The 163,473-nt window shown below is 70.0% G+C and carries 148 protein-coding genes, 2 tRNA genes, 3 pseudogenes and 1 CRISPR repeat array; of the genes and pseudogenes, 83 read left to right on the top strand and 70 right to left on the bottom strand.

Annotated features, from left to right (window positions below; all coding sequences use genetic code 11):
• A pseudogene (locus ABZ194_RS12765) lies at positions 1-280 on the top strand (phospholipid carrier-dependent glycosyltransferase); the annotation flags it as partial.
• Here the strand turns inward: ABZ194_RS12765 and ABZ194_RS12760 are convergent.
• Positions 228-1,775, bottom strand: a complete 1,548-nt coding sequence (locus tag ABZ194_RS12760) for a hypothetical protein (protein WP_355595434.1) — start codon at positions 1,773-1,775, stop codon at positions 228-230. The pseudogene ABZ194_RS12765 and the gene ABZ194_RS12760 overlap by 53 nt on opposite strands.
• Before the next feature lie 101 nt (positions 1,776-1,876).
• On the opposite strand from ABZ194_RS12760, the gene ABZ194_RS12755 reads away from it, so the two are divergent.
• From ABZ194_RS12755 to ABZ194_RS12745, 3 genes are read left to right on the top strand one after another with little or no spacing between them, the layout of a single operon-like run.
• Positions 1,877-3,097: a glycosyltransferase gene (locus ABZ194_RS12755; protein WP_355595432.1), complete on the top strand. Its 1,221-nt coding sequence runs from the start codon at positions 1,877-1,879 to the stop codon at positions 3,095-3,097.
• A 25-nt stretch (positions 3,098-3,122) separates the two neighbouring features.
• Positions 3,123-4,904, top strand: coding sequence for a methionine--tRNA ligase (gene metG / locus ABZ194_RS12750; RefSeq protein WP_355595430.1), 1,782 nt, complete (start codon positions 3,123-3,125; stop codon positions 4,902-4,904).
• Between the two features lie 60 nt (positions 4,905-4,964).
• A complete protein-coding gene (locus tag ABZ194_RS12745) occupies positions 4,965-5,825 on the top strand; it encodes a TatD family hydrolase (RefSeq protein ID WP_355595428.1) in 861 nt (286 codons plus the stop codon).
• 87 nt (positions 5,826-5,912) lie between these two features.
• On the opposite strand, the gene ABZ194_RS12740 is transcribed toward ABZ194_RS12745, so the two are convergent.
• A complete protein-coding gene (locus ABZ194_RS12740) occupies positions 5,913-7,349 on the bottom strand; it encodes a hypothetical protein (protein WP_355595426.1) in 1,437 nt (478 codons plus the stop codon).
• Positions 7,346-9,040, bottom strand: a complete 1,695-nt coding sequence (locus tag ABZ194_RS12735) for a serine/threonine-protein kinase (protein WP_355595424.1) — start codon at positions 9,038-9,040, stop codon at positions 7,346-7,348. The genes ABZ194_RS12740 and ABZ194_RS12735 overlap by 4 nt, the downstream gene beginning before the upstream one ends.
• A gap of 2,438 nt (positions 9,041-11,478) precedes the next feature.
• Between ABZ194_RS12735 and rsmA the strand changes: the two genes are divergently transcribed.
• From rsmA to ABZ194_RS12720, 3 genes are all read left to right on the top strand, one after another.
• Complete coding sequence (gene rsmA / locus ABZ194_RS12730; RefSeq protein WP_355595422.1) at positions 11,479-12,324, top strand: 16S rRNA (adenine(1518)-N(6)/adenine(1519)-N(6))-dimethyltransferase RsmA; 846 nt, start codon at positions 11,479-11,481, stop codon at positions 12,322-12,324.
• An 89-nt stretch (positions 12,325-12,413) separates the two neighbouring features.
• A complete protein-coding gene (locus ABZ194_RS12725) occupies positions 12,414-13,316 on the top strand; it encodes a 4-(cytidine 5'-diphospho)-2-C-methyl-D-erythritol kinase (protein WP_355595420.1) in 903 nt (300 codons plus the stop codon).
• Positions 13,317-13,343: 27 nt separating this feature from the next.
• Complete coding sequence (locus tag ABZ194_RS12720) at positions 13,344-15,146, top strand: ABC-F family ATP-binding cassette domain-containing protein (protein ID WP_355595418.1); 1,803 nt, start codon at positions 13,344-13,346, stop codon at positions 15,144-15,146.
• Between the two features lie 118 nt (positions 15,147-15,264).
• Here ABZ194_RS12720 and ABZ194_RS12715 read toward each other — a convergent pair whose 3' ends face one another.
• Positions 15,265-15,807, bottom strand: coding sequence for a MarR family transcriptional regulator (locus tag ABZ194_RS12715; protein ID WP_355595416.1), 543 nt, complete (start codon positions 15,805-15,807; stop codon positions 15,265-15,267).
• Positions 15,808-16,096: 289 nt separating this feature from the next.
• On the opposite strand from ABZ194_RS12715, the gene ABZ194_RS12710 reads away from it, so the two are divergent.
• A complete protein-coding gene (locus tag ABZ194_RS12710; RefSeq protein ID WP_355595414.1) occupies positions 16,097-17,560 on the top strand; it encodes a CYTH and CHAD domain-containing protein in 1,464 nt (487 codons plus the stop codon).
• Here ABZ194_RS12710 and ABZ194_RS12705 read toward each other — a convergent pair.
• From ABZ194_RS12705 to ABZ194_RS12690, 4 genes are all read right to left on the bottom strand, one after another.
• Complete coding sequence (locus ABZ194_RS12705; RefSeq protein WP_355595412.1) at positions 17,553-18,431, bottom strand: NUDIX hydrolase; 879 nt, start codon at positions 18,429-18,431, stop codon at positions 17,553-17,555. The two genes, ABZ194_RS12710 and ABZ194_RS12705, sit on opposite strands and share 8 nt — an antisense overlap.
• The gene (locus ABZ194_RS12700; protein ID WP_355595410.1) at positions 18,424-20,487 is read right to left on the bottom strand and encodes an RNA degradosome polyphosphate kinase; all 2,064 of its coding nucleotides are present in this window, start codon (positions 20,485-20,487) and stop codon (positions 18,424-18,426) included. The genes ABZ194_RS12705 and ABZ194_RS12700 overlap by 8 nt, the downstream gene beginning before the upstream one ends.
• Positions 20,488-20,549: 62 nt before the next feature.
• The gene (locus ABZ194_RS12695) at positions 20,550-21,632 is read right to left on the bottom strand and encodes a TetR family transcriptional regulator (protein ID WP_355595408.1); all 1,083 of its coding nucleotides are present in this window, start codon (positions 21,630-21,632) and stop codon (positions 20,550-20,552) included.
• Positions 21,633-21,771: 139 nt separating this feature from the next.
• Complete coding sequence (locus ABZ194_RS12690) at positions 21,772-22,713, bottom strand: acyl-CoA desaturase (RefSeq protein WP_355595406.1); 942 nt, start codon at positions 22,711-22,713, stop codon at positions 21,772-21,774.
• A gap of 325 nt (positions 22,714-23,038) precedes the next feature.
• Between ABZ194_RS12690 and ABZ194_RS12685 the strand changes: the two genes are divergently transcribed.
• The 12 genes from ABZ194_RS12685 (at position 23,039) to ABZ194_RS12630 (ending at position 34,723) form a co-directional block, all read left to right on the top strand.
• Positions 23,039-23,110, top strand: a tRNA-Gln gene (locus ABZ194_RS12685).
• Between the two features lie 166 nt (positions 23,111-23,276).
• Positions 23,277-24,728: a bifunctional UDP-N-acetylglucosamine diphosphorylase/glucosamine-1-phosphate N-acetyltransferase GlmU gene (gene glmU, locus ABZ194_RS12680; protein WP_355595404.1), complete on the top strand. Its 1,452-nt coding sequence runs from the start codon at positions 23,277-23,279 to the stop codon at positions 24,726-24,728.
• 76 nt (positions 24,729-24,804) lie between these two features.
• Positions 24,805-25,782 (top strand): ribose-phosphate diphosphokinase, encoded by a 978-nt coding sequence (locus ABZ194_RS12675; RefSeq protein WP_355595402.1) that lies wholly within the window; start codon positions 24,805-24,807, stop codon positions 25,780-25,782.
• A 127-nt stretch (positions 25,783-25,909) separates the two neighbouring features.
• Complete coding sequence (locus ABZ194_RS12670; RefSeq protein ID WP_355595399.1) at positions 25,910-26,509, top strand: 50S ribosomal protein L25/general stress protein Ctc; 600 nt, start codon at positions 25,910-25,912, stop codon at positions 26,507-26,509.
• A gap of 63 nt (positions 26,510-26,572) precedes the next feature.
• Positions 26,573-27,178, top strand: a complete 606-nt coding sequence (pth, locus tag ABZ194_RS12665; RefSeq protein WP_355595397.1) for an aminoacyl-tRNA hydrolase — start codon at positions 26,573-26,575, stop codon at positions 27,176-27,178.
• Positions 27,179-27,309: 131 nt separating this feature from the next.
• On the top strand, positions 27,310-28,776 hold the full coding sequence (locus ABZ194_RS12660) for a sugar transferase (protein ID WP_355595395.1): 1,467 nt from the start codon (positions 27,310-27,312) through the stop codon (positions 28,774-28,776).
• On the top strand, positions 28,776-29,543 hold the full coding sequence (locus tag ABZ194_RS12655) for a 3'(2'),5'-bisphosphate nucleotidase CysQ (RefSeq protein ID WP_355595393.1): 768 nt from the start codon (positions 28,776-28,778) through the stop codon (positions 29,541-29,543). Before ABZ194_RS12660 ends, ABZ194_RS12655 begins: the two co-directional genes overlap by 1 nt.
• Before the next feature lie 19 nt (positions 29,544-29,562).
• Positions 29,563-30,477, top strand: coding sequence for a sulfate adenylyltransferase subunit CysD (gene cysD, locus ABZ194_RS12650; protein ID WP_355595391.1), 915 nt, complete (start codon positions 29,563-29,565; stop codon positions 30,475-30,477).
• A 118-nt stretch (positions 30,478-30,595) separates the two neighbouring features.
• Positions 30,596-31,858 carry a sulfate adenylyltransferase subunit CysN gene (cysN, locus tag ABZ194_RS12645; RefSeq protein WP_355595389.1) on the top strand — a complete coding sequence of 421 codons (1,263 nt, stop codon included), beginning with the start codon at positions 30,596-30,598 and terminating at the stop codon, positions 31,856-31,858.
• 119 nt (positions 31,859-31,977) lie between these two features.
• Positions 31,978-32,937 (top strand): sulfotransferase, encoded by a 960-nt coding sequence (locus tag ABZ194_RS12640; protein WP_355595387.1) that lies wholly within the window; start codon positions 31,978-31,980, stop codon positions 32,935-32,937.
• Complete coding sequence (locus ABZ194_RS12635) at positions 32,934-33,875, top strand: glycosyltransferase family 2 protein (protein ID WP_355595385.1); 942 nt, start codon at positions 32,934-32,936, stop codon at positions 33,873-33,875. The genes ABZ194_RS12640 and ABZ194_RS12635 overlap by 4 nt, the downstream gene beginning before the upstream one ends.
• Positions 33,876-33,973: 98 nt before the next feature.
• Positions 33,974-34,723, top strand: a complete 750-nt coding sequence (locus ABZ194_RS12630) for a WecB/TagA/CpsF family glycosyltransferase (protein ID WP_355595383.1) — start codon at positions 33,974-33,976, stop codon at positions 34,721-34,723.
• A 21-nt stretch (positions 34,724-34,744) separates the two neighbouring features.
• Here ABZ194_RS12630 and ABZ194_RS12625 read toward each other — a convergent pair whose 3' ends face one another.
• The 7 genes from ABZ194_RS12625 to ABZ194_RS12595 all read right to left on the bottom strand — a co-directional run bounded on the left by ABZ194_RS12625 (position 34,745) and on the right by ABZ194_RS12595 (position 42,076).
• Positions 34,745-35,527, bottom strand: coding sequence for a class I SAM-dependent methyltransferase (locus ABZ194_RS12625; protein WP_355595381.1), 783 nt, complete (start codon positions 35,525-35,527; stop codon positions 34,745-34,747).
• A gap of 191 nt (positions 35,528-35,718) precedes the next feature.
• The gene (locus ABZ194_RS12620) at positions 35,719-36,639 is read right to left on the bottom strand and encodes a sulfotransferase (RefSeq protein ID WP_355595379.1); all 921 of its coding nucleotides are present in this window, start codon (positions 36,637-36,639) and stop codon (positions 35,719-35,721) included.
• A complete protein-coding gene (locus ABZ194_RS12615; protein WP_355595377.1) occupies positions 36,624-37,937 on the bottom strand; it encodes a lipopolysaccharide biosynthesis protein in 1,314 nt (437 codons plus the stop codon). The genes ABZ194_RS12620 and ABZ194_RS12615 overlap by 16 nt, the downstream gene beginning before the upstream one ends.
• Positions 37,925-38,782 (bottom strand): sulfotransferase domain-containing protein, encoded by an 858-nt coding sequence (locus ABZ194_RS12610; RefSeq protein WP_355595375.1) that lies wholly within the window; start codon positions 38,780-38,782, stop codon positions 37,925-37,927. The genes ABZ194_RS12615 and ABZ194_RS12610 overlap by 13 nt, the downstream gene beginning before the upstream one ends.
• Positions 38,779-39,678 (bottom strand): hypothetical protein, encoded by a 900-nt coding sequence (locus tag ABZ194_RS12605; RefSeq protein ID WP_355595373.1) that lies wholly within the window; start codon positions 39,676-39,678, stop codon positions 38,779-38,781. Before ABZ194_RS12605 ends, ABZ194_RS12610 begins: the two co-directional genes overlap by 4 nt.
• Positions 39,675-40,967 (bottom strand): hypothetical protein, encoded by a 1,293-nt coding sequence (locus ABZ194_RS12600; RefSeq protein WP_355595371.1) that lies wholly within the window; start codon positions 40,965-40,967, stop codon positions 39,675-39,677. The genes ABZ194_RS12605 and ABZ194_RS12600 overlap by 4 nt, the downstream gene beginning before the upstream one ends.
• Positions 40,964-42,076 carry a Wzz/FepE/Etk N-terminal domain-containing protein gene (locus tag ABZ194_RS12595; RefSeq protein WP_355595369.1) on the bottom strand — a complete coding sequence of 371 codons (1,113 nt, stop codon included), beginning with the start codon at positions 42,074-42,076 and terminating at the stop codon, positions 40,964-40,966. The genes ABZ194_RS12600 and ABZ194_RS12595 overlap by 4 nt, the downstream gene beginning before the upstream one ends.
• Before the next feature lie 309 nt (positions 42,077-42,385).
• Here ABZ194_RS12595 and ABZ194_RS12590 point away from each other — a divergent pair, with 309 nt between their 5' ends.
• Entirely contained in the window at positions 42,386-43,462 is a 1,077-nt protein-coding gene (locus tag ABZ194_RS12590; RefSeq protein WP_355595367.1) for a hypothetical protein, read from the top strand.
• Here the strand turns inward: ABZ194_RS12590 and ABZ194_RS12585 are convergent.
• From ABZ194_RS12585 to ABZ194_RS12575, 3 genes are all read right to left on the bottom strand, one after another.
• A complete protein-coding gene (locus ABZ194_RS12585; RefSeq protein WP_355595365.1) occupies positions 43,346-44,371 on the bottom strand; it encodes a sulfite exporter TauE/SafE family protein in 1,026 nt (341 codons plus the stop codon). The genes ABZ194_RS12590 and ABZ194_RS12585 overlap by 117 nt on opposite strands.
• 42 nt (positions 44,372-44,413) lie before the next feature.
• Positions 44,414-45,643 carry an adenylyl-sulfate kinase gene (gene cysC / locus ABZ194_RS12580; protein ID WP_355595363.1) on the bottom strand — a complete coding sequence of 410 codons (1,230 nt, stop codon included), beginning with the start codon at positions 45,641-45,643 and terminating at the stop codon, positions 44,414-44,416.
• Positions 45,644-45,722: 79 nt separating this feature from the next.
• Complete coding sequence (locus tag ABZ194_RS12575; protein WP_355595361.1) at positions 45,723-46,451, bottom strand: methyltransferase domain-containing protein; 729 nt, start codon at positions 46,449-46,451, stop codon at positions 45,723-45,725.
• Positions 46,452-46,604: 153 nt separating this feature from the next.
• Here ABZ194_RS12575 and mfd point away from each other — a divergent pair, with 153 nt between their 5' ends.
• From mfd to ABZ194_RS12500, 15 genes are all read left to right on the top strand, one after another.
• Positions 46,605-50,138: a transcription-repair coupling factor gene (gene mfd / locus ABZ194_RS12570; RefSeq protein WP_355595444.1), complete on the top strand. Its 3,534-nt coding sequence runs from the start codon at positions 46,605-46,607 to the stop codon at positions 50,136-50,138.
• 27 nt (positions 50,139-50,165) lie between these two features.
• Positions 50,166-50,786 (top strand): SurA N-terminal domain-containing protein, encoded by a 621-nt coding sequence (locus ABZ194_RS12565; RefSeq protein ID WP_355595359.1) that lies wholly within the window; start codon positions 50,166-50,168, stop codon positions 50,784-50,786.
• A gap of 9 nt (positions 50,787-50,795) precedes the next feature.
• Positions 50,796-51,797, top strand: a complete 1,002-nt coding sequence (locus ABZ194_RS12560) for a MazG family protein (RefSeq protein ID WP_355595357.1) — start codon at positions 50,796-50,798, stop codon at positions 51,795-51,797.
• A 48-nt stretch (positions 51,798-51,845) separates the two neighbouring features.
• Complete coding sequence (gene eno, locus ABZ194_RS12555; RefSeq protein ID WP_355595355.1) at positions 51,846-53,123, top strand: phosphopyruvate hydratase; 1,278 nt, start codon at positions 51,846-51,848, stop codon at positions 53,121-53,123.
• A 202-nt stretch (positions 53,124-53,325) separates the two neighbouring features.
• Positions 53,326-53,733 (top strand): septum formation initiator family protein, encoded by a 408-nt coding sequence (locus tag ABZ194_RS12550; protein WP_355595353.1) that lies wholly within the window; start codon positions 53,326-53,328, stop codon positions 53,731-53,733.
• A gap of 14 nt (positions 53,734-53,747) precedes the next feature.
• Positions 53,748-54,356 carry a DUF501 domain-containing protein gene (locus ABZ194_RS12545; RefSeq protein ID WP_355595351.1) on the top strand — a complete coding sequence of 203 codons (609 nt, stop codon included), beginning with the start codon at positions 53,748-53,750 and terminating at the stop codon, positions 54,354-54,356.
• On the top strand, positions 54,353-55,315 hold the full coding sequence (locus tag ABZ194_RS12540) for a Ppx/GppA phosphatase family protein (protein WP_355595349.1): 963 nt from the start codon (positions 54,353-54,355) through the stop codon (positions 55,313-55,315). The genes ABZ194_RS12545 and ABZ194_RS12540 overlap by 4 nt, the downstream gene beginning before the upstream one ends.
• A gap of 216 nt (positions 55,316-55,531) precedes the next feature.
• On the top strand, positions 55,532-56,599 hold the full coding sequence (locus ABZ194_RS12535) for a hypothetical protein (RefSeq protein WP_355595347.1): 1,068 nt from the start codon (positions 55,532-55,534) through the stop codon (positions 56,597-56,599).
• 246 nt (positions 56,600-56,845) lie between these two features.
• Positions 56,846-57,643, top strand: a complete 798-nt coding sequence (locus ABZ194_RS12530; RefSeq protein ID WP_355595345.1) for a uracil-DNA glycosylase — start codon at positions 56,846-56,848, stop codon at positions 57,641-57,643.
• Between the two features lie 171 nt (positions 57,644-57,814).
• The gene (locus ABZ194_RS12525) at positions 57,815-59,143 is read left to right on the top strand and encodes an FAD-dependent oxidoreductase (protein ID WP_355595343.1); all 1,329 of its coding nucleotides are present in this window, start codon (positions 57,815-57,817) and stop codon (positions 59,141-59,143) included.
• Positions 59,144-59,357: 214 nt separating this feature from the next.
• A tRNA-Leu gene (locus ABZ194_RS12520) sits at positions 59,358-59,430 on the top strand.
• A 405-nt stretch (positions 59,431-59,835) separates the two neighbouring features.
• On the top strand, positions 59,836-60,219 hold the full coding sequence (locus ABZ194_RS12515) for a helix-turn-helix domain-containing protein (RefSeq protein WP_355595341.1): 384 nt from the start codon (positions 59,836-59,838) through the stop codon (positions 60,217-60,219).
• A 148-nt stretch (positions 60,220-60,367) separates the two neighbouring features.
• Positions 60,368-61,144 (top strand): Bax inhibitor-1/YccA family protein, encoded by a 777-nt coding sequence (locus ABZ194_RS12510; protein ID WP_355595339.1) that lies wholly within the window; start codon positions 60,368-60,370, stop codon positions 61,142-61,144.
• A 276-nt stretch (positions 61,145-61,420) separates the two neighbouring features.
• Positions 61,421-61,648: a DUF4287 domain-containing protein gene (locus ABZ194_RS12505; protein ID WP_355595337.1), complete on the top strand. Its 228-nt coding sequence runs from the start codon at positions 61,421-61,423 to the stop codon at positions 61,646-61,648.
• An 85-nt stretch (positions 61,649-61,733) separates the two neighbouring features.
• A complete protein-coding gene (locus tag ABZ194_RS12500; protein ID WP_355595335.1) occupies positions 61,734-62,144 on the top strand; it encodes a PPOX class F420-dependent oxidoreductase in 411 nt (136 codons plus the stop codon).
• 83 nt (positions 62,145-62,227) lie between these two features.
• Here ABZ194_RS12500 and ABZ194_RS12495 read toward each other — a convergent pair whose 3' ends face one another.
• The 3 genes from ABZ194_RS12495 to ABZ194_RS12485 all read right to left on the bottom strand — a co-directional run bounded on the left by ABZ194_RS12495 (position 62,228) and on the right by ABZ194_RS12485 (position 66,014).
• Positions 62,228-63,448: an acetyl-CoA C-acetyltransferase gene (locus ABZ194_RS12495; protein WP_355595333.1), complete on the bottom strand. Its 1,221-nt coding sequence runs from the start codon at positions 63,446-63,448 to the stop codon at positions 62,228-62,230.
• A gap of 188 nt (positions 63,449-63,636) precedes the next feature.
• The gene (locus ABZ194_RS12490) at positions 63,637-64,965 is read right to left on the bottom strand and encodes a PQQ-binding-like beta-propeller repeat protein (protein ID WP_355595331.1); all 1,329 of its coding nucleotides are present in this window, start codon (positions 64,963-64,965) and stop codon (positions 63,637-63,639) included.
• Between the two features lie 74 nt (positions 64,966-65,039).
• Entirely contained in the window at positions 65,040-66,014 is a 975-nt protein-coding gene (locus ABZ194_RS12485) for an SGNH/GDSL hydrolase family protein (RefSeq protein ID WP_355595329.1), read from the bottom strand.
• A 393-nt stretch (positions 66,015-66,407) separates the two neighbouring features.
• Here ABZ194_RS12485 and ABZ194_RS12480 point away from each other — a divergent pair, with 393 nt between their 5' ends.
• Complete coding sequence (locus ABZ194_RS12480) at positions 66,408-67,781, top strand: cystathionine beta-synthase (protein WP_355595327.1); 1,374 nt, start codon at positions 66,408-66,410, stop codon at positions 67,779-67,781.
• 11 nt (positions 67,782-67,792) lie between these two features.
• Here the strand turns inward: ABZ194_RS12480 and ABZ194_RS12475 are convergent, their stop codons facing one another.
• Positions 67,793-69,013, bottom strand: a complete 1,221-nt coding sequence (locus ABZ194_RS12475; protein ID WP_355595325.1) for a histidine kinase — start codon at positions 69,011-69,013, stop codon at positions 67,793-67,795.
• Positions 69,014-69,258: 245 nt separating this feature from the next.
• Between ABZ194_RS12475 and ABZ194_RS12470 the strand changes: the two genes are divergently transcribed.
• Positions 69,259-70,398, top strand: coding sequence for a cystathionine gamma-synthase (locus ABZ194_RS12470; protein ID WP_355595323.1), 1,140 nt, complete (start codon positions 69,259-69,261; stop codon positions 70,396-70,398).
• A 142-nt stretch (positions 70,399-70,540) separates the two neighbouring features.
• Here the strand turns inward: ABZ194_RS12470 and ABZ194_RS12465 are convergent, their stop codons facing one another.
• A complete protein-coding gene (locus tag ABZ194_RS12465) occupies positions 70,541-70,966 on the bottom strand; it encodes a hypothetical protein (RefSeq protein ID WP_355595321.1) in 426 nt (141 codons plus the stop codon).
• Positions 70,967-71,419: 453 nt separating this feature from the next.
• Between ABZ194_RS12465 and ABZ194_RS12460 the strand changes: the two genes are divergently transcribed.
• On the top strand, positions 71,420-71,776 hold the full coding sequence (locus ABZ194_RS12460) for a DUF6292 family protein (protein ID WP_355595319.1): 357 nt from the start codon (positions 71,420-71,422) through the stop codon (positions 71,774-71,776).
• 83 nt (positions 71,777-71,859) lie between these two features.
• On the opposite strand, the gene ABZ194_RS12455 is transcribed toward ABZ194_RS12460, so the two are convergent.
• Both ABZ194_RS12455 and ABZ194_RS12450 read right to left on the bottom strand, forming a co-directional pair.
• Positions 71,860-73,806: a hypothetical protein gene (locus ABZ194_RS12455; RefSeq protein WP_355595318.1), complete on the bottom strand. Its 1,947-nt coding sequence runs from the start codon at positions 73,804-73,806 to the stop codon at positions 71,860-71,862.
• Positions 73,807-73,869: 63 nt separating this feature from the next.
• Positions 73,870-75,267 (bottom strand): sigma 54-interacting transcriptional regulator, encoded by a 1,398-nt coding sequence (locus ABZ194_RS12450; RefSeq protein WP_355595316.1) that lies wholly within the window; start codon positions 75,265-75,267, stop codon positions 73,870-73,872.
• 153 nt (positions 75,268-75,420) lie between these two features.
• Between ABZ194_RS12450 and ABZ194_RS12445 the strand changes: the two genes are divergently transcribed.
• On the top strand, positions 75,421-76,620 hold the full coding sequence (locus ABZ194_RS12445; RefSeq protein ID WP_355595314.1) for an FIST N-terminal domain-containing protein: 1,200 nt from the start codon (positions 75,421-75,423) through the stop codon (positions 76,618-76,620).
• Positions 76,621-77,772, top strand: coding sequence for an ROK family protein (locus ABZ194_RS12440; RefSeq protein ID WP_355595312.1), 1,152 nt, complete (start codon positions 76,621-76,623; stop codon positions 77,770-77,772).
• A gap of 132 nt (positions 77,773-77,904) precedes the next feature.
• Here the strand turns inward: ABZ194_RS12440 and ABZ194_RS12435 are convergent, their stop codons facing one another.
• Positions 77,905-78,243 (bottom strand): DUF202 domain-containing protein, encoded by a 339-nt coding sequence (locus tag ABZ194_RS12435; RefSeq protein ID WP_355595310.1) that lies wholly within the window; start codon positions 78,241-78,243, stop codon positions 77,905-77,907.
• A gap of 78 nt (positions 78,244-78,321) precedes the next feature.
• Complete coding sequence (locus tag ABZ194_RS12430; RefSeq protein WP_355595308.1) at positions 78,322-78,855, bottom strand: GNAT family N-acetyltransferase; 534 nt, start codon at positions 78,853-78,855, stop codon at positions 78,322-78,324.
• 364 nt (positions 78,856-79,219) lie between these two features.
• Between ABZ194_RS12430 and ABZ194_RS12425 the strand changes: the two genes are divergently transcribed.
• Complete coding sequence (locus tag ABZ194_RS12425) at positions 79,220-80,329, top strand: XRE family transcriptional regulator (protein WP_355595442.1); 1,110 nt, start codon at positions 79,220-79,222, stop codon at positions 80,327-80,329.
• Between the two features lie 6 nt (positions 80,330-80,335).
• A complete protein-coding gene (locus ABZ194_RS12420; RefSeq protein WP_355595306.1) occupies positions 80,336-80,875 on the top strand; it encodes a hypothetical protein in 540 nt (179 codons plus the stop codon).
• Positions 80,876-81,268: 393 nt separating this feature from the next.
• Here the strand turns inward: ABZ194_RS12420 and ABZ194_RS12415 are convergent, their stop codons facing one another.
• The 6 genes from ABZ194_RS12415 to ABZ194_RS12390 form a co-directional block, all read right to left on the bottom strand.
• A complete protein-coding gene (locus ABZ194_RS12415) occupies positions 81,269-81,565 on the bottom strand; it encodes a nucleotidyltransferase domain-containing protein (RefSeq protein WP_355595304.1) in 297 nt (98 codons plus the stop codon).
• Between the two features lie 198 nt (positions 81,566-81,763).
• Positions 81,764-82,219 (bottom strand): hypothetical protein, encoded by a 456-nt coding sequence (locus ABZ194_RS12410; RefSeq protein ID WP_355595302.1) that lies wholly within the window; start codon positions 82,217-82,219, stop codon positions 81,764-81,766.
• Positions 82,216-82,824 (bottom strand): winged helix-turn-helix domain-containing protein, encoded by a 609-nt coding sequence (locus ABZ194_RS12405; protein WP_355595300.1) that lies wholly within the window; start codon positions 82,822-82,824, stop codon positions 82,216-82,218. Before ABZ194_RS12405 ends, ABZ194_RS12410 begins: the two co-directional genes overlap by 4 nt.
• A gap of 263 nt (positions 82,825-83,087) precedes the next feature.
• A complete protein-coding gene (locus ABZ194_RS12400) occupies positions 83,088-83,288 on the bottom strand; it encodes a DUF397 domain-containing protein (protein WP_355595298.1) in 201 nt (66 codons plus the stop codon).
• Positions 83,289-83,394: 106 nt separating this feature from the next.
• Positions 83,395-83,598, bottom strand: coding sequence for a DUF397 domain-containing protein (locus ABZ194_RS12395; RefSeq protein ID WP_355595296.1), 204 nt, complete (start codon positions 83,596-83,598; stop codon positions 83,395-83,397).
• Positions 83,589-84,416, bottom strand: a complete 828-nt coding sequence (locus ABZ194_RS12390; protein ID WP_355595294.1) for a helix-turn-helix transcriptional regulator — start codon at positions 84,414-84,416, stop codon at positions 83,589-83,591. Before ABZ194_RS12390 ends, ABZ194_RS12395 begins: the two co-directional genes overlap by 10 nt.
• A 292-nt stretch (positions 84,417-84,708) precedes the next feature.
• Here ABZ194_RS12390 and ABZ194_RS12385 point away from each other — a divergent pair, with 292 nt between their 5' ends.
• Complete coding sequence (locus ABZ194_RS12385) at positions 84,709-84,972, top strand: hypothetical protein (RefSeq protein WP_355595292.1); 264 nt, start codon at positions 84,709-84,711, stop codon at positions 84,970-84,972.
• On the top strand, positions 84,969-85,415 hold the full coding sequence (locus ABZ194_RS12380; protein WP_355595290.1) for an ATP-binding protein: 447 nt from the start codon (positions 84,969-84,971) through the stop codon (positions 85,413-85,415). The genes ABZ194_RS12385 and ABZ194_RS12380 overlap by 4 nt, the downstream gene beginning before the upstream one ends.
• Positions 85,416-85,454: 39 nt before the next feature.
• On the opposite strand, the gene ABZ194_RS12375 is transcribed toward ABZ194_RS12380, so the two are convergent.
• Positions 85,455-85,838, bottom strand: a complete 384-nt coding sequence (locus ABZ194_RS12375) for a VOC family protein (RefSeq protein ID WP_355595288.1) — start codon at positions 85,836-85,838, stop codon at positions 85,455-85,457.
• 25 nt (positions 85,839-85,863) lie between these two features.
• Positions 85,864-86,090: a CRISPR direct-repeat array (repeat unit 30 nt; unit sequence GTTGCGACCCCTCGTAGGGGTGATGAGGAC).
• A 495-nt stretch (positions 86,091-86,585) separates the two neighbouring features.
• On the opposite strand from ABZ194_RS12375, the gene ilvA reads away from it, so the two are divergent.
• The gene (gene ilvA / locus ABZ194_RS12370) at positions 86,586-87,794 is read left to right on the top strand and encodes a threonine ammonia-lyase (protein ID WP_355595286.1); all 1,209 of its coding nucleotides are present in this window, start codon (positions 86,586-86,588) and stop codon (positions 87,792-87,794) included.
• 112 nt (positions 87,795-87,906) lie between these two features.
• Here ilvA and ABZ194_RS12365 read toward each other — a convergent pair whose 3' ends face one another.
• The 3 genes from ABZ194_RS12365 to hppD form a co-directional block, all read right to left on the bottom strand.
• Positions 87,907-89,370 carry a M1 family metallopeptidase gene (locus tag ABZ194_RS12365; RefSeq protein WP_355595284.1) on the bottom strand — a complete coding sequence of 488 codons (1,464 nt, stop codon included), beginning with the start codon at positions 89,368-89,370 and terminating at the stop codon, positions 87,907-87,909.
• 86 nt (positions 89,371-89,456) lie between these two features.
• The gene (locus tag ABZ194_RS12360) at positions 89,457-89,990 is read right to left on the bottom strand and encodes an RDD family protein (protein ID WP_355595282.1); all 534 of its coding nucleotides are present in this window, start codon (positions 89,988-89,990) and stop codon (positions 89,457-89,459) included.
• Positions 89,991-90,035: 45 nt separating this feature from the next.
• Entirely contained in the window at positions 90,036-91,145 is a 1,110-nt protein-coding gene (gene hppD / locus ABZ194_RS12355) for a 4-hydroxyphenylpyruvate dioxygenase (RefSeq protein WP_355595280.1), read from the bottom strand.
• A 102-nt stretch (positions 91,146-91,247) separates the two neighbouring features.
• Here hppD and ABZ194_RS12350 point away from each other — a divergent pair, with 102 nt between their 5' ends.
• Both ABZ194_RS12350 and ABZ194_RS12345 read left to right on the top strand, forming a co-directional pair.
• Positions 91,248-91,727 (top strand): Lrp/AsnC family transcriptional regulator, encoded by a 480-nt coding sequence (locus tag ABZ194_RS12350; protein ID WP_355595278.1) that lies wholly within the window; start codon positions 91,248-91,250, stop codon positions 91,725-91,727.
• A gap of 101 nt (positions 91,728-91,828) precedes the next feature.
• Positions 91,829-94,015 carry a transglycosylase domain-containing protein gene (locus ABZ194_RS12345; protein ID WP_355595276.1) on the top strand — a complete coding sequence of 729 codons (2,187 nt, stop codon included), beginning with the start codon at positions 91,829-91,831 and terminating at the stop codon, positions 94,013-94,015.
• Between the two features lie 86 nt (positions 94,016-94,101).
• Here the strand turns inward: ABZ194_RS12345 and ABZ194_RS12340 are convergent, their stop codons facing one another.
• On the bottom strand, positions 94,102-96,231 hold the full coding sequence (locus ABZ194_RS12340; RefSeq protein WP_355595274.1) for a thioredoxin domain-containing protein: 2,130 nt from the start codon (positions 96,229-96,231) through the stop codon (positions 94,102-94,104).
• A 377-nt stretch (positions 96,232-96,608) separates the two neighbouring features.
• Positions 96,609-99,026: a M4 family metallopeptidase gene (locus ABZ194_RS12335; protein WP_355595272.1), complete on the bottom strand. Its 2,418-nt coding sequence runs from the start codon at positions 99,024-99,026 to the stop codon at positions 96,609-96,611.
• A gap of 771 nt (positions 99,027-99,797) precedes the next feature.
• Between ABZ194_RS12335 and ABZ194_RS12330 the strand changes: the two genes are divergently transcribed.
• Both ABZ194_RS12330 and ABZ194_RS12325 read left to right on the top strand, forming a co-directional pair.
• Complete coding sequence (locus ABZ194_RS12330) at positions 99,798-100,982, top strand: methyltransferase domain-containing protein (RefSeq protein ID WP_355595270.1); 1,185 nt, start codon at positions 99,798-99,800, stop codon at positions 100,980-100,982.
• A 363-nt stretch (positions 100,983-101,345) separates the two neighbouring features.
• Positions 101,346-101,549: pseudogene (locus tag ABZ194_RS12325) on the top strand (helix-turn-helix transcriptional regulator); the annotation flags it as partial.
• 170 nt (positions 101,550-101,719) lie between these two features.
• On the opposite strand, the gene ABZ194_RS12320 reads toward ABZ194_RS12325, so the two are convergent.
• The 8 genes from ABZ194_RS12320 to ABZ194_RS12285 form a co-directional block, all read right to left on the bottom strand.
• Positions 101,720-102,079, bottom strand: a complete 360-nt coding sequence (locus tag ABZ194_RS12320; RefSeq protein WP_355595447.1) for a hypothetical protein — start codon at positions 102,077-102,079, stop codon at positions 101,720-101,722.
• A 409-nt stretch (positions 102,080-102,488) separates the two neighbouring features.
• Positions 102,489-102,890: a cupin domain-containing protein gene (locus ABZ194_RS12315; protein ID WP_355595268.1), complete on the bottom strand. Its 402-nt coding sequence runs from the start codon at positions 102,888-102,890 to the stop codon at positions 102,489-102,491.
• Positions 102,845-103,840, bottom strand: a complete 996-nt coding sequence (galE, locus tag ABZ194_RS12310) for a UDP-glucose 4-epimerase GalE (RefSeq protein ID WP_355595266.1) — start codon at positions 103,838-103,840, stop codon at positions 102,845-102,847. The genes ABZ194_RS12315 and galE overlap by 46 nt, the downstream gene beginning before the upstream one ends.
• 7 nt (positions 103,841-103,847) lie before the next feature.
• A complete protein-coding gene (locus ABZ194_RS12305) occupies positions 103,848-104,720 on the bottom strand; it encodes an NAD(P)-dependent oxidoreductase (RefSeq protein ID WP_355595264.1) in 873 nt (290 codons plus the stop codon).
• A complete protein-coding gene (locus tag ABZ194_RS12300) occupies positions 104,710-105,735 on the bottom strand; it encodes a hypothetical protein (protein ID WP_355595262.1) in 1,026 nt (341 codons plus the stop codon). Before ABZ194_RS12300 ends, ABZ194_RS12305 begins: the two co-directional genes overlap by 11 nt.
• Positions 105,732-107,021, bottom strand: coding sequence for a condensation domain-containing protein (locus ABZ194_RS12295; RefSeq protein WP_355595260.1), 1,290 nt, complete (start codon positions 107,019-107,021; stop codon positions 105,732-105,734). Before ABZ194_RS12295 ends, ABZ194_RS12300 begins: the two co-directional genes overlap by 4 nt.
• Positions 107,011-108,159, bottom strand: a complete 1,149-nt coding sequence (locus tag ABZ194_RS12290; RefSeq protein WP_355595258.1) for an amidohydrolase family protein — start codon at positions 108,157-108,159, stop codon at positions 107,011-107,013. Before ABZ194_RS12290 ends, ABZ194_RS12295 begins: the two co-directional genes overlap by 11 nt.
• A complete protein-coding gene (locus ABZ194_RS12285; protein ID WP_355595256.1) occupies positions 108,149-108,583 on the bottom strand; it encodes a hypothetical protein in 435 nt (144 codons plus the stop codon). The genes ABZ194_RS12290 and ABZ194_RS12285 overlap by 11 nt, the downstream gene beginning before the upstream one ends.
• Before the next feature lie 140 nt (positions 108,584-108,723).
• Between ABZ194_RS12285 and ABZ194_RS12280 the strand changes: the two are divergent.
• The 10 genes and pseudogenes from ABZ194_RS12280 to ABZ194_RS12235 all read left to right on the top strand — a co-directional run.
• Positions 108,724-108,966 (top strand): annotated as a pseudogene (locus ABZ194_RS12280) (MbtH family NRPS accessory protein); the annotation flags it as partial.
• A 27-nt stretch (positions 108,967-108,993) separates the two neighbouring features.
• Entirely contained in the window at positions 108,994-110,679 is a 1,686-nt protein-coding gene (locus ABZ194_RS12275) for a non-ribosomal peptide synthetase (protein WP_355595440.1), read from the top strand.
• Positions 110,669-111,400 carry a glycosyltransferase family 25 protein gene (locus ABZ194_RS12270; RefSeq protein WP_355595254.1) on the top strand — a complete coding sequence of 244 codons (732 nt, stop codon included), beginning with the start codon at positions 110,669-110,671 and terminating at the stop codon, positions 111,398-111,400. Before ABZ194_RS12275 ends, ABZ194_RS12270 begins: the two co-directional genes overlap by 11 nt.
• A 10-nt stretch (positions 111,401-111,410) precedes the next feature.
• Entirely contained in the window at positions 111,411-112,481 is a 1,071-nt protein-coding gene (locus ABZ194_RS12265; RefSeq protein WP_355595252.1) for an aminotransferase class I/II-fold pyridoxal phosphate-dependent enzyme, read from the top strand.
• 28 nt (positions 112,482-112,509) lie between these two features.
• The gene (locus tag ABZ194_RS12260) at positions 112,510-113,466 is read left to right on the top strand and encodes an ATP-binding cassette domain-containing protein (protein WP_355595250.1); all 957 of its coding nucleotides are present in this window, start codon (positions 112,510-112,512) and stop codon (positions 113,464-113,466) included.
• Positions 113,467-113,546: 80 nt separating this feature from the next.
• Complete coding sequence (locus ABZ194_RS12255; RefSeq protein ID WP_355595248.1) at positions 113,547-114,239, top strand: ABC-2 family transporter protein; 693 nt, start codon at positions 113,547-113,549, stop codon at positions 114,237-114,239.
• Between the two features lies 1 nt (position 114,240).
• The gene (locus ABZ194_RS12250) at positions 114,241-115,020 is read left to right on the top strand and encodes an ABC-2 family transporter protein (RefSeq protein ID WP_355595246.1); all 780 of its coding nucleotides are present in this window, start codon (positions 114,241-114,243) and stop codon (positions 115,018-115,020) included.
• A gap of 81 nt (positions 115,021-115,101) precedes the next feature.
• On the top strand, positions 115,102-116,061 hold the full coding sequence (locus ABZ194_RS12245; protein WP_355595244.1) for a glycosyltransferase family 4 protein: 960 nt from the start codon (positions 115,102-115,104) through the stop codon (positions 116,059-116,061).
• A gap of 517 nt (positions 116,062-116,578) precedes the next feature.
• Positions 116,579-117,394 (top strand): SAM-dependent methyltransferase, encoded by an 816-nt coding sequence (locus ABZ194_RS12240; protein ID WP_355595242.1) that lies wholly within the window; start codon positions 116,579-116,581, stop codon positions 117,392-117,394.
• A 121-nt stretch (positions 117,395-117,515) separates the two neighbouring features.
• Positions 117,516-118,685, top strand: coding sequence for a hypothetical protein (locus tag ABZ194_RS12235; protein ID WP_355595240.1), 1,170 nt, complete (start codon positions 117,516-117,518; stop codon positions 118,683-118,685).
• 26 nt (positions 118,686-118,711) lie between these two features.
• Here ABZ194_RS12235 and ABZ194_RS12230 read toward each other — a convergent pair whose 3' ends face one another.
• Both ABZ194_RS12230 and mca read right to left on the bottom strand, forming a co-directional pair.
• Complete coding sequence (locus ABZ194_RS12230; protein WP_355595238.1) at positions 118,712-118,891, bottom strand: hypothetical protein; 180 nt, start codon at positions 118,889-118,891, stop codon at positions 118,712-118,714.
• 148 nt (positions 118,892-119,039) lie between these two features.
• Entirely contained in the window at positions 119,040-119,924 is an 885-nt protein-coding gene (mca, locus tag ABZ194_RS12225) for a mycothiol conjugate amidase Mca (RefSeq protein WP_355595236.1), read from the bottom strand.
• A gap of 227 nt (positions 119,925-120,151) precedes the next feature.
• On the opposite strand from mca, the gene ABZ194_RS12220 reads away from it, so the two are divergent.
• The 11 genes from ABZ194_RS12220 to ABZ194_RS12170 all read left to right on the top strand — a co-directional run bounded on the left by ABZ194_RS12220 (position 120,152) and on the right by ABZ194_RS12170 (position 131,113).
• Positions 120,152-120,580, top strand: a complete 429-nt coding sequence (locus ABZ194_RS12220) for a DUF4307 domain-containing protein (RefSeq protein WP_355595234.1) — start codon at positions 120,152-120,154, stop codon at positions 120,578-120,580.
• Positions 120,581-120,692: 112 nt separating this feature from the next.
• Positions 120,693-121,193: a transcription elongation factor GreA gene (greA, locus tag ABZ194_RS12215; RefSeq protein WP_355595232.1), complete on the top strand. Its 501-nt coding sequence runs from the start codon at positions 120,693-120,695 to the stop codon at positions 121,191-121,193.
• Positions 121,194-121,319: 126 nt separating this feature from the next.
• A complete protein-coding gene (locus ABZ194_RS12210; protein ID WP_355595230.1) occupies positions 121,320-122,663 on the top strand; it encodes an NlpC/P60 family protein in 1,344 nt (447 codons plus the stop codon).
• 207 nt (positions 122,664-122,870) lie between these two features.
• Complete coding sequence (locus ABZ194_RS12205) at positions 122,871-123,398, top strand: hypothetical protein (protein ID WP_355595228.1); 528 nt, start codon at positions 122,871-122,873, stop codon at positions 123,396-123,398.
• Positions 123,399-123,688: 290 nt separating this feature from the next.
• Positions 123,689-125,488: a phosphoenolpyruvate carboxykinase (GTP) gene (locus ABZ194_RS12200; protein WP_355595226.1), complete on the top strand. Its 1,800-nt coding sequence runs from the start codon at positions 123,689-123,691 to the stop codon at positions 125,486-125,488.
• Positions 125,489-125,629: 141 nt separating this feature from the next.
• Positions 125,630-126,619 carry a TIGR04222 domain-containing membrane protein gene (locus ABZ194_RS12195; protein ID WP_355595224.1) on the top strand — a complete coding sequence of 330 codons (990 nt, stop codon included), beginning with the start codon at positions 125,630-125,632 and terminating at the stop codon, positions 126,617-126,619.
• Positions 126,612-127,475: a DUF692 domain-containing protein gene (locus ABZ194_RS12190; protein WP_355595222.1), complete on the top strand. Its 864-nt coding sequence runs from the start codon at positions 126,612-126,614 to the stop codon at positions 127,473-127,475. Before ABZ194_RS12195 ends, ABZ194_RS12190 begins: the two co-directional genes overlap by 8 nt.
• Positions 127,468-128,130 carry a hypothetical protein gene (locus ABZ194_RS12185; RefSeq protein ID WP_355595220.1) on the top strand — a complete coding sequence of 221 codons (663 nt, stop codon included), beginning with the start codon at positions 127,468-127,470 and terminating at the stop codon, positions 128,128-128,130. The genes ABZ194_RS12190 and ABZ194_RS12185 overlap by 8 nt, the downstream gene beginning before the upstream one ends.
• Positions 128,131-128,170: 40 nt before the next feature.
• Positions 128,171-128,728 carry a hypothetical protein gene (locus ABZ194_RS12180; RefSeq protein WP_355595218.1) on the top strand — a complete coding sequence of 186 codons (558 nt, stop codon included), beginning with the start codon at positions 128,171-128,173 and terminating at the stop codon, positions 128,726-128,728.
• A 48-nt stretch (positions 128,729-128,776) separates the two neighbouring features.
• On the top strand, positions 128,777-129,544 hold the full coding sequence (locus tag ABZ194_RS12175) for an isoprenyl transferase (protein WP_355595216.1): 768 nt from the start codon (positions 128,777-128,779) through the stop codon (positions 129,542-129,544).
• Between the two features lie 243 nt (positions 129,545-129,787).
• Positions 129,788-131,113, top strand: a complete 1,326-nt coding sequence (locus ABZ194_RS12170; protein ID WP_355595214.1) for a PhoH family protein — start codon at positions 129,788-129,790, stop codon at positions 131,111-131,113.
• A gap of 3 nt (positions 131,114-131,116) precedes the next feature.
• Here ABZ194_RS12170 and ABZ194_RS12165 read toward each other — a convergent pair whose 3' ends face one another.
• From ABZ194_RS12165 to ABZ194_RS12155, 3 genes are read right to left on the bottom strand one after another with little or no spacing between them, the layout of a single operon-like run.
• Entirely contained in the window at positions 131,117-131,674 is a 558-nt protein-coding gene (locus ABZ194_RS12165) for a hypothetical protein (protein WP_355595212.1), read from the bottom strand.
• Positions 131,671-133,077 carry a HAMP domain-containing sensor histidine kinase gene (locus tag ABZ194_RS12160; protein ID WP_355595210.1) on the bottom strand — a complete coding sequence of 469 codons (1,407 nt, stop codon included), beginning with the start codon at positions 133,075-133,077 and terminating at the stop codon, positions 131,671-131,673. Before ABZ194_RS12160 ends, ABZ194_RS12165 begins: the two co-directional genes overlap by 4 nt.
• Positions 133,074-133,748 (bottom strand): response regulator transcription factor, encoded by a 675-nt coding sequence (locus ABZ194_RS12155; RefSeq protein WP_355595208.1) that lies wholly within the window; start codon positions 133,746-133,748, stop codon positions 133,074-133,076. Before ABZ194_RS12155 ends, ABZ194_RS12160 begins: the two co-directional genes overlap by 4 nt.
• Before the next feature lie 326 nt (positions 133,749-134,074).
• On the opposite strand from ABZ194_RS12155, the gene ABZ194_RS12150 reads away from it, so the two are divergent.
• A complete protein-coding gene (locus ABZ194_RS12150) occupies positions 134,075-134,794 on the top strand; it encodes a lytic transglycosylase domain-containing protein (protein WP_355595206.1) in 720 nt (239 codons plus the stop codon).
• A 60-nt stretch (positions 134,795-134,854) separates the two neighbouring features.
• Positions 134,855-136,831, top strand: a complete 1,977-nt coding sequence (locus tag ABZ194_RS12145; RefSeq protein WP_355595204.1) for a glycosyltransferase family 2 protein — start codon at positions 134,855-134,857, stop codon at positions 136,829-136,831.
• Positions 136,832-136,844: 13 nt separating this feature from the next.
• On the opposite strand, the gene ABZ194_RS12140 is transcribed toward ABZ194_RS12145, so the two are convergent.
• The 8 genes from ABZ194_RS12140 to ABZ194_RS12105 all read right to left on the bottom strand — a co-directional run bounded on the left by ABZ194_RS12140 (position 136,845) and on the right by ABZ194_RS12105 (position 143,336).
• A complete protein-coding gene (locus tag ABZ194_RS12140; RefSeq protein WP_355595202.1) occupies positions 136,845-137,312 on the bottom strand; it encodes a helix-turn-helix domain-containing protein in 468 nt (155 codons plus the stop codon).
• Complete coding sequence (locus tag ABZ194_RS12135; RefSeq protein ID WP_355595200.1) at positions 137,267-137,569, bottom strand: hypothetical protein; 303 nt, start codon at positions 137,567-137,569, stop codon at positions 137,267-137,269. Before ABZ194_RS12135 ends, ABZ194_RS12140 begins: the two co-directional genes overlap by 46 nt.
• Positions 137,570-137,671: 102 nt before the next feature.
• Entirely contained in the window at positions 137,672-138,235 is a 564-nt protein-coding gene (locus tag ABZ194_RS12130; protein ID WP_355595198.1) for a GyrI-like domain-containing protein, read from the bottom strand.
• A gap of 53 nt (positions 138,236-138,288) precedes the next feature.
• A complete protein-coding gene (locus tag ABZ194_RS12125) occupies positions 138,289-138,675 on the bottom strand; it encodes a tautomerase family protein (RefSeq protein ID WP_355595196.1) in 387 nt (128 codons plus the stop codon).
• A gap of 109 nt (positions 138,676-138,784) precedes the next feature.
• Complete coding sequence (locus ABZ194_RS12120) at positions 138,785-140,176, bottom strand: class II fumarate hydratase (protein ID WP_355595194.1); 1,392 nt, start codon at positions 140,174-140,176, stop codon at positions 138,785-138,787.
• 35 nt (positions 140,177-140,211) lie between these two features.
• On the bottom strand, positions 140,212-141,480 hold the full coding sequence (locus tag ABZ194_RS12115; protein WP_355595192.1) for a serine/threonine-protein kinase: 1,269 nt from the start codon (positions 141,478-141,480) through the stop codon (positions 140,212-140,214).
• 35 nt (positions 141,481-141,515) lie between these two features.
• Positions 141,516-142,658: a serine/threonine-protein kinase gene (locus ABZ194_RS12110; protein ID WP_355595190.1), complete on the bottom strand. Its 1,143-nt coding sequence runs from the start codon at positions 142,656-142,658 to the stop codon at positions 141,516-141,518.
• Between the two features lie 69 nt (positions 142,659-142,727).
• On the bottom strand, positions 142,728-143,336 hold the full coding sequence (locus ABZ194_RS12105) for a superoxide dismutase (protein WP_355595188.1): 609 nt from the start codon (positions 143,334-143,336) through the stop codon (positions 142,728-142,730).
• Positions 143,337-143,489: 153 nt separating this feature from the next.
• On the opposite strand from ABZ194_RS12105, the gene ABZ194_RS12100 reads away from it, so the two are divergent.
• Positions 143,490-144,083, top strand: a complete 594-nt coding sequence (locus tag ABZ194_RS12100) for a GNAT family N-acetyltransferase (RefSeq protein WP_355595186.1) — start codon at positions 143,490-143,492, stop codon at positions 144,081-144,083.
• Positions 144,084-144,414: 331 nt separating this feature from the next.
• On the opposite strand, the gene ABZ194_RS12095 is transcribed toward ABZ194_RS12100, so the two are convergent.
• On the bottom strand, positions 144,415-146,067 hold the full coding sequence (locus tag ABZ194_RS12095) for a fumarate hydratase (RefSeq protein WP_355595184.1): 1,653 nt from the start codon (positions 146,065-146,067) through the stop codon (positions 144,415-144,417).
• 406 nt (positions 146,068-146,473) lie between these two features.
• Entirely contained in the window at positions 146,474-147,568 is a 1,095-nt protein-coding gene (locus ABZ194_RS12090; RefSeq protein WP_355595182.1) for a DMT family transporter, read from the bottom strand.
• A 67-nt stretch (positions 147,569-147,635) separates the two neighbouring features.
• On the opposite strand from ABZ194_RS12090, the gene ABZ194_RS12085 reads away from it, so the two are divergent.
• Entirely contained in the window at positions 147,636-149,189 is a 1,554-nt protein-coding gene (locus ABZ194_RS12085; RefSeq protein WP_355595180.1) for a PLP-dependent aminotransferase family protein, read from the top strand.
• Between the two features lie 296 nt (positions 149,190-149,485).
• Positions 149,486-150,088, top strand: coding sequence for a DUF1707 domain-containing protein (locus ABZ194_RS12080; RefSeq protein WP_355595178.1), 603 nt, complete (start codon positions 149,486-149,488; stop codon positions 150,086-150,088).
• A 28-nt stretch (positions 150,089-150,116) separates the two neighbouring features.
• Here ABZ194_RS12080 and glpX read toward each other — a convergent pair whose 3' ends face one another.
• Positions 150,117-151,151 (bottom strand): class II fructose-bisphosphatase, encoded by a 1,035-nt coding sequence (gene glpX, locus ABZ194_RS12075; protein WP_355595176.1) that lies wholly within the window; start codon positions 151,149-151,151, stop codon positions 150,117-150,119.
• A gap of 86 nt (positions 151,152-151,237) precedes the next feature.
• Between glpX and ABZ194_RS12070 the strand changes: the two genes are divergently transcribed.
• On the top strand, positions 151,238-151,843 hold the full coding sequence (locus tag ABZ194_RS12070; RefSeq protein ID WP_355595174.1) for a TetR/AcrR family transcriptional regulator: 606 nt from the start codon (positions 151,238-151,240) through the stop codon (positions 151,841-151,843).
• 55 nt (positions 151,844-151,898) lie between these two features.
• Positions 151,899-152,447: a DUF4245 domain-containing protein gene (locus tag ABZ194_RS12065; protein WP_355595172.1), complete on the top strand. Its 549-nt coding sequence runs from the start codon at positions 151,899-151,901 to the stop codon at positions 152,445-152,447.
• A 23-nt stretch (positions 152,448-152,470) separates the two neighbouring features.
• On the opposite strand, the gene ABZ194_RS12060 is transcribed toward ABZ194_RS12065, so the two are convergent.
• On the bottom strand, positions 152,471-152,701 hold the full coding sequence (locus ABZ194_RS12060; RefSeq protein ID WP_355595170.1) for an exodeoxyribonuclease VII small subunit: 231 nt from the start codon (positions 152,699-152,701) through the stop codon (positions 152,471-152,473).
• A 64-nt stretch (positions 152,702-152,765) separates the two neighbouring features.
• Between ABZ194_RS12060 and ABZ194_RS12055 the strand changes: the two genes are divergently transcribed.
• Positions 152,766-153,236 (top strand): GNAT family N-acetyltransferase, encoded by a 471-nt coding sequence (locus ABZ194_RS12055; RefSeq protein WP_355595168.1) that lies wholly within the window; start codon positions 152,766-152,768, stop codon positions 153,234-153,236.
• Positions 153,237-153,301: 65 nt separating this feature from the next.
• Here the strand turns inward: ABZ194_RS12055 and xseA are convergent, their stop codons facing one another.
• Both xseA and ABZ194_RS12045 read right to left on the bottom strand, forming a co-directional pair.
• Positions 153,302-154,516, bottom strand: a complete 1,215-nt coding sequence (gene xseA, locus ABZ194_RS12050) for an exodeoxyribonuclease VII large subunit (protein ID WP_355595166.1) — start codon at positions 154,514-154,516, stop codon at positions 153,302-153,304.
• A 27-nt stretch (positions 154,517-154,543) separates the two neighbouring features.
• Entirely contained in the window at positions 154,544-155,497 is a 954-nt protein-coding gene (locus tag ABZ194_RS12045; protein ID WP_355595164.1) for a hypothetical protein, read from the bottom strand.
• Between the two features lie 143 nt (positions 155,498-155,640).
• On the opposite strand from ABZ194_RS12045, the gene ABZ194_RS12040 reads away from it, so the two are divergent.
• Entirely contained in the window at positions 155,641-156,609 is a 969-nt protein-coding gene (locus ABZ194_RS12040; protein WP_355595162.1) for a 4-hydroxy-3-methylbut-2-enyl diphosphate reductase, read from the top strand.
• 16 nt (positions 156,610-156,625) lie between these two features.
• On the opposite strand, the gene ABZ194_RS12035 is transcribed toward ABZ194_RS12040, so the two are convergent.
• Together ABZ194_RS12035 and ABZ194_RS12030 are read right to left on the bottom strand one after the other, a co-directional pair.
• The gene (locus ABZ194_RS12035; RefSeq protein ID WP_355595160.1) at positions 156,626-157,150 is read right to left on the bottom strand and encodes a DUF6542 domain-containing protein; all 525 of its coding nucleotides are present in this window, start codon (positions 157,148-157,150) and stop codon (positions 156,626-156,628) included.
• A 131-nt stretch (positions 157,151-157,281) separates the two neighbouring features.
• On the bottom strand, positions 157,282-158,595 hold the full coding sequence (locus ABZ194_RS12030) for a DNA recombination protein RmuC (RefSeq protein ID WP_355595438.1): 1,314 nt from the start codon (positions 158,593-158,595) through the stop codon (positions 157,282-157,284).
• A gap of 201 nt (positions 158,596-158,796) precedes the next feature.
• Between ABZ194_RS12030 and ychF the strand changes: the two genes are divergently transcribed.
• Positions 158,797-159,885, top strand: a complete 1,089-nt coding sequence (gene ychF, locus ABZ194_RS12025) for a redox-regulated ATPase YchF (RefSeq protein WP_355595158.1) — start codon at positions 158,797-158,799, stop codon at positions 159,883-159,885.
• 426 nt (positions 159,886-160,311) lie between these two features.
• Positions 160,312-161,160: a hypothetical protein gene (locus tag ABZ194_RS12020; RefSeq protein WP_355595156.1), complete on the top strand. Its 849-nt coding sequence runs from the start codon at positions 160,312-160,314 to the stop codon at positions 161,158-161,160.
• Here ABZ194_RS12020 and ABZ194_RS12015 read toward each other — a convergent pair.
• Positions 161,079-161,933: an aldo/keto reductase gene (locus ABZ194_RS12015; protein WP_355595436.1), complete on the bottom strand. Its 855-nt coding sequence runs from the start codon at positions 161,931-161,933 to the stop codon at positions 161,079-161,081. The two genes, ABZ194_RS12020 and ABZ194_RS12015, sit on opposite strands and share 82 nt — an antisense overlap.
• Here ABZ194_RS12015 and ABZ194_RS12010 point away from each other — a divergent pair.
• Positions 161,932-162,630, top strand: a complete 699-nt coding sequence (locus tag ABZ194_RS12010; RefSeq protein WP_355595154.1) for a hypothetical protein — start codon at positions 161,932-161,934, stop codon at positions 162,628-162,630. The two genes, ABZ194_RS12015 and ABZ194_RS12010, sit on opposite strands and share 2 nt — an antisense overlap.
• Positions 162,631-162,849: 219 nt before the next feature.
• On the opposite strand, the gene ABZ194_RS12005 is transcribed toward ABZ194_RS12010, so the two are convergent.
• Positions 162,850-163,320 (bottom strand): plasmid replication, integration and excision activator, encoded by a 471-nt coding sequence (locus ABZ194_RS12005; protein WP_355595152.1) that lies wholly within the window; start codon positions 163,318-163,320, stop codon positions 162,850-162,852.
• Between the last annotated feature and the right edge of the window lie 153 nt (positions 163,321-163,473).

Genomic DNA, 163,473 nt, shown 5'->3' with positions numbered 1-163,473 from the left:
CGCCGACAACCGCACCATGTTCATGTTCTACGCCGTCGCCATGGTCCCGTTCATGATCTTGGCCATCGTCCTCGCCGCCGGACTGATCATCGGCCGCGCGGTCGCGGGGGTCGCCGCCCACCGGTCCGTGCCCAGCCGCAGGGCGGTCGGGGCCACGCTGGTCGGCGGCTTCATGTTTCTGGTGCTGATCAACTTCTGGTGGCTCTACCCCGTGCTCGCCGCCGAGGTCATTCCGCACTCGCAGTGGTGGGCGCGGATGCTGTTTCCCCGGTGGGTCTAGCCGCTCCGGCGGAGCCGCCGAACCCGTGACGCAGTGAGATCGCGGCGGCGACGCACGCCAGCGGCACGGCCGGCAGCACGTAGCGGTAGTCGAACTCGGCGGTCGCGGCGGGGGCCAGGATGAGCCCGAAGGCCCCCAGCCACGGCAGCAGCACCGGACCGCCCAGTTTGCGCCAGCGCGCCAGCACCCCGGCCAGGCCGGCCAGCAGCAGCAGGCCGACCACGATGCCGGGGAGCCTGATCGTCTGCTGGTAGCCCCGGATGATCGCGGCCCACGGGTCGTGGACCTCGGTGCCGATCACGCTGGGCTTGCCGCGGATCTGCGCGCTCGGCAGGCTCGGATCGTAGGTCTGGGCGTCGCGGTCGGTGGTGCCGCGGTAGGAGGACCAGGCGGGCAAAACCTTGCCCTCGGCGAGGAACTCGTACTGCCGGTAGGTGTTGGCGTCGGGGAACTGCGGCCGGTCCCAGCGGAAGGCGCGGAAGAAGTCACCGGTCACGATGGCGAGATAGTCGAGCGGCTGGGCGAGGATGGCCCGTTTGGCGAACGTCCCCGCGGCCCGGTTCATGTCGGGGGTGAAGGTGGTGCCGGGCCCGAAGGCGTGGAACCGCTGGCCGGGCTGGGCCCACCACAGATACTTCTGTCCCGAGAAGTGACGCTCGCTCGGCGGGGCGCTGATGCACAGCAGCGCGAGCTCAAGCTCCTTGCGCGGGTCGACCCTCATCGTCGTGCAGTCGGCGAACAGCGCGGTCCGCATGTAGAGGATCGCGCCGTCGCTGTTGGTCATCGCGAAGTTGCCGTACGCGGAGGCGAACCAGGCCATGTAACCGAGCACCGGGACCGCGCACGCGGTCACCATCGCCGTGATCGGCCGCCAGCCGGTCCGCTTGACGAACATGTAGGCCACCACCAGGGCCAGGATCGGCAGGCCGATCGACCTGGTCAGCGCGGTGAACGCGAGCAGCAGCCCGATCACGGCGCCCAGCCGCCACGACATCCTCCGATGCCAGAGGACCAGCGTCACGACCCCCACGACCAGCAGCATGAACATCGCGTCGGACATGACCAGATGCTCAAGCTGGATCTGGTAGGCGTCGAAGAGCACCGGTATGGTGGCCAGCGTCGCCCCCCAGCCGGGCAGCCCGAACCTCACGCGCAGCAGCGCGTAGATCAGCACCGCGATACCCAGGCCCATCAGATGCTGGGTGAGGGCCACCAGGCCGAAGCTGTGGAAGGGCCTCAGCAGCAGCAGCCAGAAGGAGTAACCGTTCGGGCGCAGGGCACTTGGCCGGTCGGGGTTGACCGCCCCCGACACGTACTCGAAGGAGTCGTTGAACCACAGTGCGGGGCCGTAGCCGAGCATGGTGACGACCCGGAGCAGGAAGGCCAGCGCCAGGGCGGTCACGAACAGCCGATGGCGGCCCAGGAACTCCCGGGTGCGCGCGAGCGCGCCTGTCACGGGTATGTCCAGGCGCGGTGGGTCGGTGACGGTCACCATGCACTACAGGATGCCAGCCGTTTCATGGAGTTGACCCGCACGCTAGACGATAGAGGGCATCATGATGAGATTGGGCTGTGCCGTGACTGAAGGGTTGAGACGTGGAACTGACCGTGGTCATGCCTTGTTTGAACGAGGCGGAGACCGTGGAGACCTGCGTACGCAAGGCACTGGCCTGCATGCGGGAGCACGGGATCGAGGGAGAAGTCCTGATAGCCGACAACGGCAGCACGGACGGCTCGCAGCAGCTCGCGCGTGACGCGGGAGCCCGCGTGGTGCACGTGGACGCCAAGGGGTACGGCAACGCCCTGATGGGCGGTATCCGGGCGGCCCGCGGCAAGTACGTCATCATGGGCGACGCCGACGACTCCTACGACTTCACCGGGCTGCTGCCGTTCGTCGAGCAGTTGCGCGACGGAGCCGACCTGGTGATGGGCAACCGCTTCAAGGGCGGCATCGCCCCGGGCGCCATGCCCCCGCTCCACCGCTATCTCGGCAACCCGGTGCTCTCCTTCATCGGCCGGCTGTTCTTCCCCAGCGCCATCGGCGACTTCCACTGCGGCCTGCGCGGCTTCCGGCGCGACTCGATCCTCAGGCTCGGCCTGCAGACCGGGGGCATGGAGTTCGCCAGCGAGATGGTGGTGCGCTCGACGCTGTCCGGACTGGACGTGCGCGAGGTGCCCACCACGCTCTCGCCCGACGGCCGCTCCCGCCCGCCGCACCTGCGCTCCTGGCGCGACGGCTGGCGTCACCTGCGTTTCCTGCTGCTGTACAGCCCGCGCTGGCTGTTCTTCATCCCGGGTCTGCTGCTGATGACCCTCGGCCTCGTGGCGGGCGCGGCCCTCACCTTCGGCCCGGTCTACATCGGCAAACTCGCCTTCGACGTCGACACCCTGGTCGGCGCCTCGGCCGCGGTGGTGATCGGCTTCCAGGCCGTGCTGTTCGCCCTGTTCACCAAGGTGTACGCCGCGGAGGAGGGCTTTCTGCCCGAGGACAGGCGGGTGCGCAAGCTCGTCGACATCGTCACCCTGGAGAAGGGGCTGATCGCCGGCGGCCTGCTGGCCCTGGCCGGTCTCGGCGGCCTGGTCGCCTCGCTGGTCCACTGGCAGACGCGTAGTTTCGGCCCGCTGATCCCGTCGGAGTCGCTGCGCATCGTCGTGCCCTCGGCGGCCGCACTGATCATGAGCTTCCAGACCATCTTCGCGGCGCTGTTCATCAGCATCCTCGGCATCCGCCGTACCAGGGAGGCGCCGATCGACGTGGCCGCCTCCGCGGCCGAGGAGGCGGCCGAGGCTGTCACCCGGGAGAGCAGCAAGACCTGAGCCCGCGTCCCTTAGGCTTGGCACCATGTCCCACCACATCTTGACCGCGGTCGCGTGGCCCTATGCCAACGGTCCTCGCCACATCGGGCACGTCTCCGGATTCGGCGTGCCGTCCGACATCTTCAGCCGCTACCAGCGGATGGTGGGCAACAAGGTCCTGATGGTGAGCGGGACCGACGAGCACGGCACACCCATCCAGGTGCAGGCCGACAAGGAGGGGCTGACCGCCCGCGGGCTCGCCGACCGCTACAACCGGGTGATCGCCGAGGACCTGCAGGCGCTCGGTCTCTCCTACGACCTGTTCACCCGGACCACCACGGCGAATCACTACGCCGTGGCTCAGGAGATCTTCAAGGGTCTCCACGACAACGGCTACATCTTCCCCAAGACCACGATGGGGGCGATCTCGCCGTCCACCGGCCGCACGCTGCCCGACCGCTACATCGAGGGCACCTGCCCGATCTGCGGCTACGACGGCGCGCGCGGCGACCAGTGCGACAGCTGCGGCAACCAGCTCGACCCGATCGAGCTGGTCAACCCGGTCAGCAAGATCAACGGCGAGACGCCGATCTTCGTGGAGACCGAGCACTTCATGCTCGATCTGCCCGCGTTCGCCGACGTGCTCGGCACCTGGCTGCAGTCCAAGCGGGGTGACTGGCGGCCCAACGTGCTCAAGTTCGCCCTCAACCTCCTGGGCGACCTCCAGCCCCGCGCGATCACCCGCGACCTCGACTGGGGCGTGCCGATCCCGCTGGACGACTGGCGCGACCAGCCCAACAAGCGGCTCTACGTCTGGTTCGACGCCGTCATCGGCTATCTCAGCGCCTCCATCGAATGGGCCCGCCGCTCCGGCGACCCCGACGCCTGGCGGCAGTGGTGGCAGAACCCCGACGCCCGCGCCTACTACTTCATGGGCAAGGACAACATCGTCTTCCACGCCGAGATCTGGCCCGCCCTGCTGCTCGGCTACAACGGCCAGGGCGCCAGAGACGGCAAGCCCGGCTCACTCGGCACGATGAACCTGCCGTCCGAGGTCGTCTCCAGCGAGTTCCTGACGATGGAGGGGCGCAAGTTCTCCTCCTCCCGCCAGGTCGTCATCTACGTCCGCGACTTCCTGGCCCGCTACGACGCCGACGCGCTGCGCTACTACATCGCGGTGGCGGGCCCTGAGAACCAGGACACCGACTTCACCTGGTCGGAGTTCCTCAACCGCAACAACGGCGAGCTGGTGGCGGCCTGGGGCAACCTGGTCAACCGTTCGATCTCGATGGCCGCCAAGAACTTCGGCGTCATCCCCGAGGCCGGGGACCTCACCGACGCCGACCGCGTCCTGCTGGCGCGGAGCCGTGCCGCCTTCCCCGCGGTCGGCGCCGAGCTCGAACGCTCCCGGTTCAAGAACGCCACGACCGAGGCGTTCGACGTCATCCGCGACGCCAACAAGTATCTGGCGGAGCAGGAACCGTGGAAGATCAAGGACGATCCCGCGCGGGTCAAGTCCATCCTCCACGTGGCCCTGCAGGTCGTCGACGACGCCAAGACCCTGCTCACCCCGATCCTGCCCTCCTCCTCCAACAAGATCCACGCGATGCTCGGCGGCACCGGCGTGTGGTCGGGGATGCCGGAGATCAAGGAGGTCGGCGAGGAGAACGGCAGGGAGTACCCCATCATCACCGGCTCCTACGAGGGCGAGGCCCGCTGGAAGTCCGTCCCGATCCGGGTCGGCGCCCCGCTCGCCCCGCCGACTCCGCTGTTCACCAAACTCGACCCGAAGATCGTCGATGAGGAGCTCGGCCGCCTGGCCGAGTGACGCGCCCCCCCGGCCCGCGCCCCGTGCGGGCCGTACCGGGGTCTCGATAGGTTGGGTGGCGTGAGCACGACGAAGCTTCCCGCCGCCCCCGAACCCCTGACCGCCGAGGTGTTCGACAGCCACTGCCACCTCGACATCATGGTGGGCAGCCGTCAGGCGTCCTCGGGAGACCCCGTCGCCCAGGCGGCCCAGGCGGCTCGGGCGAGCGTCGAGGGCATCCTCAAGGAGGCCCGCTCGGTCGGTGTGACCCGGCTCGTCACGATCGGCTACGACCTGCCGTCCTCCCGGTGGAACGCCGATACGGCCGGGCGGCACGCCGACGTCTACGCCGGAGTGGCCATCCACCCGAACGAGGCGCACGCCTCGACGCCCGAGGTCCTCGCCGAGATCGAGGAGCTGGCCCGGCTGCCGCACGTCAGGGCCGTCGGGGAGACCGGTCTCGACTATTACCGCGACTGGGCCGCCAAGGAGGACCAGCACGCCAGCTTCCGGGCGCACATCGAGATCGCCAAGCGGACCGGCAAGGCCCTGGTGATCCATGACCGGGAGGCCCACGACGACGTGCTGGGCGTGCTGGCCGACCAGGGCGCCCCGGAGATCGTGGTCTTCCACAGCTTCTCCGGCGACGCCGAGATGGCCGGCAGGTGCGTCGAGGCCGGCTACTTCATGTCCTTCTCCGGCCCGGTCACCTACAAGAACGCCGGCTCTCTGCGTGAAGCCGCGGCGATCGTGCCCGAGGAGCTCATGCTCGTCGAGACCGACGCGCCCTACCTCCCGCCGGTCCCGCACCGGGGCAGACCCAACGCGCCCTATCTCCTCCCCATCACGCTGCGCTGCCTCGCCGAGGTCAAGGGGGTGGACCCCGCGCGGCTCGCCGAGGCCGTCGGCGCGAACGGGGAGACCGTCTTCGGCCCCTGGTAGGCCCCGGCCCCGCTCCGATCCTCTTTCGGGCGTCTCCAGCTCGGCGGCCCGCTCCTCCTGTCCCCGGTTCGGTGGTCTGGGGCGCTCTCAGCCCACCGACGCGCCGAAGTCGGCCGGGCCGCCGCCGTCCAGGGCGGGCACCCCGCCGCCTCCCGGCGTGAGCAGGGTGCCCGTGTCGTCGTTACGGCCCAGCAGCATCACCGCCCCCGAGCCTCCGCGGTCCGGCACGCCGACCACCAGCCGGTTCCCGCTGAAGGCCACCGACCAGCCGAAGCGGTCGCCCGCCCGCGCCTGGTCGATCAGCCGGGCCCGCGCCGGGTCCCGCACCGGCACCAGCCAGACGCCGCCTCGCCGGTCCGGCCCGTCGAACGGGGTCCCCACGGCCAGCCGGACACCGCCCTCCCCGGTCAACGCCAGCGACAGGCCGTATCCGTCGCCCGCGACCCCCTCCGCCCCCTGGTCGAAAGTGGCCATCGGTGTGATCTCCTCCGTGCCGGACGCGCGGAAGAGCCGGACCAGGCCGGAGTCCCGCACCCGGCCCCCGTCGCCGAGCGGTGCGCCGACCGCCAGATAACCCACGTCGCCCTCCTCCGCGTAGGCCATCGCGTAGCCGAACCGGTCGCCCGCGTGGAGATCGACGATCTCGTGCAGGTCCCACTTCCTGCCGACGTACCTCTCCTGAGAGCCACGCACGTCGAAGAGCACGGCGATGGCACCCGAGTCGAGCTTGCCCTCGCCGGTCTGCCGTCCCAGCCCGTCGTCGTTCTCGTGCGGCAGGCCGACCGCGAGGTCCGGTTCGCCGGCGGTCCCGCCCAGCCTGCCGAGCGCCAGGGACCAGCCGAACATGTCACCGGTCTCGCTGTTACCGGGAACCCCCTCGGTGTCCTGGGAGATCCGCCGCCCCTCGCCGCTCCCGGGGGTGGTCTCGGACCCGGTCTTGAACAGGTAGACCGAGCCCGCGTCGTCCACCCCGTCGGCGTTCTCGTGGGGTGCGCCGACGGCCACCAGGGTTCCCGCGGCGGCCAGGGACCAGCCGAAGTGGGCATCGGTCTCCGGTTCGGGGGAGACCAGGCGGATCGTCCGCCGCGGTGCCCCGCTGTAGACGAGGTAGACCGCGCCCGCGTCCCTGAGTCCCCCCACGTCCGCGTACGGCGCGCCGATCAGCAGGTCGGCGCAGCGGTCGGCGTCGAGATGGACCGGCCTCACCGACCAGCCGAAACCCTCTCCCGCCTCCGGCTGAGGAGCCGTCACGACCGTCCCGCCCTCACCCCGGCCGAACAGCACGTGCACGGCCCCGGCGCCCTCCCGCCCGGCGGGGGCGGCGAACGGATCTCCGGCGACCGCGTCGTCCACGCCGTCGCCGTTGACGTCGTCCTTGAGATCACCGTTGGGGCCGCTGGAGCCCGTCCCGGCGCACTCGGCGGCGGGTGCCGCGACGGCGGAGGTCGCGAGCGCCGCCACGGGTGCCGTCACGGACGGTGCCGCGAGTACGGCGGCGACCAGCGGGGCGAGCGGGAACCTCATGACAGCCTCACCTCGATCCGCCTGCCTTTCTCGATCACGGAACCGGTCAGCCTCAGCGGCCCGCGGCCCCGGGGCAGGTCGTAGATCAGCGTCCCGTCCGCCCTGCCCCCGGGGGCCAGCGTGCCCGTCCACCCCGTCGAGGACGGCTCGGGGGTGTGGGCCGCGCCGGAGTCGTCCACCATGGCCGGTGGTGTACGGCTGAGCGACACCTGTTTCGTCCCGGTGTTGACCAGGGTCCAGCCGACCAGGCACAGGCCGCCGCCGGTCGCGGTGGTCCCTCCGGATGAGGCCGGACCGCATCGCGGCGCCCGGGGGACGATCAGATACGGGTCCTCGACGGGGGAGCCGGTCGCGATCCGCCGGCCCACGTCGGTGGCACCGGTGGACGCGGCGCTCCCCGCCTGCGGCTGCTGGCCGGTCCCGCCGCCCGTGCCGGCCAGTACCGCGACCGTGACGGCGAGCGCGGCCGCGACGGCCAGTCCGGCGAGCAGCCAGCGCCGCCGGGGCTCTTTGGTGGAGGCCGTACCGGTGGGGGCCGGGGTCGGCGAGCCGGGGGGAGGGGGTGCCGGTCCGCCGGGAGGGGACGGCACCGCCGCGCCGGCCGGGGCCGGTGTGCCCGGCGGGGGCGGGGCCGGTGTGTCGGCTGACGCCGACGGCGGCCTCTTGCCGGGAATCGGTGCCTTTGGGCCGGGAACCGGCGTGGGGGGTGACGGGGGAGTCTCCAGGTTCAGCGCGCCGAGGGTCCCGGTGGAGTCCGGTCCCACGTTGGCCGGGGGCCGCCACGACTCGCTGAGCATGTCGTCGGCGATCAGGGTGGGCGGGTCCACCGGAACGGAGGATGTCGCGGTCGGCGTCGCCAGGCCGCCCCCCACCAGGGCGATCAGCAGATCCTGGGCCGTGGGCCGCTGGGAGGGGTCCATCGCGGTGGCCCGGCGGACCAGTTCGTTGAGCGGGTCGGGCAGCGTGCCCAGGTCCGGCGGGGTGTTCAGCAACCGGGTGGCCATGGTGATCATGTCGCCTCGGCCGTAGGGGTGGCGGCCGTTTCCCGCATAGGCGATCAGACAGCCCCAGGCGAAGACGTCGGCGGCCGGGGTGATCTCCAGGCCGCGTATCTGCTCGGGGGCCCACCAGCCGGGGCTGCCGAGTATCTCGCCCGACCGGGTGAATCCGTGGGTCGAGTCCAGGGCCCTGGCGATGCCGAAGTCGATCACACGGGGCCCGGACATGGACAGGATCACGTTGGCGGGCTTGAGGTCGCGGTGGACCAGCCCGGCGACGTGGATCGCGGCCAGCGCGGCGGCCACCCCGAGGGCCACGCCGTGCAGCGGGGCGGGTTCGAGGGCGCCGTGCCGGCCGATCTGGCGGGACAGCGGCGTACCGGCGATGTATTCGGTGACCATGTACGGCCGGCCGTCGTCCATGTTCCCGTTGTCGAGCACCTGGGCGGTGCAGAACGACGCCACCCGCCGGGCGTTGCGTACCTCCGCGTGGAAGCGCGCCGCGAACCCGTCGTCGATCGCGACCTCGGGCCTGACCACCTTGAGCGCCACGGGCCGGTCGGCCGGGGCCGTCGCGAGGTAGACGGTGCCCATACCGCCTTCGCCGAGACGTCCGAGAAGTCGGTAACCCCCGATCTGCTGGGGATCACCGGGCCGCAACCCCTCGACACCGGGTGGGTTCACGTCCGCCACGGGGTGGATTCCTTCCTTGCCGACGACCCCCCGTTACGGACAACGGTATCGGGCTCCGCGCCTGAGGGGTTTCCCGGCAGGCCTACGGGAAGTTCCCGTCGCCCCGCCGGGCAGGGGATGACCTGTGAACTCTCGGCTCCGGCTCCGGGGGTGTCCCCTGGGATTCGGGAGCGTTTCGCGACGTCCTGCGGCGGGGGCGCCATGGCACGCCGACGGCGAGGCGGGTACGGGTCGGCGACCGTGACGTTTTCGCGTGGCATAACCCCGCCGGTTGTCATGGTAAATGACATTACTCCTCGCGTTTGTTATATAACGCCTTTCCTGGAAAGGTTACATCATCTCCGTTTTCCGCGCATATGCGTGCGAGTCTCATCGGACGCCGCATAGCCCTTCATGCTATGCCGGTGACGACCTGTCGCCGTGGCCTGTTCAAGGGATGTGGCTGGGTCCCACGGCCTCCGCCGTGGAGTCGGGTCGGGGTGGCGGAGGAATGCGCGACGCTTGGTCCGGTTGATGTATGCGACACGGGAATTAGCATTCTATGGGTGTTTTGGTGGATCGGTGAGTAAAAAAACGCGCGGCTCCCGGCCAATATCCCAGCGGTGTTCTGGGCGCACCGTTTATGGAGGGCTTGTGTCGGCTCAAAACGTTCACCTCGGCGTTTTCGGCAAATGGGGCAGGGGAGAATTTCGCCGTGGCTATTTTTATGAAACGAACTCTGGTGGGCGGCGCGCTCGCCGGAGCCGTTCTTGTCTGTTCCCCCGCTCTCGCGGGGGCCGACACGACGCCGATCTGGCCGACGGCTCAGACACCGGCTCGCTCCGAGTCGAACGGTGCCCTTCCGGCCCGGTTGGCCGCCCTCGCCTCCACCACCGCTCCACTCTCCACCTCCGAGACAGCCCATGCCGACGATCCGGGACACGTCGAGCCGGTCTCGCGGGCCGACCAGGACCAGCAGGCGTACATCCCGCTGTGCAGGCGGTTCTCGCTGCCGCTCTACCTCTGCGCGGTTCCTCCAGGTCCCCAGGGGCCGCCGGGGCCCAGAGGCCCGGCGGGTCCGGTCGGCCCGGCCGGTCCAAGGGGGCCGCAGGGTCCGGCCGGCGCCGACGGCTCCACCGGTCCGGTCGGTCCTGTGGGCCCGATCGGCGTCACCGGACCAAGAGGCCCCCAGGGCCCGGCCGGTCCCGTAGGCCCGGAGGGCCCCGCCGGCGCCAATGGTGCTCCGGGGCCTGAGGGCCCTGTCGGCCCTGTCGGCCCTGAGGGTCCGCAGGGCCCCGCCGGTGCCGATGGTGCCCCTGGTCCGGCTGGTCCGGCCGGTGCTGACGGTGCCCCTGGTCCTGAGGGTCCGCAGGGTCCGGTTGGTGCCGATGGTGCTCCCGGTCCTGAGGGGCCGGCAGGTCCTGAGGGTCCCGTCGGTCCTGAGGGCCCGGTTGGTCCTGAGGGCCCGGTTGGTCCTGAGGGCCCGGTCGGTCCTGAGGGTCCGCAGGGTCCGGTTGGTGCCGATGGTGCCCCTGGTCCTGAGGGTCCCGCCGGTCCTGAGGGTCCCGCCGGTCCTGAAGGTCCGGTCGGTCCTGAGGGGCCTGAGGGTCCGCAGGGTCCGGCCGGTGTCGATGGTGCTCCCGGTTCTGTCGGTCCTGAGGGCCCGGTTGGTCCTGAGGGTCCGCAGGGTCCGGTTGGTGCTGACGGTGCCCCTGGTCCTGAGGGTCCGGCTGGTCCGGCCGGTGCTGACGGTGCTCCGGGGCCTGAGGGTCCCGCCGGCCCTGAAGGTCCTGTCGGTCCTGAAGGTCCGGTCGGTCCTGAGGGGCCTGAGGGTCCGCAGGGTCCGGCCGGTGCCGATGGTGCCCCCGGTCCTGAGGGTTCCGCCGGTCCCGAGGGTCCTGAGGGGCCTGTCGGGCCGACTGGTGCCACCGGCCCGCAGGGGCCCGCCGGTCCGCAGGGCCCGGTTGGTCCCGAGGGGCCGCAGGGGCCCGTCGGACCTCAGGGTCCCGAGGGTCCTGTCGGTCCGGAGGGACCCCAGGGGCCGCCCGGACCGCCCGGGGGTGGCAGGGCCATCACGGTCGTCGGGTAGTCCCGGGTCGAGCCGGCCGCTGAGGCGGTCCGCTCCGACCGCTCCGGGGAGCCTCGGGAACCGAGGTGCCGCCGCCGGAGCGGTGGGGTGGGGCGCCGGGTGGAACAGGCGGCCGGCCGATGTGACAGAGCCGATGTGACAGAGGGGGTGTGGGCGACGACGCCCACACCCCCTCGCGCTCGTCCGGTGGAGCCGGTCCTGCGGTGTCTCGGTGCTCCTGCTTCCCGGGCACGCGTCGTCGCAGGGTGTTCGATGCGCGAAACTTGTCGGATGACGTGGGAAGCGCAGTGGTGAGCGAACGCGGCGGACGAGCCGGCGGGTGCGAAGATCCGGTGAACCCGGGATCCCGCCCGTTGGGCGGGGAACGGACATGAGCCTTCTCGGCCCGGCGGAGATACGCAATCTGGCGGAGCGGCTCGGCATCCGCCCGACGAAGCGGCTCGGCCAGAACTTCGTGATCGACGGTGGCACCGTCCGCCGGATCGTCCGGGTCGCCGAGCTGCGGCCGGACGACGTGGTCATCGAGGTCGGTCCCGGCCTGGGTTCGCTCACCCTCGCGCTTCTTCCCGAGGTCCGCGGTGTGGTGGCCGTGGAGATCGACCCGGTCCTGGCCGCCCAGCTCCCGCTGACCGTCGCCGAGCGGGCTCCGGAGATCGCCGACCGGCTCACCGTCGTGCTCGCCGACGCCATGCGGGTCCTTCCCGGTGACCTGCCGGAGGAGAAGCCGACCGCGCTGGTCGCGAACCTGCCCTACAACGTGTCGGTTCCGGTGGTGCTGCATCTGCTGGAGACGCTGCCGTCCCTCCGCCGCATCCTGGTCATGGTCCAGTCGGAGGTGGCCGACCGGCTCGCCGCCGCGCCCGGCTCCAAGATTTACGGCATCCCCTCGCTCAAGGCCGCCTGGTACGCCGATGTGCGCCGGGCCGGTCCCGTCGGCCGGACGGTCTTCTGGCCGATCCCCAACGTGGACTCCGGTCTTGTCGCGATGACCCGCCGCGAGCCGCCCTCGACCCACGCCTCACGCCAGGAGGTCTTCGCGGCGGTGGACGCCGCGTTCGCCCAGCGGCGCAAGACCCTGCGCGCCGCCCTGGCGTCGTGGGCGGGTACGGCCGCGGCCGCGGAGCGGGCGCTCCGTGCCGCCGGGGTCGACCCCACGGAACGTGGCGAGCAGCTCACCATCGAGGACTTCGCCCGGATCGCGGAGAACCGTGGGTAGGCCGATGTGCCGAGGAGTCCGCGGGGGCGGAGCAGGGGCCCGTTACCATCGGAGACCGTGACAAGTGAGCAAGCGCGACTGAGGGACGCATGAACTCCGTGACCGTCCGCGTGCCCGCCAAGGTCAACCTTCAGCTGGCGGTCGGACCGCTGCGTGATGACGGCTTCCATGACCTGGTGAACGTCTTCCACGCCGTGTCGATCTTCGATGAGGTGACGGCCACCGCGAGGACCGGGATGAGCGTCCGGGTCGAGGGCGACTCCGCCGACCAGGTCCCCGAGGACGACGACAACCTCGCCGTCCGGGCCGCGCTGGCATTGGCCGGGCACGCCGGGCGGTCCTACGGGGTCAGTCTGGTCATCCACAAGTCGATCCCGGTGGCGGGCGGCATGGCGGGCGGCAGCGCCGACGCCGCCGCCGCCCTGGTCGCCTGCAACGAGCTGTGGGGTCTCGGCCTGCCGCCGGACGACCTGCTGGAGATCGCCGCCGACCTCGGCAGCGACGTCCCGTTCGCCCTGCTCGGCGGGACGGCCGTCGGCACGGGGCGGGGTGAGCGGCTGACCTCTCTGGAGGTCGGCGGCACGCTCCACTGGGTGTTCGCCCTGGCCGACGGCGGTCTGTCGACCGCGAGGGTCTACGCCGAGTGTGACCGGACGCGTGAGGCGGCCGGTGAGCGGGTCGCCTGGCCCCGGGCCTCCGATCCGCTGCTGGCCGCGCTGCGTGAGGGGGATGCCAAGGCCCTCGGCGCCGAGATGGTCAACGACCTGCAGCCCGCCGCCCTGGCGCTCCGCCCCTCCCTGGCCCGAACCCTGGAGGCCGGCCGTGAGCGCGGCGCCCTGGGCGCCCTCGTCTCCGGCTCGGGTCCCACCTGCGCCTTCCTCGCCGAGTCCAAGGCTCACGCGAAGGAGCTGGCCCTGTCGCTGGGGGCCGCGGGGGTGGCCCGCGACGTCATCACGGCCCACGGTCCCGTCCCCGGTCCGACGGTTGTGTAGGCCGGGAGCGGATACGCTTGGGTCGCGATGAATCTGGTCAATCTTGAGTCGGTCTCCCACTCCTACGGTCCCAAACCCCTGCTCGACGACGTCTCCCTCGGCATCGAGGCGGGCGACCGCATCGGGGTGGTCGGCCGCAACGGCGGCGGCAAGACCACGCTCATCTCGCTGATCGCCGGGGGGCTCAAGCCCAACGCCGGGCGGGTCACCCACAGCCGTGGGCTCCGCGTGGGGGCGCTCTCCCAGGGGGACGACCTCGATCCGGCCCGCTCGGTCCAGGAGATCGTCCTCGGTGGCAGGGCCGAGCACGAGTGGGCGGGGGACGCGGGCATCCGCGAGATCCTGGCCAGCCTGCTCGGCGACATCGACCTGACCGCGCGGGCCGGGAGCCTGTCGGGTGGTGAGCGCCGCCGTACGGCGCTGGCCAGGCTGCTCATCGACGATCACGACTTGATCATCCTGGACGAGCCCACCAACCACCTGGACATCGAGGCCATCGACTGGCTGGCCGGGCACCTGTCGGGGCGCAGGACCGCGCTGCTCGTGGTCACCCACGACCGGTGGTTCCTGGACGCGGTCTCCACCAGGACCTGGGAGGTCGTCGACGGGTCGGTCGAGCGTTACGAGGGGGGATACGCCGCCTACGTGCTGGCGAAGGCCGAGCGTTCCCGGGTGGCCGCCGCGACCGAGGCCCGCCGCCAGAACCTGATGCGCAAGGAGATCGCCTGGCTCCGCCGCGGCCCGCCCGCGCGCACCTCCAAGCCCAAGTTCCGCATCGACGCGGCCCAGGCGCTGATCGCGGACGAGCCTCCGGCCAGGGAGAGCGTCGAGCTGGTCAGGTTCGCCGCGGCCAGGCTGGGCCGTACGGTCTACGATCTGGAGGACGTCACCCTGCACGCCGGCGGCCCGGGGAGGGGCCCGCTGGTCCTGGACCACTCCACCTGGCAGTTCGGCCCCGGTGACCGGGTCGGCCTGATCGGTGTGAACGGTTCGGGCAAGTCCTCGGTGCTCCGCCTGCTCTCGGGTACGGTCCAGCCCGACTCCGGCCGGTTGGTGCGCGGCAAGACGGTCCGCCTGGCGCATCTGTCGCAGGAGCTGGCCGAGCTCGATCCCGCGCGCCGGGTGCTGGAGACCGTCGAGGAGATCCGTAAGTTCATCCAGGTCGGCAAGAAGGAGTGGACCGCCTCCCAGCTGCTGGAGCGCCTCGGTTTCAAGGGCGACGCCCAGTGGAAGGTCGTCGGCGACCTGTCCGGCGGTGAGCGGCGCCGTCTCCAGCTGCTCCGCCTGCTGATGGACGACCCCAACGTGCTGTTGCTCGACGAGCCCACCAACGATCTCGACATCGAGACGCTGAACGAGCTGGAGGACCTGCTCGACGGCTGGCCGGGCACGCTGATCCTGGTCAGTCACGACCGCTACTTCCTGGAGCGGGTGTGTGACCGGACCGTCGCCCTGCTCGGCGACGGCAGGCTGTCGATGCTCCCGGGTGGCGTGGACGAATATCTCGCGCGGCGTGCCTCGGGCGGCGCGCTCTCCGCCAGGGCGGCCTCCGGTGCGGCGTCCGCGACCCAGGCCGCCGCGTCCGCGCCGGCGGCCGACTCCGGCCTGTCCGTCAAGGAGGAGCGCGAGCTCCGCAAGGAACTGTCCAAGCTGGAACGCCGGCTCGACAGGCTGGGCTCCAGCGAGGCCCGGTTGCACGCCTCGATGGCCGACGCCGCCGCCGACTACGGCCTCCTGGCCTCGCTCGACGCGGAGCTCAAGGACGTCGTCGCGGAGAGGGAGGCCGTCGAGGCCGAGTGGCTGGAGGTGGCCGAGAGTCTCGGCGAGTGATCGCCGTCTGGACCCGTCGCTCCCGGTTCCCGGACACCGTCGCCCCGGTTCCGTGGCACTCGCCGTTCGGATTCGGCCGCGTTCGTCGGGTTTATCCCCGTCTACCGGGGCACAGTGGTCAGTGCGCTCCGGTGTCGGTCGCGTCAAAAGGGACGAGTAGCGTGCGCAGCAGGCCCGCGAGGGCCTGCTGTTCATGTTTTCCGAGGCCGGCCAGGAGCGCGCGCTCCCGGCGGAGCAGGTCGGCGAAGGCGCCGTCCACCCGGACCCGCCCGGCCTCGGTGAGCGAGACCAGGACCCCGCGCCGGTCCTCCGGATCGGGGCGGCGCCGGACGAGCCCGGCCGCGGTGAGCCGGTCTATCCGGTTGGTCATGGTCCCGGATGTCACCAGGGTCGCGCGGAGCAGGGCCCCCGGGCTCAGCTCGTACGGCTCGCCGGCCCGGCGCAGCGCGGTGAGCACGTCGAACTCCCAGGTCTCCAGGTCGTGTTCGCCGAAGGAGGCCCGGCGGGCACGGTCCAGATGGCGGGCAAGCCGAGAGACCCGGCTCAACACCTGGAGCGGCTCCACATCGAGGTCGGGTCGTTCCTGGCGCCAGGCGGCGACCAGCCGATCCACCTCGTCCAACGGGGTCTCGGCGTCGTGGTCCGCGTGGTGCAGGGTCATGGTGTGAGTCTATCTCTCTTGACGTCGAGATAAATCGGTGGACATCGGTCGTCTCGACGCCGGAGACGTGCGGGACCGATAATCCACGACGGGCGCGAACGACCGAGGTAACGGGCGTCCGCCATCCCTTCTCCGGCCTTGCCGTCAGGGTGTTCGCAGAGTACCGCGCCACGCCGTTGACACGGAGTCGCCGCGGGGTCGCTGTCCAGAATTTATGGACGAACAACCAGACACAGGTAAATACTGCCAGCAAGCGGTACGTACCTGAATAAATCGGGAGATGGCGCCTGTGACGCTAGAGATCGAGGATAAATTCGACGTGCCGGTGGACTACGAGGTCCCCGACCTCTCGGGCCTGCCCGGCTGTACGGAGACCGTCGGACCCAGGACGTACCGGCTTGTCGCGCTCTATTTCGACACCCCCGATCTTCGGCTCGCCGCCCGGGGCATCACCCTGCGGCGGCGCAGGGGCGGGACCGATCCCGGCTGGCACCTCAAGCTCCCCAAGGCCAAGGGGGTCCGGCAGGAGATCACCCACCCGCTGACCCGGAGCGCCAAGATCGTTCCAACCGAACTGGCGGACCTCGTGCTCGCCTACACCCGGGGCGCCCCCCTCGCCCCGATCGCCGAACTCGACACCCGCCGCTCGGTGACCCAGTTGGTCAACGGCGCGGGCGTCCGGCTGGTGGAGGTCGCCGACGACCGGGTCAGGGGCACCGTCCTCGGCGATCGGCCGCATGCCGAGGGCTGGCGCGAGGTCGAGGCCGAGCTGATCAACGGGGACGAGAGGCTGCTCCGCAAGGTCGGCAAGCGGCTGATCAAGGCGGGTGCCGCCCCCGCCGGCTCGGCCAGCAAACTGTCCCGCCTGCTGGGCGCCGCCGGTTCCGCCCCCGGGACGCCGCCCGCCGGGACCAGGCCGGGTTCCGCCGGCGAGGTCGTCGTCGGCTACCTCGCCGCGCAGACGGGCGCGCTGCTCGCCCAGGATCCCCGGGTACGGCGGGCGCAGGAGGACGCGGTGCATCAGATGCGGGTCGCCGCCAGACGGCTCCGCAGCGCGCTGAAGTCGTTCAAGACGATCGTCGAGGGCACCGAGGACCTCCAGCGGGAGCTCAGATGGCTGGGTGAGGTCCTCGGCGAGGCCCGCGACCTGGAGGTCATCAGGGAGCGGTTCGCCCGCGGACTCGACACCCTCGACCCGGGGCTGATCGTGGGCCCGGTCAGAGCCCGTCTCGGCTCCGACCTGCTGGACGCCGAACACGAGGCCCTCGACCGGATCAGGGACGCGCTCGGCGGGGAGCGCTACTTCGCCCTGCTCGACGCCCTGGACGACCTGGCCACAACGCCGGTGCTCACCAAGGCGGCCCGCCGTCCCGCCGGCACCCTCCGCGCCGTCGCGGCCAAGAGCCGGCGCCGGGTCACCAGGGCCTACGCCACCGCCCGGGCCGTCGGCGACGCCGCCGGGCGCGAGACCGCCATGCACGACGTGCGCAAGGCGGCCAAGCGGGCCCGCTACACCGCCGAGGTGCTCGGGATGGACCGGCAGGCCAGGCGGGCGGAGGCCGTACAGGAGGTGCTGGGCGCCCACCGGGACGGTGTCGTCGCCCAGGAACGGCTGGTGGCAGAGGCCGAGACCGCCCGGCAGGCCGGGGAGGACACCTTCACCTACGGTGTGCTGAGCGGCCTGGAGCGGGCCGCCGCCGAGCGGGCCTGGGAGGAGTTCCCCGGGATCTGGGCCGGGACCGGCCCTACGTGATGTAGCGGTCCATGCTCACGATATCGCCGTCGGCGTGGTGCACCACGGTGAACGCGCCCTTGTGCAGCCGCAGGTCGCCCGGCCCGCCGCCGATGCCGCCGACCAGTTCGGGCAGTACCTTGCCGTGGCTGCACAGCGCCGTGGACCGGCCCGAGCCCAGTGCCCCGGAGATCAGCCGAAGGGCGGCCCGGAGGTCGTAGTGGGTCTCCGACAGCGTCCGCTCCCGGCGGATCTCCAGCCCGGCACCCTCGGCGTAGGGTTCGAGGGTCTGCACACACCGTCTGCTCGGGGAGCTGACCAGCTCCACGGGACGGTAACCCGCCAGCACGTCCGCGAGCACCTCCGCCTGCGCCCTGCCGATCTCGTCCAGGGGGCGCTCGTCGTCGTCGCCCTCCCACCCCTGGCGGGACCCGGCCACGCCGTGCCTGACCAGCACCAGCGGGGAGGTCGCCAGCGGCGCCGCGGTGAGCGCGCGCAGCAGCCCCGCGTCCCCCTCGTAGGTCAGCCGCCGCCCGGCCTCCCCCAGCGGCAGCCAGACCACCTCGTCCACCTCGCTCGTCGGGGCGAAGGAGCCGCCGGCGACCACCCGGGCCGTCCAGTAGTCGACGCGCTTGAGCCGCCTGCCCTTCAGGTAGTGGATCGGCGGCAGCGAACGGCCGAGCGCCGCGGTGATCCCGGTCTCCTCGGCCACCTCGCGCAGCGCCCCGGCGATGACGTGCTCTCCGGGCTTCAGCCTCCCCTTGGGGAAGCTCCAGTCGTCGTACCCGGGCCGGTGGACGAGCGCGACCTCCGGCGCCGACTCCGCTCCCCGCCAGACCACCGCCCCGGCGGCGCGGATCATGCCGGCCGGGTGGACGTCCGGCTCAGTCATCGATCGTCCTCCACCGCCGGGTGCCGATCAGATGGCTCTGCAGGTCCTCGCCGGGATGCCGGGTCCAGCTTCCGTCGGCGTTGAGCCACCAGGTGGAGGTCTCCTCCGACACGGCCCGGTCGAGAAGGTCGCTGAGGTAGACCCGCTGCTGCTGGCTGGTGACCTTGACCAGCGACTCCACCCGGCGGTCCAGGTTGCGGCGCATCAGGTCCGCGCTGCCGATCCAGACCTCCGGCCTGCGGCCGTGGCCGAACTCGTAGACGCGCGAGTGTTCCAGGAACCTGCCCAGCACGCTCCTGACCCGGATGTTCTCCGACAGCCCGGGGATTCCCGGCCGCAGCGTGCACACCCCGCGCACCCACAGGTCGATCGGGACGCCCGCCTGCGAGGCGCGGTAGAGGGCGTCGATGACGGGCTCGTCCACCAGGGAGTTCGTCTTCATCCTGATGCCGGCCGGCCGGCCCGCCTCCCGGTGGGAGATCTCCCGCTCGATCCTGGCCAGCAGCCCGCCGCGCAACGAGTGCGGGGCGACCAGCAGCCGCCGGTAGGCCGAGTGGTTGGAGTAGCCGGTCAGGTGGATGAACAGGTCGGTGACGTCCTCGCCGACCAGCCGGTCCGCGGTCAGCAGGCCCAGGTCCTCGTACTGCCGGGCGGTCTTGGGGTTGTAGTTGCCGGTGCCTATGTGGCAGTAGCTCCGCAGCTCGCCCGAGGGCTCCTGCCGTACGACGAGGGCGAGCTTGCAGTGGGTCTTCAGCCCCACCACCCCGTAGACCACGTGACATCCGGCACGCTCCAGTTTGCGGGCCCAGGTGATGTTGGCGTGCTCGTCGAACCGCGCCTTGATCTCCACCACCACGACCACCTGCTTGCCCGCCTCGGCCGCGTCGATCAGCGCGTCCACGATGGGCGAGTCGCCGCTGGTCCGGTAGAGGGTCTGCTTGATGGCCAGCACGTTCGGGTCGGCCGCGGCCTGCTCGATGAAGCGCTGCACGCTCGTGGAGAACGAGTCGTACGGGTGGTGCAGCAGCACGTCCCGCTCCCTGAGCACCGTGAAGATGTCGTCCTCGACGTGGATGACCTCGGCCGGTACGAAGGGGCGGAAGCCGAGCTCACCCCGGTCCAGGTCGGCGATGGCGTGCAGCCCGGTCAGGTCCAGCGGGCCGGGCAGCCGGTAGATCTCGTGTTCGGCCACGCCCAGCTCGTCCACCAGCAGGTCGAGCACCTCGGGGGTGATGGTGTCCTCGACCTCCAGCCGGACCGGCGGCCCGAAGCGGCGTTTGAGCAGTTCCCGCTCCAGCGACTGCATGAGGTTCTCGGTGACGTCCTCGTCCACGTCCAGGTCCTCGTTGCGGGTGACCCGGAAGACGTGGTGCTCCATGATCTCCATGCCCTTGAAGAGCTGACCCAGGTGGGCGGCGATCACATCTTCAAGGGGGACGAAGCGTTCCCTGGAGGCGGTGACGAAGCGGGGGAGCCGGCTCGGCACCTTCACCCGGGCGAAGACGGTGTTACCGGTTGTGGGGTTTCGGACGGTAACGGCAAGGTTGAGCGATAAACCGGAAATATAGGGAAACGGATGGGCGGGATCGACCGCCAGCGGGGTCAGCACGGGCCGAATCCGCTCCCGGAAGAGCCTGCGCATCTCGGTTCGCTCGTCTCGGCCGAGGTCGTCCCAGCGGGCGATCTCGATGCCCTCGGCGGCCAGCTGCGGGCGTAGCCGCTCGTGGAAACAGGCCGAGTGCCGCTGCGCGAGGTCGTCGGCGATCGCCGCGATCCGGGCCAGCTCCTCCCGGGGTTTCAGGCCGCTCTTGGTGCGAAGCAGCAGGCCGGTGGCCATCCGTCGTTTGAGACCGGCCACCCGTACCCGGAAGAACTCATCCAGGTTGCTGGCGAAGATCGCCAGAAACCTGACCCGTTCCAGCAACGGCAGGGCCGGGTCCTCCGCGAGCTCCAGAACCCGCTGGTTGAACTGTAGCCAGCTCTCCTCGCGGTTGAGGAAGCGCTCGTGCGGAAGGGACAGTCCTTCTGAGGTGGGGTGTACGGATTCCACGGACATATGACCAGAATGCCCGCCTTTGTGGAACGCAACGTTAATTTAGGCTCAACGCCCGATGTTGCTTACCCACTTGGGGAAATCTTTCCCGGCCCCTTACCCGCGTGCTCGGCCGGCCCGATCTGGGCGGCCTCCCGGCCGGCGCCTCCGGCCTCCCGGCTCCTGAGCCTCTCCTGCTCCCTGAGCTCGCGTTCGCGGGTCTTCTCCAGCTCCTTGAGCTCCCGTTCGCGGGCCTTCTCCTGTTCCCTGGCCTGTTTGCCGGCCTCGCGCTGTTCGCGCTCGCGCGCCTTGTCCAGCTCCCGCTGTTCGCGTTCGCGGGCCTTCTCGGCCTCGCGTTGCTCGCGTTCGCGTGCCTTGTCCAGCTCCCGCTGCTCCCGCTGACGGATCTTCTCCTGTTCCCTGGCCTGTTTGCCGGCCTCGCGCTGTTCGCGCTCGCGGAGTTTCTCCTGCTCCCTGAGCTCCCGTTCGCGGGACTTGTCCAGCTCCCGCGTCTGGCGGGGTGGCAGCGGCGCCCGCCGCTGCTCCAGGCCGTGTGAGGAGGAGGTGAGCCGGGGGCGGGCGGCCAGCCCGGTCAGGCCGTTCCACGCCAGGTTGACCAGGTGCGCGGCCACCTCCTCGCGCGGGGGCCTGCGCACGTCCAGCCACCACTGGCCGGTCAGGGCCACCATGCCGACCAGCATCTGCGCGTACATGGGCGCCAGTTTCGAGTCGTAGCCCCGCTCGGCGAACTGGTCGACCATCACGTCCTCGACCTGACTGGCTATGTCGTTGATCAGGCTGGCGAACGTGCCGGTCCCCGAGGCCGCGTGCGAGTCGCGGACCAGGATGCGGAAACCCTCGCTGTTCTCCTCCACATAGGCCAGCAGCGCCAGAGCCGCCCGTTCCAGCTTGATCAGCGCGTGTGAGGCGGACAGCGCCTCCGTCACCATGCCGAGCAGTTTCTGCATCTCGCGGTCGACGACGACCGCGTAGACGCCCTCCTTGCCGCCGAAGTGCTCGTAGACCACCGGTTTGGAGACGTTGGCGGTCGCCGCGATCTCCTCGACCGATGTGCCGTCGAACCCCTTCTCCGCGAACAGGGTCCGGCTGATCTGAATCAGCTGCTCTCGGCGTTCCTTACCTGACATACGTCGCCGGGGTTCGCTCACGCCCCTAATAATGGCGTTTCCCGCTCGCGCGGCGGGAACTTTGCTCCGGACCGCCCGCACATCGACGGTCTGGCCGGCCGTCGCCGGCACCGTTGTCACGCGGGCCGCCGTGGCGGCCCTGGGGGGATCCGGGGAGATGTCAGGTGGCAATGCGCTTCGCCGCCAGCCGTTCGGGCGTCGGCCAGCGGACGCTGTGCACCCAGCCGGCCTTCTCGAACCAGCGGATCACGCCCGCGCTGAGGTCGATCTGGCCCTTGAGCGCGCCGTGCCGCGCGCAGGTCGGGTCGGAGTGGTGCAGGTTGTGCCAGGACTCACCGAACGACGGGATGGCCAGCCACCACACGTTTCGCGACTTGTCACGCGACTCGAAGACCTCTTCGCCGAAGACGTGGCAGATGGAGTTGATCGACCAGGTCACGTGGTGAAGCAGCCCGATCCGGACCAGGGTGCCCCAGAAGAAGGCGGTGGCCACGCCCCACCACGACCAGGTCAGCAGGCCGCCCAGCAGCGCGGGGAGCACCATCGAGGTGATCGCCAGCACCGGGAAGAACTTGTGCAGCTTGACGATGTCCGGGTCCTTGACGAGGTCTGGGGCGTACTTCTCGCGGTTGGTCCGGTCGGTCTCGAACAGCCAGCCCATGTGCGCCCAGAGCAGTCCTTTGGTCAGCGGCAGGAAACCGCTGCCGAACCTCCACGGGGAGTGGGGGTCGCCCTCCTTGTCGGAGAACTTGTGGTGCCTGCGGTGGGTGGCCACCCAGTCCAGCACGGACATCTCCAGCGAGAGACTGCCCGCGATGCCCAGCGCGATCTTCAGCGGGCGCTTGGCCTTGAACGCCCCGTGGGTGAAGTAGCGGTGCAGGCCGACGGTCACGCCCAGCCCCGAGATCACGTAGAAGACACCGGCGATCACGATGTCGGTCCAGCCGAGCCCCCAGCCCCAGGCGAACGGGACGGCCGCGAGCAGGGCGAGCAGCGGTGCCGCCACGACCACGCCGAAGACGATGAGTTCGGCGGTGGTCTTCGGCTCGGGGTCGACCTCAGGTTTGGGGCCCGGAGCTGGACGTTCTGCGATGACGGTCATGCGCTACCTCGCAAGAGCTGGACGAGAACATCGGGTTTTGTCTGGCTACGCCACCGTAACCTACGCCATCGTAAGTTAGGAATCCCTAAGCCTCTAATGTGGGGAAGGTGACTCTGGTCGGGGAGTCCCATAGGGGTTTCATGACTTGCGGCAATCGGCTTCACCTGTTAGAGGGCTGTTTCGGTACGGCGGGCCGGAGGGGGCGTTCCACCGCCGGGCTGGCCCCGTGGTCGACGAGGTCCCGGAAACGAGGCGCGTTCGATATCAAGGGCTCGGTATCGTAGGGGGGCCGGGTGTTCGGATTGCGTCCGAATCGCCAGGCTGATCCGGCATTGGGTAATTGGCAGCCCGCAAGGTTTTGGTCCTTGTTGTCCAGGTTCGAGTCCTGGTGCCGGAGCGATTGCTTCTGTCCGTTTTAGCAGCTCGGCCGGTCGGCTGGGTGGGTTCCCGGGCGGGAAGGTATCCTCACGTTGTCGAGCGGATGACGGGACGGTGCCCTGATGGTGGCCGCCGGTCGTCCCGCTCTGTCATGTCTCAGCCGCGACGCCGAGGGAGCCTCGTCCGTGAGTGTGCCGCGCCCGGCCGCCGTCATCGTCCTCGCAGCAGGTGAGGGCACCCGGATGAAGTCGAGAACACCCAAGATTCTGCACGAGCTGTGCGGCCGTACCCTGGTCGACCACATGCTCACAGCCGCCCGAGGTCTCGAACCCGGGCGGCTCATCGTTGTCATCGGTCATGAGCGAGATCGGGTCCAGGCGCATCTGGAGCGGACCAGTCCCGACGCCCAGGCCGTCGTGCAGGCCGAGCAGCGGGGGACCGGCCACGCGGTCAGGATCGTGCTGGAGGCGGTCGGCGCCATCGGCGGCACGGTGCTGGTGACCTACGGCGACACCCCTTTGCTGCGCACCGAGACCCTCGCCGCGCTCCTGGAACGGCACAATCAGGACGGCAACGCAGTCACCGTCCTCACCGCCGAGGTCCCCGACCCTCACGGCTACGGCCGGATCGTCCGCGACGCCGTCGGAACGGTCCTGGAAATCGTCGAGGAGAAGGACGCCGACCCCGCGCAACGGGCGATCAGGGAGATGAACTCCGGCGTCTACGCCTTCGACGGCCTCCTGCTGGCCGACGCGGTGAAGCGGGTGTCCACCTCCAACGCCCAGGGTGAGGAATATCTCACCGAGGTCCTGTCCATCCTGAGGCAGGACGGCCACCGGGTCGGCGCGCACATCGCGGCCGACCACGTCGAGGTGGAGGGCGTCAACGACCGGGTCCAGCTCGCCTTCGCCCGCCGGGTGCTCAACTCCCGGCTGCTGGAGGCGCACATGCGCGCGGGCGTCACGGTGATCGACCCGGGCAGCACCTGGGTGGACGTGGACGTGACCCTGGAGCCGGACGTCGTGCTCCATCCCGGCACCCAGCTGCACGGCCGTACGGTGGTCGCGGAGGGGGCGGAGGTCGGTCCGGTCTCCACACTGACCGACACGCTCGTCGGCGCGGGGGCGGTGGTGCGCAACGCCGTCTGCGTCGAGGCCCGGATCGGGCCCGAGGCCGTGGTCGGGCCCTACGCGTACCTGCGGCCAGGCACCGTGCTCGCCAGGAAGGCCAAGGCCGGAACCTACGTCGAGATGAAGAACGCCCAGGTCGGCGAGGGCGCGAAGGTGCCCCATCTCAGCTATGTGGGGGACGCCGTCATCGGCGCGGGGGCCAACATCGGCGCCTCGTCGGTCTTCGTCAACTACGACGGGGTCGACAAGAACCTGACGACGGTGGGCGAACACGCCTTCGTCGGGTGCGACACCATGCTCGTCGCGCCGGTGAACATCGGCGACGGCGCCTACACCGCCGCGGGCTCGGTCATCGACAGCGACGTCCCACCCGGGGCGATCGGGGTGGCCCGCGGACGGCAGCGCAACATTGAAGGATGGGTCGCGCGCAAACGCGCGGGCAGCAGATCGGCCGAGGCGGCGCTGCGAGCCGCCGAGACCGGAAATCAGCAGGGGAGCAGGACGTGAGCGAGCGAAGCGAGCGGGCCGGCGGGTACGGCGGCGTCGCTGAGGCAACGGCGAGCCGTCACAGAGGGAGGACGGCATGAGCGGCATCAAGCAGACCGGTGAGAAGAACCTGATGTTCTTCTCCGGGCGCGCGTACCCGGAACTGGCCGGGGAGGTGGCCAGTCACCTGGGGGTCGACACGACCCCCACCACGTTGCGCGACTTCGCCAACGGTGAGATCTACGCCCGCTACCTGGAGTCGGTCCGGGGGTGCGACGCGTTCGTGATGCAGAGCCACACGGAACCGATCAACCAGTGGATCATGGAGCAGCTGATCATGGTGGACGCGCTCAAGCGCGCCTCGGCCGAACGGATCACCGTGATCATGCCGTTCTTCGGCTACGCCCGTCAGGACAAGAAGGGCCGGGGGCGCGAGCCCATCACCGCCCGTCTGATGGCGGACCTGTTCAAGACCGCGGGGGCCGACCGGCTGATGTCGATCGACCTGCACACCTCCCAGATCCAGGGGTTCTTCGACGGCCCGGTGGACCACCTGTTCGCGATGCCCGTGCTGGTCAACTACCTCAAGGACAAGCTCGACCTGGAGACGACCACGGTCGTCTCGCCCGACACCGGCCGGGTGCGGCTCTCCGAGCGCTGGGCCGACACGCTGGGCACCCCGCTGGCCTTCATCCACAAGCGCCGCGACCTCGACGTGGCCAACCAGGTGAAGGTGAACGAGGTCGTCGGCAAGGTGAGGGGCCGGACCTGCGTGCTGATCGACGACATGATCGACACCGCCGGCACGATCTGCAAGGCGGCCGACGCGCTGTACGAGCAGGGCGCCACCAACGTGCTGGTGGCCGCCACGCACGCGGTGTTCTCCGACCCCGCGGTGGACCGGCTGAAGAACTCCAGGATCTCCGAAGTGATCGTCACCAACACGCTGCCGCTCGCCGAGGACAAGAGGTTCGACAAGCTCACCGTGCTGTCGATCGCCCCGCTGATCGCCCGCGCGATCACCGAGGTGTTCAACGACGGTTCGGTGACAAGCCTGTTCGAGGGGGACAGCTGACCCGCGGTCGAAGCCCGGCGGGATACCGATAGGCTGGGGGGATCGTGTGCGCTCGTAACGCCTTCCGCTAGGGCGGGTGAGGGGGAGCGCACCTTTCCGTTCATCGAAGATCCCTAGGAGATCCGCCGTGTCCGAGGTAGTCATCAACGCCGAGCCCCGCACCGAGTTCGGCAAGGGCGCCGCTCGCAAGATCCGCCGCGAGCACAAGGTGCCCGTCGTCCTCTACGGCCACGGCACGGACCCCCAGCACCTGGCGCTCCCGGGCCACGAGCTCCTGCTCGCCCTGCGCACGCCGAACGTGCTGATCCGTCTTCAGGGCGCGGTCGCCGAGCTGGCGCTGCCCAAGGGCGTCCAGCGTGACCCGATCAGGGGCTTCCTGGAGCACGTCGACCTCCTCCTCGTCAAGCGCGGCGAGAAGGTCACCGTCGACATCCCCGTCACCGTGGTGGGCGAGGTGGCCGACGGCCTCCTCGACCAGCAGCTGGTCTCCGTCTCGGTCGAGTCCGAGGCCACCCACATCCCGACGGGCGTCGAGGTCGACGTCGAGGGCCTGGCGGTCGGTGCCCAGGTCACCGCGGGCGACCTGAAGCTGCCCAAGGGCACCACCCTGATCGCCGACCCGGAGACGCTGGTCCTCCACGTCACCGCCTCCCCGACCGGCGAGCCCGAGGCCGGAGAGAGCGCCGAGGAGGCCGCCGAGGGCACCTCCGCCGAGGCCGCCGAGTAGTCCTCTCCGCCACACCTGTCAGGGCAGTCCACATCCGGGCTGCCCTGACGCGCATACGAAGGGATGCCGACCGTGGACCGCTGGTTGGTCGTGGGCCTGGGGAATCCGGGGGCGGAGTACGCCGGGAACCGGCACAACGCGGGTTTCATGGTCCTCGACGAGCTCGCCGTACGGGCCCAGGGGCGGTTCAAGGCGCACCGGTCGCGGGCCGAGGCGCTGGAGGGCCGGCTCGCGGGAGCCCCCGCCGTGCTGGCCAAGCCGCTCTCCTTCATGAACCTCTCCGGCGGGCCGGTGAAGGCGCTGGCCGACTTCTACAAGGTCGACCCTGGCCGGGTCATCGTCGTTCACGACGAACTGGACATCCCCTACGGCGCGCTCAGGGCCAAGCTGGGCGGCGGCGACAACGGGCACAACGGGCTGAAGTCCATCACCAAGTCCCTGGCGACCCGTGACTACCTGCGGGTTCGGTTCGGCATCGGCCGGCCGCCCGGCCGGATGGACGCCGCGTCCTTCGTCCTCAGGGACTTCGTCACCGCCGAGCGCAAGGACCTGCCGTTCCTGGTCGACCGGGCCGCCGACGTGGTCGAGTCACTGATCAGGGTGGGCCTGGAGCCCACTCAGAACGCCTTCCACACCGGCGACCTGAACGTCTCGGGCCCGCCCCGCTAGCGGGGCGGGGACTCCGCCGCCGGGGCCGGTGCGGCGCCGGCGGCCTCAATGTCCACAGAGACATACGTTTCGGTCTTCAATCCTCGGGCCTCGGTTCTTCCCGCTAACATTCGATCACTGTCCGTTGACGAATGGTTACGCAGGGGGAGCGTGTGCGCGACGTGACCGCCGTCCAGGCGACGCCGAGAACCGTGTCGGCGACCCGTCCGCGTGCGCCCGGCTGGGTCCGCCGTTACAGGGCGCGGGCCGTCGTCGCCGACGTCCTCTCCGCCTGCCTTGCCGGAGTGCTGGCCCTGTTCGTTCGATTCGGCGAGGTCACTCCCTATGTGACGCCGTACGTGATCTTGAGCGCGGCGCTCCCCGTCGCCTGGGTCTGCGCGATCGCGCTGAACCGCGCCTACGAGCCACGCCTCATCGGCCTCGGCGCCGAGGAGTTCCAGCGGGTCTTCCAGTGCGGGTTCACCCTCACCGCGGCCCTGGCCATCGGCGCCTACGTGACCAAGACCGACGTGGCCCGAGGCTACGTGGTGCTGGCGATCCCGCTGGCGACCCTGGTCACCATCCTCGCCCGCCACGGCCTCCGCCGCCGCCTGCACCGCAGCCGGGCACGGGGGGCCTGCATGCGGCGGGTCGTGGCCGTGGGACACCGCGCCGCGGTCGCCGAACTGGTCCGCCGGTTCCGCCGGGAGCGCTACCACGGCATGGAGGTCGTCGGCGTCTGCCTGCCGTACGACGGCATGGGCGACGTGGAGGGGGTCGCGGTCCTGGGGGGCCTGGTCGACGTGCCGCTGGTGGTCGGCCAGGTGTCGGCGGACACCGTGGCGGTGCTGGCCTGTCCGGAGATGGACGGGGTGGCGCTGCGCCGGCTGGCCTGGCGGCTGGAGAAGACCCAGACCGATCTGGTGGTGGCCCCGGCGCTGATGGAGGTGGCCGGCCCCCGGATCACCATCCGCCCGGCGGCGGGGCTGCCGCTGCTGCACGTGGACCACCCCGAGATCGCCGGCCTGCGTCAGCTGGTCAAGAACCTCTTCGACCGGCTTGGGGCCGCGTTGCTGCTGGTCGCGCTGGCGCCGCTGCTGGCCGGGCTGCTGCTGGCCGTCCGGGCCTCCGGTCCGGGCCCCGCGCTTTTCCGGCAGCGGCGGGTGGGCAGGGACGGCGTCGAGTTCACCATCTACAAGTTCCGGACGATGAGCACCGACGCGGAGCGGCGGAGGATCGACCTGGTCGGCGACGGCCACGGCGTGCTGTTCAAGATCCGGAATGACCCGCGGGTGACCCCGCTGGGCGCCCGGCTCCGCCGCCACTCCCTGGACGAGCTGCCGCAGCTGCTCAACGTGCTGCTCGGCCACATGTCGCTGGTGGGCCCCCGGCCTCCGCTGCCGGAGGAGGTCGCCCGCTACGGAGACGACGTCCGGCGCAGGCTGCTGGTCAGGCCGGGGATGACCGGTCTCTGGCAGGTAAGCGGCCGCTCGGACCTTTCCTGGGAGGAATCGGTACGGTTGGACCTGCGTTACGTGGAGAACTGGTCCCTCACACTGGACCTGCAGATCCTGTGGAAGACCTGGTCGGCTGTCGCGCGAGGGGCTGGAGCATACTGATGACGATTCGCGACGACCACGTTCTCGCCGCGGACCTCGCGGCGGAGGCGGGGGAGAGGCTGCTGGCCCTGCGCGAGAAGACGGGGTTCGCCGACCCGTCCGCACTCCGCGCGGAGGGTGACACCGCCTCCCACCTGTTCCTGATGGAGGCCCTGTCGACCTCACGCGAAGGTGACAGTGTGCTGTCCGAGGAGGCGACCCAGCGGGAGCGCCTCGACCCCCGCCGCCTCACCGCCGAGCGGGTCTGGATCGTCGATCCGCTGGACGGCACCCGCGAGTTCGCCGAGGAGGGGCGCGACGACTGGGCCGTCCACGTGGCGCTCTGGGAACGCGGCGCGCTGACCGCCGGGGCGGTGGCGCTGCCCGCCGGGGGCCGGACGCTCTCCACCCTCGATCCCCCCGTGCTGCCCGCTCCGCGGCCCGGGGTCAGGCCGCGGATAGCGGTCAGCAGGACCCGGCCGCCGGGGTTCGTCCAGGACCTGGCCCGGCTCGTCGGCGCCGACCTGGTGCCGATCGGATCGGCCGGTGCCAAGATCTCCGCGGTGCTCACCGGAGAGGTCGAGGCCTACGTGCACGCCGGCGGCCAGTACGAATGGGACTCCGCGGCGCCGGTGGCCGTCGCGCTCGCCTCCGGGGCTCACGCGAGCCGAATCGACGGCTCTCCGCTGACCTACAACCAGGGTGACCCCTCGCTGCCCGATATCCTTGTTTCCCTACCGGGACTGGCGCCGATGTTGCTCGCTGGAATCCGGGATCTGCACCGATAATTCCCGCTAGGAGAGTCAGATGCTTCAGCGCGACTACACCACGTCGCAGCTCGATGTCCTTGAGGCCGAGGCCGTCCACATCATGCGTGAGGTGGCGGCCGAGTTCGAGCGCCCCTGTCTTCTCTTCTCCGGCGGCAAAGACTCCATCGTCATGCTCCGCATCGCGGAGAAGGCGTTCTGGCCCGCGCCGATCCCGTTCCCGCTGATGCACGTGGACACCGGGCACAACTTCCCCGAGGTCATCGAGTTCCGCGACCGCCGGGCGCGGGAGCTGGGCGTGCGTCTCGTCGTGGCCGGGGTCCAGGACTCCATCGACGCCGGCCGGGTGGTCGAGGAGACCGGCCGCAGGGCCTCCCGCAACCGCCTGCAGACCACCACCCTGCTGGACGCCATCGAGGACAACGAGTACGACGCCGTCTTCGGCGGTGCCCGCCGTGACGAGGAGAAGGCCCGGGCCAAGGAACGGGTGTTCTCCTTCCGCGACGAGTTCGGCCAGTGGGACCCCAAGAGTCAGCGCCCCGAGCTGTGGAACCTCTACAACTCCCGGATCCGCAAGGGTGAGCACATCCGGGTGTTCCCGCTCTCCAACTGGACCGAGCTCGACATCTGGGACTACATCCGGCGGGAGGGCATCGAGATCCCGTCGATCTACTACGCGCACACGCGCAAGGTGTTCGAGCGCGACGGCATGCTGCTGGCCGACAGCGAGTTCATCGTCCGCGACGAGGACGAGCCGCTCGTCGAGCTCCTGGTCCGCTACCGCACGGTGGGCGACGTGACCTGCACGGGCGCCGTCCAGTCGGCCGCGGCCACGGTCGAGGAGATCATCGACGAGATCGCCGCGACCCGGGTCACCGAGCGCGGGGCCACCCGCGCCGACGACCGCGCGTCCGAGGCGGCCATGGAGGACCGCAAGCGGGAGGGGTACTTCTAGTGCGTGACGTCCCGCCGCACCGGCCGAGCCCGGCGGCCTCCCGGCCCCGTGTGATCCGAGACATCCCTCCGGTGTGGCCTTCCCGGGAAAACCGTTCGACCTCTGGAGAGCAGTTCTAATGGACATCCTTCGCTTTGCCACCGCGGGAAGCGTCGACGACGGAAAGTCGACCCTCATCGGGCGGCTGCTCTTCGACTCCAAGGCGATCTTCGAAGACCAGCTTGAGGCCGTCGAGCGCACCTCCCGCGACCGCGGCACCGAGTACACCGACCTGTCGCTGCTCACCGACGGCCTGCGGGCCGAGCGGGAGCAGGGCATCACGATCGACGTCGCCTACCGCTACTTCGCCACGCCCAGGCGCAAGTTCATCATCGCCGACACCCCCGGGCACATCCAGTACACCCGGAACATGGTCACCGGGGCCTCCACCGCGGACCTGGCGATCATCCTGATCGACGCGCGCAAGGGCGTGCTGGAGCAGTCGCGCCGGCACGCGTTCCTGACCACGCTGCTGCGGGTGCCGCACCTGGTGCTGGCGGTCAACAAGATGGACCTGGTCGACTACTCCCAGGAGCGCTTCGAGGAGATCCGCGAGGAGTTCACCGCGTTCGCCTCCAAGCTGAACGCGCCCGACCTCACGTTCATCCCGATCTCCGCGCTCCACGGCGACAACGTGGTGTCCCGCTCGGAGAGCACGCCCTGGTACAACGGCTCCTCGCTGCTGCACCACCTGGAGCACGTGCACATCGCCTCCGACCGCAACCTGGTCGACGTGCGCTTCCCCGTGCAGTACGTCATCCGGCCGCAGCGGGCCACCGACCCGGCCTTCCACGACTACCGGGGCTACGCCGGCCAGGTCGCCGGCGGCGTGCTCAAGCCCGGCGACGAGGTGACGCACCTGCCCTCGGGCCTGACCACGCGCATCGCGTCGATCGACACCTTCGACGGCCCGGTGGAGGAGGCGTTCCCGCCGATGTCGGTGACCCTCCGCCTGGAGGACGACATCGACATCTCCCGGGGCGACATGATCTGCCGTCCGAACAACCAGCCGCACGTCGCCCAGGAGCTGGAGGCGATGGTCTGCTGGATGACCGACGCCGTCAAGCTGGGCCCGCGCACCAAGCTGACCATCAAGCAGACCACCCGGACGGCCCGTGCGCTCGTCCGCGACCTGCACTACCGGCTGGACGTCAACACCCTGCACCGCGACGAGTCGGCCCCGTCGCTCGGCCTGAACGAGATCGGCCGCGTCTCGCTCCGCGTCACCCGCCCCCTGTTCGTGGACGACTACGCGAGAAACCGCCTCACCGGCGGCTTCATCCTGGTGGACGAGGCCACCAGCAACACCGTCGGCGCCGGGATGATCGTCGAGGCCAGATAGGGACACGCTCTCGGGCAAGACCCCGCCCAGGTAGATCCTTTGTCTGTTCTCCGGTCGCCTGGTAACTCTCCGCGATAGCCTGGGCACGTTCCGTATCCACTGGGTAAGGATTCGTGCCTGTGTCTGATCGTCCGCCCCCCGCCCGGGTCGTTTTCCTGGGCGGCCTTGGTCGCAGCGGGACCACGTTGCTGGAGCGACTCCTCGGTGAGGTGCCCGGCATCGCGCCCCTCGGTGAGGTCGCCCACCTCTGGGCCCGGGGCGTGCTGGCGGACGAGGCGTGCGGGTGCCACGCGCCGTTCGGCACCTGCCCGTTCTGGCACAAGGTCGGCGAGCGCGCGTTCGGGGGCTGGTCCGAGGGGCTGGCGGGTCGCGTGCTCGCGCTCGGGCGGCGGGTGGATCGCACCCGCCGCATCCCCGCCCTGGCACAGCTCCTGGCCGAGAACCGGACCGGCAGCCGGGAGTGGCCGTCGCCCAGGGCCGCCGAGCTGGCCGAGTACACCGCCGCCCACCGGCGTCTGTACGACGCGGCCGGTGAGATCGCCGACTGCCCGGTCGTGATCGACTCCAGCAAGCACGCCTCCCTGGCCTTCTGCCTGGCGGCGTCCGGGGTCGACGTCCACGTGGTGCACGTCGTCCGCGACCCCCGCGCGGTCGCGCACTCCTGGCACCGGCGGGTCGCGCGGCCCGAGGACGGCGGCCCGATGACGCGCTGGTCACCGGCCCGCACCTCGCTGCACTGGCTGACCCAGAACCTCAGCCTGGAGCTCCTGGCCCGCAGAGGTGTTCCGGTCACCCGAATCCGCTACGAGGACCTGCTCGAAGCGCCGGCCGACACGCTCAGACGCCTGGTCGGCAGGATCGGCCTCCGACCCCGGCTGGACTTCCTGACCGCCCGCGAGGCCGAGCTCTCCCAGGCTCACACGGCCTCGGGCAACCCCATGCGCTTCACGGTCGGCCGGATCGGCCTGGTGCCCGACGACGGCTGGCGCACCGCGGTCCCCATCAGGCATCGGCGCCTGGTCACCGCGCTGACCTGGCCGCTGATGGTCAAGTACGGCTATCACTGGAGGCTCGCGTGAGTCCATCGGTGGGCGTGGTCATCCCCACGCGAGGACGCCGGCCCGAGCAGCTCCGCGCCGCCGCGTGCGCCGCCCTCGGCCAGGACCACCCGGGTCCCGTCGAGATCGTCGTCGTCGTGGACGGCGGTGACGCCGCTCCGGTCGTCGACCAGCTCGCGGATCTTCTGGCCGGAGGTGTTCCCGGCCTCTGGGAGACGGCGCCGGTGTCGCGTAGTATCCGAGTGGTGACCAACCGGCGTAGTCCCGGTTTGCCGGGCACTCGTAACACGGGCATCGCGGCGCTCGGCACCGATCTGGTGGCCTTCTGTGACGACGACGACCGCTGGCTGTCCGGTAAGATCAGTTCACAGGTCGCCGCCTTGCGGGCGGAACCCGGCGCGGAGTTCTCCAGCTGCGCCATCGAGGTCGAGTACGGCTCACGCCGCGTCTCGCGCCTCGCCGGAACCTCCACGGTCACCCGGGCCCATCTGGTGCGCTCGCGCATGGCGATGGTGCACTCCTCGACGTTTCTGTTCCGGCGCGGCGCGTTCTGGGTGGACGAGAGCGCGCCGAACGGTCAGAACGAGGATTGGGATCTGGCGCTGCGGGCCGCCGCGCGTCACCCGATCGTGCACGTCGACCGTCCGCTGGTGCGGGTCCGCTGGGGTGGCTCGCTGTATGTGGCCCGCTGGGCCGACCGGATCGCCGGGCTGGAATGGATGCTCGCCCGGCACCCAGATCTGGCCGTGGACCCGCGCGGCGCGGCGCGGGTCTACGGTCAGCTTGCCTTCCACCACGCGGCTCTGGGCCGGCGGCGGGAGGCGAGCCGCTGGGCGTGGCGGGCGTTCGCCGCACGCCGCGGCGAGCCTCGCGCGCCCATCGCCCTCGCCGTGGCGGCGGGCCTGGTGTCGGCGCAAGCCGTGCTCAACGCCCTCCACCACCGTGGACGTGGTATCTGATGACGCTCAGGGGGATTCGGAAAAGCTTCGGGGTTCCGCGTCGGCGGCCACGGTCCGACCGCCCTGACCGGGCGACCCGCAGGAGACTGCGCCGCAGGGTGCACGTGGCCGGTCTCGCGATCGACCCGATGACCGAGGGCGAGGTGGTCGAGCACGTGGTCGCCGCGTTGAAACGCGGCGAGGGCGGCCACCTGGTCACTCCGAACGTGGACATCGGCTGGGCCGCGGCCCACGACCCCGAGGCGCGGCAGATCATCGAGGGTGCCGACCTCGTGGTGGCCGACGGCATGCCGCTGGTCTGGGCGGCGAGACTGCTCGGCACGCCCGTCCCCGGCAGGGTCGCCGGCTCGGACCTGATCTGGTCCCTGTCGGAGGCCGCCACCTTCTACCGCTACCCGATCTATCTGCTGGGCGGTCCACCGGGGGTGGCCAGGCAGGCGGCAGGCCGGCTGACCGACCGGCATCCCGGGCTGGTCGTCGCCGGGGTGGACGCCCCGCCGTACGGGTTCGAGACCACCCAGGAGAGCTGCGCCAGGGTGCGGGACGCCGTGGTGGCCGCCGCGCCCCGGCTGGTCTTCGTCGGACTCGGGTTCCCCAAACAGGATCGGCTCATCGCGCAGCTCCGCAAGGATCTGCCGGCCACCTGGTTCGTCGGCTGCGGCGCGGCGATCGCGTTCGCGGCGGGCGCGGTGCCCCGGGCGCCCCTGTGGATGCAGCGGACCGGGCTGGAATGGCTCTTCCGGCTGCTCAACGAGCCGGGCCGTCTGGCCCGCCGCTACCTGCTGCACGACCTGCCCTTCGCACTGTGGCTACTCACCGCCTGCCTGTTCCGCCGCCTGTTCTCCTAACCCGTACCCGCTCTTTCGCGGTCATCGGCCGTGGGTGACGCGAAGCTTGGACTGCTTGTGCGTTGACTGCTCCCAGTCGTCCATGAACCGGGCTTTCAGGCCGTACCGGCTCGCGAGATCCGTGAGGGTTTCGGTCCGGTAGTAGAAATCCTCACGCAGTACGTGGTGTTCGGCCTTCTCGGTGCGGTCGAAGGTGAAGTCGAAGAAGCCGTCCGGGTGCAGGATCCGGCCGACGTGACGCAGGCACTCGTCGACGACCTCCAAGGGACTGTGCGAGAAGACGCTGTGGGCGTGGACGACCGTGAAATGGGCGTCGGGGAGTGTGGCGAAGGTGAGGTCCTTCACCAGGCTCAGGTGTGGCACCTTGGACTGCAGTCCATGCTGGGTGAGAGTGTGCGCCGCCGCCAGCAGGATCTCCGGTGAGATGTCGATGCCGTGGTAGTGGCCGGGCTCAAGGTAGTCGATGAGCCGCCAGCCGAGTCGCAGGTTTCCGCAGCCGATGTCCAGGACCCGGTCCCGCGGTGTGACCCCGTGATCGAGCAGATAGTCGAACTGCATCCTGCCGATCCGGAGCCAGCTCTTCCGGCGGTGACTGCCGATCGCGGCGTCCGCGCTCATCTCGGCTATGTCGGAGCGCATGACCTCGCGATAGTAGGAGACATGATCCGCGGTCGTCGCCCGGAGCTTCGCATCGCGCAGCAGTCGCCTCAGGTGAGGCCAGACCTTGTCAGGATGGCGCAGTGCGTAGGCCAGTTGATAGATGCGGCTTGATCGCCGGCGTGCTACGTAAGGGCGCTTTGTCATCACTCCACGTTAGAATCGCGGGCTCGTCGCCACTCTGACATCCGAGAACGATCGGGGAAACACAACGGTTCGATCGGTAAAGGTTGACCTCGGTGAGCCGTCTTCCCCGGCGGGTTTCCCCGCAGGTGGAAAGCCTCGAATCGAGCGAAGACCCCCGGGACACGCCCTGGCGGACACCCACGGGACGCGCCTTAACAGGAGGCCAGCTCCCTGACTCGCCGGATCTCCTCCGGACTCAGCCGGTTGGCCGCCGTGGCGAGGGCACGGCGGGAGTCCATCGGCCGGTAGGCCGTGCGGGACAGACCGTTCCAGGAAAAACCGCCGCCACCATCGGTGTGGACGGGGGCTGCGCAGGCGCGGGACACGCGCTTCTCGGCGCGGGCCGACCAGGTCAGGCCCAGCCGGCCGTACAGGCGGCGGAAACCCTCCAGCGGGTCGGCGGCCAGTTCCTCATAGCGGACCAGCCGGATCCCCGGATGCCGGGCCGCCAGATCGACGGCGACGGTCCTGGCCGCCCGCCACAGGGCCACGGCCTTGGCGATGCGGTCCTGGCAGCCCACGAGAGGGCGCAGCGACTCCAGATGCGGGTGGTCCCGGACCAGTAACGGCTGTTCGAGCAGTTCGTGGAAGTAGACCGTCCAGCCCAGCCGCTGCCAGCTCCCGACGAACGACACCGGGTCACGCAGCAGGACCACCACCCGGCAGCCCAGCCGTTCGGCGAACCAGCCGGCCGAGAACAGCGCGAACGGGTCGTCCAGCAGCGCCCGGCGGCCGGTCAGCCGCCCGAGTGCGAACGCCGTGCCGTACCTGACCATCCTCGCCAGGTCGTATGGCGAGCGGTTGCGCCGCAGCTCGGCCGGGAACCGGTAGCGCAGTGCGACGGTGTCGGTGAAGGCGGGCAGCCAGACCTCGTCGTTGTCCGGGCAGATGTACTGGAAGCGGTGGGTGACCTGGGCGTTGAGCACGCCGGGGCACCGTCCCGGCGGGTGCTGGGGGTTGAGCGGCTCGTTGACGTAGACCAGTTCGCCGCCCGCCGCGAGCATTCTGCCCGTCCAGCTCGTCCCGCTCCGGGGCAGCCCGGTCACCAGCACGGGCGTCAAGGGATCCGCCACGAGGTCAGGGCGGCCAGACTGTGCGCGCCGAAGGGGCGCAGGCCGTACCGGTGGTGGATCCGCCAGAGCGGGACCAGGTTTTTGACCGCCGTTCCCGCCGCCCAGCCGAAGGCGGCACCGAGCGCGCCGCAGGAGGGGATCAGCAGTGCGTCCAGCGCGACCGTCACCGCGACGGCGGCGACCAGACCGGCGAGGCTGGCGCCGGTGTGCCCGGCCGAGGTCAGCACCACGTCGGCCATGCCGCAGGCGGTGGCGAGCATCATCGTCGCGGCGAGCACGAACGTCACCGGGACGCCGGAGGCGTAGCCGTCGCCGAGGAGGCCGAGCAGCCACGGCGCGAGCGCGGCGTATCCCAGCCAGACCGGCCAGGTCAGCAGGACCAGCCACATGGTGGCCGACTGGTACAGCTCGCGGGCGCGCGGCAGGTCACCGGCGGTCAGGGCCTGGACCAGCCTCGGCTGTACCGCCCGGGTCAGGCCCTGGTTGGCGAGCTGTCCGACGACCTTGAACCGGGTCGCGGCGGTGTAGACCGCGGCCTCGGCGGGCCCGGCGAGCATCGCCACGACCACGATGTCCAGCCGCTGGAACACCGCCTGGATCGCGGCGGCGGCCGACCGGGGCCAGTTGTGGCGCCACAGGTCGTGGGCGGTGCCGGGAGGGTACGGCGTGCGGGGCAGCCGCCGCCGTAGCCAGAGCGCGGCCAGCAGCAGGATCGGCAGGTGGGGCAGCGCCCAGGCCGCGGCGAGCAGGGGCGCCGACTCCACGTCCGCCAGCACCGCGGCCGCGATCAGGGAGAGCTGGACCGCGGGCTGGAGCACGCCGTCCAGCAGCAGGGTCGGCCGCATCGCGCCGAACCCGCGCGTCGCGGCCACCACGACGTCCGCGCACACCACCGCCGGCAGCGCCACCGCCAGCACCCGGAGCGTGGGGTCGGAGAGGCAGGCGAGGGCGGCCGTCGAGACGGCCAGTGAGAGCGTGACGACCGGCACGAGCGCCGCGCGAACGTAGCACCGGGCGCGGCGGTAGCCGGACGGCCGGGACCCGGCGATGAAGTAGATCAGCCCGTTGCCGGCGTCCAGCCGCAGGATTCCGGCGGCCATCAGGCAGGACGCGGTCGCCGTGAAGAAGGTGCCCGCGGCCTCGCGGCCGGTGCCCCGGGTGACCAGCACGACCACCAGGAACTGCGCCCCGGCCCCGGCCCCGGCCCCCGCCAACCCCGCCAGCCCGCTCCTGGCCACCCCGTTCAGGCGGGGAAGGCGCGGCGGGCGGAACGGGCCGGTGGGGATCAGCGCCTCCATGACGGCTCCGCGCCGAGCCACGGGACCAGCAGGGCGTCGGACCCGGTGAAGTGGGCGGCCAGCTCACGGCGGAGCGACTCGGGCATCGGGGTGGGCCGGGGCCGTGCGTTGTGCCGCTCGAACACCGGGTCGCCGATGTGCGGCAGACCGAGGAACTCCAGCACCCGGTCGTAGACGACCTCCGGCTCGGTGAAGAACCGCCCGCTGTCCACCACGAGGATCCGGTCCCCGCCGACCAGCGGCTCCAGCCGGGCGAGCTGTTCGGCGTAGCGTCCCCTGGCCAGGTAGGCGTGGTGACGGTGGGCGTGGCTCATCGAGTGCGGTGCGGTGAGCAGGCCGTCCACAGCCCCGGCCAGCCGCTCCTCCTCCAACTCCACCGCCCTGGCGAAGGAGGTCTCGGTCTCGAACCCCCTGGCCAGTTCGTGGGCGTGGGCGGAGAAGGCACGTTCCACCGGGTCCCTGACCAGCACGATCAGCTTCACGCCCGGCAGGTCCCAGGCGATGCGGGGACCGGCCAGCGGATGGAACAGGTAGTAGGGCGAGGACTCGAACGCCTGGGGGCGGCAGCCGTACCGGCGTGACAGCCTGGTGTGCCTGGCCCGCATCGGGAAGTGCGCCCGATACCAGGACAGCCCCCGGTCGTAGGCCACGTCGAAGTAGTGCACGCCCTTGTGCAGCACCGGCTTGAGGATCAGCGGGTGCTGCGACAGCGCCCGGTAGAGCGAGGTGGTCCCCGCACGCTGCGCCCCGGCGATCAGGAAGGAGGGCAGCACCCGTCTCCCGGCGGTGAGGCGTCCGGCGGTCTGAGACACGATGTGGACGGACCGCTTCAGCGTGGGCTTCATAGCAGGAGCTCCTGGAGGTCGACGACGGGGCTGAGCCAGCGCTCGGGCGGGCCGAGGGGGCTGTGGCCGTCCGCCGCGTGCCGGTCCGCCAGCGCGATCAGATAGCGGATCGCGGTCAGCCTGGCCTCGGCGGCCGAGAGCCCGAACGGCGCCAGAGTCGGCAGAGCCTGCGCCAGGCAGGCCCGAGCCGCCACGGCGGGCGTGGCGCGGCGCAGGGCGCGCTGGAAGAAGTGGTGGACGGCGTCGAAGCCGAGAGGCACCCCGGTGGCGAATCGCTCCCAGTCCCACACGAGCAGCCGCCCGTCCGCCGCGTGGGAGATGTTCCACGGGGAGAAGTCCCCGTGCCAGGCGAACCCCCGGTCGGGGATCCGGCTGATCTCGCCGATCGCGTCGGCGAGGAGGTCGTGGGGGACCGGGGCCCGCCGTACCGGGAGCGGGGTCAGCGCCAGCACGGACAGACCGCGCCAGGACCCGTGGTGGAGCACGGCCGGCGGGACGACGGTCTTCAGCGGGGTGACGGCGAGCAGGTCCAGTGTGCGCGCCTCGTGCCCGATGAGCTCGCGGGCCCGGTCGGTGTCGCCGATCTTCACGAAGGCGACCGGTCCGTCCGGGGCGTGGGCCTCCAGGATCGGCTTGCGGTTGGCCCGCCCGGCCGGGCGGACGTGCAGCACGACCCGGATCGGGGTGCCCAGCACCTCGCCGAGGTGGGTCTCGATGGTGTCCTCGCCGGAGGGCACCATGACCTTCCGGCCGGGATGCCACCAGGCGCGGGGGACCAGCCTGCGGGGGAGCAGGGGGTGGGGGAGCAGGCTGTACGGCCGGCCCGGACCGCACTCGGGGAACAGCAGTCCGATCGTCTGACCGAGGTAGCGCAGCCGGACACGGGCGTCGTTCATGCGGCCCCGCTCGCCATCGAGTTCCTCCAGAGCAGCGCGAAAGAGATCAGATACAGGCTGAGCGGTGTGATCAGCCCGTCGTAGACGAACATGTAGAGCAGGGTCAGGATCATCACCAGGACCCCGGCCAGGCCGATCGGGCTGCGGTCGCTCCAGTGACGGCGGACGGCCCCGGCGAAGAACGCCACGTAGAGCCCGGCTCCGACGAACCCCTGCGTGATCATCAGGTGCCAGAGCTGGCCGTCACTGCCCAGTGGCGGGTGGCCGCAGGTGTCGCACCAGTCGGTCCTGCCGGTGGTGATCGTGCGGTGGTTGCCCGTCGCGTTGCGCGTGTTGCCGTAGCCGATGATCGGCGAGGTGCGTGCCGCGGCGATGGTCGCCGACACGGTGAAGGCACGGATGTCGTTGCTGTGCGGCCTGTCCAGCCGCTGGGCCACCATCGCCGGTAGCGGGCTGAGCAGGAACAGCAGAGCTCCGGCGGCGACGGCCGAGCAGACCGCGACCCGGGCCCGTCCGCCGAGCCGGAGCAGCAGGTAGCCGGCGGCGACCGCCAGGCCGATCCACAGGCCCCGGTTGAGGGAGTAGACGATCGGGACGGCGCAGAGCGCGACCAGCGGAACCGCGACCGACCGCCTGCGGGGTCCGCCGTGAACCCACCAGCCGACCACGAACCAGATGAGCAGCACCGAGACGTTGCTGCCCCAGGCGTTGGCCCACTCGAAGGGGGCCTCGGGGCGTGGTGAGGCGTGACCGAGGACCTTCTGTATCTGTGCCGAGGTGGGATGGATCAGGTTGTGGACGAAGGGGTTGCCGCTGATCCAGCCGGGCAGCAGACGCTCGACCGGAGAGGTGAAGCCGGCGTGCGGGGCGAGCACCCCCAGCAGGCCGCCCGCGACGGTCGTGACGAACAGCGCGCCGAGCATGCGCACCAGCGTGAGCTGGGGCAGCTCCCGTTCGGTGAGGTTGCCCAGGTAGAGCACCATGATCGTCAGGGAGAGGTAGAGGGACAGGCGCATCAGATAGCCGATCACCCGTCCCGCGCCGAACTCGCCGTAGGTGTCCGGCGGCATCTCGCCGAGCATGACCGCGCTGACCAGGTAGCCCGCGAGCAGCAGCAGCCAGGGTCCGAACCCCCGGGGCACCCTGATCGGCCGGCGTCGCCACAGGACCAGCGCCATCGGCGGGGCCAGCACGACCACCGACAGCCCGCCGAAGCCCAGCGCCCACCAGATCGGGTAGCCCACCAGCAGCGCGGCGATCGGCCACGCCGCGCGGTCCAGACCTCTCACCGGCGAAAGACCGTCTCATCGGCCGAGGACGCCCTGTCCGGGGGGTCGACGAGCGCTCCGATCACCGGGATGCCGCGCCGCTTCAGCCTCCGTACGGCCCGCGCCACGGCGCGCGGGGACGTCTCGGACACGCTGACCAGCAGCACGGCGCCCTCCCCGCCCGCTTCGCCATCTCGGTTCTCCCCGCCTCTCCCGCCTTCTGGGCCCATCCGCCGGGCCTCCCGCGCGCCGGGGACGTCGAGGCCGGGTACCCGTGTGCCGGGGACGTCGAGACCGGTCATCCGCCTGACGCCGGGGGCCTCGCGCCGGCCGCCGTCGAGACGGTCGCGGAGCGAGGCGAGGCCGACCCCGGCGAGCAGCCCGGCCATCAGGCCGCTGCCCAGGTGGAGGGGGAGGCTGGGGGCGCTGGGCCGGTCCGGGGCGACGGCGTCACTGATCACCGAACCGGGGGTGACGGGGATGGTCTTGAGCGCGTCGTATGTGACGGTGAGGTGGTAGGCCTGGCGGCTCAGCACGCTCTGCCGCTGCACGGCCATGGTCCGCTCCGCCGTCCCCGCCGCCAGGCCGGGCAGTGTGGCCACCACGGTGGTCAGGCTCGCGTTGACCTGTCTCAGCTTGGTGAGCAGGGCTCTGAGCTGGAGGTTCAGCGCGTGTGTGGCGGCTTCGCCGCGGTTGGCCAGGTAGGCCCGGGCGTAGGCGCCGGCCCCGGCCGCCGCGAGGTTCGGGTCGGCGGCGGTGTAGGAGATCTCCAGGACGGAGGTGTTGGGCGGCACCGAGACCTCCACGGGGCCCGGTGGGCTCTTGAGCGCGGCCTGGACTTTCCTGGCCACCACCGCGGACTGGGCGATCTGGGCCTCGGTGTCGAGGTTGAGCGGCTCGCGCTGCCGGTTGGTGACCTGGTTGGTCTGCTCCTGGAGGCCCGTCGGGGTCACCAGCACCTGGGCGGAGGCGGTGTAGGCGGCCGGAGTGGCCCAGATCAGGGCGGCGCCGCCGCCGACTCCGGCGACCAGGAGGGTCAGGATGGTCGGCCACCTGCGGCGCAGCAGGGACGCGTAGTCCGCCGGCTCTCCGCCGGGGCGGCGGACGCGGGCGTCCGGCGACGGGCTCATGCGTGGCGATTCCCTTTCGGGCGGAGTCGGCGCTGGGGAACCCTAGGAACTATAGGTCGGGCCGTGCTTTTCCCGATCCGATACACAAGATTTTCATTAAAACCATCATGGTTATCACGGGGATATAACTGTCGTTTATCCGATATCTCCTACGTGCCGCCGGACGGCTCCCGATCGGGTCCGCGGAGCGGGTGACGCGGCACGTCCCGGTGGTGGGAGGCTGTGCCCCGGGAAAGGTCGGGAATCAGGGTGAGGAGCGGCTGTGGGGGATCGATGCGTCGGATAAATGCTGATTTAAAGACAATTTCAGTGAAGATAGGAGTCGGTGGCGCGGGTCTCGCCCTCGTACTCGGATTGGACGCGTGCGGTCAGGCCCCGGTTGTCTCCGGCTCCCCCGCCGGGCACGTCACGGCTCGCGGCGACGGCTCGCCGGGCGTCCACCGGCCCGCGTCCGCCTGTGAGGTCGGCGCCAAGCTCGTCCCCTCCTGCGGGGCCTGGTGGGGGGTCGCCCCCGAGGTCTTCACCGGCAGGCGGCCGGGGCGGGCGCTCAAGGGGGCCGAGAGGCGCATGGGCCGCCCGGCCGACATCATGCACGTCTACCACCGGGGCCCGGAGCTCTTCCCGACCGCCGAGGAGCGCGGGATCGCCCGCTCCCCCGGAGGGCGCAGGCTCCTGCTGATCAACTGGAAGCCGTCCTTCGACCACACCTGGGCGCAGATCGCCGGGGGCGCGCTGGATCGGCGGATCGACCGGCTGGCCGGCCACATCCTCGGCGGCTTCCCCGAGAGGTTCTTCCTGACCGTGCACCACGAACCCGAGAACGACGTGCGGGAGAGCCCCGGGTCGGGCATGACCGCCGAGGACTACGCCGCGATGTTCCGGCACGTGGTGCTCCGCCTGCGGAGCAGGGGCGTGCACAACGCGGTCACCGTCATGACCTACATGGGGGCGCCCAACTGGTCGGCCCAGCCGTGGTTCGAGAGGCTCTACCCCGGTGACGACGTGGTCGACTGGGTGGCGATGGACCCTTACGCCGACGACAGGGTCCAGACCTTCGACGGGCTCGTCAACAAGACCCGCGCGCAGTTCGCCGGCTGGCCGGGGTTCTACCGCTGGGCGCGGGCGCGTTTCCCGGAGAAGCCGCTCATGGTCGCCGAGTGGGGCGTGTTCGAGCGCCGTGACCGGCCCGGCTTCAAGGAGTCCTTCTTCGCCGACGTGCGCCGGCGGCTGCCGCGCTACCCCCAGATCAAGGCGCTGGTCTACTTCGACTCACCGCGTGCCCCCCGGGGGGACACCCGGTTCGACACCACCTCCGGCGGCCTGAAGACCTTCGGGGACCTCGCCCGCGACCCCTATCTGCGAGCCCCCGCGATTCCGGAGAAATGACGAGGTGACGGCCCCGGCGGCCACGACCCCGCCGAGGATCCAGAGCATGGCCGGGTTGCCCACGCCCAGGAGCTTCAGCGCGGAGGCCAGCAGCACCACCGCGAGCAGCGCCCGGATGACCCCACCGGGCGCCCAGGCCGAGATCCGCGCTCCCAGATAGACACCGGGGATCGAGCCGGCCAGCAGCGAGGTCGTAACGGCCAATTGGAAGTCGCCGAACAGCAGGTGGCCGAGGGCGGCCGAGGCGACCAGCGGGACGGCCTGCACCAGGTCGGTGCCGACGAGTTGGTTGGCCTTCAACGCCGGGTAGAGCGCGAGCAGCGCCACGATGATCAGGGACCCGGAGCCCACCGACGAGACGCCGACCACCAGTCCACCGACCATACCGACCAGTAAGGTTGGAATAGGGCGCACGATGATTCCGCCGAGATCCGCCGAGGCCGCGCCCCCGCGCCCGCCGTTCCGCCCGGGGTCCCCGTGCTCGCCCTGCCGGGCGCTCCCTCCACGGCCGCCGCGCTCATCGCGCCAGGTCATCCAGGCTTTGGCAGCCAGCCCCGCCACGGCCAGCAGCAGTGCGACGCCCAGGGCGTATTTGACCGTCCGCTGCACCTGCTCGCCGTCCCCGAACGCGCGGGCGGCGAACACCCCGCAGAAGGCGGCCGGCACCGAGCCCACGCAGAGCCAGCCGACCAGGCGCAGGTTGACGGTGCCGCGGCGCATGTGGACGGCCCCGCCCACCGGCTTCATGACGGCCGAGGCGACCAGGTCGCTGGAGACCGCGGCCAGCGGCGGCACGTTGAAGAACAGCATCATCATCGGCGTCATCAGCGCGCCGCCGCCCATGCCGGTCAGCCCGACGACGATCGCGACGAGGAAGGACCCGAAGGCGAGGGGAAAGTCGATCTCCATCCGTCGCTCACCACTTCCCGCTCACTGTGCCCGCGGTCTCTCTCACCGGACCCAGCCGCCCCGGATCAGCGGATCCAGCACCTGCCCCACCGCCTGCTCCACGCTGATCGAGGTGGTGTCGACGACCAGGTCCGCGTCGTCGGGCTCCTCGTAGGGGTCGGAGATGCCGGTGAACTCGGGGATGATCCCGGCCCTGGCCTTGGCGTAGAGCCCCTTGCGATCGCGGCGCTCGCACTCCCGCAGGGGGGTGGCCACATGGACCAGCAGGAAGTCGGCGCCGACCGCCTCGACCATCGCGCGCACCTCCTCGCGGGTCGCGGCGTAGGGGGCGATGGGCGCGCAGATCGCCAGCCCGCCGTGTCTGGCCGCCTCGGCGGCGACGAACCCGATCCGGCGGATGTTGAGGTCGCGGTCCTCCTTGGAGAAGGTCAGCCCCGCCGAGAGCAGCCGCCGGACCACGTCGCCGTCGAGGTAGGTGACCGTACGGCTCCCGCGTTCCAGCAGCGCGTCGCGCAGCCCCCGGGCGACGGTGGACTTGCCCGAGCCCGACAGCCCGGTGAGGAAGACCACCAGCCCGCGCCGGTGCGGCGGCCCGGGGAGGGTCACGGGCTCCGGCCCGGCCAGGTGCTCCGTCGCGCCGTAGGCGTCGGCCACGTGCTCGCGCAGCTCCAGGTCGATGCCGGGGTCCTGCCTGGGAGCGAGCGGCACCACGGCCACGAGCGTGTCCTCCGGCAGCCGGTCGTGTGCCCTGAGCGCGGCGCGGACCACCGCCGGGCCCTCCTCCCCGAACGCCAGCGGCAGCAGCAGGATCGTCGCGCCCAGTTCCTCGGCGATGGCCCAGACCTCCTCCACGTTGTCCAACGGCCCGCGCATGGTGACCGCCAGCGTCTCGCGGCCCGCCAGTTCCTTGCGGACCTCCGCCGGAGTACGGCGGAGCCGGGCGAACGGTCCGTGCTCGGGCGCGTCCAGCGCCTCCACGGGGCCGGAGACGAGGCCGTCCTGGCGGCCGGTGACGGTGAGCACGGCCAGCGCGGCGCCCTCGGGGTCGCGGAGCGTGATCCGGTCGCCGGGCACGGCCGGGTGGTCGTCGGGCAGGGTGAACGTGACGGGCGCGGGCCAGCGTGTGCCGTCCGCCAGGGTGCCGTGCTCGTCCACCGCGTGCACGTCGGCTGAGCTCAGGAAACCCGTCAGCGGCTGGAAGGCGCCGGAGAGCAGCAGCTCCAGGTCGGCCAGCTCACGGGCGTCGGGGGTCCACTCGAAGGGCGCCGTCATCTGCTTCACAATCCCGATCGACTTAGTAGGATTTCGCCACTGTACCCACTGGTGTTGTCCCACACCAACCGTGTGGCCCTCACAGCATCCGGGCGAAATGGTTCTGCGGTTTGCGCACCACCATGATGATCTCGTCGTGCGAGGCGGGCCGCTGCCCCCGGGAGGCGGTCTCCACCGCCGTGCAGGCCAGGTGGGCCACTTTCGCCAGCGGACCGCTCAGCGCGGGCCCGCTCGTCGCGGACATGTCGTCGGTCACCATCAGCCCGCGGGTCAGGCAGAACGAGTGCATCCCCTCGCGTGAGGTGACCTCCCGGTAGAAGGGGGGCAGCGGGCCCACGGTGCCGTCGGGGGCGAACCTGTGCCAGAGCAGCCGCCGCAGCGCCGAGGGCAGCAGCCGGTCGCAGGTCCCGTAGGCCGAGGACCGGTCGCGCATCCGCAGCAGCAACACCCCGCCCGGCCGCAACCCGGTGAGCAGCCGGTCGAGCACCAGCTCGGGATGCTCGATCCGCTCCAGCAGGAACGGCACGTGCACGACGTCGAACGCGCGGGGCGGCACCGGCACCGACCGCAGGTCTCCCAGGGCCCAGGAGTCGAGGTCTTTGCGCGCGGAGGTGCTCGCCCGCAGCGCCGGCAGGTCCTCGTCGATCCCGATGACCCGCGCCTCCACCCGTTCCAGATCCAGCGGATCCGGCCACCCGCAGCCGGCCACCAGGATGTCGAGCCGCCTGCCCGGCTGCCCCGCGCACTGCTCCCGGATCCGCCGGCTGAATATGTCGTCTCGCGTGACGATCGACCGTGCCTCAGACATGTAACCGACAGTAGTCAACTCCGCACGATTCGTCGCGCATTTCCTACTCGCTGCGGGTGACGGTCGCGGTAGAAGTACCCTTGGACGGTACCCCCTGTGCCCTCGCGGCCGGGGGCCTGTCGTGTTGCCGTCGTGGGGCTGTGGGCATATCTGATGAGCCTTTCCGGACTACTTGACCTTGTCGTTGGAGAGCCGCAACTGGCCTCCGTGCTGCGGGACGTGCGCGAGGGGGACCCCTCCGACGTGTCGCTGATCGCACCACCCGCGCTACGCCCGTTCACCGTGGCCGCGCTGGCCAGAGACGGAGCCGGGGGCGGCGCGCGCAGAACCGTGCTCGCGGTGACCGCCACCGGGCGGGAGGCCGAGGACCTCGCGGCGGCGCTCACCAGTCTCCTGGACGGCAACTCCGTCGCGGTCTTCCCGGCCTGGGAGACGCTGCCGCACGAGCGCCTGTCACCGCGGAGCGACACGGTGGGCCAGCGCCTGGCCGTGCTCAGGAGACTGGCCCACCCGGTCGAGGGCGACGTCGCGGCCGGTCCGCTCCACGTGATCGTCGCGCCGATCCGGGCGGTGCTCCAGCCGATCGTGCGCGGCCTGGGAGATCTCTGGCCGGTACGGCTCCGCGCCGGTGACGACGCCGATCTCGAAGGTGTCGTCCGCCGGCTGGTGGAGAACGGCTACAGCCGGGTCGACATGGTGGAGAAGCGTGGCGAGGTGGCCGTCAGGGGCGGCCTGCTCGACGTCTTCCCGCCGACCGAGGAGCACCCGCTGCGGCTGGAGTTCTGGGGCGACACCGTCGAGGAGATCCGCTGGTTCAAGGTCGCCGACCAGCGGTCGCTTGAGGTGGCGGAGGACGGGCTTTTCGCCGCCCCCTGCCGGGAGCTGCTGCTGACCGACGAGGTCAGGAAGAACGCCCGGCGTCTCGCCGGGGAGCATCCCGCGCTGGCCGAGACCCTTGACCAGCTGGCCGAGGGCGTCGCGGTGGAGGGCATGGAGGCGTTCGCGCCGGTGCTCGCCGGGGAGATGGACCTGCTCATCGACCACCTGCCGGCGCGGTCGGCGGTGTTCGTGTGCGACCCGGAGCGGATCCGCGGACGCTCTGAGGAGCTGGTGCGCACCAGCCAGGAGTTCCTGGAGGCGTCCTGGATCAACGCGGCGGCGGGCGGAGAGGCGCCGATCGACCTGGGGGCGGCGGCGTTCCGCACCCTGGAGGAGGTCCGCGACAGCGCGCGCGGGCTCGGCCTGCCCTGGTGGTCGATCGCGCCGTTCGGCGGTGACGACCTGGGTGACGGGCTGACCCTCCAGGCGCGCGAGGTGGAGGCGTACCGGGGCGACACCCAGCGGGCGCTGGGCGACATCAAGGGCTGGCTGGACTCCGGCAGGGTCGTCGTGCTGCTCAGCGAGGGGCACGGCCCGGCCGAGCGGATGGTTGAGCTGCTCAAGGGGGTGGACCTGCCCGCGAGGCTGGAGCGAGGGCTCGGCCGCGAGCCGGAGCCCAGGGTCGTCCACGTCACCACGGGTCTGGTCGAGCACGGTTTCGTCAGCCCCGGGCTGGCCGTACTCACCCACCTGGACCTGGTGGGGCAGAAGGCGTCCACCAAGGACATGCGGCGGCTGCCCTCCAAACGGCGCAACATGGTCGATCCGCTCCAGCTCAAGGTCGGTGACCACGTGGTGCACGAGCAGCACGGCGTGGGCCGCTACGTCGAGATGGTGCAGCGGACCGTGCAGGGCGCCACCCGCGAGTACCTCGTGATCGAGTACGCCAAGGGCGACCGGCTCTACGTGCCCACGGACCAGCTCGACGAGGTCACCCGCTACGTCGGCGGCGAGGCGCCCACGCTCAACCGGATGGGCGGCGCCGACTGGGCCAAGGCCAAGACCAAGGCGAGGAAGGCGGTCAAGGAGATCGCCGGGGAGCTGATCCGCCTCTACTCCGCCCGGATGGCCTCACCCGGGCATCCCTTCGCCCCCGACACGCCGTGGCAGCGGGAGATGGAGGACGCCTTCCCCTATGTGGAGACCGGCGACCAGCTGGAGGCCATCGACGAGGTCAAGCGCGACATGGAGCGGGCGGTCCCGATGGACCGGCTGATCTGCGGCGACGTGGGCTACGGCAAGACCGAGATCGCGGTGCGGGCGGCGTTCAAGGCCGTGCAGGACGGTAAGCAGGTGGCGGTGCTGGTGCCGACCACCCTGCTGGTCCAGCAGCACCTCTCCACCTTCGCCGAGCGGTTCTCCGGGTTCCCGCTGAACGTCCGCCCGCTGTCGCGTTTCCAGAGCGACGCCGAGGCCAGGGCGACGATCGAGGGTCTGCGGGAGGGGTCGGTCGACGTGGTGATCGGCACCCACCGGCTCTTCTCACCGGAGATCAGGTTCAAGGAGCTCGGCCTGATCATCGTCGACGAGGAGCAGCGCTTCGGGGTCGAGCACAAGGAGGCCATGAAGCACCTGCGCACGCAGGTGGACGTGCTGGCCATGTCCGCCACGCCGATCCCGCGCACCCTGGAGATGGGACTGACCGGCATCCGTGAGATGTCGACGATCCTCACCCCGCCCGAGGAGCGCCACCCGATCCTCACCTTCGTCGGCCCCTACGACGACAAGCAGATCGCCGCGGCCGTCCGGCGCGAGCTGATGCGCGACGGCCAGATCTTCTTCGTCCACAACCGCGTCGCGAGCATCAACAGGGTGGCGGCCATGCTCCACGAGCTGGTGCCCGAGGCCAGGATCGCCGTCGCGCACGGCCAGATGCAGGAGCACCAGCTTGAGCGGATCATGGTGGGCTTCTGGGAGCGCGACTTCGACGTGCTGGTCTGCACCACGATCGTGGAGTCCGGTCTCGACGTGCCCAACGCCAACACGCTGATCGTGGACCGGGCCGACAACTACGGCCTGTCCCAGCTCCACCAGCTGCGGGGCCGGGTCGGCCGGGGGCGCGAGCGCGGTTACGCCTACTTCCTGTACCCCCCGGAGAAACCGCTCACCGAGACCGCCCACGAGCGCCTGGCCACCATCTCCCAGCACACCGAGATGGGCGCGGGCATGTACGTGGCCATGAAGGACCTGGAGATCCGCGGCGCCGGAAACATCCTGGGCGCCGAGCAGTCGGGCTTCATCGCGGGCGTCGGCTTCGACCTCTACGTGCGGATGATGGCCGAGGCCGTACAGGAGCAGAAGGCCAAGCTGTCGGGCGCCTCCGTGCCGGAGGGGCGGCCGGACGTCAAGGTCGAGCTGCCGATCAACGCGCACATCCCGCACGACTACGTGACCTCCGAGCGGCTGCGCCTGGAGGCGTACAAGAGGATCGCCGCCGTCGACTCCGACGTCCAGGTCGCCGCGGTGCGCGACGAGCTCGTCGACCGGTACGGCAGGCCGCCCCAGCCGGTGGAGAACCTCCTTCAGGTCGCCCGCTTCCGGATCCGCGCCCGTACGGCCGGGCTGACCGACGTCACCCTGCAGGGCCAGAACATCAGGTTCGCCCCGGTGACGCTCAAGGACTCCCAGCAGGTCAGGCTCCAGAGGCTGTACCCGAAGGCGTTGCTGAAGCAGGCGGCCGGTACGTTGCTGGTGCCCGTGCCGAAGACCAGGCCGCTCGGCGGCCAGCCGCTGCGCGACCTGGACCTGCTCAGGTGGTGCGGCGACCTGGTCGAGGCCATGTTCCTCGAAAACATGCCGGTAAAGTAAACGGCGTTTGTCATGAAGGGATCGCATGTGAAGTCGACTCAAGTGCGCGTCATCCTGGCGGTCGCCGCCGCGGGAGTCGCGCTGACCGCCTGCTCACCGGCCCAGGCCGGCGCCGCGGCCATCGTGGGCGGCGACCGGATCAGCTCCGGCGAGCTGGACGGCACCGTGCGTGAGTACGAGGGCGCGCTGGCCAAGGCCAACGTCTCCGCGTCGCAGCTGGAGTTCCCCGGCAGCGTCCCGCAGGTCGTGCTCTTCCAGCTCGCCACCGCCAAGCAGTACACCAAGCTGGCCGAGAGCAAGGGCGTCAAGGTCACCGACACCGAGATCGACCAGGCGATCACCGCCGCCGGCGGCGAGGTCGAGTACGAGCAGCAGATGCTCCAGCAGGCCGTGGCGCCCTCGCGGGTGCGCGACCACACCAGGGCGACCCTGCTGCTCACCAAGCTGGTGGCCAAGTACGGCGGCGGCACCGACGAGGCCGCCATGAAGCGGGGCCAGGATCGGGTGGTCAAGGACCTCCAGGCCATGCCGATCACCTGGAACCCGCGCTACGGCCGCATCAACGAGCAGCGGAGCCAGGCGCAGCCGCTGCTCTTCGTCGACGCGGGCCGCTTCGGCGCGATCCCCGCGGTCAAGCAGGGCCGGTAACCTCTGGGCATGCCCCTGATCGTCGTCACCACCTCGCCCCGGGTCGCTCCGGGGCTGCTCAGCCGTCGCGCGTGGCAGGTTCTGGCGGATGGCCCGGTGCGCACCGGGTCGGCGGACCATCCGCACCTGCCCTATCTCGCCGAGGCCGGGGTCGCCGTCGAGGTGGTCGTGCCGGACCCGGCGGCGCTGGTCCGCCAGGCCCGCGACGAGACCGTCGTGTGGCTGGAGGCCGACGAGGCGCTGATGCGCGCCATCGGCTACGCCGCGGTCGCGCTCGACGACCCGCCGACGATCGAGGTCGTGCCGGGTTCGTACGACCTGCCGGGGGCGCGGCTGCTCGACCTGGTCGCGGTGATGGACCGCCTCCGGGCCGACTGCCCCTGGGACGCCCGGCAGACCCACGAGTCGCTGGTGCCCTACCTCCTCGAAGAGGCGTACGAGGTGCTGGAGACCATCGAGGCGGGTGACCACGCCGCGCTGCGCGAGGAGCTCGGCGACCTGCTCCTCCAGGTGGTCTTCCACGCCCGGGTCGCCCGCGAGCGCTCCGGCGGGTTCGACGTCGACGACGTGGCCGACGGGATCGTCGCCAAGCTCGTCCGCCGTCACCCGCACGTGTTCGCCGGCACCAGGGTGGAGGGCGCCCAGGAGGTCGGCGAGAACTGGGAGACCATCAAGGCGGCCGAGCGCGCGGCCAAGAACGGCGGCGACTCCGGTTCGGTGCTGGACGGTGTGCCGATGGGCCAGCCCGCGCTCTCCCTGGCGGCCCAGCTGATCAGGCGCGCCGAGCGCGCCGGCGCCCCCGCCGAGCTTCTGCCCGCCTCCCCCGCCCGGGCCGCCGGGCCGGCCACGGCCGACGACCTGGGAGAGCGGCTGCTTGAGCTGGTACGGCAGGCGCACGCGGCCGGCCTCGACCCGGAGACCGAGTTGCGCGCCGTGGCCCGCCTCTACCGCGACCGGGTCCGTGCCTGGGAGTCGGAGACGGGGCGGCCGCACCGCCGTACCGGCGGCTAGCTCGATAGGCTGCCAGGGCAAACTGTCCTGCGACTTTAGGAGCGCTTCGTGGCTTCCATCGAGGGTGTCACCGCCCGAGAGATCCTTGACTCCAGGGGCAACCCGACGGTTGAGGTCGACATCCTGCTGGACGACGGCAGTGAGGGGCGTGCGGCGGTTCCGAGCGGCGCGTCCACCGGTCAGTTCGAGGCCGTGGAGCTGCGTGACGGTGGCCGGCGTTACGGCGGCAAGGGCGTCGAGAAGGCCGTGCTCGGGGTGACCGACGAGATCGCCGACGAGATTCTTGGATTCGACGCCGCCGAGCAGCGCAGCGTCGACCAGGTGATGATCGACCTTGACGGCACGCCGAACAAGGCCAGGCTGGGCGCCAACGCCATTCTGGGCGTCTCCCTGGCCGTGGCCAAGGCCGCCGCCGAGAGCGCCGAGCTGCCGCTCTTCCGCTATCTCGGCGGGCCGAACGCGCACGTGCTGCCCGTCCCGATGATGAACATCCTCAACGGGGGCGCGCACGCCGACAGCAACGTGGACATCCAGGAGTTCATGATCGCACCCGTGGGCGCCGAGACGTTCCGCGAGGCCGTGCGCATGGGCACCGAGGTCTACCACGCGCTCAAGGCCGTGCTGAGGGAGAAGGGCTACGGCACCGGCCTGGGCGACGAGGGCGGCTTCGCGCCGAGCCTGCCGTCCAACCGCGACGCGCTCGACCTGATCCTGGTCGCCATCGAGAAGGCCGGATACCTGCCCGGTCAGGACGTCGCGCTGGCCCTGGACGTGGCGGCCTCGGAGTTCCACTCCGGCGGCGTCTACACCATCGACGGCAAGGGGCTGTCGTCCGCCGAGCTGATCGCCTTCTACGAGGACCTGGTCGCGAACTACCCGCTGGTCTCCATCGAGGACCCGCTGGACGAGGACGACTGGGAGGGCTGGAACGCCATCACCGGTGCCCTGGGTGACAAGGTGCAGCTCGTCGGCGACGACCTGTTCGTGACCAACCCCGAGCGCCTGGCCCGGGGCATCGCCGAGGGCACCGCCAACGCGCTGCTGGTCAAGGTCAACCAGATCGGCACGCTGACCGAGACCCTCGACGCGGTGGACCTGGCCCACCGCAGTGGTTATCGCTGCATGATGAGCCACCGCTCGGGCGAGACCGAGGACACCACGATCGCCGATCTCGCCGTGGCCACCAACTGCGGCCAGATCAAGACCGGTGCCCCGGCCCGTTCCGACCGCGTGGCCAAGTACAACCAGCTGCTCCGCATCGAGGAGCTGCTCGACGACGCCGCCCGCTACGCGGGTCGCACGGCTTTCCCGCGCTTCCAGCGGTAGTTTCGCACTGTACGGCTTGCGCCCGATTTGATCGGGCGCGAGTCGTGCCGCGAGGCGGGCCATCCGATTCCAGAGGATGTCGCAGGGTATGGCCGGATATGGCCGGATTTGCCGGACGTGACCGGGACGCCGTCGGGGCGCCCGGAGCCCTCGCGGGCCGGCCCGCCGGGCAACCGGGCAGAGCACGGAGGGGGAGGGGCGTGTGGCGAGACGGCCGCAGCTGACGGGACGGGCCGCGGTGCTCGCGGTCGTGGTGTGCGCGATCGCGATGAGCCTCGCCTACCCGGTCAGGGAGTACGTCGCGCAGCGCCGCGACATCGCCCAGCTCGAACAGCAGCAGGCCAGGGAGCTCGCCGCGATCAAGGAGCAGGAGGATCGCAGCAGGCGGCTCATGGACCCCGGCTACACCAGGCGGCTGGCCAGGGAGCGGCTCTTCTACTGCGATCCCGGCAAGAAGTGCTACGTCGTCATGAACGAACGGCCCGCCCAGGGCAAGGGCGCGACCGCGGCCAAGAAGATCGCCAGGCCGCCCTGGTACCAGACGCTCTGGGAGTCGGTCGAGGCCGCCGACACCGGTAACGGCAAGAAGGCGGCCGAGGCCGGCGGATGACCCCGATAACCTGGATGTCGTCTTTCAGGGGGGTGTCACGGATGGTGGACGACCGCGATGTGGCGGCGGTGGAGCGGCAGCTCGGCCGGGCGCCGCGCGGCCTGCGGGCGGTGGCGCACCGCTGCCCGTGCGGGCTGCCCGACGTGGTGGAGACCGCGCCCCGGCTGCCCGACGGGTCGCCGTTCCCGACGCTGTTCTACCTCACCTGCCCGAGGGCCGCCTCGGCCATCGGCAGGCTGGAGACCTCGGGGATGATGCGGGTCATGCAGGCCAGGCTCGCCGAGGATCCCGATCTGGCCGGGGCCTACCGGGCCGCCCACGACGACTACGTCGCGCGCCGTGACGAGGCCGCCGCCGAGGACGGCCTGGAGCCGCTGCCCAGGGACATGCAGAGCACGGGGGGGATGCCCTCCCGGGTCAAGTGCCTGCACGCCCTGGCCGGGCACGAGCTCGCGGCTCCCGGAACCAACCCGTTCGGCCGCGAGGCCCTCGACGCGCTCGGCGAGTGGTGGGCCGGCGGACCGTGCTGTCCGGCCGAGCCGCGCGGCGAGCGGGACGAGCCCCGGAGCCACCCGGGGCCCGGAGTGAAACCGACCACGAACACCCACGAGGAGAGCACGTGACCCGTGTCGCCGCGATCGACTGTGGCACCAACTCCGTCCGCCTGCTCATCGCGGACATCTGGGCCGACACCCTGACCGACGTCGAGCGGCGGATGGAGATCGTCCGGCTGGGGCAGGGGGTGGATCGCACCGGCCGGCTGGCCCCGGAGGCTCTGGAGCGCACCTTCACCGCGATGCGCGGCTACGCCGAGCTCATCGAGCGGCACGGTGTCCGGGCCGTCCGCGTGGTGGCCACCAGCGCCACCAGGGACGCCGCCAACCGGGAGGACTTCGCGGCCGGGGTGCGCGAGATCTTCGGGGTGGAGCCCGAGGTGATCACGGGGGCCGAGGAGGCCGAGCTCTCCTTCACCGGGGCCACCCACGACCTGGTACGGCTCTCGCCGGAGACCGGCCTGCCCACCCCGGAGGGCACCCGGCCGCCCTATCTCGTGTTCGACATCGGCGGTGGCTCCACCGAGTTCGTGATCGGCTCGACGCATGTGGAGGCCGCGCTCTCGGTGGACATCGGCTGCGTCCGGCTGACCGAGCGGCACCTGCGGGGCGCTGTCACCCCACCGCCGCCCGGAGTGGTCGAGGCGATGACCGCCGACATCGACGACGCGCTCGACCGGGTCGCCGAGAAGGTCCCGGTGGAACGGGCGCTGACCCTGGTCGGCCTCGCGGGCTCCGTCACCACCGTCGCGGGAATGGCGCTTGACCTGCCTGGATATGACCCGCATAAAATTCACCATTCGCGAATTCCGGCGGATCGCGTCCATGACATCTCCCACCGCCTATTGGAGATGACCCACGACGAGCGGGCCGCGATTGCTGTGATGCACCCCGGCCGGGTCGACGTGATCGGGGCCGGAGCCCTCATTCTGGACCGAATCCTGCGGCGGTACGGCTTCGCCGAAGTGGTCGTCAGCGAGCGCGACATCCTCGACGGGATCGCGTGGTCGGTGGCCAAACCCTTCTAGCGTCTAGACAACCGGCTTATTGATGGCGTATTGAGAGATCGTTCCGTTCATGGTTAGGTAAAGAAGCTTTAGCGAGGCTTTGCCGTGGGGCCCGGCACAGCTGGTGTCGGGGCGGCGACCGTCTCCGTAGCGCATTAGCCTCCCAACGAAACGGAGCATCCCCTCATGAAGTCCGGACTAGCACGCAGGCTAGCCGCAACGGGAGCCGGCGCGGCCATGCTGGCGACGATGGCGACGGGTCTGCTGGCGTCGCCCGCGGCGGCGGCCAGTGGATCCAACCAGACGGCCGCCTCGGCCGTCGCCGCGCCGAGGCCCTCGGCCTCGGCAGGCACCCCCAAGGTGTCCGTCTCCAACCCCGCGGGCCGGTGCCCGGCCAAGGTGACGTTCACCTCGAAGATCAAGGTGAAGGCCGTCGCGGGCAGGACCACGGTCGCCTACCGCTGGCTGCGTGGAGACGGGTCCAAGAGCAACGTCAAGACCCTCACCCTGAAGGGGAAGGGCACCAAGAGCGTCACGGTCGAGGAGAGGACCACCTTCAAGGGGTCCGTCAAGGGCTGGCAGGCGCTCCAGGTCCTGGCGCCGCGCGCCGTCACCTCGGGCAAGGGCTACTTCAAGGTCTCCTGCGGTGGCGACGACCGGGGTGACGACAAGCGCGTCATCCAGCCCGGCATCGGCGCCCAGCTCTGGGTCGACGAGGGCAACTGCGAGGCGGCCCTGATCGGTCGCATCACCGCCTCCAGCCCGAGCTGGGTGCACTACCGCTGGGTCGTCAACGGGGAGGTCGTCGACCGCGACGCCGTCCGCGTCGAGGGTTCCCGCAAGGTCGTTCACGTGATCAGGCCGCATGAGAACCTGCGCGGCTGGGCGGCTCTGGAGATCGTGGACCCGGTCCGCAACTCCTCCAACCGCGTCGGCTTCAAGATCTGGTGCAAGGACGAGGCGCCGAAGGTCACGGCCTCCGTCAGCGCCCCGGACCTCTACGACGGCACCTGCCCGACCATCCGGGCCTTCACCGGCACGATCAGCGTCTCGCACGGTCGTGGCACCGTGAAGTACCGCTGGATCCGTAACGGTGTCCCCGGTGGCTGGGAGACCGTCTCCTTCGACGGCCGCGGCTACCAGGCTCGCGGTGTGTCCGACTCCTGGACCGCCTCGGAGTCCGGGACCGCCAAGCGGGCCGTCGAGCTCTACAACGGCTCGACCACCGGCACCGTCGAGGGCAAGGTGATCTGCAAGACCGTTCCGGCCCCGAGCACCCCGACTCCGAGCGCCCCGCCCGCGTAGGGCGCCGTCAGGTGCCGGCGGACTCGCCCCGCGACGGGGCGACGTCCATCGGCTGCGAGGCACTCCGCGCCACGGCGTGGGGCAGGAGGGGGTTGGCCGACGCCGAGTCCCCCGAAGAGCTTCACGTGCAGGAGGGGCGGCACCCGCATCCGGCGGGCGCCGCCCTTTCGCGTCTCCGCCCTTTCGCGTCCGCCGTCTCGCGGCGCGCGGTGATGCCACGGCGGCCGTCGTGGCACGATCGCGGGTATGAGCTTCGTTCCTCCCGGCTCCGGTTGGCCCGGCGACCCCGCCCGGCCGGACACCCCGGTGGCCGGCGACCCCGCCCAGGTGAGGCGGCTCGCGGAGGCGAGCCGTACCCTCGGTGAACTCACCGCCCGGCAGTCCGTCTGCCGGGCCTGCCCGCGTCTGGTGGCGTGGCGCGAGGAGGTGGCGACGGTCAAGCGGCGGGCGTTCGCCGCGGAGACCTACTGGGGGCGCCCCATCGCGGGCTGGGGGGAGGAGAGGCCCGAGGTCCTCATCGTGGGGCTGGCCCCGGCGGCGCACGGCGGGAACCGCACCGGGCGGATCTTCACCGGAGACCGCAGCGGTGACTGGCTGTTCGCCTCGCTCCACCGGACGGGCCTGGCCGTACAGGAGACCAGTGTCCACGCGGGAGACGGGCAGCGCCTCGTGGGGGCCCGCGTGCTGGCCGCCGTGCGGTGCGCCCCGCCGGCCAACAAGCCCGAGCCGTCGGAGCGGGCGGCCTGCCTCCCCTGGCTGGCCAGGGAGGTGGCGCTGGTGGCCGGCAGCGTGCGGGTGGTGGTCGCCCTGGGCGGCTTCGCCTGGCAGGCGATCTGGCCGGCGTTGAGGGACGCCGGATACGCGCTGCCGAGCCCGCGTCCGCCCTTCGGGCACGGCGTGGAGGTGGAGATCTCCCGGGAGGGGACCGCCGCCCGCCTGCTGGGGTGCTACCACCCCAGCCAGCAGAACACCTTCACCGGCCGGGTGACGGCCGAGATGCTCGACCGGCTCTTCGCCAGGGCGAACGCGCTCCGCGCCTTGTGAATTCGGTCACAAGACCCGTCATCCGACGAATATTCACCGAACTTTCCTCTGGAAGAGGAGGGTGATCTTCTAAATACGGAAACTGTGTCGCAAATTGCCCGAGGCGGTCGTGGTGATCCCTGTGGAGGGGACATATGCTTGTGAAAGTGTTCACAAGCCCCGGACCTAAGGATGGCGTTCCCAGTGAACCGCAACTCCAAGCACATCGTGGTCGTCGGCGGGGGCTACGTCGGTCTCTACACCGTGCTGCGCCTGCAGCACACGCTCCGCAGGGAACTGCGCGACGGCAGCGTCCGCGTCACCGTCCTCACCCCCGAATCCCACATGACCTACCAACCCTTCCTGCCGGAGGCCGCGGCGGGGAACCTCTCGCCCCGGCACGTGGTGGTCCCGCTCCGCCGGGTGCTGCCGAGCGCGACGATCCTCAACGGCAAGGTCTCCAAGGTCGATCACGCGGCCAAGTCCGTCACCTTCGCGCCGAACGTCGGCACCTCGCACGACATCGGCTACGACATCCTCGTCATGGCCGCCGGCTCGGTCTCCCGCACGCTCCCCATCCCCGGCCTCGCCGACGCCGCCATCGGCTTCAAGACGGTCGGTGAGTCGATCGCGCTGCGCAACCGGGTGCTGGAGCTCCTCGACCGGGCCGAGACCGACGAGGACGAGGCCCTGCGCCGCCGGGCGCTGACGTTCGTCGTGGTCGGCGGCGGCTTCGCCGGTGTCGAGGCGCTCGCCGAGCTGGAGGACATGGCGGTCGACGCGACCCGTTACTATCACAACCTCTCCCGCCGGGACATGCGCTGGATCCTCGTCGAGGCGACCGACCGCATCCTTCCCGAGGTCGGCCCCGAGATGGGCAGGTGGACCGTGGAGCAGCTCCGTGAGCGCGGCATCGAGGTCAAGCTGAACACCCGCCTCGACTCCTGCGTGGGCGGCCTGGTGAAGCTCTCCAACGGCGAGGAGTTCGAGTCGGCCACCATCGTGTGGACCGCCGGGGTCAAGCCCAGCCCGATCGCGGGCGCGGGTGACCTTCCCCTGGACGAGCGCGGCCGGATCAAGACGACCACCCGCCTGACCGTGGCCGGGGTCCAGGACGCCTTCTGCGCCGGAGACGTGGCGGGGGTGCCCGACGTGACCAACCCGGGCCAGTACTGCGCGCCCAACGCCCAGCACGCCGTACGGCAGGCCAGGGTGCTCGCCGACAACATCACCCGCAGGCTCCGCGGCGAGCCGCTGGTCGAGTACCGGCACAGGTATGTCGGGTCGGTCGCGGGGCTGGGTCTCCACAAGGGGGTCGCCAACGTCTACGGGATCAAGCTCCGCGGGTTCCCCGCCTGGTTCATGCACCGCACCTATCACCTGTCGCGGGTGCCCACCCTCAACCGCAAGGTCCGCGTGGTGATGGACTGGACCCTGGCGCTGTTCTTCAAGCGGGAGACCGTTTCGCTCGGCGAGATCGAGGCTCCGCGCAGCGAGTTCCGTAAGGCGGCGTCGTCCTGATCGTCACCGAAGATCCATCTTTCTTCCCCTGAGGTTCCCCGTCCCCGTGGCCGCGCTCTCCGGCCGCGGGGTCACCTCCCCGGCGCCCGTGACATGCTTCCACGTGCTCATACGAGAAAGCGGTCCACGGCCGGAAGCCTCATCACGGGTCCGTGTGACGCCTGATACAAAGTTGTGCTCCTCGGATGAGTGGTCAGTTACGTATGATTGCGGCGTCCCCGTAGCCCAATGGCAGAGGCAAACCCCTTAAAAGGGTTAGAGTGAGGGTTCGAGTCCCTCCGGGGGCACTCGTGTTGATCTGCGGAATCAAGCCCGTGACCGGCGAAAACGTCGACACGGGCTGTTCTGTGTCACCTCGCTGTCCACGGTTGTCACCCAGCGTCGCGAGTGACCGGGGCGAATGGATGATCGGGTTTCTCCACCCGGCCCGGCATTGGAACGTTCTTTGCGGGAACGGCGTCGGCCTCCGTGTGAACCGCGCGGGAAATCGGGACGCCGGCGTCTTTCCCCGGCCGGGGATCGGTCGGCCGGGGTGCGTTCCGTAGGAAAGTTCCGGGGTGACACGGCGGGTTCACTGGCGATAACGGAATGTGGTTACTGTCGCATGGTTTCGGGATGGTTCGTACCTGTTGCGGGGTGATTCGCGGTTTCCGGTGCTGACGTTTATCGAGAGTCGGTATAAAATGGTAACCATGGGTGATGAAGGGAACCTGGGCGAGGTGCTGCGGGCCAACGGGGTCGCCCGGCAGGTGATCGCCGCACTCGGCGACAAATGGTCCATCCTGGTGATCGCCGCGCTCGGGGACGGGGTTCAGCGCTTCTCGGTGCTCAAGGCCCGGGTGGAGGGGATCAACCAACGCATGCTGACCCGGACCCTCCGCGTTCTGGAGCGTGACGGCATCGTCGCGCGCGACGTCCACCCCACCTCCCCGCCCCGGGTGGAGTACACGCTCACCGGGATCGGGCGGGAGTTGCTCGTCACCGTGACCGGCATCTGCGAGTGGGTCCGGCGTCACCGCGACGAGGTGGAGACCTCCCGGCGCCTCTTCGACGAGAGGACCACGGTGCCGCTGTGAGATCGGGAACCGGGAGTGGCGATCGTTCGTTGGATCCTTCGGCGGTAGCCGTACGGCCGCTCCCACCGAAAATGGATATGAACACGATACGGCCGTGTGACAACCGATCTAATACGCTGATCGCGTAGGTCGCAGCGTGGAGGCAGCGATGGAGAGTAAGAACCCCGTATTCAGCCGGCAGTCCCATGGCCAGCAGGCCTGGGGGACGCCGACCCCCGACCAGCTCCGAGGTATGTACGACGCACCGTCTTATGCGCCCCCCGCGCAGCGGGCGATGACGATCGACGACGTGGTGGTGCGTGGATTCATCACGCTGGGCACCCTCGTCGTCTCCGCCGCGGTGGCCTGGGCGCTCAACCTCGGGCAGGGGGCGTTGATCGCGGGTGCGCTCATCGGCCTGGTGCTCGCGCTGATCGTCTCGTTCAAGCAGAGCACGAACCCGGTGCTGATCCTCGGCTACTCGGTCTCCTACGGTGTGGCCATCGGTGTGGTCAGTCACATCTACAACGACCTGTACAACGGCATCGTCTTCCAGGCGGTGGTCGGCACGGCGCTCGCCTTCGCCGCCATGCTGACGGTGTACTCGCTGCGCATCATCCGGGTCACGCCGAAGTTCACCAAGTTCGTCGTCGCGGCGGGTCTCGGCCTCATGGGCCTGATGCTGATCAACCTGGTGGCGGGCTTCTTCATCGCCGACGGCATCGGCATCCGCTCCGGCGGCCCGCTGGCGTACGTGTTCAGCATCGCGGCGATCCTGATCGGCTGCTTCTTCCTGCTCCTCGACTTCGACGCGGTCGAGCAGGGTGTGCGGGCCGGGGCCCCGGAGAAGTACTCCTGGCTCATGGCCTTCGGCCTGACCGTCACCCTGGTCTGGATCTACCTGGAGATCCTGCGCCTGCTGAGCTACTTCACCAGCAGCGACTAGCGGACGGATGAGGACCCCCGCCGGAGTTCGCCCCGGCGGGGGTTCTCCCTTTCTCGCGGCTGCCGTACGGCCTCCCGCGACCGTCGCACGGCAGGTGGGCGGCGGGTGGGCGGCGGGCGGACGGTAATCGTCGGCCGGTCCCACGGCCGGACCCGGGAAGGACGGGGAGCGGGCGCCGGGTGACGGAAAACGGCGGGGGACCCGGTGGTGAGGGCTTGCCATCTGGGAGTTCGTGAGGCACTGTCAAGCAAAGGAGCTCTATCCGTGGAGGTGCCCATGTCGTTGAACCACTCACCGGAGACGCAGAGCAAGCTGATCGCCAGGGTCTCGGACATCACCGGACGCGCACTCCCAGAGTGGTTTCAAGCCATCGACAACGGCCCGTCTTTCCTGCGTTGTGAGGAGCGTGCCAACTGGCTCGCCGACGAGCACGGGCTGACCCACGGCTACGCGGCCGCCATCGTGCGCGAGCACGAGCGGCACCGCCGCAGCCGCTATCTGTAAGCCGCCGACCACCTCTCCGCGAGCCCGCGCCTCCGCCCGGCGGTGCGGGCTTTCGCCTGCCCGGCCGCCCGGCCATCATGGGATCATGGAACTCGACAGAGCGCGTGACTTCATCCGCGACAACCACCGCGCGGTCCTGCTGACCAGGCACGCCGACGGGCGACCGCAGATGTCCCCGGTCACCGTGGGGCTGGACGCCGAGGGACGTGCGGTCGTCAGCAGCCGGGAGACCGCGGCCAAGGTCCGCAACCTCCGCGGGGACCCCCGGGCGGTGCTCTGCGTCACCACCGACGCCTTCTTCGGCCCGTGGGTTCAGATCGAGGGCGACACGGAGGTCGTCTCACTGCCCGAGGCGATGGAGCCGCTGGTGAGCTACTACCGTGGCATCTCCGGTGAGCACCCCGACTGGGACGAGTACCGCTCGACCATGGAGCGGGACCGGCGGGTGATCCTGAGGATCGAGATCACCCGCGCCGGTCCCGACGTCCACGGCTGAACCGCCCGGCGTCCGCGGGCGCGTCCGGGCGTTCCAGGCCGGCGGACAGGGCGTCAGCCCGGTGAGGGCATGTGGTCACCGCACTAGGCGAGGCGCTCCAGGACCATCGCCATGCCCTGGCCGCCGCCCACGCACATGGTCTCCAGGCCGATCGACCGGTCGTGGAAGCGGAGGCTGTTGATCAGGGTGGAGGTGATCCGGGCACCGGTCATCCCGAACGGGTGCCCCACCGCGATGGCGCCGCCGTTGACGTTGAGCCGGTCGAGATCGACGCCGAGATCCCGGTAGGACGGCACGACCTGGGCGGCGAACGCCTCGTTGATCTCCACCAGGTCCACGTCGCCGATGGACATGCCCGCCCGCGCCAGCGCCTGCCGGGAGGCCTCGACCGGCCCCAGCCCCATGATCTCGGGGGACAGGCCGGTCACGCCGGTGGAGACGATCCGGGCCAGGGGGGTGATGCCCAGCTCGGCGGCCCTGGTGTCGCTCATCACGATCACCGCGGCGGCGCCGTCGTTCAGCGGGCAGCAGTTGGCGGCCGTGACCGTGCCGTCCGGACGGAAGACCGGCCTGAGCTGGGAGACCGTCTCGTAGGTGGTGCCCGCCCGCGGGCCGTCGTCCTTGCCGACCACGGTCCCGTCGGGCAGGGTCACCGGGGTGATGTCCCGCTCCCAGAAGCCGTTGGCGATCGCCTGCTCGGCCAGGTTCTGGGAGCGGACGCCGAACTCGTCCTGCTCCCGGCGGGACACGCCCTTCAACCCGGCGAGGTTCTCCGCGGTCTGGCCCATCGAGATGTAGACGTCGGGCAGCACCCCGTCCTCGCGTGGATCGTGCCAGACCTCGCCGCCGCCCTCGGCGGTCTTGGCCGTGCGGGACCGGGCCTCGCCGAACAGGTCGTTCTGCGTGTCGGGCAGCGAGTCGGAGTCGCCCTTGGCGAGACGGGAGACGCACTCCACGCCCGCCGAGATGAAGACGTCACCCTCACCCGCCTTGATGGCGTGCAGGGCCATCCGGGTGGTCTGCACCGAGGAGGCGCAGTAACGGGTGACGGTGGTGCCGGGCACGGTGTCCAGCCCGAGCAGCGTGGCCACCACGCGGCCGAGGTTGAACCCCTGCTCGCCGCCGGGCAGGCCACAGCCCAGCATCAGGTCGTCGACGGTGGCCGGGTCGAGCTGGGGAACCTTGGCCAGCGCGGCACTGATGATCTGGACGGTCAGGTCGTCGGGACGGATGTCCTTGAGTGATCCCTTGAAGGCACGTCCGATGGGCGAGCGCGCGGTCGCGACGATGACTGCCTCGGGCATATGGCTCTCCTGGGTTGGTTGGTCGCTCCTTTGCGGAGGTTACCTCGCGCCGGATCGGCGGCCACGACCGGGGCGGCCCAAAACAGAACTTTGTACGGGTGTCCGCCGGGCTCCCCCGTACGGGCGCGCGGGACTCCCCGTACGGGTGTCCGCCGGGGGGCGCGCGGGACTCCTGGACGGGGGGCGGATCAGCCGTACATGCCGGGGGTGGTTCCGGCGCCGTCCTTGATCCCGTGCAGGCCGCCCGCCTCGTCGCGCCAGGTCCGCCAGCCGTCCTGACTGCCGGTGAACCAGGCGGGGGGCGCCTCGGCCCCGGGCGTCTTCCGGCCGCCGGCCAGGTCGAACTCGCAGAGCGAGGCCACCGAGTAGAAGCCCCGGGGCTGGTCCTTCAGCGGGAGCGGCTTGGGGTCGGTGACGCAGAAGGACCAGCCGCGCTCGGTCTTGATCTCGGCGGCCCGGCCGGTGGCCAGGTCGAAGGCGGTGCCGGGCCGGCCGTGCTTGAGGAAGCCGAGTTTCTCCATACGGGCGGGGAAGGCCAGCCACCAGCCCGAGCCGGGGACCTGGGCCGCCGGGATCTGCCCGAGGACCCGGCCGCTCTCGGCGTCAAGCCGGGCGAAGCCGCCGTACCGGCCCTGCCGGTCGACCGGGCGGACCACCGGCGCGAAGCCGGGGCTGCCGCTGGGGTAGACCCGCACCACCGAGGGGCGGATCCAGTTGACCGTGCCGTCGGCGAGCTTGACGGAGAAGAGGCCGAAGGAGGAGACCTTCTTCGTGGCCGGTCTGGTGTAGGGGGCGACGTAGCCGATGAGGTTGTCGTCCGTCGCGCCGAACGACCAGCCGCCCGACATGTCGACCCCGGCGCCGAGCGCCTGTTCGACCGGGAGCCGCCAGGCGAGCTTGCCGGACTTCAGGTCGTGCGCCTCCAGGACGGGGTGCCGGGCCAGGCGGAGGAACACGGCCCGGGAGGCGTCGGACCACTCGACCTCGGCGATGCCGGGGAGCTTCCACATCGGCCTGCCGGTGGCCGGGTCGAGCACGACGATCCGTGCCTTGGCGAGCGCGGTGTGCTCGGAGACGCAGATGAAGGCCCCGCACCGCTGCGGCCCGAACGTGGAGTGCAGGGGGCGGGTCCACCGCTGCGTTCCGGTCCTCGCGTCGCGGCCGATGAGCGTGGCGTTCCACCGGCCCTCGCGGGCGGGGTCGACGGCGACGGCGACGGCCTTGCCCTCGCCGGTCTCGACGATCGCCGGGGCCGGAACCCCCATGCCCGGCAGGCGTCCAGCCATGGTCGCGGGGTGGGCCCACAGCTTCCTGCCCGTGGCCAGGTCCAGGGCCACCGTCTCCAGGGTGCCCTCCGGCCGGAGGGAGGTCGTCATGGCGACCCCGGCTGCGGAGGTGGTGCGGCTGACCGCGTTCACCTCGCCGTTGTGCCAGGTCGGATGGGGCGGTGTGGCCGCTTCGCTGCCGGAGCAGCCGGCCAGGGACAGGGCTCCGACGAGCACCAGAGCCGCTTTCACGTGAGGCCGGGTCACGGGCATTGCACTCCAATGGGGGCGAGGCGTTACGGCTTCGCCGCGGAGGGTAACCGTGCTCAGGCGTCGTTGGGCAGCACCCCCGGCCTCCGGCGGAACATCATCGCCCACCGTCCGTGGGTTCCGGTTGCTCGGCCGGCGACCTGGGTCGCGGAGACCTCGGCGCCGGGTTCCTCCGCGGCCATGGCCGCCGCGAGGTAAATCGACTCACTGCGTTCGGGGCGTGGTTCGGGCCACAATCCAAACGCGGTGCATACAGAAGGTAGCACCGCGTAAGCAATCTGTAGATAACCTTGGGCAGACGGGTGGTATTGATCGGGTCCGAACATTTCGCCCGGATTTGCAGTGAATTCCGCACCGAGCAGGTCCGCGAAGGCCACCGTACGGCCGCCCGCCTCGATCACGCAGACCGTCTGGGCCGCGGCGAGCCGGCGGCTCCATCGCCGGGTCACCCAGCGCAGCGGCTGCGCGATCGGCCTGACGGTGCCGAGATCGGGACAGGTGCCCACGATCACCTCCACCCCCACCTCGCGCAGTCGCCGCACCGCCTTTCCCAGATGCCGTACCGCCTGCGCGGGCAGCGTCCGCGTGGTGACGTCGTTGGCGCCGATGAAGATCACCGCGATCTCGGGGGTGGACTCCACGGCCTGCTCCACCTGCTCGTCGAGTTCGGCGGAGGCCGCCCCCGACTTGCCGACCACGGTCAGCCGCACCGGCCGCTCGGCGATGACGGCCAGGCCGGTGGCGATCAGCACGCCCGGGGTCTCGGCCGGGCCGGTGGTGCCCAGCCCCACCGAGGTGGAGTCGCCCAGCATGACCAGCCGGATCGGCTCGCCGCCGAAGTCGCCGTAGATCCCGTCCGACGGCGGTCCCTCCATGCCGTGTGGCCGGCCGACGATGCGGCGGGCCAGTTCGGCCTCGGCGAGCAACAGCCCGTAGGTGACCGCGCCGAGCGCGGTCAACCCTCCTCCTCCCACGGCCGCACCGGCCGCGATGCGCCGGGCGGCCCGCGCCGCCCCCGGTGTCCAGATCACGTTGCCCCCTCGATGAGATGCGACGCCGGCATCCTCGCCATCCGGGGGGACGGCGATCGCCGCCTGCCGTACGTGCGGCTTCGGGTGGGACTACCTCCTGCCGGGATAGCGGAACATATTTCTGTTTTACCCGCCTACGAGGGTCATTTCGCCTAAGAATCTCTCCGTTGTCCGTCCGGCGGTCGTTTCCACCCCGCTTCCACCCCCCCTTCCGCCGCGCTTCCGCCCCGCCTCCGTCGCGGACGGGCCGGGGCGCCCGTCCGCGCTTCGGTAGCGTGGCCTTTGAATCGGTAGCGTGGCCATTGAAAGAGCCGAGCCCCACCCGCCCCCTGGGGGCCACGGCGTTCAACAGACAAGCTCACAAGGCTCTGGTATTTCGAGGTGATCGTCGCGATGCGTGTGCATGACTCGCTCGTTGAACTGATGGGCAACACCCCACTTGTCCGGCTGAACAGGGTGGCGGCCGGATCGCCCGCCCAGGTGCTGGCCAAGGTGGAGTATTTCAATCCGGGCGGTTCGGTGAAGGACCGGATCGCGGTGCGCATGATCGACGCCGCCGAGCGATCCGGAGCGCTGCCTCCCGGCGGCACGATCGTGGAGCCCACCTCGGGCAACACCGGGGTCGGCCTGGCCATCGTGGCGCAGCAGCGTGGATACAAGTGCCTGTTCGTGGTGCCCGACAAGGTGGCGCAGGACAAGATCGCCGTACTCCGCGCCTACGGGGCCGAGGTCGTGGTCTGCCCGACGGCGGTCTCTCCCGACCATCCGGACTCCTACTACTCCGTCTCCGACCGGCTGGCCAAGGAGACGCCGAACGCCTGGAAGCCCGACCAGTACTCCAATCCGAACAACCCCGACAGCCACTATCACTCCACCGGCCCGGAGATCTGGGAGCAGACCGAGGGGCGTATCACCCACTTCGTGGCGGGTATCGGCACGGGCGGCACGATCAGCGGCGTCGGACGCCACCTCAAGGAGGTCTCCGGCGGCCGGGTGAAGGTCATCGGCGCCGACCCCGAGGGGTCGGTCTACTCCGGCGGCACCGGCCGGCCGTACCTGGTGGAGGGCGTCGGCGAGGACATCTGGCCGGCCACCTACGACACCACCATCTGCGACGAGATCATCGCGGTCTCCGACAAGGACTCCTTCGGCATGACCCGCCGCCTGGCCCGCGAGGAGGCGCTGCTGGTCGGCGGCTCCTGCGGCATGGCGACGGTGGCGGCGCTGCGCGTGGCCAGGCAGGCCGGTCCGGACGACGTGATCGTGGTGCTGCTGCCCGACGGCGGCCGGGGCTACCTGTCGAAGATCTTCAACGACGAGTGGATGGCCGACTACGGCTTCCTGACCACCTCCACCGACGAGGGCCTGGTCAGGGATGTGCTGAACCGCAAGGGCTCCGGCCTGCCCGAGTTCGTGCACACCCACCCGCACGAGTCGGTGGACACCGCCATCTCCATCATGCGGGAGTACGGGGTGTCACAGCTCCCGGTGATGAAGGAGGAACCGCCGGTCATGGTCGCCGAGGTGGTCGGCTCCATCCTGGAGCGCGACCTGCTCGACGCCCTCTACCGGGGCCGGGTGCGGCCGACCGATCCGCTGGCCGAGCACATGTCCCAGCCGCTGCCGATGATCGGCGCGGGTGAGCCGGTCTCCATCGCGGTCGACGCGCTGGAGAAGGCCGGCGCCGCGGTCGTCCTGGACGACGGCAAACCCGTCGGCCTGCTCACCCGCCAGGACCTGCTGGCCTTCCTGGTCAACAACCACTAGACCGGCCGGGGTCAGACGGGAAACTCCGCCAGCACCTGCCAGGCGCCCTCCGGGGTGTGACCGGCGGTGAGGCGCCCGCCGAGCGCCTCGACGCGCTCGGCCATGCCGACCAGCCCGAACCCGCCACCCAGGCGGGAGATCCTGATGTCGGCGGCCGAGCCGTAGTTGCGCACGCGCAGCCACACCCAGGCAGTCCCGGGGCCCGCCTGGTCACGCGGGTCCCGCCTGGCGCCGGGACCCCTGCCGGACCGGGCCCGCTGGTCGGAGCCGTCGCTCAGCCGGAGGTCCGCCTCCACCCAGCCGGCGCCCGGGGCGTGCTTGCGGACATTGGTGAGGCACTCCTGCAGGATCCGGTGGAGGGTGGTCATCACCTCCGGGGCCAGGGTCGAGTCGGTGATGCCCTGGCCGATGTCGAACGCGACCTGGGGGCCGCCGGCCGAGAACCGCTCCACCAGCGTGCGCATGTCCATGAGCGTGGTGCCGGGGGAACGGTCCGCCTGGTCCTCCGCGCGCAGCACACTGACCAGGCGGCGCATCGAGGTCAGCGCGTCGGCCCCGGCCCCGGCGATCGCGTCCAGCGCGGGGACGACGGCCTCCGGTTTCCCCTCGGCGACGACCCTGGCCGCCTGCGCCTGGACCACGATCCCGGTGATGTGGTGGGCGACCAGGTCGTGCAGTTCCCTGGCGAGCTCCAGGCGTTCGGCCCGCCGTACCGAGCGCACCGCCTCCTTGCGGCGCTCCAGCTGGAAGCGGAGGTAGGCGCCGATCCCGGCGGCGACGGCCCAGCCGACGAAGATGACGAACCCGGTGGCCAGGGCGGGGGCCTCGTCGCGGAGGCGTCCCGCCGCGGTCTCCAGCACGATCATGGACGCCAGGGCGAACAGCCCGGCCCGGCTGATCGGCTCGATCCAGCGCAGCGCGCCGATGGTGAGGATCAGCAGAGACCCGGTCTCGGCCAGGCCGGGCACCGCGCCGACGCGGCTGATCCCGGTGATCAGGGTGAGGAGGAACGACGCCCCGAGCAGAACGGTCAGGCCGCCGACCCGCCGGGTACGGCGCCACAGCACGGCCAGGATGCCGACGACGCCGCATATCACGCCCGGCCACATCGTCGGGCCGTTACTCGACGCGGCCATCCCGGCGTCGATCAGGAGCAGCAGCAGGAGCCAGCCGATCAACGCGATCTCGCTGAGCCGCTGGATCCAGTAGACGACGCGATGGGTCTCCGCCACGGCCACTGAGCCTAACCCCCCGGCTGACCTGGAGTATCAGCCGTTCGGCCGAGTGGACGTCCCCCCGGCGGGCCGGGACCGCGGCGGCCGGGGGTGGGAGGTCAGGGCAGGCAAGCCGGGGCCCGGGGAAGAAGGCCGAGGAGATGACGAGGGGACGACGACCGGGAGGCGGAGACATATCGGCTGGGGCGTTTCGTCCATAAGGGCGTCGGATGTCGCCGCCCATTTACGAGTAACGTGGGCTTATGACTGAAGGATTCGAGACTCTGGCCATTCACGCAGGTCAGGAACCTGACCCTCACACCGGGGCCGTTGTTCCGCCGATCTACGCGGTGTCCACATATAAGCAGGACGGCGTGGGCGGGCTGCGCGCCGGATACGAGTACAGCCGGTCGGCCAACCCGACCAGGACCGGGCTGGAGGAGGCCGTCGCCGCCGTCGAGGGCGGTGCGCGCGGCCTGGCCTTCGCCTCCGGCCTGGCGGCGGAGGACGCGGTGCTCCGCACGGTCTGCGGGCCGAGTGACCACGTGATCATCCCGAACGACGCCTACGGCGGCACCTACCGGTTGTTCGCCAAGGTGTATCAGGGCTGGGGCCTGCACTACGACCCGGTGCCGCTCGGCAACCTGGACGCCGTGGTGAACGCGATGACACCGAAGACCAAGGTCGTATGGGTGGAGACGCCCACCAACCCGCTGCTCGGCATCGCCGACATCGCGGCCCTGGCCGAGATCGCGCACGAGAGCGGCGCGCTGCTGGTGGTGGACAACACCTTCGCCTCACCGTACCTCCAGCAGCCGCTGGCGCTGGGGGCGGACATCGTCGTGCACTCCACCACGAAGTATGTGGGCGGACACTCCGACGTGGTCGGTGGCGCGCTCGTCACCGCCGACGCGGGCCTGGGCGACCGGCTCGCCTTCAACCAGAACGCCATGGGCGCGGTGGCGGGGCCGTTCGACGCGTGGCTGACCCAGCGCGGGCTCAAGACGCTCGCGGTGCGGATGGAGCGCCACTGCGACAACGCCGAGCGGGTGGTGGACCTGCTGCTCGCCCACCCGAAGGTCACCTCGGTGCTCTACCCGGGCCTGCCCGAGCACCCCGGGCACGAGGTGGCGGCCAAGCAGATGAGGCGCTTCGGCGGAATGGTCTCCTTCCGGGTCGCCGGAGGAGAGGCCGAGGCGGTCGAGATCTGCGACCGGACCGAGCTGTTCACCCTGGGTGAGTCGCTCGGCGGCGTGGAGTCGCTGATCGAGCACCCGGGCCGGATGACCCACGCCTCCGCGGCGGGTTCGCCGCTGGAGGTCCCCGGTGACCTGATCCGGCTGTCGGTCGGCATCGAGTCGATCGACGACCTGCTCGCGGACCTGAGCAGGGCGCTGGGCTAGCGCGACCCGGCGGGAGCGGCCCGGCCGGAGCGGCCGGTGGCGGCCTCGGCCGGGCCGCTCCGGCCGGGCCGCCTCGGTAACGGGGGTTCGGGCAGGGCGGGCTCGGGGGGACGGGGGCTCGGGCGGTCAGGGCGGGCCGCGGTCAGGACGGGTTGCCCCAGACCATCAGCACCAGGATGACCAGCCAGATCAGGGTGATGATCCCGGCGAGCGCGGCGATCCGCCCGGTCTGCATCTTCGCGTCGTCGTCCGGGTTCTCGTTGCCGAGGACCCGGATGGCGGTGATCTGGTCGCGGTCCACGATGACCAGGAGCACCGCGGCGACGATGAAGAGCGTCATGGAGATCGACAGATAGGGCTTGCCGAGATACTCGCGGCCCAGGATCAGGCCGAACAGGAACACGCCGACGGCGGCGATGCCGTACACGCGGGTGGTCTTGTGCAGGTAGCGCAGGACGTTGAGGTCTCCGGTGCGGATGAAACGTGGCGTGGACATGGTCGCCGCGGTGATCGGCCCCAGGGTGAAGATCGCGAAACCGATGTGCAGCCAGAGCAGCAGGTCTGTCATGAACCAGACATTAGCCCGCTGTGATCTCATCCGGGTACGGCACGCGCACGCCCGCCGCCGGACGACGCCGCCTGGAAGGCCGTCGCGGGCGTGCCGGGGCGCGGCGGGCGATCGGGGCCTCCGGTCTCCGCTCCCCGGCGGTGAATATCGTCGAGGGGACGACGGCCATCGGTTAGCGGAAGGTTTTTCTGGAACATGACAATTTAGATGGTGATTATTTATGGGGAAGCGCGATGGTAGATCTTTCTATTTCTTCCCTGAGCACTCTAATGAAGTGAGTAGGATCGCTGACGAGCTCGTTCCCGTGTGATGAGACCGTCGTCGGTGAGGTCGCGGTTGTGCCGGGCGAGCGTCGAACCAGCCCGTGCACATTGGCACAAAGGAGTGCCCGCTGTGATTGTTCAACATGCTGAACCGTATACCGAGGAGTGGCTGCATCAGCCGACTCTTTATGTGAGCCGCGTCGTCGAGGCGCTCCGCTCCGAGGTCGTCGGCTGGTGGGAGGGACCATATGACCCACGCACCATCACCGTTCTGCTGATCGACGGGGACGCCCTGGTCTGGGATGAGGAGAGCGGCTGGCGTTGTGGCCGTTACGTGATCGGCGACCGCGAGCACTGCACGATCCTCACCGACACCCGCTATCTCGGTGGCGGCCTGCTGCTCACCCCCGAGCGGGTCCCCGACGCCATCGCCGACGCCCGCGCGGGTCTCGGCAACAGCACCGCCTGGCGGCCCTGCTACCGCTCCTACCGCCACTACCGCGACGGCTTCGACCGCGCGCTCAACGGCTACCTCGCCTACGCCTGATCCTCCCCCTTCTCCGGTGTCCGCCCCTCCCGTTTTCCGGGAGGGGCGGATTCCGTTGCCGATCGCTCCGTTGCCGGTGAGGATCAGCGCTTTCTGCGGGTCCGCAGGAAGTCGCTGACGACATACTCGCCCAGCCGGTCGGCGCCGGAGGAGAAGACCCGCCCGCCGTTGCGGCGGGCCACCTCGTCGACGAACTCCTTCAGGCGCTCGTCGTCGGCGAGCATGAACACGTTGAGCGTCGCCCTGCGCCGCGTCATCTTGTCCACCTCGGCGAGCGTCAGCTCCAGCGTCTCGCGGGTGGGCGGCCACTCGAAGGCGGCCGAGCCGTTCCGCCGCAGGTGGGCGGTGGGCTCGCCGTCGGTCACCACGAGCACGACGGGTTCGAAGTCGGGGTGGCGGTCCAGGTGGCGGCCCGCGATCAGCAGGGCGTGGTGCAGGTTCGTGCCCTGGACCATGTCCCACTCCAGCCCGGCGAGCTCGCCGGGCTGCAGGACGCGGGCGTAGTTGGAGAAGCCGACGATCTGCACCGAGTCCTGGGGAAACTTCGAGGCGACCAGCGCCTGAAGGGCCATCGCGGTCTGCTTGGCCGCCGCCCAGGTGCCGCGCAACGCCATCGAGTAGGACAGATCCACCAGCAGGCAGACCGCGGCGGCCGTGCGCCGCTCCGTCTCGGCCACCTCGAAGTCGTCGACCGACAGGGTCACCGAGGCGCCGGAGCCGCCGCGCCGTACGCCGTTGATCACGGTGCGGACCACGTCGATGGGCTGCTCGTCGCCGAACCGCCAGGGCCGGGAGGAGCCGGTGAGCTCTCCGGCGGAACCGGCGTCCACCTGGTCGTGATCTCCTCGGCGGCCGGAGTCCAGGGAGGCGAAGACCCGGCGCAGCGCGGTCTCACCCAGGCGGCGGACGGCCTTGGGGGTGAGCTCCAGCTTGCCGCGCCGGCGGCGGAGGTAGCCCTGCTGCTCCAGCTCACGCTCGATCTGCCTGAGCGCCTCCAGGTCGTCGACGGCACCCCGGCCCAGGGCACGGCGGATCGCCGCCTCGTCGATGTCGTCCAGCCGGGCGCCCGGATAGTCCTGGCGGAGCGCGGCCTCCAGCTGGGTCAGGTCCGCGAGGTCCTCCAGCGCGGTCACCGCCTCGCCCATTCCCATCGGCCCCTCCCCGGTGAGCCGCTCCGGGGTGTTCCAGGCGAGGTCGGGGCGGCGGGCGTGGAGGGACTCGCCCAGCCGGCGCATCTGCTCGCCCAGCCCGGCCTGCTCCAGCGTCTGGTTGATCAGCTCGTTGAGCTCGTCGCGCTGGCGGGGGGTGAGCGAGGCCAGCAGTCGCCGGGTGGCGGCGGCCCGGCGGGCGAGGGCGTCGACCAGCTCCTCCAGGTTCCGGGGCGACTCCGGAAACATGTCTCCGTACTTCCGCATGAACCGCTCGAACTCGGCCTGGGTGTGCTCGCCGCGCGCATCCCGGTCCAGCATGCCGTTCAGCTCGGACATCATCTGTCTGACCCGCTCCATCGTGGCCGGGTCGGGGTTGGCCAGCGACTCCCGCATCCCGCGGAACTGGCTGTCGAGCACCTCGCGGCGGAGCAGGCCGCGCAGCTCCTCGAAGGTCCGCCGCGCGGCGTCCGAGCGCCACCGGTAGCCGTTCAGCTCCTGGATCGCGCTCGCGGTGTCCGCCGGGAGGCCGTCGAGCTCCGCCTCGCGCAGCCGGGCGTCGTCCGACGGGTCGGGGAACAGCTCGGACCGCTCCTGGCCGATCGCCCGCTCCAGCAGGGCCCTCGCCCGCTCCAGCGTCCCGTCGAGCCGTCCGCGCTCGCGCAGCTCGCGGCGGCGGCGCCGTACCTCACGGAGCAGGTCGTCCAGCCCGCGCCGGTCCTGCGCACCCGGAAGGCCCTGTTTGAGCAGGTCGCGCAGGGCGTGACCCGGGTTGGCGCCGGTCAGCACGGCGTCGCCCATCTGGTCGAGCGCCGAGCGCACGTCGTACGGCGGGGCGAGCGGATCGGGCCCGTCCCGGTATTCGCCGTAGCGGTAGCTCATCGAACACCTCCAGCGCAGCCCCCGGATCTCGGCCCGGGGAGGACGTCACCGACATCGGGTGTCTCAGGTGCGGTAGACCGTCATGCCGTCCACCTCGTCCTTGGACAGGCGGCGCAGGAGGTAGAGGCCCTCCAGGGCGAACTCCAGCGCGGCCGCGGCGTGCCCCGGCGACTCGTCGCCGATACCGAGCCCTGACATGATCTTGGAAAGGCCGGGGACCGGGCCGACCTCGCGCAGCAGCTCGGCCGCGGGCACCAGGACCCCCGACTCGACCTGGGCGCCCTCGGAGAACCTCTCCAGCAGCGCGGTCAGGTCGACGCCGCCGAGCGTGCCCCGGAACGTCTCGGCCACCGCGCGGCGCAGCAGGTGGGAGAGGACCTCGGTCTCCCTGCCCTCCTCGCTGACCTCGAACTCCACCTTGCCGCGCAGCGTGTGCACGATGCCCGGCAGGTCGGCCACCCTGGTCACCGCGCGCTCCTCGCCGGTCAGCGCGGCACGCCGTACGGCGGAGGCGGCGGCGGTCTCGGCAGCGGCGATGGAGAACCGGGCCGACACCCCGGAACGGGCGTCCACCGCGGTGGACTCGCGGACCAGCCGGGTGAAGCGGGCGATCACCTCGATCAGGTGGCCGGGCAGGTCGGCGCCCACCTGGTCGAGCGCGGCCTCCTGGCGGATCAGCTCCAGCTCGGTCTCGATCGACGACGGGTAGTGGGTGCGGATCTCGGCGCCGAAGCGGTCCTTCAGCGGGGTGATGATCCGGCCGCGGTTGGTGTAGTCCTCGGGGTTGGCGCTGGCGATCAGCAGGATGTCCATCGGCAGGCGCAGGTTGTATCCCCGGACCTGGATGTCGCGTTCCTCCAGCACGTTGAGGAGCGACACCTGGATCCGCTCGGCCAGGTCGGGCAGCTCGTTGACGGAGAAGACGCCCCGATTGCTCCGCGGGACCAGGCCGTAGTGGACGGTCTCGGGGTCGCCGAGCGTGCGGCCCTCGGCGATCTTGATGGGGTCGACGTCGCCGATCAGGTCGCCGACGGAGGTGTCGGGGGTGGCGAGCTTCTCGCCGTACCGCTCGTCACGGTGCTTCCAGGAGATCGGCAGATCCTCGCCCGCCCCGTCGGCCAGGCGCCGGCAGCGGACGCAGGAGGGCTGGTAGGGGTGGTCGTTGATCTCGCAGCCCTCGACCACCGGGGTCCACTCGTCGAGCAGGCCGGTGACGGTGCGGATGAGCCGGGTCTTGCCCTGGCCCCGCTCGCCCAGCAGGACCAGGTCGTGCCCGGCGAGCAGGGCGCGCTCCAGATGGGGCAGGACGGTGTCGTCGAAGCCCACGATTCCGGGAAACCGCGGCTCTCCGGCCCGGAGACGGGCCAGAAGGTTCTCGCGGATCTCGGTCTTTACCGTACGGTGCGTATGGCCACTCGCGCGAAGCTCGCGCAGAGTACGCGGCTCTGGGATTTGAGGCACGGGATCGAGCCTACGTCCCCGGAGCCGAAACCGGCACTCTTATCCCGCTTTCGGATCTTGACCATCGCGTGGCGGCCAATGCGCGTGCTTGTCTCCACAGTGGGGAGAATCGCTCCAAGGCAAGGCTTCGGACAAGAAGGGGAGGTGAGACGAGTGGCGTTGTTGACGAGTTGTTTCGCCGACGGTCTCGCCGTGGGAACCGACCTGGTGACGGCCGCGGAGACCGCGGTGCGCCAGGCCGTCTCCGGCCTGACCGGACCCCCTCACCTGGTCTGTTTCTTCATCTGCGGTGACGATCCCGACGACGTCTCCCGTGCCGGGCTGCGGGCCATGAGCATGGTCCCCGGCGCCTCGGTCGTCGGTTGCAGCGCGACGGGGGTGATCGGCGACGGCAGGGGGGTCGAGGTCACGCCCTCGGTGAGCGCGTGGGCCGCCACCCTGGAGGGAGCCAGGGTGACCACCTTCGCCCTGGACACCTTGCGAGCCGATGACCGTTTTGTGGTGGTAGGTCTGCCGGAACGCCACCCCGACGACCACGCGGCCATCCTGTTCGCCGACCCCTACAGCTTTCCCACGGACGGCTTCGTCGAACGCTCGGAGGAGGTGCTGGGCAACCTCCCGCTCATCGGCGGGCTGGCCAACGCCCTCCAGGGCCGGGGCGCGGTGCGCCTGTTCGCCGACGGAAAGATCTACACCGAGGGCGCCGTCGGGGTGCTGCTCGGCGGCTCCGTCAACGTCAGGACCGTGGTCAGCCAGGGCTGCCGCCCGATCGGCCCCACCATGGCCGTCACCGACGTCGAGGAGAACCTGCTCCTCGAACTCGCCGGCCAGCCCGCCCTGGCCAGGCTGGAGGAGATCGTCAGCGCGCTGGACGAGGACGACCGGGACCTGGTCGCCTCGGGGCTGCAGATCGGCGTGGCCATGGACGAGTACGCCGACCGGCACGAGCGCGGCGACTTCCTGATCCGGGGCGTGCTCGGCATCGACCCGGAGCGGGAGGCCGTGGCCATCGGCGACGTCGTTGAGATCGGCCGCACCGTCCGCTTCCAGGTCCGCGACGCCGCCACCGCCGACGAGGACCTCTACGAGCTGCTCGACGCCCACCGCGAGGAGTTCGGCAGCGCGGACGGGGCGCTGCTGTTCTCCTGCAACGGCCGGGGATCCGCCATGTTCGGCAGCGCCGACCACGACGCGGTCGCGGTCCACGACACGCTCGGCCCCATCGGTGTGGCCGGATTCTTCGCGGCGGGAGAGGTCGGCCCGGTCGGCGGACACAACCACGTGCACGGTTTCACCGCCTCCGTCCTGGTCTTCTCCTCCCGCCCGGCCACTGACCCGCTCTACGATCACTAGATGTCCGGACCGGTGCTCGCCGTCGACATCGGCGGGACGAAGCTCGCCGCGGCCCTGGTCGACTCCGGGGGATCCGGGGGATCCGGGGGCGAGGTCCGGCGGGCCCGCCGGGTGGCCACGCCCCCCGGCGGCGACGCCCCGGCCCTGTGGAGGACGCTCGTCGAGTTGATCGACTCCGTGCTGGACGGCTCCGCCGCCGAGGGGGTGGGCGTCGGCTGCGGCGGCCCGATGAGCTGGCCGGAGGGCGTCGTCTCGCCGCTGAACATACCGGGCTGGCGCGGCTTTCCGCTCCGCGCCGGGCTCGTCGAACGGTTCCCCGGCGTGCCGGTCCGGATCCACAACGACGCCGTCTGCGTCGCCGTCGCCGAACACTGGCGGGGCGCGGGGCGCAGCAGCGCCAACATGCTCGGCATGGTCGTGTCCACGGGGGTGGGCGGCGGGCTCGTCCTGGGCGACCGGCTGATCCACGGCGGCAGCGGCAACGCCGGGCACATCGGCCACATCGTGGTCGAGCCCGGCGGACCGGTGTGCGGCTGCGGCGGACGAGGCTGCCTGGAGGCGATCGCCCGGGGCCCGGCCCTGGCCGCCTGGGCGCTGGAACAGGGCTGGACCCCCGGCGCCGCCGCACCGCCCGCGGACGCCGTATCCGGCACCGCGGCCGTGCCGCGCGACAAGCCCATGTCGCCGGGTGCGGGAGTGGACAAGGAGGCGGGTGCCGGCACGGTTGCCGGGGACGCGTTGCCGGGCGGAGAAACCGTACATCCCCCGTTCCATGCGGCTCCGTCTCGTGGGGTGCCGTCCCGTTATGTGGAGGAGGCGGCGGCCAGCGGGCGGCAGCTCGCCCTGGACGCCGGGGCGGGTGACGAGATCGCCCTGGCCGCCATGCGCAGGGCCGGTCGGGCGCTGGGCCTGGCCATCGCCTCCGCCGTCAACCTCTGCGACCTCGACGCCGTCACCATCGGCGGCGGTCTCTCCCAGGCCGGGCCACTGCTGTTCGACCCCCTACGGGCCACGCTGCGCGACCACACCCGGATGGAGTTCGCCCGGCGGGTCCGGGTCGTCCCGGCGGCCCTCGGCCAGGACGCGGGCCTGGTCGGCGCCGCCGCCCTGCTCCTCGCCGCCGACCGGTACTGGCCCTCGGAGTTCCGATAGACCGAATACGTCTTCGGTCACTCCGAACTCCTCACCGCGTAGGGATTCGGGTTGGAATCCCGCGCCTTCAGTCGGGGGAGGATGTCAAATCGAACATCAACGCCGGGGCTCAGACTCCGTTCCGGCTCGGGCTCAGAGGAAGACCAGGCCGGCGATCAGTGTGAGGATGGTGGCCATGGTCACGGTCACCACGGCGCCGAACCTGGCGGGCGTGAAGTAACCGGCGATCAGTTGCAGCCTCACCGTGCGATAGCGCGACGTGCCATAGAAGATCAGCATCAGACCGGCCAGGAGCAGGATGACGCCCGAGATGACGGCGTGCATGCCTCTGCCGGGGGCGAACTTGGCGACGGCCACGCCCAGTGCCGCCATGCTGAGCCCGGTCCGCAGCCACGCCAGATAGGTCCGCTCGTTGGCCAGATGATCACTCGCGCGGTCGCCTGGGCTCGCCCCCTCCGGAAAGCGGTTCATTCGACAACGGTAAACCGGGCAGGCCGATTGACGCCGGCCGACGCGGCCGGGCGGCCGGACAGACATCGGACGGCGTGCCTACCAGACGTCACCCTCGCGCCAGTCGCAGATGAGCTCACCGGACAGATCCAGCGGAACGGCCAGCGGGAGGACGTAGACGCAGCCGTCCTCCTCCTCGGTACGCGTGGTGCCGGTGGGGGTGAACGCCGAGGTCGGCCCCCGCCACGGCCTCCACCCGCGTGCCGTGTAAAAACCCACAGCCTCGTCGGAGGCGCCCAGCGCCCCCAGGTCGTACGCGCCGCGCACCACCCGCTCCAGCTCCCGCATCATGGCCGCGCCGTGTCCGCGACCGCGACGGTCCGCGCGCACCCCGACGCCCTCGACATAGCCCGTGCGCAGCGCCCGGCCGCCGTGCAGCAGCCGCCGCTGGACCAGGGAGGCGTGCCCGATCAGCTCGGCACCCTCCCACACCAGGGCGTGAACGCCGCCGAGGGCGTGCTCCCAGTCGTCGTCATCCATGTCGCCCTCGAAGACCTCGTCGAGAAGGGCCCGCGCGGCCTTGAGGACGGCGACGTCCAGATCGGCGGTATGAGCCACCCGTACCTCGGTCATGGCGCCATCGTCGCACCTGGCCCCCCTCCGGCGCCACGGACTTATCCGCCCTCACCGCGTGCGCCACGTGCCCGGAACCCGGTACGGCTCCGCCCGCCCGGCGCCCCCCGCCGCACGGTGCCGGGCTCCGTGGGACGTCGCTCCTCCAGCGCGCCCGGCGGGCCGCCGCCACGCCGCATCGGTGGAGCCGCACGATTCGGGGCCTCAACCGGGCGGCACGGGACAGGGCGTCGTGACCGAGCCATGACGTGGCCTGGGACCTCGACGGTCGTTTCGCTGTTAAACCTCTTCTGAACTGGCCGTATATCAAGGACGGCGGTTGAGACCCCAGACGAGACGTTCTAGAATCGCACACGTGGCTGCCATGATGGGCGATTGGTTGGGCGAGCGGATCGCGGACGCCCGTCATCGGGCGGGGATGACACAGGCGGACCTCGCCACGACGATTTCGCTTGATCGGTCCGCGCTGGCCAAGATTGAAAACGGCTCGCGGCGTGTCACGGCGTTGGAGCTCGCCCGCATCGCCGACGCTCTTGACGAGCGGATCGAGTGGTTCATCAAGCGGACACCGGCCGCGATCGTGTCTCACCGCAACCTCCAGGAGCCGGGAGCCGTGAGTCCGGCTATCGACCGGCTGGTCGAGCAGATCGCGAGGAACGTCGAGTTTGTCATCGGTCACGATGAAAATCTGAGGCTCAGCACTCCCACCCTGGCGCGCCCGGGATCTGCGGATGAGGCGGAGCGATCGGCCGCGAGAGCTCGGAAGCTGTTTGGTCTGGATGCCGCCGAACCCTTTCTGAACGCACCCGGCCGTGCCGCCGAAGCCGGGGTGCTGGCCTTCTCCTTTGATCTGGGGGCGGACGCGGCGGATGCCGCATCCATCCTGCTGGGCAGCGGAGGGGTGGCCATCGTCAACGGCAACCTCCGTGTCGGACGCCGCCGCCTGGCTCTTACACACGAGCTGGGCCACTGCTTGTTCGCCGACGAGTACACCGTCGATTGGCGGGTCGCCGAGCAGGGTGGAGGCAACATGTGGGAGGCGTGGCTGGATCGCTTCGCCCGCGCCGTTCTGCTGCCGCCACAGGGGCTCAAGGAAACCTGGCGGCGGCTATGCGCCAAGGACAGGGACCTACGCGTTGCCGCTGTGAAGATCGCGAGTGCTTTTCAGGTGGACATGTCCACGTTGGCGCGTCGGCTGCTGGAGCTCGGTCTCATCGGTCAGGCGGACTCCTCCAAGCTTCGCGCGGTTCGCACGACAAAGGCTGACATCATTGATTTCAACCTGGTCACTCAAGACGAGTTGAGCGCGCCTTTCCTGGCCAAGCCTTATGTTGAATCGGTTCTGCGGCTTTATCGCAACGCCACCGTGTCCGCGGCCCGGGCAACCGACCTCCTCTTCGACACATGGACCGAAGACGACCTCCCCGTGCTTCCCGAACTTCCGGAGAGCGCCATCTGGAAGTTCGTCTCCTAACCCCCTATGGACGCCGACGAGATACTTGTTTTCGACACCGGACCGCTCAGCCACTTTTCCCTGAACAACTGGCTCGGCCCGTTGAAGGCCGTTGTCGGTGAGCGCCGTGCCGTCATCCCCGATGTCGTCGTCGAGGAGCTGAGGGTCGGAGCGGCTCGGGACGGCCGTATCGCCGCCGTGCTGGACGCCGCCTGGATCGAGCATCGAGAACTCAGTACTCCCGAGGAGATCGAAGCCTTCGGCCGGTTCTCGGAGCTACTGGTAAAAAAGGATCGCAATCGGGGAGAGGCCGGGGTTCTCGCCCTCGCGTCAACCATGGGCGGTGTGGCCGTGATCGACGACCGTGCCGCCCGGAAGGCCGCGGAGTCGCTCAAGGTGAAGTTCTGCCCCACGCTGGCCCTCCTGTGTGAGTCGATCCGGCAGGGGCTGCTCACTCCGGCGCTCGTCGGCGCGCTCGCGGACGACCTTCTCTCAACCGAGTACCACCTCCCCTTTCCCTCCGGTGGTTTCGTGGCCTGGGCTACGGAGAACGGACTGGTTTCCTGAAGGACACGCCGGCAACGTCCCTGATGTGGAGGTCTTCTCCATGATGGGCGTCCCGCCGTACGGGGGTTTCGGCGTGGTGGGGTCGGACCGTTCCGGCCTGGTGGACGGGCTGGAGATAGGTCGAGACCCTCGACGGAAGGGGAAGGCGCGCTGCGACGCTTCGGATAGACCGAAGATATCTTCGGTTATACCGAATGCCGATCTGGGCCTTCGGGGACCGCCGAGGCGAGTTCCAAGGAATCTCAGGGGCGGAGGCTCGGGTTTCAGCTGAGATCCCCCGGCTGCCTCCCCGATGGGCGCATGGCGTCAACAGCCCAATCCTCCGGCGAGACGCCTTCGAGGTAAGACGAGATCTTCCTGGCGGCTTCCACGATGTCCACCAGGTACAGGCCCTCACGCTGCATACAGCACCCGGGCATCGTTGATGACCTGGTCACGGATAACCCAGTGGAGGCCCTCCTTGGAGACCACGTCGACCTTACGGCCGAGCAGGGCTTCCACCTCCTCCTGAAAGCCGAAGAACTCAAGCCCGATGTCGCTGTCCGCCTTCAGGACGTAGAGGAGATCGACGTCGCTCGTGTCCTCCTCCTCGCCACGAGCGACCAAACCGAAGACGGCCAGCTCAGCGATGCCGTACTTCTCGCACAGCCTGACCAACTGCGGATAGACGGTTGTGAAGTCGACGCTCATGACACCTCCCTGGGCTTCCATGCTGCCGTCTCGGCGCTGCCGTGTCAGTCGTGCCCCGCTCTCTACCTTCTCGTACGGCTCCGCCCGCCCGGCGCCCCCCGCCGCACGGTGCCGGGCTCCGTGGGACGTCGCTCCTCCGGCGCGCCCGGCGGGTCGCCGCCACGCCGTACCGTGGGCCGATGCCGGATTTGACGCCTCTCAGAACAGTCCGAGATGACTGCGGAGTTTTTCGGCGGCCTCGATCAGTGAGCGTGCGGCCGTTACGGCGTGATCCGCTTCGGCTGTTTCGACGATCTCGTCGGGGAACTCCGGGTATTCGAGTTCGTTACGCCTGCGGCGCATGGTGCTGTATGGCTCGAAGGTGGGGCCGAACTGCCGGATCATGGCCTGTTGGACGGCGTAATGACCACCCGAGGTGGTGGCGCGCAGTCCTTGCTGCGCCAGCAGGCCGGCGCAGGCGAAACGCGCCGCGTCATAGGCGAGAGTGTAGGCGGAGTTCGGGTCGTCGACCTTGAGCCCCTCGGCGCTGGTGAGGGTGGTGGTCGCTTTTTCCAGCCATCCGCCGCCGTCAGCGGCCTCTCCTCGCACGCGCTGAAGCTCGCCGGAGGCGAGCATTCGCTCGATGTCGGCCTCGCCACGTGTCCAGCGTGTCATGGGGCGGGTTGCTCCGATCGCGTGTGGAGGTCAGCTGTCAGGTCGATCATCGGTGCCGACTTGATCTGCCGGATGAGGGCGTCGGTGTCGGCGTCCCATCGATGTGTGGAGGACAGAACGGGGTTGACCGGTATGCCGATGCGTTCCTGAGTGCGGTCTGCGGCGGCGTAAAGGGTGGCGCGGTCGACCTCCCCGACGACAAGTATGTCGATGTCGTGGGGGGGTGGGCCTGGGTTTCCCGCATGTCGTGCGGCCCACGAGCCGAATATGAGCAGGCGCTCGATGCCCGGGATGTCGGCGAACTCCTCACTAATGATCATGCGAGGCCCGTACATGTAGTTCAGGATCTCGGTGACAGGCTGGACCAGCGGATGGTCGGGATTGACGTGCAGGACGCGGGAACGTCCGATCTCGGTCACCGTGACCAGTCGCGCTTCGACGAGGCGGTGGATCTCGGAGTGCAGGGTGGACGGGGCCACTTCGAGATCTCGGGCCAGCGAGGTGAGAGTCCAGTTCTGCTGCGGTCGCAGATAGAGGGCGGCGAGGAGCTCCGCCTGGATCTGGGACCTGAAGATGGGAACGACGGGCGCTGCGACGTTTCGCATAGACCGAAGATATCTTCGGTTATACCGAATACCAAGCATGGGCCTTCGGGGACCGCCGAGGCGAGTTACGGCGGCACCAGGCCCGTTCCTTGCAGGCAGCCGTGAAATCCCACGCTCTCTCGTACGGCTCCGCCCGCCCGGCGCCCCCCGCCGCACGGTGCCGGGCTCCGTGGGACGTCGCTCCTCCAGCGCGCCCGACGGGCCGCCGCCACGCCGTGCCGTGGGCCGGTTCGGAAAGGGCACCGGACTGTCGAGGGGATGTCCTACCGGTCGAACTCGCCGGTTTTGATGCCGGTGATGAAGGCGTGCCACTGGGGGTGAGTGAGGAGGAGTTTGGGGCCGTTGGGGTTTTTGCTGTCGCGGATGACGATTGTGTCGGGGAGGTTGGTGGCGACCTCGACGCACTGCCCGCCATTTCCTGAAGAGTACGAGGACTTTCGCCATTCGGCGGTGCTCAGGTCCATTCTGTTTTGCTTCCTCGGTCGTTGGGTCGATCGACTGGGTGCGTCGGCAACGTGGCGTCACCGGCCCCCTGCCGAGAGGTGAGGGGCCGGTGACAGCCCGGGTGGGTCAGACCTGGTCGAACTCGCCGGTTTTGATGCCGTCAATGAAGGTGTGCCACTGGGGGTGAGTGAGGAGGAGTCTGGGGCCGTTGGGGTTCTTGCTGTCGCGGATGGCGATTGTGTCGGGGAGGTTGGTGGCGACCTCGACGCACTGCCCGCCATTCGGTCCGGAAAGTGAGGACTTTCGCCATTCGGCGGTGCTCAGGTCCATTCTCGTTTCACTTCCTCAATCATTCGGCGTGATACGTGCTCAGGATATGCCCAGAGGCGTATCGTTTCATACTGGTTCCAGATGGATGTCACGGTGTCGCGGTCTGACGAGACCTGTCCCCGGGCGGAAGAGTCCGCATGAATGACGTCCGAATCCCCGTTGGGAAGTTCGGCGATCATGAAAGCCCCCAGTGTTCCGGCCAGGCATTTCGGGTCGACGATTTGAATGGAGACGACAGGCTGCTGCGCAACCTCAAGCAGGTAGTCGAGCTGTTCGCTCATCACGACGGGTTCGCCTACCTGGCGATGCAGTACGCCCGCGTCAATGAGGACCATTAGCGCGGGAGGGGCGTCCTTCTCCAGGATCTGCCGACGCCGTATACGGGCTTGAACGCGCTCCTCCACCTTCTCGGGAGTGATTCGAGGCTCATAGCGGAGAACCTCTCGGGCGTAGGACTCGGTCTGGAGCAGGCCCGGGATTAGGAGGGGATCCCAGGAGCGGAGAACGAGGGCGGTGGGCTCGATCTCCTCGACCCAGCTCATGAACCATCCAGGCCCGCCCGGACGGGAGACGACGCGGCGGTGCAGGCCCACGAAGTACTGCTTGTCGGTCGACCCGAAGAGCCGGTCCAGCCTCTCGGCGTCGGACCTCGACGGCGTCCGGGTGGCGATCTCCAGGCGGCTTACCTGGGTCTGCGTGCAGCCCAGGCGCGCGGCCACGGCGGCCTGGGACAGCTGCGCCGCCTCACGCAGACGGCGCATCTCGGCGCCGAAACGCACGCGGGGGCAGCCCGGGTCGGGGGAGAAGTCGGTGCTCACCGCAACCTCCGATAAAAGGGGGGAATCGGGCATTTGATAAAGCGTTCACGCCATATTCAGACCAGGTTTCACGCCGGGGAAACCAATGCCTGTCATTGCCTGGACTGCTCTGAACTGGTGATCCGCTTACGGGCCCTCTCAGCTTAAAGGCAATCTAGGAAAACATCCATAACTCTAAGTAAGGAAGCCGGTACCAAGCTTTAATGCCTGGGCCGCGATGAGTAATGCGCGATCGGCGCCGGCGGCCTTTCATGTCGGCCGCGTTCGCCGGAAGCGCCCGGAGAGGTGGGCCATGGCAATACGCAAACAGCAGGAGCAGTTCATTCATCTGGTACGGCTGGCGTGGGACCTGCGCATGGCGGGCCTGAGCGCGACGGTCGACCTTCCGAGAGGCGGGGAGCCCGCAGTGCTGATCCCCGGGGCCGAGGGGCCGCTGAAGGTCATGGTGTCGACGCAGGGCGCCGACTGGTTCTTCACCTGGGGCCGTGGCCGGGACCAGCGGGTTCGCGCGCTGGACGCCGACGCGTTCCGGCGTGTCCGGGAGGTGGCGCGGTGAGCCCACCGGACCTGATGGAGCAGGCGCACCATGTGGATCTGGCCGTCCACCCGATCGCGCCGTCGCTGGCCCGCAGGCTCGTGGAACGGGTGCTCGCGAAATGGGACATGCGAGAGCTGGAAATCATCGCGACCCTGGTTATGACCGAGCTCGTTACCAATGCGGTCAACGAGATGGGTGGCGACATGTCCGCTTTTACTCATGAAGGTGAGACATCCGCCAATCGGCGGTGCATACGCGCCGGTATTTATCGGGCGCGGGACGCGGTGGTGATCGAGGTCTGGGACGCGAGCTGTACGCCGCCGAGGCTCACCTCCGCGTCCGTGGACGACGAGGGCGGCCGGGGCCTGCGAATCATCGACGAGGTCGCGGACGCGTGGGGTTACCGTTGGGTCGCCCCCGGCGGAAAAGTGGTGTGGGCAAGGCTGCGGATCGACTCCTAATGCCGCGTTCCCTTTTGATCGGCGCCGGGACGCACGTGGTCAGAGGGGCTGGAGCCGGGCGTGCAGGAGGCAGAACTCATTGCCTTCCGGGTCGGCCAGGACGTGCCAGTTCTCGGTGCCGGTCTGGCCGACGTCGACGGGCCTGGCGCCGAGAGCGAGCAGCCGCTCCAGCTCGGCGTCCTGGTCGCGGTCGGTGGCATTGACGTCGATGTGCAGCCGGAGCTTCCCGGTCCGAGGCTCGCTGCTGGAACTGAGGATGAGGGTGGGCTGCAGGCCGCCGAAGCCGGCGTCGGGCGGCCCGATCTCGATGCTTCCGTCATCCTCCCGGCCGAGTTCGACGTAGCCGAGGACCTCGCTCCAGAACGCGGCGAGCCGGTCGGGGTCGGCGGCGGCGATGACCAGTTCACTGATACGGCATGCCATGCCCGCCAGTGTATGTAGACAACCCGTTGCGACCCCTCATAGGGGTGATGAGGACCTGCCCCGGCCCGCGCTGCGGCACGGGCACCGGCTAGTTGCGACCCCTCGTAGGGGTGATGAGGACTTTCCACGTCCAGGCGGCCACGATCCTGAGGATCGTGTTGCGACCCCTCGTAGGGGTGATGAGGACGCGGACCTCCAGGTCGGCGACTGGCTACGCCTGGGGTTGCGACCCCTCGTAGGGGTGATGAGGATCCCAGGGTAAAGTCGCAGCTCAAGCGTCTTTCCGTCGAGGCGTTCCAGCGGGGTTTTTCAGTGAACCTTCGGTAGTGCGGAAAACCCGGGAGGTCTGCTGAAAAACCCTTTGGATGACCATCATGCCACGGCCCCCGAGATCCTGTGGTCGGGCTGTGCGGCCCTGACGACGGCCTTGTCAAGAGACGTGCTCGTGTGCTGGTGGATCAGCCCACCGTGTGGGAGCGCTTTGAGGCGACGTGGGTCCGCTGGAACCTTGTCCGCGCGGTGGTGTCCACCGCCGCGTTCGGCTGCCTCGCCTGGGCCTCGCGCTGTATGGACAGGGCGCGGCGGCGTCCTGATCACGGCCGGTTCGCGGGGCGTCGGTCGTGGCGGACGGGGCCTGTCGCACCCGGTACGGGTTTCACCGGCGCCCGGTGAGGTCCCGTCGCCTCCGGCGGGGGCGTCGTACTCGGCGGGGCTGCTGTACCCGTTGGACGTGGGAAAATGGCCCGCATGGCAGACCCCCAGGTGACCTACGACGACGTGGTCACCGCTCGTGAGCTCCTGGCCGATGTGGCGCTGCGGACCCCGCTGCTCCACTCGCACGCGCTGTCGGCCGCCATCGGCGGCCCGGTCCACCTCAAGTGCGAGAACCTTCAGCGTTCCGGGTCGTTCAAGGTGCGGGGGGCGTATGTCAGGATCGCCGGGCTGACCGAGGCGGAGCGGGAGCGGGGCGTGGTGGCGGCCAGCGCGGGCAACCACGCGCAGGGCGTGGCGCTCGGCTCGGGGCTGGTCGGCATCTCCTCGACGGTCTACATGCCGGAGGGGGCGCCGCTGCCCAAGGTGGCCGCGACCCGCTCCTACGGCGCGGACGTGGTCTTCGCCGGTCACACCGTGGACGCCGCGCTGGCCCGGGCCGTTGAGCACGCCGACCGGACCGGGGCGGTGTTCATCCACCCCTTCGATCACCCCGACGTCATCGCCGGGCAGGGCACGATCGGGCTGGAGATCCTGGAGCAGTTTCCCGAGGTCGGCACGATCGTGATGTCGCTCGGCGGCGGCGGGCTGGCCGCCGGGGTCGCGCTCGCGGTCAAGTCGCTCCGGCCCGGTGTGCGGATCGTCGCGGTGCAGGCCGAACGGGCCGCCGCCTATCCGGCCTCGCTCGCGGCGGGGGAGCCGGTCATGGTCCCGCCCGCCTCGACGATGGCCGACGGCATCGCGGTGGGCCGTCCGGGGGCGCTGCCGTTCGAGTTGATCCACTATCTGGTGGACAGCGTCGTCACGGTCACCGAGAGCGAGATCTCCCAGGCGCTGGTGCTCTGCCTCGAACGCGCCAAGCAGGTCGTCGAGCCCGCCGGGGTGGCAGGGGTGGCCGCGATCCTGGCCCATCCGCATCTCTTCGAGCCGCCGGTGGTGGCCGTGCTCTCCGGCGGGAACATCGACCCGTTGCTGTTGACCAAGGTTCTGCGGCGCGGTTTGGCCGCCGCCGGGCGCTATCTGACCCTGCGGGTGCCGTTGCCCGACCGGCCGGGGGCGCTGGCGGGGCTGCTGACCAGGCTGGCGGGTCTGGGCACGAACGTGCTCGACATCGTGCACGGGCGGATCGGCATGCACCTGGGCGAGGTCGAGGTCCAGCTCCAGCTGGAGACCAAGGGGCCCGCCCACTCCGACGAGGTGCTCGAAGCCCTCCGCAGGGAGGGCTACAAGCTCACTTCGGGCTGACCGGCACCGGCCGGTCCGTCATCCGCCGGGTATCCAGAGGTCTGTCACCCGGTGGCCGGTTGTTCCGCCCCGTCAACGCGGGTCATCCGCCGCACCGCGCGGTCCGGCCGGACTACCAGGTGGTTGGCTTCTTGGGGGTGAACAGCCAGGCGTTGAAGAGGTCGTCGAGCTGCTTGCCGGAGATCTTCTCGGCCAGCGCCACGAACTCCTCGGTCGTGACGTATCCGTACTTGTGGTCGGCGTTCCACGTCTTCAGCAGCGTGAAGAACGCCGGGTCGCCGATCCGCTGCCTGAGCGCGTGCAGCGTCATGCCGCCCCGGGTGTAGACCGAGCTGTTGAACAGGTCTTCGGGCTTGGCCCGGCCGGGAGGGTACTTCCAGATGGCGGCGTCCGCGCCGGCCGAGTAGTGGCTGCGGAAGATCCGTTCGGCGGTGGCGTTGCCCTTGTGCTCCGACCAGAGCCATTCGGCGTAGGTCGCGAACCCCTCGTTGAGCCAGAGGTCCTTCCACCGGGTGATGCTCAGGCTGTCGCCGAACCACTGGTGGGCCAGCTCGTGGGCGATGATGTCGTCTCCGGGCTTGAACCCGCCGTACATGGGCTTGGTCTGGTTCTCCAGGGCGTATCCGGCGGCGAAGTCGTCGATCACGCCGCCGGTGGAGGAGAACGGGTAGGGCCCGAAGACCGTGCTCCAGTAGTCGGTGATCTTGCCGGAGAGCGTGTAGAGGCTGTCGAGTGAGCTCTGGTAGCGCGGGTCCACGGCCGCGATGTTCTTGATCCCCGCGGCGGTCTTGCCCTGGCGCAGCTCGAACTTGCCCAGCGTCATCGTGGCCAGGTAGCTCGCCATCGGGTGGCTCTCCCGCCAGGTGAAGGTCGTCTTGCCCCCGGCGGTGCTCGGCTCGCCGACGAGCTCGCCGTTGGCCAGCGCGGTCAGCCCCTCGGGAACGGTGATCTCGAAGTCGTAGCGCGCCTTGTCCGCCGGGTGGTCGTTGCCGGGGAACCAGGTCTTCGCCCCGTTGGGCTCGCAGGCCACGAAGGCGCCGTCGGCGGTCGGGATGAACCCGTAGGTGCCGAGGTTGGGGGAGTCTCTGACCGGTTTGGGCTCCCCGGCGTAGGTGACCTTGACGGTGAAGGCCGACTTCTCCGGGATGATCTTGGCGGGGGTCACGATGAGTTCGTTCCCGGACCGCTGGAACTGCGCGGCGGCGTCGTTCACCGTGACCTGGCCGACCTTGAGGCCCGACAGGTCCAGGTTGAACCTGGCCAGGTCCTGGGTGGCCTTCGCCTCGATCCCGGCGACGCCGGACAGGTGCCTGGTGTCCGGCCTGTAGTCGAGTTTGAGCCGGTAGCGGTCGACGTCGTAGCCGCCGTTGCCGTCGGTGGGGAAGTCGGGGTCGCCGATTCCGGGGGCGCCGATCCTGCCCGCGTGGCGCCGGGCGGAGTCGGCGGCACCTGGGGAGGCGCCGTCCGCGACGACCGAGGTGGGCCCGCTCTCCCCCCTCGACGCCGAGCACCCGACGGTGCCGAGTGTCCCCACGAGCACTGCGGTTGCCGCGATTGCCAGCCGACCGGACGCCATGATCGCAAATCCCCTTCCCCGAGCCCGGTCGGGCCGGGCCGCCTTGAATCGCACACTACGCGAGCGGAGCGGGGGATCTTCGAGGTTCAGGCATCTACCACCAGAGTCTTGGCCACCATGTCGTGGATGGCCTGCTTGTTCCTGGTGAAGAGGATGAACGCGAGGTTGATCCAGCCCAGACAGCAGGTGGCGTAGAGCACCCACGCCACCAGTTCGCGGATCGCGGCCTGTCCGACGCCGACCTTGCGCCCGCTGACGTCGACCACCCGCAGGCCGAACAGTTTCTTGCCCAGCGTCTGCCCGTTCCAGAAGGCGGTCAGCAGCCAGTAGTACAGAAAGCCGATCAAGGAGGCCAGCAGGGTGTGCTGGACGGGGATCTGCACGAAGACGTTCTTGTCGGGGTTCCACGCGGTGGTGACCGTGCTGTAGGTGAAGGGCGAGGAGATGATCCCGACGATGACGATGTCCAGGATTCCGGCGAACAGGCGGCGCCAGCGCCCGCCGAGCCTGATGGGCGGCCCGGCCTCTCTCCCCCGGTCGGATGGCGGGGGAGACCAGGGGAAAGAGGATGAGTCGTCCGGTGTCGGTGACCCCGCGTCGTCCGGTGATGATGATCCCATAAGGTGTAGATCACCACACATCGGCCATTGCAAAGCCAAGGGCCGTTACAGGTTGCCCCTGAGGTCCTGCTCGCGCTCGATCGCCTCGAACAGGGCCTTGAAGTTGCCCTTGCCGAAGCCGAGCGATCCGTGCCGCTCGATCAGCTCGAAGAACACCGTCGGGCGGTCCTGCACCGGCTTGGTGAAGATCTGCAGCAGGTAGCCGTCCTCGTCCCTGTCGACCAGGATCCCGCGCTTCTTCAACTCCTCGATCGGCGCCCGGACCTGGCCGATGCGGGCGCGCAGCTCCGGGTCGTCATAGTAGGAGCCGGGGGTGTCGAGGAACCGCACCCCGGCCGCGCGCATGTGGTCGACGGTGGAGAGGATGTCGCTGGTGGCCAGCGCGACATGCTGCACGCCGGGGCCGCCGTAGAACTCCAGATACTCGTCGATCTGCGACCTCTTCTTGGAGATCGCCGGCTCGTTCAGCGGGAACTTCACCTTGCGGCTGCCGTCGGCGACCACCTTGGACATCAGCGCCGAGTACTCGGTGGCGATGTCGTCGCCGACGAACTCCGCCATGTTGGTGAAGCCCATGACCCGCCGGTAGAACTCCACCCACTCGTCCATCCTGCCGAGCTCGACGTTGCCGACGCAGTGGTCGATCGCCTGGAACAGGCGGCCGTTCCTCACGTCGGGGGCCGGCAGGAGGGGCTCGGCCGCGACGTAGCCGGGCAGGTAGGGGCCGCTGTAGTTGGACCGGTCGACCAGGGTGTGCCGGGTCTCGCCGTAGGTGGCGATCGCCGCGAGCACGACCTTGCCGTGATCGTCCTCCAGCGTGTACGGCTCGGCGAGGCCCCTGGCGCCCCGGGCCAGCGCGCCGCTGTAGGCCGCCTCCACGTCCGGGACCTCGATGGCCAGGTCGATCACGCCGTCGCCGTGCTCGGCCACATGGCGGGCCACGGCGGTGCCGGGCCGTACCGAGCCGCGCAGTTCGAACCGGGCGCCGCCGGAGGTGAGGACGTAGGCGACCTCGTCGCGGCTGCCGGTCTCCGGACCCCGGTAGGCCACCAGCCGCATGCCGAAGGCGCTGGAGTAGTAGTGGGCGGCCTGCTTGGCGTTGCCCACGGCGAAGACCACGGCGTCCATGCCGTTCACGGGAAAGATGTCGCTCATGCGGACACTGTCCGTTTTAACGCGCGGGCTGTGCAACAGTTGCGTTGATTGGTAGACAATCTGTCCACCGAGTCGCGCCTTCCGCCGGAGAACCTGTACACCATGACGATTGATCAACTCGACGCCCGGCTCATCGCCCTGCTCGCCGAGGAGCCCAAACTCGGCGTGCTGGAGTGTTCCCGGCGGCTCGGTGTGGCCCGGGGGACCGTACAGGCCCGCCTCGACCGGCTGGCGGCCAGGGGGGTGATCACCGGGTTCGGACCCGACGTCGACCCCGCCGCGCTCGGCTACGACGTGACCGCGTTCGTCACCCTGCAGATCCGCCAGGTCAGCGGGCACGTCCCGGTCGCCGACCAGCTCGCGGCCATCCCCGAGGTCCTGGAGGTGCACACGATCACCGGCGGCGACGACATGCACTGCCGGGTGGTGGCGCGCAGCAACACCGATCTGCAGCGGGTCATCGACCTGATCGTCGAGGTCCACGGCGTGGTCAGGACCTCGACGGTCATCGCCTTGGACACACCTGTGCCATATCGGGTCCTTCCCTTGGTGGCCGACGTGCCGCGCGGGGGGAAGGGCTAGCCGTACTATCCCAAGCAGGGTTCAGACACCGTTATGCATCGTTTACCCTTACGGTTCCGCGCGGCCGACGGGGGTCGGCTCCGGACTGGACGGGGGATCACGTGCTCAAGGGCGGCGGGAAGGACAGACCCAGGAGGAGACTCCTGCGGATCGCGCTCATCGTCTTCGGCGTCCTCGTCGTCTCCGCGGTCGGCGCTCTCGCCGCGGTGTGGGCCATGACGCCGATCCCCGACACCACGCAGCCCAGGGCCACCGCGCAGGGTTCGGTGATCTACTACCGCGACGGCAGGACCGTGCTGGCCAGGCAGGGGGTGAACCGCAAGAACGTCTCCCTGGAGCAGGTTCCGCGCGACGTCAGGAACGCGGTCATCGCCGCGGAGAACCGCTCGTTCTACGAGGACAAGGGCGTGTCCATCAAGGGGACCTTCCGCGCCATGTGGTCCACGCTCACCGGCCGGCAGCTCCAGGGCGGCTCGACGATCACCCAGCAGATGGTCCGCAACTACTACAGCGGCCTCAGCCAGGAGCGCTCCATCGTCCGCAAGCTCAAGGAGGTCATGATCTCCTTGAAGGTGGACCAGTCGAAGTCCAAGGACTGGGTGCTGGAGCAGTACCTCAACACGATCTACTTCGGCCGGGGGGCCGACGGGATCCAGGCCGCGGCCGACGCCTACTTCCGCAAGGACGTCAGCGAACTGACCCTCGCCGAGGGCGCCTACCTCGCCGCGGTGATCCAGCAGCCGTCCCGGTTCGCCAGCCCCGAGGGCGCCGACCTGGACGCGGCCAGGGCGCGCTGGCGGTCGGTGATCGACGGCATGGTGCAGACCGGGACCGCCACCGCCGAGCAGGCCGCGGCCACCGTGTTCCCCGAGCTCAGGAAGTCCAAGCCGGTCTTCGTGCCCAAGGGGCAGGAGGGGTACATGCTCGACCAGGTGGCGGCCGAGCTCAAGCGCAGGGGATACACTGACGAGGTCATCAACCAGGGCGGGTTGAAGATCGTCTCCACCTTCGACAAGAGCCTGATGGCCGCGGCCCAACGGGCCGTCACCTCGGTGCTGCCCGAGAACACCCCGGCGAAGGTCCGCACCGGCCTGGCCGCCGTGGACCCCGCGACCGGCGAGGTCCTCGCCTTCTACGGCGGTCGCGACTGGCGCACCCAGCCCTACGACAACTCCTTCGGCGCCAAGGTCCAGGCCGGATCCACCTTCAAGGCGTACACGCTGGCCGCCGCCCTGGACGCGGGGTTCGGCCTCGAAACGCGGGTGGACGGCAACTCCCCGCTCCGGCTCACCTCGACCGACAAGGGCATCCCCAACTCCGACGACTACTCCTACGGCCAGATCAACCTGGTCAAGGCGACCCAGAGCTCGGTCAACACCGCGTTCGTGGACCTGGGCCAGAAGATCGGCCTGCACAGGATCGTCGAGACCGCGGAGAAGGCGGGCATCCCCGCCGACCAGCTCGTCCCGCACCGGTCGGCCGCCACGCTCCCGCTGGGGGTGGCGTCGGTGAGCGCCGTGCAGAACGCCTCCGGCTTCGCCACGTTCGCCGCGGGGGGCGTCCACCGCGAGGCCCACGTGATCCGCTCGATCACCGACGTCGACGGCAAGGTCACCAAGATCGACACCAAGGGCAGGCGGGCCTTCGACGAGCAGGCCGCCACCGACGCCACCTACGCGCTGACACAGGTCGTCACCGCCGGCACCGGGTCGGCCGCCCGCCTCTACGACCGCCCGGTGGCCGGCAAGACCGGCACCACCGACAAGTCCGCGTCCGCGTGGTTCGCGGGGTTCACCCCGCAGCTGGCGGCGGCGGTCGACATGTTCCGCGACGACAACAAGCCGGTGGTCGTGGGCGGCAGAGTCCTGTACGGCGGGACCTTCCCCGCCCAGATCTGGCGCGCCTTCATGACCGAGGCGATGGCCGGCAAGACGGTCAAGGAGTTCGGCGAGCCCTCCAACTACGGCTACTCCACCTCCTACGGCGGCGCCTACAACTCCGGCCCCCAAGACGACGACACCGACGACGGTGAGCGCGACCGCACCCTCCCGCCCACCCGGCGCCCGGACGAGACGACCGCCCCCGTTCCCGACCAGACCTCCACCCCGGACGGCGCGGGCACCGGGAACGGCGATGAGAACGGTCCCGGCCCCGGCGCGGGCGACGGCGGCACGGACGGTCCGGGGAGCGGCACCGGTCCGGCGGGCGGCGCCCCGGACGGCGGGGCCAACGGCGCCGACCAGGCTCCGTCCCCCGGCAACGTCCCCCAGAACCGTCCGGGCCGCTGACACCCTTCACACACCCCGGGCGTCTTATCGCGGGGGACAGGTCCCGGATTTTCGCGGGGGACAGGTCCCGGACGCCTCGGGGACGATCAGGGCGACGCCAGTTCGGCGCGCAGGGCGGCGGGGGTGGTGACCGGCAGCCGGCAGGTGAACCTCCGGCACACGTAGGCCGCCGGGGCGCCGCCCACCAAGCCCCGGCCCTCAAGCAGGGGAGCCCCGGCGGCGCCCGGCTCGCCGAGCGCGACGACCAGGCCGGGGGCCGGTGACAGCAGGGCGGCCCGGTGCAGCGCCGAGGTCGCCGGATCGCCGGACGCCCCCACGATCGCCACCTCCAGCGGCCCGGAGACTGCGGCCTGGGCCGCCGCGAGACCCCACCCGGCGAACCGCGCGTGCTTGCCCGCCAGGACGGACACCGTGTCGAGGGCCGCCTCCGCCGCCTCCCGATGCCTGGCCGAGCCGGTCAGGGCGGCATAGGACAGCAGGGCCCCGGCGGCGGCGAACTGGCCGGAGGGGGTCGCGTTGTCGGTCGGGTCCTGCGGGCGCTGGAACAGCCGCTCGGCGTCGTCCGCGGTGTCGAAGAACCCGCCGCAGCCGTCGGCGAACCGGTCGAGCACCGTGTCCAGCAGCGCCCCGGCCCGGTGGAACCAGCGCACCTCCCCGGTCACGCCGTACAGGGAGATCAACCCCTCGGCCAGGTCGGCGTAGTCCTCCAGCACCCCGGCGTTGCCCCCGGCCCGGCCGTCGCGCGACGTGCGCAGCAGCCGGCCGCCGTCCAGGTGGACCTCGTCCAGCAGTACGGCCGCCGCCCGCGCCGCCTCCACCAGGTCGGGCCGGTCGAACAGCGCCCCGGTCTCGGCGAGGGCGGCGACGGCCAGGCCGTTCCAGGCGGCCACCACCTTGTCGTCCCGGCCGGGCCGTACCCGGTGGCCCCGTACGGCCAGCAGGGCGGCGCGCACCCGGGCGAACCGCTCGGCGTCGTCGGGGTCGGACAGCAGCTGGAGCACCGAGGTGCCGTGCTCGAACGTGCCGGTCACCTCGAACAGGGCGGTCGCCCAGACGCCGTCCTCCTCCCCCAGAACCCGGTGGATCTCCTCGGGGGTCCAGACGTAGAACCTGCCCTCCACCCCCTCGCTGTCGGCGTCCAGGGCGGAGGCGAAACCGCCCTCGGGGGTGCGCATCTCGGCCAGCAGCCAGCCGGCGGTCTCCAGCGCCACCCGCCTGGCCAGGGGCGAGCCGGTCGAGCGCCACCAGTGCGCGTAGACCCGCAGCAGCAGCGCGTTGTCGTAGAGCATCTTCTCGAAATGCGGCACCACCCAGTCGGCGTCCACGCTGTAGCGGGCGAAGCCGCCGCCGAGCTGGTCGTAGATCCCGCCCCTGGCCATGGCCTCCAGCGTCCGCTCCGCCATCGCCGTCGCCGTCGCCGTCGCCGGAATCGTGCCCGGTCCCTCACCCGTGGTGGCGGTCTCCCTCTCGGAGGCCGCGCCGCCCGTGAGGGCCGCTCCGTCTCCGGAGGCCGCGCCGCCTGTGAGGGCCGCTCCGTCTCCGGAGGCCGCGCCGCTCCCGGGCGCGGCCGGGTGCCCGGAGGCCGCGCCGTATCTCAGCAGGAACTCCAGCACCATCGACGGCGGGAACTTCGGCGCGCCGCCGAACCCGCCGCGCTCCGGGTCGAAGGACCGGTTCAGGTTCTCGACGGCCTGGGCCAGCGTGGCGGTGGTGGGCAGCGGGCCGGCGGGCAGCGCGGCCCGCTCGTTCAACGCCTCCACGATCTTCGACCCCTGTTCGAGCACCGCGGCCCGGTCACCGGTCCAGGCGTTCGACACGCCGGCCAGCAGCCGCTGGAAGTGCGGCTTGGGGAAGTAGGTTCCGGTGTAGAAGGGGTGTCCCCCAGGGGTGGCGAAGACCGTCATCGGCCATCCGCCCTGACCGGTCATGGCCTGGGTGGCCGCCATGTAGACCGCGTCCACGTCCGGCCGTTCCTCGCGGTCCACCTTCACGTTGACGAAACGCTCGTTCATCGTCGCGGCGACGGCCTCGTCCTCGAACGACTCGTGCGCCATCACGTGGCACCAGTGGCAGGCCGAGTAGCCGACGCTGATCAGCAGCGGCACGTCGCGCCGTACGGCCTCGGCGAAGGCGTCCTCGCCCCACTCGAACCACTCGACGGGATTGTCCGCGTGCTGCAGCAGGTAGGGACTGGTCGCGTCCTTCAAGCGGTTCATCGGGACCTCTTTCGCGTACGCGATGCGTACGTTCTCCTCGCGTGACGCGCGCAGAGGCCGCGCCACGGCTCCACCCGAGCGATCCCTCCCACACTAGACCGGGGGCCAGGCGGCGCCACGAGCCCGCGGGCGGCGCCGGAACCGGGGGCGAGGTTCGACGGCGGGAAGGCGGTGAGCGTCCGGCGGGGAGAAGGCGGTGAGCGGCCGATGACGGGAAGACGGTGAGCGACCGGCGGGAGGGGGGGTGAGCGTCCGGCGGGGGGAGGCGGGAGTCCGGTGGACCCCCGCCTCCCCGTCTCGGCTCCGCTCTCCCGTCTCAGCCTTGGGCGCCGCCCGCCCGCAGGACGGCCGGTGTCCGTTCGCGGGGTGTCACGGCCTCAGCACCGTCCTCTCGGGCGTGCCCGGGTGGCGAGGTCGACGCGGGCGGCGGTGCCGTCCAACCAGACCACCCGGGTGCCCCCGGCCGCCGCGAACTCGCCCTGTTCACCCCGGTTACATGTGACTCGCACCGGCGTGCCGCCATTTATCGGTATCTGGGTGATTTTGGGGAGGTTCTCATTGATGGGTACGGACAGGTCGGGGAAGACGCTGTAGGTGATGGCCGTATCCGTGGCGTCCATGGCCAGGATGTCCTGCGCGGACGCGTCGTCGGGAGAGACCACGGTCGGTGCGCCGCCGTCCGGGTTCGCGCGCATGATGCCCTGCCCGCCGTCCCGCTGGGCGTCCTGCAGCCAGACCAGGTGGGAGCCGGTCAGCACGGGGCCGGACACGAGACCGACCACGTTGGGCGGGCTCTGCGGGGCGGGCAGCTCGGTCTCCCGTCCCGAGGCGAGGTCGCGGGTGACGATCAGCATGTGCCCCGGGTCCTCCTTGACGTAGGCGATCCGGCCGTTCCGCACCGTCGCCGCCTCGCTGGACACCTCCGGCCGGGGGGTCAGGCTGACCGGGGCGGCGTCGCCCTTCCGCACCCACACGTCCGAGGTACGCGTCGCGGGATCCCAGAGCGAGTAGGCGACCGTGTCACCCTCCACCGCCAGGTCGAAGACGGGGTTGTCACCCTCGTGCACCAGTCTGGGAGGTTGTGAGCGGTCCAGCGGCCGGCTCCACACCTGGATCCTCCACGTGGTGCCGGTTTCGGTGTAGGTGGCCCACACCGCGGTTCCGCCGTCCGTGGCCGGGCTGAAGGAGTAGCGCTCCTCCGGTCCGGAGAGCCGCTCGGCCCTGCCCCCGCTCACCCGGCCCGCGTACACGGCCGGAGGCGCCGGCGGAGTTGAGTCGGTGACCACGTAGTGGTCGCCGGACGCGGCCGGCCGGGCGCCGGGGTCGGCGATGTCGCGGAGCAGGGTGTCATGGTCGGTGGGGATGCGATGTTCCCAGCCCGCCCTGATGCCGTGGGCGTCGAAGGCGTGGGCGATCGTCAGCAGTTCCCTGACGCCGAGCCGCATCCGCGCGGCGGCGGCGAGCACCGCCCGCCGGCCGTCGGTGAAGTCGTCGAGCGGGGTCATGTACTCCGACAGCGCCTTGAGGGTGATCCTGTCGGCCGTGGGGCCCAGCTTCTCGCGGATGTCCCACAGGGCGCCACTGAAGATCGTTGAGTTCAGATGGACACCCGCGTTGTCGATGCGGCCGGTGGCGCCCACGTAGTCGGCGGGCGCGGTACGACCGTCGTTGAGGTCGCGGATCGCGCACTGCCGGGGTGGCGCGGTGCGGCAGAACGTCTCCCCCAGCAGGCCGGCGTCGGGGTCGGTGAGGTCGATCCCCTCGACCTCGGCCTGGACGGCGTTGCCGAAGTAGTCGGCCAGTCCCTCGTTCATCGCGCCCGCCTGGCCGAAGTACACCAGGTTGGCGGTGTGCTCGACCACGCCGTGGGTCATCTCGTGGCCCACCACGTCGAGCGCCGAGGCCAGGGAGTAGTGGTCGGGCCCGCCTCCGCCGTACACCATCTTGGTGCCGTCCCAGAAGGCGTTGACGAAGGGCTGCCCCAAGACGGTGACGTTGACGACCGACCTGATCGAGCCGCCCTTGCCGTCGAGCCCGTTCCGGCCCAGCCGCCGGTAGTACTCGTAGACCTGGCCCGCGCCCCAGTGCGCGTCCACCGCGCCCACCTCGGCGGCCTTACCGGTGAAGGCGGGGGTGTCGGAGGCGGCGAGAGGGGTGTCGGGCGGGAGGGGGCCCAGGAAGTCGAAGACGTTACGTCCCTGGGCGTCGTAGGTGAGGACCTCTCCCGTGGTGCCGTTCCACATCGCCCGCGCGCGGTCGCGCAGCTCGTACTTCCCGTCGGCCCGCTGATAGGCGTTCAGCGGGACCGTCTTACCCCTGACCGTCGTGCCCGAGGTGACGAGGGCGCCCTCGGCCGCGGAGTGGATCCGGGAGGAGGCGAACAGCGGGGCGCCGGTCCCGGCGTTGACGTAGACGTCGGTGAGCAGCGGTTGCCGTCTCCGCGTGTCCAGCCCGTTGACGGTGACCTGCCAGGCCAGGACGCCCTTGCCGACCGGGACGACGACGAGCCCGCCGGACTTCGCGGTGAGGTCCCTCCCGTCGCCGCCCTGGTCGATCACCCGGGAACGCGCGACCTCCAGCGCGAGCCGTTCGGGAAACCTCGGGGTGGTCGGGACGCTCAGCCTGGTGAGGAACCGGCCGCCCGCTCCGGTGACCTTATGGGCGTCGCCGGTCTTGTCCATCCGCACCAGGTAGTGCGCGCCGAACACGCGGACGCCCCGGTATCGCTGCTCGAATCGCACGGTCTCGTCGGAGCCGTCGCGGACCACGTCGAGTGGTACCAGCTCGGAATCCACATTCTTTATTTTGTACCGTCCGTTGCGGAGATGACTCCGGGCGACGGTGACGGGATCACCGCTCCTGGGCGCCTCGTCGAGGCCGCTCACGAGAGAGGGGGCATCCGTCCCCGTACGGGTCTCCACCTGGGCTGGAGGCGGATCGGCGGCCTGGGCCGGACTTCCTGTGGCGAGGGAGAACACCACGGTCAGGGTAGCCGCCGTGGCGAGGTGGGCTGGGGGGCGTAACACAAATCCTCCTGACGTCCGAATATCGCCGAGACCGATCAAAAAGGCGATACTCCCGATCTATCAGGAATTTGATAAAAAATCATGACTAGTAGTCAAATTTGTTGTGTGATATCTTGATCTCCCCGAAAAGAGAAATTTCTCCTCTGTCGGAACTGGAAGTTCCGCGACCGTATGGCGAATACGGAGAAATATCGCGCCGCTTCAAATGGCGACCGTTCCTGGAGCCATCCCCGTGTGCGCGGGGCCGGTCGGTGGGCCGCCTGCCAAGGTCGCACGTCCATTCCGGCAGCATGACGCGGCGATCCCGGCCGCGTCCCGGGATAGGCGATGCGTGAACCTATCGCGGAAACGTCTACCGGACCCGCTTTCCGGACTCTACGCTTACGGGCGAACGCTCCGCGTCAGGAGCCTGTATGGAGAAGGCGGACGCATGGGAGAGCATGAAGGTGACCGGCACCCGAAGCCGCAGCCTTTCACGCCGACGACGCCGGAGCCCGACAAGCTCACCCCGCCGGGTCAGCACGAGAAGCCGGCTGAAAAGTGACGGCTGCTCCGGAGGCCGGGAAGGGGTTGCGTGACCTTCTTCTTGACTCAGGGGTGATAACCCCCGACTGGGTGAAGGCGTACGACGTGGTTTCCCGGGAGCTCTTTCTGCCCGACGTGATGTGGCCTTTTGAGAACGGCCGCGACTTTGTCGTCTCCAAGACGGACAACCCCGAAGAGTGGTACCGCTGGGCGGATGCCGATGTGCCCATCACCACCCAATGGGACGACGGTCACCACACCGGAACGGCCCCCGGCGAACTGCGGACCAGCTCCGGCTCGATGCCCAGCCTGGTGTTCTCGATGTTCGGTGACCTGTCGGTGGTCGACGGCGTGAAGGTGCTGGAGATCGGCACCGGGACCGGCTGGTGCGCCGGCCTGCTGTCGGCCCGCCTGGGCGACCGCAACGTCGTTTCCGTTGAACTCGACGCGGCGGTGGCCGACAGCGCGCGCAAGGCCCTGGACGCGGCGGGCCGGCACCCGCGGGTCGTCACCGCCGACGGCCTGCTCGGCTGGCCGGAGCGGGCACCCTACGACCGCGTCATCGTGACCGCCTCCGTCCGCGACGTCCCTCGGGCCTGGATCGACCAGGCTCGGCCGGGAGCGCTCATCGTGATGCCCTGGGGAACCCGGTACAGCCACCAGGACGCCATCGCCCGCTTGGTCGTCGCCGAGGATGGCACCGCCACCGGCCGCTTCACCAGGCTTGCCCGGTTCATGCAGATCCGTTCCCAGCGCCTGGACATCAGGCACACCGACTACATGGGTGACGACTGGCCCGGCGACACCCGGGAGTCGGTGACGACACCGGCCACGTCGTCGATCATGTCGAACATCACCCTGGAGTTCGTACTCGGCCTGCTGGTACCCGGCTGCGTGCACGTCTCCGGCCGCGACGCCGACGGCACCCCGGGTGTCTGGCTGTACGGGCTGACCGACCGCTCATGGGCCGCCGCGTACTTCTACGGCGAGGACGGCCGCTCGGACTCCCGGGTCTTTCAGGGCGGCCCGCGCAGCCTGTGGGACGAGGTGGAAGCCGCCCACCGGTGGTGGGTCGAGCGGGAGCGGCCGGGACACGAGGAGTTCGGGCTCACCGTCACCGCCGACGGGCAACAGCGTGTGTGGCTGGGCGAGCCGTCCGAACTCGTCCCACAGGCCGTACTCGGACGCCGAGGGGCGTGAGCACGTCCGCGTGAGACTTCGGCGAGACCGTTGCCGTCGAACCCCTCCACGCCATTGCCGTACTGGGCATCCTTAAAAAACATAACTGTTAGTCGGATACGTTGCGCGATACCTTGATCTGCCGGAAATGTAGATTTCACCTCGGCTGACAGCGGAGGTTTTGGTGTCGTATGGCGAATGCGGAGAAATGTCGTGCCGCTTCACGCGGTGACCGTCCCCGCCTGGTGGCGGAGGCCGGTATCCGGCTGGGCGCGATCACGGTCGGATTGCGCTCCGGGCCATCGCGCAGAGCAGGCCCACACCGCAACCTGAGGCTGTCAAGCCTTCAGGGAAGGTGCTGGGCCTGTGAATGACGGTAGCGCCATGGACCTTCGTCCAGACATGACCATCGGTGAGCGGCTCAAGGTCGCCCGGCGGCGAGCCGGACTCAGTCAGGAAGTGCTCGCCGAGCGGGCCGGGGTTAATGTCGACACCATCCGCAAGCTCGAACAAGGACAACGGCAGTCAGCCCGCATCTCCACCGTCAACGCACTCGCCCATGCCCTTGACCTGGAGACCACCGCGCTTCTCATTGGCGTCCCGGAGCGTGAGGAACGCGACGATACCAACCTTCTGGCCGTTCGTCGCGCGCTGATTCCTGTTGGCGATTTCACGCCCTCGGTAGACGACTCGGGCGAGGACACCCCTCCCGACGTCGGAGCGCTCCGTAGGTCTGTTGAAGGTGCCTGGGCCGATTATCACCGTGCCGACTTCGCGACCTCGGCCAGACCTTCCCGCGACTGCTCACCGAGGTGCGTATCGCGACCCACGAGCATTCCAACGGCGCCGCCGCTCAGGCGTACGCCCTGCCGGCCAAAGCTCACCAGCTCGGCGCACACGTACTTGCCCGCAACGGCATGGAAGACCTCGCCCTGCTCAGTCTCGACCGATCGCAGACGGCGGCGCGCGCCACCGACGATCCGCTGTTGCCCGCGATGGTCGCCAACAGCATTGCGTGGATCTTCATGCGGACTGGTCGGCTCGCGGACTCCCAGCAGGTGGCGGTCAGTGTTGCCGACAGTATCGAACCGAGGTTCCGCACCTCTGAGCGGAGCCACATCGCGGCAGCCGACGCACCGTTCGCCGCTACGTGGAGCCCTTACGAGCCCAGCACCCCACACCCCGGCTCCCGCCGCCCGCTTCGACCGTCCGCCTCGACCTTCTACGGAAGATCACCCTCTGCAGCCACTGACGCAGGCGAGATCACGTTCAGTCACAACGCCCCGCACTTTGCGCCAGAGCACTTTTGCATGGCCACGGACAGAACAGCTCCAGTTCAGCGTAGGCGGATGAATTTCGGCACCACAGAGCTCCGGATGTGCAGCCGGAGCCGGTCGGGCCGAACCTGTTGTTGCCTCGGCTTGGCGAGCAGGCGTTCACCGTGATGTTGGACGATTTCGGTGCAGCTCAGACGCCTGGAAACCCGGCCAAATGCCCAGTCGAGCTTCACCGTCGGCAAGGCAGCGGTCAGCTGTCCTGTTCCGGGCCAGAGAGCTTGGACTTCACCGGATGTCGATCGCCTTCCTGGAAGATCTCAATCACACACGTCCCGGCGGCAACGGTTGCTTCATGTTCCTGTTGATCCCCAATGTCGAACATCTGACCGGCTGTCCAGACCCTGAGCTCGCCCTCGATTCTCAGCTCGACCTGGCCGCTCAACACGATGCCGAGCTGCGGGCCGTGCCGGTGCGGCGGGACCGACCCGCCGTTCTCGAAGGTCCAGAAGACGACCTGCCCGTCATCGCTGCGGACCGTGGTCGCCTGTGCTCCGGGGAACCGTACGTCGACTTGAGGCAGGTCGGCGATCCATGAGGGGTACACGGCTACCTGCTCCCGGAGAACAGGCGGTCGTTCCTGATCTCGGCCCATTCAAGTGAGTGCGCGATACCCTCGGCGAGCGAGTAGCGCGGTGCCCATCCCAGCAGGTCGCGGGCGCGTTCGCTCCTGGTGAACGCGCCTGCCACGTCGCCCGGCCGCCGGTCGGTCTCGATCGCCGGCAGTGGAGTCTTCACGACGCCGTTGAAGGCGTCCAGGAGTTCACGAACGGTGGTGCCCGTGCCGGTCCCCACGTTGATCACAAGCGACGTGCCGACCAACGCGTCGAACCTGGACACCGCCGCGATGTGCGCGTCCGCCAGGTCCCAGACGTGAATGTAGTCGCGGATACCGGAACCGTCGCGTGTCGTGAAGTCGGTGCCGGTGATGTGGAACGTCTCTCCCAGCTTGTACGCCTCCACCATCTTGCCCAGGGCGTGGGACGGGTGGCGGATCTGCAGACCGGTGCGCATCTTCGGGTCGGCCCCGATGGGGTTGAAATAGCGGAGAGAAAGCACGCGCAACGGCTCCGCTGCGGCGATGTCGGCCAGCATGGCCTCGCAGACGGACTTCGTGCGCGCGTAGGGGCTCTGCGGGTTGATCGCCGACTGCTCGTCCACGGAGAAGTCGGCGTCCGGCTGGTAGATCGAGGCGGAGGAGCTGAAGATAAGCCTTTCGCAGCCATTACGCACAAGGCTGCTGACGAACCTCAACGTCTTGACGACGTTGGCGTCGTAGTACTGCAGAGGGTCCTTCACGGATTCGGGGACCACGATCAGTGCGGCGCAGTGGATGGCCGCCTCGATGTCGGGGTGCTCGGCGAAAATGGTGTCGACAAGCTGGTCGTCGGCGATGTCGCCCTTGTAGAAGAGCCGGCCTGCGGTGAACTCCCGCCGGCCGGTGATCATGTTGTCGAGAATGATCGGGGTGATTCCGGAGTCAATGCAGGCGGATGCCAGCGTGCTCCCGATGAATCCCGCACCGCCAGAGATGAGAACCTTCATCGACGCCCTATTCCTTTCTGTAGGCCCGAATGATCGCAGACATGTCGTACATGCCATCTCCACTGGTCGCCACGGCGGCCAGCTGGGTCTTTGCCGCGCTGCTCAGCGGGAGGTCCAGTTCGGTGAGCTCCAGCGCGTAGGCAAGGTCCTTGGCCAGGAGCGCCAGTCGGCAGTGGACGTCGTCGTGGGCGTCGAGCAGCATGTTGCGCCCCTTGCCTGCCGCGATTCCGGTGGCCCAGCCGTACGTCGACTGGATCTCCAGCACCTGGGCCAGGTCGAGACCCGCGCGGCCGGCCAGGGCGAAGGCTTCGGCGAACGCCACGAGCATCGACCCGGCGAGCATGTTGTTGATGAGCTTGAACGCGGTGGCGGTACCGACGGTCGAGCCGAAGTCGTAGATCCGCTCGGTCATCGCGTCAAGGACCGGCCTGGCCTGGTTCAGGGCGGTGGACGTCCCGCTGGCGAACATGACGAGGCTGCCCTCGGCCGCCCTGGATCTGCTGCCCGTCACCGGCGCGTCGATGGGTTGCACACCGTGCTCCCTGACGGTCGCCGCCCAGGTCGTCACCCAGTCGCGCGAGAGCGTCGAGCACTCCACAGCGACGGTATCAGGCGACGCACCGCGCAGCGCGCCCGCCTCGCCCAGCCAGACCGCCCTGCTGGCCTCGTCGTCGGTGACCACGGAGATCACCATATCCGCGCCCTGGGCGGCCTGGCGCGGGCTGGCCGCCATCACACTGCCGGGCGGGGCGACCGCGTCGAGCCTGGACGGGGTGCGGTTGAACAGGCGGAGCGGGAAGCCGGCGCGGTGCAGTGCGCCTATCATGTTCCCCGCCATGACACCCGCGCCGAATACCGCCACCGTCGGTTCAGCTCGCATGATGACGGATGGCGACGTAGTCGGCGGATCGGCTCCTGCCGAAGTTGTGGGCGCTCAGCAGTCGGTAATAGTCACTGCGCTGGGCGAACAGGTGCCGGATGGCCGTGTCGGGCGTCAGCCTGGTGCGCCAGATTAGGCTCAGCAACCCGAGCGCCGCCTCTCGCATCTCCTGATGGCCGGACTCCGTGAGCACGAAAGCGAGCGGAAGCGACAGCTGGTATTTGTTCATGAGGCCGTCCACTTCGCCGATCCGCGCCTTGATCTCCGCGAGAACCAGCCCCTCCGAAGAGGTGTGCGCTGGTCCGAGGAAGAACGCTGACAGGCAGGCCAGCAGATGGTCGTACGCGCGCATCCCGCCCAGCTCGGTACCGACCTCTCTGGCCATGACGATCCCGTCGACCGTGTCCTGGTCGAACAGCGGCGCGAGAAGGTGGCCGTGACGATGCACGTCCCCGCAGGAGGGGACCGTAGGCAGCAAGGGCGACAACGCGCACCTGAGCCCTTCCAGGGCGAGCTTGGCCGGGGACGAAGCACCAAGCAAGGTGTTACTCATCACGTGCGCGAACACCTCGAACACCTCCTGCGGTCCGCCGAAGGGCTTGCGGGCTTGCGGGGTGTCCAGCCGCGCGACGACGGGCGAGCCGAGGCTCCGGTGCAGGTCGCTGCCGAACAGGCCGCGTACCGAGGCAAGCTGGTCGGCCTGCACTGTGAACACGGTCGTGTCGATCGTGGGAAAACGCGCGTTGAGGTCGTCCTTCAGCTTGGCCTCAAGGAGCAGACCGGCGTCACGGCTTTCGCTGACCAGCACAAAGTCTACGTCGGAGGCGAGCGAAAGACCTGCGACGGAGGGCTCTCTACGCGACAACGAGCCCGACAGGTATAAATCGCGCGGCGGGCCGGGCAGGCTCAGCAGGGATTCACGCGCCTGGTCGACGTAGCGATCGATGGCGCGCCCCACTGTCTCCCTGGTGTCGCGGGGGACGAAGCACGAATGGGTGAACCAGTCGGTTGTCACTGTTTCCTCGCAGCCGCGGCGAGCTCCGCACACGTGGCGCCGGACGAGCGAGCGATCAGCGACAGGCAGTCCCTGAAGGTCTGGAGGAAGGTGCGGGCGGCGTCCTCGGGCCAGGCCCCACTTTCCCATTGCATGAACAGATGCGGGTCGGGCCCGTTCACGTTGGCCCAGACGCCCACACCCGGCCGGAGCGCCGGGACGAACGTGTCGTCCACGCGCGAGATCTTGAGACCGGCCAGCGGGAGCGGATCCTCATCCCACCAGTCGGAATCGAGGTACAACCAGGGTCGCCAGCGCAGCGCGTCCTCCCGGCCGGGCTGTAGATGCTGGACGAGTAGAGGCAACGGGATGAGCTGGTCGATGGCGTCGAACATCGCGTCGCGTGCGCCCGCCACGAGATCCTCGACGGGGCCTCCCGAGTCGACTCTGGTGCGGAAGACGGCGAGATTGGAGAACCAGCCGATCGCCCTTTCCCGATCGTCGGTGGGCAGGGAGATCGGTCCGACCACCCCCACGGTGGTTCTGCCGGTGTTGGCGAACACCGCCAGCTGGAGACCCGCCATCACCCCGGTGTGAAGGCTGGCGGCGTTCTTCGCGCAGAACGCCCGCAGTTCCTCGACGACGCCAGGCTCCACGTCCAACCGCAGGGTCGCCGCCCCGCCTTGTCCATCGATGGGGTCGGCCATCCCGGCCAGCCTAATCTCGGGGACCGCCTCCAACGGGTCCAGCCGGGTGCGCCAGAACGCCAGCCGCTCCTCCAGCGCGGACCCGGTGAGCGCCAGGCGCTCGGCCTCGGCCCAGGGGAAGAAGTCAGATGAGGCGCCTGAGTCGCCACCGTTGTAGGCGCACGCGAGGTCGGCCAGAAGGCGGTCGAAGGACTGCCCGTCGCAGACGAGGTGCTCGACGGTGATGATGAGCCGCGACATCGCCTCCCCTGTTCGGACGAGGGTGACCCTGAGCTTGAGATCCCTCTCGAGATCGAAAAGTTCGTCCATCTCCGCCCTGGTCAGTGACTCAAGGTCGATGTCGAGCTCCACCACGCGCAGGACGCCACCGGGCGGCAGAATCCGCCCGTATCCCTCCTGGTGGAACGTGGTACGCAACGAGGAGTGCCGTCTAACCACTTCCTGTACGGCCCGCCGCAACGCGGGCACGGACACGTGCCCGGCAAGGTCGAAGGCGGCGGAGATATGGTGCGGTTCCCGCTGCCTACCGGCGAAGACGCTCTTGTCCCTGTCAAGGCGCCTGATTTGATTGTAGGAGAGGGCGACGCGGTCAGTGTCCACGGGTGATCACCGACACGACGTCGTTCAGGCAGGTGAGGTCGTTCAACGGGTTTCCTTCGACGAGGAGGAGGTCAGCTGACTTGCCAGGCTCGATCGATCCGGTCGCCGCGCCCAGCCCAAGTGCCCGCGCGGTGCGGGCCGTGGCCGTTTCGATGACGTCCAGGTTGCTCATTCCGAGATCCAGGAAGGGGAGCAGGCTGGCCACATAGGAGGTGACCGGGGTGTTCCTGATCCCGGCGTCCGTGCCGACGATCAGTGGGACACCAAGGTCGCGCATGGTCGTCAGATGCTTGCGCCTGTCACTCCACGGAACCTTTCCGTCCTCGCGGCGGGAGTAGGCGCTGAGGGTCGGGCAGACGGCGATCTGTTTCTCCGCCAGGAGACGGGCAGTCTCCTCGTCGAAGCGCAGCTCACCCTTCTCGTACCATGTGCAGTGCTCAACGGTCCGGACTCCGGCCGCCGCCGCGATCCTGATCCCCTCGGGGGAGTGCGCGTGCGCGGCCACGGGCACGCCGAACCGGTCGGCCTCCGCCACGGCGTACGCGACCAACTCCGCGGAGAACTGCGGAAGGCGAGGGTCGGACCCGTTGGTCATGAAGCCACCGGTAACCATGATCTTGATCCAGTCCGCGCCTTCCTTCACCTGCGCGCGGATCGCCGTGGACAGGTCGGTGGCGGTCTCGCACTCGCCGCCCATCGGCCAGCAGTGCCCGCGGGGACTGGTCAGCGGACTGCCCGCGACGACGAGCCTGGGCCCCGATTCGGCCAGCAGGGCTTTCACCCTGAACGCGAGCGCGGACGGAGCGCCCAGGTCGCGTACGGTGGTCACGCCGCTCGCCAGCAGGGTGCGGGCGTTATGCACCATGAGGTCCACGAGCTCGTCGTCCGAGCGCTTTGTCATGCTGCCCAGAGGGTCGCTTCCCGCGTCGAAGGCCACATGAACGTGCGCGTCCACCAACCCGGGAAGCAGGGTCCCGTGCGGCAGCTTCATCGTCGGCCGCAGGCCGGACGGCAGGTCTTCGCGCCGCCCTACCCATTCGACGATGTCGTCGCGCACGATGACGGCGCCGTCGGGGATGATCTGGCCGTCGATTCCGGTGACCACCTGGGACGCGGCGAGGGCGAATCTACGCGGCATCGTCGGGGGAATACAGGCACCAGACCATCGTTGGGTTGATCACGTGGGTGATTCTCAGGTTCGCCGCCTGCTCCACCAGGTCGACCGAGCCGATGCAGGCCTGTACGTCGCCCTGCGCGGCCTGCCGTACCGCCTCAGGCTTTGAACGAACGAACCTGGCGGTGTGCGTGGGCAGGTACTCCTGAGCGAACCGCCAGGTGGCGGAGTGCAGGGCGACTACTGGCACCGCGCCGCCGTCGGGGCAGTCCTCGTTGACGGCGATGCACATGGGCCGGATCTTTCCGTGCCACACGTGTGCGAGTTTCAGTTGCGGCTGGTAGCGGAAATGCAGGTCCACCCAGGTCTCCCCGGTCCCACCGGTTTCCCGGTCCACGTATCCCGCGGGGACGAGCGCCAAAGTCCTGTTCTCCAGTGCGTACGCCATCGCGTGCGGGAAGGACGGCTGGAGAATGACCTGGGAGAAGTGACGGCGAGCTTCATGCTCCGAATCGGTTCCAGCCGGGCCCAACGTGGCGACTGGGCTCCCCTGGTCGAAAGCCGCTGTGAATAACTCGGCATCAACCCATGCCACACATGCACTCCGTTCACTCAAGATCAACGAAGGCCGTAACATATCACACTGTAATGCGGTATTATTATGTATTATGCGCTTGGATTGAGTTTCCCCTGAAAGGACCACTTGTGGCCGAAGGTCAGTACGTCGTCGTGTGCAATGACGAGCGGCAGTACTCCTTATGGACGACTGAATCGACCCCACCCGACGGATGGCGGTCATCCGGTTTCACGGGGGATCTCAACGCGTGCCTTATCCACGTCGAGGCCGTGTGGACGCAGATGCGGACGCCAGGTCCCGGCGAGCCGGGCGAGACCGTGACCTCGCTCTTCGACCGCCAAGCGCGCTCCACACCTGACGCGGTCGCCCTGTCCGTTGGCGACCTGGACATCACCTACGCCGAGCTGAGCGTACGGGTCGACTGCTTGGCCGGAGCGCTCCGCGCGCATGGGGTCGGGCGGGACACCCCGGTCGCCCTGGAGATGGACCGTTCGCCGGAGCTGGTGGTCGCCATCCTGGGCGTGCTCAAGGCGGGCGGGGCGTACGTGCCCATCGATCCCGGCTACCCTGCCGAGCGCAGGGACTACATGCGAGCCGACTCCGGCGCCCTGCTCGTGCTCACCTCGGAAGACATCGATGGCGACGCAGAGTCCGTCCAAGAAGGACCCGACCAGGACGCGTTCGCCTACATCATCTACACCTCGGGCTCGACGGGCCGGCCCAAGGGCGTCGCCGTGGAACACCGCGCGCTGCTCTCCCGCGTCCGGTGGATGCGCGAGCGGTTCGCGCTGGTGCCAGGGGACCGGATGTACCAGCACGCGTCGGTGAGCTTCGACGCGCACGCGGAAGAGATCTTCCCCTGCCTCACCTCGGGCGCGACGCTCGTCCTTCCGCCCAAGGGCCAGGACCTGCCCGATCTGCTGGCTGCCGGTGTCGACCTGACGGTGCTCGACCTGCCCACCTCCTACTGGCAGGGCCTGATAGGAGTCACGTGGCCGGAGCGGCTCAGGCTCGTCATCCTCGGCGCGGACCCGCTGCGCGGCGCCGTACTCTCCACCTGGTATGACAGCGTCGGCCCGCACGTGGAGCTAATGAACACCTACGGCCCTACCGAGGCGACGATCATCGCGACGGCGGCCACCCTGACTCAGGCCGAGGCCGCCGGGTGCCCGCCGATCGGCTTCCCGCTCTCCGACACGCGCGTCTACGTGCTGGACGGCTCGCTGGCGCAGGTCGCGCCCGGCGAGGAGGGGGAGCTCTGCATCGGAGGCATCGGGCTGGCGCACGGCTACCTGGGCAAGCCTGGCCTGACCGCGCACTGTTTCGTGCCCGACCCGTACGGCCCGCCCGGCTCACGCATGTACAGGACCGGCGACCGTACCAGGACGAGAGAAGACGGTGCGCTGGAGTTCGTCGGCCGCCTGGACGGCCAGATCAAGGTCAGGGGGTTCCGGGTCGAACCTGGCGAAGTGGAGATCAGACTGTTCGAGCACCCCGCCGTGAGCCGCGCAGTCGTGGTAGCCAGGGACGACGCCCTCGTCGCCTACGTGATCACCGCGGAGAGCGTGCCGGGTGAGGAACTGAAGGCGCACGTCGCGGCCGCGTTGCCCGGTCACATGGTGCCCAGCACGATCAGCTTCCTCGACAAGATGCCGCTCACCAGGTCCGGCAAGATCGACAGGGCCGCGCTGCCCGACCCCGCCGCCGGAAGTCGGCGACTCGACCTGCCCGCCACGCCGATGGAAGAAAAGATCGCTGCGATCTGGGCGGAGCTGCTCGGCGTCGAGCAGGTCGGCGTACTGGATGATTTCTTCTCACTCGGCGGCCACTCCCTCGTCGCGACGAAACTGGCCGTCTGGCTCACCCCGCTCGCGGGACGGCACGTCTCAATGCGGGTGATCTTCACTAACCGCACCGTGCGCAGTCTGGCCGCCTTTGTGGAAGGGAGCCAGTCGGGTGTCCGCTGACCTGGGGCTGCAGACCTACGTGGTCAACCTCAAACGCAGGCAGGATCGCAGGGAACGAATCACGCGGCAACTGCCCGCCGAACTAACGGTGGAGTTCACCTCGGACTGGGACGGGCCGTTCGACGGGGCCGCGCTCGACGGCGAAGTGCTCCGGGCGCTGGGGGTCGGTCTGTTTCCCTGGCGGATCGAGTCCAACAATCCTTGGTGGAACCGCACACTCAAGTACGGCGAGGTCGGTTGCACGCTTAGCCACCTGGCCTGCTGGAAGCGGGGGCTGGAGACGGACGCGCCTCTGTTCATGATCGTCGAGGACGACGTGAGGTTGGTGGACGGGTTCCTGCCGCGCCTGCTTGAGGGCATCGAGGCGGTGCGCGAGAACGGGGAGATTGGTCTGACCTACCTGGCCCGATGCCCTATGGAACCCGACCAGCTGGCCTGGCCGGGGTTCGTCAGACCTGGGTTCAGCTACTGCACGTGGGGCTATCTGCTGGACAGGGAGACGGCGCGGCAGCTCGTTGACGCACAAGTGGAGATGGCGGTCATCCCCGTGGACGAGTTTCTGCCCGCGATGTATCTCGACCATCCGCGCCCCGACGTCAGGACACGCTTCCCTCGCAGGATCGAGGCGCTGGCGTTCGCCCCTCCACTGCTCGCCGACCCTTCCGACGAGCTGTCCGACAGCGACACCGAGACCTCCGCGGATGCTTGGGTACTCACGTAAATGGGCCGCGGTGGAGGGCGACGTGATCCCGCTCTCTATCGCTGACATGGACTTCGCTCCTGACCCGGCCATCGTGGCCGCGCTGGCTGAGCAGGTACGCCAGCCACTGGTATATCCGCTGCCGTACACGACGAGCGGGGTGGCTGCGTCCATTTGCGACTACTACCAGCGCGCGCATCACGTCACCGTGCCCGTCACAGCTGTCCGGATATTTCAGAGTTCGGTCGCTGCGATGTACACCCTCTTCGACCTTCTCCTTGAGACGGGCGACGAGGTCGTGTACTTCGCCCCCTCCTACCACCACCTCCCTGACTCCGTGAAAGCGGCCGGCGGGCGGGCGGTGCCAGTGATGTTACGCGCGTTGGAGGGCTGGCATTTCGACGTCGGCGAGCTGCGTCGACGCGTAGGTCCACGGACGAAGGCGCTGCTCGTCTGCAACCCTCACAATCCTACGGGCCACGCCTTCTCGCGCGCGCAACTGCTGGATATCGCGACCGTCGCGGCGGAACACGACCTCATGATCGTGGCCAACGAGCTGCACGGCCGCATCTCTTACGATGGGGCCTTCGTGCCGATGTGTTCGGTCGCGGGATCCGGACTCATCACTCTGTCCGGTGCCACCAAGTCACACAATATTTCGGGACTTGGTGGTGCGTTCGCCTTCTCCCTCGACGAACAGCTCATCCACCGGCTGTGGAAACGGCTGGCAGGACGATTGCCCACGGCCGGCGCCCTGGCTCTGACGGCACTGGTCCACGCCTACAAGGCCGACAGCCCATGGCTGACGGCCACACTCGCCCAGCTGGACCGGAACAGGCGCACGATCTCAGCCCATCTGCGTGACCACCACCCCGCTATCCGGTTCGCGCAGCCATCCGCCACCTATTTCTCCTGGCTGGACTTCTCCGCGCTGCGACTGGACGGAGACGCGGCCGGTGTCGTCCTGAACCGCTGCCGGGTAGCCCTCCTGCCGGGCCAGGAGTTCGGCGCGCCCGGCACCTACGCCCGCCTGGCCTTCGCCACCACGGAGCAGAACATCAGGCTGGCACTCGCCCGGCTCACCGAAGGACTTCTCCCGTGATCTGGAGTGCTCGTTGGCAATGGTGAAAGTGGAGGACCTGGTCAAGGAGTACCGGCGCCAGAAGCGTCAGAACGGACTCTGGAGACTGTGGTCCAGAGAGTATTCGGTGACGCGCGCGGTAGACGGCGTCTCCTTCTCGGTCGGCGAAGGGGAACTGCTCGCCCTGCTCGGCGGGAACGGCGCGGGCAAGTCCACGATCATGAAGTCGCTCACCGGTATCCTGACCCCGACCTCGGGAACCGTCGAGGTGGCCGGGCTGGTTCCCTGGCGGCAGAGAAAGAAGTACGTCCCCCACATCGGCGCCGTCTTCGGCCAGCGCTCCTCCTTGTGGTGGGACCTGCCGCTCATGGACTCCTTCACGATCATCTCTCGGCTCTACGAGATCCCGGTGGCGAACTACGCCAAGAACCTTCAGCAGCTCATCGACCTGCTGGACATGGGCTCGTTTCTGGAGACTCCCGTACGTTCGTTGTCCCTGGGGCAGCGGATGCGCGGAGATCTGGCGGCCGCGCTCGTCCACGAGCCGTCGATCCTGTTTCTCGACGAGCCGACAGTGGGGCTCGACGTCTTCGCCAAACGCCAGATCAGATCGTTCGTCGCCGAGATCAACCGGACTCAGAACGTCACCGTCCTCCTGACGTCCCACGACATCGACGACATCGAGAACTTGGCCGACCGAGTCGTCCTCCTGGACCGGGGAACCGTGGCCTATGACGGTGACCTTGAAGCGTTGAGGCTGCGCTATTCGCCGCATCGAGTGCTCAAGGTCAGGCTGGCAGATGAGGCTGCGGTGACCCTAAGCAATGACACGGTCGAGGTCAGCCAGAGCGGATCGTCGGTGGAGATCGCATTCGATCCCCGGATCGTCTCCGTGTCAGCCCTGATCGACGAGATCAACAAAGGCTACAAGATTGCGGACATCAGCTTCGTGGAAGCCGAGCTCGAAGACGTGCTCGCACGCTTCTACAGCCGCGACGACGCATGAGAACGTGGACTCTCGTCGGCGCATGGGCCCGATCGCACTCGACGCACCGGGCGGACATCTGGGCACGATCCATTCTGCCCATGCTGCAGATCTACGTGCTGATTCAGATCTGGTCCGGCGCCTATCGCACGCAGTCGCACCTCGACGGCATCTCCTACGGCAAGACGGTGACCTACCTGTGCGTCGTCAATATGCTGATGTGGCTGAACCAGTCGACGATCCCCTGGTACGTCGCCGACCGAATCCGGGAAGGGAAGATCGCCACTGAGCTCATCAGGCCGATCCCGTTCCCCCTCCAGGTGCTCTCCCACCAGGTGGGCTACACGATCGCCAGGACCACGGCACTGGCCGGGATGATCCCAGTGGCCGTCGTGGTCGCCGGCCTGGAAGCCCCGGCGACGGTTGGTCTCTTCGTGGTCAGCGCGCTGCTGTCCTACGCGGTCAGCGTGGGGCTGTACGGCCTGCTGGGGAGCGCGGGCTTCTGGCTGCACGAAACCAGTGGAATCGTCTGGGCGTTCAGCCTCGTCAACGCCTTTCTCGCCGGGTCGTTCATCCCGCTGGCCCTGTTCCCTCCTGGTGTGCGGGAGGTGGTGGAGCTGCTCCCGTTCGGCGCGATGGGCTATACGCCTGCGGCCATCTATTCGGGAATGGTCTCTGGGGCGGCAGCCGTACAGGCGGTTCTTGTGCAGTTCTTCTGGTGCGTCACGCTGGTCGCGGTGATCGCTCTCGTGTGGCGGCGAGCTGAGCGCGGCATCGTGAGTCAGGGCGGTTGACATGCGTGCCTGGTGGATTCTCGCTGTCGCCGCGCTGCGCAGCGGCATGCAGTATCGCGGCAATTTCCTCCTGTCGCTCGTCTCCGGGTTGTTTTACAACGCCTCGTCCTTTGCTCTGATCTGGGTGCTGGGCGCGCGACTCGGCGCCGTACAGGGATGGGAATTCACCGAGCTGTGCTTCCTTTTCGGACTGCGCCTGGCCGCGCACGGCCTTTGGATTCCTTTCCTCGGGGCGGTGTCGAATCTCGAACAACTAGTACGCAGCGGGAACTTCGACACCTACCTGCTACGTCCGGCCAGCCCTCTGGTCCAGGTGGCCACCTCGCAGGTGAGCATCGACTCCCTGGCCGAGCTGGGGCTCGGTGTCGTCGTTCTCGCCTGGATGGGCGGCAGGACCGGAATCCAATGGTCGCCCTTCTCCGTGACGTTCCTCGTGGTCGCCGTCATCGGTGGGGCGCTCATCGAGGCCTCGTTGCAGATCGTGCTGGCCTCGCTGGCCTTCTCGGATGTCAATTCCCGGCAACTGAGAACCGGACTGGACCAGATGATCACCACGGTGGGTGGTTATCCCATCAGCCTTTTCGACAGTGTGGGCAGGTTCATCTTCACCGGTGTGGTGCCCATCGCGTTCATCGCCTTCGCGCCGGCGACGGTACTGTTGGGAAAGCCTTTCCCGGTATTTCTTGGATACGCCGCTCCCGCTTTCGGGGTCGCGTTTTTCTGTGGCGCGATCGCCTTCTGGAACCTGCAAATCAGACGCTATCGCAGTAGCGGTGGGTGAAAGGTCTTCATGAAAATCGCGGTAATTTCCCCTGTCTGGCTGAGAACGCCACCCGTCGCGTATGGCGCAGTGGAGTCGCTGGTGAGCCTCCTCGTCGAAGAACTGGTCGTCAGAGGACACGACGTGACCCTGTACGCCTCCGGTGACTCGGTCACCACAGCCGAGCTGAGGAGCTACTACGAAAAGGCGCCAGGCTGGGAGAACGCCCGGCAGAACGGCCTGTTTGAGCTCATGCACGTGCTGTCGGCCTATCGCGACATCGAGCGATTCGACGTCGTCCACGACCACAGCGATCCCATCGGGCCCGCGATCGGCGCATTCGCCACCACGATCAGGCCCGTGGTCCACACTGTGCACGGCCCACCCGCCTCCAGATGGTATCGCCCGATCTACGGCGCCATCCACGACCGGATCAACCTGGTGGCGATCAGCAGGGCACAGCAACTCGTCAACCCCGAGCTCCGCTACACCGACATGATCCACCACGGGCTGCCGCTGGAGCGTTTCCCCTTCTCCGAGCGGAAGGACGACTACGCCTTCTTCATCGGCCGCATGGACGCGGCGAAGGGGCTGCACCTGGCCATCGAGGCGGCTAGGAGGGCGGGACGCGAACTGGTGGTGGCGAGCAAGGCCGTCGAGTCCGACGCAGAACGTGCCTACTTCGACGACGTCGTCACCCCGCTTCTCGGACCTGACGTCGAACTGGTCGGCGAGGTCGACTTCGCGGCGAAGGTCGAGCTCTACCGCAACGCCCACTGCACGCTTGTCCCCACCAACTGGGACGAACCCTTCGGGCTCACCGCGATCGAGTCGCTTGCCTGCGGCACCCCGGTGGTGGCTCTCCGGCGCGGCGCGACCGCCGAGATCGTCGAACACGGGGTCAACGGCTACCTCGCGGATGACTCGACGGGGATGGCCGAATCCCTCGACGCGGTGTCCGAGATCCAGCCGCTCGCCTGCCGTCAGGATGCGGAGGCCAGGTTCTCCCTGTCCCTGATGGTCGACAGGCACGAGCAGCTGTATCGGCGGCTGACCCGATGACGCTCTCCCGTAACCAAATCAGGCGGCTCAGGTGGGATGCGATGCTCTCGCCCAGGGAGCCGCACCACATCTCGGCGGTCTTCGACGGGGAGGGCGAGCTGTCCGAGACTCCCAAGCGCCTCATCCGCCCCTGGGCGGACACCGCCGCTACCGCAAGGCCGAGGCCCTCGCACTCCTGGCAGACAGCACCCAGTAGCGCGGCGAGTGACGAATCGCCACCCGAAGCGGCTCCTCCGCTCCCGGACGGCTCGTGATGGCGCGCTCCGCGAGCCGTCCAGGCACCACTTGCCGCCTGAGCGGTATCCGCTCACGCCGCAGTGATCGGTCGCGGGCACTGCGCCGCCGCCCTCTTCGCGCAGGTCGGCCCGTCGGAGCGGCCCTCGTCCCTCGGAACCGCGAAGCGGGGTGAAAAAGCTCGATGTGATCCGCTTGTGGATCAGCGGTGATGGGGGATGCTGGGCTGTGGAGATCGTTTTAGGTTGCAGGGCTTGAGCCGAGCGAATGTGGAGCAGCTACCTTGACCGACACCCCCTCCGGTCCACCGCCGGCGCCCAAGATCGACGCCACCCGGCCGCACCAGGCCCGGATCTGGAACTACTGGGTGGGCGGCAAGGACCACTACCCGATCGACAGGCAGGTCGGTGAGGAGATCGTCGAGGCGTTTCCCGGCATCATCGACGTGGCCCGCCACTCCCGGGCCTTTCTGCGGCGTGTCGTCTCCTACCTGGCCGCGGAGGCCGGTATCCGGCAGTTCCTGGACATCGGCACCGGACTGCCCACCCACGGCAACACCCACGAGGTCGCCCAGCGGGTGGCGCCGGAGTGCCGCGTCGTCTACGTCGACAACGACCCCCTGGTGCTGGTCCACGCTCAGGCGTTGCTCGTCGGCGGCCGGGAGGGCGCCACCGCCTACGTCGACGCCGATGTGCGCGACCCCGGCGCGATCCTGGCCGGGGCCGCCGGGACGTTGGACCTCACCCGGCCCGTCGGGCTGATCCTGCTGGGCGTCATGGGCAACGTCGCCGACGACGACGAGGCGGGTTCGATCGTGCGCCGACTGGTGGACGCGCTGCCCCCGGGCAGTCACCTGGCGCTCAACGACGGCACCGACGTCGTCCACGGTCCGTCGCGGCGGGAGGCCATGCGGATCTACGCCGAGCGGGGCGGCAGCCCGTACGCCGTCCGCACCCCCGAACGGATCGCCCGCTTCTTCGACGGCCTGGAGTTGCTGGAGCCGGGCGTGGTGTCGGTGTCGCGGTGGCGGCCGGAGTGCGGTTCCTTCGGCGTCCCCCCCGAGGTGGACGCCTTCTGCGGCCTGGGACGCAAGGGGTGACGGGGAGGCTTGGGCCGTGTCCGCCGGCGGGGGGACGGGGGTTCGCGCCGTGCTCCGGCGGGGCGAGTGCCGTGCTTCGGAGAGGGCAGGGGGATGTTTACGGGGCGGGAGGTGTGCTGCCGTGGCTTCGGGCGTAGGCTCACTGGGCGTGGATCTCGACTTCGTGTGTGTGCATGCCGGGCGGGCGGCCACCGAGCTGACCCGGCGTGATGTCGCCCGTGCGCTGCTCGCCGTGCCGTCGGGGGTGGCGCTGGTGGCCGTCCCCGATCTGCGGCGGGCGTTGCTGGCGGCGGGTAACCCGCTCTCCTCGCCGTTCTGGGAGTCCGTCAAGAGGACGCTCGGCGCGATCGAGTCCGGTCATGCGACGGTGGGTGACGTGCAACGGTGGATGGAGTCCACCGGGACCGAGCCCCTTCTGCTCACCCGGGGCTTCTTCGTCTGGCCCGAGGAGGACGAGCGGGGGCCGATCGCCGAGGAGATGTTCCGGAGGCTGGTCGCCTTCCTGGAGGAACGGGTCGCCGCGGGGGAGATCGATCCGGACGCGCTCGCGCTGGGGGACGAGGCCGCCAGGGAGACCTACCAGGACCTCCAGGAACACTGGCTCAACAACCCGCTGCCCGACGACGGGCGGGTTCCGGGGAGCGTGGTCAGTGAGGAGCAGGACGAGGAGCTGTTCGCGGCCTGGGACGAGGAGGAGGCGTTCGCGCTCAGTGAGTTGCGGCGCATCCTGGCGGGCCTGCCCGCCCCCGACCGGCCCGTCGCCGATCTGCGGGCCGCGTGCTCCCGGCTGCGCGAGGTGCTGGCCGACCCCGGTTACCCGGGCAACGTGCTGCGGGCGTGCGCCGGATACGAGGGAGAGCCGCTGCCGGTCGACGACGAGGAGCTCTGGCTGACCGTCACGGCGGGCATCGCCGGGCCGATCTCGGACCTGCCGGACGACGACGAGACTCCGGAGACGTTCGAGGATCTGGACGGTGAGCTGAGCCACGAGGACGCCGTGCTGGCCGCGCTGTGCGCGATCCACCACGCGGACTGGCTCGCCGTGGTGGCGGCCCTGGCGAGACGGGGGCCGGGGGTGCTGGCCTCCCCCGAGCGGATCGCCAGGTTCATCGCCGAGTCGGAGGACATCGACGTCCGGATGGACGATCCGGAGGACCTGGACGCGGCCGAGACGCTCTTCAGCTCGGTCACGCCGCTCTGGGCGTGCCTGGGGATCGTGGACAAGAGTGAGGTGCTGACCCCGCTGGGGCGCTGGGGCCTGCCCAAGGCGCTGGAGCGGGCCTGGTCGTGAGGGCCGGCCCGTGCCGGCTCCCGGGGTCAGCCGGCGTTCTTGTGCCTCTCGCGCAGTTCGGCCTCGGAGGGGACCTCGATCTTGGAGATCTGCTTCCTCATCGACTTGACGAGCAGGTAGAGGGCCAGCCCCAGCGCCGCGACGACGAGGAAGCCCAGGAGGCCGGGACTGACGTCGCCGGCGGGGGCGGTATCGATGGCAATCACCCCTCAAGTCTGCCACCGTCACCCCGCGCTCCCGTCGGCGGCAGGCGCGTGACACCCCCCGCCCTCACGTCCGTCGCCGCGCGGCCGGGCCGGCGGCGGACGGGTGACCGCTTTCACCCCTCGGGTCCGCCGCGGCCCCCACAGCCCCTCAGTGGCAGGCGCGTGACACCTCATCGGCGTGGATGCCGGTGAACAGGTCGTCCTCGGGCAGCTCGATGTCCACCAGCGAGCGGGCCAGGTGGTAGTCCTCGGTCGGCCAGACCTCGCGCTGCAGGTCGCGCGGGCAGACGAACCAGAAGCCGTCGGGGTCGACTTGGGTGGCGTGCGCGATCAGCGCCTCGTCGCGGATCTCGAAGTAGTCGCCGCAGGGGACCCGGGTGGTCACCGGCCACTTCTGCGGGCGGTCCTCCCAGCGGGAGATCCAGTCGGCGTAGGGGGAGCCCATGCCGCGGGCGTTCATGGCCTCGTGGAGCACCTCGAACCGTTCCCTGGAGAAGCTCATGTGGTAGTAGAGCTTGAACGGCTGCCAGGGCTCGCCGGCCTCGGGATAGCGGTCGGGGTCGCCGGCGGCCTCGAACGCCTCCACCGAGACGCGGTTGGTCATGATGTGGTCGGGGTGCGGGTAGCCGCCGTCGTCGTCGTAGGTGAGCATGACGTGCGGCCTGAACTCGCGCACGGCGGCGACCAGCGGCGCGGAGGCGGCCTGGAGCGGCTGGAGGGCGAAGCACCCGTCGGGCAGCGGCTCGTTCTCGTCCTCGGGGAGGCCGGAGTCCATGAACCCCATGAAACGCTGTGCCACGCCGAGGATCTCGCGGGCCCGCTCCATCTCCAGGCGCCGGACCTCGCCGATGTTCTCCAGGATGTCGGGCCGGTCCATCTTGGGGTTCAGGATGGAACCGCGCTCCCCTCCTGTGAGGGTACAGACGAGCACGTCCACGCCTTCCGCCACGTAACGTGCCATGGTCGCGGCGCCCTTGCTCGACTCGTCGTCGGGGTGTGCGTGAACGGCCATCAACCTCAGCGGTGCACTCACGGGCTCGGTGTCTCCTCTTCGTCGGTCACGCTCGGATCCCCGCTCGCGTCGCGGACGGCCGGCCTCGCCGTGCCGTCCGATCCGCGTCAGCCGGTGCCGCACCGCTCCCGGGTTGGGCTGGGTCACTCTAAAGAGAGGTTAGTTTCTCTTGGGCGGCCACGAGGGCAAGGCCCCCGCGAGAGACAATTGTCTCGGATAACGCCGAGGTAGTGCAGGGAGATTCCGTCATGGCCACCAGCGAGGCCGAGGGGGGCCGGCAGACCGGCCCCGTGCTCGGTACCCCGGGCGACTTCCCCGACCGTCCGGAGCGCAGGGGGCGGTTCGTCGTGCACGTCGTGATCGCGATCCTCTGCGCGGTGTGCGCGGGAGGGTGGGGCTACGTGATGTGGGCGTCCAAGGGGAACACCCAGGTCATCGACCAGGTCATCGCTTTTGACGCCAGCCGCGGCGATTCTATTCGGATCACCTTCGAAGTGGTCAAGCCGTCGGACCGCGAGGCCGTCTGCCGGCTCCGGGCCATGGATGTCGGCCACGCGGAGGTCGGAAGCCGGGAGGTCGGTATTCCGGCTGGTGAGGGATATGTCCGCCTTACCGAACGGCTAGAGACCAGTGCCCAGGCCACTTCGGGCGACGTCCACTACTGCTATCTCGTATAGTGAGACATTTGGGGAAGCGTTCGAGCGGTTAACTTGTTAGCCTGTCGAAATTCGCACGTCCGCTACCAACGCTGCCAAGTACCAAGCCCCACAGAGGAAGCAAGGAGAATCCGTGGCCGACTCCCACAACGAGAGCGTCACCTGGCTAACTCAGGAGGCGTACGACCGCCTGAAGGCGGAGTTTGAGTACCTCTCGGGGCCCGGGCGCGTCGATATCGCGAAGAAGATCGAGGCCGCTCGCGAAGAGGGCGACCTGAAGGAGAACGGCGGCTACCACGCCGCCAAGGACGAGCAGGGCAAGATGGAGGCCCGCATCTTCCACCTCCGCCAGATCATCGACACCGCCAAGGTCGGTGAACCCCCCCGCACCGAAGGCGTGGTCGGGCCCGGCATGACCGTCACCGTCCGCTTCGAGGGCGACGACGAAGAGGTCGCGTTCCTGCTGGCGTCCCGTGAGGAGAGTGGCTCCCCGATCGACGTCTACTCGCCCCGGTCGCCGCTCGGTGCGGCGATCAACGGTAAGAAGATCGGCGAGAAGGCCACCTACACGATGCCGAACGGCCGCTCCAACACGGTCGAGATCCTTGAGGCCGTTCCGTACATCGGCAATTGACCTCGTCTGAGCTGGCTGATCCGCCGGGGCGGTGTCCCGGCGGATCGTCATGTTCCGGAGCCCGTCATCCACTCTGAGGCCGGTTCGGGTTTTGGGGCGTTTTGAGGAGTTTGCGGACATCGCCGCGTGCTGTACGGCACCCTCGGAGGACCGGGTTCGAGCGGCTGGAAGGGGGACGTGGTGGTCGACGGGCGGACGCGCCTCCTCCGGTTGATCCGTGAGGTCCGCCAAGACCTCACCCACCGCCCCCGCGCCCCGTACGGCCGTCTCGCGCGCACGCGAAGGCCGGCCGTCCCCGTCGTCGCGATCGTCGCCGTCTCCCTGCTGGCCGCCGGGACGGTGGTCGTCGCCCGGCTGCCGGCAGGATCCTCCGAGACGGCCGCCCCGCGCGCGTCCGCCGCCGGGCTGCCCCCGGGGGACCCCCTCACAGGTCACCTTCAGGGCAGGGTGGCCGCGGTCGAGCCGACAGCCGTCCCAACGGCCCAGGCGGCCTCACCGGCGCCGGTGGCCCCGCTGACCTCGATCCACAGGCCTCACCTGTTCGTCGTGGCGGACGGGCCGCTGAGCTCGGCCGTGGTGGCCCGGGTCGCCCAGGTGGCCGGGGTGCGGGCGGTGGAGCGCGCCGACGCCGCCGAGGTGGTCCTGGACGGCAAGCGGGTGCAGACGCTGGGGGTCGACCCCTCGACGTTCCGCGCCTTCACCCCCCGGCCCACCGCGCGTTCGGACCGGCTCTGGCGCGACGTCGCCGCCGGCGAGATCGCCGTCTCCTTCGTGCTCGGCAACGACGGCGGCATGTCGCTGGGCAAGACCGTCACCACGGGGAGTCTGTCCCTGCGGGTGGGCGCCTACGCGACGATGGGCATGGGCGCCATCGACGCCGTCGTCTCGCGCCCGACCGCGCGCGCCCTGGGCATCCCCCAGGACAACGCCCTCGTCGTGAGCGCGCCGCGCGCCGACTCGGCCAGGCTCCGCCGAACGCTGCTGCGCGTCCTTCCCCGGGGCAGCCAGGTCGTGACCGTCAACCCGGTGCCGGCCGCGCCCCGGCGCACGGCCTGGCCGGCGGGCGCCTTCATGACCGTGCCCCAGATCAGGGCCGCCCTCACCGCGGCGGTCGGCAAGCTCGGCCGCCCCTACGTGTGGGGCGCCGAGGGCCCCGATTTCTTCGACTGCTCGGGTCTGGTCCAGTGGGCCTACGCCCAGGCGGGCGTACAGGTGCCCCGGGTGACGCACCAGCAGTTCGTCTCCGGCCCGCAGATCCCGCTCTCCCAGGCGCAGCCGGGTGATCTGCTGTTCTGGCGGCACGACCCCACCAACCCCGGCTACGTCTCGCATGTGGCGATCTACTGGGGTGACGGCAAGATGCTGCACGCCCCCAGGACGGGGGACGTGGTGAAGATCGTCCCGATCGGCACCCGCAACTTCGCCGGTGCGGTGCGGGTCAGCCCGCAGGTCGCCGCCCGGGTCCGCTGATCGCCGCCGGGTCCTCCGGCCGCGCGGTCGGCACGGCCATCGGCCATCGGCGGGGGGCGTGGTCGTCCACCGCCGCCCTGGTGAAGCGCCCGCGGGGTGTCGGCGCCGGTCCGGTCCTCGGGGAGTACGGCGAGCACCCCGTCCATGGCCGGGACCATCAAGACGGGGTGATGGCCTTACGAAATGACGGCATGTAATCTCGATTACATGGAAAGCGATGAAACGGTGGAGAAGCTGCGAGGCTGGTTCTCCGGACGGCTGCCCGAGGGGTGGTTCGAAGGCCGGCCGGAGATCGTGCTGGATCGGGAGGAGATCACGGTCGTCGGTCCGCTCGGGGGGCCCGCGCTCGCCGAGGACGTCTCGGAGCTGGAGCGGGCCGCCGCCGTCGAGGGCGGCGTGCAGCGGTTCAGGGAGGAGACCCGGGAGCGGCGTGTCGAGATCGCGCGGGAGGCTGAGCACCGTTTCCGCAGAAAGGTCTCCTGGGGGGTAGTCGTCGGTGGTAGGACGGTGATGTTCACCACACTGTCGGTGCCGGTCATGACCCGGCTCCGACAGTCGGAGCGGCGGGTCCTGGACACCCTGGTGGCGGCCGGGGTGGCCCGCAGCCGCAGTGACGCGCTCGCCTGGTGCGTGCGCCTGGTGGGCGCGCACACCGACACCTGGCTGGCCGATTTGCGGGACGCGCTTCAGCGTGTCGATCGGGTGCGGGCCTCGGGGCCGGACGTCAGTTCATGAGCCGGGCCGGGGGAAACGACCGAAAATTGGTCTGAACCTGTCCGGAGATTGGTTTAGACCTCTGTTATTGGTCTGTACCACTGCCGGAGCGGCTTCTTTTAGCCTCACCTCTTTTGGGTACGTCCCCCCGGAACGCTGTGGCCGCTGCCGGCTCAGGCGCCCTTTGACCGGGGCGGGGCCACGACACGGCCAGGCAGGCCGCGTCAGTGCACTGGTCTACGCCAATTGGATCCAGGGCGGTTTTGTCGTAAATGATGTCCTGGCCCTGAGAAGTGTAAGGAGCCGTAGCAGTGTCCGTTATCGAGGACGTAACCGCCCCCAGCCCCACCACCCACAAGGAGCTGGCCGCATGGGTCAAGGAGATCGCCGAGCTGACCCAGCCCGACCGGATCGAATGGTGTGACGGCTCGGAGATCGAGTGGACGCGCCTGACGAACCTGCTGGTCGAGCAGGGAACGTTCAAGCGTCTTGCCAAGCGGCAGAACAGCTTCTACGCAGCCTCGGACCCGACCGACGTCGCCCGGGTCGAGGATCGGACCTACATCTGTTCCGAGCGCGAGGAGGACGCCGGCCCGACCAACAACTGGATCGCTCCCGCCGAGATGCGCGAGACCTTCGGTGAGCTCTTCAAGGGCTGCATGCGCGGACGCACGATGTACGTCGTGCCGTTCTGCATGGGGCCGCTGGGTGGCGACATCTCCCAGCTCGGTGTGGAGATCACCGACTCGCCCTACGTGGTCGTGTCGATGCGCGTCATGACGCGGATGGGTGAGCGCGCCCTCCGGCTCATCGAGGAGCGCGGCGGCTATGTGAAGGCCGTCCACTCGGTCGGTGCCCCGCTGGAGCCCGGCCAGGCCGACGTGCCGTGGCCGTGCAGCTCCACCAAGTACATCAGCCACTTCCCCGAGAGCCGGGAGATCTGGTCCTACGGGTCCGGCTACGGCGGCAACGCGCTGCTCGGCAAGAAGTGCTACGCGCTGCGCATCGCCAGCACGATGGCCCGGGACGAGGGCTGGCTGGCCGAGCACATGCTCATCCTCAAACTCACCCCGCCGTCCGGGGAGACCCGCTACGTCGCGGCGGCCTTCCCCAGCGCGTGCGGCAAGACCAACCTGGCCATGCTCCAGCCCACCATCCCGGGCTGGAAGGTCGAGACGGTCGGTGACGACATCGCCTGGATGCGCTTCGGCGACGACGGCCGCCTGTACGCGATCAACCCCGAGGCCGGCTTCTTCGGCGTGGCGCCCGGCACCGGCGTGTCCACCAACGCCAACGCCGTCAAGTCCCTCTGGGGCAACAGCGTCTTCACCAACGTCGCCCTCACCGACGACGGCGACGTGTGGTGGGAGGGGCTCACCGACGAGCCCCCGGCGCACCTGACCGATTGGAAGGGCCGCGACTGGACCCCGGACAGCGACGAGCCCGCCGCGCACCCCAACGCCCGCTTCACGGTGCCCGCCGGGCAGTGCCCGACGATCGCCCCCGAGTGGCAGGACCCCAAGGGGGTGCCGATCTCGGCGATCCTGTTCGGCGGTCGCCGCGCCACCGCCGTCCCCCTGGTGACGGAGTCGCTGAGCTGGGACCACGGAGTCTTCGTCGGGGCCAACATCGCCTCGGAGAAGACCGCGGCGGCCGAGGGCAAGGTCGGCGAGCTGCGCCGCGACCCGTTCGCGATGCTGCCGTTCTGCGGTTACAACATGGGCGACTACTTCGCCCACTGGGTCGGCATCGGCAAGCGGGAGAACGTCCGGCTGCCGCGCATCTACTACGTGAACTGGTTCCGCAAGAACGAGGCCGGAAAGTTCATCTGGCCCGGCTTCGGGGAGAACAGCCGCGTCCTGAAGTGGGTCGTCGAGCGCCTCAACGGCGAGGCGCAGGCGGTTCGCACGCCGATCGGCCTGCTCCCCGCCGAGCTGGACACCGAGGGCCTCGACATCTCCGCCGAGGACCTGCGGACCCTGCTCACCGTGGACGAGAAGATCTGGCGGCAGGAGGCGTCGATGATCCCGGCCTTCTTCGAGACCTTCGGCGACCACTTCCCCCAGGAGCTCTGGGACGAGTACAAGGCTCTGGTCGAGCGCCTGGGCTGAGGGCCCCGGCCCCCGGACGCGCCCCGCGAGGAGTGAATCCCTCGCGGGCGGCCGTCCGGGGCGGACCTGGCAACTTCCACGCCGCCCCGGGCGTCTAACGGTCACGGGGCGGTACGCCCCGCCTTTCCCCCGGAGGCGGACATGGAACTCCTACTGTTCATCATCGCCGTCGTCTTCGCCGTGACCGTCGGCGCCGCGGTCGTCGCACTCGGCACCGAGTACCGCAGGGTCCACTCGGCGGCCGCCGGCGGTCAAGCCGGTGACCAGGGCGGCGGGCTCGGCACCTATGAGTTCGCCTACCTGTCCGGCGGACCGCGCCGGGTGATCAACACCGCGCTCGCCCTGCTGGTCAGGGCCGGATCCGTCCGACTGGCGCGGGGTGGCCGGACCAGCCTGGTGAGCGGGGCCCCGCGGCCCTCCGAGCCGATCGAGCAGGCGGTCCTGGACACGCTCGGTTCCCGGGGCGGCTCCTGCCAGGTGGAGGCGGTCCGCCGTACGGTGGCCGACGGCCGGGCCATGAGCGGCCTGCGCCACCGCCTGCTGGGAATGGGCCTGCTGGTCCCCGACGGCGCGTTCACCGAGGCCCGGAGGCTGCACAAGCGGCTGCTGGTCGTCACGTTCCTCACCATCGTCTTCGAACTCGGCGCCGTCCTCACCGGAGTCTCCTGGGGAACGCTGCTGGTCGCGGGGGTCGCGTCGGTCGGCGGCCTGATCACCTACCTCGGCTGGAAGCGGGCCCTGCGGGGAGCGGTGACCAGGGCCGGAAACGAGGTGTTGACGTCCGTCAGGGCCATCCACCTGCGCGGCGTCCGCCCCCCGGAGGCCGGCCTGATCCTCGGGGTCGGCATCCCGGTCGCCCTGTACGGCCTGAGCGAGCTGGGGGATCCGGTCCTGGAGGAGGAGCTGAACCGCCAGGCCCAGAGCCAGGGGGCCGGCGGCGGCTCCGGCTGTGCCGGGGGCGCCTGCGGCGGCTCCACCGGTTCGTCCGACGGTGTGTTCTACGGCGGCGACTTCGGTGGGGACTCCGGCGGCGGCTGGGGCGGGGGCGACTCGGGAGGGGACTCCGGCGGGGACTCGGGCTGCGGGTCGGGCTGCGGGGGCGGTTGCGGTGGTGGCTGCGGTGGTGGCTGAGCCGACCCGCCCCGGGACCGGAAGCGGGGCCGGGGCCGGTCTCGGCGCCGGGGGCCGGTCACCGGGGGTCGGCATCGGCTGGCGGCCGGAGATCGACCTGACCGTGGAACGCCTGCCCGGCGTGGACTTCGTCGAGGTGATCGCGGAGAACATACGCCCCGACCGGCTGCCCGAGTCGCTGCGGGTGCTCCGCGCCCGAGGGGTGCCGGTGATCCCGCACGGCGTCGGCCTGGGGGTGGGCGGCGCCGAGCCGCCGGACGCGGCCCGGCTGGCGCATCTGGCGGCCTGTGCCCGAGCCCTGGACGCGCCGCTGGTCAGCGAGCACCTCGCCTTCGTGCGCGCGGGCGGCCTGGACTCCGGTCACCTGCTCCCTGTCCCGCGCACCAGGGCGGCGCTCGCGGTCGTCACGGAGAACGTGCGGCGGGCCCAGGGGGCGCTCGACGTCCCGCTCGCCCTGGAGAACGTGGCGGCCCTGTTCGGCTGGCCGGAGGACGAGATGACCGAGGCGCGGTTCCTCGGTGAGCTGGTCGAGGCCACCGGGGTCCGGCTGCTGATCGACGTCGCCAACCTCTACACCAACCAGGTCAACCTGGGGTTGTCGGCCGCCGCCGCGCTGGACGCCCTGCCGCTCTCACGGCTCGCCTACGTGCACGTGGCGGGGGGCCACCTCCGCCGCGGCCTCTGGCACGACACCCACACCGCCCGCGTCCCCGACGCGGTGCTGAACATCCTGTCCGCGCTCCGCGCCCGGGTCGATCCGCCCGGTGTGCTGCTCGAATGGGACGGCGACTATCCCGGAGACACCGTGCTGGCGGCGGAACTCGGCCGGATCAGGGACGCGCTGTCCCATGTCTGACCGCGCCGGGGGCTCCGGCCGCGCCTGGGATGCCGTCGCGGCCGGCGGTGCGGGGGGTCTCGATGCCACGGGTCCCGGAGCCAAGGCCGGCGGTGCGGAGGGCTCCGGTGTCGCGAGTCCCGGTGTGGAGGGTTTCGACGCGAAGGGTTTTGACGCGGAGGGTCCGGGTGTCGAGGGTGCCCGCGGTGTTCCGGGCGGCGCCGCCGGCTCCGTGGACGACGCGCGGGCCGCGCTGGCCAGGGCGCAGGCGGAGCTGCTGACCGCCCTGGTGGCCGGGGGTGAGGCCCCTCCGGGGTTCGACGTGGAACGGTTGCGCGTCCAGACAGCCGGCCTGATCGCCAAACGGAGGGGGGCGGTGGCCAGGCTCAGGCCCGACCTGGTCACGCTGCTCGGCGGGGATTTCGCGGCGGAGTTCGACGCCTACGCGCGGGGCCGTCCCCGTCCGCCGGGCGGCTCCCACGCCGATGCCCGTGACTTCGCCGAAGAGCTCAGGGCGACGGGACGGGCGCCGGACGGCCTCGGACCCGGCCACAGCCCCGGACCCGGTTCCGGATGTGGTCCCGGTCCCGAACTCGTGCCGGAGCCGCGCGTCCGGCCTGGCCGGTGGTTTCGCCGGTGGTTCCGGTTCCGGGGTGGGGCCGCTCCCCGGGGTTAAGCACGTTTTGACGGGCTGTGCCGGGGATACCCTCTCTGAAGTGGGAGGATTGCGTTGTCTTGATGGGTCGTATCTGACCGTCACGCCGGTGGCGTGCCGGGACAGCGTCGGCTCGCCGTACGAGATCACGCTTGAACTTCACCGGGACGGCGCGCTGTACGGGACCGTGGGGGAGCGGTGCGGCTGGTTGCTGGCCCGGCTGGCCAGGGGGGTCGCCGAGGCCCGCGCCGGTGAGCAGGAGCAGTGGCCCGACCCCGACGACCGCTTTCCCGAGGACGAGGAGCTGTTCGCCTTCCGCTACCGGACGAGGAGGGGGATCGTCAGCGGGGGCGAGTTGCGGTGTCAGCTCCGCACCATCCCGCTCTGGATTCCCGGGCTGCGGGGGCCCGCGGGGGAGTGGCGGCTGGCCAGGCGGGCGTTCCTGGAGGCGTGGGGCGGGGGAGGCGTGGGCATGCGCGCGGTGCTCACCTCGGCTGAGCTGGGAACATTCGTGGACATGCTCGTCATGGAGGCCGAAGAGTGCCTGGGGGCCCAGAAGTCCGGCAACTTACCCAGAACCCCGATAGAGGGGGCGGAGAGGTCCCCGGGGCGACGATAATTGCCTGTCAGCGCCCTTCGGACGTGGGGCGCTGAGGGGAGGGCTCCAATGGGCGTGCGTGACCTCGTCTACCGGCTGTACGAACGGCGGCTGGAGACGAAGCTGTCCCGCCGGCGCGAGATGGTTCCCCGGCATGTCGGCGTCATCGTGGACGGAAACCGGCGCTGGGCGCGTTCCATGGGCCTCGACGACGTCAGCCGGGGGCACCGCAAGGGCGCCGACAAGATCTCCGAGCTTCTCGGCTGGTGCCGGGAGGCCGGCGTCGAGGTTGTCACCGTGTGGTTACTGTCCAGTGACAACATCAACAGGCCCAAGGACGAGCTGGACCTCCTGATGAAGATCATCGAGGATGTGGTCCAGGAGCTCGTGGCCGACGGATGGCATATCAAACCCATGGGAGCTCTTGATCTCCTGCCCGATCACACGGCCCGTGTCCTGAAAGACGCAAAAGAAGCAACATCACACCGTCCGGGTTTGATTGTGAACGTTGCCGTTGGGTATGGAGGAAGGCGTGAGATCGCTGATGCGGTGCGCTCCCTTCTCCAGGAGCACGCCAGCAAGGGCGCGAGCATCGAAGACCTGGTCGAGGTCCTCGATGTGGAGCACATCGCGGAGCATCTCTACACGCGCGGTCAGCCCGATCCGGATCTGGTCATCCGGACCTCGGGAGAGCAGCGGCTCTCCGGCTTCCTGCTCTGGCAGAGCGCCCACTCCGAGTTCTACTTCTGCGAGGCCTACTGGCCTGACTTCCGCAGGGTCGACTTCTTGCGGGCCCTCCGCTCGTACGCCGCGCGGCACCGACGGTACGGCAACTGAAACGCTCCAGAAACGCCCGCTTCCGGCCAGGCTTGTCCTGTTGGAAGACGGGTATTCAGGACGTACCGTAACAAGTAGGCGGGTGCAGCCCGCCTACTCCGGAGAGGGCCCACCTTTGCGTCACGACCTGCCAAGGAGGGCCGGTTCCCGGTGCCTCCTCGGTGAGTCGCGAGTGTGGGCCCGGGTCCGGTCCGCATCCCAGCTCATGGCAGGGCGCCTCCTAAGGCGCCCGGGGGAGAACGCGTGGCAAACCCTTCGTCCTCACCCACGTCGCCGGCCGGCGGCCGGCGTACGTACGTCCTGGACACCTCGGTACTGCTGGCGGATCCAGCGGCGATGAGCCGCTTCGCCGAGCACGAGGTCGTCCTCCCAATCGTCGTCATCACCGAGTTGGAGGGCAAACGCCATCATCCAGAGCTCGGATACTTCGCGCGCAAGGCGCTGAGGTCCCTCGACGACCTGCGGGTGACACACGGACGGCTGGACGAGCCCATGCCGATCGGCGAGGGCACCATCCGGATCGAGCTCAACCACAGCGACCCGTCGATCCTGCCCGTCGGCTTCCGGCTCGGGGACAACGACACCCGCATCCTGACCGTGGCACGCACCCTCGCCGCGGAGGGACACGACGTGGTGCTGGTGTCCAAGGACCTGCCGATGCGGGTCAAGGCCGCCTCGATCGGCCTCGCCGCCGAGGAGTACCTCGCCGAGCTGGCCCCCGTGGAGTCGGGCTGGACGGGCATGGCCGAACTCCAGGTGACCACGGAGGACGTCGAGGCGCTCTTCGAGCACGGCACCGCCGACCTGGCCGAGGCCCGCGACCTGCCCACCCACACCGGGCTGAGACTGCTGTCCAGCCGGGGGTCGGCGCTGGGCCGGGTGCTGCCCGACAAGTCGGTGCGGCTGGTCCGCGGCGACCGGGAGATCTTCGGCCTGCACGGCCGCTCGGCCGAGCAGCGCATCGCGCTCGACCTCCTGATGGACCCCGACGTGGGCATCGTCTCGATGGGCGGACGGGCGGGCACCGGCAAGTCCGCGCTGGCCCTGTGCGCGGGCCTTGAGGCGGTCCTGGAGCGCCGCCAGCACCGCAAGGTCATCGTCTTCCGCCCGCTGTACGCCGTGGGCGGCCAGGACCTGGGCTACCTGCCCGGTTCCGAGAACGAGAAGATGAGCCCGTGGGCGCAGGCCGTCTACGACACCCTGGGCGCGGTCACCACGCCCGAGGTGATCGAGGAGGTCATGGACCGGGGGATGCTTGAGGTGCTCCCGCTCACCCACATCCGCGGACGTTCCCTGCACGACGCCTTCGTGATCGTGGACGAGGCGCAGTCGCTGGAGCGCGGGGTGCTGCTCACGGTGCTGAGCCGGATCGGCGCCAACTCCCGGGTCGTGCTCACCCACGACATCGCGCAGCGCGACAACCTGCGGGTGGGCAGGCACGACGGCGTGGTCGCCGTGGTGGAGAAGCTCAAGGGCCATCCGCTGTTCGCGCACGTCACGCTGACCCGCTCGGAGCGCTCGCCGATCGCCGCGCTCGTCACCGAGATGCTGGAGGACATCACGCTCTAGTCGTCACGGGGGGAGCCGCACTCCTTCGGCCGCGAGGTTGCGGAACTCGAAGCAGGTGTGCTCCCCCCACGTTTTCGGCGGTCCGGGGAACAGCCGGGTGACCTCGATGCTCCAGATGCTCTCCTGCTTGTTCTGCCGGATGGTGCAGGTGATCTGGGCGAGGCCCTCCCTGGAGATCTCGCCCTCACCCGAGATGATCACGCTCAGCCGGTAGCCCAGATTGCCCGCGGGGTCGTTGCGCTGGGCCTCGTCGTAATATCTGGTGGTCTCGGTGTCGTGGTGGCTGAAGTCGTTGAGCGCGCTGGTCAGGCCCGGCTTCGGCGGCTGCTTGCCGGCCCGGAACAGGGTGTCGACGATGTTCTTGGCCGAGTCGGAGCCGACCGGGATCCTGGCCGGCTCCAGCCGGCCGTCGCGGAGCAGATAGACCGTGACCCACGTGGGGCTGTAGCTGATCACCGGGGGGCCGCCCAGGTCCCGCACCCCGGTCTGCTCGATCCCGCATCCGCCGATCGCCGGTACGGCCGTCAGCACGGCCGTCAGCAGGCACGCCAGCCGTCTCATGCCGGGGGAAGCCAGACCGTGAAGAGTGTGCCCGGCTGCTGAGGGCGCACCGAGATCGTGCCGCCGTGCAGGTGCGCGTTGGCCCGGGCGATGGACAGGCCGAGGCCGCTGCCGTCGCCCCGCGCCCCGGCCTTGTAGAAACGGTTGAACACGTGGGGCAGGTCGGACGGCGGGATGCCCTTCCCGTGGTCGCGCACCTTCACCTCCAGCCCGTTCGGGGTGCTGCGGGCGGTCACCACGACGGGTGGCTCGCCGTGACGGAGGGCGTTGCCCACCAGGTTCGCCAGGATCACGTCGAACCGCCGGGGGTCCAAGAGGAAGGCGAGTCCCTGCGGCACGTTCACCCTCACCTGCTCCAGCCAGCCTCGCACCTCCAGGCAGTCGCAGACCGCGTCGGCGACGTTCACGGTGTCCAGATGGAGCGTGGCCGTGCCCGAGTCGAACCGGCTCGCCTCGATGAGCTGCTCCACCAGGGTACGCAGCCGCTTGATCTCCTTGAGCACCAGCCGTACGGCGGCGGCCGGTTCGCTGGGCAGCCGCTCGGCCTCCTCGTAGAGCATGTCGGTCACCGCGGTCATCGCGGTCAGCGGGGTCCTCAGCTCGTGGGAGACGTCCGCCACGAACCGCCGGGACATCGCCTCCAGCGAGCGCAGCTCGGACACGCTCCGCTCCAGGGCCGCGGCCGTGTCGTTGAACGTCGCGGTGAGCTCGGCCAGCTCGTCCTGGCCCCGCACCGGCAGGCGGGTGTCCAGGTGGCCGGCGCCGAGCGCGCGGGCCGCCGAGCCGAGCTGCCGGACCGGCAGCAGCACACGCCGGGCCGACACCAGGGCCACGGCGAGCGCGACGAACAGCATGATGACCCCCGCCGTGGCCAGCGGCTGCCGCAGGTCGGTCAGGAGCTGCTCCTCCTCGGAGAGGGGGACGAACACGAAGACGTTCATCCCGGTGGGCTGGGCCGTGTGGATGGGCTCGATCCGCCACACCGGGGTGGCGATGATCAGCCACATCCGCCCGTTGAGCCGCTGGCGCTTGACCACCATCCTCATGGAGGATCCGGCGGCGAGGTCGACGGGGACGTCGCCCATGCTGAAGTCGCCGTCGGGGTAGAGGTAGTCCTCGTAGCGGACCACCACCCCGCCGTTCGGCGTGCGCAGGCTCTTCTGCAGCACGTTGATCTCGGCGTCGGTCGGCGGGCTGTTTCCCGGCCAGACCGCGCCGATGGGCACCCGGATCCCCTCCAGGGTGTCGCGCACGTCGTGGACCGCCACCTGCTCGGTGCGCTCGATCAGACGGCTCTTGACGAGTTCGTAGCCGATCACCGCGACCAGTGAGGAGGCCGCGACGGCGATCAGGGTGAAGGTGATGACCAGACGCGCGCGCAGCCCGGTGTGGATCCGCCTCACGGCGGGCTGAACCGGTAGCCGAATCCGCGGACCGTGTGGATGAACTCGGGCTCGGCGGGCACTGACTCGATCTTGGCGCGGACCCGCTGGACGCAGGCGTCGACCAGCCGGGAGTCGGCGACGTGGGTGTGGTCCCACACGGCCCGCAACAGGTATCTGCGGTTGAGCACCTGGTCGGGGTGGCGGATCAGTTCGAGCAGGAGGCGCAGTTCCGTGGGGGTCAGGTGGACCTCCCTGCCGGCCAGTGAGACCTTCAGCGCCCCCCGGTCGACGACCAGGTCGCCGAAGGTGATGCGGTCGGAGACGGCCGACTCGGCCCGGCGCAGGACCGCGCGGATCCGGGCGTCCAGCACCCGGGGCTCGACCGGTTTGATCACGTAGTCGTCGGCCCCCGCCTCCAGGCCCACGACCACGTCGAGGTCGTCTCCCCTGGCGGTGAGCAGGATCACCGGGAGCTGGTCCAGCTTCCGGATGCGCCGGCACACCTCGACCCCGTCGATGCCGGGCAGCATGACGTCCAGGATGGCGATCTCGGGGCGGCGCGTCCGGATGTGGTCGAGCGCCTCCTCGCCGGTGCCGTAGGAGGTCACGGAGTGGCCTTGGCGGCTCAGTGCCAGCTCAAGCCCGATCCGGACCGAGGGGTCGTCTTCAACAAGCAGGATGCCGGCCACCCGGTCATTATTCTTGCAATGTCCGATAGCCCCCGCCACGTCACGAAACTGTGACCTGGGGCAGGCGAGATCCGGACGATGCCCTGCCAGGCTGAGACGGACACCTCCCACGGCACAGGGGCACGTGGGACGAGTCGCCTCGGTCAAAAATGTGACCAAAATCACATTAGTCCACTCAATGGCAGGAAAGAGCATTTAACCAGGCAGTAAGCCGTGGGGAGCCGGATGGAAGCCCTGTGGGACATCGACCAACTCTCCCGTTCGGGTTGCGGACCACCCCCCTGCGCACGGCAAGCTCATAGGTCGTGAGCTCAGGACCGCCGCATGTGAAGGAGCGCCCAGCTCCCCGCCCCCGCCGTACGGCCCGGCAGTCGGACAAGGCCCCGGGCGAGGCCAGGACGCCGGGACGGCTGACCCCCAAACGCGTCGTGATCCTCGGCGTGGTGGCCATCGTCGTGGTGGGCGGCGGAGGTTTCACCGCCTACACCGCGATCCAGAACGCCTCGGCCCCGCCTCAGTCCCCGCTGGCCCTGGACGACATGGCCAGGATGTTCGGCGGCGGCGACCCGTTCGCGCCCGACCCCGGCAGTGACGTGCTGAAGGCCCAGGCCGCCCAGGCGTTCAAGGCCGACCGGCTGAAGGCCCGGCGCGACGACCGCGACCCGCTGGACCCGATCGAGATCCCCAAGGAGGCGCCCGGCGGAGGCGGCTTCAACCCCAAGGCGCTTCCACCGGGAAGCGCCAACCCCACGGGCAACAGGGCGCTGGGCAAGCAGATGCTTGAGGCGCGTGGCTGGGGCGACCAGTGGAGCTGCCTGGAGAGGCTCTGGATGAAGGAGAGCGGCTGGAACGAGCGGGCGATGAACCGCTACAGCGGCGCCTACGGCATCCCCCAGTCGCTCCCCGGCCACAAGATGGCCAGCGCCGGCAGTGACTGGCAGACCAATGCGGCAACCCAGATCGAATGGGGACTCGGCTACATCAAGGGCCGTTACGGCACGCCTTGTGGTGCTTGGGGCCATTCCCAGGCCAAGGGCTGGTACTGAGACACCAGGAGTCGGCAAGTCTGACCGCCTCCGGCGCGCGGGCATCGCACGCTTGGCCGTATGGATGTGAAGGTCAGCGTCGTAGTGCCGGTGTACAACCCCGGTGATACCGCCGACGCGTGTATCCGTTCGGTGCTGGAACAGTCGATGGACCCGGAGGAGTACGAGATCGTCTTCGCCGACGACGGGTCGGACGACGGGATCCGGCAGCGCCTCGACGCGGTCGCCGCGGTCCGGCCGAACGTGCGCGTTCTCCACCTGGGGCGGACCGGCTCGCCGATGCGGGGCCGCAACGTCGCGATGGCGGTCGCCAGGGGCGAGTACGTGTATCTGCTCGACCAGGCCGACCGGCTGGAGCGGGTCGCCCTGGAGCGGATGTACGCCCGCGCGGTGGAGGCCGACGCGGACATCCTCATCGGGCGGCTGGTCGACGGCCAGTCGCCCCCCTCCAAGGCCTTCGACCGCAACCGGGAGCGCGCCGACCTCCTTGAGGACCGGCTGCTCACCCTGCTGACACCGCACAAGCTCTACCGCAGGGCGTTCCTGGACCGCGAGGCGCTGGCCTTCGCCGACCCCGGCGGGATCCTGGCCGAGCAGACCTTCGCGGTACGGGCCTACCTGCGGGCCAAGGTCGTCGCCGTCCTCGCCGACGAGGTCTGCTGCCACCTCGGGGGGTCGCCGGAGCCGCCGGGCGACCCCTACGTGCACGGGGCCGAGTTACGCGAACTCCTCGACGTCATCGACTACGAGGTCCCCAAGGGGGGCCGGCGCGACCGGATGTACGCGCACTTCTTCCGCACCGCGGTGCTGCGCCGGCTCACCGGAGGCGCGTTCGTGCTCTCCTCCAAGGACCGCGCCGCCACCTTCACCACCCTGCGGGAACTGGTCGTCCAGCGATTTCCCCCCGGGCTCGACCACTACCTGCCCGTGCACCTGCGCGCCCGCGCGGCGCTGCTCCGCGCCGGCCGGCTCGACCAGCTTCTCGTACTGGCCCAGGTCATGCGCGGCACCCGGCTCCAGGCCGACCTCAGGGAGGTGCTCTGGGAGGACGGCGCGTTCGTCATGGGGCTCGGTGTGGAGATCGTGCGGGCCGGAGGCGAGCCGGTGCGCTTCGTCCCGCACGGCGAGGACGGCCTGATGTGGGAGCCGCCGATCCCCCTCGACGGGCTCACCCTCTCCCCCGAGCAGATCGACGTCACCCACGCCGCGGCCCGCGCCCGCTTCGAGGTCTACGCCAGGCACGAGGAGACCGGGCTCATCTACTTTCTCCCGGTGACCTGCTCGATGACGCGCAGCCGGTACCGGAACGGGATCAGGCTCCAGGTCACCGGCGCCGCCCGGCTCGACGCGGCCACCGCGGCCCTGGGCCGCCCCCTGCCCGCCGGGCTGTGGGAGATCCACGTGCGGATGTACTGCGGAGGCCACCAGGCCAGGGCCCGGGTGACCGGATCCCCGCTGAACTGCACGGGGACGCTGGCCAACTACTCCCAGCGGCTGATCGTCCCGTGGTGGTCCGACCGGGGCGAGCTGGGCGTCTGCGTGGAACCCCGCTCGTTCACCGAGTCGATCGTCCTGGTCTCCCCGGGGGCGACGGTCACCCCGCAGCCCGACCACGTCTTCGTCGTGGTGCCCGTGCCGTACGTGCCGCCCAGCGGCGGCCCGCCCGCCGAGCTGGTCCTGCGCCGGGCCGCGCGGGGAGAGCACGAGATCTGCGCGCCCGCGCTGATCGAGCCCGGGGTGCCCGGACAGCACGCCGGACGGCTGATCGCCAAGTTCCCGACCCGGCGGATCTACCGCGAGGGCTTCCTCGCCCCCGGCGACTGGAGGCCGTTCCTGCGGGTGGACAACCGGGAGGCCGGGCTCCGCTTCAAGGTCGTGGTCGGCCCCGGCGGCCGGGTGGAGATCCGCGCGGCCGGCGCCGCCCTGCGCCCCGCGCCCCGCTACCCCGTGCTGAAGCGCGTCGCGCTGCGGATCCCCTGGATGCGGAACATGGTCCGGGTCACCCGGACCGTGCGGCGGCGCTACCTGCCGAGCTGACCCCCTTTCGGGGTCACCCGCTGAGCCGGTGGAGCCGGAGGGCGAGCCGGACCTCCAGGGCGCGCTCCGGAGCCTGCCAGCCGTCGTCCAGCAGCCGGGCGACCCGGTCCAGCCGCTGGGTGACGGTGTCGACGTGGATGTGCAGGGCCTCGGCCGTACGGGAGAGTGAGGCGCCCGTGCCGAAGTAGGTGGTCAGCGTGTGCACCAGGGCGGTGCCCCTGCGGGCGTCGTAGCCGACCACCGGGCCTATCGCCGAGCCGATGAACGCCCCGATGTCGCGCCCCCCGCCGACGAGCAGCCCGACGAGGCCCAGCTCGGCGGCGCTCGCGCCCTCCCCGGCCCGGCCCATGGCCGGCCGGAGCGTCCGGAACTTCGCCGAGACCGAGCCGTCGGTCACCCGCATCCAGGTGTCGCCCCGTTCGGGGTCGTGGAGCGTCATGTAGGCGGTGTCGGTGCCCAGCAGCCGCCTGGCCCGGCGCACGATGGCCTCCGGCACGGCGTCCAGGTCGCGCAGCCCGGCCGGGTCGCCCGCCGTGTCGAGCAGCGCGGACAGTTCGGCCTCGCGCCTGGCCCTCGGCGGAGCAGCGCCCGGACCCGCAGCGCGATGAGCTTGGCCTCCTCGATCTCGGCCAGCGCCGCCGCGTCTGCCCCTGCGGCCCTGGCGGCCAGTACGGGTTCCTCGAACTCGACCGCCGACGCGTCCCTGGCCAGAAGTTCGAGAAACACTCGCGCACCCATGTCATCTATTGACCTGGTTTGGCGGGTTCGATAGGCCACCTGAGGACAACGATGTCCCGTGAGGACCGACACCCGCAGGCCCCAGCCCGCGGATGAGACAGCTCAGCCGACGGGATAGCGGATGATGGTCCGCATCCTCTCCGGCGCCGTACGGCCCTGCGCCGACAGATAGATCTCATGATGCGCCCCCGTCACGGTCAGGCCCCGGTCCGCGACGAACCTCATCAGCCTCGCGACGGTCGCCGGCTCCTCGCTGTACGGGCCCGTGTGCAGGATCTGGGCCGCCCTGCCCTCGGCCAGCGGTGCCAGCCGTACCCGGTCCACGTCCACGGAGGGCTTGCGGGCGCGTACGGCGCTCACCGCCCGCGCCATCGTCTCGGGGGTGACCTGCCGGGGCTGGGGGATGAGCACGGTCCACCGCATGGACGCCCAGTCGTCGGGGGACCCCTCCCAGAGCCCTTCCAGGGGGGCCACCGAGTAGGTCAGCACCGGCTTGAGCTCGGCGCGGATCGCGTAGGCGACGCCGTACAGGCTCTCCACGGCGGTCGCGTAGGTGTCGCCGTAGGGGTCTCCCGAGCCGTCCGTCATCAGGCAGGGCAGTTCGGGGACGTCCAGGAGCGCGGGTTCCGCCTTGGCGGCGTAGAGGGCACGGTTGATCTTCTTCATGACGTCAGGCTGGGCTCTCCCACGGGGGGAGAGTCCAGCCCGGCGCCCGGCGATCAGACGGTGACGGGGTAGGTGAGCGCGAGCTCGTCGCCGGGGAGACCACGGATGCCCCAGTTGACCTGCGGTGACTCCAGGATCACGATTTCCAGGTCGTCGGCGGGGAGGCCGAGGTCCCGCTGCGCCCCGGCGAACAGGGCACGGATCAGATCACGCTTGGCCGCGTCCGACCTGCCCTGGAAACAGATGATCTCCACGATCAGGTAGCGCTCGCTCCGCCGCGGGCAGACCAGGTCCTCGGCGTCCAGCAGCAGGAAACGGTGGAACCGTTTGTCCTCCGGAAGCCGCCACACCTCGGTCAGGCAGCCGTGCACGGTGTCGGAGACCTCCTGACGCCGTCCGGCCCAGACGTCGCGGCGACCGTAGAACTTGATCTGAGTCATGGTTCTCAGTGTCCCAGGACGTTCGGTCCAGGTCCTGCCCAGGTCCGCCCGGTTCCGCCGAGTCCCGTCCGGTCCCGCGCCTGGTCCCGTCCCGTCCCGCCCGGTCCGTCTAGGACGGCGGCCGGGTCATGGCGAGCACGTCGAGCAGGGCGTCCAGCTGCTCCTCGGTGAGCGTGCCGCCGGCGACGTGGCCGCGCTCGACGACGACCTCCCGGATGGTCTTCCGCTCGGCCAGGGCCTGCTTGGCGATCTTGGCGGCCTCCTCGTAGCCGACGAGCCGGTTGAGCGGCGTGACGATCGACGGGGACGACTCGGCGTACTCCAGGAGACGCGCGACGTTGGCGGTGATGCCGTGCACGCACCGGTCGGCGAGCAGCCGGGAGGCGTTGGCGAGCAGCCGGATGGACTCCAGGACGTTGCGGGCGATGACCGGCAGCATCACGTTGAGCTCGAAGTTGCCCGAGGCGCCGGAGAAGGTGACGACGGTGTCGTTCCCGATGACCTGGGCGGCCACCATGCACACGGCCTCGGGGATGACCGGGTTGACCTTGCCCGGCATGATCGAGGATCCGGGCTGGAGATCGGGAAGGTTGATCTCACCGAGCCCGGCGCGGGGGCCCGAGCCCATCCAGCGGAGATCGTTGGCGATCTTGTTGAGCGAGACCGCGACCGTGCGGAGCTGACCCGAGAGCTCCACGAGGGCGTCCCTGGCGCCCTGGGCCTCGAAATGGTCGGGAGCCTCGGAGAACGGCAGTCCGGTGGCCTCGCGGAGCTTCTCGATGACCTTGGGGGCGAAACCCGGCGGGGTGTTGATCCCGGTGCCGACGGCCGTACCGCCCAGCGGGAGCTGCGCGAGGCGGGGGATCGTGCCGCGCACCCGGGTGATGGCGTTGTCGATCTGGGTGGCGTAGCCGCCGAACTCCTGGCCGAGCGTGACCGGGGTGGCGTCCATCAGATGGGTACGGCCGGCCTTGACCACCCGCTCGAACGCGAGCGACTTGTCCCGCAGCGCGGTGGCCAGGTGCCTCAGCGAGGGGATGAGGTGGTAGGTCACCTCGGTGGTGGCGGCGATGTGGATGGAGGTGGGGAACACGTCGTTGGAGGACTGCGAGGCGTTGACGTGGTCGTTCGGATGGACGGGACGGCCCAGACGCTCCTCGGCGAGAGTGGCGATCACCTCGTTGGCGTTCATGTTGGACGAGGTGCCCGAGCCGGTCTGGAAGACGTCGATGGGAAACTCGTCGTCCCACTCGTTCTCCGCCACATCCGTCGCGGCCTCGGCGATCGCCTCGGCCAGCTCCCTGTCGAGCACGCCGAGCTGGGCGTTGACCTCGGCCGCGACGGCCTTGATCAGGCCGAGCGCGGCGATGTGCGGGCTCTCCAGACCGCGCCCGGAGACGGGGAAGTTCTCCACCGCCCGCTGGGTCTGCGCCCGCCACTTCGCGCTCGCCGGAACCTGGACGTCACCCATCGAGTCATGTTCGATCCGATACTCGCTCATGAATCCAGTCTGCGTCCTGCCGGACGCGGCTCGAATCAACCTTGGGCGAAGGCCGCCACCGCCAGAATGACGATCACCAACAGCGAGACGGCCGCCACCCCCATGAGGACGAGCAGGCCGATGGTGGTCTTGGTCACCGGAGCACTCTGCCGCCCACCCCGGCCGTTCTGGTCGGCGATCGCGAACAGGTCGGTTCCCAGCCCGGGAGGGCGTGACGGGACCGCGGGCACCGGGGGACCGCCGGCCGTGACCGCCGGGATGAAGGCCACGGTGTCACCCCCGGCCACCGGCGCGGACGCCTTGGCGGGGGGCGCGCCCGGACCGGCCAGACGGAGACCGCCCTTGGGGCGGATCACCAGCACGGTGCGGTCGGCGTCGAACTCCTCCTCCGCCTGAACCTCCTCGGCGGCCGACGGCTTGGCGGCTCCGGCTCCGGACGCGGCGGGCGCGGGTTCGATGGACGGGGGCTCGGTGGCGGCCGAGGGGGTGTCGGCCACGGTCCGGAGCATCGCGATCGCCTGCGTGGGTGACAGCCGTAGCCGGTGGTCACGTTCGAGCAGTTGTTCGAGCACCGGCCGGAGCGGTCCAGCCTGGGTCGGCGGATCAGCCTTCTCGCGCATCAGGGCGGCCAGGGTCGCGGCGAGCGAGGAACGCTCGTAGGCGGGACGGCCCTCCACCGCGAAGTACAGCGTGGCGCCGAGCGACCAGAGGTCCGACTCGGGCCCGTTGTGCTCCCCGCGTGCCCGTTCGGGCGCCGTGTACCCGGGGGAGCCGATCACCATGCCGGTCTTGGTGAGGCTGCTGTCCCCCTCGGACTTGGCGATGCCGAAGTCGGTGAGCACCACCCGCCCGGTCTCGGTGATCAGCACGTTGCCGGGCTTCACATCGCGGTGGAGCACCCCCTGGGCGTGGGCGGCACGCAGCGCTCCCAGAAGGTCCACTCCGATCTCGGCGACGAGCCGGGGCGGCAGCGGCCCCTCCTCCTCGATCACCTGCTCCAGGGAGCGCGCCTGCACGAGCTCCATGATGATCCACGGGCTGCCGCCCTCGATGATCGCGTCGTGGACGGTCGCCACGGAGGGATGGCTGATGCGGGCGGCCGTACGACCCTCACGGATCATGCGCTCCCGAAGTTCGGCGCGTTGGTCCTCGCTGAGCCCGGGGTCCTGACGGATCTCTTTGATCGCGACCTCACGGCCCAGGGAGCGATCATGAGCACGCCAAACCGTGCCCATCGTCCCCCGGCCGAGCGGTGCGATCAGCTCGTAGCGGTCAGCGAGCACGCGCGTCTGCTGTTCCGGCATGAGAAGAAGATAGCGATTCTTCCTTGAACCTGGCTTTATCCGCGCTTACGGAGTTCCTTGGGCCGGAGCGGGCGCGGGACCACCAGCCGGATGAAGGCCAGCAGGATCCGGATGAACGGGCGTGGAGCGGAGGGGCGCGCCACCGACCTGCGGTGCACGCCCTCGGTCGGGCGGCGGTGCGGGCGGAGCTGAGGCGCCGGGGCCGGGGCCGGGGCCGGTGGCGGGGGCGGGGGTGCCGGAGTCGGCGCGGAGCCCGCCCGGTGCAGGCCGCGGCGCTGCGGGCCGCGGCGCTGCGGGCGGCGGCCGAACGAGGCGGTGGTGAGCGTCGTGGTGCTTCTGACGGCCGGCGCCTCGGCCGGCTCGCCCGCGGCCACCCGGGCGAGCATCAGGGAGGCGCGGACCGCGTCGAGCCGGGTCGCCGGGTCGATCGTGAGCAGGCCGCGCAGCACCGGGGTCAGCGGCCCCGCCTTCTCCATCGGAATCGGCTCGCCGCTGGTCAGCGCCGCCATCGCGGCGGCGGCCGTACGGCGCCCCTGCAGGCCGCGGCCCTCGACGGCGGAGTAGAGGGTCGCGCCGAGCGACCACAGATCGGCCGACGGGGTGGCCTTGGCGCCCAGCACCCGCTCGGGGGCGATGTATCCGGCCGAGCCGAGCACGATACCCGCCTGGGTGATCGACACGTCGCCTTCGAGGGCGGCCAGGCCGAAGTCGGTGAGCACCGATCGATCGCCGGTCACCAGGACGTTGCTGGGCTTCACGTCGCGGTGCAGGATCCCCTTGGCGTGCACGGCCCGCAGCGCGCCCAGGACCTGCCGCCCGATCTCCGCGGCCTCACGCGGCGGCAGCGGGCCCCGGTCCTGGAGGAGCTGCTCCAGGGATCTGGCGCGGAGCAGCTCCATCACGATCCACGGGCGCTCGTCCTCGGTGACGACGTCGAAGACCGTGATGACCGAGGGGTGGGCGACCATGGCGGTCGCCCGTCCCTCGCGCTCGGTCCTGGCGCACAGCTCCGCCCGCAGTTCCTCGTCGAGGACCAGGGGCAGCCGCACCTCCTTGACCGCCACCTCACGGCCCAGAAGCTCGTCATGTGCCCGCCAGACGGTGCCCATGCCGCCGCGCCCAACCGGCTCGGCCAGCCGATAGCGCGCTGCAAGAAGGTATCCGGACGGCGCACGCATGTGGGGCAGCTTACCGATTTGCGTAGTGCGACCAGTAGAGACCGGCTCGAAACTTCTTGCGATCTTCAGTCAGGCTTTCGTGCTCGTCGCTGTCGAGAAACGCCGGGTCACGTCGTTCCAGTTGACCAGGCTCCACAGCTTCTCGACGTAGTCGGGTCGCACGTTGCGATACTGCAGATAGTAGGCGTGCTCCCAGGCGTCGAAGACCAGCAGCGGCGTGGTGTTCATCCCGACGTTGCCGTGGTGGTCGTAGACCTGCTCGACGACCAGGCGGCGGCCGAGTGGTTCCCAGGCCAGGATGCCCCAGCCGGAGCCCTGCACGCCGGCGGTGGCGGTGGTCAGCTGCTTGGCGAACGCCTCGAACGAGCCGAAGTGCTCGTCGACGGCCGCCGCCAGCTCCCCGTCGGGACGGTCGCCGCCGTCGGGGGAGAGGTTCTCCCAGAAGATCGAGTGCAGCACGTGCCCGGACAGGTTGAAGGCGAAGGTCTTCTCCAGCCCGACCAGTCCGCCGAACTCGCCCTTGTCGCGGGCCTCGGCCAGTCGCTCCAGGGTGTCGTTGGCCCCCTTGACATAGGCGGCGTGGTGCTTGGAGTGGTGCAACTCCAGGATCTCGCCCGTGATCGCGGGCTCCAGCGCCGCGTAGTCGTAGGGCATGTCCGGAAGGGTGTACTCGGCCATGAAGGTCTGCCTCCTCGTCGATCAATGCTCTTCGGACACTATTGCAACTTGCTCGCACATGCGTCAGTCCTGCTACCCAGGTCTTTTCGTTGTTGCGATAGATTCGCAGGTACATCATGATGGCAGGTGTTGGTTTGGTCCTGAGGGGGTCCCGTGCCGTTCGGGCTGACGCTCGACGCGGTGCCGGTCATCGCGGCGTTCGAGTCGGTCTACGCGGAGGCGTTCGCACCGCCGCCGTGGTGCGAGACCCCCGACCAGATCCGGGCCTTCGCCGGCCGCCTGCCCGGTCACCTCCGGACCCCCGGCTTCCGCTGCCGCGTCGCCTATCTCGGCGGTGAGCCCGCGGGGTTCGCCTACGGCTTCCCGACCAAGGACCCCTGGCCAAAGGACCGCCTCTACGGCCCCGTCGCCGACGCCGTGGTCGACGTCACCGGCGACCTGTCGATTCTGAGCACCCGCTTCGAGCTTCACGAGGTCGCGGTCTCCCCGCGTTTCGCCGGCCGTGGCGTCGGCACCGTGCTCGTCCGGGACGTCGCCGCGGAGGTGGGCCTCTCCTGGCTGGTCACCTCATGCGAGGCCACCGCCGCCGTCCGCCTTTACGAACGCCTCGGCTGGCGCTGCCTGCACGAGTTCCACGTCTGTGACCGCGCCTTCCGGATCTACCTCTCACCCGCCGCGCCGGGGTGCTCCGCCCCACCCGGCCCGGCTGACCCGTCCCACCCGCCCCGCCTGGACGGTCCCGGCTGACCCGGCTCGCCCCAGGGCGACATTTTGGGGCGCCAGAGGGGGGAATCCCGCAGGATTCCGTCAAAACTGTCCTGTGAGGGCTACAGCGCGTTCCAGGGGCATCCTGCGAGCGGCCCCGCACCCCTCTCGCCCGGGGTCCGTACCCTGTCCGGACCCCGCCCCCTTCCAGGACCCCGCCCCCTTCCAGGACCCCGCCCCCTTCCAGGAGTCCGCTCCCTTCCAGGAGTCCGCTCCCTTCCAGGAGCCCGCCCCCGCTCCGGACCTCCCACGGGGGCGGGAGGGCGCCCGGCCGCGCGGGCCCCGCTCGGGGGAGCCGGGCCCGCGCCTCCGGTCAGCGGCGGCCGATGGACAGGACCGGGCCGGTGGTGTCGCTGAAGAAGTCCTCGCCCTGGTCGTTCACCACGATGAAGGCGGGGAAGTCCTCGACCTCGATCTTCCAGACGGCCTCCATCCCGAGCTCGGGATATTCCAGGACCTCGACCTTCTTGATGCAGTCCTGGGCGAGACGGGCGGCGGGACCGCCGATGGAGCCGAGGTAGAAGCCGCCGTGGGCCGCGCAGGCGTCGGTGACCTGCTTGGATCGGTTGCCCTTGGCCAGCATGACCATGGAGCCGCCCGCGGCCTGGAAGCGCTCGACGTAGGAGTCCATCCGGCCCGCGGTGGTGGGGCCGAAGGAACCGGAGGCGTACCCCTCGGGGGTCTTGGCGGGGCCGGCGTAGTAGACCGCGTGGTCCTTGAGGTACTGCGGCATCTCGCCGCCCGCGTCGAGGAGTTCGCCGATCTTGGCGTGCGCGATGTCGCGGGCGACGACCAGCGGACCGGTCAGGGACAGGCGGGTCTTGACCGGATACTTGGTGAGCTCGGCGAGGATCTCCGGCATCGGACGGTTGAGATCGATCTTCACCACGTGGTCCGACAGGTGCTCGTCGGTGGTCTCCGGCAGGAACCTGGCCGGGTCGGTCTCCAGCTCCTCCAGGAAGATCCCATCAGGTGTGATCTTCGCCAGGGCCTGGCGGTCGGCGCTGCAGGAGACCGCGACGGCGACCGGGCAGGAGGCGCTGTGGCGGGGCAGGCGGATGACACGGACGTCGTGGCAGAAGTACTTGCCGCCGAACTGGGCGCCGATGCCGAGCTTCTGGGTGAGCTCGAAGACCTTGGCCTCCAGCTCGGTGTCGCGGAAGCCGTGGCCGCTGGGCGAACCCTCGGTGGGAATGGTGTCCAGGTAGCGGGCGCTGGCGTACTTGGCCGTCTTCAGCGCGAGCTCGGCGGAGGTGCCGCCGATGACGATCGCCAGGTGGTACGGCGGGCACGCGGCGGTGCCCAGGGAACGGATCTTCTCCTCCAGGAACCCGAGCATCCGCTTCTCGTTGAGAACGGCCTTGGTCTCCTGGTAGAGGAACGACTTGTTGGCGCTGCCGCCGCCCTTGGCCATGAAGAGCAGCTTGTACTCGTCGGCGTGGCCCCCGGGGTCCTCGGCGTAGAGCTCGATCTGCGCGGGCAGGTTGGAGCCGGTGTTCCGCTCCTCCCACATGGTGATCGGCGCCATCTGGGAGTAGCGCAGGTTCAGCCTGGTGTAGGCGTCGTAGACGCCACGTGAGATGTGCTCGCCGTCGGCGCCGTCGGTGAGCACGTGGCGGCCGCGCTTGCCCATCACGATCGCGGTGCCGGTGTCCTGGCACATCGGGAGTACGCCGCCGGCGGAGATCGAGGCGTTCTTCAGCAGATCGAGTGCCACGAAGCGGTCGTTCCCGCTGGACTCGGGATCATCGATGATCTTGCGGAGCTGGGCCAGGTGAGACGACCGGAGATAGTGGGAGATGTCGTGGATCGCCGTCTCGGTCAGCAGTCTCAGCGCCTCGGGGGCGACCTCCAGGAACCTGCGGCCCGCAGCCTCGACGACGCGCACCCCCTCGGCGCTGACCAGACGGTATCGCGTCTCATCCGGCCCCATGGGAAGCAGGTCGGTGTAGTCGAACTCGGGCATCGTCCTCGATCCTCCGTGCCGGTGGCCTTCTCCGGTCCTCCTAGAGGGTACGGCCTGCCGATCGCGCCCTCCCGTGGTGGTCGGGTGTCGGGGACGGCTCCGCCGATCGTGCGGGTTCTCCCGTCTCGCCGCCCTGGGAGTCGGTACGAGACATGAAATAAGCACTTTTAGCAAGGATTGACTATTTATGACGTCCTTTGTCCACATCTGTCCGAAGACAGAGAGGAAGCTGGAAGAGAGGCCGGGCCCAGGGCCCGGTGGAGGCCGGAGGGCGTCATGGAGACTGGAACCGCTGTCATGGCCAGCGACACCTTTATGGTCAGCAACATCGTCATGCTCGTGATCCTCGCGCTGATCGTGGTCGCCGGGCTGGCGGTCTCGCTGATCGCGATCGCGCTGGCGACCATCAGAAGTGTGGACGGACAGGCTCCCCAGCAGCCGGCGGACATACCGAGGTCGCAGATGAACCTGCCCCGGCAGCGGACGGGTTCGGCGAGATCCCCTTCGGAGTCCCCGCCGAAGCCGCTGCCTGAGTCGCTGTCCGGGACGTCGGCGCCGGGGACGCCGGGGACGCCGGGGACATCGAGGACGCGGCAACCGCCGGGGAAATCGTCGGCGAGGCTGTAGCGCTGAGGCCGATGACGATCCCGGCCACCACCAGGGCGGCCCCGAACAGGTCGGGCGCCGACGGCGAGGCCAGGCCGAGGACCGTTCCGGTGACGATGGCGCCGACCGGGATGAGCCCGGCGAACAGACCGGCGGTTCCCGGGCCGAGGCGGGGCAGCGCGTCGTACCACAGGAAGAACGCCACCGCCGTCACGACCACCGCCTGGTAGCCCAGCCCCAGGGCCTCGGCGACGGTGGGCACCCGTACCATCCCGGCGCCGTCCAGCAGCAGGCCGACGACGGCCAGCAGCGGTACGGCCGCCATGGCCGCGTAGGCCGACACGCGCACCGCGCCCAGCCTGGGCAGCAGCGGGATGGCCAGCAGCGAGAAACAGACCTCGCAGAACAGCGCCCCGAGCGACCAGAGCAGCCCCGGCAGATCGCCGCTGCCCAGCCCGGTGGCCAGCGTCGCCCCGGCGACCACCACCACCGCGCCCCCGACGACGCGCGGAGAGGGACGTCCGCCGAGCAGCGCCAGTATCAGCGGGACCGTACCGAGCACGGTGCCGACCAGGGCGGGACCGCCGCGCCGGGTGGCCTCGATCACGCAGACGTTGAAGACCACCAGCCCGAGCAGCGCCAGCGCGATCAGCAGCACGCCCTCGCGGCGCGTCGGCCGCACGAACCGAAGGCCCGCGACCCGCGCGACGGTGAGCAGGACGGCGGCGCCGAGGAGGTAGCGGAGCGCCTGGCCACCGTAGACCGGGTAGTCCTGGATCACGCCGGAGACGGCGGCCAGGGTGCCCACCAGGAACATCGCCCCCGCGGCCTGGCACAGGGCGCGGAACTCCACACCGGGCGCGGACGGGGGCGCGGCGGTGACAACTGGCTTCATATCGGGAATGCTAAAGAGCGAATGGTTCCCCTCACGGGTCCAATAAATTGATAAAATCGAGGACCAATTGGCCGATCTGCACCTGACCGTCGACCGGGCGGCCGGAGGGATCGCCGGCCAGATCGCCCACGAGCTCCGGCAGGCCGTACGGCAGGGCAGGCTGGCGGCCGGCGCGCGCCTGCCCGCCAGCCGGGAACTGGCCAGGGACCTCGGGCTGTCGCGCGGGGTGGTCGTGGAGGCGTACGAGCGGCTGGTCGCCGAGGGGTTCCTGATCTCCCGGGTCGGCGCGGGCACCGTGGTGGCCCCCGCGGCCGGCCGGCCCCCGGCCGTCTCCGGCCACGATCCGGCGGTGCCCGCCCGCCGGCCCTACCACGGACGGCGCCCCACCTCCCCAGACCTGGCCGCCTTCCCCCGCGAACGGTGGCTGGCCGCCATCAGGCAGGCGCTCGCCACCCTGCCCGCCGCCGCGCTCGACTACGGCGACCCCGGCGGTGTGCCGGATCTGCGCGAGGAACTGGCCGCCTACCTGCGGAGGGTCCGCGCGGCGGACGTCACCCCCGACAACCTGGTGATCGTGGGCGGGGTGGCCCAGGGGCTGAGCCTCACCGTCCGCACGCTCCGCGGACGGCCTCCCCAAGAGCGGACCCCCCACGCCCCGGACCGGTCAGTCACCCAGGCCCCCCACGCCCCAGGGCGATCTTTCGTCCAGGCCCCCCACTTCCCGGAGCGGTCTTTCGTCCAGGTCGCCCACGCCCCGGATCGGCTGGGCGGCTGGGCCGCGCGCTCCGTGCCGCCTCCCGACCCGATCCGGCTGGCGGTCGAGGACCCGACCAGCCTGCGCCAGTTCCCGCTGCTACGCGCCGCGGGCGCGGACCCGGTCGCGGTCCCGGTGGACGAGGAGGGCGTCGACGTCGACGCCCTGGCCGCCTGCGGGGCACGGGCGGTGCTGCTCACCCCCGCGCACCAGTACCCGACGGGCATCGTGCTCTCCCCGCGCCGCCGCGCCGAGCTGATCGAGTGGGCCGCCGCGACCGGCGCGACGGTCCTGGAGGACGACTACGACGCCGAGTTCCGGTTCGACCGCGACCCGGTGGGATGCCTGCAGGGGCTCGCCCCCGACCGGGTGGTCCTGGTGGGCAGCGTGAGCAAGTCCCTGGCCCCCGGACTCCGGCTCGGCTGGGTGGCGGCGCCGCCCGAGATCGCCGAGTCGATACGGCTGGCCCGCGCCGAACTGGACCTGGGCTCACCGGTGCTGGAGCAGTACGCGCTGGCGGAGCTCATCAGGACCGGCGGTTACGACCGGCAGCTGAGGAGGATGCGCCGGGAGTACCGGACCCGCCGCGACGCCCTGGTGGGCGCGCTGACCGAGCACCTGCCCGAGATCAGGGTGCGCGGCGTCTCCGCCGGACTGCACCTGCTCGCCGAGCTGCCCGATGGCTGGGACGAGCCGGCCGTTGCCGAGACGGCTCAGGACTGCGGCCTCGCCGTCGAGCCGGTGGCCCCGATGCGGTACGCGCCGGGACCACCGGCCCTGGTCGTGGGGTTCGCCCGCCTCCCCGCCCACCGCGCCGACGAGACCGTCCGCACCCTCGCGAGCAGGCTCCCGCGCCGACCCTGTTGACCGCGTTGACCGCGTTGACCGCGTTGACCGCTTTCACGCGGTCGGCGACTTCGCCTGCCTGCCCGTCGACGCGACGACCTCCACTCCTTGAACGTGCCGGCGGGACTCGCCCCGGTGCGGTCCATGGCCTGCCGCGACGACCCCCGGCACGCCTGGATCCGCTCCTCCTGGAGGAAGCAGGCCGTCGATCCCAGAAGCCCCATGACGAGGGCGCCACGGTGACTCCACGAGGACTCGGTCCGTGCCGGGGAGCTGGATCCCTCGTTCCGGTCCAGGCAGGGATTATCGTGATGGGGGTGGATATCTCCCCGCCCCCGGTGCCCCGTGATCCCGGACGTGAGCCGCGCCCCGGCGAACTGCGGGCGGGGAACGACGACCGCGAACGGGTGGCCGCCGTGCTGGGTGACGCGCTCGCCGACGGCCGGCTCACCCACGACGAGCACGAGCAGCGGATCGACTCGCTGTACCGGATCCGTACGCTGGGCGAACTCGCCGCGCTCACCGCGGACCTGCTCCCGCCCGAGGCCCAGCCGCTGCGGACCGACGTCCGCCCGGTGACGGCCTTCTTCGGTTCGCAACGGCACGCGGGCCGCTGGGTGGTGCCCACCCGTTTCTCGGCCACCGCGATCTTCGCCAACGTCACGCTCGACCTGCGTGAGGCGGTGCTCCAGTCCAGCCATGTGACCATTCAGGTCACCGTGATGGCCGCGACCCTCACGCTGATCGTTCCCGAGGGCGTCCGGATCGAGATGCCCGCCTCCGGGATCATGGCGAGCAAGAAGAACCAGGTTCCGCCGTCTCCCGACGGCCCGGTGATCGAGATCACCGGGCTCATCACCATGGGCACCGTCGTCGCCAAGTCGCCGAAGCGCCCGCGCCGCTCCTGGTTCCGCCGCTGACCGGCGAGACCGGGAGCGGCGCGAGAGGTCAGCTCGCGTTGTCGAAGTTGATCGCGCTGTAGGCGCGCAGCTTCCAGAGCTGGTGCTCGCTCTCGATCTTGCGGATCGTTCCGGAACGGCCACGCATGACCAGGGAGCTGGTCACGGCGCACCCACCCCGGTAGCGGACGCCCTGCATGAGCTCACCGTCGGTGATCCCAGTGGCGGCGAAGAAGACGTCGTCCGAGCTGACCAGGTCGTCGGTGCTCAGCGTGGCGTCCAGGTCCAGGCCCGCGTCCAGCGCCCGGCGCCGCTCGACGTCGTCCTGCGGCCACAGCCTGCCCTGGATGACGCCGCCCAGGCACTTGAGCGCGCAGGCCGCGATGATGCCCTCGGGGGTGCCGCCGATGCCGAGCATCAGGTCCACGCCGGTGCCGGCCCGGGCCGCCATGATCGCTCCGGCCACGTCGCCGTCGGTGATGAGCTTGATCCGCGCGCCGGTCTCCCGGATCCGCTTGATGATCTTGTCGTGGCGTGGCCGGTCGAGGATGACCACGGTCACGTCCGAGGGCTCGCCGCCCTTGGCACGGGCCACCGCGGCGATGTTGTCGGCCACCGGCGCGTTGATGTCCACACTCTCGGCCGCCTCCGGGCCGGTGACCAGCTTGTCCATGTAGAAGACGGAGGACGGGTCATACATCGAGCCGCGCTCGCTGACCGCGATGACCGAGATCCCGTTGGGCATGCCGAGCGCGGTGAGCCGGGTGCCGTCGATCGGGTCCACGGCCACATCGCACTCGGCGCCGCTGCGGTCACCGACGTGCTCGCCGTTGTAGAGCATCGGCGCGTTGTCCTTCTCGCCCTCGCCGATCACCACCACACCGTTCATCGACACCGTGTTGATCAACTGACGCATGGCGTTCACCGCGGCGCCGTCGGCGCCGTTCTTGTCCCCACGCCCCACCCAGCGGGCCGCGGCCATCGCGGCCGCCTCGGTGACCCGGACGAGTTCAAGGGCGAGGTTGCGATCAGGTGCGTGTTCACCTGTGGCGAGCGCGGCAGGGACGGACGTCTGATCGGACATGACAGAAGACCCCTCTTCTCGTGGATTACTGCAACGATCGTAGTTGCCCCCTTTCTCGCCGGGCAGCGGAGGATAATGTCCCCACGATGAGCAGCGACTCGGGACGGCCGGTGACAGACGTGCCCACATACGCCTCCGAGCGTGGTGCGGCCACACGCGCCGCCCTTCTCGCCGCGGCCCGGGAGGTCTTCGTCACGAGTGGTTTCGCCGAGGCCGGAGTGACCGAGGTGGTCTCCCGCGCCAGGGCCAGCGTCGGAAGCCTGTATCACCACTTCTCCGGCAAGGCAGACCTCTATCTGACACTTTTCGACGAGTTCCAGGATCGGCAGGGCCGGCGGACCAAGCAGGCCGTCCAGGCCGCCCGCGCCGGGGGCGAGACCGACCCGATGCGGCTGTTCGTCGCGGGCGCGCGCGCTTACCTGGAGGGCTGCCTGGCCGAACGTGAGATCGCCGCGCTGTTCCTGCGCGGCGACGGGCCGCCCGGGTTCGAGGTGGTCATGCGAGACAGGCTGCGCCAGTGGGCCAAGCGCAACGCCGCCCTGTTCGAGGGCGACGAGGGCGCGCTGGTCGTGGTCCTCACCGGTGCCCTCGCCGCCGCCGTCTCCGAGGTCGTCCTGTCCGAGGACGAGGACGCCTCCCGCGCCCTCGCCGAGGGCGTGCTGGCCATCATCGGGCGGATCCACCGCCCCTGAGATCCCGTCGCCCCGTGGGGAGGGGTACCCGTCCGGGCCGATAGTCTTGACAGTCGTGCAACGGTTTACTCAGGGTTTCTACGGCTACGTGGTCGCGATGCTGGTCTGCCTCGCCGGCGTCGGCGTCTTTCTGCTGGTCACGCCGCAGAGCCGGACCGAGCACATTCCCAGGATCGACTTCTCCATCGACCTGGCCAACATGCGGCGGGCCGCGCCGTACCAGGTGTGGTCACCCGACCCGGTGCTCGCGGGCTGGGTGCCGACAAGCTCCCGCCAGACCGGCGAGAAAGGTGCCGACGGCAAGGCCGCGGTGACCTGGAAGCTCGGCTTCGCCACCGCCAAGCGCGCCCACGCGATGCTCGGCCAGAGCGACGAGGGGTCCCCGGCGGGGTTCGCCAACCGGATGGCCAACACCAACGAGGCCACCGGCAGTGTTCAGATCAACGGCGTGACCTGGGAACAGCGCTTCCGTAAGGACAAGAACCAGCGCTCACTCGTCCGGCTCCTCCCCGGCGTCACCCTCGTCGTCACCGGCACCGCCGAGTGGGACGAGCTGTCGGCCCTGGCCGGCTCCCTCAAACAGCAGTCGAAGATCGCCTCCTGACGCGGCCCCGGGGCACCCGGAAGTTAGAAGGGGGTGCCCCCCGCGGCGTCGGGCTGTCTGCGCTGCGCCATGGCGGCGGCCAGCTTCACCCGGGCCCCTTGGAGCCACTCCTCGCACAGCGCCGCCAGCCTCTCGCCGCGCTCCCACAGCTCGATCGACTGCTCCAGGGTGAGCCCGCCCGCCTCAAGGCGGCGGACCACCTCGGTCAGCTCTTCGCGTGCCTGTTCGTACGACGGTGTCTTCTCATCGGCCACACACCCCACCCTAGAGTCACCGACCGGCGGCTGTTGTGGAGCGAGCGCCTGAAAGACTGGATATATGAGCGTTCGACACGCCGCCTCCGGGGACGTCCCCGAGCTGGTCCGCCTCAGGCAGATCCTGGCCGACCGGATGGCGCAGGACGGCAGTTACCCGATCGACGGCCACTGGCACGAGGCCTACGCGGCCTCCCTCGACGAGCGGCTGGAAAGTCCGGACACCGCCGTCTACGTGGTCGACGCCCCCGAGGGCGGGCTGGCCGCCTGCGGAATCGGCCTCATCTTCGACTGCTTTCCGGGCCCCACCGTCCCCGGCGGCCGCTACGGCTACATCCAGGGCATGACCACCGATCCCGCCCACCGGCGCCGGGGGCACAGCCGGGCGATCATGGTCATGCTCATGGACTGGTACCGCCGTGCGGACATTCGCAGGGTGGACCTGCACGCGACCTCGGACGCGGAGTCCCTCTACCGGGAGCTCGGCTTCGTCGTCGACGACTATCCCTCGCTCACCTGGCGCAACTCCTCCTGACGCCTCCCGGCTGCCCGGGTTCCGCCCCCGGCTGTCATCCGCGTGTCGGGTTCTGTCCTCGGCGGTCACCCGGCCGCCGGAGTTTCGCCCCTCACCCTCGCCCGCCCGTCGGGGAAGCGGATCGTCAGCTCGTCGCCGGGGGTGATGTCGTGCGCGCGCCGTACGACATCACCCGCGGGACGCTGCACGATCGCGTAACCGCGTTCCAGGGTGGCGGCGGGGGACAGGGTGACCAGCCGGGCACGCAGGTGCTCCAGGGAGTCCTCGGCGCGGTCGAGGGAGGCGGTCAGCGACCGTCGCGCGCGGTCTCTGAGCTGCTCGGCCTGCTCGGCCCTGCGCTCGATCTCGCTGACCGGATCGGCCAGCGACGGCCGGGAGCGGACGGCCGCCAGCCAGGTCGTCTCGCGCTCCAGCCAGCCGCCGGCCACCCGGCGCCCCCGGTCGCGGAGCTGCCGGACGAGCGTGAGCTGCTCGCCGACGTCCGGCACGATCTTCTTGGCGGCGTCCGTGGGGGTGGACGCGCGCACGTCCGCCACCAGGTCGAGCAGCGGGTTGTCCTGCTCGTGGCCGATCGCGCTGACCACCGGGGTCCGGCAGGCGGCCACCGCCCTGACCAGGGCCTCGTCGGAGAAGGGCAGCAGGTCCTCCATCGAGCCGCCGCCCCGTGCGATCACGATGACGTCGATCTCGCCGTCCGCGTCGAACCCGCGCAGCGCCTCGACGACCTCGGCGACCGCGTACGGCCCCTGCACGGCGACGGGCTCGACCTTGAACCGGACCGCGGGCCAGCGTCGCCGCGAGTTCTCCAGCACGTCGCGCTCGGCGGCCGAGTCACGGCCGCAGATCAGCCCGATCGTGCCGGGCAGGAACGGCGGCCGTCGTTTACGGTCGACTCCAAAAAGCCCCTCGGAGGCGAGAACCTGGCGCAACCGCTCCAGCCGCGCCAGCAACTCACCGACGCCGACCGGGCGCATCTCCAGGGCGGTGAAGGCGAAAGAGCCCTTGTTGACCCAGAAATCCGGTTTCAGGTGCATGACGACCCGGGCGCCGTCCACCGGGCGGGGGACGGTCGCCTCGTAGACGCCGCGCGGACAGGTGACCCGGGCGGACACGTTGGCCACCGGGTCGCGCAGCGTCAGGAACACCGTGCCGCCGCGGGCGGTCAGCTCGGTGATCTGCCCTTCCACCCAGACGGTGCCGAGCTTGCCGATCCAGCCACCGACCATCTGCAGAACCGTGCGGACCGGAAGCGGTTGTTCCGGGGTGGTCTTCGAGCTCATGGCCGGGAGCCTACGCCGCGGAGGCGGTTACTCGGCGGCCTCAATCTTGGCCAGGCGGTTCTCGTACATGCGCACGACGTCCGCGCGGGCCGTGGTGGCCCGCTCGTAGGCGAGGAGTTCCCGGATCTGCTCGGCGGTCTTGCCGCGCATCCGGGCGCGGAGGGAGGCGATCGTCAGCCCGCTGTGTCCGGGCATCGGCTCGGCGGGCACCGTGACCTCGGCGACCTCGGCGACCTCGGCGGTCCCGGCGGGCACCACGGCCTCGGTGACCTTCGCGACCGGTTCGGCGACCCTGGTCTCGGTGACCTCGGCCGCGGCGGCGTCGGCCGTCTTGGGCTTGGTGACCTCGACCTCGGTGACCTCGATCTTCGCGGCCGGGGGCTCGGCGATCCCGAGTCCGGCCGTCTCCGTTCCGGTCTCCACCCCGGCCTTCGGAGCTGTGACCGCCGGCTCCACCTCGGGTTCGGCCGTCTTGGACCCTGTCACGGGCTCCGGCCTGGACTCCGCCACGGGCTCCGGCTGGGTCGTGGCGGTCTCGGGGGTGCTCGCCTTGGACGCGGCCGGGGCGAAGATGACCGGTTCGGGACGCTTCTTGGTGCCGTTGGCCTCGGCCTTGACGTCCTCGCCGTCCTTGGACGCGGTGGTCTCCGGACGCGGGGCGAAGATGACCGGCTCGCGGCGCGCCGGCTTCTCCTCGGCCTTCCTCTCGGTGCCCTCCACGGGCTCCGCGGCCTCGGCCCGCTGGTCGGCGGGCTTCTGGGACGCCTCGTCGGTCTCCTCGGCCTCCTCGGTCTGGCCGGTGAGACGCTTGATCGTGGTCCTCACCCGGTCGCCGAGCAGCAGCGCCTGGCCGACCCCGCTCAGCGCGGTCTGGAGCACGTAGAGCGGCAGGTCCTTCGCCTTCTCCTTGAACTCCTCGCGGCTGGAGAGCGCCTCGCGCACATTTTTGGTGACATTGCGAACGATGTCAGGGACTGCCATGTCGTCTCCCAGAGAGGTCTGTATTCGACGTTCAGTCTGGCAAGTAAATCGGCAAGACTGTGCCTTAGTAGGACTTTTTAGGACTATGTGAGGTCATAGGGCGAGTGGACGAGCCCGGCGGGCACTCCACGTAGCATAAGAACATGACTTCACAGACCCCCGCGACCCGACGCGTACTAGTGGCGAAGCCCCGTGGTTACTGCGCGGGGGTCGATCGTGCGGTCCAAGCCGTGGAGAAGGCCCTGGAGCTGTACGGCGCGCCGATCTACGTCCGTAAGCAGATCGTGCACAACACCCATGTCGTCAAGACACTGGAGCAGCTCGGAGCGATCTTCGTCGAGGAGACCGAGGAGGTCCCCGAGGGGGCCATCGTCGTCTTCTCCGCCCATGGCGTCTCCCCGACGGTCCACCAGGAGGCCGCCCAGCGCAGCCTGAAGACGATCGACGCCACCTGCCCGCTGGTGACCAAGGTGCACAACGAGGCCAAGCGCTTCGCCTCCCAGGATTACGACATCCTGCTCATCGGCCACGAGGGCCACGAGGAGGTCGAGGGCACCGCGGGCGAGGCCCCCGCCCACATCCGGCTCGTCGACGGCCTCGACGCGGTCGGCGCCGTCCAGGTACGGGACCCCGAGCGGCTGGTGTGGCTGTCACAGACCACCCTGTCGGTGGACGAGACGACCGAGACGGTCTCCCGGCTCAAGGAGCGCTTCCCCAACCTCATCGACCCGCCGAGCGACGACATCTGCTACGCCACCCAGAACCGCCAGGTCGCGGTGAAGGAGATCGCCGCCGAGGCCCAGCTGGTCATCGTCGTCGGCTCGGAGAACTCCTCCAACTCCAAGCGGCTGGTCGAGGTCGCCCTCGACCACGGCGCCGCCGCCTCCTACCTGGTCGACGACGCCTCGCTCATCAAGGACGAGTGGTTCGACGGCGTCACCACGGTCGGCGTCACCAGCGGCGCCTCGGTCCCCGAGGAGCTCGTCGCCGGAGTCCTGGCCCGCCTCGCCACGCACGGCTTCGACGACGTCGAAGAGGTCGAGTCCATCCAGGAGAGCGTCCGCTTCGCCCTCCCGCACGAGCTCCGCAGGGACCTGCGGGCCACCGTCTGATCCAGCCCGCCCCCGGCTACGGGGTGTCGCGGGGCGTGCCGTACACCTTGGGTTCGAAGTAACCCTCCGGTTCCGGGGCGAACCCGGCGCTGTCGCCCACCCTCGGGCGGGGAACCTCGGGGGCGCCGGACCGCAGCTCCTCGCGCAGCTCGCGCACGCATCCGGCCAGGCCGCGCCGCCAGGCGACGATCAGAACCAGGAGCGAGCCCGCGAACAGCCACGGGGCGCCGGCCGACAGCGAGGTGAACATGCCCAGCCCGAGCGCCTGCATCGGCGTGGCCGCGCCCAGGCAGTGGATCGTCTCGGCGAGCAGCGTGGCCGCGAAGAAGACCAGCGGCGGGGAGACCACCAGCGAGAGCAGGTCCCGCCGGTTCACCGTCGACACCGCGGCCCCGCATCCGATCACGAAGGCCACGCCGACCAGGGCCGACGGCCCGATTAACGCCTGCAGGACCCTGCCCACCAGCGTGAACGCCAGCACGAGCGCCACCGCGCCCCGAGCGGTCAGCCGGATGCCGCCGCCCCGTTTCCGTTTACTCATGCGATCACCCGGCCATGTGGCCGCCCGTCGCCCCGCTCGTCCATCAGCCGTCCCCCTCGACCTTGGCCCCCCATGGCCATCCCTTCCTCCGCCTACAGTGTCCGGTCGCCGGCGCCTCCAGGGAACAGCCTCTAGGGCAGGTCGTTCGCCAACTTACCGTTCAGCCGGGAGACGAGAGGCGGCCTTGACTCCTCTTCTCCCAGTTCCCCCAGGAGTTCGGGGGCGGTCAGCGTGCGTGGCAGGCCCTCGACACTCTGGGGGATGTCCAGTTCGGTCTCCACCAGCCCCAGGTCGTTCAGCTTGCGCGCGCTCACCAGCACCCGGGTCTCCAGGGAGCCGACCGTCCGGTTGTAGGACTCCACCGCCCGGCTCAGCGACCGGCCCATCGTCTCCATGTTCCGTCCCATGCTGCCCAGCCGTTCGTAGAGCTCCTTGCCCAGCTCGAAGACCGCCTGCGCGTTCTGGCTGAGCGCCGCCTGCTGCCAGGCGTACTGCGCCGTGCGGAGCATGGTGATCAGCGTGGTGGGCGTGGCGATGTGGACGCGCCGCCGCATGGCGTACTCCAGCAGGGCCGGGTCGCGCTCCAAGGCGGGGGCCAGGAACGCCTCGCCGGGGATGAACAGCACCATGAACTCCGGCGCCGGGCTGAACGCCTGCCAGTAGGCCTTGGCGGCCAGCCGGTCCACATGCTCGCGCACGTGACGGGCGTGACTGTCGAGCCGGGCCGACTGGTGGTCGGGGTCGGTGGACTCGGCGGCCTCCAGGTAGGCGGCCAGCGAGACCTTGGAGTCGACCACGATGTTCTTGCCGCCGGCCAGCCGTACCACCATGTCGGGCCGGAGCCGGCCATCGGCGGTGGTGGCGGACGCCTGCTCGTCGAAGTCACAGTGGTGCTGCATCCCGGCGATCTCGGCGACCCTGCGAAGCTGAAGCTCCCCCCACCGCCCCCGGGCCTCCGGCCGCTGCAGCGCGCGCACCAGCGCGGTCGTCTGCAGGCGCAGCTGGTCGTTGCTCTCCCGGACGACGTCGATGTGCTTGGCCAGCTCGGCGTGGGCGGCCCGCTGACCCGCCTGCGTGTCGCGCAGCTGCGTCTCGACGCGGGCCAGTGTGTCCTTCAACGGCTCGATCAGATGCTCGACGGCCTGCTTACGCTGCTCCAGCTCCCCGGCCGCCTCCGCCTGGCCGACGGCCATCCTGGTCTCGGCCAGCTCAAGGAAGCGCAGGTTGTTGACGTCGAGCGCCTTGGCGGACAGGGCCTGGAACCGTTCGGCGAGCTGTCCCTCCACATAGGCGGCCTTCTCCTCGGCGACCTTGGCGCGGGCCTCCGCCTCGGCCAGGCGCGTGACGATGTCGGAGGCCCCGGAGGAGGCGCGCGCCCTGCCCAGCAGGAACCCGATCGCGAGTCCTGCGGCGAGTCCCACAGCGAGCTGGAAGGCGAGGGCCATGACATTCACCCCGGAATGATCGCAGGCCCGGCGGCTCCTGGCTTCCCGACACGCCTTCCAGAGCGCTTCCGGCCCACCCGCCCCCTCGCTTCCGGCGGGCTGGAAGGAGACCGATCGGAGACCGATTGGAGAGCGATTCCACCGTCCTGTGACACGCCCGAGGCGGATAGCACTGGGCGGTTCCCTCTAAACTCGGCTCACGTGAGCCTGAGCATCGGCATCGTCGGATTGCCCAACGTCGGCAAGTCAACGCTTTTCAACGCGCTGACGAAGACCGCAAACGCCCTGGCGGCGAACTACCCCTTCGCCACCATCGAGCCCAACGTGGGCATCGTCGGCGTTCCCGACCCGCGTCTGGAGAAGCTGGCCGAGATCTTCGGCTCCGCGAAGATCCTGCCCGCCAAGGTCGAGTTCGTGGACATCGCCGGTCTGGTCCGCGGCGCGTCGGAGGGGCAGGGACGGGGCAACCAGTTCCTGGCCAACATCCGCGAGACCGACGCCATCTGCCAGGTCATCCGGGTCTTCAACGACCCCGACGTGACCCATGTGGACGGCGGCGTCGCCCCCGGGCGCGACATCGAGACGATCAACACCGAGCTGATCCTCGCCGACCTGCAGACGCTGGAGAAGGCGATCCCCCGCCTCCAGAAGGAGTCCAGGACCAACAAGGACCGCAGGGGCGTCCTGGAGGCCGCCGAGGCGGCCGTCAAGCTTCTCGACGGCGGGACCACCCTGTACGCCGGGGCCAAGGGCGCCGGAATCAACGTGGCCGACCTGCGTGAGTTGCACCTGCTGACCGCCAAGCCGTTCCTCTACGTCTTCAACCTCGACGCCGACGAGCTGGTCGACGAGGAGCTTCGGGCACAGCTGTCGGCGCTCGTCGCCCCGGCCGACGCCGTCTTCCTGGACGCCAAGATCGAGTCCGAGCTCGTCGAGCTGCCCGACGACGAGGCGCTCGAACTCCTGCAGTCCGTCGGCCAGGAGGAGTCCGGCCTGGCACAGCTGGCCAGGATCGGCTTCGAGACCCTCGGCCTCCAGACCTATCTGACCGCCGGCCCCAAGGAGACCCGGGCCTGGACGATCCGCAAGGGCGCCACCGCCCCCGAGGCGGCCGGGGTCATCCACACCGACTTCCAGCGCGGCTTCATCAAGGCCGAGATCACCTCCTTCGACGAGCTGGTGGAGGTGGGCTCGGTCGCCGCCGCCCGCCAGGCGGGCAAGGCCCGCATCGAGGGCAAGGACTACGTGATGCGCGACGGCGACGTCGTGGAGTTCCGCTTCAACGTCTGACCGGCGCGGTGATCATGCCTTTCGGGCTCACCTCGCGTTCGGATGGATTCATGCGGCGCTGAGGGCCTCCGGCGGGGACCGGAAGGTGGCGTGCGGTGCTCGTGGCTGAGCAACCAAAGGAAATCGAGGCCCCCACCGTCTAAAGGCCCAGGTGAACAAGTATCGGCCCTGCACACACGGGGATGGTCCGGCGACGGCTGTACGGGTGGTGGGCGCCTGGGGACCATCCCCGCACACGCGGGGGTGGTCCTCCCCGGTTCTTCGTCGCCTCCGCCGCTACTGATCACGGAAGGTGGGCCAGACTCACACGCACTTGGCCGTTGACAGTACGTCAGCATCAGCTACCGGGCTGGAACCCCGCGGGAAGTCTCGCCACTGTGACCAAGGTGAGCCTCTGCAGGCCGGCATGCTGTTACGGTCACGCCTATGACGCTCTCAGCTCATACAACTCGTGCTGTCGATTTGCGGGTTGAACCGGTTGATGAGGTTCTCGATCGTGTAGAACGGTCGCTTCAGACACGCCTGAATCGGGACACTGTAGTACGCAAGCGCCGCTCGATTGGCGTGCGGACGGATCGCGATACGTGGGTACGTATCGAGAGACGAGGGCTCGACCGGATCGGGGTCCAGGGTGGGGACGGCACCGCGTCCGCCGAGGCCCTGCGCGGGATCGCAAAACCGGCCTGGCTCGTCGGCGTTGCCTGGCGTGAGGAGTCGGTGATGTGGCGGGCGGATGAGACGGAGTTGCTGCTGGGGGCGCCGGTGAGCAGCGCCGTGGTGGCGGAGGATCCGCAGCTGTCCGAGGAGTGGTGGGCCGCGCTGAACGCTTCCCTGGATGCCCTCACCGCGCAGCACACCAACCGGATCGCGACACCGGATACCGAGACCCTTACACAGGAACTGGTCACAAGAACGATCAACAGCGTCTTCCCCGGCGTCGATACGGTCGTGGTCGAATGGCGTCCGGCCCACGCGGACTTCAACTGGGCGAATATCACGGCGCCGGTGTTCTGCGTGTTCGACTGGGAGGACTGGGGCATGGCCCCGCGCGGCCTGGACGCGGCGAATTTGTGGGGTGCCTCCCTCGCCGTCCCGGCTCTGGCCGATCGTGTGCGGAGCGAGCGGCGTGGCGATCTGGAAAGCCGGGACGGCAAGCTGATGACGCTGTTCGTCGCCGCGAAGATCCTCGGCCTTTACGCCGACCCGGACGACCCCCGGCTGGGGGCCGCCTGGGAAACGGCGGAGCGAGTGGTGAAGGGACTTCGGACGGGCTGACGGCGGGTCTGGAGAAGCTGCCGGTACTCCCGGACCACTTGGTTGTCGACTTCGTACGCCAGGGCGCCGATCAGCTCCCACAGGTGGTTCACGTTGTCCGTACCGACCGCGACCGCGTCGACCCGGGGCAGGCCGTAGGCGGAGCGGAACGCCGCCTGGACCGTTGTGGCTGGCGGGGAATGCCGCAGGAAAATCCGCGGGTCGAATTTCCCCCACACCGCCTCGGTCGTACTGCCGCTGAAGGGGCTCATGCCCCACACCTGCGACGGCAGCCACCGCGTCACCAGGGCCTCGGCCGCTTCGAGGATGTCGACACCCACCAGCAGTCCTGACCGGACCATGAGGACATCAGGGCAGGGTACGTCGAGGCCCACAAGCGGGCGCGGGTCCCAGCTCGATACACCCCACCCCCCGCACAGCCCCGTCTGCGCGGCGTCGGCCAAGACCGCGCACGCCTGCGCCAGCATTTCGGCGTCGGGGTGGGAGCGCTCGGGGTTGTGGAGGAGCACCGTGTCCGGCTCCCGTCCCAGATCCTTCGCGGCCTGCTCGACTCCGGCGCGCAGCCGGGTGGGGGCGAGGGAATGTCCCTCTGGGAAATACCCGACTTTGGTGGAGACCGAGAATTTCGGTAAGAGATCGTCGGCCACCGTCTTCAGTACTTCGTGTGAGCGATGGCCGAGGTAGTTCGAGGCGGTGTCGAGGCGCGCTACGCCGAGGTCGGCGGCTGCTTCGAGTACGTCACGGGCGTGACCAGGCCGGTATAGCCCATGGATGGCCTACGACAATGGGGAACATGGTCTCGCCCAGCGCTACTTGATCCAGCCCCTTCGCCTCGCGGAGGATTCCGGTAACACGGCCTTGGGGTCTCATGTTCTGGCTGGCATGGCGGACCAAGCCACGCTGCTTGGAGACCCGGTCGAAGGGCGCCGCTTGGCTCAGGCGGGGCGTCTCGGCTTGTCACATGTCGATTCGCCGGCCTGCCTGGCGGACCTCTGGTGTCTCGAAGCGCGAGCGCTCGCTCTGCTCAACGACAAGTTTGCGGCGGCCCGCGCGGTAATCGAGTCCGAGAAGGCGTACACGAAGGTACGTTCAGATGAGCAGCCGGAGTGGGCGGCCTTCATCGACCCTGCCTATCTACACGGGGAGCACGCCAACATGTTCCGCGACCTCGGGGATGCGAACGCCGCAGATGAGCATGCCCGGAAGTCGATAGACCACGCCGCGAGCCAGAAGCGCGCTCGGCGCGGGGCCATGTCTCAGGCGGCCCTCGCGGTATCTCATTTGCAGCGGAACGACTTGGAGGCGGCTCACGCGGCTGGTGTTCGTACCCTCAGTCTGACCAGGCAAGTGAAGTCCTCGCGTGCTATGGAAGCCGTGCACGACCTACAGCGGCGCATGCGGCTCTTCGGCGGACATCGGCTGTTCGCCGACTTCAGCGAGCGAGTCAGGGAGCTTACCGCAGCGGCATAGCCTCGAACGCGGGTGCCCAGGGGCATGCATGCTGGGCGCCTGCGCTCACGTTGCGCTGTTCAGTCCCTCGTAACCGTCGGTGTACTCAAGCCGGTTGAGATGGGCGGTGATCATTTCGTTCCTGCATGACCTTCACCGCTGCCTCCAACGGGGCGACGCAGCCTTCCGGGGTGGCGGCGTAGCGGTCGCCGAACAGGCCCCGCCCGAAGCTCAGCTCCATCAGCCTGGGGTCCAGCGCCCAGACCTGCACCAGCCCGGCGCGGGCGGCGGGCCCCGGATCGTCGACCAGATGACCGAGCCCTTGCCCGCCCCCGTCGCCCCGGCGACCGGGACGTGGGTGCCGTGGACTTTGAGCCGCCAGGAGGTGCCGTCCTCGCATCGGCCGATCTCCACCGGCCCCACCGACGCTGTCGCGGGGATCGGCAGGTCCGGCAGCGGGGGCGGGGGAACCGGCTGGAGTTCGGTGAGGATCTTGACGGTGACCGATTTCTGGGAGGCTTTGGCCTCGGGGTCGGCGTCGATCACGGAGATCTGCCAGACGGGAAGGCCGGTGGTCTTGTCCTTGGCGTAGACGGTGCGGCCGTTGGTGGAGGCGTCGAAGTCCTTGACCTGCTGCACGTCGCCGACCAGGTAGCAGCCGTGCGGGAAGACCTGGTCGAAGCCGATCGGGATGGGGCCTTGGATGGCCATGACACTCCCTTCGTCTACCCCCTAGACGGATACGGCCGGTCTGCCGCCTCAAGGGTGTCTAGTGCGGTGACCGGGAACGTTCACCGGGTTGGGTGATCACGCGGCAAGTGGGAGGGGGCGTCCGCCGAAGCGGATGCCCTTTTCGCTGCGGAT

It is taken from the genome of Streptosporangium sp. NPDC006007 (genome assembly GCF_040614315.1).
Lineage (GTDB): Bacteria > Actinomycetota > Actinomycetes > Streptosporangiales > Streptosporangiaceae > Streptosporangium.
Note: the sequence above shows the minus strand (reverse complement) of the source record. Positions and strands in the feature narration are given on the sequence as shown.

What these genes read in the sequence shown, in the direction of transcription:
- ABZ194_RS12760 (WP_355595434.1), bottom strand. Translation starts at nt 1,775, where the DNA reads ATGGTGACCGTCACCGACCCACCGCGCCTGGACATACCCGTGACAGGC.
- metG (WP_355595430.1), top strand. Translation starts at nt 3,123, where the DNA reads ATGTCCCACCACATCTTGACCGCGGTCGCGTGGCCCTATGCCAACGGT.
- ABZ194_RS12740 (WP_355595426.1), bottom strand. Translation starts at nt 7,349, where the DNA reads ATGAGGTTCCCGCTCGCCCCGCTGGTCGCCGCCGTACTCGCGGCACCG.
- rsmA (WP_355595422.1), top strand. Translation starts at nt 11,479, where the DNA reads ATGAGCCTTCTCGGCCCGGCGGAGATACGCAATCTGGCGGAGCGGCTC.
- ABZ194_RS12725 (WP_355595420.1), top strand. Translation starts at nt 12,414, where the DNA reads ATGAACTCCGTGACCGTCCGCGTGCCCGCCAAGGTCAACCTTCAGCTG.
- ABZ194_RS12720 (WP_355595418.1), top strand. Translation starts at nt 13,344, where the DNA reads ATGAATCTGGTCAATCTTGAGTCGGTCTCCCACTCCTACGGTCCCAAA.
- ABZ194_RS12715 (WP_355595416.1), bottom strand. Translation starts at nt 15,807, where the DNA reads ATGACCCTGCACCACGCGGACCACGACGCCGAGACCCCGTTGGACGAG.
- ABZ194_RS12705 (WP_355595412.1), bottom strand. Translation starts at nt 18,431, where the DNA reads ATGACTGAGCCGGACGTCCACCCGGCCGGCATGATCCGCGCCGCCGGG.
- ABZ194_RS12700 (WP_355595410.1), bottom strand. Translation starts at nt 20,487, where the DNA reads ATGTCCGTGGAATCCGTACACCCCACCTCAGAAGGACTGTCCCTTCCG.
- ABZ194_RS12690 (WP_355595406.1), bottom strand. Translation starts at nt 22,713, where the DNA reads ATGACCGTCATCGCAGAACGTCCAGCTCCGGGCCCCAAACCTGAGGTC.
- ABZ194_RS12675 (WP_355595402.1), top strand. Translation starts at nt 24,805, where the DNA reads ATGAGCGGCATCAAGCAGACCGGTGAGAAGAACCTGATGTTCTTCTCC.
- pth (WP_355595397.1), top strand. Translation starts at nt 26,573, where the DNA reads ATGCCGACCGTGGACCGCTGGTTGGTCGTGGGCCTGGGGAATCCGGGG.
- ABZ194_RS12660 (WP_355595395.1), top strand. Translation starts at nt 27,310, where the DNA reads ATGGTTACGCAGGGGGAGCGTGTGCGCGACGTGACCGCCGTCCAGGCG.
- ABZ194_RS12655 (WP_355595393.1), top strand. Translation starts at nt 28,776, where the DNA reads ATGACGATTCGCGACGACCACGTTCTCGCCGCGGACCTCGCGGCGGAG.
- cysD (WP_355595391.1), top strand. Translation starts at nt 29,563, where the DNA reads ATGCTTCAGCGCGACTACACCACGTCGCAGCTCGATGTCCTTGAGGCC.
- cysN (WP_355595389.1), top strand. Translation starts at nt 30,596, where the DNA reads ATGGACATCCTTCGCTTTGCCACCGCGGGAAGCGTCGACGACGGAAAG.
- ABZ194_RS12625 (WP_355595381.1), bottom strand. Translation starts at nt 35,527, where the DNA reads ATGACAAAGCGCCCTTACGTAGCACGCCGGCGATCAAGCCGCATCTAT.
- ABZ194_RS12615 (WP_355595377.1), bottom strand. Translation starts at nt 37,937, where the DNA reads ATGGAGGCGCTGATCCCCACCGGCCCGTTCCGCCCGCCGCGCCTTCCC.
- ABZ194_RS12610 (WP_355595375.1), bottom strand. Translation starts at nt 38,782, where the DNA reads ATGAAGCCCACGCTGAAGCGGTCCGTCCACATCGTGTCTCAGACCGCC.
- ABZ194_RS12605 (WP_355595373.1), bottom strand. Translation starts at nt 39,678, where the DNA reads ATGAACGACGCCCGTGTCCGGCTGCGCTACCTCGGTCAGACGATCGGA.
- ABZ194_RS12595 (WP_355595369.1), bottom strand. Translation starts at nt 42,076, where the DNA reads ATGAGCCCGTCGCCGGACGCCCGCGTCCGCCGCCCCGGCGGAGAGCCG.
- ABZ194_RS12585 (WP_355595365.1), bottom strand. Translation starts at nt 44,371, where the DNA reads ATGGAGATCGACTTTCCCCTCGCCTTCGGGTCCTTCCTCGTCGCGATC.
- cysC (WP_355595363.1), bottom strand. Translation starts at nt 45,643, where the DNA reads ATGACGGCGCCCTTCGAGTGGACCCCCGACGCCCGTGAGCTGGCCGAC.
- ABZ194_RS12575 (WP_355595361.1), bottom strand. Translation starts at nt 46,451, where the DNA reads ATGTCTGAGGCACGGTCGATCGTCACGCGAGACGACATATTCAGCCGG.
- mfd (WP_355595444.1), top strand. Translation starts at nt 46,605, where the DNA reads ATGAGCCTTTCCGGACTACTTGACCTTGTCGTTGGAGAGCCGCAACTG.
- ABZ194_RS12560 (WP_355595357.1), top strand. Translation starts at nt 50,796, where the DNA reads ATGCCCCTGATCGTCGTCACCACCTCGCCCCGGGTCGCTCCGGGGCTG.
- ABZ194_RS12545 (WP_355595351.1), top strand. Translation starts at nt 53,748, where the DNA reads ATGTCGTCTTTCAGGGGGGTGTCACGGATGGTGGACGACCGCGATGTG.
- ABZ194_RS12535 (WP_355595347.1), top strand. Translation starts at nt 55,532, where the DNA reads ATGCTGGCGACGATGGCGACGGGTCTGCTGGCGTCGCCCGCGGCGGCG.
- ABZ194_RS12530 (WP_355595345.1), top strand. Translation starts at nt 56,846, where the DNA reads ATGAGCTTCGTTCCTCCCGGCTCCGGTTGGCCCGGCGACCCCGCCCGG.
- ABZ194_RS12525 (WP_355595343.1), top strand. Translation starts at nt 57,815, where the DNA reads ATGGCGTTCCCAGTGAACCGCAACTCCAAGCACATCGTGGTCGTCGGC.
- ABZ194_RS12515 (WP_355595341.1), top strand. Translation starts at nt 59,836, where the DNA reads ATGGGTGATGAAGGGAACCTGGGCGAGGTGCTGCGGGCCAACGGGGTC.
- ABZ194_RS12510 (WP_355595339.1), top strand. Translation starts at nt 60,368, where the DNA reads ATGGAGAGTAAGAACCCCGTATTCAGCCGGCAGTCCCATGGCCAGCAG.
- ABZ194_RS12505 (WP_355595337.1), top strand. Translation starts at nt 61,421, where the DNA reads ATGTCGTTGAACCACTCACCGGAGACGCAGAGCAAGCTGATCGCCAGG.
- ABZ194_RS12500 (WP_355595335.1), top strand. Translation starts at nt 61,734, where the DNA reads ATGGAACTCGACAGAGCGCGTGACTTCATCCGCGACAACCACCGCGCG.
- ABZ194_RS12495 (WP_355595333.1), bottom strand. Translation starts at nt 63,448, where the DNA reads ATGCCCGAGGCAGTCATCGTCGCGACCGCGCGCTCGCCCATCGGACGT.
- ABZ194_RS12480 (WP_355595327.1), top strand. Translation starts at nt 66,408, where the DNA reads ATGCGTGTGCATGACTCGCTCGTTGAACTGATGGGCAACACCCCACTT.
- ABZ194_RS12470 (WP_355595323.1), top strand. Translation starts at nt 69,259, where the DNA reads ATGACTGAAGGATTCGAGACTCTGGCCATTCACGCAGGTCAGGAACCT.
- ABZ194_RS12465 (WP_355595321.1), bottom strand. Translation starts at nt 70,966, where the DNA reads ATGACAGACCTGCTGCTCTGGCTGCACATCGGTTTCGCGATCTTCACC.
- ABZ194_RS12455 (WP_355595318.1), bottom strand. Translation starts at nt 73,806, where the DNA reads ATGAGCTACCGCTACGGCGAATACCGGGACGGGCCCGATCCGCTCGCC.
- ABZ194_RS12440 (WP_355595312.1), top strand. Translation starts at nt 76,621, where the DNA reads ATGTCCGGACCGGTGCTCGCCGTCGACATCGGCGGGACGAAGCTCGCC.
- ABZ194_RS12435 (WP_355595310.1), bottom strand. Translation starts at nt 78,243, where the DNA reads ATGAACCGCTTTCCGGAGGGGGCGAGCCCAGGCGACCGCGCGAGTGAT.
- ABZ194_RS12430 (WP_355595308.1), bottom strand. Translation starts at nt 78,855, where the DNA reads ATGACCGAGGTACGGGTGGCTCATACCGCCGATCTGGACGTCGCCGTC.
- ABZ194_RS12425 (WP_355595442.1), top strand. Translation starts at nt 79,220, where the DNA reads ATGATGGGCGATTGGTTGGGCGAGCGGATCGCGGACGCCCGTCATCGG.
- ABZ194_RS12420 (WP_355595306.1), top strand. Translation starts at nt 80,336, where the DNA reads ATGGACGCCGACGAGATACTTGTTTTCGACACCGGACCGCTCAGCCAC.
- ABZ194_RS12415 (WP_355595304.1), bottom strand. Translation starts at nt 81,565, where the DNA reads ATGAGCGTCGACTTCACAACCGTCTATCCGCAGTTGGTCAGGCTGTGC.
- ABZ194_RS12410 (WP_355595302.1), bottom strand. Translation starts at nt 82,219, where the DNA reads ATGACACGCTGGACACGTGGCGAGGCCGACATCGAGCGAATGCTCGCC.
- ABZ194_RS12405 (WP_355595300.1), bottom strand. Translation starts at nt 82,824, where the DNA reads ATGCGAAACGTCGCAGCGCCCGTCGTTCCCATCTTCAGGTCCCAGATC.
- ABZ194_RS12400 (WP_355595298.1), bottom strand. Translation starts at nt 83,288, where the DNA reads ATGGACCTGAGCACCGCCGAATGGCGAAAGTCCTCGTACTCTTCAGGA.
- ABZ194_RS12395 (WP_355595296.1), bottom strand. Translation starts at nt 83,598, where the DNA reads ATGGACCTGAGCACCGCCGAATGGCGAAAGTCCTCACTTTCCGGACCG.
- ABZ194_RS12385 (WP_355595292.1), top strand. Translation starts at nt 84,709, where the DNA reads ATGGCAATACGCAAACAGCAGGAGCAGTTCATTCATCTGGTACGGCTG.
- ABZ194_RS12375 (WP_355595288.1), bottom strand. Translation starts at nt 85,838, where the DNA reads ATGGCATGCCGTATCAGTGAACTGGTCATCGCCGCCGCCGACCCCGAC.
- ilvA (WP_355595286.1), top strand. Translation starts at nt 86,586, where the DNA reads ATGGCAGACCCCCAGGTGACCTACGACGACGTGGTCACCGCTCGTGAG.
- ABZ194_RS12365 (WP_355595284.1), bottom strand. Translation starts at nt 89,370, where the DNA reads ATGGCGTCCGGTCGGCTGGCAATCGCGGCAACCGCAGTGCTCGTGGGG.
- ABZ194_RS12360 (WP_355595282.1), bottom strand. Translation starts at nt 89,990, where the DNA reads ATGGGATCATCATCACCGGACGACGCGGGGTCACCGACACCGGACGAC.
- hppD (WP_355595280.1), bottom strand. Translation starts at nt 91,145, where the DNA reads ATGAGCGACATCTTTCCCGTGAACGGCATGGACGCCGTGGTCTTCGCC.
- ABZ194_RS12350 (WP_355595278.1), top strand. Translation starts at nt 91,248, where the DNA reads ATGACGATTGATCAACTCGACGCCCGGCTCATCGCCCTGCTCGCCGAG.
- ABZ194_RS12340 (WP_355595274.1), bottom strand. Translation starts at nt 96,231, where the DNA reads ATGAACCGCTTGAAGGACGCGACCAGTCCCTACCTGCTGCAGCACGCG.
- ABZ194_RS12315 (WP_355595268.1), bottom strand. Translation starts at nt 102,890, where the DNA reads ATGGGCCGAGATCAGGAACGACCGCCTGTTCTCCGGGAGCAGGTAGCC.
- galE (WP_355595266.1), bottom strand. Translation starts at nt 103,840, where the DNA reads ATGAAGGTTCTCATCTCTGGCGGTGCGGGATTCATCGGGAGCACGCTG.
- ABZ194_RS12305 (WP_355595264.1), bottom strand. Translation starts at nt 104,720, where the DNA reads ATGCGAGCTGAACCGACGGTGGCGGTATTCGGCGCGGGTGTCATGGCG.
- ABZ194_RS12290 (WP_355595258.1), bottom strand. Translation starts at nt 108,159, where the DNA reads ATGCCGCGTAGATTCGCCCTCGCCGCGTCCCAGGTGGTCACCGGAATC.
- ABZ194_RS12285 (WP_355595256.1), bottom strand. Translation starts at nt 108,583, where the DNA reads ATGGCGTACGCACTGGAGAACAGGACTTTGGCGCTCGTCCCCGCGGGA.
- ABZ194_RS12275 (WP_355595440.1), top strand. Translation starts at nt 108,994, where the DNA reads ATGCGGACGCCAGGTCCCGGCGAGCCGGGCGAGACCGTGACCTCGCTC.
- ABZ194_RS12255 (WP_355595248.1), top strand. Translation starts at nt 113,547, where the DNA reads ATGCTGCAGATCTACGTGCTGATTCAGATCTGGTCCGGCGCCTATCGC.
- ABZ194_RS12250 (WP_355595246.1), top strand. Translation starts at nt 114,241, where the DNA reads ATGCGTGCCTGGTGGATTCTCGCTGTCGCCGCGCTGCGCAGCGGCATG.
- ABZ194_RS12220 (WP_355595234.1), top strand. Translation starts at nt 120,152, where the DNA reads ATGGCCACCAGCGAGGCCGAGGGGGGCCGGCAGACCGGCCCCGTGCTC.
- ABZ194_RS12205 (WP_355595228.1), top strand. Translation starts at nt 122,871, where the DNA reads ATGGAAAGCGATGAAACGGTGGAGAAGCTGCGAGGCTGGTTCTCCGGA.
- ABZ194_RS12195 (WP_355595224.1), top strand. Translation starts at nt 125,630, where the DNA reads ATGGAACTCCTACTGTTCATCATCGCCGTCGTCTTCGCCGTGACCGTC.
- ABZ194_RS12185 (WP_355595220.1), top strand. Translation starts at nt 127,468, where the DNA reads ATGTCTGACCGCGCCGGGGGCTCCGGCCGCGCCTGGGATGCCGTCGCG.
- ABZ194_RS12175 (WP_355595216.1), top strand. Translation starts at nt 128,777, where the DNA reads ATGGGCGTGCGTGACCTCGTCTACCGGCTGTACGAACGGCGGCTGGAG.
- ABZ194_RS12165 (WP_355595212.1), bottom strand. Translation starts at nt 131,674, where the DNA reads ATGAGACGGCTGGCGTGCCTGCTGACGGCCGTGCTGACGGCCGTACCG.
- ABZ194_RS12145 (WP_355595204.1), top strand. Translation starts at nt 134,855, where the DNA reads ATGGATGTGAAGGTCAGCGTCGTAGTGCCGGTGTACAACCCCGGTGAT.
- ABZ194_RS12135 (WP_355595200.1), bottom strand. Translation starts at nt 137,569, where the DNA reads ATGGGTGCGCGAGTGTTTCTCGAACTTCTGGCCAGGGACGCGTCGGCG.
- ABZ194_RS12130 (WP_355595198.1), bottom strand. Translation starts at nt 138,235, where the DNA reads ATGAAGAAGATCAACCGTGCCCTCTACGCCGCCAAGGCGGAACCCGCG.
- ABZ194_RS12125 (WP_355595196.1), bottom strand. Translation starts at nt 138,675, where the DNA reads ATGACTCAGATCAAGTTCTACGGTCGCCGCGACGTCTGGGCCGGACGG.
- ABZ194_RS12120 (WP_355595194.1), bottom strand. Translation starts at nt 140,176, where the DNA reads ATGAGCGAGTATCGGATCGAACATGACTCGATGGGTGACGTCCAGGTT.
- ABZ194_RS12115 (WP_355595192.1), bottom strand. Translation starts at nt 141,480, where the DNA reads ATGCCGGAACAGCAGACGCGCGTGCTCGCTGACCGCTACGAGCTGATC.
- ABZ194_RS12110 (WP_355595190.1), bottom strand. Translation starts at nt 142,658, where the DNA reads ATGCGTGCGCCGTCCGGATACCTTCTTGCAGCGCGCTATCGGCTGGCC.
- ABZ194_RS12105 (WP_355595188.1), bottom strand. Translation starts at nt 143,336, where the DNA reads ATGGCCGAGTACACCCTTCCGGACATGCCCTACGACTACGCGGCGCTG.
- ABZ194_RS12095 (WP_355595184.1), bottom strand. Translation starts at nt 146,067, where the DNA reads ATGCCCGAGTTCGACTACACCGACCTGCTTCCCATGGGGCCGGATGAG.
- ABZ194_RS12090 (WP_355595182.1), bottom strand. Translation starts at nt 147,568, where the DNA reads ATGAAGCCAGTTGTCACCGCCGCGCCCCCGTCCGCGCCCGGTGTGGAG.
- glpX (WP_355595176.1), bottom strand. Translation starts at nt 151,151, where the DNA reads ATGTCCGATCAGACGTCCGTCCCTGCCGCGCTCGCCACAGGTGAACAC.
- ABZ194_RS12070 (WP_355595174.1), top strand. Translation starts at nt 151,238, where the DNA reads ATGAGCAGCGACTCGGGACGGCCGGTGACAGACGTGCCCACATACGCC.
- ABZ194_RS12055 (WP_355595168.1), top strand. Translation starts at nt 152,766, where the DNA reads ATGAGCGTTCGACACGCCGCCTCCGGGGACGTCCCCGAGCTGGTCCGC.
- xseA (WP_355595166.1), bottom strand. Translation starts at nt 154,516, where the DNA reads ATGAGCTCGAAGACCACCCCGGAACAACCGCTTCCGGTCCGCACGGTT.
- ABZ194_RS12045 (WP_355595164.1), bottom strand. Translation starts at nt 155,497, where the DNA reads ATGGCAGTCCCTGACATCGTTCGCAATGTCACCAAAAATGTGCGCGAG.
- ABZ194_RS12040 (WP_355595162.1), top strand. Translation starts at nt 155,641, where the DNA reads ATGACTTCACAGACCCCCGCGACCCGACGCGTACTAGTGGCGAAGCCC.
- ABZ194_RS12035 (WP_355595160.1), bottom strand. Translation starts at nt 157,150, where the DNA reads ATGAGTAAACGGAAACGGGGCGGCGGCATCCGGCTGACCGCTCGGGGC.
- ABZ194_RS12030 (WP_355595438.1), bottom strand. Translation starts at nt 158,595, where the DNA reads ATGGCCCTCGCCTTCCAGCTCGCTGTGGGACTCGCCGCAGGACTCGCG.
- ABZ194_RS12020 (WP_355595156.1), top strand. Translation starts at nt 160,312, where the DNA reads ATGACGCTCTCAGCTCATACAACTCGTGCTGTCGATTTGCGGGTTGAA.
- ABZ194_RS12010 (WP_355595154.1), top strand. Translation starts at nt 161,932, where the DNA reads ATGGCCTACGACAATGGGGAACATGGTCTCGCCCAGCGCTACTTGATC.
- ABZ194_RS12005 (WP_355595152.1), bottom strand. Translation starts at nt 163,320, where the DNA reads ATGGCCATCCAAGGCCCCATCCCGATCGGCTTCGACCAGGTCTTCCCG.